190 protein-coding genes, 6 pseudogenes and 2 riboswitches are annotated in these 211,998 nt (G+C 55.2%); of the genes and pseudogenes, 59 read left to right on the top strand and 137 right to left on the bottom strand.

Going from position 1 to position 211,998, the window contains the following annotated elements; translation table 11 throughout:
• Window positions 1-30 precede the first annotated feature (30 nt).
• Window positions 31-831, top strand: coding sequence for a hypothetical protein (locus ACFSW5_RS14650; protein ID WP_124332266.1), 801 nt, complete (start codon window positions 31-33; stop codon window positions 829-831).
• Window positions 832-1,072: 241 nt separating this feature from the next.
• Here ACFSW5_RS14650 and ACFSW5_RS14645 read toward each other — a convergent pair whose 3' ends face one another.
• The 4 genes from ACFSW5_RS14645 to ACFSW5_RS14630 all read right to left on the bottom strand — a co-directional run bounded on the left by ACFSW5_RS14645 (window position 1,073) and on the right by ACFSW5_RS14630 (window position 3,462).
• Window positions 1,073-1,222 (bottom strand): hypothetical protein, encoded by a 150-nt coding sequence (locus tag ACFSW5_RS14645; RefSeq protein ID WP_379274375.1) that lies wholly within the window; start codon window positions 1,220-1,222, stop codon window positions 1,073-1,075.
• A 52-nt stretch (window positions 1,223-1,274) separates the two neighbouring features.
• Window positions 1,275-2,063, bottom strand: a complete 789-nt coding sequence (locus tag ACFSW5_RS14640; protein ID WP_379274373.1) for a hypothetical protein — start codon at window positions 2,061-2,063, stop codon at window positions 1,275-1,277.
• A gap of 61 nt (window positions 2,064-2,124) precedes the next feature.
• Window positions 2,125-3,183, bottom strand: a complete 1,059-nt coding sequence (locus ACFSW5_RS14635) for a hypothetical protein (RefSeq protein WP_316560575.1) — start codon at window positions 3,181-3,183, stop codon at window positions 2,125-2,127.
• Window positions 3,184-3,267: 84 nt separating this feature from the next.
• A complete protein-coding gene (locus ACFSW5_RS14630; RefSeq protein ID WP_124332262.1) occupies window positions 3,268-3,462 on the bottom strand; it encodes a hypothetical protein in 195 nt (64 codons plus the stop codon).
• A 123-nt stretch (window positions 3,463-3,585) separates the two neighbouring features.
• Here ACFSW5_RS14630 and ACFSW5_RS14625 point away from each other — a divergent pair, with 123 nt between their 5' ends.
• Together ACFSW5_RS14625 and ACFSW5_RS14620 are read left to right on the top strand one after the other, a co-directional pair.
• A complete protein-coding gene (locus tag ACFSW5_RS14625) occupies window positions 3,586-4,164 on the top strand; it encodes a helix-turn-helix domain-containing protein (protein WP_339166941.1) in 579 nt (192 codons plus the stop codon).
• Window positions 4,164-5,201: pseudogene (locus ACFSW5_RS14620) on the top strand (recombinase family protein); the annotation flags it as partial. The gene ACFSW5_RS14625 and the pseudogene ACFSW5_RS14620, both read left to right, overlap by 1 nt.
• Before the next feature lie 722 nt (window positions 5,202-5,923).
• Here ACFSW5_RS14620 and ACFSW5_RS14615 read toward each other — a convergent pair.
• From ACFSW5_RS14615 to ACFSW5_RS14600, 4 genes are all read right to left on the bottom strand, one after another.
• Window positions 5,924-6,277 (bottom strand): RidA family protein, encoded by a 354-nt coding sequence (locus ACFSW5_RS14615; protein ID WP_379274398.1) that lies wholly within the window; start codon window positions 6,275-6,277, stop codon window positions 5,924-5,926.
• 91 nt (window positions 6,278-6,368) lie between these two features.
• Window positions 6,369-7,265 (bottom strand): AraC family transcriptional regulator, encoded by an 897-nt coding sequence (locus ACFSW5_RS14610; RefSeq protein WP_379274368.1) that lies wholly within the window; start codon window positions 7,263-7,265, stop codon window positions 6,369-6,371.
• Between the two features lie 296 nt (window positions 7,266-7,561).
• Complete coding sequence (locus tag ACFSW5_RS14605) at window positions 7,562-8,233, bottom strand: DUF4386 domain-containing protein (protein ID WP_379274366.1); 672 nt, start codon at window positions 8,231-8,233, stop codon at window positions 7,562-7,564.
• 210 nt (window positions 8,234-8,443) lie between these two features.
• A complete protein-coding gene (locus ACFSW5_RS14600; RefSeq protein ID WP_379274363.1) occupies window positions 8,444-11,080 on the bottom strand; it encodes a LuxR C-terminal-related transcriptional regulator in 2,637 nt (878 codons plus the stop codon).
• 319 nt (window positions 11,081-11,399) lie between these two features.
• Here ACFSW5_RS14600 and ACFSW5_RS14595 point away from each other — a divergent pair.
• A pseudogene (locus tag ACFSW5_RS14595) lies at window positions 11,400-11,765 on the top strand (transposase); the annotation flags it as partial.
• Window positions 11,766-11,877: 112 nt separating this feature from the next.
• Here ACFSW5_RS14595 and ACFSW5_RS14590 read toward each other — a convergent pair.
• The 6 genes from ACFSW5_RS14590 to ACFSW5_RS14565 all read right to left on the bottom strand — a co-directional run bounded on the left by ACFSW5_RS14590 (window position 11,878) and on the right by ACFSW5_RS14565 (window position 17,934).
• Window positions 11,878-13,326 (bottom strand): nicotinate phosphoribosyltransferase, encoded by a 1,449-nt coding sequence (locus tag ACFSW5_RS14590; protein ID WP_379274360.1) that lies wholly within the window; start codon window positions 13,324-13,326, stop codon window positions 11,878-11,880.
• Between the two features lie 267 nt (window positions 13,327-13,593).
• A complete protein-coding gene (locus tag ACFSW5_RS14585) occupies window positions 13,594-14,031 on the bottom strand; it encodes a GNAT family N-acetyltransferase (RefSeq protein ID WP_379274358.1) in 438 nt (145 codons plus the stop codon).
• Between the two features lie 119 nt (window positions 14,032-14,150).
• Complete coding sequence (locus ACFSW5_RS14580; protein ID WP_379274356.1) at window positions 14,151-15,224, bottom strand: ABC transporter substrate-binding protein; 1,074 nt, start codon at window positions 15,222-15,224, stop codon at window positions 14,151-14,153.
• Window positions 15,221-16,024: an ABC transporter permease gene (locus ACFSW5_RS14575; RefSeq protein ID WP_379274354.1), complete on the bottom strand. Its 804-nt coding sequence runs from the start codon at window positions 16,022-16,024 to the stop codon at window positions 15,221-15,223. The genes ACFSW5_RS14580 and ACFSW5_RS14575 overlap by 4 nt, the downstream gene beginning before the upstream one ends.
• On the bottom strand, window positions 15,999-16,832 hold the full coding sequence (locus ACFSW5_RS14570) for an ABC transporter permease (RefSeq protein ID WP_379274351.1): 834 nt from the start codon (window positions 16,830-16,832) through the stop codon (window positions 15,999-16,001). Before ACFSW5_RS14570 ends, ACFSW5_RS14575 begins: the two co-directional genes overlap by 26 nt.
• Window positions 16,825-17,934 (bottom strand): ABC transporter ATP-binding protein, encoded by a 1,110-nt coding sequence (locus ACFSW5_RS14565; RefSeq protein ID WP_379274348.1) that lies wholly within the window; start codon window positions 17,932-17,934, stop codon window positions 16,825-16,827. Before ACFSW5_RS14565 ends, ACFSW5_RS14570 begins: the two co-directional genes overlap by 8 nt.
• A 374-nt stretch (window positions 17,935-18,308) precedes the next feature.
• On the opposite strand from ACFSW5_RS14565, the gene bioB reads away from it, so the two are divergent.
• Window positions 18,309-19,307 (top strand): biotin synthase BioB, encoded by a 999-nt coding sequence (bioB, locus tag ACFSW5_RS14560; protein ID WP_379274346.1) that lies wholly within the window; start codon window positions 18,309-18,311, stop codon window positions 19,305-19,307.
• Between the two features lie 399 nt (window positions 19,308-19,706).
• On the opposite strand, the gene ACFSW5_RS14555 is transcribed toward bioB, so the two are convergent.
• The gene (locus ACFSW5_RS14555; RefSeq protein ID WP_379274344.1) at window positions 19,707-21,146 is read right to left on the bottom strand and encodes an NAD(P)/FAD-dependent oxidoreductase; all 1,440 of its coding nucleotides are present in this window, start codon (window positions 21,144-21,146) and stop codon (window positions 19,707-19,709) included.
• Window positions 21,147-21,264: 118 nt separating this feature from the next.
• Window positions 21,265-21,364: riboswitch (purine riboswitch) on the bottom strand.
• A gap of 226 nt (window positions 21,365-21,590) precedes the next feature.
• Here ACFSW5_RS14555 and ytxJ point away from each other — a divergent pair.
• The 6 genes and pseudogenes from ytxJ (at window position 21,591) to ACFSW5_RS14525 (ending at window position 24,582) form a co-directional block, all read left to right on the top strand.
• Complete coding sequence (gene ytxJ, locus ACFSW5_RS14550; RefSeq protein WP_379274342.1) at window positions 21,591-21,932, top strand: bacillithiol system redox-active protein YtxJ; 342 nt, start codon at window positions 21,591-21,593, stop codon at window positions 21,930-21,932.
• A 203-nt stretch (window positions 21,933-22,135) separates the two neighbouring features.
• Window positions 22,136-22,393, top strand: a complete 258-nt coding sequence (locus ACFSW5_RS14545; protein ID WP_379274340.1) for a hypothetical protein — start codon at window positions 22,136-22,138, stop codon at window positions 22,391-22,393.
• Window positions 22,390-22,527 (top strand): hypothetical protein, encoded by a 138-nt coding sequence (locus ACFSW5_RS14540; protein ID WP_379274338.1) that lies wholly within the window; start codon window positions 22,390-22,392, stop codon window positions 22,525-22,527. Before ACFSW5_RS14545 ends, ACFSW5_RS14540 begins: the two co-directional genes overlap by 4 nt.
• Before the next feature lie 45 nt (window positions 22,528-22,572).
• A complete protein-coding gene (locus ACFSW5_RS14535; RefSeq protein ID WP_379274335.1) occupies window positions 22,573-23,580 on the top strand; it encodes a matrixin family metalloprotease in 1,008 nt (335 codons plus the stop codon).
• Between the two features lie 166 nt (window positions 23,581-23,746).
• Window positions 23,747-23,909, top strand: a pseudogene (locus ACFSW5_RS26150) (transposase); the annotation flags it as partial.
• Between the two features lie 298 nt (window positions 23,910-24,207).
• Complete coding sequence (locus ACFSW5_RS14525; RefSeq protein ID WP_379274330.1) at window positions 24,208-24,582, top strand: hypothetical protein; 375 nt, start codon at window positions 24,208-24,210, stop codon at window positions 24,580-24,582.
• Between the two features lie 223 nt (window positions 24,583-24,805).
• Here ACFSW5_RS14525 and ACFSW5_RS14520 read toward each other — a convergent pair whose 3' ends face one another.
• Window positions 24,806-25,561, bottom strand: coding sequence for a class I SAM-dependent methyltransferase (locus tag ACFSW5_RS14520; protein ID WP_379274328.1), 756 nt, complete (start codon window positions 25,559-25,561; stop codon window positions 24,806-24,808).
• 300 nt (window positions 25,562-25,861) lie between these two features.
• Window positions 25,862-27,238: an amino acid permease gene (locus ACFSW5_RS14515; protein WP_379274396.1), complete on the bottom strand. Its 1,377-nt coding sequence runs from the start codon at window positions 27,236-27,238 to the stop codon at window positions 25,862-25,864.
• A 271-nt stretch (window positions 27,239-27,509) separates the two neighbouring features.
• On the opposite strand from ACFSW5_RS14515, the gene ACFSW5_RS14510 reads away from it, so the two are divergent.
• A complete protein-coding gene (locus ACFSW5_RS14510; protein WP_379274326.1) occupies window positions 27,510-28,724 on the top strand; it encodes an MFS transporter in 1,215 nt (404 codons plus the stop codon).
• 88 nt (window positions 28,725-28,812) lie between these two features.
• Here the strand turns inward: ACFSW5_RS14510 and ACFSW5_RS14505 are convergent, their stop codons facing one another.
• From ACFSW5_RS14505 to ACFSW5_RS14455, 11 genes are all read right to left on the bottom strand, one after another.
• On the bottom strand, window positions 28,813-28,944 hold the full coding sequence (locus ACFSW5_RS14505; protein WP_379274324.1) for a DUF4023 domain-containing protein: 132 nt from the start codon (window positions 28,942-28,944) through the stop codon (window positions 28,813-28,815).
• 74 nt (window positions 28,945-29,018) lie between these two features.
• Window positions 29,019-29,777 (bottom strand): amino acid ABC transporter ATP-binding protein, encoded by a 759-nt coding sequence (locus tag ACFSW5_RS14500; RefSeq protein ID WP_379274321.1) that lies wholly within the window; start codon window positions 29,775-29,777, stop codon window positions 29,019-29,021.
• A complete protein-coding gene (locus ACFSW5_RS14495) occupies window positions 29,729-30,436 on the bottom strand; it encodes an amino acid ABC transporter permease (protein WP_379274319.1) in 708 nt (235 codons plus the stop codon). The genes ACFSW5_RS14500 and ACFSW5_RS14495 overlap by 49 nt, the downstream gene beginning before the upstream one ends.
• Window positions 30,437-30,537: 101 nt before the next feature.
• Window positions 30,538-31,365, bottom strand: coding sequence for a basic amino acid ABC transporter substrate-binding protein (locus ACFSW5_RS14490; RefSeq protein WP_379274316.1), 828 nt, complete (start codon window positions 31,363-31,365; stop codon window positions 30,538-30,540).
• Between the two features lie 169 nt (window positions 31,366-31,534).
• A complete protein-coding gene (locus ACFSW5_RS14485) occupies window positions 31,535-33,214 on the bottom strand; it encodes an ABC1 kinase family protein (RefSeq protein WP_379274314.1) in 1,680 nt (559 codons plus the stop codon).
• Between the two features lie 36 nt (window positions 33,215-33,250).
• On the bottom strand, window positions 33,251-33,553 hold the full coding sequence (locus tag ACFSW5_RS14480; RefSeq protein WP_379274311.1) for a phasin family protein: 303 nt from the start codon (window positions 33,551-33,553) through the stop codon (window positions 33,251-33,253).
• 101 nt (window positions 33,554-33,654) lie between these two features.
• Complete coding sequence (locus ACFSW5_RS14475) at window positions 33,655-33,987, bottom strand: AzlD domain-containing protein (protein WP_379274309.1); 333 nt, start codon at window positions 33,985-33,987, stop codon at window positions 33,655-33,657.
• Window positions 33,978-34,736, bottom strand: a complete 759-nt coding sequence (locus ACFSW5_RS14470) for an AzlC family ABC transporter permease (RefSeq protein ID WP_379274307.1) — start codon at window positions 34,734-34,736, stop codon at window positions 33,978-33,980. The genes ACFSW5_RS14475 and ACFSW5_RS14470 overlap by 10 nt, the downstream gene beginning before the upstream one ends.
• Window positions 34,733-35,569: a TrmB family transcriptional regulator gene (locus ACFSW5_RS14465; protein ID WP_379274305.1), complete on the bottom strand. Its 837-nt coding sequence runs from the start codon at window positions 35,567-35,569 to the stop codon at window positions 34,733-34,735. Before ACFSW5_RS14465 ends, ACFSW5_RS14470 begins: the two co-directional genes overlap by 4 nt.
• Window positions 35,570-35,801: 232 nt before the next feature.
• The gene (locus ACFSW5_RS14460; RefSeq protein ID WP_379274303.1) at window positions 35,802-36,680 is read right to left on the bottom strand and encodes a GNAT family N-acetyltransferase; all 879 of its coding nucleotides are present in this window, start codon (window positions 36,678-36,680) and stop codon (window positions 35,802-35,804) included.
• Window positions 36,681-36,827: 147 nt separating this feature from the next.
• A complete protein-coding gene (locus ACFSW5_RS14455) occupies window positions 36,828-38,522 on the bottom strand; it encodes a M3 family oligoendopeptidase (protein ID WP_379274301.1) in 1,695 nt (564 codons plus the stop codon).
• A gap of 304 nt (window positions 38,523-38,826) precedes the next feature.
• On the opposite strand from ACFSW5_RS14455, the gene ACFSW5_RS14450 reads away from it, so the two are divergent.
• The gene (locus tag ACFSW5_RS14450) at window positions 38,827-39,096 is read left to right on the top strand and encodes a NifU N-terminal domain-containing protein (RefSeq protein ID WP_379274299.1); all 270 of its coding nucleotides are present in this window, start codon (window positions 38,827-38,829) and stop codon (window positions 39,094-39,096) included.
• Window positions 39,097-39,145: 49 nt separating this feature from the next.
• On the opposite strand, the gene ACFSW5_RS14445 is transcribed toward ACFSW5_RS14450, so the two are convergent.
• The 4 genes from ACFSW5_RS14445 to ACFSW5_RS14430 all read right to left on the bottom strand — a co-directional run bounded on the left by ACFSW5_RS14445 (window position 39,146) and on the right by ACFSW5_RS14430 (window position 41,788).
• Window positions 39,146-39,853 (bottom strand): DNA alkylation repair protein, encoded by a 708-nt coding sequence (locus ACFSW5_RS14445; RefSeq protein ID WP_379274394.1) that lies wholly within the window; start codon window positions 39,851-39,853, stop codon window positions 39,146-39,148.
• A gap of 34 nt (window positions 39,854-39,887) precedes the next feature.
• Entirely contained in the window at window positions 39,888-40,679 is a 792-nt protein-coding gene (locus ACFSW5_RS14440; RefSeq protein WP_379274296.1) for a lipid II flippase Amj family protein, read from the bottom strand.
• A complete protein-coding gene (locus ACFSW5_RS14435; RefSeq protein WP_379274293.1) occupies window positions 40,673-41,098 on the bottom strand; it encodes a hypothetical protein in 426 nt (141 codons plus the stop codon). Before ACFSW5_RS14435 ends, ACFSW5_RS14440 begins: the two co-directional genes overlap by 7 nt.
• Window positions 41,099-41,290: 192 nt before the next feature.
• Complete coding sequence (locus tag ACFSW5_RS14430; RefSeq protein ID WP_379274291.1) at window positions 41,291-41,788, bottom strand: DinB family protein; 498 nt, start codon at window positions 41,786-41,788, stop codon at window positions 41,291-41,293.
• Between the two features lie 120 nt (window positions 41,789-41,908).
• Here ACFSW5_RS14430 and ACFSW5_RS14425 point away from each other — a divergent pair, with 120 nt between their 5' ends.
• The gene (locus ACFSW5_RS14425; RefSeq protein WP_379274289.1) at window positions 41,909-42,496 is read left to right on the top strand and encodes a CGNR zinc finger domain-containing protein; all 588 of its coding nucleotides are present in this window, start codon (window positions 41,909-41,911) and stop codon (window positions 42,494-42,496) included.
• A 131-nt stretch (window positions 42,497-42,627) separates the two neighbouring features.
• Here the strand turns inward: ACFSW5_RS14425 and ACFSW5_RS14420 are convergent, their stop codons facing one another.
• The 3 genes from ACFSW5_RS14420 to ACFSW5_RS14410 all read right to left on the bottom strand — a co-directional run bounded on the left by ACFSW5_RS14420 (window position 42,628) and on the right by ACFSW5_RS14410 (window position 44,736).
• The gene (locus tag ACFSW5_RS14420) at window positions 42,628-43,005 is read right to left on the bottom strand and encodes a DUF6843 domain-containing protein (protein ID WP_379274287.1); all 378 of its coding nucleotides are present in this window, start codon (window positions 43,003-43,005) and stop codon (window positions 42,628-42,630) included.
• Between the two features lie 255 nt (window positions 43,006-43,260).
• A complete protein-coding gene (gene fur / locus ACFSW5_RS14415) occupies window positions 43,261-43,731 on the bottom strand; it encodes a ferric iron uptake transcriptional regulator (RefSeq protein ID WP_379274285.1) in 471 nt (156 codons plus the stop codon).
• A 114-nt stretch (window positions 43,732-43,845) separates the two neighbouring features.
• Entirely contained in the window at window positions 43,846-44,736 is an 891-nt protein-coding gene (locus ACFSW5_RS14410) for a LysR family transcriptional regulator (protein WP_379274283.1), read from the bottom strand.
• Window positions 44,737-44,849: 113 nt separating this feature from the next.
• Between ACFSW5_RS14410 and ACFSW5_RS14405 the strand changes: the two genes are divergently transcribed.
• Together ACFSW5_RS14405 and ACFSW5_RS14400 are read left to right on the top strand one after the other, a co-directional pair.
• Complete coding sequence (locus tag ACFSW5_RS14405; protein WP_379274281.1) at window positions 44,850-45,236, top strand: tautomerase family protein; 387 nt, start codon at window positions 44,850-44,852, stop codon at window positions 45,234-45,236.
• An 82-nt stretch (window positions 45,237-45,318) separates the two neighbouring features.
• A complete protein-coding gene (locus ACFSW5_RS14400) occupies window positions 45,319-45,654 on the top strand; it encodes a carboxymuconolactone decarboxylase family protein (protein ID WP_379274278.1) in 336 nt (111 codons plus the stop codon).
• A gap of 67 nt (window positions 45,655-45,721) precedes the next feature.
• Here ACFSW5_RS14400 and ACFSW5_RS14395 read toward each other — a convergent pair whose 3' ends face one another.
• Entirely contained in the window at window positions 45,722-46,807 is a 1,086-nt protein-coding gene (locus tag ACFSW5_RS14395; RefSeq protein ID WP_379274276.1) for a lactonase family protein, read from the bottom strand.
• Between the two features lie 485 nt (window positions 46,808-47,292).
• Here ACFSW5_RS14395 and ACFSW5_RS14390 point away from each other — a divergent pair, with 485 nt between their 5' ends.
• Window positions 47,293-47,703, top strand: coding sequence for a helix-turn-helix domain-containing protein (locus ACFSW5_RS14390; RefSeq protein ID WP_379274274.1), 411 nt, complete (start codon window positions 47,293-47,295; stop codon window positions 47,701-47,703).
• 130 nt (window positions 47,704-47,833) lie between these two features.
• Here ACFSW5_RS14390 and ACFSW5_RS14385 read toward each other — a convergent pair whose 3' ends face one another.
• The 25 genes from ACFSW5_RS14385 to ACFSW5_RS14265 all read right to left on the bottom strand — a co-directional run bounded on the left by ACFSW5_RS14385 (window position 47,834) and on the right by ACFSW5_RS14265 (window position 76,326).
• On the bottom strand, window positions 47,834-47,971 hold the full coding sequence (locus tag ACFSW5_RS14385; RefSeq protein WP_379274272.1) for a paeninodin family lasso peptide: 138 nt from the start codon (window positions 47,969-47,971) through the stop codon (window positions 47,834-47,836).
• Window positions 47,972-48,010: 39 nt separating this feature from the next.
• Entirely contained in the window at window positions 48,011-49,933 is a 1,923-nt protein-coding gene (locus ACFSW5_RS14380; protein WP_379274271.1) for an asparagine synthase-related protein, read from the bottom strand.
• Window positions 49,930-51,753, bottom strand: a complete 1,824-nt coding sequence (locus tag ACFSW5_RS14375; protein ID WP_379274268.1) for an ABC transporter ATP-binding protein — start codon at window positions 51,751-51,753, stop codon at window positions 49,930-49,932. Before ACFSW5_RS14375 ends, ACFSW5_RS14380 begins: the two co-directional genes overlap by 4 nt.
• A gap of 85 nt (window positions 51,754-51,838) precedes the next feature.
• A complete protein-coding gene (locus ACFSW5_RS14370) occupies window positions 51,839-52,258 on the bottom strand; it encodes a lasso peptide biosynthesis B2 protein (RefSeq protein WP_379274392.1) in 420 nt (139 codons plus the stop codon).
• Between the two features lie 48 nt (window positions 52,259-52,306).
• A complete protein-coding gene (locus ACFSW5_RS14365; RefSeq protein ID WP_379274266.1) occupies window positions 52,307-52,600 on the bottom strand; it encodes a lasso peptide biosynthesis PqqD family chaperone in 294 nt (97 codons plus the stop codon).
• Window positions 52,601-52,606: 6 nt separating this feature from the next.
• Entirely contained in the window at window positions 52,607-53,512 is a 906-nt protein-coding gene (locus ACFSW5_RS14360) for an aldolase (RefSeq protein WP_379274264.1), read from the bottom strand.
• Between the two features lie 133 nt (window positions 53,513-53,645).
• Window positions 53,646-54,806 carry a nucleotidyltransferase domain-containing protein gene (locus ACFSW5_RS14355; RefSeq protein ID WP_379274262.1) on the bottom strand — a complete coding sequence of 387 codons (1,161 nt, stop codon included), beginning with the start codon at window positions 54,804-54,806 and terminating at the stop codon, window positions 53,646-53,648.
• 24 nt (window positions 54,807-54,830) lie between these two features.
• Entirely contained in the window at window positions 54,831-56,171 is a 1,341-nt protein-coding gene (locus ACFSW5_RS14350) for a UDP-glucose dehydrogenase family protein (RefSeq protein ID WP_379274260.1), read from the bottom strand.
• Window positions 56,172-56,177: 6 nt separating this feature from the next.
• A complete protein-coding gene (locus tag ACFSW5_RS14345; protein WP_379274258.1) occupies window positions 56,178-57,581 on the bottom strand; it encodes a sugar phosphate nucleotidyltransferase in 1,404 nt (467 codons plus the stop codon).
• A 147-nt stretch (window positions 57,582-57,728) separates the two neighbouring features.
• Window positions 57,729-58,703 carry a polysaccharide pyruvyl transferase family protein gene (locus tag ACFSW5_RS14340; RefSeq protein ID WP_379274255.1) on the bottom strand — a complete coding sequence of 325 codons (975 nt, stop codon included), beginning with the start codon at window positions 58,701-58,703 and terminating at the stop codon, window positions 57,729-57,731.
• 80 nt (window positions 58,704-58,783) lie between these two features.
• On the bottom strand, window positions 58,784-61,714 hold the full coding sequence (locus ACFSW5_RS14335) for a chitobiase/beta-hexosaminidase C-terminal domain-containing protein (RefSeq protein WP_379274253.1): 2,931 nt from the start codon (window positions 61,712-61,714) through the stop codon (window positions 58,784-58,786).
• Between the two features lie 32 nt (window positions 61,715-61,746).
• Window positions 61,747-62,634, bottom strand: a complete 888-nt coding sequence (locus ACFSW5_RS14330) for a glycosyltransferase (protein ID WP_379274250.1) — start codon at window positions 62,632-62,634, stop codon at window positions 61,747-61,749.
• A 54-nt stretch (window positions 62,635-62,688) separates the two neighbouring features.
• Window positions 62,689-63,771, bottom strand: coding sequence for a glycosyltransferase family 4 protein (locus ACFSW5_RS14325; protein WP_379274248.1), 1,083 nt, complete (start codon window positions 63,769-63,771; stop codon window positions 62,689-62,691).
• The gene (locus tag ACFSW5_RS14320) at window positions 63,764-65,137 is read right to left on the bottom strand and encodes an oligosaccharide flippase family protein (RefSeq protein WP_379274245.1); all 1,374 of its coding nucleotides are present in this window, start codon (window positions 65,135-65,137) and stop codon (window positions 63,764-63,766) included. The genes ACFSW5_RS14325 and ACFSW5_RS14320 overlap by 8 nt, the downstream gene beginning before the upstream one ends.
• A gap of 3 nt (window positions 65,138-65,140) precedes the next feature.
• The gene (locus tag ACFSW5_RS14315) at window positions 65,141-66,394 is read right to left on the bottom strand and encodes a glycosyltransferase family 4 protein (RefSeq protein WP_379274243.1); all 1,254 of its coding nucleotides are present in this window, start codon (window positions 66,392-66,394) and stop codon (window positions 65,141-65,143) included.
• Entirely contained in the window at window positions 66,391-67,743 is a 1,353-nt protein-coding gene (locus ACFSW5_RS14310) for an O-antigen ligase domain-containing protein (RefSeq protein ID WP_379274241.1), read from the bottom strand. The genes ACFSW5_RS14315 and ACFSW5_RS14310 overlap by 4 nt, the downstream gene beginning before the upstream one ends.
• A gap of 20 nt (window positions 67,744-67,763) precedes the next feature.
• Entirely contained in the window at window positions 67,764-69,020 is a 1,257-nt protein-coding gene (locus ACFSW5_RS14305) for a glycosyltransferase (protein ID WP_379274239.1), read from the bottom strand.
• Between the two features lie 12 nt (window positions 69,021-69,032).
• The gene (locus tag ACFSW5_RS14300) at window positions 69,033-69,701 is read right to left on the bottom strand and encodes a sugar transferase (RefSeq protein WP_379274237.1); all 669 of its coding nucleotides are present in this window, start codon (window positions 69,699-69,701) and stop codon (window positions 69,033-69,035) included.
• A 3-nt stretch (window positions 69,702-69,704) separates the two neighbouring features.
• Complete coding sequence (galU, locus tag ACFSW5_RS14295; protein ID WP_379274235.1) at window positions 69,705-70,607, bottom strand: UTP--glucose-1-phosphate uridylyltransferase GalU; 903 nt, start codon at window positions 70,605-70,607, stop codon at window positions 69,705-69,707.
• Between the two features lie 393 nt (window positions 70,608-71,000).
• Window positions 71,001-71,672, bottom strand: a complete 672-nt coding sequence (locus ACFSW5_RS14290) for a CpsD/CapB family tyrosine-protein kinase (RefSeq protein WP_379274233.1) — start codon at window positions 71,670-71,672, stop codon at window positions 71,001-71,003.
• Window positions 71,653-72,402 carry a YveK family protein gene (locus tag ACFSW5_RS14285; protein WP_379274231.1) on the bottom strand — a complete coding sequence of 250 codons (750 nt, stop codon included), beginning with the start codon at window positions 72,400-72,402 and terminating at the stop codon, window positions 71,653-71,655. The genes ACFSW5_RS14290 and ACFSW5_RS14285 overlap by 20 nt, the downstream gene beginning before the upstream one ends.
• Before the next feature lie 156 nt (window positions 72,403-72,558).
• The gene (locus ACFSW5_RS14280) at window positions 72,559-72,855 is read right to left on the bottom strand and encodes a hypothetical protein (protein ID WP_379274229.1); all 297 of its coding nucleotides are present in this window, start codon (window positions 72,853-72,855) and stop codon (window positions 72,559-72,561) included.
• A 687-nt stretch (window positions 72,856-73,542) separates the two neighbouring features.
• Window positions 73,543-74,142, bottom strand: a complete 600-nt coding sequence (locus ACFSW5_RS14275; protein ID WP_379274227.1) for an acyltransferase — start codon at window positions 74,140-74,142, stop codon at window positions 73,543-73,545.
• A 249-nt stretch (window positions 74,143-74,391) separates the two neighbouring features.
• Window positions 74,392-74,832, bottom strand: coding sequence for a hypothetical protein (locus tag ACFSW5_RS14270; protein WP_379274225.1), 441 nt, complete (start codon window positions 74,830-74,832; stop codon window positions 74,392-74,394).
• Between the two features lie 282 nt (window positions 74,833-75,114).
• A complete protein-coding gene (locus tag ACFSW5_RS14265) occupies window positions 75,115-76,326 on the bottom strand; it encodes an MFS transporter (RefSeq protein WP_379274223.1) in 1,212 nt (403 codons plus the stop codon).
• Between the two features lie 225 nt (window positions 76,327-76,551).
• Here ACFSW5_RS14265 and ACFSW5_RS14260 point away from each other — a divergent pair, with 225 nt between their 5' ends.
• Window positions 76,552-76,968 (top strand): MarR family winged helix-turn-helix transcriptional regulator, encoded by a 417-nt coding sequence (locus ACFSW5_RS14260; protein ID WP_379274221.1) that lies wholly within the window; start codon window positions 76,552-76,554, stop codon window positions 76,966-76,968.
• Window positions 76,969-77,112: 144 nt separating this feature from the next.
• Here the strand turns inward: ACFSW5_RS14260 and ACFSW5_RS14255 are convergent, their stop codons facing one another.
• The 4 genes from ACFSW5_RS14255 to ACFSW5_RS14240 all read right to left on the bottom strand — a co-directional run bounded on the left by ACFSW5_RS14255 (window position 77,113) and on the right by ACFSW5_RS14240 (window position 80,240).
• Window positions 77,113-77,898, bottom strand: a complete 786-nt coding sequence (locus tag ACFSW5_RS14255) for an alpha/beta hydrolase (protein WP_379274219.1) — start codon at window positions 77,896-77,898, stop codon at window positions 77,113-77,115.
• Between the two features lie 52 nt (window positions 77,899-77,950).
• Window positions 77,951-78,604 carry a bacillithiol biosynthesis deacetylase BshB2 gene (gene bshB2 / locus ACFSW5_RS14250; RefSeq protein ID WP_379274214.1) on the bottom strand — a complete coding sequence of 218 codons (654 nt, stop codon included), beginning with the start codon at window positions 78,602-78,604 and terminating at the stop codon, window positions 77,951-77,953.
• 54 nt (window positions 78,605-78,658) lie between these two features.
• On the bottom strand, window positions 78,659-79,006 hold the full coding sequence (locus ACFSW5_RS14245; protein ID WP_379274212.1) for a DUF1806 family protein: 348 nt from the start codon (window positions 79,004-79,006) through the stop codon (window positions 78,659-78,661).
• A 322-nt stretch (window positions 79,007-79,328) separates the two neighbouring features.
• Window positions 79,329-80,240 (bottom strand): alpha/beta fold hydrolase, encoded by a 912-nt coding sequence (locus ACFSW5_RS14240; RefSeq protein WP_379274210.1) that lies wholly within the window; start codon window positions 80,238-80,240, stop codon window positions 79,329-79,331.
• A gap of 481 nt (window positions 80,241-80,721) precedes the next feature.
• Between ACFSW5_RS14240 and ACFSW5_RS14235 the strand changes: the two genes are divergently transcribed.
• The 4 genes from ACFSW5_RS14235 to ACFSW5_RS14220 all read left to right on the top strand — a co-directional run bounded on the left by ACFSW5_RS14235 (window position 80,722) and on the right by ACFSW5_RS14220 (window position 83,810).
• The gene (locus ACFSW5_RS14235; RefSeq protein ID WP_379274389.1) at window positions 80,722-81,408 is read left to right on the top strand and encodes a peptidylprolyl isomerase; all 687 of its coding nucleotides are present in this window, start codon (window positions 80,722-80,724) and stop codon (window positions 81,406-81,408) included.
• A 281-nt stretch (window positions 81,409-81,689) separates the two neighbouring features.
• Window positions 81,690-82,196, top strand: a complete 507-nt coding sequence (locus ACFSW5_RS14230; protein ID WP_379274208.1) for a C40 family peptidase — start codon at window positions 81,690-81,692, stop codon at window positions 82,194-82,196.
• A 145-nt stretch (window positions 82,197-82,341) separates the two neighbouring features.
• Complete coding sequence (locus ACFSW5_RS14225) at window positions 82,342-82,929, top strand: M15 family metallopeptidase (RefSeq protein WP_379274206.1); 588 nt, start codon at window positions 82,342-82,344, stop codon at window positions 82,927-82,929.
• A gap of 149 nt (window positions 82,930-83,078) precedes the next feature.
• Window positions 83,079-83,810: a MerR family transcriptional regulator gene (locus tag ACFSW5_RS14220; RefSeq protein WP_379274204.1), complete on the top strand. Its 732-nt coding sequence runs from the start codon at window positions 83,079-83,081 to the stop codon at window positions 83,808-83,810.
• 78 nt (window positions 83,811-83,888) lie between these two features.
• Here the strand turns inward: ACFSW5_RS14220 and mglC are convergent, their stop codons facing one another.
• The 9 genes from mglC to ACFSW5_RS14175 all read right to left on the bottom strand — a co-directional run bounded on the left by mglC (window position 83,889) and on the right by ACFSW5_RS14175 (window position 94,970).
• Window positions 83,889-84,905, bottom strand: coding sequence for a galactose/methyl galactoside ABC transporter permease MglC (gene mglC, locus ACFSW5_RS14215; RefSeq protein ID WP_379274202.1), 1,017 nt, complete (start codon window positions 84,903-84,905; stop codon window positions 83,889-83,891).
• Between the two features lie 41 nt (window positions 84,906-84,946).
• Window positions 84,947-86,461 carry a sugar ABC transporter ATP-binding protein gene (locus ACFSW5_RS14210; RefSeq protein WP_379274199.1) on the bottom strand — a complete coding sequence of 505 codons (1,515 nt, stop codon included), beginning with the start codon at window positions 86,459-86,461 and terminating at the stop codon, window positions 84,947-84,949.
• A 111-nt stretch (window positions 86,462-86,572) separates the two neighbouring features.
• Complete coding sequence (locus tag ACFSW5_RS14205) at window positions 86,573-87,586, bottom strand: galactose ABC transporter substrate-binding protein (RefSeq protein ID WP_379274197.1); 1,014 nt, start codon at window positions 87,584-87,586, stop codon at window positions 86,573-86,575.
• A gap of 142 nt (window positions 87,587-87,728) precedes the next feature.
• A complete protein-coding gene (locus ACFSW5_RS14200) occupies window positions 87,729-88,712 on the bottom strand; it encodes a substrate-binding domain-containing protein (protein WP_379274195.1) in 984 nt (327 codons plus the stop codon).
• A 2-nt stretch (window positions 88,713-88,714) separates the two neighbouring features.
• Complete coding sequence (locus tag ACFSW5_RS14195) at window positions 88,715-90,463, bottom strand: sensor histidine kinase (protein ID WP_379274193.1); 1,749 nt, start codon at window positions 90,461-90,463, stop codon at window positions 88,715-88,717.
• Window positions 90,460-92,124, bottom strand: a complete 1,665-nt coding sequence (locus tag ACFSW5_RS14190) for a response regulator (RefSeq protein ID WP_379274191.1) — start codon at window positions 92,122-92,124, stop codon at window positions 90,460-90,462. Before ACFSW5_RS14190 ends, ACFSW5_RS14195 begins: the two co-directional genes overlap by 4 nt.
• Before the next feature lie 288 nt (window positions 92,125-92,412).
• Window positions 92,413-93,402, bottom strand: coding sequence for an aldo/keto reductase (locus ACFSW5_RS14185; RefSeq protein WP_379274188.1), 990 nt, complete (start codon window positions 93,400-93,402; stop codon window positions 92,413-92,415).
• An 87-nt stretch (window positions 93,403-93,489) separates the two neighbouring features.
• Window positions 93,490-94,332, bottom strand: coding sequence for an AraC family transcriptional regulator (locus ACFSW5_RS14180; RefSeq protein WP_379274186.1), 843 nt, complete (start codon window positions 94,330-94,332; stop codon window positions 93,490-93,492).
• A 35-nt stretch (window positions 94,333-94,367) separates the two neighbouring features.
• The gene (locus ACFSW5_RS14175) at window positions 94,368-94,970 is read right to left on the bottom strand and encodes a TetR/AcrR family transcriptional regulator (protein ID WP_379274184.1); all 603 of its coding nucleotides are present in this window, start codon (window positions 94,968-94,970) and stop codon (window positions 94,368-94,370) included.
• 129 nt (window positions 94,971-95,099) lie between these two features.
• Between ACFSW5_RS14175 and ACFSW5_RS14170 the strand changes: the two genes are divergently transcribed.
• Both ACFSW5_RS14170 and ACFSW5_RS14165 read left to right on the top strand, forming a co-directional pair.
• Window positions 95,100-95,225 carry a hypothetical protein gene (locus ACFSW5_RS14170; RefSeq protein ID WP_379274182.1) on the top strand — a complete coding sequence of 42 codons (126 nt, stop codon included), beginning with the start codon at window positions 95,100-95,102 and terminating at the stop codon, window positions 95,223-95,225.
• 209 nt (window positions 95,226-95,434) lie between these two features.
• Complete coding sequence (locus ACFSW5_RS14165; protein ID WP_379274180.1) at window positions 95,435-96,190, top strand: SDR family NAD(P)-dependent oxidoreductase; 756 nt, start codon at window positions 95,435-95,437, stop codon at window positions 96,188-96,190.
• A 160-nt stretch (window positions 96,191-96,350) separates the two neighbouring features.
• Here the strand turns inward: ACFSW5_RS14165 and ACFSW5_RS14160 are convergent, their stop codons facing one another.
• The 4 genes from ACFSW5_RS14160 to ACFSW5_RS14145 all read right to left on the bottom strand — a co-directional run bounded on the left by ACFSW5_RS14160 (window position 96,351) and on the right by ACFSW5_RS14145 (window position 100,569).
• Complete coding sequence (locus ACFSW5_RS14160; protein ID WP_379274178.1) at window positions 96,351-97,448, bottom strand: hypothetical protein; 1,098 nt, start codon at window positions 97,446-97,448, stop codon at window positions 96,351-96,353.
• A gap of 129 nt (window positions 97,449-97,577) precedes the next feature.
• Complete coding sequence (locus tag ACFSW5_RS14155; protein ID WP_379274176.1) at window positions 97,578-99,056, bottom strand: sensor histidine kinase; 1,479 nt, start codon at window positions 99,054-99,056, stop codon at window positions 97,578-97,580.
• Entirely contained in the window at window positions 99,053-99,745 is a 693-nt protein-coding gene (locus ACFSW5_RS14150; RefSeq protein WP_379274173.1) for a response regulator transcription factor, read from the bottom strand. Before ACFSW5_RS14150 ends, ACFSW5_RS14155 begins: the two co-directional genes overlap by 4 nt.
• 266 nt (window positions 99,746-100,011) lie before the next feature.
• On the bottom strand, window positions 100,012-100,569 hold the full coding sequence (locus ACFSW5_RS14145) for a sigma-70 family RNA polymerase sigma factor (RefSeq protein ID WP_379274171.1): 558 nt from the start codon (window positions 100,567-100,569) through the stop codon (window positions 100,012-100,014).
• 151 nt (window positions 100,570-100,720) lie between these two features.
• On the opposite strand from ACFSW5_RS14145, the gene ACFSW5_RS14140 reads away from it, so the two are divergent.
• Window positions 100,721-101,701 carry an aldo/keto reductase gene (locus tag ACFSW5_RS14140; protein WP_379274169.1) on the top strand — a complete coding sequence of 327 codons (981 nt, stop codon included), beginning with the start codon at window positions 100,721-100,723 and terminating at the stop codon, window positions 101,699-101,701.
• A 308-nt stretch (window positions 101,702-102,009) separates the two neighbouring features.
• Here ACFSW5_RS14140 and ACFSW5_RS14135 read toward each other — a convergent pair whose 3' ends face one another.
• The 4 genes from ACFSW5_RS14135 to ACFSW5_RS14120 form a co-directional block, all read right to left on the bottom strand.
• Window positions 102,010-104,463 carry a glycoside hydrolase family 31 protein gene (locus tag ACFSW5_RS14135; protein WP_379274167.1) on the bottom strand — a complete coding sequence of 818 codons (2,454 nt, stop codon included), beginning with the start codon at window positions 104,461-104,463 and terminating at the stop codon, window positions 102,010-102,012.
• 134 nt (window positions 104,464-104,597) lie between these two features.
• The gene (locus ACFSW5_RS14130; RefSeq protein WP_379274165.1) at window positions 104,598-105,893 is read right to left on the bottom strand and encodes an ABC transporter substrate-binding protein; all 1,296 of its coding nucleotides are present in this window, start codon (window positions 105,891-105,893) and stop codon (window positions 104,598-104,600) included.
• A gap of 167 nt (window positions 105,894-106,060) precedes the next feature.
• On the bottom strand, window positions 106,061-106,897 hold the full coding sequence (locus ACFSW5_RS14125) for a carbohydrate ABC transporter permease (protein ID WP_379274163.1): 837 nt from the start codon (window positions 106,895-106,897) through the stop codon (window positions 106,061-106,063).
• On the bottom strand, window positions 106,898-107,779 hold the full coding sequence (locus ACFSW5_RS14120) for a carbohydrate ABC transporter permease (RefSeq protein ID WP_379274161.1): 882 nt from the start codon (window positions 107,777-107,779) through the stop codon (window positions 106,898-106,900).
• A 167-nt stretch (window positions 107,780-107,946) separates the two neighbouring features.
• Here ACFSW5_RS14120 and ACFSW5_RS14115 point away from each other — a divergent pair, with 167 nt between their 5' ends.
• A complete protein-coding gene (locus ACFSW5_RS14115) occupies window positions 107,947-109,746 on the top strand; it encodes a cache domain-containing sensor histidine kinase (RefSeq protein WP_379274158.1) in 1,800 nt (599 codons plus the stop codon).
• Window positions 109,743-111,365, top strand: a complete 1,623-nt coding sequence (locus ACFSW5_RS14110) for a response regulator transcription factor (protein ID WP_379274156.1) — start codon at window positions 109,743-109,745, stop codon at window positions 111,363-111,365. Before ACFSW5_RS14115 ends, ACFSW5_RS14110 begins: the two co-directional genes overlap by 4 nt.
• A gap of 342 nt (window positions 111,366-111,707) precedes the next feature.
• Here ACFSW5_RS14110 and ACFSW5_RS14105 read toward each other — a convergent pair whose 3' ends face one another.
• Together ACFSW5_RS14105 and ACFSW5_RS14100 are read right to left on the bottom strand one after the other, a co-directional pair.
• Window positions 111,708-113,291: a PTS sugar transporter gene (locus ACFSW5_RS14105; RefSeq protein ID WP_379274154.1), complete on the bottom strand. Its 1,584-nt coding sequence runs from the start codon at window positions 113,289-113,291 to the stop codon at window positions 111,708-111,710.
• Between the two features lie 231 nt (window positions 113,292-113,522).
• Entirely contained in the window at window positions 113,523-115,010 is a 1,488-nt protein-coding gene (locus ACFSW5_RS14100) for an MFS transporter (protein ID WP_379274152.1), read from the bottom strand.
• Window positions 115,011-115,191: 181 nt separating this feature from the next.
• Here ACFSW5_RS14100 and ACFSW5_RS14095 point away from each other — a divergent pair, with 181 nt between their 5' ends.
• The gene (locus tag ACFSW5_RS14095; protein WP_379274150.1) at window positions 115,192-115,773 is read left to right on the top strand and encodes a TetR/AcrR family transcriptional regulator; all 582 of its coding nucleotides are present in this window, start codon (window positions 115,192-115,194) and stop codon (window positions 115,771-115,773) included.
• A gap of 162 nt (window positions 115,774-115,935) precedes the next feature.
• Here ACFSW5_RS14095 and ACFSW5_RS14090 read toward each other — a convergent pair whose 3' ends face one another.
• The 15 genes from ACFSW5_RS14090 to ACFSW5_RS14020 form a co-directional block, all read right to left on the bottom strand.
• Window positions 115,936-116,460: an ankyrin repeat domain-containing protein gene (locus ACFSW5_RS14090; protein ID WP_379274148.1), complete on the bottom strand. Its 525-nt coding sequence runs from the start codon at window positions 116,458-116,460 to the stop codon at window positions 115,936-115,938.
• 72 nt (window positions 116,461-116,532) lie between these two features.
• On the bottom strand, window positions 116,533-116,682 hold the full coding sequence (locus tag ACFSW5_RS14085; protein ID WP_379274146.1) for a helix-turn-helix domain-containing protein: 150 nt from the start codon (window positions 116,680-116,682) through the stop codon (window positions 116,533-116,535).
• A gap of 134 nt (window positions 116,683-116,816) precedes the next feature.
• Entirely contained in the window at window positions 116,817-117,950 is a 1,134-nt protein-coding gene (locus ACFSW5_RS14080) for a bifunctional cystathionine gamma-lyase/homocysteine desulfhydrase (RefSeq protein ID WP_379274144.1), read from the bottom strand.
• Window positions 117,951-117,960: 10 nt separating this feature from the next.
• Window positions 117,961-118,881: a PLP-dependent cysteine synthase family protein gene (locus ACFSW5_RS14075; protein WP_379274142.1), complete on the bottom strand. Its 921-nt coding sequence runs from the start codon at window positions 118,879-118,881 to the stop codon at window positions 117,961-117,963.
• 19 nt (window positions 118,882-118,900) lie between these two features.
• On the bottom strand, window positions 118,901-119,551 hold the full coding sequence (locus ACFSW5_RS14070; protein WP_379274140.1) for a class I SAM-dependent DNA methyltransferase: 651 nt from the start codon (window positions 119,549-119,551) through the stop codon (window positions 118,901-118,903).
• 248 nt (window positions 119,552-119,799) lie between these two features.
• On the bottom strand, window positions 119,800-120,360 hold the full coding sequence (locus tag ACFSW5_RS14065; RefSeq protein WP_379274137.1) for a GNAT family N-acetyltransferase: 561 nt from the start codon (window positions 120,358-120,360) through the stop codon (window positions 119,800-119,802).
• 266 nt (window positions 120,361-120,626) lie between these two features.
• On the bottom strand, window positions 120,627-121,457 hold the full coding sequence (locus ACFSW5_RS14060) for a protein-glutamine gamma-glutamyltransferase (protein ID WP_379274135.1): 831 nt from the start codon (window positions 121,455-121,457) through the stop codon (window positions 120,627-120,629).
• A 108-nt stretch (window positions 121,458-121,565) separates the two neighbouring features.
• Window positions 121,566-122,345 (bottom strand): ABC transporter permease, encoded by a 780-nt coding sequence (locus ACFSW5_RS14055; protein WP_379274132.1) that lies wholly within the window; start codon window positions 122,343-122,345, stop codon window positions 121,566-121,568.
• A 14-nt stretch (window positions 122,346-122,359) separates the two neighbouring features.
• On the bottom strand, window positions 122,360-123,136 hold the full coding sequence (locus ACFSW5_RS14050) for an ABC transporter ATP-binding protein (protein ID WP_379274130.1): 777 nt from the start codon (window positions 123,134-123,136) through the stop codon (window positions 122,360-122,362).
• Between the two features lie 14 nt (window positions 123,137-123,150).
• Window positions 123,151-124,203, bottom strand: a complete 1,053-nt coding sequence (locus tag ACFSW5_RS14045; RefSeq protein WP_379274128.1) for an ABC transporter substrate-binding protein — start codon at window positions 124,201-124,203, stop codon at window positions 123,151-123,153.
• 56 nt (window positions 124,204-124,259) lie between these two features.
• On the bottom strand, window positions 124,260-125,702 hold the full coding sequence (locus tag ACFSW5_RS14040; protein ID WP_379274126.1) for an aryl-sulfate sulfotransferase: 1,443 nt from the start codon (window positions 125,700-125,702) through the stop codon (window positions 124,260-124,262).
• A 65-nt stretch (window positions 125,703-125,767) separates the two neighbouring features.
• Window positions 125,768-126,322: a MarR family winged helix-turn-helix transcriptional regulator gene (locus ACFSW5_RS14035; protein ID WP_379274123.1), complete on the bottom strand. Its 555-nt coding sequence runs from the start codon at window positions 126,320-126,322 to the stop codon at window positions 125,768-125,770.
• A 646-nt stretch (window positions 126,323-126,968) separates the two neighbouring features.
• On the bottom strand, window positions 126,969-127,937 hold the full coding sequence (locus ACFSW5_RS14030) for a DUF4097 family beta strand repeat-containing protein (RefSeq protein ID WP_379274121.1): 969 nt from the start codon (window positions 127,935-127,937) through the stop codon (window positions 126,969-126,971).
• 328 nt (window positions 127,938-128,265) lie between these two features.
• Window positions 128,266-130,179, bottom strand: a complete 1,914-nt coding sequence (gene thrS, locus ACFSW5_RS14025; protein WP_379274119.1) for a threonine--tRNA ligase — start codon at window positions 130,177-130,179, stop codon at window positions 128,266-128,268.
• Window positions 130,180-130,567: 388 nt separating this feature from the next.
• Entirely contained in the window at window positions 130,568-132,157 is a 1,590-nt protein-coding gene (locus ACFSW5_RS14020; RefSeq protein ID WP_379274117.1) for an ATP-binding protein, read from the bottom strand.
• Window positions 132,158-132,395: 238 nt separating this feature from the next.
• Here ACFSW5_RS14020 and ACFSW5_RS14015 point away from each other — a divergent pair, with 238 nt between their 5' ends.
• Window positions 132,396-132,599 carry a hypothetical protein gene (locus tag ACFSW5_RS14015; protein ID WP_379274115.1) on the top strand — a complete coding sequence of 68 codons (204 nt, stop codon included), beginning with the start codon at window positions 132,396-132,398 and terminating at the stop codon, window positions 132,597-132,599.
• A gap of 71 nt (window positions 132,600-132,670) precedes the next feature.
• On the opposite strand, the gene ACFSW5_RS14010 is transcribed toward ACFSW5_RS14015, so the two are convergent.
• The 5 genes from ACFSW5_RS14010 to ACFSW5_RS13990 form a co-directional block, all read right to left on the bottom strand.
• Window positions 132,671-133,411, bottom strand: coding sequence for an ABC transporter permease (locus ACFSW5_RS14010; protein ID WP_379274113.1), 741 nt, complete (start codon window positions 133,409-133,411; stop codon window positions 132,671-132,673).
• A gap of 1 nt (window position 133,412) precedes the next feature.
• Complete coding sequence (locus ACFSW5_RS14005) at window positions 133,413-134,129, bottom strand: ABC transporter permease (RefSeq protein WP_379274111.1); 717 nt, start codon at window positions 134,127-134,129, stop codon at window positions 133,413-133,415.
• A complete protein-coding gene (locus tag ACFSW5_RS14000) occupies window positions 134,126-135,040 on the bottom strand; it encodes an ABC transporter ATP-binding protein (protein WP_379274109.1) in 915 nt (304 codons plus the stop codon). Before ACFSW5_RS14000 ends, ACFSW5_RS14005 begins: the two co-directional genes overlap by 4 nt.
• Window positions 135,041-135,188: 148 nt before the next feature.
• Window positions 135,189-136,619, bottom strand: coding sequence for a histidine kinase dimerization/phospho-acceptor domain-containing protein (locus ACFSW5_RS13995; RefSeq protein ID WP_379274107.1), 1,431 nt, complete (start codon window positions 136,617-136,619; stop codon window positions 135,189-135,191).
• Window positions 136,616-137,290: a response regulator transcription factor gene (locus ACFSW5_RS13990; protein ID WP_379274104.1), complete on the bottom strand. Its 675-nt coding sequence runs from the start codon at window positions 137,288-137,290 to the stop codon at window positions 136,616-136,618. The genes ACFSW5_RS13995 and ACFSW5_RS13990 overlap by 4 nt, the downstream gene beginning before the upstream one ends.
• Window positions 137,291-137,485: 195 nt before the next feature.
• Here ACFSW5_RS13990 and ACFSW5_RS13985 point away from each other — a divergent pair, with 195 nt between their 5' ends.
• The gene (locus ACFSW5_RS13985; RefSeq protein ID WP_379274102.1) at window positions 137,486-138,283 is read left to right on the top strand and encodes an undecaprenyl-diphosphate phosphatase; all 798 of its coding nucleotides are present in this window, start codon (window positions 137,486-137,488) and stop codon (window positions 138,281-138,283) included.
• A 541-nt stretch (window positions 138,284-138,824) separates the two neighbouring features.
• Window positions 138,825-140,090, top strand: a complete 1,266-nt coding sequence (gene hflX / locus ACFSW5_RS13980) for a GTPase HflX (protein WP_379274387.1) — start codon at window positions 138,825-138,827, stop codon at window positions 140,088-140,090.
• Window positions 140,091-140,469: 379 nt separating this feature from the next.
• On the opposite strand, the gene ACFSW5_RS13975 is transcribed toward hflX, so the two are convergent.
• The 5 genes from ACFSW5_RS13975 to ACFSW5_RS13955 form a co-directional block, all read right to left on the bottom strand.
• Window positions 140,470-141,228 (bottom strand): GTP pyrophosphokinase, encoded by a 759-nt coding sequence (locus ACFSW5_RS13975; protein ID WP_379274100.1) that lies wholly within the window; start codon window positions 141,226-141,228, stop codon window positions 140,470-140,472.
• 452 nt (window positions 141,229-141,680) lie between these two features.
• A complete protein-coding gene (locus ACFSW5_RS13970) occupies window positions 141,681-143,936 on the bottom strand; it encodes a glycoside hydrolase family 3 protein (protein ID WP_379274098.1) in 2,256 nt (751 codons plus the stop codon).
• Window positions 143,937-144,073: 137 nt separating this feature from the next.
• Window positions 144,074-145,381 carry an MFS transporter gene (locus ACFSW5_RS13965; protein WP_379274096.1) on the bottom strand — a complete coding sequence of 436 codons (1,308 nt, stop codon included), beginning with the start codon at window positions 145,379-145,381 and terminating at the stop codon, window positions 144,074-144,076.
• A 326-nt stretch (window positions 145,382-145,707) separates the two neighbouring features.
• Entirely contained in the window at window positions 145,708-148,230 is a 2,523-nt protein-coding gene (locus tag ACFSW5_RS13960; protein WP_379274093.1) for a GH39 family glycosyl hydrolase, read from the bottom strand.
• A gap of 19 nt (window positions 148,231-148,249) precedes the next feature.
• Complete coding sequence (locus ACFSW5_RS13955) at window positions 148,250-149,290, bottom strand: substrate-binding domain-containing protein (protein WP_379274091.1); 1,041 nt, start codon at window positions 149,288-149,290, stop codon at window positions 148,250-148,252.
• Between the two features lie 219 nt (window positions 149,291-149,509).
• Between ACFSW5_RS13955 and modA the strand changes: the two genes are divergently transcribed.
• Window positions 149,510-150,295, top strand: a complete 786-nt coding sequence (gene modA / locus ACFSW5_RS13950) for a molybdate ABC transporter substrate-binding protein (RefSeq protein WP_379274385.1) — start codon at window positions 149,510-149,512, stop codon at window positions 150,293-150,295.
• Complete coding sequence (modB, locus tag ACFSW5_RS13945) at window positions 150,292-151,002, top strand: molybdate ABC transporter permease subunit (protein WP_379274089.1); 711 nt, start codon at window positions 150,292-150,294, stop codon at window positions 151,000-151,002. Before modA ends, modB begins: the two co-directional genes overlap by 4 nt.
• Before the next feature lie 155 nt (window positions 151,003-151,157).
• On the opposite strand, the gene ACFSW5_RS13940 is transcribed toward modB, so the two are convergent.
• Genes ACFSW5_RS13940 through ACFSW5_RS13930 form a run of 3 tightly spaced genes read right to left on the bottom strand, consistent with a single transcriptional unit; the run spans window position 151,158 to window position 153,010 of the window.
• Entirely contained in the window at window positions 151,158-151,472 is a 315-nt protein-coding gene (locus ACFSW5_RS13940) for a thioredoxin family protein (protein ID WP_379274086.1), read from the bottom strand.
• A 26-nt stretch (window positions 151,473-151,498) separates the two neighbouring features.
• Window positions 151,499-152,239, bottom strand: coding sequence for an HAD family hydrolase (locus tag ACFSW5_RS13935; protein ID WP_379274084.1), 741 nt, complete (start codon window positions 152,237-152,239; stop codon window positions 151,499-151,501).
• A gap of 45 nt (window positions 152,240-152,284) precedes the next feature.
• The gene (locus tag ACFSW5_RS13930) at window positions 152,285-153,010 is read right to left on the bottom strand and encodes a peptide-methionine (S)-S-oxide reductase MsrA (RefSeq protein WP_379274082.1); all 726 of its coding nucleotides are present in this window, start codon (window positions 153,008-153,010) and stop codon (window positions 152,285-152,287) included.
• A gap of 158 nt (window positions 153,011-153,168) precedes the next feature.
• Between ACFSW5_RS13930 and ACFSW5_RS13925 the strand changes: the two genes are divergently transcribed.
• Window positions 153,169-153,564 carry an SET domain-containing protein gene (locus ACFSW5_RS13925; protein WP_379274080.1) on the top strand — a complete coding sequence of 132 codons (396 nt, stop codon included), beginning with the start codon at window positions 153,169-153,171 and terminating at the stop codon, window positions 153,562-153,564.
• 16 nt (window positions 153,565-153,580) lie between these two features.
• A pseudogene (locus ACFSW5_RS13920) lies at window positions 153,581-153,835 on the top strand (class I SAM-dependent methyltransferase); the annotation flags it as partial.
• Between the two features lie 144 nt (window positions 153,836-153,979).
• Here ACFSW5_RS13920 and ACFSW5_RS13915 read toward each other — a convergent pair.
• Both ACFSW5_RS13915 and ACFSW5_RS13910 read right to left on the bottom strand, forming a co-directional pair.
• Window positions 153,980-155,185 (bottom strand): MFS transporter, encoded by a 1,206-nt coding sequence (locus ACFSW5_RS13915; protein WP_379274078.1) that lies wholly within the window; start codon window positions 155,183-155,185, stop codon window positions 153,980-153,982.
• 64 nt (window positions 155,186-155,249) lie between these two features.
• On the bottom strand, window positions 155,250-155,849 hold the full coding sequence (locus ACFSW5_RS13910; protein WP_379274075.1) for a TetR/AcrR family transcriptional regulator: 600 nt from the start codon (window positions 155,847-155,849) through the stop codon (window positions 155,250-155,252).
• 193 nt (window positions 155,850-156,042) lie between these two features.
• On the opposite strand from ACFSW5_RS13910, the gene ACFSW5_RS13905 reads away from it, so the two are divergent.
• The gene (locus ACFSW5_RS13905; RefSeq protein ID WP_379274073.1) at window positions 156,043-156,348 is read left to right on the top strand and encodes a hypothetical protein; all 306 of its coding nucleotides are present in this window, start codon (window positions 156,043-156,045) and stop codon (window positions 156,346-156,348) included.
• A 232-nt stretch (window positions 156,349-156,580) separates the two neighbouring features.
• Complete coding sequence (locus tag ACFSW5_RS13900) at window positions 156,581-157,237, top strand: cupin domain-containing protein (RefSeq protein ID WP_379274071.1); 657 nt, start codon at window positions 156,581-156,583, stop codon at window positions 157,235-157,237.
• Window positions 157,238-157,298: 61 nt separating this feature from the next.
• Here the strand turns inward: ACFSW5_RS13900 and ACFSW5_RS13895 are convergent, their stop codons facing one another.
• The 3 genes from ACFSW5_RS13895 to ACFSW5_RS13885 form a co-directional block, all read right to left on the bottom strand.
• Window positions 157,299-158,468 (bottom strand): M20 metallopeptidase family protein, encoded by a 1,170-nt coding sequence (locus ACFSW5_RS13895; RefSeq protein ID WP_379274069.1) that lies wholly within the window; start codon window positions 158,466-158,468, stop codon window positions 157,299-157,301.
• Between the two features lie 494 nt (window positions 158,469-158,962).
• The gene (locus ACFSW5_RS13890; protein WP_379274067.1) at window positions 158,963-162,016 is read right to left on the bottom strand and encodes a rhamnogalacturonan lyase; all 3,054 of its coding nucleotides are present in this window, start codon (window positions 162,014-162,016) and stop codon (window positions 158,963-158,965) included.
• A 468-nt stretch (window positions 162,017-162,484) separates the two neighbouring features.
• The gene (locus ACFSW5_RS13885; protein ID WP_379274065.1) at window positions 162,485-163,312 is read right to left on the bottom strand and encodes a methyltransferase domain-containing protein; all 828 of its coding nucleotides are present in this window, start codon (window positions 163,310-163,312) and stop codon (window positions 162,485-162,487) included.
• Window positions 163,313-163,629: 317 nt separating this feature from the next.
• Between ACFSW5_RS13885 and ACFSW5_RS13880 the strand changes: the two genes are divergently transcribed.
• The 8 genes from ACFSW5_RS13880 (at window position 163,630) to ACFSW5_RS13845 (ending at window position 171,740) form a co-directional block, all read left to right on the top strand.
• Complete coding sequence (locus ACFSW5_RS13880) at window positions 163,630-164,430, top strand: HAD-IIA family hydrolase (protein ID WP_379274062.1); 801 nt, start codon at window positions 163,630-163,632, stop codon at window positions 164,428-164,430.
• On the top strand, window positions 164,427-165,620 hold the full coding sequence (locus ACFSW5_RS13875; RefSeq protein ID WP_379274060.1) for a sn-glycerol-1-phosphate dehydrogenase: 1,194 nt from the start codon (window positions 164,427-164,429) through the stop codon (window positions 165,618-165,620). The genes ACFSW5_RS13880 and ACFSW5_RS13875 overlap by 4 nt, the downstream gene beginning before the upstream one ends.
• Before the next feature lie 342 nt (window positions 165,621-165,962).
• Entirely contained in the window at window positions 165,963-166,724 is a 762-nt protein-coding gene (locus ACFSW5_RS13870; RefSeq protein WP_379274057.1) for a DeoR/GlpR family DNA-binding transcription regulator, read from the top strand.
• A 71-nt stretch (window positions 166,725-166,795) separates the two neighbouring features.
• The gene (locus ACFSW5_RS13865; protein WP_379274055.1) at window positions 166,796-167,848 is read left to right on the top strand and encodes an ABC transporter ATP-binding protein; all 1,053 of its coding nucleotides are present in this window, start codon (window positions 166,796-166,798) and stop codon (window positions 167,846-167,848) included.
• Window positions 167,841-168,719 carry a carbohydrate ABC transporter permease gene (locus ACFSW5_RS13860; protein ID WP_379274052.1) on the top strand — a complete coding sequence of 293 codons (879 nt, stop codon included), beginning with the start codon at window positions 167,841-167,843 and terminating at the stop codon, window positions 168,717-168,719. Before ACFSW5_RS13865 ends, ACFSW5_RS13860 begins: the two co-directional genes overlap by 8 nt.
• Before the next feature lie 125 nt (window positions 168,720-168,844).
• The gene (locus ACFSW5_RS13855) at window positions 168,845-169,585 is read left to right on the top strand and encodes a carbohydrate ABC transporter permease (RefSeq protein ID WP_379274383.1); all 741 of its coding nucleotides are present in this window, start codon (window positions 168,845-168,847) and stop codon (window positions 169,583-169,585) included.
• Between the two features lie 49 nt (window positions 169,586-169,634).
• Window positions 169,635-170,948 (top strand): ABC transporter substrate-binding protein, encoded by a 1,314-nt coding sequence (locus tag ACFSW5_RS13850; RefSeq protein WP_379274049.1) that lies wholly within the window; start codon window positions 169,635-169,637, stop codon window positions 170,946-170,948.
• A 27-nt stretch (window positions 170,949-170,975) separates the two neighbouring features.
• On the top strand, window positions 170,976-171,740 hold the full coding sequence (locus tag ACFSW5_RS13845; protein WP_379274047.1) for a glycerophosphodiester phosphodiesterase family protein: 765 nt from the start codon (window positions 170,976-170,978) through the stop codon (window positions 171,738-171,740).
• Between the two features lie 152 nt (window positions 171,741-171,892).
• Here the strand turns inward: ACFSW5_RS13845 and ACFSW5_RS13840 are convergent, their stop codons facing one another.
• Complete coding sequence (locus ACFSW5_RS13840) at window positions 171,893-173,032, bottom strand: PdaC/SigV domain-containing protein (RefSeq protein ID WP_379274044.1); 1,140 nt, start codon at window positions 173,030-173,032, stop codon at window positions 171,893-171,895.
• Between the two features lie 259 nt (window positions 173,033-173,291).
• Here ACFSW5_RS13840 and ACFSW5_RS13835 point away from each other — a divergent pair, with 259 nt between their 5' ends.
• Complete coding sequence (locus ACFSW5_RS13835) at window positions 173,292-173,453, top strand: aspartyl-phosphate phosphatase Spo0E family protein (protein WP_379274042.1); 162 nt, start codon at window positions 173,292-173,294, stop codon at window positions 173,451-173,453.
• A 317-nt stretch (window positions 173,454-173,770) separates the two neighbouring features.
• Here ACFSW5_RS13835 and ACFSW5_RS13830 read toward each other — a convergent pair whose 3' ends face one another.
• From ACFSW5_RS13830 to ACFSW5_RS13790, 9 genes are all read right to left on the bottom strand, one after another.
• On the bottom strand, window positions 173,771-175,870 hold the full coding sequence (locus ACFSW5_RS13830; protein WP_379274040.1) for a hypothetical protein: 2,100 nt from the start codon (window positions 175,868-175,870) through the stop codon (window positions 173,771-173,773).
• A 439-nt stretch (window positions 175,871-176,309) separates the two neighbouring features.
• Window positions 176,310-177,350 (bottom strand): glycoside hydrolase family 88 protein, encoded by a 1,041-nt coding sequence (locus tag ACFSW5_RS13825; RefSeq protein ID WP_379274038.1) that lies wholly within the window; start codon window positions 177,348-177,350, stop codon window positions 176,310-176,312.
• A 3-nt stretch (window positions 177,351-177,353) separates the two neighbouring features.
• Window positions 177,354-179,057: a hypothetical protein gene (locus tag ACFSW5_RS13820; RefSeq protein ID WP_379274036.1), complete on the bottom strand. Its 1,704-nt coding sequence runs from the start codon at window positions 179,055-179,057 to the stop codon at window positions 177,354-177,356.
• A 12-nt stretch (window positions 179,058-179,069) separates the two neighbouring features.
• Window positions 179,070-179,996: a carbohydrate ABC transporter permease gene (locus ACFSW5_RS13815; RefSeq protein ID WP_379274034.1), complete on the bottom strand. Its 927-nt coding sequence runs from the start codon at window positions 179,994-179,996 to the stop codon at window positions 179,070-179,072.
• Window positions 179,997-180,084: 88 nt separating this feature from the next.
• A complete protein-coding gene (locus tag ACFSW5_RS13810; RefSeq protein ID WP_379274030.1) occupies window positions 180,085-181,002 on the bottom strand; it encodes an ABC transporter permease in 918 nt (305 codons plus the stop codon).
• A gap of 649 nt (window positions 181,003-181,651) precedes the next feature.
• On the bottom strand, window positions 181,652-183,169 hold the full coding sequence (locus tag ACFSW5_RS13805) for an extracellular solute-binding protein (RefSeq protein ID WP_379274028.1): 1,518 nt from the start codon (window positions 183,167-183,169) through the stop codon (window positions 181,652-181,654).
• A gap of 208 nt (window positions 183,170-183,377) precedes the next feature.
• Entirely contained in the window at window positions 183,378-185,675 is a 2,298-nt protein-coding gene (locus tag ACFSW5_RS13800) for an AraC family transcriptional regulator (RefSeq protein WP_379274026.1), read from the bottom strand.
• 175 nt (window positions 185,676-185,850) lie between these two features.
• Window positions 185,851-186,717 (bottom strand): phosphotransferase enzyme family protein, encoded by an 867-nt coding sequence (locus ACFSW5_RS13795; protein ID WP_379274024.1) that lies wholly within the window; start codon window positions 186,715-186,717, stop codon window positions 185,851-185,853.
• Between the two features lie 211 nt (window positions 186,718-186,928).
• Entirely contained in the window at window positions 186,929-188,182 is a 1,254-nt protein-coding gene (locus ACFSW5_RS13790) for an MFS transporter (protein WP_379274022.1), read from the bottom strand.
• A gap of 282 nt (window positions 188,183-188,464) precedes the next feature.
• A riboswitch (guanidine-I (ykkC/yxkD leader) is annotated at window positions 188,465-188,562 on the top strand.
• Between the two features lie 103 nt (window positions 188,563-188,665).
• On the opposite strand from ACFSW5_RS13790, the gene ACFSW5_RS13785 reads away from it, so the two are divergent.
• Both ACFSW5_RS13785 and ACFSW5_RS13780 read left to right on the top strand, forming a co-directional pair.
• A complete protein-coding gene (locus tag ACFSW5_RS13785) occupies window positions 188,666-189,019 on the top strand; it encodes a DMT family transporter (RefSeq protein ID WP_379274019.1) in 354 nt (117 codons plus the stop codon).
• 1 nt (window position 189,020) lies between these two features.
• A complete protein-coding gene (locus tag ACFSW5_RS13780) occupies window positions 189,021-189,335 on the top strand; it encodes a DMT family transporter (RefSeq protein WP_379274017.1) in 315 nt (104 codons plus the stop codon).
• A gap of 70 nt (window positions 189,336-189,405) precedes the next feature.
• On the opposite strand, the gene ACFSW5_RS13775 is transcribed toward ACFSW5_RS13780, so the two are convergent.
• A complete protein-coding gene (locus ACFSW5_RS13775) occupies window positions 189,406-190,110 on the bottom strand; it encodes an AAA family ATPase (protein WP_379274015.1) in 705 nt (234 codons plus the stop codon).
• A 200-nt stretch (window positions 190,111-190,310) separates the two neighbouring features.
• Here ACFSW5_RS13775 and ACFSW5_RS13770 point away from each other — a divergent pair, with 200 nt between their 5' ends.
• Both ACFSW5_RS13770 and ACFSW5_RS13765 read left to right on the top strand, forming a co-directional pair.
• On the top strand, window positions 190,311-190,883 hold the full coding sequence (locus tag ACFSW5_RS13770) for a TetR/AcrR family transcriptional regulator (protein ID WP_379274012.1): 573 nt from the start codon (window positions 190,311-190,313) through the stop codon (window positions 190,881-190,883).
• Window positions 190,880-191,275 carry a DUF5367 family protein gene (locus ACFSW5_RS13765; RefSeq protein WP_379274010.1) on the top strand — a complete coding sequence of 132 codons (396 nt, stop codon included), beginning with the start codon at window positions 190,880-190,882 and terminating at the stop codon, window positions 191,273-191,275. The genes ACFSW5_RS13770 and ACFSW5_RS13765 overlap by 4 nt, the downstream gene beginning before the upstream one ends.
• A gap of 246 nt (window positions 191,276-191,521) precedes the next feature.
• Here ACFSW5_RS13765 and ACFSW5_RS13760 read toward each other — a convergent pair whose 3' ends face one another.
• On the bottom strand, window positions 191,522-191,998 hold the full coding sequence (locus ACFSW5_RS13760) for a C40 family peptidase (protein ID WP_379274008.1): 477 nt from the start codon (window positions 191,996-191,998) through the stop codon (window positions 191,522-191,524).
• A 369-nt stretch (window positions 191,999-192,367) separates the two neighbouring features.
• Between ACFSW5_RS13760 and ACFSW5_RS13755 the strand changes: the two genes are divergently transcribed.
• Together ACFSW5_RS13755 and ACFSW5_RS13750 are read left to right on the top strand one after the other, a co-directional pair.
• On the top strand, window positions 192,368-192,688 hold the full coding sequence (locus tag ACFSW5_RS13755; RefSeq protein WP_379274006.1) for a luciferase domain-containing protein: 321 nt from the start codon (window positions 192,368-192,370) through the stop codon (window positions 192,686-192,688).
• A 17-nt stretch (window positions 192,689-192,705) separates the two neighbouring features.
• A pseudogene (locus tag ACFSW5_RS13750) lies at window positions 192,706-192,858 on the top strand (YnfA family protein); the annotation flags it as partial.
• A 73-nt stretch (window positions 192,859-192,931) separates the two neighbouring features.
• Here the strand turns inward: ACFSW5_RS13750 and ACFSW5_RS13745 are convergent.
• The 3 genes from ACFSW5_RS13745 to ACFSW5_RS13735 form a co-directional block, all read right to left on the bottom strand.
• Window positions 192,932-197,275, bottom strand: coding sequence for a collagen binding domain-containing protein (locus ACFSW5_RS13745; protein ID WP_379274002.1), 4,344 nt, complete (start codon window positions 197,273-197,275; stop codon window positions 192,932-192,934).
• 182 nt (window positions 197,276-197,457) lie between these two features.
• The gene (locus ACFSW5_RS13740; RefSeq protein WP_379273999.1) at window positions 197,458-198,081 is read right to left on the bottom strand and encodes a class D sortase; all 624 of its coding nucleotides are present in this window, start codon (window positions 198,079-198,081) and stop codon (window positions 197,458-197,460) included.
• Window positions 198,078-199,082 (bottom strand): response regulator, encoded by a 1,005-nt coding sequence (locus ACFSW5_RS13735; RefSeq protein ID WP_379273997.1) that lies wholly within the window; start codon window positions 199,080-199,082, stop codon window positions 198,078-198,080. Before ACFSW5_RS13735 ends, ACFSW5_RS13740 begins: the two co-directional genes overlap by 4 nt.
• A 422-nt stretch (window positions 199,083-199,504) precedes the next feature.
• On the opposite strand from ACFSW5_RS13735, the gene ACFSW5_RS13730 reads away from it, so the two are divergent.
• Window positions 199,505-202,618: an ATP-binding protein gene (locus ACFSW5_RS13730; protein ID WP_379273995.1), complete on the top strand. Its 3,114-nt coding sequence runs from the start codon at window positions 199,505-199,507 to the stop codon at window positions 202,616-202,618.
• 59 nt (window positions 202,619-202,677) lie between these two features.
• On the opposite strand, the gene ACFSW5_RS13725 is transcribed toward ACFSW5_RS13730, so the two are convergent.
• The gene (locus ACFSW5_RS13725) at window positions 202,678-203,268 is read right to left on the bottom strand and encodes a flavin reductase family protein (protein WP_379273992.1); all 591 of its coding nucleotides are present in this window, start codon (window positions 203,266-203,268) and stop codon (window positions 202,678-202,680) included.
• 232 nt (window positions 203,269-203,500) lie between these two features.
• Here ACFSW5_RS13725 and ACFSW5_RS13720 point away from each other — a divergent pair, with 232 nt between their 5' ends.
• The 3 genes and pseudogenes from ACFSW5_RS13720 to ACFSW5_RS13710 all read left to right on the top strand — a co-directional run bounded on the left by ACFSW5_RS13720 (window position 203,501) and on the right by ACFSW5_RS13710 (window position 204,897).
• Window positions 203,501-203,845, top strand: a complete 345-nt coding sequence (locus ACFSW5_RS13720) for an ArsR/SmtB family transcription factor (RefSeq protein ID WP_379273990.1) — start codon at window positions 203,501-203,503, stop codon at window positions 203,843-203,845.
• A gap of 29 nt (window positions 203,846-203,874) precedes the next feature.
• Window positions 203,875-204,324: pseudogene (locus ACFSW5_RS13715) on the top strand (SRPBCC family protein); the annotation flags it as partial.
• Window positions 204,325-204,375: 51 nt separating this feature from the next.
• Entirely contained in the window at window positions 204,376-204,897 is a 522-nt protein-coding gene (locus ACFSW5_RS13710) for an SRPBCC domain-containing protein (RefSeq protein WP_379274380.1), read from the top strand.
• A 146-nt stretch (window positions 204,898-205,043) separates the two neighbouring features.
• On the opposite strand, the gene ACFSW5_RS13705 is transcribed toward ACFSW5_RS13710, so the two are convergent.
• Window positions 205,044-207,428: a polyprenyl synthetase family protein gene (locus ACFSW5_RS13705; protein WP_379273987.1), complete on the bottom strand. Its 2,385-nt coding sequence runs from the start codon at window positions 207,426-207,428 to the stop codon at window positions 205,044-205,046.
• A gap of 303 nt (window positions 207,429-207,731) precedes the next feature.
• Between ACFSW5_RS13705 and ACFSW5_RS13700 the strand changes: the two genes are divergently transcribed.
• Window positions 207,732-207,944 carry a hypothetical protein gene (locus tag ACFSW5_RS13700; RefSeq protein WP_379273985.1) on the top strand — a complete coding sequence of 71 codons (213 nt, stop codon included), beginning with the start codon at window positions 207,732-207,734 and terminating at the stop codon, window positions 207,942-207,944.
• A gap of 103 nt (window positions 207,945-208,047) precedes the next feature.
• Here ACFSW5_RS13700 and ACFSW5_RS13695 read toward each other — a convergent pair whose 3' ends face one another.
• Both ACFSW5_RS13695 and ACFSW5_RS13690 read right to left on the bottom strand, forming a co-directional pair.
• On the bottom strand, window positions 208,048-209,157 hold the full coding sequence (locus ACFSW5_RS13695; RefSeq protein WP_379273982.1) for a UDP-N-acetylmuramoyl-tripeptide--D-alanyl-D-alanine ligase: 1,110 nt from the start codon (window positions 209,155-209,157) through the stop codon (window positions 208,048-208,050).
• Window positions 209,158-209,387: 230 nt separating this feature from the next.
• Window positions 209,388-209,912 (bottom strand): 5' nucleotidase, NT5C type, encoded by a 525-nt coding sequence (locus tag ACFSW5_RS13690; RefSeq protein WP_379273979.1) that lies wholly within the window; start codon window positions 209,910-209,912, stop codon window positions 209,388-209,390.
• Between the two features lie 167 nt (window positions 209,913-210,079).
• Between ACFSW5_RS13690 and ACFSW5_RS13685 the strand changes: the two genes are divergently transcribed.
• Together ACFSW5_RS13685 and ACFSW5_RS13680 are read left to right on the top strand one after the other, a co-directional pair.
• Window positions 210,080-210,412: a hypothetical protein gene (locus ACFSW5_RS13685; RefSeq protein ID WP_379273977.1), complete on the top strand. Its 333-nt coding sequence runs from the start codon at window positions 210,080-210,082 to the stop codon at window positions 210,410-210,412.
• Window positions 210,409-210,876: a hypothetical protein gene (locus ACFSW5_RS13680; RefSeq protein WP_379273973.1), complete on the top strand. Its 468-nt coding sequence runs from the start codon at window positions 210,409-210,411 to the stop codon at window positions 210,874-210,876. The genes ACFSW5_RS13685 and ACFSW5_RS13680 overlap by 4 nt, the downstream gene beginning before the upstream one ends.
• 173 nt (window positions 210,877-211,049) lie before the next feature.
• Here ACFSW5_RS13680 and ACFSW5_RS13675 read toward each other — a convergent pair whose 3' ends face one another.
• Window positions 211,050-211,508 carry a DUF3888 domain-containing protein gene (locus ACFSW5_RS13675; protein WP_379273971.1) on the bottom strand — a complete coding sequence of 153 codons (459 nt, stop codon included), beginning with the start codon at window positions 211,506-211,508 and terminating at the stop codon, window positions 211,050-211,052.
• Window positions 211,509-211,998 lie beyond the last annotated feature (490 nt).

Raw genomic sequence — 211,998 nt, 5'->3', positions numbered from 1 at the left:
CATCAAATCACACATTGGAGGACGATCTACATGAACAAAAATGACGAACAGCAGTTTTTACCGGTGGCGGTGCAACAAGCAGATACGGATAGCGTTGTCGGGCTTCATCCGCAAATTATCGTCGTCGTTGGTACTATTGAAGCCTCACTTCACGATGAATCCACAGGAGGTATGAGGAAGATTGAATGCATCTTCGAATTGACAAATGAACGCTTCGAGATTATAGCATTAGAAGACAATAATGCAGTTAGCGGACGAAGTAAAGCAGGCTTCTTCTGGCGGACTTTAGAAAAGCTGTGCGGCGGTTGGCGAGTTCAATTCTTCAATGCATGTGACTCTGCCGCTGACCATTACAAAATGATGATCGACCGGGCCGGAAGGATACTACTAATCAACGCGGATGTTTTGCGGATGCCATACCGTACTCTGCTGAAGTTGATTGGCGGATTACCGCGAATGATCGAAATGGCGTTAAGGAGCGTAAAATCCGCTGTAGATGAACTTAGAGTGCCGAGAGGCATAAAGGGTCTATCGGCTAGTAAGAACGCCCGTATTAGCCTCGTAGCAAGCGAGAAAGGCTTGCAGTTTCCATCCGGCTTTGTACTGAGTGCCGAAGAGTGGATGATGCGAGTTACATCAATTGACACCGAGCTTTGCATCTTTGCTGGCCGACGCCGATGGATTCATCGGCCTGCGGTTATATTGCCCTTCTATGCGTACAAAGTAGCTGTATCTGTTGAGGATGACGCATATATGGTCGCTTTACCTCAAGATGTTTTACAAGCATTAGGGCCGGGCTTTGAGCTTCAATTTGATGAATACGCCGATTGATTCTACAAGAAAACCAATCGACATGCCAGTAATGGGAAGTTGGGCGGCTCGTTTGCACTCGCCGCCCGCCACCCATTACTTCACAGCGATGTGTCGGGATAGAGTGGCGATACTCAAAACAAAAGATCGCCCCTTCCGTCCCCGTCCGGGGAAACGCAAAGGATTACACCCTTTGCAATCCCGTCACTCGCCGTGTGGCGTACCTTAGCTAAACGCTAAGGACAAGACATTAGTGTTGGCGTTAGAATCCGCTCGTCAAGGCTGGTACAAGCTCGGCTTCGCCTCGGCCTTGACGGCTGTCTGCCAGCCATTCGCGGTACGGTTGGAGAAACAATACATGATCGTTATGCTCTGCCAGCAGAATAGCCGGAACTGCAAGTAACTTTTTCAAATCCGAGTAATTCCGCGAGAACGATGCGGGTGAATAATACTGCTTGCATCCTTCATAGCCACAAGTCAAAAAAAGGTGAAGGAAATCTCAGCAGGCGTTCTTTATTTCGTATTGAGGTCTGAGTACTCCTGATGTACAGCTTGATTTCCTCCATCGAATAAAACATCGGCATTTTGGGCAATTTGTTGGCCCATTCCTTAAGCAAGCCGTAAAGCTTGACATCGTCGATAAGCTCATGTAATAGTCGCTTTTGGCTGATCTTTGTCATCTGCTCCCGGGTAAGATCAAATCGATAACTGAATATGCCCTCAGAAATGCGAATGTTCCTGGTATAATCACTTTTGGCGAAGGAATCGGTCAACTGAAAAAGCTTTTTACCTTGTCCGTGGAATGCTGTCAGAAAATCGGCTTTGGGGCCTAAATGGTATACCCATCTACTATCTGATTGGTATCGAATGAATTCTGTTTTCGGAATATCTTCGTAATAGAAAATCCGATTTCCGAGAAAGACATTTTGCCCAATAGTGAGCTTGTCAACAATGCAATAAGGGAGTTGATTAATGTGAAGCACTTGCTCTGGCCTGATATAGTACCAATTGCAGATGTATTGTTGAATTTTAGTGATAAAAGAGCTCACATTTCCAATCGATAGATTTTCTTCGTACTCCCCAGCCGCAAGCAGAGAAGGAACATCGACCCGCACATTTACAACTTGCAGAGGTGCGTTGCGGACTCTTGGCAACTCGACAGAAATATCAAGGTTGGACTTACGCTTTTGCAGATGCATTGCTTGCTCTTCATCCAGATCTACAAACATGCGAAATTCAATGTATTGAATCATGTATTTTTACCTCCGCTGTATCTGAATTGGAATGAAGTATGTTATAATTTCATTAGTCAATTTATTGGATGGTCGTTTCCTCAGCTCGCCTGCTGATGGAGCGACTTTTTTTGTTCTTAAACGAATCTTTATGGACTTTGAGTGGTGGCAGGTCAACTTCGGAGAAAAGAATCTCATCCATCCCGAGGACTTCCTTTAGCTTGTTGTAGTTGTCGTAGTAGGTTGTCCTCGGGTATTTATTCTTGCAATAGCCCTTGCCATAAAGATGCAATTCGGAGAGAAATGCAATCAGCATGTTTTTCGTCCTGACGTTGAGGCTTGTCCTGTTTATGGCGTCGAGCATGCCCCTTATTGAAGAATGCTTAATTGGTTTCGTTAGCCCCAGAGAACTCAGACCGTCTTGAAGTACCTTAACGGCAATCTGAGGGGTCAGCAACTCAATTGCCCGCCTTGAGGGGCTGAATTTCCTCATTTCATTGTAGGTAAGTTCAATCTCGTACCGTAGCAAGCCTTGAGCATCTCGCAGATGTTGTGCTTTATTCGGGTGAGTTGACATCTGATCCACTTCTGCCCGCTTATCGTAAAACTTATGGATGCTCCGGTTCTTTTTTGATTTACGTTGATAGGCGACGGATTCCAGTTTGTTGCTGTCGGCGGCCCTGAATGGGACAGTCTTGTACCCGCCGGGCTTTTGTATGCCAGACAGCAGGCTGAGGTAATCCTGTATCAGCGGGCCGACATTGAAGTTTTTGCAAACATGCAGTTTTTCGACTTCCCATTCGCTGTAATGAGGCACTTGCGAAAGGGGAATCTGCAACATACTTGCGACAAATCGGCGGAGCTTCCTAAACAGGGGCTCAACTTCAACTTGCTTCAACTCGTAGACGTTGCTTCCGTACAGAAATCGCGGCACCGATAATTCGAGTTTCAACCACGCCCTTTTCGGGTCATCTTCCTTGTATTTGTAAATAAGGCGTGGTTGGGTGTCATCGTACTGGTCAAACAACTCGCATGTGACGAGCCCTTTTTTCATGGTTTTCTTAACTTCGCTCCAAGAAATTTGCTCAATTTGTGCTTCTGTAAGTTTAACCGCAATGTCGAATTTCGTTGTATCTACCAAGGTTTCGTCCTCCTTCAGTCCGTAGTCCCGAACGGTTTATGACCTACTTAGTGGGAACAGCATTTTCTGTATTCAATTTCAAAATTATTGAGTACAACCATCTGTCCCGGCTGGTGGATCACGATTTTTGTGCAAATAATAATCAATGATCAGAGCAAGCTTGGACAGAAAAAGTTGCTCTACACGCCGCCGCTCTTGAAGAAACTCAACTAAATCTTGACTATCTTCAGGAGCAAATGCATTTTTTGTGTCAATGAAATCATATGGCTTTCTTGACACCCGACATCACCTCTTTTTATTGTAAAGTATTTTATTTACAGTTCTTGATTTATATTTTTAGCATAATGATTTATTGTTGTAAAGTTTTTATTTTACGATTATACTAAGTTTGAGGTGAAAACAATGAATATTGCAGATTTAATAAAATCGAAGCGAGTCAAAATGGAACTGAGTTATCGGGAGCTTTCGGAAAAGACCGGTGTATCTCATACCTACATCCGGGATGTAGAAACCGGTAAATACGCACCGTCCTTTGAAAATGCAGAAAAGTTGGCGAATGTACTTGGAATCGAGATGGAGCAAATTGTTTTATTGACATACCAAGCCCAATTTCGCCAATCACTTTTTGACCTGATCTCGACTTGTCATAAGTACAACGTCAAAATGCCTTACGACAAATGGTTGGAGACTAGTCTGCCTCTACAACCGCTGAATCGTGAAGATACTATGATTCACGATTTTGCAATGAATACCCTTAATCGACTCCATAATATTGCAGACCAACATGAACTCACTGATCGTATAAAATTGCTGACCGAGCTATCTTCACTGCAATATAACCATCAGATATTCTCATGCATCTCTGACATTCTACACATGATAACGGTCACGTTATTAAAATTAGGCAACGACCAGACCGAGGACATGTTAGAACAAATTTCTAAAATACTAGAAAAGTACAGCAACGAGGTGAGGAATTGATGAATAAGAAAACAGCCGCTATTTATGTTCGTGTAAGTACAGAGGAACAAGCAACCGAAGGGTTCAGCATCCAAGCCCAACTATCTGAGTTGGAGCGTTATGCATTGCAGAATAATTTAGACATTGTGGAAAGGTACATAGACGAGGGATTTAGCGGAAAAACCATTGAAGGCCGTCCGCAAATGAGGCGATTACTAAAGGAGGTAAAACAACGGCAATTTCAATCAGTCCTTATATACAGAACTGACCGTCTTTCAAGAAGAACAAAGGACTCCCTTGAGATTATTGAAATATTTCAAAAGAACAACATTCAGTTACTTAGCATTACTGAGAATGTTGACCTCTCAAACCCGGTAGGCATTGCGATGTTTCAGATCATGAGTTCTATCAATGAGCTCGAACGCAATACCATTATTACTCGTGTCAAAATGGGTATGACTGAGAGGGCCAAGCAAGGCAAGTACAACGGTGGCATTGTCTTAAGGTACGACGCTGTTAACAAGGAATTGATAATCAATGAGGATGAAGCTCATATTGTACGTACCATCTTCAATTTTGCCGAACAAGATATGGGTTTAAAAGCCATCACACGCAGATTAAATGAGATGGGATATAGAACGAAAAAGGGCAATCCATTCAGTACTCTTTCGGTTAAAAACATCTTAAATAACCCGATCTATATTGGGAAAATTCGTTTTAATCAATTAGAAAACTGGGCTGAAAAGCGGCGTAGCGGCAAGAATACCGACTACATCCTTTCCGACGGCAACCACGATCCAATTATCTCTATCGAACAATGGGAAAATGTTCAGCGAATCATGAAAAAACGTTCATATAAGCCAGTTCGTTCTCATACTCCATTTATTCTTGCAGGATTGCTACGATGCCCAGAATGCGGACACGGGATGGTTGCAGGGCGTTCTCCAGGCTCATCCGGACGAATTTACCGATACTACAACTGCGGTCAATACCATAATAAAGGTAAAACGGTTTGCAGTGCTCATGGGATTCGTGCCGATGTGGCGGAAAAACAAGTTTTCGATGAGCTCTCCCGCATCGTAACAAACGATCTCCTTCTAAAAAAACTGGTGCAGAAGATTAATACGGACAGAATGAATGCAGAGAAACCGCTTCTCGAAGAAAAGAAGCGTATCGAAAGCAAAATTGACAAGACACTAAAAAAACTCAATAACCTCAAAGAAAAAATCATAGTGGATACCGAGTTATTGGACATGTTTAAGCCGAATCTGATCGCACTTCAAGACGAGTTAAAAACTCTCCAGCAACAACGTGAAGAGTTGCTTTTCCAATTGGACAATCGGGAATCTGAGCCAGTGGACTTCAATTCACTGAAGAAATTGCTTTCAGACTTCTATAACGTACTAATGAGCGTCGATCCCAATGAACAAAAATCCCTTCTTTCGCTGATCATCAAGGATATCCAAATCACAAAAGATTCGCCAAGAATGATTGGGCGACGAGTAACAAAAATAAACTTGCTCTTTGACTTCACGATTGAAGCACTGCAATCCGATACTTATGAGTTGTTAAAGAGGATCTATAGCGACTATGATTTTATCGCTGATTTTGACCCTCGCTTGCTGGATGGTGTAACCCTTGCAAATTTTCACAAAACCGGGCTCGGGGAGGTGATGAACTCCCTTAACATTTTACCATTAGCGATGATACGGTTCTCCGCGCTGTCTGTAACGGCAAGTTTGAAGGCCATCGTTTACAACCCGTCAAAAAGGGAACAGCTTCACTTCGCTGCGATGGCTTCGATCTCAACGAGCAAGACCGGTGATGCGAGCGCTTTGACAATAACTAGCGTCGTCGCCGGCGGAGGGGTAGGCAAGGATCCCGCACCAGCCTCCATGAAAGGACCGATTAGACTTTCGTCCGTTAAATAGATTGTGGATTTTACGATGTCGTTCATATCCATATCTGCGCCGGCAAGTACTTTGTTTAAATTGCCGATCGCCAATTCCGTTTGTTCCCGAATATCTTTACCGGGATTTCCGTCCGGACCTACGCCTACTTGACCCGAGACGAACAGCAAACGTTGAAATGATGAGACCTCTACACCGTGGTTATATGCGTCTGAGGAAACCATCTCTGGAGGGTTGAATTTTCTTAACATGACTCTATCTCCTTTACGATTCCATATTATTTCACTAACTCGTGTTCAAAGTCGTAAGCGTGCTTTAGATTTTCCTTATGGCGAACCATAGTTCAACGGTATGAAGCCCAGCTCTTTCGCCGCAAACTTGCAATTCCATTTCATCCACCTGCTCATATCCTGAAGTTGGGAGCCATTCCGCATAAAATCGTCGATACAACGTCTCGATGGTTTCACCGAGCGCATCCCTTGCAATTGGTTCCGAGGGAAAGATGGCCCAGGTTTGTGCGGGGATCGTTATTGTAGAATATCCGTTCACGTTACTGGTTTCGCTCTTAAAGGCAAACAGCATATACGGGAAAGTATCGTTTCCTGTATTTTTGTAACTGCATATCCCATGTACTTTGTATGCATCTTGGCTCACAAAACGGGGCAAGTCGCCGGCATTCGCAGCAAGTCTCTCTACTTCGCCATTGGCGTGGCATTGTTGCCAGAATTGTGCCGGCGTGTTCGGCGCATCACCGCCGTCATCGCTGCGAAAAACTCGTTCCATGCCGAATACCTCGAATGATTCCTTCGTTTCAATTCGGTAATTCATCGCATCTACTCCTTTGATCGTAATCAGGAAGGAGAGGCGTGGATATGCTTTAAGAGCAATGCCGTCTTGGCGAGCCCTTGCCGGCGTAACCCCATGAAGCGATTGAAAAGCCCGCGCGAAAGAAACCGGGGATTCGTACCCGTATTTGATGGCAATATCGATCACTCTAGCCGCCTCGCTATTCTGTATTTCGAGTGCGGCAAGGGTAAGCTTTCGGCGCCGAATATACTCCGCCAGCGTAACATTGGTAATGAAGGAGAACATCCTTTGGAACTGATGAGACGAACAGCAAGCTCTCTGCGCAACTTCACTCAGCTCAATCTCCCCAGCCAGGTTCGATTCGATGTAGTCCATCGCCCGGTTCATCCTTTCCAGCCAATCCATCTCATTCCCTCCTCTCGAACTAAGTATAAAAGACCGGCAATTTCGCATCGCAACTATTTGTGCACTTCTTAGTTGCGTCTTCTTCGATAGGATAGATGAAAACTTGCCGTTACTTATGATACGGTTCTACTCGCTGTTCATAATGGATAGCTTTCATTGTACTCCTCGTCTCCTAACGCAAAATCAACGGCAGCCTCGGCATGAAGTCGTGTTGTATCATAAATCGGGATATTGCTTCTTCTTACGAGATGAGCATTGTGATTTCCATACATCCGAGAATGACAGCTTCCGCTTCATCATCTGAACCATCCTTCTTTGTTTCGATTGATTCCAATGGAATTGAACCCCCTGAAGATCAGAAGTGCAGCAAGAATCAGCTCACAAATAGCGATAGGTGCGTTTAAAATAAAGTAGACCGGGCTCACTAATTCTATAATATTCAACATCAATAATAACGTAGCCACAAGAGTAAAGACGGAGCCTATCATCCCCCATATCGATAACCAACTTGGGATAAGCCTGATTTGATACAGGCAATAGTAGAGGATCAAGCCGCCGATACTCCAGGGCAATATCATTCCAATATGATTCAGAATATCTCTGCCTCGTCTGAGCAATTCCGCTATGAGTTCTAAACACAATGAGTCGGCTGGGCCTGCAGCTGCAAAACGGTGACTTAACCATAATAAAAGAAGCAGGGAGCCTATACCAACAAAAAGAAATCCCGCTCCGATCAGCCTGAAACCGAAATAGCCCGCCGCCAAGCTTTTGCTGTATGTCTTAAGTATTGGATATAATGCAACCGCGATACTTGCATATGCTGCGGCCATTGCCGCTTGAAAAAAAGTTGCAACCAAAACCTGAACTTCGATCTCTGACAATTTTTCCAGATAATCCGGATGTTCCAACTCGGGAACAGAGCTAAGTATTCCAAAGATAAAGCTGGATATGAACAGCAGCCCCAGCAAGATCGCCGTTTTTCTGTTCGATTTTATGATGATTCACTCCTTTCCGCCCAGGCTTGATCTGCGCAAGACTGGATATCCATGGATGATGAGTTTAGTATATTAGCCGCAAAGGATGACTGAGTAGATACTTAAGTATGTTTTGAAATAAAAAAGATCTCCAGCATCGCCTTAAGGCATTGCTTGAGACCGGAACAGGTTGCAGATCAAACTTTAAATCAGCCCGAGCTCTCTGGCACGGGCGATCGCTTCGGTTCGCCTTTTCACCTGCAAATTATCAAAAATGTTGCGATTATACCCCTTCACTGTACTTAATGCAAGGAAAAGCCGATCGCTTATTTCTTGATTGGAGTAGCCTTGAGCGATCAATTGCAGAACTTCCAGTTCACGCTCGCTTAAAGCCTCGACGAAAGGCTCGAAATGGATGGGAAAGCTGTGAGCAGCGAAATCGTTGAGCTTTTGTTCACGATGCATGTTAGCCAGCAAAAATTCGGTATATTCAGGCTGAATGCGACGGGCAGCCGCCGCGGTTAATAAATCAAGCATGGCCTTTCCTTCGTCAATAAAAAGACGGACAAGGCCTGCATTTTTCGCCCGTATCAAAGCATCATTTAATCTTTGCAGCGCCCTCTTCATATTGCCCTGGACTTGAAAAGCCAGAGCTTGGAGGATCAGAAGCTTAATCTCGTCGTTCTTCCATTGCTTCGCTTTCGCTTGATCATATAAGGTGCCCAGAATGGCAAGAGACGTTCTTGCATTTCCTTGGATCATATGGATTCTTGCCCGCAGTACAGGGAATTCGCTCGTTTCCAGAAGGTTAACCGTTTCCGCAAAGCTACCGTGATGAAGAGAAATAAGAAGCTCCAAGTGTTTCATTTCGCCCCGCAGACGGTTGTAATGTTGATCTTGCACTTCTTGGCGAGCTTGGGTTAGCAAAGCTTTCGCCGCTGAAATCTCATGTCTTGCGAGCTTTAGTTTTGCCGCAAATAATTTGCTCTCCGTTAGCCTATCCGTCTTCTCGATCTGCTTGGCTAACTGCATACTTTGTTGTACATGCTGTTCGGCGGCATGCAGGTCGTTCCGTTCATACCTTATTCGAGCCAAGCCCAAGTAGGCATCACAAGCAACCGGCAATGGTGGATTGCCCGCAAGCTGAATGACTTGTTGATAGGCTTGCGCGGCCAGGCTCAACTGATTGTCCGACTCCTGAATTTGGCCTAAACCTAAAGATGCCATTAGCGTAATCATGATATGTCCGATTTGCTTGCTAATTGATAACGCTTCTGTATAAGCCCGCCTGGCGGCCGCGCGATCACCCTGCAACTGGCAGGCAACGCCTAGCGTCCAGATTGTTGCAGCACGTACAGGCAGATTATGTGGATGCAGATGCTCCAGAGCTATGAGGGATTGAGTCCTAATGCTGTCCGCATCGTACCGAGTAACTCCGAGCGTAGCTCTGATCGATGCGATATGTCCGATCAGATCTCGATCCATCTCATTCGGATTGATATGTTTCATGGCCGCTTCGGCAGCAGACAGTTTTTGTTCGATTCCGTTCAGTTGACCGATCATCAACAGCGCAGAAGCATAAATGACCCAAAGCGACGGCCGCTCATTGAGCGTGGCGTCATCCTGGCGCTTTAACCAGTTTAATACAGACTGAGCAGCGCCGCGAAAATGAAGAGGCATCCCTTTTCCTTCGATTAATTTGGCAGCTCGATCCACATCTTGAGCCGCTGCGGCGTGCTGAAACGCTTCGACCTCCAGTTCATTCTCTTCAAACCAATGACTTGCCCTGGTATGCAGGGCGGCAATCTCATGGGCCTTGTCCTTGTTGGCATGGTGCAAACGCTGTCGCAACAAATCGGCAAAAAGATGATGATAACGATACCAAAGACGCTCGCTATCCAACGGAATGATGAAAAGATTGGAACGTTCGAGATGCTCCAGGGTGTCATGCCCTTCCTTATCACTCTGCAGCACCGCCTCACAAAGTGAAGCACAAAATCGATCCAGAATGGAGGTATGAAGCAAAAAGGTTTGAACCTTTTCGGACTGCTGCTTCAGCACTTCCTCCATCAAATAGTCCAACACGAATCGGTGGCTGCCGGTAAAGAACGAAATAAATTGGGCCGTATCCGAATAGCCCTGCATGGAGATAGCCGCTAGTTGCAACCCGGCAATCCACCCTTCAGTACGCGCCTCCAGAAATATCACCTCTGCAGATGACAGTTGAAGTCCCATGATTTGATTGAAAAATAATGCCGTTTCATTCCGGGTGAACCGCAGGTCATTTCCACGCAGTTCCGTCAACTCGTTTTTTGCTCGTAATCTGGCAATGGGCAGTTTCGGATCTTCACGTGTTATGATGATGGAATGCATCTGAAATGGCTGATGGTCGATGAGAAAAGAAAGCGCGTTATGCACCGTTTGGGATTCAATGACGTGATAGTCGTCAAGAACGAGAATGAAAGAATCTGTAGCGGATGATAGTTCATTGATTAAAGAAGTAAGGATATATGTAATCGGTAGCGGTTCCGGGGATTGCATGGCTTTCCATACCCCTTGGTCGCTAACGTTTACGATTCTTTTTATGGCCTCGATAAGATGAAGGAGAAAACGAGTCGAATCGTTGTCCCCTTCATCCAGCGATAACCAAGCGGCCGGACGTTTACAATCGGCCAGCCACTCGCTTACCAGCGTTGTTTTTCCATAACCCGCAGAAGCGGAGATTAATGTCAGTTTTCTTTTCTGGCCCTCGTCCAGGCGTTTGAACAAATGTGAACGGTGAACCACTTTTGGTCGCGCCGGTGGTATGTGCAGCTTTGTAGTTAATATAGGTACAATCATAAAATTTCTGCACCACGCATTTCGTTTCATATTTATTACGTTTAACAACTATTGTCGCCAATTCTTGAATTCAGTCAATCTATTTTTTCCGCATACTGTAACCGTATCCTTCAGCGCCTGGTTCGCGGTCACATTAATCTTCCTTCGTCCGCTACCCAATCTAAAACAGTATCATTTTAAAGAACTCCATAACCCCAAGCCCCCATGTCACATCATCCTCGGTTGCTTCACTACCTGAAAAAACTTGATCACGTTTAGTGAACAGACCATCAAATGTAAGTCTACCAGTTGGAGAATCGAATTCCCATTTGGCTTGAGACTAGCAGATAAGCAAGATACGACGTTTGTTTTGGATACGCTGAATCAACTGCCAGACCTACCAGGGGCCATGCTTCATAGCGATCAGGGCAGCGTGTATACGTCTCAAGCATATCAGGAAGCCGTAAAAGGAAAAGGCATTACCATGAGCATGTCCCGTAAGGGAACGCCCGCTGATAATGCCCCCATCGAATCGTTTCATTCCACGCTAAAGTCTGAAACATTCTATCTCGAAGGGCTCACCTGCACAACGACGGCAATCGTTGAACAGACAGTTCGAGATTACATTACCTACTTTAACTCAATTCGCATTCAAACGAAACTAAATAACCAGTCGCCGGTTGATTATCGACGACTGGCTGCTTAGACTTGTGAGGTGTTTTGATCCATGTCTCACAAACGGGGTGCAGTCCCCGTCCCGGCCAAGGGTACGCTCTTTTTTGTCGTTTTTGCCACTTTGCTTCCAATGTCTGCAATACCTACTCTTCCTTCGCGAACGCCCGGAGCAGCTCCATCTTGAGCTCGTAAACGGCGACGCTTTGGTTCACCGGATAGACGTCCGGGTTCAGCTTGCGCAGCAGCTCCGGCCAAAAGAGCTTCAGACGCTCCTGATGGTACCGGCGGATTTCATCCAGCTTCGGCATCGTGTACACCAGCTTCCCCTTCTCGAAAACGGGCTGCAGCAGCCGCTCCGCCGTGTAGTTCGAGACATGCTTGTACAAATACGGATGCAGCGGGTCGAACAGCTTGATCCGCTTCCCTTCCGTCACGTCCTCTTCTCCGTAAAGGGAGATGTAATCGGCCATGGCGAGCCCCGTCGTCCGGTTAATAATGCGGTAGACGTCTTTTTTGCCGGGGGTCGTCACTTTCTCCGGATTGCCGGAGATTTTAATGACGGGAACGAGCCTCCCGTCCTTTTCCCTCGCTACCAGCTTGTAGACGCCGCCCAAGGCGGGCTGGTCGTCCGCCGTGATGAGATGGGTGCCGACGCCCCATGTGTTCACCTTGGCCCCTTGCGCCTTCAGGTTAAAAATTATATGCTCGTCCAGGTCGTTCGACGCGACGATGCCGACATAAGGCATTCCGGCTTGGTCGAGCTGCTTGCGGGCTTCCTTGGACAGGTAAGCGATGTCCCCGCTGTCGATGCGGATCGACAGCAACCGCTTGCCCTTCGATTCGAGCATCCGGCCGATCTTGATCGCGTTCGGCACGCCGCTTAGCAGCGTGTCGTACGTATCGACCAGCAGCGTCACCTGATCGGGCAGCGCCTCGGCATATCGCCGGAACGCCTCCTCTTCCGTGTCATGCCCCTGCACCCAGGAATGGGCGTGCGTCCCCTTGGTCGGGATGCCGAATTTGCGTCCCGCCAGCATGTTGCTTGTCGCATGGAAGCCTGCGATATACGAGGCGCGGGCTCCCCATACCGCGGCGTCCGCCTCCTGCGCGCGGCGCGAGCCGAACTCGAGCAGCGTGTCGCCTTGCGCCACCTGGACGATTCGCGACGCTTTCGTCGCGATAAGCGTCTGATAGTTCATGAAATTCAGCAGCGCTGTCTCGACAAGCTGCGTTTCCATAACGGTGCCTTCGACGCGCAGAAGCGGCTCGTTCGGAAACACGATTTCCCCTTCCCTCATCGCGTGCAAGGTTCCCCCGAACCGGAAGCCGCGGAGCATGTCGAGAAACGCAGGATCGTAATTCTCCTCTTGCCGCGCCAGATAGGCGATATCCTCCTCGGAGAAGGCCAGCTTCTGCAAATAGTCGACGATTCGCTCCAAGCCCGCGAACACCGCATAACCGTTGCCAAACGGCAGCTTGCGGAAATACGCCTCGAACACGGCGCGGTCGTTCGCCGTTCCGTGTTTCCAATGCGCGTACATCATGTTGATTTCGTATTTATCGGTATGTAGTGCAAAATCCGATCCGTTCAATGACATCCACCTCTTAATTCCAAGCCAAATATGTTGCTCCATGGCCGTTGCCTTTTTCATTTACGATACCCTATTGTCGGGTGAAAAAGCCACCTTTTCCTGCAAAAAAGAAATCGCGGCCTTCCGCGAACCCAAGCCGAAACCGCTTCGCCGCAGGCCTTCCAAGGACGAAAAAACCCAGCCTTATGCGGCTGGGTCGATTGCCAGGCAAACGGACTTCGTACTCCTGTCCTGCCGGGAACCGCCGTCCTCGCCGGACGATGCCGGTTAAGCTCGGCCTTCCCTGTCCCATACGTCCTTGTACTCTTCCTCGTGGCGCCTGAATTCCGCCAGCGCATACGAGCAGGAAGGAATCAGCTTCTTCCCTTTCGCTCTCGCCTCGTCGACGACAAGGTTCAGAAGCTGCTTCGCAAACTGCTTTCCGCGATAACGGGGATCGACGTACGTATGATCGATCATCCACGTATCTTCGTCCACCGTCTGAAACGTGATTTCCCCGACTTTGCCGCTCTGCCTGCCGACCAGCTCATAGCCGTCGCCGGTCCGGCGCGCTTCAATTTCTTCCGGTTCCGGATTCCGCTCCTGCGATTCGTTCATCGCCGGCCACCTCCTGCGTTGGAATGCTTCCCGCCCTCGCTTACGATTTCTGCGCGGTCCCGCCCAATTCCTTTCGGATCGTTCCTTTGGCGAGAACCGGCGCCGCATACACCGCTTGCGGTATAATATGCCGCTTCGCCCGTCCGATCATACTTGATAAGGGGAACGACAGGGCGAAGCTCCCGTTTCGGTGGCCGCTCCGCTTCCGGACTTGCTGATTAAGGCCGTTATTTGCTGTGCATTTTAAACTCGAGGAACAGCTCGTTATAGTGGGCGAGCATCTTTTTGCCCAAGTTGTCGTACACTTCCAGCTTCTCCGTCAGCTCCGGGCTCGGATAGAACCGCTCGTCGCCGGAGATGTCTTCCGGCAGCAGCTTAAGCGCCTCCGCGTTGGGCGTCGAATAACCGACGTACTCGGCGTTGCGCGCCGCATGCTCGGGGTCCAGCATAAAGTTGATGAACTGATGGGCGCCTTCGATGTTGCGCGCCGTCTTCGGAATGACCATGTTATCGAACCATAGGTTCGAGCCTTCCTTCGGCACGACATAGTCCAGCTTCTCGTTTTCGCTCATAATTTCGGACGCGTCGCCGGACCAGACGAGCCCGACGGCCGCCTCCTCGTTCGCGAGCAGCATCTTGATCTCGTCGCCGACGATCGCCTTCACGTTCGGCGTCAGCTTGCCGAGCTTCGCAAGCGCCTCCTGCAAATGCGCCTCGTCGGTATCGTTCAGCGAGTAGTTCAAGCTGTTCAGCCCCATGCCGATCACCTCGCGCGCGCCGTCCAGCAGCAAGATCTGATTGCGCAGGCTCGGGTCCCACAGGTCGTTCCAGCTGTCGAACGCCAAATCGCCTACCAGCTCGGGATTGTAGACGATGCCGACCGTTCCCCAGAAATAAGGCACCGAATATTCGTTGCCGGGGTCAAACGACAGGTTCATAAACCGCTCGTCGATATATTTCAGGTTCGGAAGCTTGTTGTGGTCGATCGGCAGGAGCAGGTTGTCTTCTTTCATTTTGCTGATGGCGTATTCCGAAGGAACCGCGACGTCGAACGTCGTGCCTCCTTGTGCGATCTTCGTCATCATCGCTTCGTTCGAATCGAACGTCTGGTAGATCACTTTAATGCCCGTCTCCTCCTGGAACTCGTCCAGCAGCTCCTCGTCGATATAATCGCCCCAGTTGTAAATCGTCAGCGTATTGCCGCCCGTATAGCCTTCGCTCGCATTGAGGTAGCTCGTCAAATACATGAGCAGCAAAGCGGCGGCCAGCACGGCGGCGAACGTCTGAACAATCTGCCTCATGGCCGCAGCCCCCTTCCGGCCCCGCGCGCGTTGCGCTGGTTAATGAAGTAGTAGCCGATAACAAGCACGATCGTGAGCAGGAACAGCAAGGCGGACAACGCGTTGATCGACAGCGAGACGCCTTGGCGGGCCCGCGAGTAAATCTCGACCGACAGCGTCGAGAAGCCGTTGCCCGTCACGAAGAACGTGACCGCGAAGTCGTCCAGCGAATACGTTAACGCCATAAAAAATCCGGCAAAGATGCCCGGGCGGATAAAAGGCAGAACGACGCGCGTCAGCACCTGCCAGCCGCTTGCCCCAAGATCCCGCGCCGCGTCGATCAGCGTCGAGCTCATCTCCTGCAGCTTCGGCAGCACCATGATGACGACAATCGGCACGCTGAAGGCGATATGCGACAGCAGCACCGACGTAAAGCCAAGCTTAATGCCGATAATCGTAAACAGGATTAAGAAAGACGCGCCGATAATGACGTCCGGGCTGACGATCAGCACGTTGTTGAGCGACAGCAGCGCGTTCTGCGATTGCCACCGCCGCAGCTGGTAGATCGCGATCGCCCCCGCTACGCCAAGCACCGTTGAAATTAAGGCGGACAACAACGCGATAACGAACGTGTTCAGCACGATAATAAGCAAGCGCGTGTCGGCGAACACTTCGCGGTACCACTCCAGCGTAAAGCCTTCGAAATTCCGCATGTGCCCGCCGCTGTTGAACGAATAGTAAATCAGATACAGAATCGGCGCGTACAACACGGCAAACACGACGAACAGGTACAGGTTAGGCAGCTTTCCGTTTGCTTGCATCGTGCGCCCCCCTCCTTTTCGTTCCCGTTACGAGCATGATCGCCGCCATGACGATAATAAGGAACACGGCGATCGTTGCGCCCATTCCCCAATCCTGCGTGACCAGAAAATGCTGCTCGATCGCGGTGCCGAGCGTAATGACCCGGTTGCCCGCAATCAGGCGCGTAAGCATAAAGAGCGACAGCGCCGGGATAAAAACCGCCTGACAGCCCGATTTCACGCCGCTTAGCGTCAGCGGAAAAATAACGCGGCGGAACGTCGTCCACGCCGAAGCCCCGAGATCGCGCGCCGCGTAGACGAGCGACGGGTTAAGCTCCTCTAGCGCGTTGAAAATCGGCAGCACCATAAACGGGATAAAAATATAAACCGATACGAACACAAAGCTGAAGTCGGTAAACAAAATTTGCTGCCTTCCGATGCCAAGCGTCTCGAGCAGGGCGTTGGCGAAGCCGTACGTGCCGAACAATCCGATGAAGGCGTACGCCTTCAGCAGCAGGTTCACCCAGCTGGGCAGAATAAGCAGCAGCAGCCACAACTGCTTATGCTTCGTCCGCGTCAGCCAATAAGCCGTCGGGTACGCGATCAACAGCGAGAACGCGGTAATGAGCAGCGCGTACCAGAACGAGCTAAGCGTCATGCGCATATAAACGGGCGTAAAAAATTTCGCATAATTGCCGAACGTAAAGTTGCCCTCCACGTCAAAAAACGAATAATACACGATGAGGACAATCGGGGCGATGACGAACAAAGCGATCCACAGCAAATAAGGGACGAGATAAACGTTGCGTCTGCTGATCTTGTTATTCATCGCCGACCTCTTCGTACTCTTCCAGCCGCTTGTCGAACTCTTCCTCCGTCTCTCCGAAGCGCATGACATGAATCGCTTCCGGATCGAAGGCGAGGCCGATCCGCTCGCCGACGACGGCTTTGCGGGTCGAATGGACAAGCCATTCGTTGCCGGCGTCGTCGTAGCCGGAAATTTCGTAATGAACGCCCCGGAACAGCTGCGTATCGACGCGCACCTGCAGCTTGCCGAGCTCCGGCGCCGTTATTTCCAGATCCTCCGGACGGATCACGACTTCAACCGGCTCGTCGGGCAGCAGCCCGCCGTCCACGCATTCGAACGAGCGTCCCGCGAACTCCACGAGGTAGTCTTCCTTCATCCGTCCCGGCACGATGTTCGATTCGCCGATAAAATCGGCCACAAACCGGTTGATCGGCGCGTCGTATATATCGGTCGGCGTGCCGCTTTGCTGGATGGAGCCTTCGTTCAGCACGAAGATTTCGTCCGACATCGCCAGCGCCTCCTCCTGATCGTGCGTGACGAATATAAACGTAATGCCGAGCCGCCGCTGCAGCTCCCGCAGCTCGTACTGCATCTCGGTGCGCAGCTTCAAGTCAAGCGCGGACAGCGGCTCGTCCAGCAAAATAATTTCCGGCTCGTTCACGATGGCCCGCGCGATCGCGACGCGCTGCCGCTGCCCGCCGGACATCTCGTGGATGCCCCGCGTCTCGTAGCCTTCGAGATTGACGAACCGAAGCGCTTCCGTCACCTTTTGTTTGACGGCGTCGTTTTTCATCTTTTTGATCCGAAGCCCGAACGCCACGTTCTCGAACACGTTCAGATGCGGGAAAAGCGCGTAATCCTGGAACACCGTATTCACTTGCCGCTTGTTGGCCGGGATGTCGTTAATCAGCTTGCCGTTGAAATAAATGTTGCCTTCCGTCGGCTGGATAAATCCCGCGATAAGCCGCAGTATGGTCGTTTTGCCGCACCCCGATGGGCCCAGCAGCGTATAAAACTTCCCCCGCTCAATCTCGAAGCTGACTCCGTTCAATACGGTCGTATCGTCGTCGAAACGTTTCGTCACGCCTTCAAACCGGATGATCGGCTCGCTTGACTGTGCCACCTTCCACTCCTCCTCAATCCAGACTTTAGTCCTTATTTTCGAATGTCAATCTATGTCATTTCCTTATCTTTCAGCAATTGATTATACAGCAAACTGACGGGACTGCAACGGTTTTCGGCAAAAAGCGGCAAGCCGGAAGGGAACGTTTTTCCTTCGCCCCCGTTTCCTGGGACATACACCCAGGGCTTGCTTTCGCTCCATTTGCGCCCGAACGCGAGTTGACCGGGTACGGTTTACAATTCGGGCTCCCTTTTGCTACAATATCGCTGGTTAATTGTTAACCATAATTATTTTATTTTAGGTTAACATATGACGAACCAATTGGGCTGCGAACTCGACAGGCAACATCTATTTTTCGGGAAGGGGTAGATCGCGTGACGACTACGACGGCATTTGCAGACTGGCCGCTATTGGCGCGCAAAGCGCTGAACGGCGAGCGATTGACGCTTGCGGAAGGATTGGCCGTTCTGGAAGCGGACGACGACGAGCTGCTGCCGCTAATGCAAGCGGCGTTTGCGGTGCGGAAGCATTACTACGGCAGGAAAGTAAAGCTCAATATGATTATCAACGCCAAAAGCGGGTTATGCCCCGAAGATTGCGGCTACTGCTCCCAATCGATCGTGTCGGCGGCGCCGGTGAATAAGTATCCGCTGCTCGACAAGGATACTTTGCTGGCGGGCGCTCGGGAGGCGCTGGCTCGCAAAGCCGGCACCTACTGTATCGTCGCTTCCGGCAGAGGACCGACGGAGAAAGAACTCGATCAGGTGATCGAAGCGGTGAAGGAAATCCGGCGGACGATGCCGCTCAAAATATGCGCTTGCTTAGGCCTCTTGAAGGAAGGCTACGCCGAGCGGCTCGCCGCGGCCGGGGTGCACCGGTACAACCACAATTTGAACACGAGCAGAAGCAACTACCCTTCGATTACGACGACGCATACATACGACCAGCGGGTAGAGACGGTTAACAAAGCGAGAAACGGCGGCATGTCCCCTTGCTCCGGCGTCATTATCGGCATGGGGGAAACCGATGCGGAAATCGTGGAGATGGCTTGGGCGCTGCGCGAGCTGGACGCCGATTCGATCCCGGTCAACTTTCTGAACGCCATTCCGGGAACGCCGCTGGCGCATGCCGGACGGACTCCGGCGCTCAAGGCGCTGAAGACGCTCGCCTTGTTCCGGTTCGTATGCCCGGCCAAGGAAATCCGCGTCGCCGGCGGGCGCGAGGTGAACCTGCGCACCTTGCAGCCGCTTGCGCTTTATGCGGCGAACTCGCTGTTTGTCGGCGACTATTTGACGACGGCAGGCCAGGACGTGTCGGTCGATCATCAAATGATCGAGGACCTGGGGTTCGAGATCGAGCTTTGCGCGCTTTGAAACAAAAGCGCGGCTTGCGGCAAAACGCGCAGCGGGAACCTAGCGGCAAAGCGAAGGCGCGGGGCGTAGCGGCGGGCCGGGCTTGAATGCTGCGATGCAACGCGCGCGGGCCAAGGCCAGACGTTCGCAGCAGCTGAGCTGGCGAACCTGAGACACGTTATCACGCCCAAATGTAACGTTTCAAAAACGTAACGAACGTCAACGGCGTTATTTCAAGTTTTTGGGGCAGTAAACTGCGTTTTCGGGCCAATTAGCGCTTCTGTGATTCGTTAGCCTGCCGCGAAACGGCATTTTGACGGAAATAAGTGCAATACGATTCGAAAAAGCAGCGCCTCAAGCCGAAACGGTTCGCCCTTATGAAAGGACGAACCGTTTCAATGAATCATATGAACCGTTCTTTCATTTCCCCAGCTTCTCGATCATGTTCCGCGCGATCCATACGCCGGCCGCGCCCGCCTGGGCCAAGCCGCGGGTAACGCCCGCGCCGTCGCCGCCGCAGTAGAGCCCTTCGATCTCCGTCTCGAACGAATCCTTCAGCTTCGGACGAGCCGAATAAAACTTCGCTTCGACGCCGTAAAACAACGTATGCTCGGATGCGATGCCCGGCGTAACCTTCTCCAGCGCCTGAATCATCTCGATCAGGCTGATCATCGTGTTGTACGGGAGCACCAGGCCAAGGTCGCCCGGCACCGCTTCCTTCAGCGTCGGCTCCAGGAAGCCTTCGCGGATCCGGGTTTCCGTCGAGCGGCGACCCCGCAGAATGTCGCCGAATTTTTGCACGATCACGCCGCCGTTCGACAGGTCGTTCGCCCGCTGGCATATTTCCCTCGCGTATTCATTCGGCTTATCGAACGGCTCCGTAAACTTATGCGAAACGAGCAGCGCAAAGTTCGTGTTGGAGGAACCGAGCGCCGGATCCTTGTACGAATGGCCGTTGGCCGCCATGACGCCGCTGTGGTTCTCCACGACGACGTGGCCCGACGGATTGCTGCAGAACGTCCGCACCCGCGTGCCGACCGACGTGTTGTATATAAACTTCCCTTCATATAAATGCTCGTTGATTTCGCGCATGACGACGTCGCTTGTTTCGACGCGCACGCCGACGTCCACCTGATTGTTGTACATTTGGAGCTTGCGGCGCTTCAGCACCTCCGTCAGCCAGCCCGAACCGTCCCGGCCCGGCGCGACCATGACGACATCGGCTTCATGCGTTTCGCCGTTCTTGAGCACAATGCCCTGCACCTTATGACTGCCGTTATCCTGCTTGACCGTTACGAGATCTTCGACCTCGGCCCGGAACAGCATGTCGATGCGCGGCTTCAAATATTCGAAAATCGATTTCAAAATTTCCAGATTCTGCTCCGTCCCGAGATGCCGCACCTGCGCGCGCAGCAGCTTCAAGCCTGCCGCATAGCCGCGCTGCTCGATATCCCGAATCCGGTCGGTCGTAGGATCGGTAATCGTCGTCGTCGCCCCGTGCTTTAAATTCAGATCGTCCACATAGCGGATCAGCTCCAGCACCTTGGAGCCGGGCAAGTAATCGGTCATCCAGCCGCCGAATTCGGTCGTAATGTTGAATTTGCCGTCGCTGTAAGCGCCGGCGCCGCCGAAGCCCGCCGTAATCGAGCAAGCCGGAAGACAGCCCGCGTAGTCCTTCTTGCCCGCTGGAGGGGGACACAGCTTGATTTTCTCCTCCAGAATCGGACATCTGCGCTTGTAAATATCAAGCCCCTTATCGACCAAAAGCACTTTCAACTGAGGCGCTTTTAACGTTAATTCATAACTGGCGAATATCCCTGCAGGTCCTGCACCAATAATAATGACGTCGTATTTGCCCATGATTGCGTTATGACCTCCTCTACAAATTGCACCACATGCGTCAAAGCATTGCCGGGCTGCCGAAGCGGTAACCGTCCAGACTTGCCGAAAGAAAAAAATCCCGGCTTAAACGGGTATGCGAAAACGGCACCCCGTTCGTAGCCAGGAATTCACGGTTCCTTGTAGAGACCCTCAAACCCTATTATTGAGGTTATACGAACAGTAAGAATAATAACTCGAAAATACGAATGAGTCAAGGGCATTCGATATAAATATTCGCATTTTATTCACGGATATCCCCAAATCTCGAATAACCTGTGGATTAATAACCTAAAACACGAACATTAGACAAGCCGCATATGCCAGTGTATACTATATACGAACTAACTTTTTTCAAGCGGCTAGCCCGCTTCCATGCCCAGACAGGCTCTATAACGATTATTTACTCAAAAGGAGTGCATTCATATGCCACAGCTTCGCGAAATCCAAACGATTGAAGAATGGAACGCGGCGTTCGAGGGGTCCGCAAGCCATCCGCTCGTCGTGTTCAAGCACAGCACGACTTGCCCGGTCAGCGCGAACGCGTACCGCGAGGTAACCGACTATTTGAACGACAAGCCCCGTTCGGACGCCGAATACGTGCTGGTCAAAGTAATCGAGTCCCGTCCGGTGTCGAACCAGATCGCGGAAGATACCGGCGTGAAGCATGAATCGCCGCAAATTATGCTCATCCAGGACAAAGCGAAAGTATGGAGCGCGACCCATTGGTCCGTAACGAAAGCTCATATGACCGCCGTTCTGGACTAAGCCGCCTTCGCGGCATCGCCCATCGAAGAGCCTTAGCGAAGCCAAGTAGTCTTGGGAAACCAAGCAAACTTGGATACGCCAAGGTTCTTTTTTTTGCGCTGAACGCTCCCTTGTTATTCTCGTGAAGAGACCTCCCGTCTATCCGCCTTATGAAAACAGTGCGTGCTTGGACATGTTCCGTTTACAAGGATGTGCACACCGTATTGAAAAATCCAGCCGTGTACTCGTCCCGCCAGGCGCTTTACGAGCAGGAGAACCTGCTGATCATGGCCCCTCCCAAACATCCGCAAATACGCAATTTGGTCAATCAGGCGTTAACCCCGAAAGCGATCCCGGCTCTAGAGACAAGCATCAAGGACATAGCAGGCGAGTTGCTGGATGCGGCGATCGACGGGGAGAAGCTGAACGACGCAACGTGCTTGGTTTCTGCATTCTATTGCTGGGCGATGGCAACGAAATGACAACCAATCTGATTACGAATGCCGCAAGGTTGTTTACCGAACGGCTGGACTTGCAGCTGACATTGCGGGAGCAGCCTGAACTGGCGCTGCCCGAAGTGGATTTTTTTAATAAAAAGAAGGAATTGCAAATTTAATACATAATATGTATTTCCATATTTGAAAATTTAGGAGGTTAGATAATGAAGAATAAAAAACTCTTAGTCACTGCATCAGCTGTGTTGGCAAGTATTTCATTGTTAGTAAGCAGCACTCCAGCTTCTGCGACTGTAACATCGTTCGGAAAATGGTCTAATAGAACTCAAACAATGTATATTGCTACTTCCAGTGCTAATTCGACCGCATGGAGTAGTGGCGCTGCAAAATGGAAAAGTAATACTAATTTTAATGTATCGACTAAATTAGGAACCAGTTCAATTTACTATGCTTATGATGTGAATGATTCTTCTGTGACTTGGGATGGAATTTGTACTTATACTACTCGTAGTGGCATTATTACAAAAGCTACATTGCAGCTTAATACTTACTATACAAATCAAAGTAAGTATACAAGCAGTATTAAGGCGGGGGTAACAGGCCATGAAGTGGGTCATTCATTAGGGTTAAACCATACTTCAGCAGTGGAAACCAGCTCTATTATGTATCCAAACACTTTTAACAGTGACGGTACTCCTGCAAGGTCGGTCAACCCTTCCTCTTCTGATATTTCTGTTGTTAATAATCTGTATCCGGTTTTACCTACAGCAACTGCAACAGGTGTTGGTTCAAAAGGAGATGGCGTTTATCTCCACGCCTCTTGGTCAGTAGGTTATAAAAACAAAGAAGAATTAACAAAAGCAGCTGACTTAGTAGTTAAAGGAACCGTCTCTAAAGAAAAGGGAAGTAAGTTTGGTAAAAAAGGAGATTATAGCACCTATTCGACCGAGGTCAATGTGGAAATTTCAGAGGTACTGAAAGGTGATCCAGCCCAAGAAGGTCAAAATATAACTGTTTCTCAAATGGGAGGTACGGATGGAGAAGTTACAGTATACTCTGATTCTTCAACTCATTTAAGGAAAAACCAAGAAATTATGTTATTTTTAAGAGAAGTCAATGGCGATACCTATATTCCTATAAATGAGGATGACAGCATATTTGTAAATGAAGGAGGCAGCTTTAAAAATATTGCCTCAAAAAAAGAGTTGGAATAAATAAAACGTTTTTGAAGATGAATGAGGGACATCTCCTTTCATTTTGTAAATAATAAAGAAACCTTTCCTTAGTAGTGTGGAGGTAACACCCAACTATCTACAAAAGGAGAGGTTTCTTTGTTTATTTAATATAACATTGGACCTGTTTCTGCCAATGCTAGGAGGTTATTTAGGAGGTGGCCGTCCTAGCTTTCACCCTAAACTCATGACGAAGATCGTCATTTACGTCTCTCCCCAGCGGATCTATCCGTCGCGCCAGATCGCCGAAGCCGTGCGCGAGAACACTCCCCTTCATGTGGCTTGCCGCTCGGCAGCGGCCAGACGAAAGAGGATATGTAGCTCTTTACCAAAAGTAAGCATTGAAGACGGGTGGCTTTCGCTCGTCCATAATCTGCTAAAGCGAGCGACATTGAGCCAAAAAGCGAAATGCGGTCGGTCAGGAGCGAGTCTCTGACCGATCGTTTCTCAGTTTGGAACGCCGTATTTTTGCTATCCCTCAAACAACGTTTCTTACCTTTTGAGACGGCCCCGTTTCTCGCCTAATAAGAATAAAACTGCAACATTTGGAAATCAAAAAAACGTTAACATAATAAGCCCGATCACATACAGATAATGAGGTGATAGTTAATGAAAAAGTTAATGATAATCTTGTTAATGGTTGTTATCAGTGCATGTTCTGGAGGAAACAACTCAGCATATATAGAAGATCAATCATCTGTCACGGAGCAAACCCAAACTCAGTCATCTTTTCCGTATCCCCTGGTTGTATGGAATAATCAGAAATATAAAATGACAACTGAAGTAATCGATGCTGCAGACAAGGAAATAGGTAAAATTGTAAGCCATTCAACAGATGAGCCTACGGAGACTCCAGATAACTATTCAAATTACTACAAAAGTGGAACTAAGCTTTGGTCAATTAAGCAAGTAGATATAAAAGAAGCAATTGCTGTTGAAACGGAACCGGGTAAATACGTTAAGGCTGTATCTGAAAAACAGTAAGTAACCGATAGAAGGAAGCAAGTATTCCTGCTCCTTTTGACGGGGGACTTGAGAAGCTAATGCCTGCATCCACTTTTACAAAAACGAGCGTTTACAGGCAAGATTAAACGGCCTCAGTCCCAGGAACTCAGGGTTAAGGCCGCCTAATATCTTTACTTATTTGTTCAGTTTACTTGACGGGGTGCAGTTCATGCCGAACAGCCTTTTTTCTTGCCGGGAACTTCTACAGCTCCCCCCAATAAATTTCCGTCTCGTAGTCGAAGAAGACGACGCCGTCCCGCGACGTGCCGTCGAACAGCTCGCGCAGCGCGGCAAGCATCGGCTCGTGACGCGGATGACCCGGGCCGGGGGCATACGAAGAGGACAACAACCGCCCTTTCAAGCCGTCGTAGTCAAGCGTTTGCCGGTAGGCGAACCGCGCTTCGCGCATCGCCCCTTCCCGGAAGAACATGGCGAGGTCCGGAGCGGATATGTTCCGATGGTTCACCTGCACATAATCGGTGCCGTACGTTTGAATCAGTTGTTCATACCCTTCAAGGAAAGGGCTTCCCGCTGTCAGGCGCGAATTCCAGATGAGCGCGACCCTTCCGCCGTCCTTCAAGACGCGGAGAAACTCTTCTTTCGCCGCGGCCCGGTCGAACCAATGGAACGCCTGGGCGCAAACGATATAATCGACCGAGCCCGCCGCAAGCCCTGTCGCTTCCGCCGAGCCGGCAACGGCCCGAAACCCCGGATAGCCGTCAAGGGCATCGACCGCAGCCTGCCGCATCGCCTCGTTCGGCTCGACGGCGATCACCTCGCTTCCCCGCTCGAGGAGCAAGCGCGAAAATTTGCCCGTACCCGCTCCGACGTCCGCCACTTTGGCCGCTCCGCGCAAGCCGGCCGTATCGTATAAATAATCAAGCGCTTCCTCCGGGTAATCCGGACGATATTTGACGTAAGCGTCCACCCGGTCCGTAAACCGTACCTTGCTGTCCACGATCCAATCAGCTCCTGTTAAACAAATGGAATGTCGCTGTTCCCTATTCGCTTGCCTGCCGCCATATTCCTGCCTGCCTCGCAACATGATAGGTACGCTTGCTCCTGTTGAACGGCAACTCCCGTCAGAACCGGAGACAGCGTTCCGCCCGCCGCAAACATCAAGAAAGCCTGTTCGAATCGTTATCGATCCGAACAGGCCTTTATGTTCTTGCCGCTATATACGGCATATCCCGCATCTTATTACACGGGTACAGCTATCCCGGGCAGTCCCGCCTTCCCCCGGGAGCAGGAAGAGCAATTAAGGCTCCAGGTCGCACTCCTCCGGCTTGAGCATCTTTGTTTTGTTTTTCCACTTATGCCCGAGCCAAATGACCAGAAACAGCGGAAGCCCGAAGTAGGAAGCGATAATATAACCCCAATCGACTTCTCCGCCGCCGATACCGCCTACGAACTGGCCGAGAATAACGACGCCGCACATCGCCATGGCAATCAGCGGGCCCGCCGGGAACCATTTCGACCGGTAAGGCAATTCATCCAGAGACCGCCCTTGCGCGGCCCATGCCCGGCGGAACCGGTAGTGGCTGACCGCAATGCCGAACCAGACGATAAAGCCGGTCATGCCGGAGGCGTTCAGCAGCCACGTATAAATAACGCCGTCGCCGAACAAGGAGGCCAAGAACGCAAGCAAGCCGAACGCGCTCGTCACGAGCAGCGCCGCAATCGGCACGCCCCGGCGGTCGAGCTTCGCCAGCCAGCGCGGCGCTTTCCCTTCCTTGGCGAGCGTCCACAGCATGCGCGTGGAGGCGTACAGACCGGAGTTGCCCGCCGACAGCACCGACGTCAAGATGACCGCGTTCATGACCGACGCCGCCACGCTCAGACCCGCTTTCTCGAACACGATGGTGAACGGGCTGGTGCGAACGCCGTCGCCCGCCAGTTCTTCCGCCGTATAGGGGATGAGCAGGCCGATGACGAGTATCGATACGATATAGAACAACAATATACGCCAAAAAATCGTGCGAATCGCGCGCGGAACGTTATGCTTCGGGTTCTCGCTTTCGCCTGCGGCCACGCCGACGAGCTCCGTTCCCTGGAACGAGAAGCCCGCCGCCATAAATACGCCGAGAACGGCAAGAAATCCGCCCGGAAACGGCGTTTCCGTCAAGTTTTGGATGCCGGCCGCCTCGCCCCGCCAAATGCCGACGATCATCAGAATGCCGAGTACGATAAAGACGAGAATGACCACCACTTTAATGAGCGCAAACCAAAACTCGCTTTCGCCGTATCCCCGCACGGAAAGCAGGTTCAAGCCCACGAGCAGGAGCAAAAACAAGGCCGACCAAAGAATGGACGGGCTGTCCGGGAACCAAAATTTCAAAATAAGCGTCGCGGCCGACAGCTCCGCCGCAAGCGTTATCGCCCAGTTATACCAATAGTTCCATCCCAGGGCAAAACCTAAGGACGGATCGACGAACCGCGCCGCGTACGTGCTGAAGCTGCCCGATACCGGCATATAGGTCGCCATCTCGCCCAAGCTGGTCATAAGAAAATAAACCATTAAACCGATTAAGGCGTAAGCAAGCAGCGCTCCGCCAAGCCCCGCCGAATGGATGGCCCCGCCGCTCGCCAGAAACAAGCCGGTACCGATGGAGCCCCCCAGCGATATCATCGTCATATGGCGGGCTTTCAGCCCTCTGCGCAGCTCGCCGTTTCCTTCTTTCTTCGTCTGCAATTCTTGATGCCGATTATCCAATAACTCCGCGCTCCTCTAAACAACTTCTTTATAGTCATGTAAAATGCAAACCATCACTCCATTATACTTTCACAAATTAATATCGTACATAACCTGCCTTTATCCGTAAAGCTTAAATTTTTCCACCATCATCTATGTTACAATGAAAACAGTTAAATTTGCATCGTACATTTACTGTAAGGAAGTGTCTGCCGTGGCTTACTCGTGGAAACGGAACTTGTTTGTATTGTGGATCGGCGTTTTTTTCTGCAGCACCGCCTATTCGACCTCGATTCCTTTTATCCCCATTTTTCTTAGCGCCGATTTGGGCGTAACCGACCATCTGTCGCTTTGGTCCGGCATCGCGTTTGGCATTACGTTTCTTGCAAGCGCACTCATTGCGCCGTATTGGGGGTCGCTCGCCGACAAATACGGGCGCAAGCCGATGCTGATCCGGTCCGGCTTTAGCCTTGCCTTTCTTTATCTGTTGACCTATTTTATTTACGATCCGTATCTGTTTATCGCGCTGCGCGTTTTCCAGGGGTTGCTTGCGGGATACGTTCCGGCGGCGATCGCCATGGTTGCCACGAATACGCCGGAAGACAAATCCGGCTACGCGCTTGGCATTATGTCGACCTCCGGCGCGACGGGCGGCATCTTCGGTCCGCTGCTCGGCGGCGTCGTCAGCCATTATATGGGCAACCGCGAATCGTTTCTCGTCTCGGCCGGCGTCGTGCTGATCGCCGCGCTTATCGCCACATTGTTCGCCAAGGAACACAAATTCAACCGTAACGCCGTTCGTTCGTCCGTCAAGGACGACGTCAAGCTGGCGCTGTCCAACAAGCCGTTTGCGGCGCTGCTTCTGCTGACCGGCATGACGACGTTCTCGGTCATGATCATCGAGCCTGTGCTCACGGTATACGTGATGGAGCTTGGCGCTACGCCAGGCAACGCTTCGCTGCTGTCCGGCATCGTTTTTTCCGCGGTCGGCATCGCAACGTTGGTCGCCGCCCCGCAATGGGGCAAATTCGGCCAGCGTATCGGCTTCCAGACCGTACTGCTCGCCGGGCTGCTCGGCGGGGCCGTCGGCAACGGACTGCAATTTTTCGTCGGCCATTACGGGGAGTTCGGCGTTCTCCGCTTCGTTTACGGCTTGTTCTTCGCCGCCGTCTATCCGGCGATTAACGCCTCCATCGTCAAGGTGACGGACAGCTCGTTCCGCGGCAGAGCGTTCAGCCTGAACCAATCGGCGAACCAGCTGGCCACCATGGTCGGCCCGATCGTCGGAGGCGCGTTGGGCGGCTGGCTGCCGATCCGATGGATCTTCGTACTCAACGGAATTATGCTCGCCGGAGCGGCGCTGTTCCTGTACCGGATCCGCAGAAGCCGTCAAAGCGGCAAAGATACGGGAGCGCCGGCGACGATGTAATGGACGAGACAACCCCGGCCGGAGCGGCAAATGCCGCGTCTTGGCCGGGGTTGTCTTACACGGACGGCGCCCTCTTGCGCCGGTCCGGCTATGGATTGTTCGTGTGCTGCTTCGTCTGCAGCTTCTGCGACGGTTTGCCTTTGCCGTAACGGTCCCTGTTTTTCTGCTGTTTCGCTTGCGTGTCGTGCAGCTTGTTCACGAATTGTTCCGTCGAATCCATGCGGGCAATCCCTCCTTCTCCCGTAGCGTCTCCCCCGCTCCGGCAAGCTATGCACGGATGGACTCCGCTTCCGCTTACAGCACCTTCGACAGAAATTCGCGCGTTCTCGCCTTGCCCGGACGGTCGAACACGGCGTCCGGCGGCCCTTCCTCGACGATAACGCCGCCTTCCATAAACAAGACCCGATGGCCGACCTCCCGCGCGAAACCCATCTCGTGAGTGACGACGACCATCGTCATGCCGCGTGCCGCGAGCTGCTTCATGACCGCCAGCACTTCTCCGACCATCTCCGGATCAAGCGCCGACGTCGGCTCGTCGAACAGCATAATGCGCGGCTCCATCGCCAGCGCGCGGGCGATGGCGATCCGCTGGGCTTGACCTCCGGACAAGGATGCGGGATACGCGTCCGCCTTCTCGGACAACCCGACAAGCTCCAGCAACTCCTCGGCTTTCGCCCTTGCGTCCGGCTTCGTCCGTTTCCGCACTTGAAGCGGAGCCAGCATAATATTGTCGATCACGCTTAAATGCGGGAACAGATTAAACTGCTGAAACACCATGCCGATGTCCTCTCTCATTCGCCGAATGTCCGCATTCGGGGAAAGCAGCGACCGGCCTTCGACGACGATGTCGCCGCTTTGCGGCCGCTCCAGCAGATTGAGGCAGCGCAGCAGCGTCGACTTGCCCGATCCGGAAGGTCCGATCACGACGACAACCTCTCCTTCCGCGACTTCCAGGCTGACGCCGTCAAGCACCCGGTTCGAGCCGAAGCTCATTCCGAGATCTTTTACGACAATGGCAGGCCGCTTCGGTTCTCTTTCCGCTTGCGCGCCCATCCGGCCACCTCCTGTCTGTTCTCCAGCTTGGCGAGCAGCTTGCTCATCGAATAAGTCAATATCAAATAAATGAACGCCGCCGTCAAGTAAGGCTCCCAGACGCGCAGGTATTGGTTTTTCATCGCATTCGTCCAATACATGAGCTCGGGCGCGGCAATAACGGTGGCAAGCGACGAGTCTTTGATCAAGACGATAAACTCGTTGCCGAAAGCCGGAATCATTCGCTTGACCGCCTGCGGCAAAATGACGAAGCGCATCGCCTGGCCGCGCGAAAGCCCAAGCGAATAGGCCGCTTCGACTTGCCCCTTGTCGATCGACTGGATGCCCGCGCGGAAAATTTCGGCCGAATAAGCCGCCGAATTGAGCGACAGCGCCGCAATGGCCGCAATGACCGCGTCGGTCGTGCCCAGCACTAACGGAATGAGGCCGAAGTGAACGAGCAAAATTTGAACGAGCAGCGGCGTGCCGCGGAAAAAGTGGATATACGCCTTCGTCGGGAGACGCAGCGCGGCCAGCTTCGACATCCGGCCAAAGCCGATGAAGAGGCCGATGAGGACGCCAAGCGCGATGGAAACGACGGAAACGACAACGGTAAGCAGCACGCCCCTCAGCAGCAGCGGCAAATATTCGGCGATGATGTCCAAACGAAACTCTTGCATTCGAAAGTCCTCCCGTCCTGAAACAAGTCCCCCAATGCGAAGCGCTTGCACATTCCCAAACGACTAAAAGCATGCGCCTAAAGCGGGCGCATGCTCCCGGCCTAGTTCATTTGGTCGAGCAGCGCCTTCGTATCGGGCTCCTCGCCGAACCATTTTTTATACACCTCGGCATATTTGCCGTTTTCGATTACCGTCTTGATCGCCGGGTCGAGCTTCGCTTTCAGCTCGCCGCCTTTCGGGAACATGACGCCGTAATATTCCACGCCGAAATTTTCTTTATCGAGCACGCCTTCGAGCTTGGCGTCCGGATTGTTTTTCAAATACTCCCGAATGATCGCGATATCGGCGACGACCGCCTCCGCGCCTCCGTTCTCCAGCTCCATTAAAGCGAGCGTGTTGTTGTCGAATTTCTTCAGGTCGGTGTTGCCTTCGCCCATAATGTCCGTCATCAGCTCGTCGGCGGTCGTGCCGCCCTGCACGGCAACCTTCTTGCCCTTCAAATCGAGGGCGCTTGCGATGCCGCTGCCTTCCTTACTGACGATCATGTTCGTGGATTCGTAATAAGGGAAGGAGAAGTCATAGGTTTGCTTGCGTTCGTCCGTAATCGAGATGGCGGATATCGCCCCGGCGAACTCCGAACTCGCGGATTCGAGACTTGTCATGAGCGGGTCCCAGCCCGTGTTGACGACTTCGTAGGAAAGTCCGGCTTCCTTCATCACCTCGGCCAGGAAATCGATGTCGAAGCCGACGATTTTATCCTTGTCCATCATTTCCATGGGGGCGTAAGAAGCATCCGTCGCGATTTTGTACACTTTCGCTTGCTCCCCGTCCGCGAAGCCGCCTCCGGCCGATTCGTTGGTCTTCGCACCGCAGCCGGCAACGATTGCCATAATCAAGGTTAGAAAAACTAACATTATCCCTTTCTTCATACCGTTCCCCCCTGCAAAATAGTAATCTTATCCACGATTTTAACAGGATTACAGGTAGGTTACAATCGTCACTTTATTAAATATGTTATATTATCTTACATTCAAATCATAAATTTCTAATATTCCTTCCAGTTTATGAAGAAAAGCGCATGCCCGTGATAGCATGCGCTTAGAAACGTCCGGAGCGGAAGATGGAATAAAGCAAAAAGACGAACATGACCGCCGCGATGACCATCCCGATCTCGATCGCCGGCAGCTGCCAAAGCACCGTCTGGCGCCGGCCGACGGAAGAGCCGACGATCAGTCCGACCATAATGAGGCTGAAGGAGAGCAGAACGATGCTGAAGGAAAGCCGGTTGCCGATCCGGTCCAGACGCTTGATGAAACGCTCCTGATCCTCCAGCGAAAATTCAAAGCCGATTTTCCCCTTCCGGATAATGGACAACACATCTTTAAACCGGGGCGGGATTTCGGCAAGCACATCGGCGTATTCCGGTATTTTCTCCGCCCATTGCATCGCCAAGCGGAACGGGTCGAGCCTCTCGAGCATCAGCTTCCTGCCGAACGGCTCCGCCGCGTCAAAGACGCTGAAGGACGGGTCAAGCGCTTCGACGACCCCCTCCATGGTCAGCAGCGTCTTGCCGAGCAGCGTCAGATCGGAGGGCAAGCTGATGTTATGGCGGAACGATACCCGGAAGAGGTCGCCGACCGCCTCGCTGACGCTGATGTCGCGAAGCGGGACATCGACGTACTTCTCCCGCAAATCTTCGACGTCCATCCGAAGCGACGCCATGTCGGCGTCTTCCGGGATAAGCCCCAGCTTGCCGATCGCGCGAAGCACGCCGTCCGTGCTTTGCTTCCGCAGCGCGATCACGAACGACGCGAAGCCGTCCTTCATTTCCGGAGACAGCCGTCCGACCATGCCGAAATCAAGCAGCGCCAGCTTGCCGTCCGGCATGACAAGCACGTTGCCCGGATGCGGATCGCCGTGGAAATAACCGTCGAACAATATTTGATGCAGCAGAACCGATACGAACCGGCCGGCCAGCTCTTTCCTATCCGTCCCTTCGCTCCTGAGCCGCTCCTGGTCGGACAGCTTGATTCCTTCGACGTATTCCATCGTCAGCACCCGTCTCGTGGAATAATCCGAATAGACGGCGGGAATATGTACCGGATAGCTCCAGTTCCGGGAGCTGCGGGCGAATCGCTCGGTATTCCGGGCCTCCACCCGGTAATCCAGCTCCGTCCGGAGCGCGCGGGCAAGCTCGTCCATCATGCCGGCCACCTTATACTTCTTCGCCCAGTCCAGCTTCGCTTCGGCATGTCTCGCCAGTTCGGAAAGAATGTCCAAGTCAATGTCGATCATCCGCTCGATGCCCGGGCGCTGCACCTTCACGGCGACGACGGTGCCGTCTTTCAACACGGCGCGGTACACTTGGCCGATCGAGGCGGCAGCCACGGGCTCTTCGCCGAAATCGAGAAACAGCTCGTGCACCGGCGCGCCCAGCTCGCTTTCGATAATCGCCATGGCCGATTCGAAGCCGAACGGGGCGACATGGTCCTGCAGCTGCTCCAGCTCCTCGAGCAGATGCTCCGGCACAAGATCGGGCCTTGTGCTGGCGATTTGGCCCAGCTTCACGAAGGTTGGGCCAAGCTCCTCGAGAAAACGGCGCAGCCGGGGACCCATCGTCCCTCTCTCGTGCCCGTTCCCGGCTTCATGCCGCAGCAAAGGAAAAGCTTCGATTAGTCCCAAATCCTTCGCGACGTAACCGAAGCCGTTCTTGACAAAGGCCTTCGTAATTTCTTTATACCGCCCCAGATGGCGGAGCTTCTTGCCGATGCCGCTCACCGCCCTCACCTCCTAAGCGCCCGCAGGCGGCACATATTAGCCGTCCTGCTTGCCTTGTCCGGCCAAAGCGTCCAGCTTGCGCTCGAGCCGCTCGATGTCGTCCTTCGTCGCAAGCTTAAGCTCCGCAACGACGGAACGGACGCTGTCGCGAACCGAATCCTTCATCCGCTGCCGGGCGTCCTCCGCTTTTTTCATCAACTCGTTAACAAATCCTGCCGAGTCCGCGCGGCTCATTTCGCCTCTTTTCACCAGTTCGTCCACCAGCTTCTCCGCCTGCTCCTTGGTAATTTCCGCAAGCCCGAAGCCGAGAGATACCATTTTGCCAATCAGATCTTTCATGCGCTCTACCGCCCCGTCTGGAATGTTTTTCTTTTAGAGTATATGAATCTCTAGGCGGTTTTATCCAAGCGGAAACGATCTTCTCCTTCCATCCTTCCCGGTCAGCCGGGGAAAAAGTACCGCAGCGCCATCATGGCGGCAACCCCGGTGATGACCGTTCCAAGCAAGCTTCGCGTCAGAATCGCAACCGCGAAAGCGGGAACGGCCGCAAGCCACTCGATATTCGCGGTGAGCGGAACCCACCTGCCGTCCTCCAGAAACAGCTCTTGGCCGATTAATGCGGCCATGACCGATATCGGCACATATTGCAGCCAGCGGATGATCCAATCCGGCAAGGCCATCCGGCTCAGCAGCATGAGCGGCAGAACTCTCGGGATAAACGTGACGGCCGCGGCGCCGGCTATGATAACGAGAATGCTCCATCTTATTTCCATTTTTCGATCACCAATCCTACTGTAGATGCAAGTAAAGTCGCTGCGATAACCCCGATATTCGCTCCATACAGAATGGAGACGACGATTGTAACGACAACTGCGCTTATCGCTACAACGGTGTCCCGCAGCAGCTTGTTCCGGCTTGCCATCGTCAGTACGAGCAGCCCGATAAACATGCCGGGCAAGGCGAAATCGAGGCCGTACGTTTCCGGATCGGCGATCCATTGGCCCAAATAAGCGCCCGCTATATTGGCGGCAATCCAGTTCAAATAGGCCGTTACGTTCAAGCCGTGCATCCATTTTTCACTGATCCGCTTGCGATGGATCGCCTTATTGATCGCAACGCCGAACGTCTCGTCCGTCAGAAGGGCCCCAACCAGCATGTTCCGAAGCGGCGTCAGATGCCGGAAATAGGGAGAGAGCGCCGCGCTGAGCAGAATATGGCGCAGGTTCACGAAAAACACGGTCGCGATAACGGCTGTGGCCGGCATGCTGGCGGCGATCATGCCGGCCGTTATAAATTGGGCGGAGCCGGCGTACAGGAGAATCGAAATAAGCGCGATTTCGGCTACGCTCATGCCAGCCGTCTTTTCGACGACCCCCGCGGCGAGTCCGATGCTTAAGTAACCGAGCAGCGTAGGGACGCACTCTTTTACCCCTTGAAGAAACGTATCCTCCCTCTCTGTCTTTTCGGCCTTCTGGCCCTGATCCGGAACGGCTTGTTTGACCGCAGCTTGTTCCCCTCTCATCGACTTCCCTCTCCTTGCTCAAACTCCTCCAACCTTCTGCCCGTTACAACATGGAAAAGATCGGGCCTGCCGCGCCACAACGCTTCTACCCGTTCCGCCCCAAGCGCTTGGGTGGCCTCCGCGAACATGATATCGTGCCGGATGTATTCCACCGCGACCAGCACAAGCGCCGGGTCTGTCGTCTTCACCGCCCAAGCCGTCGTATTCGGAGCGAAATTGGCGATGAGCACCTCCTCTTTGTCTCTTGCGGCAATGGTAAGCCGACCTCCCATCCGCTCCTCGGCTACCTCCGGCGGCATATAATCGTGATGGAAGGTCGCCCCCAGCTCGGTATCCGGGCTTCCGAACAAGACGGAGAAGACCGGTACCCCTTCGTTCACGCGCTCCATCACGGCCTTTTGAATGGGAGCGACCTGACTGTCCCATACCGTCAGCCATAGCTCTTTCTCCGCATGGGCGATCAAATCGGCCATCTCCGCTATCACCGGCTCGTCGCCGCTGATCCGCCGAATGAGATCCACCTCCCGCTCGCTCCCGAGGGCGGACAGACGCCTTTCCACATAATCGAAGGACTGTTCGAACTGCTTGCGCAGCCGCCCGATCAAATCTTTGACCGCAAGCGGCGAGTAGGTCACAGGCTCCGAAGGAATCGTATAGACGGCCCCCTTATCGACAAGCTTGCCGAGGACCTCGTAAATCATCGAGCGCGGGACGCCCGACCGTTTGCTTATTTCATAGCCGGTCATCGGATCATGCTGCAGCAGTCCGATATAAGCTTTGCATTCGTAAAGAGAGAATCCGAACCTTTGAAGCTCCTTATAAATATCCTCCATCTCGGCGGCCTCCATAGTAGTTAGTGTTATACTCACTATAGAGTCGAGCGTGTTTTGTTGTCAACCGCCGATTGAAAATAAAAAAACCGCCCAATCTGGACGGTCTGCCGCATCTGTAAAAAAACAAGAACCGTGAATGGTTCACGACTCCCGTTCTTCTATCTATTTAGAAGCAAAAGAATGCTAGCGGGCCTGTTAAAACGCGCACAAGCCTGACATCCGGCTGCCCCGATCACGCCAGTTCCTTCACCATCAGCACCTGCTCCATCGTTTCGGCAAAACCCATCCGCTCCAGCACGCCGAGAAGCGCGTCCTCGGAAGACGAGATGTTGAACGCGCTCCGGCTGCAGTCAAGCTCCGGCTGCCATATTTCCCGCAGCGCAGCCAGCAGCACGGCTTCCCGATCCGTGCGCCCCGGAGCCGCCTCGCAGCGGAACAGCACAATGCCGGCCAAGCGGCCGTTATCGTCGTATCTTCTCCGAATGAGGCCGAAGCCTACGGCTTCCTCTCCGTCGCGCACGAGAATGCATTCGCCGTCCTTTAAGCTTGGCAGTCCGGCCTGCCATATCTCGCCTTGGCGGTACCAGGAAAGCGCGGCGGCTTCTGCCGCAGGTCCTCTGCTCACCGTATAAGATGAGCCGCCAGCCCCCGCCTCCGGCGAAATCGCGGCGAACCGTTCGCCGGACAGCAGCTTCAGCCGGTCGGCGATCCGGTAGCCTTGTCTTTCATACAGCCGAATGGCCGGCTCGTTCCGGCTAATCGCCTCCAGCACCGCCCGCTTCGCTCCATATTCCTTGTACAGCTCCTCGTTCCGTTCCATCATCGCCTTGCCGATGCCGGAGCGGCGGAATTTCGGCACGATTGCCGTGCCGGCGTTCCTTGCCTGCATCTTTCCGTCGACCTCGCGAAACGCGTTCATCACGATTCCCGCCCGCTCGCCGTCCACATAACAAGCCAGCGACCGTTCAAGCGACAGCCCTTCGGCCGCGACGCGGGCGATGAACCGGTCCAGCGGCATCGAAGCGTCGACGAAATAACCTTCAAACGCCGCATTCCATAGCCCGGACACTTCCCCGATCGGCAGCTCGTTTAAAAAACGATACGTAATCATGTCGTCCCTCCCGCTGTTCGATAACCGTTTTGTTCAACCTCAAGCAAGCCCGATGCCGCTTGAAGCAAAACAGGCCGGCACCCGAGAATTTTCTAGGATGCCGGCCTGCTCTTGCTCATCCGGATCTATAATTATCCGCGTTAAGGATTAAAAGCTTTTATCGTTAACGCCGTTAAGCCATTGCTCGATGCTGCCGATCACGGAAGTGACGCAGCCCTCTTCGAACGGCGAGATCAAGCCCGCCACCTTTACCAGCTCGGTGAACGACAAGCTGCCCCCTTGGCGGCACAGGTTCAAATATTCGTTCCAGGCGGACTCGCGGTCCTCGTGCATCTTCTTCCAGAACTGGAAGGCGCAAATTTGGGCCAGCGTATAATCGATGTAATAGAACGGCGTGTTGAAAATGTGCCCTTGCCGATGCCAATAGTTGCCCCGCTCCAAATAGTCGTTGTCGCCGTAATTGCGGTGCGGCAAATATTTGCGCTCGATGTCGCGCCAAGCCTGCTTCCGTTCGGCCGGCGTCGCCTCCGGGTTGGCGTACACGAAATGCTGGAATTCGTCGACCGAAACGCCGTACGGGATGAACGTAAGCGCGCTCGCCAAATGCGCGAAGCGGTATTTGTCCGCGTCCTCCTTAAAGAACAAGTCCATCCACGGCCAGGTGAAAAACTCCATGCTCATCGAATGGATCTCGCACGCTTCGTAGGTCGGGAAGCTATATTCCGGAACCTTAAACTTGCGGCTTTCGTACACCTGGAACGCATGTCCCGCTTCGTGCGTCAGAACGTCGATGTCGCCCGAGGTGCCGTTAAAATTGGAGAAAATAAAAGGCGAGCCGTATTCGCTGATATAAGTGCAATAACCGCCGCTCCGCTTGCCTTTTTTGCTGACCAGATCCATCAGCTCATTGTCTTTCATGTATTGGAAAAACGCCTTCGTCTCCGGCGACAGCTCCGTATACATCCGCTCGCCGCCCGCCACGATCCATTCCGGATCGCCCTTCGGCAAGGCGTTGCCCGACTTGAAGTTGAAGCCCTCGTCGTAGTAGAGAAGCTCCTCGACGCCGATCCGCTCCTTCTGGCGCGCCTTCAGCCTGGTCACTGCGGGGACGATCGATTCCTCCACCTGCTTGCGGAACGCCGCAACCATGCCGGCATCGTAGTCGGTACGGCTCATCCGGTCGTAACCGAGCGCGACGAAATTGTCGTAGCCGAGCTTCTTCGCGATCGTCGTGCGCACCTTGACAAGATCGTCGTAAATGCGGTCGAGCTTCCCCTCGTTCTCCAGCAAAAATCCGGTGCGAGCTTCCTCCGCCCGCTTCCGCATGTCGCGGTCCTTCGACTGGGCGAACGGCGTAAGCTGCGGCAGCGTGCGCTCTTCGCCTTCGAACATAATTTTGGCCGAGGCGATCAGCTGCGAATATTCCGTCGTCAGCTTGTTCTCCAGCTGCAAATCTTCAATGATTTCCGGGCTGAACGTCTTCAGCGACAGCTCGGCCAGACGGAACAGCTGGGTTCCCCACTTCGCTTCCAGCTCCGGCCGGAACCTGGAATGAACCAACGCGCGGTAGTAGTCGGTCACATATTCTTGCACAATAGGACCCGCCTCGTCGAAAAAGTCCTGCTCCGCCTTGTAGAAAGCGTCCGTCGTATCGATCGAATGGCGAACGGAGGCGATGGTGCTCATGGTGTCGAATTCGCTCCGAAGCTTGTTAATGCGGCTCATTGCTTCGTCCTGCTTCTCGTAGCTGTCCGCCGCTTCAAACGCGGCCAGCTGCTCCTTGAGCTTCTCCCCGAACTGCTTAACGTCGGGACGTTCATAGCGATATTCACTGAATTTCATACCGACACCTTCCCTCTCCTCATTCTATCGGTTCTCTCAATGCGTACTCCTATCCATTATATACCAAGTGCCCCTAAAACTCTATCCTTCTTCTCGGCCGGCGGCCGGACCCGGTTGCATATGGTTTTACAGGCAAACAATGCTATAATAAGCCGGAAGCGCATGCTGTCGCTGCGACGATTGGTTCGTCGCGATAACGGTTTACGAAGCCGCACAACTTAGAGCGGAAAGCTTCCGAAGCCGGCTATTGCTGCGAAGCAATCGCAGGGAAGCGGCAGCTCCACCAAACTCTCGGGAGGAAAACATGTCCATTCAAATCAGCTTTCAAGAAACGCCCAACCCCAACGCGGTAAAAGTGAACGCCAGCGCCGCGATTTTCGAAGGACCGTCCAGCATATCGCTCAAAAGCGGCGCCGCTGCGGACCATCCGCTTGCCGCCGCCTTGCTCGGCATTGAAGGCGTCGACAACATCTTCGGCATCCGCGATTTCGTGACGGTTACCAAAACGCCGGACGCGGACTGGGACGCGATTATTCCGCAGATCGAAGAAGCGTTCGACAACGTGTATGAATAACCGAGAAGGAGGGGCGGCAAGCCCCTCTTCAACTCCGCAACAAACGACGCTAACACCTTACATATTTGCGTTTAAAGCCAAGCTGCCCTCGAGCTACGGCCTTTTGAATATTTTCGGAAGGGACCGAGACGCTGCTTTTTTTGTTGTTTCTTCCGATTTCGACCGGGCCTACCGCCTTTGCGGTTTCCACGGCCTTATCATGGAGCGGCAAATAGGAAATCCCAACGGTGTAGATAAAATTACTCATCGCCGATTTCGTACGGTCTGGACATTCGTGAATCGTATTTCTCACCTGATCGAGCATGCCGGCCATCTTGCTTTCGCTGAATTCGCTGTCCGGGCGATTGCCCAGAAGCCAGCAGTAACAGCTCCAGCCCGCCGACATTCGAAGCTCTTCGCCGCTTGCGATCCATCTATCGGCAACAGCTTGCGCGAAATCAGTTTCCGACAACGTTACGGCAACCACATAATCGGACAGCATATAAAAATAAGCCGCATCCATCCAACGCTCGAAATCGGCCTCCGTCATCGCCATAGGGTCCGCAATAACGCCGGCGAAATACATGGCATCGTAGTTCCCGGTCGCGTAAAGCCGCTCGGCCAACGGCTGATTTTTCTTGATTTTCTTTGCGAGAGGTTTCATTGCGCCCGTAGCCACGCCAAATAGCGGCTCATGCGCGCCGTTGCTTATGTACGTTTTTTTGGTCCGTTCCTTGCCGAGCGCTTCCAGCTCCGCCATAACCGTTTCGAAATCCATCATGCTGCACATCCTTCCTTTTCAATTCTCGGTATTAAATGGCCTTCACGATTAAGCAAATGAAATAAGCGGCCGGCACCAGCACGAACTGCCCGAGCAGCGTGCCGAGGAACCGGGACACCATAAGCAGCGTATACACTTTGCCCAGCTTGTCCTTGGACGATTCGTCGCGCAGCGCTTGGTCCATTATAAGCCCGAGCTGGGGATCGATAAAAATCGTCAGCAGGACGGTCGCCACGCCGTTGATAATGCCGGACGCCTGCGACGCCGTCGTGCTGAACGCCGGAATGAGATGCGCCGCATAAAGCGAAGACATGACGCCCACCGTATAAAACGCGGTCACGACGATATTTAACGCTATAAACCGTTTCGGCACGTCCAAATAGCGGAACGAACGAAGCGAAACGAACGGCTTGCGGATATAGTGCCGCGTATTTTTGAGCTGGCCGACCGTGACGCTGGCAACAAGCCGGGGCAGCGAGCCCGCCACCTCCAGCTTGGCGATAATCCGTCCGAACAGCTGAACGAACGTCGGGAACAGCGCTATGGCGACAATCGTTCCGGCCGACGAGGCCAGCAGGATGACGCGCATAAACCCAAGCAAATCAAATGACGCGTCGATGCGGGCGTAATCGACGAACTTGGCGGTAAGCGGCGCCTGAATCAGGTTGGCCGTTCGCGATACAAGCACGATAATGCCCGTCAGCGACAATGCGACGGCTATTTTGTTCAGCTTAACTCCCGCGTACCGGATCGCGTACGACAACGTTTCCGCCGTATGGATAATCATCGTAAGCGCGCAAACGACGATCAGGCTTGTCAGCATCCTTCCCGCTCTTCCCTCCGTTCCAACATAACGCACGACCGCAGCGCCCGCGACCGTCTTGCCACGGTCACTTCGAGCTCATGCTGCAGCAAAGCTTGAAAAAAGCTTTTTTCCTCCTCCGGGAAAGGGAATTCGAAGATTTCGTTCTCCGTCATCAGATATCCGGTCCATATGCCGCGACGGCGGGAGTTGTCCATTGAGGTTAACGTGCCCCGAAGCACGATATCGTCTTTTTTCCATCGGTCGATGAGCTTCGTCCCGAACAGCCAGAAGAAAGATAAACCGAGCAGCCCTTCATACAGCAGCAAGCTATAATCCCGGTCGATAACCGCGTAAAGGGCCAGCGCCGCAAATGCCGCCGCGAACGAGATTTCGCGCGGATGCAGCTTATCGGCATATTCAAATTCAATGCGCTTCATCGGGTTTTCTCCTTCCCGCGATCATACTCGCCATATCTACCTAATTTATTCCATAGATCGCTGGAATACTCCTTTTCCGGCCGCTCAAGCCACGACGATTTTGTCTCCCGACTTTATTGACGAAACGTTTGATCGGCGAGAAAAAAAAAGCAGGCTCCCCGCGGCGCGGGGAATCTGCCGTATGATTCCGGTTTATTCAAAGGAACGCCGCGACGGCCAACTGCCTTGCAGCTTGCGGAGCTGAATGATTTGGCCGGTATGGTACGAATCGTGCATGATCAGGCTGAACGCCCATGTGCCCAGCGGGTGGGTCGGCAATTGTCGCTCGAAATCCTTTTTGTCATACTTCTCCAATAGGCTGCGAATCTCGCCATGCACGGCGGCCAGCCGGCTGACGGAAGCCGCCCACGCCTCTTCGCTGGGATCCGGCACGGCGAACGTGTCGTCGTTCGTCACGTCCTTCGGATAGCTTTCCGGCGTTTCTTCGCCTGTCAACCGTTTCAGAAACCTTTCTTTGTAGAAAATCAGGTGGTTCACGTTTTCCCAGATCGAATTGACCGCTTCCCCTTCCGGCTTCCAGCTTGCCTGCTCGGCCGTCACTCCGTTCAGCGCATCGCGCAAAGGCGGATGCCAGTCTTCCTTCTCGTACGCACAAGCCCATCCGTGCCGAATCAGCTCCATCTTGTTCATCGCGTTTCCTCCTTCAATTGTAACTTGTTAAATCATTTTTAATCGTTACATTCCACAATGTAACACATTTCCAGAAGTCTTTCAAGTAACTGGAAAACCGCAACTTTAGATGTTACACTAATGGAACGACAGACTGTTACAGGGAAGTGGCTCGGCATGTTATGGGACGATTACTTGAATACGATATGGCGCGATTGGAAAGGAAAGCTGGGGGAAAAGGACCGGCTGGACGAGCCTCAATGGCTCAAGCAATGGCTTGCGGAACACCGCTTCCCCGATCTTCCTTATCCCGATGCGCGCGAGTTGGCCGAGCTGAAACAATTCCGTTCCCTTCTGCTGCGCATCGTACGGACCTTAATCAACGGGGAGAAGATCGGCAGTGAAGACTTGATAGCCTTTAACGCCGTGCTGGCCGAAGGGCTTATTACCCGGCAGCTGGGCGGGGACGCCGAAGAGTGGAAACTCGAATACGTGCCTCTTCAATCGAATTGGAAGCAAGTTATGGCCGACATAGCCGCCGACTTCGCGGCCAAGATGGCGGACGGCGAGCCGGGCCGTTTGCGCATATGCGACAACCCGGACTGCTTATGGGTCTATTACGACGAAACCCGCAACCGCTCCAAGCGGTACTGCGACGATAAATTGTGCGGCAACCTAATGAAGGTGCGGCGGCACAGGGCGCGCAAAAAAGCGGAGGAGCAGCGTTAAGGCCGCCTTGTTGGAACGGCATCCCCTCTTCCGTCTAATCATGGGGCGGATTGCGCTCCGCCGCCTCCCGCCATTGTTCTTCCGTCCCTACAAAAAAACTAAGCTTGCCGGGTAACTTTTCAGTCGGACGGTTAGGTCCGCCGCTTCCCCCGGATGAAGCGTCCATGGACCGTCGGCACATCGGTCGGCAATTCGATTCGTCGTCCATCCTGCTCGGCATAATAAAGCTCCATGGGTCCCGAAGCATTTCGGCTGGAAGTCGCTATTTTTCCGGAAGACGGCACCTCATAGACGAAGGACCGTCCCTCTTTTTTTAAAGCGGGATAACCCGGTTGTTCGTAGACAACTTCGACCCATCCCGTAAACCCTTTCGGCAATATAAACCGATGGACGGGCCTCTCATCGCCGGCGGTTAAGAAGAGCATGCCTCCTGCCGCCGCGCAAACCGTTACGGCGAATGCAATATAAAACGGAATAAGGAATTTAGAACGGCTCGCCTTTTTCTCCATAATCGTTCCCCCTTCTTCGACGTCTTCCTCCCGCCGAATAGTTGAACACTGGGCGTTCACATTCGAATCGAGCCGAATTAAATCGGCTATGGTCGTTCCAAACACTACAAAGTATTTGGATCGATACACGGTTGTTCCGAATGCCAATTTCGGTCAACCGTAAACGATACGCGGATAACGCCAAAAAAGCGAGCCTGCCGGGAATCTTAACCTCTTCCAAGCGCTCGCTTTTGTCCTATCCGTAATAAAGGGATATCAGGCCTTTTTGTCCGCCGGCTCCTTTTTGCCGCTGCATTCGCTGCATATGCCGAGAAACTCAAGCCGGTGGTCCGACACGGTAAAGCCGAACTCGCGCTGTACCCGCTGTTCCAGCTCCAGAAGCCAGTCGTCCTTGATTTCCACAACCGATCCGCAATCCGTACAAATGAGATGATGATGCATATGAGCCTGCTCCGTGCCGCGCAGATCGTACCTTGCCACGCCGTCGCCGAAGTTCATTTTCTCCACGATATGAAGCTCATGCAGCAAATCCAGCGTCCGATATACGGTCGCCAGTCCGATATCCGGGTACTTGTCCCGAACAAGCATGAACACTTCTTCTGCGCTAAGATGATCCTTCTCGTTCTCAAGCAGCACCAATACGGTCGCTTCCCGCTGTCGCGTCAGCTTGTAGCCTTTGACGGCGAGCTGCTGATTGATTTTATCGATTTCCGCTTGAATGTTCATATGCTTCACCCCCATAGACTCGTTTCCGCTTCAATTTAGAATGATTCTAAATTGATAATACATGAATTTGCGCAAATAAGCAAAACGTATATTTTTCCCAAATGACGCGGCGGACTACCGCTCTCCGTCTCCCGCAGCGCCGCATAATTCCCGCACTGTTTCAATCAGCAGCCTTTTGGCCGTAGGCAAATATTCCTCGCGGCGGCGGCGGACGATGCCGACCTCGATATAAGGGTCGGCCAAACGGACCGGAAGCTTTAGCATATCGTCCGGCAAAGGCGTTGATTGCAGGACGACGCCAACCGCCGACAAGCGCGCGGCATATGCCGGAATAGCCGATATCAGGCTGACCGAATAGCAGAACGGGACCGCCGCGAATTTGGCGAGCTCGCTCTCCAGCCTTGCGTAATACATGCAGGTTCTGCCGCCGACGACGAACGGATGGCCGAACAGCTCCTCAAGCGCCAGCTCCCCGCGCTCCGCCAACGGATGCCGCTTGGACGCGATAAAGACGATTTCCTCTTTGTAGAGCGGTTCATAGTAAAACTCGTCCGAATTTCCCGTTCCCGCGCAAACGGCCATATCGACGTCTCCCCTGCGCAGGGCGGCGGACAGCGTCTCCGTATTGCCGGCCGCAATCTCGACGCGAAGCTTCGGCTTCAGTTCCCGGAACCGCTGCAGCGCAGACGGCAAGAAGCTGACTGCCGCCGACTCGATCGCCCCCAGCCTGATCGTGCCGGTTTCCTCCCGCATGAGCGCTTTTCCTTGATCCGCCGCATATTCCCAATGTGCGATCAGACTGTCGACTTCCTTCGCAAAGGCCGCCCCGGCCGGCGTCAGTTCAGCCTCCCAGCCCCGCTTAAAGAGCGGAAAGCCCAATTCCTTCTCGAGGCGCTGCACTTGATGGGTAATGGTCGATTGCGCGTAATTCAGCTTGGCCGCCGCTTTGGAGAACGTCCCTTCGGTTATGACGGCGCGAAACGCGGTCAACTCCTTCAAATCCATGAGACGCACCTTCTTCATTCGTAAAATCGAATTATCGGTTTAATATTTTCAATTATATAAATGAAGAAAGCTTATGTACAATGAATTTACCATGAATGGGAGGTGAACCGAAGATGCCATTCGTACGAATCAGCTATATGGAAGGGAAGCATGGCGAGGAACGGCTGCTCGCCGCCGGCCGCTGCATCTTGACGGCGCTCATTGAAGCCTTCCATATTCCCGAGGACGATTGCTTCCAAGTATTTCACGGCCATAAAAGGCACGAATTCGTCTATAGTCCTTCTTATTTGGGCGTGCTCAGGAGCGACGAGCTGCTATACATCCAAATTACGGCCAAGTCCGGCCGGACGGAGGAACAAAAGCGGCGCTTGTACGACAGACTCGCCGCTCTTTTGCACGAGCGATGCGGACTGCGGAAGGAGGACGTGTTCGTTCAGCTGCTTGAGACGGAATTCGCCGATTGGTCGTTCGGATTGGGCGAAGCTCAAATGCTTCGCTGACATTCGTTTTCCGGGCATTTCGTTTAAAATAAGTCCCCGGGAGGCCGCCTCGGCATCACGACGTTGAAGGAGGATGCATCCGATGACCAACAACAAAACAACCAGGGAGCTGCTGCGCGAATTTGCGCCTAAGCTCGCCGACTATACCGACACCGTGCTTTTCGGGGAGCTATGGCAGCGGAAAGAGCTGTCCCCCCGCGACCGCAGCCTTATTACTGTCGCCGCTCTGATTGCTTCCGAGCATACGGCCCAGCTCCCTTACCATCTGGAGCTTGCGCTGCATAACGGCGTCACGCAAGAGGAGCTGGCCGAAGCGATGACTCATCTGGCCTTTTACGTCGGATGGCCGCGCGCTGCAGCCGCCGTAACCGTTGCCGGCGAGCTATGGGCGGATTACGGCGACTCTACCGCCAATTAATCCGGCAACAAATAACCCCTTTGCCAAGCGGCAAAGGGGTTAAACGTTTAGGAGCGGAAGCGGCGGATTAGAACCGGGCTGCCCAGACGCATACCGGCTTCGACAACGCGATATGGCGGCCGGTCGATTCCAGCTTGCCGCTCTCCTTGTCGATGCGGAACACGACCAGGTTGCGGTCCGAATCGCGGTTGGCCGCAATCAAGTAGTCGCCGCCGGGAACAATCGAGAAGTGGCGCGGATGGCCGCCTTCGGTCGAAACATGCTGCACGACGGTCAGCTTGCCGCTGTCCCCGTCCACGGCATACACGACGATGCTGTCGTGGCCGCGGTTCGAGCCGTACAAATAACGGCCGTCCTCCGATATCGCAATTTCCGCGCAGCCGTTGTCGCCGTTGTAATCTGCCGGGAGCGTCGAGATGTTCTGCAGCTCGGAAAGCGCGCCGGATTCGGCATTATAGGCGAAAGCCGTGACGGACGAATCAAGCTCGTTAATGACGTAAACATAGCGGCCGTTCGGATGGAACACGAGATGGCGCGGACCGGCCCCGCGATGCAAAGCCGTAAAGCCGATCTGCTCCAGCTTGTTCGCGCCGCGGTCGATCGCATATGTAAACACCCTGTCGGTGCCCAGATCCGACACGAGCATGAAGCGGCCGTCCGGGCTGTAAAAGGACGAGTGCAAATGCGGGATGTCCCGCAGCGAAGCATTTTCGTTAACGCCTTCGTGCTGCTTCTCGTCCAAGAGGCTTCCGATTTCGCCGTTCTCCGTAAGCTCTACCAGGCTGAGGATCCCCTTATGATAGCTTGTAAACGTCAAATAGCGGTCGTCCGGGCTTTTCTGAATGTGGCAGGTCGGACCCGCCGAAGCGAACCCGCGGCTCGTTTCGGTTAACGATCCCGTCTTCGGATCGATCGCATACGCGATGGCGTCACTCGCCTTCGAGCCGTCCTCCGCCGCGATCTCCGCGAGCGCGTACAGCTTGCGCTTCGGCGCGTCCAAATGAAGGAAGGTCGGATTTTTTAATCCGCCGACCGCATCCAGTGCGATAAGCTCTCCCGTGCTTTCGTTCAATTCGAAAGTGTATACGCCGTCGGCCGAAGCTTCCGCGTACGATCCTACAAATACCAGCATGCGTCCGTTAGAAACTGACATGATGTTATACCCTCGCTTTGCATTCGATTAATTATATTGTAATTGTAGCATTCATTCGATAAACGGGCAAAACGGTTGAACGGAGGCGTCCCTGGCGAAACGGCTTCGTCGTCCCGGCGAAAGGCCGGCCGTTCGCTCCGGAAATAAACCGGCATGCAAAAACAAAACCTATTGTTATATTGTCATAATTAGGAAGGAACTTCTAAAAATCGTTCCGGGCGATATATCAACGCGAATGCGATCATGCTATAATGATTTTTACCGATGCCTTCGTATCAAGGCTGCAGCGGTAAAGCGGATATTTGCCCGCGCCAAAGCGAAAATTCGATTCACAAATGAACCGTTTGTATTATGTTAACGGTAACAATTGTCGATATAATAGAAGAAAGCTGTCAAACCGGCTGTTTCCGTGTTTGGACAGGTATTCATTTCTAATGCTTGCACGCTGTGCAAACGGTAGAAAACGATTTGGGAGAGGTAAGAGCATGTTTGCGAAGCGGCTAAAAGAACTGAGGAAAAAGCGGAAATTGACGATGCAGGAAGTGGCGGATTTCGTCGGCGTGGCCAAAAGCACGTATGCCGGCTACGAATCCGGCTACAGGCAGCCTACGATCGAATCGATCCAGATCATCTCGAAAAAACTGCATACTTCGGCCGATTACTTGCTCGGTTTGACCGAATCGCCCGATCCTCCCGAGCCAAGCCACAATGCGAAAGAATATCTCAATTACGATCAGCTCCATTGGGACGGCATCCCGCTGGAGAAAGAAGATATCGAATTGATCCGCAGCTTGCTCGACCGCGTCCTGCGCGACCGGTCGAAGGAATCCGGCATTCCGTCCGAGCCGGATGCAATCGAATTGCGTCCATCCGTCCGGGACAACGATTACGCATAAAAAACTTTGCCGCCCGCGTCCGCCGCATGCTTGGGCAAGCATTTACGGCAGACACGGGCGGCAAAGCGCCGCGGCGGAAACGCGAGTGACGTTCGCGTTTCCGCCGCAGGCGTGTCATATGGAATAAATACTAGGAGTCGTATACATCGATGTCTACGAGCTTGCCGTCAACGTAAGTAAAGTCCATTTTCGTAACGCCTTGTCCCGCCATCGTTTCGGAAATATGCAGCACCTCTACGGACGGAGCAGTCCATTGTTTTTTCTCCATGGTTTTCACCTCCTTTCAAGCGCTTCAAGCGCTTTTTTTTCATTCCAGCCTTTGCAGAAACCGATAGGCAATCAGCGCCCGCATCAGCACTTTCAGGTTCGGGTCGTCCGCCTGCTCCGGCTTGACGCCGGAACGGGTACGGCTCATCGATTGCTTCACCTGCTCCACGTCCAAGTAGCGGGCAGCCCGCTCGTCCCGGCAGAGCCGATCCAGCTCCTCCCGAATAGCCGGCCATTGCGGCCTGATCCGGTGCACCCAGTCCATCCCTTGAATGCCGCGGGTCCGCTGGTTCAAGCGAACGCTGTCCGGCAGCAGCCCTTCCGTCGCTCTCCGGATCAGCGCCCGCCCGAAGCCGTCCTTGACGTATTGCTCGACCGGAATGGCCAGGCAGAATCGGATCAGGCGCGCATCGCTGGTCGCGTCCCGCTCCCAAATGCCCAGCCGGTACGACGCCTTTGCCGCAATCGTACCCTGCATGCCGAGGACGGACAAATTATTGAAATAGTTGTCCCGGTCCTTCATCAGGTCGTACTCCGCAGGCTTTAAGCCGACATCGAAATCCGCGAGCTTCTCGAACACGCCCGTGCGGCTGCCGAACGACGGCGCGATGATCGGCGGCACGTCCGGCGCGAAGTCTCCGCCCTTGTCCGGAAACGCCTGCCGCTTGACCGCGCGCGCAATCCGTTTGCGGCTCGTGCCAAGCTGCTTCCCGCACAGCGTCATTTCCCGGTATAGCCGCAGCCATCGAAGCTTTTTCAGCAGCATGCCGTAGTACGCGACCGTCGAGCCCCAGGAGACGGAATAGTTGCCTCTCGCTCCCGTGAGCAGGACGCCTACCCCTTGGCGCGACGCCTCCTCGTGAATGCCTTTAATCCAAAAGGCGTTTTCGAAGTTTTTGTAAGGCCCTTCGATCCGGTCGATCCATTCGTCGATTTCGGTATAAGAGCTTCTGCCCGCAAAATCGAGAAAGCTTCCCCGAATGTTGCCGATATAGTCGATGACCGTCCGAATCGCCGGACTTTCGTCCGCCTGCACGCTTCTTGGCGTCCAATCGACGAAATCGGGCTCGGGCACGTAGCTGTAAGCTTGCAGGCTTCTGCCCTCCTGCGCAAGCAGCCGGGCGGCCAACGCGGATACCGAGCCGGAATCGAGCCCTCCGCTGAGCGTAACCCCCACCGGTCTTACGGTCCGGAGCCTGGCTCTAACCGCTTCCCGGTAAATGTCCCGGAACGCCTCCACGTATTCGCCGTCGGAGCCGAGAACGATACGGTTCTCCGGCACGACGCTCCCGTATCGCCGCACGGCGAGCTTCCCGTCCGACCAGCGAAAAGCATGGCCCGGCGGCAGCTGCCGAATGCTCTCGTAATAGGTCGTATGCGGATCGACCGCATCCAGCAGCGTCGGGATGGCCAAATATTCGGCGAACCGCTCCTCGCACAGCTTCTTCCGCATCCCCGGCAGGGAGAACAGCGGCTCGATGACGCTGCAGAACGTGAAGCGATCCGGCTCGCTGCGGTAATACAGCGTCCGGCTGCCGAGCAAGTCTCTCGCCCCGAACAGCTGCCGATTATCCGCATCCCACAGGACGAAGGCGAAGTCTCCGATCAAGTAACGCGGCGCTTCCATCCCCCATTTCCGGTAGGCCAGGACGATCAGCTCGCTGTCGGTCATCCCGCTTCTCCGCTCCCGTTCTACCTGAAGCATGTCGAACAGCTGAACGCGGTTGTCGATAATCGCGTCGGCCACTATGGTTATCCCTGACGATCCGTCGCGGTACGGCTGCCGCTCGCGCACCGATTCCGGCGTTATCCGCAGCAACCGGCAGGCGAGCATGGCACGTTCGTCGTCCCAGGCATCGAAGCCGTCGCCGGGATAAGCCCGAATCGCCTCCAGCAGCGCTCGCGGGCCGCCGTCCGCACGGAGCGGCCCCTCCGTCTGCACCATTCCAGCGATTACGCTCATGCCATCTCATCTCCCGCCGGCACAGCCTCCGATTGATAGTTCAACAGCTGCCGGAACTTGCCCTTCGTCTCCTGCGACAGCTGCTGGTAGCCGCCCTGCTGAATAATCTCGCCCTGATCCATGACGATTACCTGATCCGCATGGCGGATCGTCGACAGGCGGTGAGCGATGACGATAATCGTCAGTTTGCCTTTCAGCCGCTCAAGCGCCTCCTGAATGAGCCGTTCGTTCTCGCTGTCCAGCGCGCTTGTCGCTTCGTCCAGCACCAGTATCGACGGGCGCTTCAAGATCGCTCTCGCGAGGACGATCCGCTGCCGCTCGCCTCCCGACAACCGGATGCCCCGGTCGCCGATCACGGTATCGAGCCCCTGCGGCAGCTTCCGCACGAACTTCTCGGAGGCCGAGAACTTCAGCGCCTCCCACAGCTCGTCGTCCTTGGCTTGCGGCGCCACCAGCTTCAGGTTGTCCCGGAGGCTGGCGTTAAACAGGAACGGATCCTGCGCCACATAGCCGATCGAGCTCCGGAGCGACCGAAGCTGCCGCTCCTCGCTCAGGACGGCCCCGTCCAGCAGCACTTCGCCCCGCTCGGGCTTGATGAGCCCCATCAGCATATCGATCAGCGTGCTTTTCCCTGCGCCCGACTTGCCGACGATCGCCGTCATCCGGTTCGCCGGAATCTTCACGTTAATATCGCGCAGCGCATAAGCGGGCTCGCTTGTATCGTACCGGTAATAAACACGCCTGCATTCGATGCCGTCCACCGGGAGACAGCGCTCTCCTTCGCCCGGCGAGCCGGAGCCTTCCAGTTCCCGGTCGCGGTCCGCTTCCTCCTGCAGCTTGCGCATCGCCTTGAAAGCGGGCAAGCTGGACGCCAGCTGCTCGATATTCGACTGAATGCCGATAAACCTCGGCCACAACCGCGAGAAAATCAGCACGATCAGGAGGAGCTGCTCGGCCGGCGTATGCAATACTTCCAGAGCCAAGTAGACAAAGCCGGCGATCAGCACGATCGAAGCGGCCTTGTACGTGAACTGGGAAAGCGAGTTGACCTTGATGAAGCCGACGACGTTGCTCTCCAGCTCCCTGCTCAGGTTGTCGAACCAGGAAAGATGCGAATTCTCCAGCCGGTTGCTCTTAATGTCTTTAATGCCGTTAAAATGATCGCTGATCCCCGCCATGAAGCTTTGGGACAGCTCCGTCGTCTTGTCGCCGATGCGTCCGGCCTTGCGGACGAACTTCCGGGAGAATACGGCGAGCAAAGCGCCGCTCCCGATGACGACCAACGTCAGCAGCGGGGACAGGAAGAAAGCGAGCCCGATCTGAATGACGGTGAACAGAATACCCGTCGCCATTTGCAGCAGCAAGGAGGTCCCGTAGCTGACCCGTCCGAGCTCGTTCACCATCACGTGGTGGAAATCGGACTTCCGCTTGCGCAGAAAAAACTCCCATTTGGCCCGCAGCAGCCCCCCGTACATCTCCATTCGGAGCGTACGCACGTAACGTTGCAAAATCCGGGTGTTTTGCACCGTCTGGAACCGCTGCAGAAGCGCCTGCCCGCCTACGATCAGCACGTATAGGCCAAGCACGAGCGGCAGGCTCAGCTCAATCGACAGCCCTTCCGCGAACGTCTCCAGCCCGGACAATAACGATATCGCGTCCGTATCGATCTGCAGCGCGCCGATAATGCCGAGCAGCGGAACGATCAAATAAATGCCGATGCCGTCCAAGCTGCTGATCGCGATCGTCATCGCCATATTCATATACAAGCGCCAGCCGGATGCTTTGCGCAATTTGTGAACGTAATGGAACAGATCCTTCATAAGCTAACTCCCGCCTGCGGACTTCCGGCCTCCCGGGCAGAGTCCGCTGTTAAGTGCAAGGCTTCTCGCGCGCCGCGCGGGCGGCTTATGCGCTTTTGCCGAATACCGCCACGACGGCGAACCGCTCGAGCTGCTCGTTCCCGGTCACGTAATACGAGCCGCTCCGCAGCCAAGCGTGCGCAATCATTTTGCCGGTGTCGTCGCGGCCGCTGCCCAAGTAAAGCGTGGACGCAATCCCTCGCCGCTCCAGCATCTTCATCGCAGCCACCGCCTTGACCAGGCATTGGCTTTCCCACCAGGTGACGCGGCTCATCGCATGGACGGCCTTCGACACCTGACGCAGAAGCAGCTCCTGCTCCGGCGTGCACGCGTAAGTCGTCTCCCGCATATGCTCGCCAAGCGAAGACGACACTTTGGCGAAAGGAAGCAGCTTGAACAGCCTCCCCCATGCCAAATAGAAATAAGCCTCGATATACATACGCTTCAGCTGCGCGGGATAGGACATAAACCGCCGGATTTTCCTTGCGGCCTTTCTCGCTTTCCGGTACACGGGCTACACCCTCTTCACCTGTACGAGCCCTTCGGATTCCATCTGCCCGAGAAACCGGCGAACCTGCTGCTCGCATACATCGGATTCGATATCGTACTCGGAGACGAGCCGGCTTACGATGGCGGGCACGGAAACCGGCTGCTCCATCAGCTCCCAGATCCGTCCCCCGATCGCGCCCAGATTGTAGTACTTGCCGTTTTGGATGCTCAGCATCACTTTTTCCCCGTTCATATCGCTTACCAGAAAGCCTTCCGACTGCGCGACAAGTTCGGTGACGGCATTGTCATTAACGCTCATAACGTTTTACCTCCCTAATGATAAGCTGACGATTTGGTTCACCAGGCTAAAGGCCGTAAAGCCGTTCGCCGGACGGCGAAGCTGGTATACCGGGAGCTGGGACGCAAGCCTGGCGATCGATTGAAAATGCCACTCGTTCAATTGGAGCAAGGGAACAAGCGAATTTCGGTACGTGTGAACGTTCAGCACATGAAGGGCTTCCAGAGCGGTGCAGGAGCGGATCTCCGGCTCCGGCTCCGAAAACTCCGACAGCTCGATAACGCCGGCTAGAGGCAGCGGCTCCAGATGAAACCGGGACCGGACCGGAACGGCATACTTGTTGACCCGTTGATAAACGCTGAGATATTCGCCGGAAGCAAGCCCCAGCTGTTCGATGCTTTCCTCCCACAGCTTCTGCTGCGGGTAGGAAGGATAAACCTTCGAGGCCTCTTGCGCATGGGAGACGGATACCGCAATGACATCGTCCGTCACTAACGGGTAGCCCGCGCTCGCGAACGCCGCGGCAAGCGTCGATTTGCCCGCGCCGGATTGGCCGACGATCGCGTAAGCCTTGCCTTCGATAACGACTGCGCTGCCGTGCAGAGGAAGGATTCCTCTCTGCATAAGAAGCGCCCCCATGCAGCTTCCGAGCAAATACAGCCTGATCCTCGCTTCTTCCGCTCCGGGCCATGGCGTTACTTCGACCCGGCTGCCGCCCGCAATCCGATAGAGGGCGGTTTCCGGCACCCGGAACCGCATCTCTCCATCCGCAGCTTCAAATCCTGCCGGCTCGCCGCTCGCTTCGAATTCGCATGATCTATGATTAAGTTCGATGTCGACATCGATCGGTGCATTCGTATTTTGCAGTTCGAACCCTTCGGGGAGAGCGATCCCGCTCCTCACGTTCAGGCCGAACAGTCGGTAATAATACAAGGAAATACACCCCGCTCTATTCAAAAATGGTATTCTTTACGACTACCTATAGTATTCGGGAGCAGTATTCCTTTTGGGTCGCAAAACGAGAATAATAAATTAAAAGAATCAAAATTTGTTCTCTAAACGCGAACTAATTGATAATATGCCTCCACAACCATAAAAACGGGCGAAGCGGAAAATAAAGAAAATGAAACGGCTTGGACAGCGGCAACTGCTGCCGGTCCTCGATATTCGGCTCCAAATGCTTGAGCAGGTACAACCATTTCTGTTTCGGCTTCATAAGCGACAGCGTATATTTCAAATACGGCCACACCGCGCTTTTTTCGGGAACCGGGTTAAGCTTTACGATTTTGGATATAAAAAACATCGCGTCTTGAGCGAGGCGCACCGCCTTCCTGCCGGTTGTCATCTGAAGCAATGCGCCGGGAATATCCGCCCGCAGCAATGCGGACGCGAGCAGAAACGCTTGCCCGGCGAATACTCTCCCGCCATGCTTCTTGAAATACCGGTCCGTCTCCTCGGCACGGATATGCGGAACGAGACGGGCGATGTCGACCAGCCAGCGAAGGCGGAACCACGCATGTCTGGCCCCGTGATCGGTCAAATAATAAAGAAGATCCTCTTTGCCGAGCGAATAGAACGACAGTCCCGCCACCGGAACGGTTTCCCGCCGCTCCCACAGCTGCGGGAACGTATGCTTGTCGACCGGATTCGGATTAAGCCGCCAATGGATTTCGACTTCGGCCCGGCGTTCCTTGTGCGAGAAGCTGAGATGATGGTACTTTCTCTTCCAGTTCGGATCGGAATCGTGCTTATCCGCGGCTTCATAACCAAGCCTCGCCATCGTCGCCTCCGCCAGCTCCACATCGTCCGGATCGACCAGAATGTCCAAATCCTTCGAAGTCCGAAGCGACAGATCGCCGTAAAGCTGAATCGCCAGCACAGGACCCTTCAGCTGGATCGACCGGATTCCGTCCTCCGCAAGCGCTCCGCTGATGCGGCTCATCTCCTTCGTCAGCTCCAGCATCTTGAAGGTGTTGCTATGATGATGATAGCGGAGCGTCTCCATCGTATCGGCAGGAACAATCGAAGCGAGGCTATTCAGTTTCAGATACACCGCCGGATAAACGCGATGATGCAGCGCCAGCTCCACAAAGGCGTTCCAATCCAAGGCCGAGGCATAACCCCGCGCCGTTTCCTCGTCTAAAGAAGCCGCGTCTTGCAACAGGAGCAGCAGAAAGGCCATTTCGCCGGAAAGACGGCTTACATCGATGTTCACTGCTTTATTCATGAGACAACCCCGCTATCGTTTAGATTACAGTTGCATAACCGGAATTTGCTCTTTGACGCCTTTGTTCAGGCTCGGGCGTCCGACGGAGTAATAGATGAAATCCGTTCCAAGCAAATCCTCTTCTTTAAACACGTTGCGTCCGTCGATCAGAATCGCCTGCTTCATGACGGACTGCAGAAGATTCAAATCCGCTTCCGCGAATTCGTCCCACTCCGTCAGCAGGCAAAGCGCGTCCGCATCCTGCGCGACATCAAGCGCCTTGTCGCACCAGACGACGCCTTCCTTGCCGTAATAGGCTTTGAAATTGTCCAGGGCGATCGGGTCGTAAGCTTTGACCTTTACGCCGTTGTCGGCCAAATACTGCATAATTTCCAAAGCCGGCGTATCCCGCACGTCGTCGGTATTCGGCTTGAAAGCAAGACCCCAAATGCCGATCGTCTTGCCCCGCAGCTCCCCGCCAAAGATCGTCTCCAGCTTGCGGATCACGTTCATCCGCTGGTCCTGATTCACTTCCACCACCGAACGGAGCAGCTTGAACTCGTAATCGACGTTGCCGGCGATCTGGATCAGCGCCCGCGTATCTTTCGGGAAGCAGGAGCCGCCGTAGCCGATGCCGGCCTTCAGGAACGAGGCGCCGATCCGCTTGTCGTAGCCCATCCCTTCCGCAACCTTCGTAACGTCCGCTCCGACCTTCTCGCAAATGTTGGCAATCTCGTTGATAAACGAAATTTTCGTCGCGAGAAAAGCGTTCGACGCGTATTTGATCATCTCCGCGCTGCGGATATCGGTCACGATGATCTGATCGGTAAGCGGCCGGTGCAGCTGAACCATCGCGTCAGCCGCCTTCTCGTTATCCGCGCCGATCACGATCCGGTCCGGATACAGCGTATCCTTCACCGCGGAGCCTTCGCGCAGAAATTCCGGCAGCGAGATGCTGTCGAACGGCTCGGAGGTGCGCGAACGGATCAATTCGGCTACCCGCTCGTTCGTGCCGACCGGAACCGTGCTCTTGATCGCGATAATTTTGTAGCCGTTCATCGCGTCGGCGATCTCGAGGGCGGCTTGGTTAATGTAGGTCAGGTTCGCTTCGCCGCTTGGCATCGGAGGCGTTCCGACGGCCAGAATGACGATGTCGGACCCGCGCACCGCTTCGTCCAGGACGGTCGTGAAGGCAAGTCTGCCTTCGGAGCGGTTTTTGTCCGCCAGCTCCTTCAGTCCGGGTTCGTAAATCGGAATTTTCCCCTCCAGCAGCATCTCGATTTTGCCGGCGTCCTTGTCGACGCAAACGACTTCATTGCCAAGCTCCGCGTAGCAAACGCCCGATACGAGTCCGACATAGCCCGTGCCGATTACCGTAATTTTCATTCTCTATCACTCCCGAATTTGGTTCGTAGCGGCCGTCATGCCGCCTTCGCAAATTTCCATGATCTCGTTCCAATCGAAGGCGAGTCTTACGATATCCTCTTCGATAAGCTCCGTCCCCGTCTGCACTTCGATGATTTCCATCTCGGTCTCCGCGCGCAAGCTGTGTCTGGCGGTCTTGCCGATCGTCAGCACGTCGCCGGCCCTTACCGGGAATTGCTTCCCGTTCAGCACCATGACCCCGTTGCCCGACACGATCGTCCATACCTCGTTGCGGAGCAGATGGTATTGATAGCTCAAGTTTTTGCCCGGCGAAATGATAATCCGCTTGGTCAACACTTCGTTGCCGTCCGGGTATTTCCAATAGTCGAGCACCCGGTAGGAGCCCCACCGGCGCTCCTCGCACATCGGCCGCTGGTCGGAATGCTTCATGACGTCCTTGATAAGCGGGCTAGCCGCTTTGTCCGACACGAGGATGCCGTCCGGGCTGGCCGCGACGACCACATTGGATACGCCGAGCAGCGTGATCGGAATGTCCAGCTCGTTAATGACGTGGGTATTGTCCGAGCTTTCGGCGATAATGCCTTTGCCGATCAGCGGGTCCCGAATTTCCTCCGTCAACGTGTTCCAGGTTCCGAGATCCTTCCACTCGCCGTCGTACGGTACCGCAACGATCCGGTTCGCCTTCTCGACGACCTCGTAGTCGAAGCTGTTTTTCTTCATTTTGCCGTATTGGCGCGCCATCTCCTCGTATTGGATCGGCAGTCCGTACGTGATAAGAATATTGATCAAGAAATCCAGCTTGAACGCAAAAACCCCGCAGTTCCAAAGGGCGCCTTGTTCGATCATGGCAGCCGCTTCTTCTTTGCGGGGCTTCTCGCGGAAGCTGTTTACATGAATGTACGTCGCATCTTTACCCGTTCCGTCTTGCGGTACGATATAGCCGTATTTCTCGGACGGATAAGTCGGCTTCACGCCCATCAGCGCCAAGTCCGCGCCCGATTGCTCGAGCACCTTCTCCAGTTCCTTCGTCTTATGGAAGAACGACTCTTCCACATACGGGTCGACCGGCATGACGACGACCGTCTCGTTCAGCGCGGCGCCGGCCACCGAATACAGATACGTCGCCGCAAGCGCGATTGCCGGATACGTATCCCTTCTTTCCGGCTCGACGATCACTTCGACTTCGCTGCCGAGCTGGCTGTAGATCATTTCGACCTGAGACTTGCTCGTCGCGATATAGGCGTCGCCGCCGAGCCCGGCGCTCGCAATCTGGCCCCAGACCCGCTGCACCATCGATTCAAGCTCGCCCTCCGAATTTTTCAGCACCTTCAAGAACTGCTTCGAACGGGAGTCGTTCGACAGCGGCCACAAGCGCTTGCCCGAGCCTCCGGACAGAAGTACGATTTTCATGCCGATCCCTCCTAAAAGTTTTTGTGAATATACACCCTATTAAGGGTGCGGAACAAAAAGCTTGCTTCGGAAGCATACGCTTAGTTTTTGTGAATATACACCCGATTAAGGGTGCGGAACAAAAAGCTTGCTTCGGAAGCATCTCGCTTATTTCGCGACCGAAGCCGGCTTCGAGCTTTGCCCTTCGACGACCAGGCTTGCGGTTTTGATCCCGCTTGTCCAGGTTTGATAATAATTCGAGTTTTTGCCGTACGAATTGTCGAGCAGAACGTTCGGCTTATCCATCAGGCAGGACAAAATATGGCCGTGCAGCCTCGACGTCTGCACGCTCCGGTAGCTGCCGAAACGCTTGATCGCTTTATTCACCAGATAGTCGGTGTACTTCGCCCAGATCGTGTGCATCGGAAGCCCGCTGCCCCTCTGGATCAGGCGGACGATCAGCTTGATCGACTTCTGCTCGAACCGGCTGTACAGCGATCCCCAGTCCAAATAATCGCCGCGGCCTTCCGCCTCCAGCCTCTCCTGCTCCTTCGTCTTCTCGATGTCGGTGCGAAGGAAGCACAGCAGCTCCTTGGCCGGGGTGCCCGCATGACGGATCGGCCACAATTGATGGGCCATATCGGGCGACAGATAAACGCAGCAGCGGTTGAACTTCTCCGATGCCAGCTTGAAGGACAACGTATCGCGGACGTACAGATGAACGTCCTTATGCTTGTTGAAAATTTGCGCCGTCCGGTCGAACTCCGACTCTTTCTTGTAGAAGATCGTCTGCGGCAGCATCACGATGCGGTGATGCGGATAGTCGGACACGATCTTCTCGCGGAGCCGCTGGTGCTGCGGGTACAGATCGCCGAAATTCCCTCCGCCGTGAAGCACGATAATATGATCTTTCGGAATGAGCAGCGAATCCGGGAAATCGAGCACGCTGTACCGGGCCCGGACATGAATGCCGTAATCTTTGAAGAAAGCCTCCGTCCCTTTCAGGATGAGCAAGTCGCCGCCGTTGCTGTGGACGGGAATATCGATATAATAAATATTCGAGCCCGGCGGTATGACGTTCAAAATTTGACGAAGCTCATTTTTCAGTCCGTCCATCGGGTGAGCGTTAGAGGTGCTTTGCATGTCTGGCCTCTCCTTTAGCATCGTTCTCTCTTCTCCTTCAGTTAGCCAAGCCTAGGGCGGAGACGGCGTCCGCCTTACGCTTATTGCTTGGTGAAATCGTAGTAAAACTTCGGCCGTTCTCCCAAAATGACCTTATAAATATCGTAGTTCGTATCCATAATGCCTTCGAGATATTCCTTGTACGGACGGTCGGCGACGTTGACGAGGCCGGAGTTGTAACGCTCGCCCCAGTAGGTTTGCCAATACCTTCCGCCTCCCGCCTGATCCACGTAGTTGAACAAATGCGCGCCGACGACGTAGCCGAGGCTGGCGACTCCTTCCACGTAGTTCCGGTACCGCATGCCTCTTTCGAACTGATTGGTTGCCGAATTCGGCAGCAGCGCCTTCAGCCCTTGCTCCGACGTCCCGTATCCGAATTCGCTCATCAGCAGCGGCTTCCCGCCCGATTTCTCGTAGACGTCCCGCAGCAAATCCGTCTCCAGCTTATAGCTGTAGTAGTTAATGCTGATAACGTCAAAATATTTGCCGGCGATTTCGGCCAGCGGCGTCCGGAACTTCTCCGTATGGAACGGCGTCGTAATCCAGCGGTCGCCGAGCACCAGATGGTTCGGGTCGTACTTGCGAATCAGATTCGTCATCGTGCCGTAGAACGTGTCCACGTAATAATCGAAGAAAGCTTCCATATCCCGCCACGATTGCGAGGTCGCGAGCGTAAGCTCCGCTTCCTTCACTTGATCGAACGAAGTGAAGCTCGTCCGCCAGCTGCTGTTGAACGCCTCGATCGTGCCGTATTTCTCCTGCAGCGTTTCGACCAGACGGCCTTTGATCGCGGCTTTGCTCGCCTTCAGCTTCGGAACGTGCGAATAGAACTTATGGTACTCGAATTCGTTGCCGATAAAGTAGCCGATCAGCATCGGGTCGTCCTTGTACGGCTCGACCGCGCCCTGGATCGCCTTCTCGAGCACCGTTTCCGCCTCCGGAGCGAAGATGTCGAAGATTTGAATGCCGTCGATTTTGGCCCAGTCCATGCTGTCCACCGGAATCATCCGGGTATGCGGCAGATTGTTCTCGGTGCCGTACCTCTCCGGCGAATAGCCGCCGGCGCTGTTGAAGCCCCACTTCTTAAGCCGTTCCGCCGCTTCCTGATAGATGGAATGCTCGGTCGGGAACACGCCGTCCTTGTAATATTTGTTCTGCATGTAGAACGAGTAGTTGCCTTCGCTGATATACGCCTGCTTAAAGACGCTCGTATAGGAAGGAACCGCTTCGAACATCTCCTCCCGGCCTTTCACCATCGTGTACGTTTCGACCGGCGTAACGACGTTCACCCCAAGACTGAAGTACAGATTGCCTTCCGGCGTCGTCATCACCTTGCGGTCGCCGATCTGCTGAATGTCGAAGAAGCCCGTCGCTTCAAGCCCGTATTTCTCGCGGCTTCCGGCCAATCCGCCGTAGGCGTCCCTGTCCGCCGGCGGGTTCAAGCCGCCGTAATATTCCGCATCCCGTTCGGCGTCGGCCTTCAGGTCGTCCACGCTTTTCACTTTGCCGGAGAAGTTCGCGTCCGCCATTTGACCGAAACGATCGATCTGATAATCGGCGTTGCCGTTCACGGCGTATTTCCGGACCGGGCTGGGCTCCTTCCCGTTCTTCACCGCGTAAGTTTCAAGCTCGGTGTAGGACGTAAGCTGAAACGGTTCGACATACGTCTTGAATGCGGCGTCTTCGTTCAACCGGTAATAAATGTTGGCCCCTTCCGACAGGGAGGACAATTCGACCTTTACGCCGTAGTCGTTCCTCGTTGTATTAATCGTGGGCGACGCGGTATTGAGGTTGATCTGCACGCTCGAAATTTGCGGCGTCCACGCCTTGGAAGAGCCGTTCACTTGAATGCGCAAATATTTCGTCCCGGCCGGCAGCATATCCATCTCATAGGCGTATTGCTGCCAGTTGGAAACCGCTTTTCCTACAGTGTAGCTCTCCGCGGCGATCTCTTCATACGTCTGTCCGTCTTGCGAGACGAAAAATTTCGGCTCCTCGATCGGGTAGCCGGTAAAATGATAGCCGCGAACCAAAAAGGAAGACATATCGTAGTCCGTCTTGTAAATCAAATAACCCGGATTCGTCGACGTGCGCACCGCTCTGCCCGTATCTCCGCCGTAATACGACGGGTTATCGCCAAGCACGTATACGCTTGCGCGGCTCGCGGTAAGATCGAACGTATCGAGCGGATCCTCGAAGCCGCCGCCCGGATCAAGCGCGCCGTTCGGCACATAATGATAAGCGGAGACCCGGCTGGCCGCCGACCTTCCGGAAGCCGAGTGATTGACGGCCGTCGTCTTGATCGCCGTTTCCTCCAGCACCTCGATAGGAGAGCTGTAATGCTTGCGCGTAACCGAAAACCGCGGATCGCTTCCGTCCAGGGTGTAATAAACCGTGTCGCCTTCGTGCGCGCGGATTAACCTAACCATACTGCCGTATGGGACATCGCCCGAGGAAAGGCTGGCGGCGACGCTGAGCGCTCCGTTCAGGACCACCTTGCCCAGGGACAGGGCCCGATCGGCATCGCTGCCGGCATACTCGATCTTGAGATAACGGGTCGTCCAGCGAAAGTCGCGCCCTTCATACGTAATCTGGTCTCCGTCCCGATACACGGACGGCGTCGCTTTCACGTAATTTTCCCCATCGCTCGACACATAGAAATTCAAGCTGTCGTACGAATCGTCGCCCTCCCGGTAATAAGCGTAGACCGAGAACGTGCGGAGCGGCGTATCGATCCGATATACAATCGACTCGCCGGGCATTCCTCCGCTTCGGACGCGGGTCGGGTCGACATCGTCTTCCACGGTCGCAAGCGATAGGCTGTTCGAATGCGTAAAAACGCGGCTCCAATCCGTAAAATCGTCGACTTCGATTTCGGGAGACGTAATGCTGCCGAAAGTTTGCGTCGGCCCAAATATAAAGAGCATGCCGAATACGAGTATTATGGATAGCCGCGCGCCACCTCTGCGCATGATTTCTCTCTCACCACCTTGCCATACTCCCGTCAGTTATACGTTCGCAGTACCCCGTTAATCAAGCCGTTGTTATATATGATTTTGCTGACGTTCCGGAAGATCCGGCGTCTGTCGAAAAAGAAAACGACCGAAAGAAGAGCAAAAACCGGCACCTTCAAGAGCGACTTCAGGAACAACCCCGCTTTCCGCTCCGAGCTGACCGCCTTGCTGACGCCCTGCCAATAAATGCGGCGAAGCAGCCATTTCCGGCTGATCCGGCTGCGCGGTATTTTGTGCCGCACCCACGCATACGGCGTATAGTAGACGGTATAGCTGGCGCGGATGCGATCGATCAGCTCCGTCTCCTCGCTGGAGAGCAGATTGCTCCCTACCCTTCCCAAATCTTCGCGGAACGGCTTCATCGCATCGAACACCGACATGCGGAACGACACGTTGGCCCCGAACGGCATCGCCGGCTTCTGCATCTCGACGATCTCGTCGGCGTAATCCAATATCGTATAAAGCGTCCGGTTCTCCGGAAGCAGCCAATTCGGCTCTTCGCCTTCCCAGGCCGGTTCGATCTTGCCGCCGATGCAGCCGATGCGGGGATCGGACTCGAACAGCGAAACGATGCCCGATATCCATCCTTCGCACGCAACCGCGTCGTCATCGAGAAACAGGATGTAGTCGCCTCTGGCCTCCCGGATCGCGCGATTCCGCGCTACGGACAAGCCGAGCCGCTCTTCGTACACGTACACGATCGGAATCGTCGTGAGACGTCCGGCGTCTTGGACGACCTGCTTCGTATGGTCCGTGGAGCGGTTGTCCACGACGATGACCTCGAACGGCTCCGCAAAGTCTTGGCGCATCAGGCTGAGGAGCGCTTCCTCCACATCCGCCGCTCTGTTATGGGTGCAAATCGCAACCGTCGCTTTCATGCTTCACCTCGTACCGTTTTTGTTCAAATGATAAGGACGATGAGCATCCATTCGTCATCGCCTTATATTTCTCGCCGAAACCGTCTGCCCTTCCATCACGGCGATGTCGTTTCGGTTTGCCATATAAACATGGATCATTCGGCCGGCTATCTTCTTCCAGTCCAGCTCGGCCAGCTTCTTCGCGATATGCTTCTCCGTCTCTTCCCTATTCAAGCGGACCGACTGCTCCAGCGCCTTGCGCAGACCTTCAGGGTCGGCCGGATCGTACAAGATGCCGCCGCCTTCGGGAATATATTCGGAGAGCGATCCGAGCTTCGGCGCAACGACCGGTTTATAATACGACAGCGCCAGGATGGCGCTGCCCGAGGTCGTAATTTGATTGTAGGGCAGCACCACGACGTTGCCGGCCCGCAAATAGTCGACAAGCTCGCTGTCGTCCACGAACTTCGGATACACCTTGATTCGAGGGTCGTTCGCCTTGTCGATAAAGTCCAGGCTGTAGCCGTCGTCCACCTTGCCCGCGATCAGCAGGTGGGCGGAATCGAGCTTCAAGGCGGTAAACGCCTCGACCAGTCTTTCGATTCCCTTGTACGGATTGATTCGCCCGACGAACAGGAACAGAAAGTGATCGCTCGGAATGCCGAACCGCTTGCGGATATCGGCGCCGCCGGCCGGATAAGCGTCCACGTAATGCCCGTGCGGCGTAACGACCAGCTTGTCGGGGCTGACCCCGAACGTCTCGACCGCTTCCCGCTTGACGGACTCGCTAAGCACGAACCCTTTGTTGCAGACGGCCAATATATATTTCCGCATCAGGTAATCCCACTTCGTTTTGCCGGTCGAATGCGGCCATATGTTGTGCACCGTCCAGAAAAGCCGAACGCCGCGCAGCTTGAAGAACAACAGCAGCGCGGCGTAGAGCAGCGATTTCACGATCGTCAGCGGGAACGAGGAGGCCTGATACGAATAGCTGGGCCAATGCATATGAACGATGTCGCCTTTGGCCGGCTTCAATGCATTTCTCTTGTCATAATGCTCCACATGAAGCCCGTTGTCCTCGACGGACCGGGTCAGCAGCTCCGAATACTTGTTGTCCGGGCTGAACTTGGGCCACATGTAAACGGTTGGTTTACCCATCCACTCCACCTGCTTTTCCTCTGCTTTTAATGATGTTTTTCTCTTTCAGCCGGCCGATCAGAAACCGGAAATCGCCTTTATCGAACAGCATGCCGCGAATGCTTACGCGGAAGGAGACCCGCATCGCCGCGATCGTGATCAGCATTCGCACCAGCGCGCCGGCCAGCAGCGCCAGCGCGATGCCGTTCAGCCCGAACATCGGGGTGAACAGGAAGAACAGCCCGACCGTAATGGCCAGAGCGATGATCTGCCTGAGCAGCACGAGACCGGGACGGCCCAGAGCGTTGAACGAAGCGGCCAGAATCCAAGATCCGCCCCCGAGAATGCATTCGATGGACAGCAAGTAGAAGGCGGTGCTCGCCTCGAGAAATTCCTTGCCGAACAAGAGGCCCATCAGGAACCTGCCGATGAACATGCAAGGAATGACCACGATCGTCATCAGCATCAGCGAGAGACGGAACGCCCGGCCGACCGTCGCGATGATTTTGTCTTTATCGAGTCCCGCCAGCTTCGGGAAGATGACGTTCGATATCGCCATCTGCACCGTGTTGAAGACGCGGGACAACGCGTAAACGACGCTGTAAAGCCCGAGATCGCGCGCGCTAAGCAGCGACAGGATAATAATCTTGTCGAACTGCGAATAAAGCGTGCCGAGCAGCTCGACGCCGAACACCCGGCTTCCGTAGCCGAACATCAGCTTGGCCGCCGTTCGGTCGACCACCCGCCGGAACCAGTCGATCTTAAGCTCGTTCCGCAGCCGGTAGAGCGACCATACGACAACAAGGAGCGTCGTGATCAGAAAGACGGCGGCGGCCGCATGGATGCTCAGGACGCCGGCGGCGAACAGCACGGCGATGCCCGCCAGATTGAACAGCGGAACGAACAGCCTTACCCCGTTATACACGTTGAAATGATCCGTGCTTTGCGCAAGCGCGGCGATCAGGTTGACCGCCAGCAGCATCGGGAGCATCAGGACGGTGTACCATCTTGCCGTTTGAATGACGTCCTCCGGGTAATTGCCGAGCCACACCGGCATGAAGGTCCACGCGATAATCCCGACGACGATGCTGACCGGAATCTGGAACAGAAATCCGGCCTTGATGAATTCCGCTCCCATGCCCTTGCTGCGCTTCATGTTATAGATTAGAGAGGTCGGAAGGCCGAAGCCGACGACGCCGGCAAGGAACGTCGCATAGAACTGAATCGCCGTAAATTCCCCTTTGCCGACGACGCCGAACATTCTCGCCGTCATGATCGAAATGAGCGTCGTCAACGCCATAACCATAATGTTGGCCGCGCTCGTATGCATGATCGTCTGGATAAGGCCGTTCCCTCTCATCAGCTTGCGAATTGCCAATTGTGCCATAGATTACCTTCCCGCGCCAGCCTTTATTTTGTGCCCGGCAGCGCCCGCGTAAGCCGCGCCGGCGACGGCCGTTCCGCCCGCCGGCGCCAGGAGCGAACGGTAAAGCTCCAGATGCCGCTCGAGCAGCGATTGCTTCGTAAAGCCGCGGCAATGCTCGAGGCATTGGCGCGTAAGCTCGCTTTTCCGCTCCGGCGGCATCGCGTAATGACTCTCCAGCTTCTCCTTGATCGCCTCTGCGCTGCCGGGAGCGAACAGGTGGCCCCGATCGACCACGACGTCCGGGATTCCCCCCACCGCCGCGGCATACACCGGCGTCCCGACCTGGTACGATTCGATGATGACCCGGCCGAACGGCTCCTCCCAGATGGAAGGAACGACCGTCGCGTCCATGCGGCCCATCAGCTCCCGCGCCTCGGCCGGCTTCACCTTGCCGGTGAAGACGACGCGATCGTCGTCCCGGCACAGCTGCGCAAGCTCCGCCTTCAGACTGCCTTCGCCGCATACGTACAGCGTGCCGACCGTTTCAGCCGGCAGCATCCGTACCGCCTCGACCAATTCGCGGACGCCTTTCTCCGCCTCGATTCTCCCGAAATAGCCGACGCGAAGCGGCCTATGGGCGAAATCTTTGCCGGCCCCGGCGATATCGCCGTCGACGACGTTCGGAATGACGAGCTTCGCCGCGTTCGGGAACAGGCCCGACCCGGTATGGCGGTTCAAAATATGCGAGGAAATGCCGACGACGGCCGACACCCTTCGGCTGAAGCCGAGCGAGGTTCGTTTATAAACCGAGGACAATAGCGGATTCGAGATCGGCGAGCTGACGGGCGAAATAAGCGAATAATCCCGCAGCGTATGAACGATCGGCACGCCCGCCTTATGGAAGGCGGTCCAGATGCCGGCTCCGAAGCCGGACAAATTTTGCGTATGGACGAGATCGGGCTGAAGCTCCGCAATCAGCTTCGCAACCGTCCGGATCTGAACCGGATTGTAGAGGTCGATAAGCCGCCGGGCCACTTTGTGCAGCGTGCTTTTGCCCTCCCCGGCTCCGAGCCAATACAAGTTGTTGTACGGAACGCGGTGCACCGTCACGCCGTTTACGCGGTCGGTCGTCACGCCGGAGCTTCTCTTCTGCGGACCCGTCGTCAGCACATGGACCTCGGCCTCGGCCGCAAGCGTCTCGGCCAATATTTGGGTCGATATTTCCGCTCCGCCGATAATATGCGGACTATACAAACTGTTAGCTATTACGATTTTCATGCCCTGCTTCTCCATTCGCTGTAGATGGGTTTCGCGGCAAACTCCCGCCTCTTCGCCCGTACCGGCTTAAGCGCGGGAGCCTCGCCGAACACGGCTTCCATATCGAACAATCCGCCCCGGATGAAGCCGACGAGCAGCCAGAAATTAAGAAACGCGTAAGAGTCGAAATTCATCACGAGCGACAAGCATAACGCAAAGGCGAATTTCGAATAAGGATTGGCGCCGCAGCTGCGGAATACCGAGACGAGAAACCCTCCGAAAAGAATGACTCCGATTAATCCTTCCTCGGCGAACACCTTCGAGACCAAAGCCCGGGAGGTCGCCGCTTCGGGATGAATATAGACCAGGTTGTACACTTCCGTAAATTTCAGTCCGCTGCTGAAATATTGCCGGAGCAGCTCGGCCGCCTCCGTATGATAGAAGCCGCCGCCCAAGCCGAAGATCGGATGCCGGATAAATTCGATAAAGCCGATCGCCGGGAACGCGATGCGGACGAAGACGGAATTGTCGTTCTGCCACATCTGGGCGAAGTTGAACTGGAACCGGTCCGTGAAATAACCGCTGATATTGAACGCCTCGATCAGATACGGCACGCCGAACCCGATCACGAGGACGCACGCTCCGAGAATGACGATCATGCGGCCTCTGTTCTTGTTCGTCGTCAGCACGTAGAAGACGAGCGCGAGCAGCAGCACCGTATAAGCGTAAGAAGAGAACGACAGCACCATCAGGAGCGCCGTGGCGACAAGCAGAACGATCTGCTTGCGGAAGCCCCGCTTATACAGGAAGAACATAAGCAGGCCGCCGCTCAGCATATGGATCGCCGCCCACGACGGCTCGCCGGACAGCATCTGGATCCGCCGCGTATACACCTTCTCGGAGAATAAGCCGGTCAATGCGCCGGAGAATCCGTTCTTGACGACAAAGGCGTCTGCCAGCTGCAGGAAACCGGCGGCAAGCGGCGGCACGAAAGCGACCGTAACGCATCGCGCGACGCTTTTCAGCAGTTCCGGGTCTTGCTTGATCTGCTCGGCCGCATATACCGATACGCGGTACATGGACAAGCCGAACATTTGCGTAACGACATGCGAGAAGCTGCTGCCGATATCGCCGCTCGCCGCGGCCACGACCATCGAATGCCCGATGCTGTACATCAGAAACCCGAGTAAAAACAAATCCCCCTTCTTGAACCTGAAATCGGTGAACAGGATCAACAAGGAGGCCGCAAACATCGGAAACATCGCGACCGGCCGATACACCGTGAACGGGATATACGGCAGGCTGTCGTACGTAAGCAGCGACAAGGATAACAGAAACATCGCCATAACTAGATTTCGAATGTCGATCACCTGCTCCTCGCGCAATTGCCCTACGATAAGATCAACTCCAAATTTTTACGTGTTGCCGAACTGCTGAAATGCCGGGACACATAACGGATCGAATTGCGCGATACTTTTTCGTTAATTTCTTTGTTGTTCAACAGCAGGAGCACCTTCTGCGCCATCTCCTCGTCGGATTCGCAGACGAACAGGTCTTCCTGGTTGACGGCGTTGATGCCTTCGCTGCCGATCGGATTCGTCACGACGGGAACGCCTAGCGACATCGCTTCGACGATTTTCGTCTTGATGCCGGTGCCGAACAGCAGCGGGGCGATCATGACCGCCGCGTCTCCCATCGCGCGCTTCACGTTGTCCACCTCGCCGGTCACGACGATATCGGGATACAGCTGTTGCAGACGAACCACTTCGGGGCTTGGATTTTTGCCGATAATATAAAACTTCGCATCCGGCGCCTCGCGCTTGACGCTTGGCCATATCTTCTCGCAAAAATAAACGACGGCCGAGCTGTTGTGGGGTATGTCCATCTTGCCGACGAACACGACCTTGTTCCGGTCGTAGGACCGGACGCTGCCCCCCGCTTTTTTGTCCGGATCGAAGCGCATCGGAATGCCGAGGCAGGAACGGTGGCGGATCGTATGGCTGAACGTTTCCGCTTCTTTGGGAGATGTGAAAACGAGATGCCGAAAGTTGGCCGCCACCTTCCTTTCATATTCGGCGAGCAGCTTGCTTTCGTAAGCGATCAGCCACTTCTGGATAAATTTCAGGTTGGCGAACCGCTTGAGGCCGGCGGGCAGTTTGTCCGCAAAGCCGCCGAAGACGGAAGGGATGTACTGGAACCACTCCAGCTGCCGCTCGTAGCGGAGCGAAAGCAGATCGTCGTAGCTGAGCACCTTTTGTCCCGCTCCGTCGGTCAAATATTCGGCCACCCGCACCATGTCGTACAAAATAACGTCCGGCTGCTCCTCGCGGATCAGCGCCTTGATCTTCCGGTGCGTCTTCCGGGAGTAATACGCCGAGACTTGCAGCGGCCACTTCCGCAGCAGCAGCGAATACACGACGGCGTTGTACAGCTTCTCCGCCATCCCCGGCGTCTGCAGGCAGACGAGACGGGAGATGGAGGCCGGCCGGTCCTTCAAATATTTCTGATCGTCCACGAACGATAGATTGATGATTTCGCAGTCGGGATAAATATCCTTCATTTGCTCGATATATTGCTGAAGCAGGTTTTTTCTGCCGTCCGTATTCGGAAACGGCAGACGATTCGTTATAAATATTATTTTTTTCATCGGTTACCCACCTCAGAAAGCATCTTTGGCTCCCAGAAACAATTTGAACGTCTTGAAAATAATTTTCAAATCGTTCGCGATGCTCCGGTTGTTAATGTAGATCAAATCGAGCTCGACCATCTCGTGAAAGCTGAGCTCGTTGCGGCCGCTCACCTGCCACAGCCCCGTGCAGCCGGGCGTCACGGCCAGCCGCTGCTTGTCGTATTCCGTATATTCCGCTACTTCGCGCGTAAGAGGCGGCCTCGGCCCTACGAGCGACATGTCGCCTCGCAATACGTTATAAAGCTGCGGCAGCTCGTCGATGCTCGTCTTGCGGATGAACTTCCCGACCTTCGTAATCCGCGGATCGTCCTTCATCTTGAACATCGCGCCGCTGATCTCGTTTTTGTCGAGCAGCTCCTTCAGCTTCTCCTCCGCATTCGTAACCATCGAGCGGAATTTATACATCCGGAACGGCTTCTCGTTCTTGCCGATCCGCGTCTGGTAGAAAAATACCGAGCCCTTCGGATCTTCCATCTTGATCAGGATCGCGACCAAGACGAACAGCGGGCTCAGCAGGATTAAGCCTGCCGCCGCGCCGATGATGTCCATGGTCCGTTTCGCGACGGAATAAAAAGTAACCTGATCGACGTCGCGTACGTTCAATACCGCATCTTCACGATATTGCGGCTGCGGCTGCATACGTTATTCCCCCCTCGCGCTGATAAGCTCTTTCGAAAGCTCGCGGTCGAGCAGTTCCTTCAGCTCCGTAATCAGCTGATGCTTCAGCTCGTTGTTCCGGAGCGCGAAATCGACCGTCGTCATAATAAAACCAAGACGCTCGCCGACGTCGTAGCGTTTGCCTTGGAAATCGTACGCGTATACGCCCTGTTCCACGTTCAGCTTCTGGATGGCGTCGGTCAGCTGGATTTCGCCGCCGGCCCCGATCTCATGCTGTCCGAGATAGCCGAATATTTCCGGCGTAAGCACATAGCGGCCCATAATCGCCAGATTGGAAGGGGCTTGTCCTTTCGGCGGCTTCTCCACGAAGCGGTTCACCTGCACGAGGCGGCCGACCGTCTCGCCGGGATCGACGATGCCGTAACGGTCGGTCTGATCCTGGCTGACCGGCTGAACGCCGATAACGGAACGGCCGGTTTGCTCGTATTGCTCGATAAGCTGCCGGGTGCAAGGCACTTCGGCTTCGACGATGTCGTCGCCGAGCAGAACGGCAAACGGTTCGTCGCCGATGAAGTTGCGCGCGCACCAGACGGCGTGGCCAAGCCCTTTCGCTTCTTTCTGCCGTATATAATGGAGGTTGACGTTCGACGATTTACGAACCTTTTCCAAAATATCAAGCTTGCCTTTGTTCTCCAGCGTGTACTCCAGCTCAAAGGCAATGTCGAAATGGTCCTCGATCGCCCGCTTGCCTTTGCCCGTCACGACGATGATGTCTTCAATGCCCGACTCGATCGCTTCTTCCACGATGTACTGGATGGTGGGCTTATCAACGATCGGGAGCATCTCTTTCGGCATCGCTTTCGTGGCCGGCAAGAACCTTGTACCTAGTCCTGCTGCTGGAATAATGGCTTTTCTCACTTTTTTCATCGAATCACCCTATCCTTTTTATTTTTTTGTTCTGCGCAGATTCTAAGATGCAAGCCGAAACGACCTCGTCTTTCAAGACATAAGGACGCATCGTTTCGGCAAGAAATATAAGTCCAGTATAAGATTGGAAATTATACCTTCTTATATTTCTAAAAATGCGAGCTATGCTCTCCAATATCCGGAAAGCATAGCTCGGACTTTTAGATCGCTTAAAGTCCGAGCAACCTTCACGGGGCATCTAACCCCTCCTCACGTCACATCCTCGACGATTTACGTCTAAGGCCGCCAGGCCCACAACATGACCGAGTGCCTCCAGTGATAAAGGTGCGGGAGACATTACCTTTCCTTCGTTCGCCCTTAAGGCTGCGGGAAGGAAACCGCCGCGTTAGCCGTTTAGCCGTAAAGCGGTTGTTTCTTCGGTTTCATCCGGTTCAGCACGACGCCGACGATTCTCGCCTTCACATGCTCCAGATGGGCTTTCGCTTTGCGCGCCGTTTCTTTCTTGGCTTTGCCCGAGTGGACGACCAAGACGACGCCGTCGCTTTGGCTCGCCACAAGCTGGGCGTCCGCCATGTTCATGATCGACGGCGTATCGACGATCACCGCGTCGTATTGCTCCCGCATCCGGTCCAGCAGCTCCTCGAGCCGTTTCGAGGAGAGCAGCTCCGCCGGATTGGGCGGCGTAGGGCCGGACGGCAGAACCGTCAAGTTGTCGGTATCGGTCAGCTGAATGACGTCGAGCGCATCCGTCTGGCCGAACAGCACGTTCGTTAACCCTTTATGGTTGCCGACCGAGAAGATGTGATGCTGCGCCGGCTTGCGCAAGTTCGCGTCGATCAGCAGCACCCGTTTGCCGGCCTGCGCGAAAGCGACGGCCAGATTGGCGGAGGTGGTGCTTTTTCCTTCGCCGGCGCCGGAGGAGGTGACCGCAATGACCTTCATCTCCTGGTCCATGGCGGAAAACTCGATGTTCGTTCGCAATATGCGGTATTCCTCGGCGATCGGCGATGCCGGATTGGCATTCATCACAAGCTTCCAGTTGTCGTTAAGATCCGAGCGAGACATTTTTCTCCCTCCCTGTCATCGGTTTCGCGCTAGGGCCGCCGCCGTCCATGTCCTTCTGCTTGATCTTGGCGATCGAGCTCAGCACCGGAAGCTCCAGCACCTCGGCCACGTCCTGCTCGGTTTTCACCGTGTCGTCCAGAAATTCAAGCAAAAAGCAAAGGGCAAGACCCGCCATGAACGACAGTATGAAAGCGACCGCCACGTTTACGACGAGGTTCGGAGAGACGGGCCCGCGGGCTTCCTCCGGATCGGCCTGGTTCAGAATCGCAACGTTGTCGACCTTCATAAGCGTCGGCACCGTCTTCTGGAAGACGGCGGCGACCGCGTTCGCCATCCGGGCCGCCCGCTCGTACGAATCGTCGCGTACCGTAATGGACATCACCTGCGTTTCGCTGACCGAGCTGACCGACACTTTGCCGAGAAGCTCGCCGTACGTCGTGTTCAGCTGCGGGTATGCTTCGGCGACTTCCTTCATAATGCGCGGCGTCCTGATTACTTCTTTGTAGGTTTTGATCAGCATCACGGTCGAATTGATCGAGCCGAGATCCATCGTCTCCACAGGGGAGCTGCTGTCCTTGTAGTCGTTCACGATGAGCGAAGTCGTCGCTTCGTACTGCGGCGTTATATACGCGACGGTATAATAACCGACGGCCGCGCAGCTTACGATGACGATAAGCGCCAAGATCCACAGCCTCTTCTTTACGACAAGCCAATAATGTTTCAGTTCCAACAGCGGTTCCTCCGATACATTCTTTTCTTTTTTGAAAATAGATGAGGATGATAACCTCGATAAATATATTCGTTATGAGTAATATTATTCGTTCTAATTATTCATTTTGCGACCATACAGGTAAAAAATAACACGAACAGAATAGCTACATGCAAGTTACGTAGCTATTCGTTCTTTCGTCCGATTCAGAAACTGTTCGATTGTTCCGCCTTGTATGACATGCTCCACCATTTCTTCCGGGCCGGCGTCAATGCCCTTCTGCTTTAGCGCGTGCGCCAGCAGCTTCGATATGTCCAACGGTCCGTTCGAATACGGCATGCCCGACGCCTGCAGCAGCTCGGAGAGCGCCGGAGGCTTCCGGCCATGCCTTCCTAGCGACGGATCCTTCTCCAAACGCGCCAGAAACTGCTTCAGCCTTTCTTTCTTCATGATTTGAGGCTCATTGCGGTTCATCTTCGCTTCCCTCCATCCGTCTCGTATCGGCGGCTTCTATCCGCTTGTAGCAGCGGCTCAGCCGTCTGTCTGTTTTTCTACGAATGTCTGATCTTGCGGCGAGTGTGCCTGGCCATCGTTTGTTCAGTACTAAGTATGACACATTGGGTAGCATGACGATTAGGGGAAAAAGACGTAGTTTAAATTAGTCTTTCGTATTCATTTTCAAAATTGTTTTCATAAGAATGGTTTCCTAATTTTTAGAATGAGAGATTTTTCGTTTTTCTCATTCCGCGAACTTCTTCATTAATTTTTTCTGTCTTTCGTCTAATTGGAAACGTTTGCTATTTTACGGCCAATCCGACTTCCGCACGATCCGAAGCTTGCGCCCGACATCCCGTCCCTCCTTATAAAAGCTGGAATTATGCCGGCTTGGTCCGGCTCGTCCGAGCGCCGGGTAAGCCTATTGTCCGCGCTCTCATCGTTTGCGGAGAAACCGTCGACCCACGTCCTAGGCAGCCTAGGAGCAAAAGCGCATTTTTGAAGATACGGTTCCGCGACTAGAAAAAGGGGAAAAAAATCGATTTTCGTCGTTTTTTTCCCTTTAGGGCGGACACAAAGCCATAAGCCCCGGGTCGGATCGACGCCGAGCCCATGAAAAAAGCCCTTACATTCATTGCCTGCATGCAAGGGCCGAGCTTTAGCCGTTTATTTCCTTATCCATCCGTCATGTATCGACAGTTCCCTTATCGGTTTGGCCGGAGTACCGGCGACTAACGTATTGGCCGGCACGTCTCTCGTCACCGTGCTGCCGGCCGCAACGACCGCGTTTTTGCCGATCGTGACTCCCGGTAAAATTAATGCTCCCGTCCCAATCCAGGCGTTGTCGTGAATCGTAATTTTTTTCCGCAGGTCCTTGCCTTCGTCGGCCGGCTCCACCGCATGGTAGACGCTGTCGAATATGCTTGTCCGGGGGCCGATCTTCACGTTGTTTCCGATATACACCTCTTGATTGGCCGCAATGCCCACTCCCGCGTTAATGAGCACGTCGTCGCCGATCGTCAGCTTCGCTCCTTTTACGACGGTAAGCTGAGTGCCCCACGGCCGGCCGATAACTTTGAGCCGCTTGCCCACCTTCAATTCGCCGTACTTATTTACGTAAACTTTCCCTTTAACGCGGGGCAGAGCGGAAATCGAAGGCTGGACCTTGCCGAAAACGGCGTATCCTTTCAATCTCGACACGATCGCTGTCGCTTTATTGAGCAGCATAAGTCCCCATCTCCTTTGGATTCGTAGTTGTTTGTGCAAGGGGCCGATACCTCCTCGGTACGTCCTTATCTTAGTACAGTGCCATGCCGCGAACTACCGGCCAGAGAAGGATATATTTCCGACTTTACGACCGTTTGGGCGGCCGGAGGTACCACACGGCGTAATGGCTCGCTTGAAGCGTCGCCCGGTCCGCTCCGGCCGCATTGGCGCTTATGCGCCTCATTATATTGATGCGATTAACGAAAACAGCCGCTTCGGAGCTGTCGCTCCAAAGCGGCTGTTCGGAAGTTATCGATACGGATAAGGAATAATGACCGGAACGTACGCTACATACTCCCTGCCGAAGCCGGGGCCGCCCCATGGCCCGGGCCCGCCCATGCCGCCGGAGCATTGCGGATGCCACGGAAACCATTGGCACCACGGCGGCCGAGGTCCCGGTCCGGGGCCTGGACCCGGTCCGGGAGAAACGGGCAGCGTGGGGCCCAAATATTGCAGACCGACCAAGTCCTGCGTGCTTACTTGCATAAACTGAAACGTCCCGTTTGGATTAATGACGTTCATGGACACGACGCCCGCGCCCGGACCCGCTCCCGGCGCAGGTGGCTGAAAGGAAACAAGCTGCCACGTCACAAGACCGAATCCGGGGATGCTGGAACGGAAATAATGTCCGATTCTTCCTTGAAAGATTTGCTCGGTAATCACTTCAGGGGGTACCAGTTGAACGGACAAGTGTAATCATCCTTCCCATTAGGTTTACACTAGTTATATGCCCGTATGCCAACGCGTGGTTCCTGCTATCCGCAGATGCCCAGTTAGCGGCCTCCTTAATGGACCGCTAACCGGCAAACGGCTCCGCCGCCCTTGGAACAAGGACGGAGGAGCCGTTTATTTTCGGATGATCGGATAATTTCGCGCAACCTCGGCGCTCTTAATACGTAGCTATATCAGTTGAACGGCAAGCGCAGGCCTGTTAAAGCCGAAAGACGCCCGACATACCCGTCGCAAGGCCCGTTAATGCGACGCCGCTTCGTCCACGAAAGCGAGCTTCTTCCGCTGCAGCAGCACGAGAAGGACGCCCAGAAGCACCATGACGCCGCCGAAATAAAACGGGATGCTGGAATTAAACCATTCGCCCAGCTTGCTGGTCAGCCACGGCGCAATCGCGCCGCCCATGAACCGCAGAAAGCTGTAAGCCGCGGAAGCGACGGAGCGCTCGACCGGCGCGGACCCCATAACGGCCGTCGTAATAAGCGTATTGTTGACGCCCAGGAACAAGCCCGACACGACAACGGCGGCAATAACGACGGCAGGCTTGTTCGCTCCCGCTCCCATGATAAGCAAGGTGAGCGCGAACAAGATCAGAACGGCGGCCAACGGTTTGACGGTGCCGAATTTCGTTTGCAGCTTCGGAGCTACGAACACGGACGTAACGGCCAGACAGAAGCCCCATCCGAAAAAGACGTAGCCAAGCCCGTGCTCGTCAAGCTCCATGACGTACGGCGCATAGGCCAGCAGAGAGAACATGCCGAAGTTGTACAGAAACGCCGTAAAACCAAACGTCCGCAAAGCCGAAAAGCCAAGCGCCTTGAACGGAGCGCTGATCGGGCTCGGTTTGCTTGGACGGGCGACCTTCGGCATGACGAACAGAATAAACAGGAAGGCGATGCCCATTAGAACGCTGACGCCGAAGAACGGGCCGCGCCACGAGATGGAGCCAAGCTCCCCGCCAAGCAGCGGGCCGACCGCGATGCCGACGCCAAGGGCGGCTTCATATAAAATAATGGCTTTGGCCGTGCCGGAGGTCGACAGCCCTACGATCGCGGACAAGGCGGTAGCCAGGAACAAGGCGTTGCCGATTCCCCATCCGCCGCGCAGCCATACGATGCTGTTGATCGCATCGGAATTGCCGGCGAGCCCGGCGAACAGAACGATCATGAAAATGCCGACGAGCAGCGTCCATTTCGTACCGAGACGGCTCGAGACGAAGCCGGTAATGATCATCGCGAGGCCCGTCATGAGGTTATAGCTGGTGAACAGAAGCGATACCTGGCTTTTGCTGGCGTCCATGCTCTTGGCAATGGCCGGCAGAATCGGGTCGACCAAGCCGATGCCCATGAAAGAGATTACGCAAGCGAACGCAATGGCCCATACCGCCAGCGGCTGCTGCAATACGCCGGTTCGTTTCCGTTCCAATTCTTGATAGGTCGTGCCGGTTGAAGACATACTAAAACTAACATCTCCCTCTAAAAGTAGTTGTACGATACAATTTCATATAATTGTAGTATACAACTTGTTGCGCGGATGTTCAATTGCATTTTCATTCCTTTTCAAAACGCGCCTATTTGAAGACGCGAAACGATTCGTCTTTTGCAGTATTTGAAATTTGCCCTTTTAATCGGTAAATTATGTTTGAAAGCTTATACGACTCGGGAAAGCAGGTATGATTTGATGAGGGATTCCAAACTGAAGTCGCTTGATTACGAAATTAGCATCCTACACCGGAGAGCCTCTTTCAACCGAAAATTCGCCGATCTTGACCGCTCGGCCTACTTGCTGCTGTACCAAATGTCCGTGCTCGGCAAAATCGGCGTCAAAGCGCTGGCCGACGAATTCCGGCTCGACGTATCGACGATCAGCCGCCAAACGACGGCGCTCGAAGATAAAGGCTATGTGACACGGACGCCCGATCCGGACGACGGCAGAGCGAGCTATTTCGAGCTGACGGAGCTCGGCAAGCGCAAGCTGGAGGAAGCGCAGGCGTATCGGCTGAGCCGGTTCAAGCAAGTGTTCCAGGATTGGGCCGAAGAGGATCTGGACAAGTTCATACAATATTTGGAGATTGTTAACCGTACTTATATCGATTGAATGAGGGAGAGAGGCCTTTACGAGGCCTTTTTTCTATGAGGAAATAACAAGAAGCGGCTTGATCGGCCAGACGGAATGCCTTGTCCCGTTAGGCCGGCCGGGCAAGCGGTCTGCCGCCCGCCGGCTAAAGGGAACAAGGGACGGTTATTCCCGGTCGAGCGGAAGCCAATCGAGGACGCGCTGAATTTTGGCATCCCAATAACCCCATTCGTGCGTGCCCGGCTCTTCCTCGTAGGTCACGTCGAGTCCAAGCTTCGTCGCATGGGCAAGAAAACGGCGGTTGTCTTCGTACAGAAAATCTTCCGTGCCGCAGCATTGGAACAGCTTGGTCTTTGGTCCTTCGTAACGGGCCAAGCGTTCCGCCAGGTGGAACAGGTCGTTCTCCCCGCCCCTCACCTCTTGCGCGCTGCCGAAGATATTCTCGGCCTCCAGCGGAAGGAACAAGCCCCACGGATCGTCTTCCTTGGACGCGATATCGAGCGCGCCGGACAAGCTTGCCGCGGCGGCATATTTATCGGGCTGGCTCAAGCCGATCTTGAAGGCGCCGTAGCCGCCCATCGACAGGCCGGCCACGAAGTTGTCTTCCCGCCGGTCGGACAGCGGGAAGAAGGAACGGGCAAGCTGCGGAAGCTCCTCCGTCACGAACGTCCAATAGGAGTAGCCGCGCTTCATGTCGGCGTAGAAGCTTCTGCCGACGTCCGGCATGACGACCGCAACGCCTTTGTCCGTCGCGTACCGTTCGATCGACGTTTTGCGAATCCATGTGGTATGATCGTCCGACAAGCCATGAAGCAAATAAAGCACCGGGTACTTGTCCTCCCAGGCGCGGCCCGTTAATCCGATCGCTTCCTTCTTCTGCGGCAACACAACGTTCATAGACGCGGATACCCGCAGCGTATCCGAATAAAAATCGCACTGAAACAATGCCATCCGTCGCTTCCCCTTCCTATCCTATCTATACTTTGCCGCCCGCCCCGGCTTCTTACTCAAAGCGGTACGTCCAGAACCGTTCGGTGCCAAGCCTTGTCATGATTTCGTCGTTTTCCCCCGGCTTGCTGCCGAACGCCGCATGCATATGGAACTGCGAAGCGTGGGACTGAATGGAAGCGAGCTTCCGCTCGATGAACCGCCTTACATCTACATGCACGTCCGGCGCCCCAAGCGCCTCCTCGTGTCCGACCGCGAACGCCATCGCCCGAACGGCAGGCCGGCTGTCCTTGGCCATTCCGCCGACGACGCGGACGACGGCGGCTCCGGTTGCGTCATGGTCGGGGTGTACCGCAAAGCCCGGGTAGAACGTATAAACGATGTCCGGTTTGACCTCTTCGATGACCGCGCGGATTTTGCCGTCAAGCAGCTCCCGGTCCTCGAACTCGATCATTTTGTCATGGAAGCCGAGCAGCCTTAAATCTTGAATGCCGATCGCCTCGCACGACCGCCTTAGCTCCTGGGTGCGGATCTCCGGCAATGTGATTCGATTCGCGAACGGCGGATTGCCCATATTGCGAGCCATCTGTCCGAGCGTCAAGCAAGCGTACGTCACCGTCGCTCCGTCGTGAATATGGGAAGCCAGCGTTCCGGACAAACCGAAGCATTCGTCGTCCGGATGCGGCAGCACAACAAGAATTCGTTCCATAATCGCCCTTCCTTTCTCTGTAAAAGCTTCATTTTTCGGCATGCGGAATGGCCGTCAGAACGGCTCCGGTCCAAGCAGCAGCGCTACGACGAGCTTGCCGTCATGGTCATGCCCTTCCAGAATGATGCGATCGGTCTCCCTCTCGTCGTAATGGGTCAGTCCTTCGGCGAATACCCAACCGCCTTGCTCCAGCTTCAAGCCGACCCGGTACGGACCGCTGCCGGATATCGAGCCGTGCGAATAGCGGATCGGGACGTTCTTGATGAAGTTGGCGGCGACAAGCCGCGATTTATCGGTATGCGAGGTGTATGCGCCGTTCGTAATTTCCAGATGAACATACAGTTCGCGGTTTTTCAACGTATCGAGAAGCCGCTGCACGTGTACCGGTTCAATATATTGCATGCGTGTTCCCTCCCATAGAACTAGCCGTCTCTATTATGATTAAACGCTTTTGCGGCGTATCCCTATTCTAGCTTATCTTGCTTCCCCGCTCAAACGCTAAATCCGGTCATTGCGATAAGGATTTAAGGCTAACAGTCTTAAATTTGGCCAACAGCATAGCCGCGGTCGCCAAAACTGTGAAAGTTTTGAACCGCGGCTATTTCTAATTGAAGCGTATTTCGACCGATCCGCTCGTCTCTTACCGGGAGAGTGCGCATTGAAGCTCAGGCCCCCGCTGCCCGGCGGCTTCGTATTTAGCAATCGTACCGGCGCAAAATGATATTTATTCCCGGCTTGTATCGGAAGCATAGGCTTCGTTCGTTTTCGTTCGTTCCAGCACTCTTCGAACGGCTGACGCGACACGGTCCGGCCGGTCTTCCTGAACGTAATGCGAAGCATCCTCCAACATCTCCGTTTCGTGCAAAGGGAAAACCTTTTGCCACTTCCTCATTTCTTCGACCGGGAAACCGGCGCTGTCTTTCATTCCCCAAACGATTTGTGCGGGAAGCTCCGAAAGCCGCTTCAGCCCGGCTTCAATCTCCGCGAGCCAGCGGCCCGCTTTCCGGATCGACCTCGGGAATACCCACGTCGGTTTTCGGGAAGCCGGCGTCGGGAAAGGGGCCGTATAAGCATGTCTTAAGCTGTCGGTCACCTTCTCGGCATGGTATATGCCGTGCGGCACAATCGTCTTGGCGAAAAAATTCAATCTGGTCTGCAGCAGGTAGCCGATCGGCCAGCCCCCCATCGCCAAGGAGAAAAGCTTCATGGCCAGAAGCTTTGCCGGCCAGGCCCACGTATTCATGACGACGATTCCTCTTATATTTTCCTTATGTCGAACGGCATAGCTCATGCCGATAGGGCCGCCCCAATCCTGAACCACCATCACAAAATCTTTTAATCCAAGCCGCCCGATCACTTCCGTAACAGCCTCCGAATGCTCGCCCGGAGTAAAGCCGTACCGGGAAGGCGCCGCGGACATCCCGAAGCCGGGATAATCGATTGCAATCAGCCGGCATTCCCCGCTCAATTCCCGAATCACGTTCCGATATAAATAAGACCAGGTCGGATTGCCGTGAAGCAGCAAAACCGCAGGCCCGCTTCCTTCGTCGATGTAATGAATCGTTCCGTCCCGATAAGGCATCCAGCGGTCCCGAAACGGGTATTCGTTCGAATCGACGCTAAATTTCCTGTTCATTTCTCCACTTCCTTTGCAGGCGAGGCCTCTAAAGTTTTCTCTCGAGATATTACCAATCCTATATGCATATGGCACTTTTGAAAAGTAGTTATAAAAAAGTGCATTAGTAACAAAAAATGAACTATGGAGGACAACAATCAAAACGCAAAAAAAGCGGCCCTCCAAGGATCGAATTATTAATCCTATTAGGGCCGGAAATATTTTATAGGGTTGATCATCTATAGGCTATAACTTCACTTCAGCGCGTCTGCAATAAGCGGATCGAGCATCTTCGCCGCAAACCAGTTGGGATACAAGGCCGAGGGGAGAGTCAACTGCTCCAGCGTCGCCAATTCCTCCGAAGTCAGTTCCAAATCGTATCTCCCTCTCTGAATCGCTCGTTAGACCTATATCGTCGCTTGTGGATTCCCGTGCGGAACTTGTGCTACCATACGAAATGTAGATTTTACAACGGAAAAGAGGTTGCTGCTCAGTGAAAGCAATGAACGCGACAAAATCGTTACTTCTTCTGATGGCGGCAGTGATGCTCCTGCTGATCGGCGCATGCGGCCCCAAAGAGGCGAGTTCGGTCCAAACGGGCGCGGCTTCGCCGGACGCCAAGGAGCAAACGCCGCTGGCGGCGAGCGAAACCCGCAAAGACGGGCAAAAAAACCCGGTTGTCACGATTGAGATGAATACCGGGGACAAGATCCAAATTCGTCTGCTGCCGGACGTCGCGCCGGACACGGTCAACAATTTTATATCTCTCGTCAAGCAAGGATTTTACGACGGGTTGATCTTTCACCGCGTCATTCCCGGCTTTATGATTCAAGGGGGAGACCCGGAAGGGACCGGCATGGGCGGACCCGGCTACAGCATCAAAGGCGAATTCGCCGCAAACGGCTTTACGAACGATCTGCTGCACCGGCGGGGCGTCGTCTCGATGGCCCGAAGCAAGGATCCGGACTCCGCAGGCTCGCAGTTTTTCATTATGACGGCAGACGCCGCTTACCTGGACGGCCAATATGCGGCTTTTGGCGTCGTCATCTCCGGCATGGAGACGGTGGACGCGATCGTCAACCAGAAACGCGATGCGTCGGACAAGCCGCTTGATCCGATGTCCATGGCGAAAGTGACGGTCGATACGTTCGGCGTCGAATACCCGGAGCCGGACAAAACCGGGCAATAAGCCCGGAGCGCCGGCCTCAACATGCAACAAACGCGAAACGGACCCGTAACTTTTCGGCGCAATCGCCGCAAGCCGGGTCTGTTTTTATGTCCTTTTAAGAGAACTCTTTCTCATTTTTCTCCCCGTTTCGATAGCCTTCTTCCGGTCCTGCCTGCCGTTCTCCGGGATGGAAAAAATGGCTAGATTAGAAAAGCCTAACCTTTCACGAACGGATTTCCGCCCATGTTATACTTCGGGTACAAGAGCAATCACCAAGACATACATCAGGAGGCCCGTTCTTTATGAATAACAGCTGGATGAAAAAAGCGCTTATTGCAACGGCATGCTGCTTTACTTTGATGTCCGCGAACGCATTGGTCGGCCCGCATACGGGACAAGCCTATGCCGCGACTTCCGCGACCGCTTCGGCCAAAGCCGACGGCATTATCTCTTTTGCACAATCTTTGCAAGGCAAAGTGACGTATAAATTCGGCGTAAACAACCCTAGCAAGCTTATTTTCGACTGCTCGTCCTTCACGAAATACGTCTTCGCCAAATACGGCGTCAGCCTGAAATGGGGCACGGCATACCAAAGCAAGCAAGGCGCTTACGTATCCAAAAGCAATCTGAAAAAAGGCGACCTCATCTTCTTTAACAACGGCAAAACGTCCAAGATCAGCCATGTCGGCATTTACATGGGCAACGGCAAATTCATTCACAACACGATCGGCGGCAATATGAACGGCGTTTATATCGCCGACCTGAGCAAATATTCGTACCGTTACGCGACAGCCAGACGGGTACTCTAAGTCGATGATTTAAGAAAATTTTAAAGTTTACCCCGCTTCGATTTAAACTATTATCTCTATCCTTGTTAAAAAGGAACCGATATAGGAGATAATAGATTAGAGAAGCGGGGTTTATTTCATTTTGACGCAAGAAAGGATTTATCGAATGGAAACGAGAGCGCAAACGTATCCGGCACCGCGGCGAGCCTCTTCCCGGCGCAAATGGTTCGGCTTGCTGCTATGCGCAGCGGGCTGCTTATTGCTGCTGAACCTATGGAATGCGGAGAGCGAGAGCCAGCCCGAACCCAAAGTCCGCGAAACGGCGGCTTCGGCCCTCAATCCGATCGTGGAAAAAGCAAAGCGGCAATTAGTCGGCCAGATGGCCGACAAGGGCATCCGGGTCCTAATTTCGGACGAGTTCCGCAGCGCGGAAGAGCAGGACAAGCTGTACGAGCAAGGACGTACGGCCTCCGGAAGCGTCGTAACGAACGCCCGCGGCGGGGAATCGTACCACAATTACGGACTTGCGATCGACTTTGCGCTGCTTGACCAAGCCGGCAACGCCTTGTGGGATTTGGAGTACGACGGCAACGGCAACGGCGTCTCCGACTGGATGGAGGTTGTCGATGCCGCCAAGGAGCTTGGCTTCGAATGGGGCGGCGATTGGGCCAATCCCGATTATCCGCATCTGCAGATGACCTTCGGCTTGTCCATCCGCGAGCTTCAGCGAGGAAAGCAGCCTCCGGTAGAATAGTGGCGGCCCATACGTGCGTATTCGGTCGACTCGCCACTTCTTTTAGCGATTGAACACTACCTTTGTCTAGGCGGAAGGGACGGGCGGCCAAAGCGCGAATACTTCTCTTCACAAGCAACAACTACCATTAATGATGAGGTGATACTCAGATGGCATTGTTGAAGACGAAGGATGTCGCAAGAGAGCTTGGCGTCAGTCAAACGACGATTCTCCGTTGGGTGAGAACCGATCCCTCCTCGGCCCGAAGAGACCGTCTCGGCCACTTTGTGTTCGGCGATCCGGAAATCGCCGCGCTGCGCCGCATTCAGGCGAGCATACAAGCGAGCTTTCACGAGAACGGCAATCCGGCGCAGGTCGAGCAGTCCGAAGCGAAGCTGCGGCATGAGGACGGCGGCGGCGCGGCTGCGGGCATCGCCGATCCGGCTGCGGCGGCTGCCGATGCGCTTCATGCTGCCGATATCGATGCCGATGCGGCGGACGCTCCCGCCCATGCGCTTCCCGTTGCCGCCGATGCGGCGGCCGCTCCCGCAGCGCCAAGCTCCTCGTCGCCCGGAGCCGAAGCGACCCTGTCGGATAAATCATCCGCTTCAGAGTTCCCTTCTATGCAGGACAACACGCCGGACGAGCTGTTCGAGCGTATCGGGCGTCTCGAATTGTCGCTTGCGCGCAAGGCGGACGAAGTCGTCTCCGTTCAACTGCTCGAGCATCGAAGAGAGCTGGAAGAAATCCGCAGTACGCTTAAACAGCTTGCCGCAAGCATCGAAAACATGAAGTCGGCCGGGAAGGAGGCCTCCGCTCTGCCGGTAACCCCCCTGTTTCCCGCCGAAATCGACGAACGCCCCAAAAAACGCCGTTTATTCCGCGCTATTTTCCCTTTCTGACAGGACGTCTGTTCTTATTTCAAAAAAACAACGGCCGTCTCCCGGAGGGATCCGGGAAACGGCCGTATTGTTCTTGTCTTATTTCTTCGCCGCATATTTGCGGAGGTCGAACGCTACCGCTACAACGATGATCAAGCCTTTAAGAATAAGCTGCCAGTTCGGATTGATGCCGATGTACGTCAAACCGTAGTTAAGGACGGTTAAGATGAGAACGCCTGCGACGATACCTTTCACTTTACCGACGCCGCCTGTTGCCGATACGCCGCCGATTACGCAGGCTGCGATGGCGTCCATCTCGTACATGTTGCCGTAGTTGTTCGATGCGCCGCCTGTACGGGCCGCTTCGAGCACGCCTGCCAGACCGTAAAGGGCGCCGGCGATAGCGTACAGCCACATCAGGTTACGGGCAACGTTAATGCCCGATACGTGCGCGGCTTGGATGTTGCCGCCGATCGCATACATGTTTTTGCCAAGACGGGTTTTATTGAAAACGACCCATACTATGAATGCTACAAAAATCGCGATCAGAACGATATAAGGAACGGAGAATTGACCGCTGCCGATCGCTCCTGAACCGATGTTCGTGAAATCGGAACGCAGACCGCCGATCGGCTGCGAGTTGTTGGGCTCCATGTCGAAGTACAACGAGTTCGCCCCGTATACGGCAACCATCGTACCCAGCGTAGCGATAAACGGCGGAACGTTAAACTTCGATACGATGAAGCCGTTGATCAAACCGACAATCAGACCGATTACAATCGAGATCAGAATCGGAACGATCAGCCACAGCTCCGGCATGTCCGGGAAAAACTTGTTCGCGTAATCCGGTCTTTGCAGCATCGATGCCGAGACAACGGCGCTGAGACCTACGATACGTCCGGCGGACAAGTCCGTACCGCCCGTAATAATGATGAATGCGATCCCGAGTGCGATAATGAGACGAGTCGAAGATTGAATCAATACGTCTCTCAGTGTCGTTACCGAAAAGAAGTTGGCATCGATAGCCGTAATAGCTAAAAGAAGTACAACGAGTACAACCCAAATTATATTTTGCGAAAACGCGCTTTTAACTCTCAATCCTTTGGATGCGTCCATCTGTCGCAAGCCTCCTTATAAATCCTCGATCGGTGAATGCCTTATTTCTGTGCGGCAAGCCTCATAACGGCTTCTTCCGACGCTTCTTCTCTGTTCAGAATGCCGGTCACCCGTCCTTCGGACATAACCATGACGCGGTCCGACATGCCGAGCAGTTCCGGCATCTCCGACGAAATCATGATGATGCTCTTGCCCTGCTTCGCAAGATCGATCATGATCTGATAAATATCGTATTTCGCGCCGATGTCGATACCGCGGGTAGGCTCGTCCAGCAGCAGGATATCCGGCTCGGTGAGCAGCCAGCGCGCCAGCAATACTTTCTGCTGGTTGCCGCCCGACAGGTTGCGGATCAATTGATTGACCGAAGGAGTTTTCGTTTTGAACTTCTCAACGCCTTTGACCGCTTCTTCTTTCATCTTCCGGCCGTTAAGAAGGCCAAGACTGTTTTGGTACAGCCCCAGGTTTGCGATAGCGGTGTTTTCCGTAATCGACAATACCGGGAAAATGCCGGTCACGCGGCGTTCTTCCGTCAGCAGCGCGATTTTATGCTTTTTGGCCTCGCTCGGCGATTTCACTTTAATCGGCTTGCCGTCTTTGTAAATGGTGCCCGACTTGATGGAGCGAAGGCCGAACAGCGCTTCGATTACCTCGGTGCGCTGCGCGCCGACAAGGCCGCCGATACCGAGAATTTCGCCTTTGCGCAATTCGAACGATACGTCCTGGAACGATTTGGGCAGCGGCGAGGACAGGTTCTCGACCCGAAGCATCACTTCGCCCGGCACATGCGTCCGTTCCGGGAACCGGTTCGACAAGTCGCGGCCGACCATACGGGTGATGATCTGATCGATCGTCAGCTCTGCCGCCGGCCACGTTCCGATATATTTGCCGTCGCGCATAATCGAAACGTCGTCGGAAATGCGCAAAATTTCTTCCATTTTGTGCGAGATGTAGATGATCGATACGCCGCGCGAGCGGAGCTCGTTGATGATCTCGAACAGCGCCTCAACCTCGTTCCCCGTCAGCGAGGAAGTCGGCTCGTCCATGACGATAACCTTCGAGTTGAACGATACCGCCTTCGCGATTTCGATCGACTGGATTTTCGATACGGACAGCTCGCCGACAAGCTGCTTCGGATCCAGCTTCATGTTCAAGTCTTTGAACAGCTTTACCGTATCGTCATACATCTTTTTATGATCAATAAACCGGAAAGGCCCAACGCCTTTCATCGGAAATCTTCCAAGCCAAATGTTCTCCATGACGCTTCGCTGCGTCACCGGATGAAGCTCCTGGTGAATCATCGAGACGCCTTGCGCAAGCGCGTCCTTCGAGTTTTTGATGTCGGCCTTTTGGCCGTCCAGAATGATTTCGCCTGCGTCCGGCGTATAAATGCCGAACAAGCATTTCATCAGCGTCGATTTCCCCGCGCCGTTCTCGCCCATAAGCGCATGCACGGTGCCGGGACGAACTTTAAGCGTAACGTTGTCGAGCGCCTTGACGCCCGGGAATGTCTTCGTAATGCCGTTCATTTCAAGCAAATAAGGATGCTTCTCTGCCATTGTATAGCCTCCTTTAATCCAACTGGCCTTAAGATAAGCCAGATTCGGGCAGCAGAAAGGGGAACGAAAGGAATCGTCCCCCGCTTCTTTAGCCTCTTTTATCTGTCTCTATTATTTCACCGATTCTTGCGTTACTTTTTGGTAAGGGATCCAGACGTATTTGCCGTCCGTAATGTCGTAGCCGGTGTTTTCCTTCGTCGGCGTTTCGCCTTTCGCGAGGACGCTCAGAAGCTCGACGGTCGCTTTGCCTTGGTTCTCGGCGTCGTTCAGAACCGTTCCGAGCATCGTTCCGTCCTTCAGCGCTTGCTTGCCCGCGTCCGTCGCGTCTACGCCTACGACCGGCACGTATTTATCGCCCGCGAAGTAGCCAGCCGCTTTCAGCGCTTCGATTGCGCCAAGCGCCATGTCGTCGTTGTTCGCCAGAACGGCTTCGATCTTGTCGCCGTTCGAAGCCAGGAACGCCGCCATTTTTTCTTGGCCTTTTACGCGGTCCCACATTGCGGTGTCTTCGCCCAGCTTTTCAACCTTGATGCCCGCGTCTTCAATCGCTTGAATCGAGAACTTCGTGCGAAGCTCGGCGTCTTGGTGACCCGGCTCGCCCTTCAGCATAACGTATTGCAGCACGCCGTCGCCGTTTTTGTCGGCTTCCGGATGGGCTTTCCAGTAATCGACGACGATTTCGCCTTGAATCGTGCCGGATTCTTCGGCTTTCGCGCCTACGAAATAAGCTTTGTCCCATTTCGCCAGGTCGTCGGCCAGCGGCTCGCGGTTGATGAACACGACCGGAATGTCTGCCGCTTGGGCTTTGTCGATAATAACGCCGGCTGCCGTGCGGTCAACCGGGTTGATCGCCATCGCCTTCATTTTTTTCGTAATGAAAAGGTCTACTTTGTCGTTCTGGGTCGGCTGCGAGTTCTGGCTGTCGACGATGTCGACGTTCAGCTTGCCTTCCGCCGCCGACGAAATCGCCGCACGCACGCCGCTCATGAACGTGTCGTCGAATTTATAAATCGCCACGCCGGCTTTTGGCGTGCCGCTGTCGCCGGCGCCGCCGGACGAGCTCGAGCAGCCTGCCGCCGCTACCGCCATGACGCCTGCAATTAACGCGATCGAAATCTTTTTCATCTACATAACCCCCTGATGGATGAATGCTTCTACGAGCTTCCCCGTGATGGTTCCGCTTACACCTCCATTATGTCGAAAACGGGCGTTATTTCGAATGTAAAATTCTCATCTTTTTTATTAAAATCCTCATCATTTGAGTCTATTAGACTACAGGAAACAACAATTTCTGGTTTTCCCGCCAGAACATGTTATCCTTTTCGATTAGTTTCCTTGCAAGCTCCGTCCTCTCCGGGACCCGCTCCCCATCCGCCGCCAGGACCGCGTATTTGACGCCAAGGTATCCGATCGTGAACGGATTTTGCACGACGAGCGCCTGGATCTGCTCCTCCTGAAGCAGCTCCAGCAGCTCGGGCGAGCTGTCGAAACCGACCAGCTTGACTTTGCCGCCGGCGCCATGCTCCTTTAAGGCGATTGCCGCCCCTTCCGACGAAGGCGTGTTCAGCGTAATAATGCCGTTCACGTCCTGCCGCTGCAGAAGCGCCGCCACCTGCTTGCGGCAATCGGCCGCGTCTCCCGCGCACGACAGCTCTTCGGTCCGGATGCCGCTATAGGACGCAAGCGCCTGCTCGATGCCTTGCGCGCGCAGCCTGCCGTTAATGCCGCCCATCCCGGAATTCATCACGACGACATCTCCTTCGCCGTGAAGCAGCTCGGCCATCTTGTGCGCCGCGTCTTGTCCCGCCGCGACATTGTCGGTGCCGACATAGGCGGCCGTCTTGCCCGAAGCGAGCAAGCTGTCGATCGCGATAACGGGAATGCCGCGCTTCTCCGCCTCCGCGAGAAACGGAGCGAAAGCTTCGTCTTCGTTGGCGCCGAGCACGACCGCGTCCGGGTTCGTATCGAGCGTCCGCATCGCTTTCGCCAGCTGTCCTTCCACGTCCGCTTCGCCCTCCGGAGCGGAAACGTGCATCGTCACGCCGAATTCCTTCACCGCAGCTTCGGCCCCCATCATGACGTTCGTCCAATAATCGCCTCCGCTCGTCCGGACAATCAGCTGAATCGTCATCTCCTCCGGCTTCTCCTTGTCTCCGGCCCAATCCTTAATGAATACCGGCAGCAGCAGTACCGCCGCGACGACAAGCAGCGCCCCGCCGATCATCAAGCTTCTCCATTGCTTCTTCGCCACTGTTACCGTTCGCCCCCTTCGGACTCATCCGCAAGCACGGCCGGGAACCGTACCGTGACTTTCGTCCCTTCCTCCAGCTCGCTTTCGAACTCCAGACCGTACGGCTCGCCGAAATAAAGGCGAATCCGCTCCTGAACGTTTCGGACTCCGACGCCGGAGCCCTTCACGCTGCTCGCCGTTCCCGCACGGACTTCGGCAAGTCTCTCTTCGGACATGCCAAGCCCGTTGTCGCTTATTTCGATTACGACGTGGCCCCCTTCAAGACGAGCGGCAACGGCAATATGCCCTTTGTCCGCCGACGGCTCGATGCCGTGGACAAGAGCGTTCTCGATCAGCGGCTGGACGATCAGCTTCAATGTCCGATAAGGCCGGACCTCATCCTCGATGCGGAAGGAATAATCGAATTTATGCTTAAACCGGATTTGCTGGATGATCAAATAGTTGCGAGCATGCTCCAGCTCGTCCGCAATCGGGATCAGCGCCTTTCCTTTCGACAGGCTGATGCGGAACAGCTTGGACAGCGACGTAATCGTCGTCACGACCTCTTCGTTTTTGTTCATGCCGACCATCCGGACGACCGTGTTCAGCGTATTGTACAAAAAATGCGGATTAATTTGCGCCTGAAGCGCTTCCAGCTCGTATTTCCGCTTGCTTTCCTGTTCGGCGACGATTTGCTCCATCAGCTGCTTGATCGTCCCGATCATCAGGTTGAACCGTTCCGCCAAATGTTTAATCTCGAGCGGCCCGTCGCCGCTGGCGACGCTGTCGAAGTTGCCGCGCTCCACGTTTTTCATCGACAGCTCCAGCTGCTTGACCGGCCTCGATATACGGCGGGACAGGAACACGGAGAGTAGCACGACGATAATGGCAAGCCCCGCCATCAGCCGCGCCAAAGAGCGGTTCAGCTCCGAACGGGTCGTCATCACCTCGTCCATGTAAGAGACGCCGACGACCTTCCAACCGACGTTCCCGATCGTCTGCACGCTGATCAGCCGCTTCTCCCCCGCCGCTTCGTCGAAATAGCTGCCGTACGTGTGGCGGAGCGCCAGCTCGGCGTTCTCCTCCTTCACCCCGGCATAAATAAGCTGCAGCTGCGGATGATAGACGATATTCCCTCCCGATTCGTCCACCATGTACACATAGCCTTTCTCCCCGAGGCTCACCCGATTGGAGAGCTGGTCGATCTGGTTGAAGTTGACGTCCAGCAGCAGGACGCCTTTCACCGGCTTGCCGTCCAGCAGCACCGTCTGGCTTTTGCTGAGGGAGACGACCCAACGGAACTGCTTCCGGTACAGATTCTGCACATGCGGCAAAGAAATGGACAGATGCCCCGGCGTGTCCAGCGCGCTCCGGAACCAGCTTTCCCCCTGCACGTCGAGCGACGGCTTCATCTCCACGTCGGGGAGGTCGAACAGAAGCTTGCCCCGCTCGTCGAACAAGGCAAGCGACACGACGTCGGAGCGCGTCGACATCATCGTCTCCAGCTGGCTGCGCAGAAGCTCCGAATCGACGTCGCGGCTTTGCCCGATAATATGGTCCATCATATGGTACAGATCGGATATGCTCTGAACGTACGTCTCCAGATTATAGCTGACTTGGTCGACGATCTGCTGCGAATTGCGGACGGCATTCTCCTCGGCCGTCGCCGAGAAACGTCCGTACAGCACCGCACTGACCGCCACGATGATAAAAACGGAAAATAACGTAAACGATACCGCCAAAATAAACTGAATGCTTTTATTGCGCATCATGTGGCCGATTCCGCCTGCCCGTTTCTGTATTCCTTGGCCGAAACGCCGGCGTACTTCTTGAAGCACAAGCTGAAGTAGCCCGGATCGGCAAAGCCGACCTTGTCGGCGATTTCAAACGTCTTCAAATCCGTCGTCCGGAGCAGCTCCTTGGCCGCCTCCATCCGGATTTGAAGCAAATAGGATCCGTAAGTGACCTTCAGCTCCCGTTTGAACAGCGTGCTGAAATAACCGGAGCTAATATGCAGATGCTGGCACAGCTTGGCAATCGACAGCTCGCTGTCGCCGTAGTGCTCCTTCGTATAAGCGATCGCCTCTTCCACGATCCGCTTGTACGAATTCTGGCGCCGGCTTGCGATGCGGCTGCGGACTTTGGCGCACAGCTCGCCGAACCAAGCCTTCGTCTCGTCCAGGCTATTCAGCTTCTCGTATTCGTACAAAATGCCCGATCCCGCGCCGATCAGCTCGTCCATGCCGCCGCCTTCCGTCCCTTTCGTAAATTTCATGATCGCCGTAATCATCTCCAGCATATAAAGCTGTACCTCGCGCATCGGCGCGTTCGTTCGCGCGATATCGTCAAACAGCCGGTCGACAAGCTCCTCCAGTTCCTTCTCCGTGCCGAGCTTCACGGTTTTGAGCAGCAGCTGCTCCTTCGCTTCGTCGAAAATCAGCTTCTCGTGAACCTGCTCTTCCATATCGGTAATGCAAATAATCCGGTTACCGCCGAGAATGCGCCGGTAATCGAGCGCCATCGACGCCGATTCGTACGCGTATTTCAGGCTGCCGATCTCCGTGATGAACCGGCCGACGCCGATGCTGACCGGCAGCCTCAGAAACCGCTCGATGCTCTGCATAATTTCTTGAAGCGTAGGGAGCGTCTCGTCCATCGCCCCGGCGGCATCCGCATGGCGGCTGACCGTCAATAACACGACACGGTCCTGATGGATGAACGCCTTGCCCCGTCCATCCCGCTCCCATATTTCTTCCGCGACGTTCAGCACCGAGAACAGCTTCAAATCGAGATCGCCGCTCGCGGCCAGCGAATGGCCGGGCTCATGCTCCCCGGGCTCTCCCGGCTCTCCTTCCGAGTCGGAATGGTAGATTGCGATCACGGAGACGAGATAGCCTTCACCCTCCAGCTTCAGGCCGAATTTGTCCGCCTTGTCTTGAATGGCGGCGAGCGGCTGCTGCCGCGTAACGAGCGAAGACAGAAACTTCTCGCGGACAAGCGGCAGCGTAAGCCGGTAATGCTCCTCGAGCAGCTTCACGTTGCTGCGCTTCTCCCTCTCCTCGTCCATGCGCCGGACGACCCGCGCAACCGTTTCCGTCAGCTGGCTGCCGGAGAACGGCTTCAGCACATAATCGTCCACCTGAAGGCTGATCGCCTGCTTGGCGTATTCAAATTCGTCATACCCGGTCAGCAGTATAATGCGGGTAATCGGATACGTTCTTTTGACCCACTCCGTCAGTTCCATTCCGTTCATGAACGGCATGCTGATATCGGTAATCAGCACGTCGGGCTCCAGCTTCTCGAACAGCTCCATCGCTTCCCTGCCGTTCCCCGCCGTCTGCACTTCCGTAAAGCCAAGCCGTTCCCAATCGATCTCGACCGTCAATCCTTCCGTCACTTCGGGCTCGTCGTCCACGAGCAGCAGCTTGTACATAATGTCCTCCCGAACGCAAATCTTCGCGAAATTTCGACTTCACTTGCAGTATTTATCATTCAACCACAGATTCCGGCGTTGTCAATGACCGCCCTGCAATTCCCAGCCTGCGTCGGAGGCAGCTTCGCCCTCCTGCTTCAAGAAAGAACGGTTAAACCTTTTTATTTTTAGAAGAGACCGCCCGGCGCATTCCTGAGAACGCAAAAAACCGCTCTGCCGCGCCGTAACGCGGCAAAACGGTTATGTTGGCGGACCAAAGCCGCTTCGTTCCATCCCGAAAAGGAAGCCTTATTGCAGGATTCGGTCGATCGCGGCAAGCTCCTCGTCGCTGAAATCGGGAGCGGCCAGCGCGCCGACGGCATCCTCGATTTGGCTGACGCGGCTCGCGCCGATCAGCGCCGATGTGACGCGTCCTTTGCGCAGCACCCAGGCCAGCGCCATCTGCGACAGCTTCTGCCCGCGCTCCGCGGCCAATTCGTTCAGGCTCTTGACCTTGCCGATCACCTCGTCCGTAATGTCTTCCGGGCGAAGGAATACGCTCGGCCCCCCCGCACGCGAATCCGGGGCGATGCCGTTCAGGTAGCGGTCGGTCAGAATGCCGCCGGCCAGCGGGGAGAAGACGATGGAGCCGATACCTTCTTCGTCCAGCACGTCCTGGAGTCCGTCCTCGATCCGGCGGTCCAGCATGGAGTATCTCGGCTGGTGAATCAGGCAAGGCGTGCCCAATTGCTTCAGGATGCGCGAAGCTTCCTTCGTCTGTTCGGGACTGTAGTTGGACAAGCCGACATACAGCGCTTTGCCTTGGCGCACGATCAGATCGAGCGCCGTCATCGTTTCCTCGAGCGGCGTGTTCGGGTCCGGACGGTGATGATAGAAGATGTCCACATAGTCGAGCCCAAGCCGCTTCAAGCTTTGATCGAGGCTCGACACGAGATATTTCTTCGAGCCCCAATCCCCGTACGGTCCCGGCCACATGTAGTAGCCCGCTTTGGTCGAGACGATCATTTCGTCCCGGTACGGCGCCATATCCTTGCGCAAAATATCGGCGAACATCTCCTCCGCGGAGCCCGGAGGCGGACCGTAGTTATTGGCGATATCAAAGTGGGTGATGCCGAGGTCGAACGCTCGGCGCACCATCGCCCTGCCGTTCTCCAGCGTATTGATGCCGCCGAAATTATGCCACAAGCCGAGCGAAATCGCCGGCAGCTTGAGGCCGCTTCTTCCGCTTCGGTTATATGTCATCTTGTCGTATCGTTGATCGTCTGCTTTATACGTCACCGCTTGTCTCCTCCTTCTGTTTCGGATAGCTCCATTGTAGCTCCAACCGTAAGCCCGGCCTATATCAGAATGGAAGAATTATATGGATTAATGTCTTCCCGCTGCCTCCAAGGGGCGGTACTCCTTCGGCGGAACGCCCTTCGCCTTCCGGAACATGCGGGAGAACAGCAGCGCATCCCGGTAGCCGACGGAGCGGGCGACTTCGCCTACGGTATACTTGCCTTCCGCCAGCAGCTCGCAAGCTTTGTCCATCCGGTATCGAAGCAAATATTGCTGGGGCGGCACGCCGACCGACGCCTTGAAGATCGCCGATAAATATTTGCGGTCAAGCCCCAGCGTCCGCGCCAGCTGGCTGACGGACAGATCCTCGCCGTAATGCGTATGGATAAATTCGAGGCTCTGATGGACGTAGACGTCCTGCTTCCGCGGGTGCGAGCGGCCGGTATCGTGAAGCGGGGCGACCGTCGTCAGCACCGCTAGAAATTCGTATAGCAGCGCTTGCAAATATAAGCCCGCGCTTCGTTCATCCGATTCAATCTCGGACATTCGTTCATACAAGGCGGGCATCAGCCTCACATCCATCGGGAATACCGGCCTTTCCGCCGTCAACGAAGTCCGCGACAGCGCCCGCTCGACCTCGTCCCCTTGAAAGCCGATCCACGAATACGTCCACGGCTCGTCCCGGTCGGCCTCATAATACGTGACGACATGGGGATAAATAAAAAAGCCTTGCCCGGCCGTCAGCTCGTAAATCGAATCGCCCGCCCGCACCCTTCCTATTCCTTTATGAACGAAATGGACTTTGTAATGATCGCGGATAAGCGGCCCTACGGCATGGCCCGGCACGCAATCCTCCTTGCCCCAGTAGTGCAGGTACATGGCGGGATTGTCCCGCGAAGGACCGTCCGGATTATAGTGAAAAAGCGCCATCTCGCTCGCTCCCTTCGCCGTGATTGCCCGGCGCGTTACTCCGGTTTGTGGGTGAATTCGATCGATTTCATCTTGTTCCTGTTCAAGGCAAAAAGCTGCTCGGCCATATAGCGCGCCGAGTATTTGAAGTTCGTCTCCGCCCAATACATAATGACGCCGACCGTCGCGGACAGCTGATAGCTGAGCATAATCTCGTAATCGACCGGCGGTTCCCGATGCTCCAGCTCGATGCGCATATCGTCCTTCATCGACCGGCGCAGCGCGTTCATCAGCTCTATGCCCATCCCTTTGTCCGCCGTAAGCAGCGCCTTGAATTCGTCCTTCCGCTTCTCGATCAGCTCGAACAGCAGCAGCGTCGACGGAAAGATCCGGTCGGCCTCGATCCGCTCCAATCCGGGATAGGGATCCAGAAGCGCGTCCGAGACCGCCGCCAGGAAATCGTCGCGGATTTCCTTGAGCAGCTCTTCCTTGCCCATAAAATGCTTATAAAAAGTGCCTCTATTATAGTCGGCCCGCTCCGCCACGTCCATGACGGTCACCGCGTCGTAGCCCTTCTCCAGGACGAGCGCAACGAAGGCGGATTTGATCGCCTGCCGGGATCTTCTCGCCCTTCGGTCCAGCTGCGTTTCGGCTTTCAATCGAACCGCCCTCCTTGTCTTTGCCTGTATGCTTCAATTATAACTTACCGCGAGGGAAGATAGAAACCGCTTACGGTCCGGTATGAACGACGGCCGTTTCGCCCATCTTAAGCGTTGGAGGTGATAAGCATGACAGGACGCAACAACAAGCCGGACAACGACGGACCGGCCGCCAGCCCGTCCCGGTTGGACCAATACGGCGACAAGCTCGCCAACGATACGCGGGGCAAGCAGCAGAAATCGCGGAAACGATAGCCTTATCGGGATTGTAAACAGCAAGGCCCGTTTTGTCCGTTATGTTCTGGATCCGTCAACATCCGCCCCTATGCTGTTGATTAGCTGACATTGTCGCGCTCTTTGATGATTGAGGATGCGGCCGGGGAGGACTACACTAAACATGAGCTCAATAAAATGAAACCCGGTTTCAAATCCATTCATATTTACAAAGAAGGAAGCGAATAGATATGGCTAAAACAGCGGTTATTACGGGCGCTGCGGGCGGCATCGGCAAAGAGCTTGCCCGCCGCCTTGCCGAACGGAAGCTGAATCTGGTGCTCGTCGACCTGAAGGAAGAAGCGGTTCAAGCCGTCATTCGGGAACTTGGACTGAACGATTCCAACTCGCTTGCGGTAGCGGCGGACGTATCCAAAGAAGAAGACGTGCAAAGCTACGTCGACAAAGCGGTCGAGAAATTCGGCACGATCGATTATTTCGCCAACAACGCCGGCATCGAAGGCCCTATGGCCATGATCGAGGACCAAAGCGTCCAAGCGCTCGACCTCGTCTACAACGTGAACGTGCGCGGCGTATTCCTAGGCCTGCATTACGTCATTCCGGTCATGAAGAAACAACGATCCGGCGCGATTCTGAACACCTCTTCGCTTGCCGGACTGATGGGTGCTCCGGGCATGTCGCCTTACATCATGTCCAAGCATGCCGTCATCGGCTTGACCCGCGTCGCGGCCAACGAGCTGGCGCCGTTCGGCATCCGCGTCAACGCCGTGCTGCCGGGCACGATCAACACCCGCATGATGCGGCAAATCGAGCAAAACTCCGGCACTGTCGACGAGTACAAAAAAGCGAACGAAGCGGCTACTCCGCTCGGCCGTTACGGCGAGCCGGAAGAAGTCGCAGCGGTCATGAACTTCCTGCTGTCCGACGAAGCGTCGTTCGTCACGGGTTCCCTCTACACCGTCGACGGCGGCATGGCCGCCCAATAATCCGGGCCGCCGAGCCTCGGCCGCCTGCGCCGCAGCCTTCGCTGCCCGCAGGCGGCTTTTTGGGCGCGTCCGGACATAACAACAGCCCCGTCCGCTTCACGAGCGGCCGGGGCTGTTGCAGATCAGGCAAGCGCGGCCCCTGCTCGGGCCTTGCTTTCATTTATTGCAGCGTAATCACAGACGTCACGAACCGGTCGTTCTCGAACACCGAGGCGAGCAGCTTCTTGCCCGACGGGGACCAAGCGACCGTATCGGACGCTTGGCCGACCAGCACGCCTGTCTTCTCGCCCGTAAGCGAGTCGGCTACGAACACGCCGTTGTCGCCGCCCGTTTCGGACGTTAAGCTGTACGCCAGCTTCGTTCCGTCCGGCGACCAGCTGGTGCCGAAAATTTGCGTGCCTTTTTCGATATCGAGCAGCTTCTGTCCTTTCCGGTCGATGACGGACAACGTCCGTTCCGTTTCCGACGTCACTTTGACCATCGCCAGCTGCTTCCGGTCCGGAGAAGGAATGATCCATTCCACGCCTTCCGCGATTTTTTCCGGCTGCGCGCCTTCTTCGTCTGCGACAAAATAAAGCTCCCGGTTGTCGCCGCCTTGAATGTAGTAGATGCCGCCGTCCCCTGCGGCCGCGCCGAGCAGCACCCCGCCCGGCTCCAGCACGGTTTCCGTCTTGCCGGAAAGGTCGGCGACGACGACTTTGCCGAACAGCGTGCTGACCAGCACATGAGAGTCGTCGATCCATTGGCCCCCGTTCAAGTCAATCGGCTCTTCGATGTCCAGATTGACGGACTTCATCGTCGCAAGGTCGAGGATCCGGCCGAACGCGGTGGCTTCCTCCGTCATTTTGTAGAACAGATGCTTGCCGTCCGGCGACAGCACCGAGAAGCCCAGGTTTTGCTGATCTTCAACCAGCAGCTCCGACGTTTTGCCCGCCAGATCGTAAACGTACAGATTGTTCGGATAAACTTCCTCCCCTTCGACCGGCTGCGGCGGTACGCCGGTGTTTTTCCTGGAGAAGACGATCCGTTCGTCGTCCAGGAAGTTCATGCCCCGGGCATCCTCGACCGTCGCGATGTTGCTGACCGTTACGGACGCCGCCGGCGGCGTTTCGTTAATGACGGTAATCGTTTTATCCGGTTTCTGAATCGTCTCCCTCTCCGGCTGTTCTCCCGTCCCTCCGCCGAAGGTGCATGCCGAAGCCAGCATCGCCGTGCAGCACAAGGCCGCCGCGCCGGCCGTCAGTTTGAATTTGTTCATCGTTTGATTTCCCCTCTCTTTCGTTGATGGTTTTATCTTAAACCGCGATTGTATCGCGGCCGTCTCCGAATGTTTCGAACTTGTATCTGGGTTGTAAAAAAAACGGTTGCGGAAAAAGTTCTATCGAAGTCACTCCAAGCGGCCGGACCGCCGCTCTCTTGCCGGCAAGCGGACGCGGAACAGCGTCCCGGCCGCTGACGAGGCGGCCAGCTCGATCGTCCCGCCTTGCGCCTCCGTCAACCGCTTGGCGAGCGGCAGACCGAGACCGGTTCCGCCCGACTGTCTGGAGCGGTCCTTGTTTACCGTATAGAACGGTTCGAATACGTTAACCTGCGCTTCCCCCGGAATGCCAATGCCCGTATCCTCGACCTCGATTTCCGCAAAGCTCCCCCTGTTTCTCGCCCGAACGGTTATGGTGCCGCCCGGCGCGTTATATTTAATGGCATTATCGATTAAGTTGACGAAAATATGAATCAAGCTTTCGCGGTCCGCCCATACGGCAGCCGGCTCGGCTTCGACGCGAAGCGTCAGGTCGAACTTGGCGGCCTTGCCGCGCATTCTGCTTCCCAGATCGTGCAGCAGCTCGTCCAGGCGGACAGTTTCGGCCTGCTGCTCGAAGTCGTATTTCTCCAGCGCGGCAAGCCGAAGCACTTTATCGACCATTTCGTAAAGCCGCTCCGTCTCCTTGCCCATGCTTTCGATCGCCTCGTCCGTCAGCTTCGGATCGTCCCGGTACATCGACAGCAGCTCGATGTAAGCTTTGATCGCCGTCAGCGGCGTTTTGAATTCATGGCTGATGTTGCCGATGAACTGCTTCTGCTGCTTCTCCAGCTCCTGAAGCTTGCGGATCGCCAGCTCCAGCTTCCGCTGCTCCTCCCGCATCGCCGAAATGTTCCTTTCGATCGAATCGCTCATATAATAGACGTCCCTGCCGAGATCCCCGAGCTCGTCGCGCCGCCGCACCGGCGGCTCCTTCAAATAACGCCCTTCGCGGATATCCTTGGAGGCGAGCCTAAGCTTCGTAATGACCGCTGCCAGCCGGTAAAAATAACCGTACCCCAGCGCAAAACCGGCCGCCAGCGCGATCAGCCCCGCCGCCTCGAACAAATCCCGAATTTCCGCGGCGAACGCCCGCTCCCTGGCCGTCGAATATTGAAACCGGACAACGCCGAGCATTTCATCCTCCGCCCGGATCGGGGCGAAGTACATAATCGTATTGCCCGAGCTTTGATAGGCGATCTTGCCGCTCAGCGCATAAGCGAGCGTATCGGACATGGAATCCGCGGGCGGCCTCGCCAGAGAGCTGCCCGTCTCCTTGCCGCTTGCATCGTATAAAGCGATGGGCAGACCGGTCAGCATGGACAAATAAAGCGCCATCCGCTGGCTGTTATGCGCCATGAACGTTTCGGCCGGCAGCCGTTCTTCGCCGGTGACGTAGCTTTGCCGGACGTATTGGGACGCGATCCGGCTTTGCTTCGCCAGCATCTCCTCGATCTGAAGCTGCTGGTTGACGTTTAAGCCGCGCAGCACGAGCACGCTCAGAATGGCGACCGTCATAATAAGCAAGGCAGCCAGCACAAGGCCCATTTTCAGCTTCAAGCTTCTCATGGCCGCTCACCCGAAGCTTTGTACCCGACGCCGTACACCGTCTGTAGCAGCTCCTGCCGGGTGTCGCCGAGCTTTTTCCGCAGCCGCTGAATGTGAATGTCGACGGTTCGCGTCCCCCCGGCGTACTCCATTCCCCATACGAGCTCCAGCAGCTCCTCCCGCGTATAAACCCGGTCCGGATGGCCGAGCAGGAGGGCGGCAAGGTCGAATTCCTTCGGCGTCAGCTCGACGGCTTCGCCGCGGACATGCAGCGAGCGCTGCTTGACGCCGATGCGCACGTCGCCGAGCGCGATCACGTCCGCCGGCTCCGCCGCTTCGGCCAGCTTCTCCACCCGGCGCATAAGCGCCTTCACCCGCGCCGTCAGCTCGCGCAGGTCGAACGGTTTGGTCATATAATCATCCGCGCCGAGCTCGAGGCCCAGCACCTTGTCCACGATATCGTTTTTGACCGTCAGCAAAATAATGCCGACGCCTTTGCGGTTCTCGAGCCGCCGGCAAACGTCGTAGCCGTTCAGCTTCGGCATCATGACGTCCAGGACGATGACATGCGGCCGGAAATCCGCCGCTTTCGCCAGCGCCTCTTCACCGTCGAATGCCGTTTCGACCCGGTACCCTTCCCTTCGAAAAGCGTATGCGATCGCGTTTACGATGCTCGCCTCGTCGTCTACGACCAGCAATCTGCGTTCCATCTGTTCCCCTCCGCTTAACCTCGCTTCAGAAGCGGTATTGCCTTTCCCTATTCAGTTTAAACCATACATGTATCGAAATTGTTTCAATCGGAAATAAGACGTATGGCATAAGGCGCTTTCATTTTGGTTTCCGGGGGGTAGCTAACTATTGCCGGCAACGCAAAAACACCTCCAAAATTGTCCTCCGCAGCTTAAGATGCGGACGGATTCTTTTGAAGGTGTTTTTGAATAAACTTATTTCGTTGCCGTTCAATTGCATTCGTTCGTTAATTTATCGATCTCTTTTTTACGACAAAATCAATAATATTGCCATAACGGTCGGTTTCAATATGACAGCATCCTGTCATTTTTCGCTTTAAACGTCCCCTTGCCCGTTGGATTCGCGACTTAGCGCCCGATTTCGTGAGACCTAACCGTTCACTGATTTGAGTTACCGACAAGCCGTTCAACTGAAGAGTTAGCGCTTCTCGATCAGAATGAGGTAATTGTTGAATCGCCTCGCGCATGCAAGCATAGACTTCAAGTTGACCAGTGTTTAAATCAGCCTCCGTCTCCACCTGAGACAATGACGGCCTCTCCATTTCATCTAGCGAGTACATGGTAGAGACCCGCGTCCTATAGTAGTCGACCGTACAATTTCGGGCGATGCGGAGCAGCCACGGTAACAGCTTGCTTGCATCCGTCAATTTGTCTAAATTGCCATAAGCTTTAAGGAACGTGGTTTGTACGATATCTTCAATGGCAGCCGCGCAACTCACGCGCCGTGCAACATAATATCGGACGGTTTCATACAGATCACTCAAACGGTCATCCGCCCTTGTCATCCGATCCACTCCTTTTGCAAATTTATTGCGTCCGCGTTTGCAATAATTCGTCTTATAAATTGTAACTCAACCGAAAGGAGGATGGTAGCCGGGGCGAGGGCGGTCATGTTCAAGGCGCTAATTGAAAATCTAAAGAACTGGAGGATGGAAAATGGAGTACACTTATTTGGGAAGGTCGGGACTTCGCATCAGTCGACTATGTCTAGGTACGATGAATTTTGGTGTTGATACAGACGAGCGGACGGCGTTTCGTATCATGGATGAAGCGCTTGATGCAGGCCTAAACTTTTTTGATACGGCGAACGTTTACGGCTGGGGAGAAAATGCGGGACGGACAGAAACGATTATCGGCCGGTGGTTCGCGCAAGGCGGGCAGCGTCGGGAAAAAATTGTGCTAGCCACAAAAGTGTATGAGCCCATTGCCAATCCACTGGACGGTCCTAACGACGTACGGGGGTTGTCGCTTTACAAAATCAGACGCCACTTGGAAGGTTCCCTGCGTCGATTGCAGACCGACCATATAGAGTTGTATCAGATGCACCACATCGACCGGCGAACGACTTGGGAGGAAGTTTGGGAAGCATTTGAAGGCCTCGTTCGAGCCGGCAAAGTCGATTATATCGGATCCAGCAACTTTGCAGGGTGGCATCTGGTCAAGGCTCAGGCTGCTGCTAAAGAACGTCATTTTATGGGACTCATTAGTGAACAACATAAATACAACTTGCTTGAGCGACTGCCTGAACTGGAAGTGTTGCCCGCTGCCCAAGACTTGGGGCTGGGTATCATTCCTTGGAGTCCGCTGGCCGGAGGATTGCTCGGTGGCCGAGCGCTATCTTCCGAGAAAGGGATTAGAACCTCTGCTCTTAAGGAGCGGATAGAAAAATATCGCGCAAAACTCGAAAGATTCTCCGAATTGTGCCGTAAGCTCGGAGAGTCGGAAGCCAACGTCGCATTGGCTTGGACGCTAGCCAATCCTGCCGTAACGGCTCCGATTATCGGACCGCGAACCGTTGAACAGTTGAGGGATACCTTGCGGGCGGTTGAAATACAACTAAGCGAAGAGGTCATGAAAGAGTTAAACAGCATCTTTCCGGGGCCAGGAGGCGAAGCGCCCGAAGCCTATGCTTGGTAATGTCTCCTTTATAAAGATAAGTAGCTTTGGCAGGGAAACCAGAATGGAAGGAACTCTTTGGGATTTGCCCTTCCGAACCATATGCGCCCGATTGACTTGAATGGGAGAGATGCAGTAGTTGTTGGTCGCATTGACCCAACATCCGTGTTCTATCAGCAAGTCGTTACATACGTGCGAGCCATTCTGGCCTAATGAACGGACTAATGACTTGTCGAAGAGTCCGTTTTAAATAAGCCCTCTAATAACAACTAAAACGGCTTTGGTCGCCATAAAGCAAGCGATCAAAGCCGTTTTTTTATTTTCTAATATTACCCGATCCGTACCGCCAGCCGGCCGCCTTGCGGCGCATCCGCTGCCTGAACGATCAGCTCGCCGCAGGCCGTATCGACTATATAGCCGATTGCACCCGACGCCAGCTGCTCCGGCGTAATCGCGGCAAGCCCTTCCACTGCCGCGCCTCCAAGCGCGAAGTCCGGGTAGCGCAGCCGGAACCGGACCGTCTTGCGGTTCGCCGCGATCCGGCACCCATTCTCGTACGACCAGGACAGCGTCAAGCCTGCGCCGGTTCCCGCCGCGTTCGCCCGCAGCACGTCGAACTCGCCTTCCCGATAAGCGAAGCTCGTGCCGTCGTCCTCGTACAACGCATAATCCGCACGGAAATCGGCTGCGGCGGAAGCGCCGTACACGTTGAATTCGGCGTACTCCCGAACCGGATCGTCCGCATGCTGCTTAAGCGGCCCTTCGGCGATCACCGCGCCCTTGCGGATATACAGCGGCAGCTTCTCCAGCGGCGCATGGGCCAGAATATGCCGGCCGCCTTCAAGCGCTTCGCCCGTCCAATAGTCGATCCAGACGCCTTCCGGCAAATAGACGGCGCGATAGTCCGTGTCCGGACGGAATACCGGCGCGACCAATACGTCCTCGCCGAGCAGGAACTGGTCGGACAAGTTCGCCACGTTCGGGTCGGCCGGATATTCCAGCAGCAGCGGTCGCATGACCGGCAAGCCGGTTTCCGCCGCATCCCGGAACAGGTTGTACAGATGCGGCATCCAGCGGTAGCGCATGCCGACGTATTCGCGGACGATCGCTTCCACCTCCGGGCCGAACGACCACGGCTCCTGCCGAACCGTCTGAATGGCCGAATGGTTGCGCAAATACGGGAAAAATACGCCCATCTGCGTCCAGCGCGCCAGCAGCTGCCCCGACGTATGATGCGCGAAGCCGCCTACGTCCGGACCGGCGAACGGAATGCCGGAGAGGCCCATGTTCAGCACCATCGGGACGGCAAGCGCCATATGCTCCCAGAAGCTGCGGTTGTCGCCCGTCCAGACGGCGGCGTAGCGCTGAATTCCCGCATAACCGGCCCGCGTCAGGACAAACGGGCGCTGCCCACCCAGCCGCTCGGCCAGCCCTTCATAAGTCGCCTTCGACATCAGCATGCCGTACAGATTGTGCAGCTCCTCATGCGTCAGCGGATTCCCGTTATTGCGGTGGATGACGTCGAGGTCCATCGTTTTCGACTCGTTAAACAGCGCCGGCTCGTTCATGTCGTTCCAAATGCCGGAGATGCCGAGCTTCGTATAGAACTCGTGCTTCTCGCCCCACCATTTCGCCGTGCGCTCCTCCGTGAAATCCGGGAAAGCGCTCGTGCCCGGCCATACGTCGCCGAAGTAGATGTCGCCCTCCAGCTTCCGGCAAAAATGGTCGCCCCGCACGCCTTCTTGGTAAATCGGATACTTCGCGTCCTTCTTGACGCCCGGGTCGACGATCGGCACGATGCGGACGCCAAGCTCGCGAAGCTCGCGCATCATTCCTTCCGGATCGGGGAACCGCGCCGGATCGAAGGTGAATACCCGATATTCGTCCATATAATGAATGTCGAGATAAATAACGTCGCACGGAATGTGCTTCTCGCGGAACGTCCGGGCCAGCTCCAGCACTTCCTGCTGCGTCATGTAGCTGTAGCGGGATTGATGGTAGCCGAGCGCCCATTTCGGCGGCAGCTCCATTCTTCCCGTCAGCGCCGTGTACCGCGACACAATCTGCTTCAGCGACGGCCCGTTTATGAAATAAAGGCTGAACGAACCCGTGGAGCAGCCGATCGTAAAACGGTCCGCTTCCGACCGCATATCGAAATCCGTACGGCCCGGGTTGTCCAGAAACAAGCCGTAGCCGTTTCCGCCGGCCGCCGGAATAACGAACGGAATCGATTGATACAGCGCCTCGATCTCCGGCACATGCGGCGCGTAAACGTCGGTATTCCAGTTCGTGTACTTCTCGCCGCGCTTGTCGAGAAAGCCGGTTTTTTCCCCCAGCCCGTAAAAATGCGTCTCCTCCGCCATCGCGTACGCCGCGCCGACTCCCGCCTTGCCGTTCCATTGCACCGGCTCCTGGCGCATGATCCGCCCGCCTTCCGGATTCGTTACGGTTACGGCCAGATCGCTTTTGTCCACGATAACGGCTACCGATCCGGTCGCGAACCGTACGGCGTCCTCCGTTTCCTCTACGGTCAGCGCGCCGGGACCGCCTTGCGGTTCTTCGACGGCCGGCGTCGTCCGCCAATCCGGAGCCTCTCCGCGGAACGCGACGATACGGAACAGATCGTCGGTCAAGAAGCGGAAAGCAAGGCAGCCCGTCTCGCCTCTGACGATATAGGCTTCTCCGTCCTTCTCCAGCTTCCGGAACGGGCCGGTCGTCACCCGCGCCTCCAACGCGCCGCTTTCCGCCGATTTATCGGGATGTATCGCTTCGCTGCCTTCCATATGGTTTTCCCTCCATGCAGATGGCTGTCCCGAAAGACAGCCATCTTGTTTCTATTCTTGGTTTTCGCGCCGAAAACGGCTCGGTCTTCGCCAGGACGACCAAGTCGTCTCGGCTTAAACGTTAGTCCGGCGCTTTACTTCGCCTTCAGATTGTCCCATGCCTGCTGGATGGCTTCGAACATGCCCGCCGCGTCGGTATTTCCGGCGATATAGCCCTGCATCTGGCTCGCGAACTCGTTAAAGCCGCCGCTCGGGAAGCTGTTGAAGTTCCAGCTGAGCGACTTGCCGGCTTGGCTGTATTCCAGCACCGCCGCGCCGAGGTCGCCAAGCACGTCGCTTGTCGTGTCTACGCTCTTGAAAGCCGGGATAAACTTGAATTCTTCCGTGATGTAGCGCTGGCCTTCCTTCGTCGTAGCCAGCCAGTTCAAGAACTCTTTCGCCTCTTCTTTGACAGGCGAGTTTTTGTTAATAACCCAGTAGTTCGGAACGCCTACGTAAATTTTGTCGTTGGCAGCCGCATCGTCGTTGATCGGCATCGGCATCATGCCGAGGTTCAGATTCGGGTTAATGCCGTCGATCATCGGCTGCGTCCAGTTGCCCTGCTGCGTAATCGCCGCTTCGCCGCTCGCGAACATCGCCATTTCCGTATTGTAGTCCGTGGTCAGCGGGTTGTTGTTGCCGTATTTCAGCGTCAGGTCGAACAGCTTCACCCACTCTTCGAACGCCTGATTGCCGGCGAGCTTGGAGGTGCCGTCGTTCAAGCCTTGAATGAACGCCGCCGGGTCCTCTTGGTGGGCGAACGGAACGTTCAGCAGATGGTTGCCGAGCACCCACAGCTCCTGATAGCCGTTGACGAACGGCGTAATGCCGGCCGCTTTCAGCTTCTCCGCCGCCGCTTCGAGCTCGGACAGCGTCTTCGGCACTTCCGTAATGCCCGCTTTCGCGAACAGATCCTTATTGTAAATAAAACCGTAGCCTTCGATGTTCATCGGCTGGCCGTACAGCTTGCCGTCGCGGGTAAGCGGCTCTTTCGCCACGTCGATGACGTCGGAAGCCCAAGGCTCGTTCGACAGATCCTCGAGGCTGCCGATCCAGTTGTCCAGATCGGATTGACCGCCAACGTTGAAAATGTCCGGCTCGTCGCCGCCCGCGAATTTCGCTTGCAGCGCCGCGCCGTAGTCCGAACCGCCGCCGACCGTCTGAATATCCAGCTTAACGCCCGGATGGGAAGCTTCATATTCCGCTTTCAGCTTGTTGAGCGCTTCGGCGATTTCTACTTTGAATTGGAAAATTTTAATCGTTTTCGTCTCGCCGCCCGAAGCGGATTCGCCGCCTTCCGGCGAGCCTCCCGCGTTGCCGCCGCCGCAGCCGGCGAGTACGACCGTCAAAGCGAGAAGAAGCAGGAAAGAAAGCCATGCTGATTTTTTCATTTGCCAAACATCCCCTTTTTTTTCGTTTAAGTGAACGGTATGATTACAGTTGGTATCGCTTTCTTTCACATTATAGAGCGGTTTCATTCGTTATTGCAGGTTGTATATTGAACAATTAGGAAGACGAAATTGACATCGTTCCGAAACCCTATCGTTTATTATAACGATTATCCTTTAACCGCCCCTTGCGTAATCCCTTCGACGATATATTTTTGCATCGCCAGGAAAAAGACGATGATCGGCAGAACGCCAAGCGTAAGCGCCGGCAGCGCCAAATCCCACTGCTTCGTGAATTGGCCGAAGAAGGCGAACGTCGCGATCGGAATGGTGCGCAGCGACGCCGACTGCAGCATAAGCGAAGGCAGCAAGTAGTCGTTCCATATCCACAGCGTGTTCAAAATAATAACGGTCACGATCATCGGCTTCATGAGCGGGAGCACGATCCGGAAGAAAACGCCGTACGCGTTCGTCCCGTCGACGCGGGCCGCTTCTTCGATCTCCAGCGGAATCGACTTGACGAAGCCGTGGAACAGAAACACCGACAGCGGCAGGCCGAAGCCCAAATACGTGAGCACGAGGCCCGGTATCGAGTTGAGCAGGTTGAACGTATTCGCCACTTTCATGAGCGGAATCATGATCGATTGGAACGGAATGACCATCGCCGCCACGAACAACCCGAACATGAGCCGGTTGAAACGGGTATTATGCCGCACCATCCGGTAAGCGGTCATCGCGCTGACAAACGCGATGACGAGATTCGCCGCGACCGTAATGATAAGCGAGTTGCGAAGAGCGGCCGGAAAGTTCGTAATGTCCCAAGCGCGGGAGTAGTTGCTCCAGACGAAGGCCGTCGGGAAGCTGGCCGCGTTCGTCAATATTTCGGCGAACGATTTGACCGAGTTGGCGAACAGGAAATAAAACGGAATGAGGAACACGAGACCGAGCGCAATCATGACGATTTCCGTCACGAGCGTGCCGGCGGTATATTTTTTGGAGCCTACCATTTAAGCTTCGACCTCCTTGCTCTTCGTTAATTTCACCTGCAGGCTCGTAATGATCGCGACGACGAGGAAGAAGATGATCGCCTTCGCCGTTCCCAGCCCGTAACGGTTGTTCAGGAACGCCTCGTTGTAAATGTTGAGCGCGACCGACTCGGTCGAGCCGAACGGCCCGCCTTTCGTCAGCGACAGGTTCAGGTCGAACATTTTGAACGACCACGAGATGGCCAGGAACAGGCAGACCGTTACCGCCGGCATAACGAGCGGAATCAGAATATGGCGGAGCACTTGCACGCGCGATGCGCCGTCGATTTCGGCCGCTTCCAGAATATCCGCCGGCACGTTCGTCAGCGACGAAATATAGATGACCATCAGATAGCCGGCCGTCTGCCAGACGAATACGATGATGATCGCCCAGAACGCCGTATTGGACGTGCCGAGCCAAGGCAGGTTGAAGAACGGGATTCCCGTGGCTTGTCCGACCGCGGCGAAGCCCTTGACGAATATAAACTGCCAGATAAAGCCGAGCAGCAGCCCGCCGATGACGTTCGGCATGAAGAACACCGTGCGGAGGCCGTTGCGCAATTTCAGCGGCTTCGTAAGCAAATAAGCGATGGCGAAGCCGATGACGTTCGTCAGCACGACGCCAAGCACCGTAAATTTCACCGTAAAGCCGAAAGCTTTCGCAAACTTCTCGTCTCCGGCAAAAATTTGCTTGTAGTTGTCGAGCCCGATCCAGCCCGCCTTGCCCGTAACGCCGTTCCAATCCGTAAACGAGTAATATAATCCCAGCAGAAAAGGAATGACTAATATCAGTACAAAGAACACGATGGCCGGTCCGGTAAAGACGATTTGCTGGACGGCCTGTGCGGTTTTTTTGCGTAACATTCCGTTTTCCTCCTTCGATAGGTCATTAACGTTAGTCTTTCTTTTAGTATGCTGCCGGCATTCGACATTTCCTATAGACGATGTTGAACCGATAAGAGTAAAATATTGTTCTCGTAGGCCCCTTCGGCCGAGGAACGACTATTTTCGATTGGAAAGGTGTTACCGCCATGAAGCTCGGCAGCATCCGAAACAAGCTCTTTCTGTTTATGATCGCGGCCACGGTCATTCCGATGGCCGTCTCGCTTGCCGTTACCTACACCTTTTCCCGGGAAACGGGCAAAAACCAGGCGATCGAAGAAAATGCCCGGCTTATTTTCCAGGGCAAAACAAACCTCGACAACTATCTCGAAGCGATTAACCGTACTTCTTTGGCCGTTTATACGGATCCGAACTTCATCCGCAACCTGTCCTTGGGCGTCAACGACTACCGGGCGATTGCCGAAATCTATGCGACTCTGCAAAACATGCAAGGTTCGCATGACGATATCGTGCAGCTCTACTTCCACTCTCTTCTATCGAATCAATCGACGCTGATCACCAACACGTCTCCGCGGCGGGAGCTGCGAACCGAGCCTTATCCCGGCACGGAGAACGGGGATTCCCGCATCGTGTACACGGAGCCGCCCCATCCGATTCACGGATACGGCTTCAACTACACTCCCGCAGTCCCGCCCGACACGAAGGTGTTTACGTTTTACCGCTCGGTGAACCGGCTGCCGAAGCAGGAGCGGCTCGGCCTGCTGGCCATCGACGTGAAGCTGGACGGCATTGCGGACATCGTCCGCCAGTTGTTCGAAGCGGGCCGGGAGCAGCTTTATGTACTGGACGGCGACGGCACAGTGATTTACAGCGGGGACGAGAATATGATCGGGCAGAAGCTGGGCGACGCGGACATTCTGGAAGGGCTGCAAAAGGCGGGAGACAGCCCGAGCGGCTATTTCGACGACGAAGACGCCGTTCATATCTACGACAAGCTGAATGCGTCCTACGCCGACTGGACGATCGTGAAACGGATCCCGTACGATACGCTTTACCGGAACTCGACGAGGCTGACGACCATTACGGCGGCGATCGCGCTGGCTACGATGCTCATCGTCATTATCGGGACGCTGCTCATTTCGATCCGCATTACGAGCCCGATCCGCAAGCTGGCCGGCTATATGAAGCAAATTCAGGCGGGAAATATGGACGTCGAGATCGACGTTCAATCGCGGGACGAGATCGGCTTGCTGGCCCGCAGCTTCCGGCAAATGATGGACCGGATCAACAACCTGATTTTGAAGGAATACCGGCTGGAGCTCGCCAACAAGACAAGCCAGCTGAAAATGCTGCAGGCGCAAATCAATCCGCATTTTCTGTACAACTCGCTGCAATCGATCGGAACGCTTGCGCTGCAGCATAACGCGCCGCGCGTGTACAAGCTGCTCTCGTCGCTCGCCAATCTGATGCGCTATTCGATGCGGAACAACGAATCGATGGTGCGGCTGCGCCAAGAGATCGAGCATCTGAACCGGTTCCTCGACTTGCAGCAGGAGCGGTTCGGGGAGCAGTTCCGCTTCACGACGGACGCCGATGAAGAGAGCCTGGAAGCTTACGTGCCCAAAATGATTCTGCAGCCGCTCGCCGAAAACTATTTCAAGCACGGCATGCATCCCGACTACGGCATCGGCGAGCTGCAGCTTTCGAGCCGGCTGTCGCCGGACGGCAGGCTGACCGTCGAGATGCGGAACAACGGCGCGCCCGTTCCGGAAGAGCGGCTGGCTGAGCTTCGCGGCAGGCTTGCGGAAGGGTGCGAGCCTTCCGGGAACGAGGATGAGCCGATCGGATTGCTTAATGTGCTGATGCGGCTTAAGCTGTATACCGACGATACCGCCGAGCTTCGCATCGAGAATTTGAAACCGCATGGGGTGAAGGTAATGCTGAGCTTCCCTGCGACAATAGCGCCAGCCAAAGGAGATTTGTCATGAAAGCACTCATTGTAGACGACGAGAAGCATGTAAGAGACGCGATCCGGCTGCTGTCGGATTGGGAAGGAAACGGCATAACGGAAGTGCTCGAGGCGTCGGACGGCGAAGCGGCGGCGGAAGCGATCCGGGAGCATGCGCCGCAGATCGTCATGACCGATATGAAAATGCCGCGCAAGGACGGCGTCCAGCTGCTGACGTGGATCCGGGACAACGCGCCGGAATGCAAAGCGCTCGTCATTAGCGGATACGACGATTTCGAGCTGATCCGCCATACGATCCGCAGCGGCGGCGTCGATTATATACTGAAGCCGGTGGAGCCGGAGGCGCTGAACGAGGCTTTGGCCCGCGCGGTTAACGCTTGGCGGTCGGACGAGGAGAAACGCGCCGCGCAAATCCGGCAGTCGATCGAGGTTAACGAGATGAAGCCTCATTACGCGGATAAGCTCCTGTCCGAGCTGGTAGCCGGCCACGGCGGCACGGAGCGGGCCGTCGGGCTGCTGCGCGGCCAGGCCGGCATGCCGGAGACGGCGGGCGAAGCGCAGGTCGGGCTGATCAGCCTGGAGCAGCTCGACGCCGGGCTGCTGGGGAAATTTCAGCGCGACCGGCAGCTGCTGGCGTTTATGGTGCTGAATATCTGCAACGAGCTGCTGAAAAACAAAGGAACCGCCTTTCAGCATTTGAACCGTTACGGCGAAATCGTTCTGCTGTATTGGGACCGACAGATGCCGTTCCGCGCCGTTTTCGACCGGATCAACGAAGGCTTCGAGCTGGCGCTGCGGCGCCGCTTGCATGCGGGATTGAGCGGCTTCCTTCCTTTTCCGGACGGTGCCGGAAAAGCGTATAAAGAGGCGCGTGCCGCATTGTGGCGCCGCAATCTGCTGGAGAGCGGCGAACGGCTGCACGCAGCGGACGCCGGGGAGCAGCCTGCCCGCTTCCCGCGCCTGTCCGGCCGGGCGGACAAGCTGCGGCTGGCCGCGCTCGGCGGCAAGGACGAGCAGATGGCGGCCGCAGCGGACGAATGGCTGGAGGAGATGAAGCAGCAGCCGTCCGTCACGCCGGAGAACATTGCGGAGTGGAACGACGAATGGGATTGGCTGCAGAAGCAGTGGGAAGACGGCAACGAAGGCCGGGCCGCCGAGGCGGCAAACGATGAAACGCCGGAAACGGAAAACGGGGCGTATCCGCTTCCGCTGGACAGCGAAGGATTGTTGTCCTGGCCGCTGTGGAGAGAGATGATGCTTGGCCGGCTGAAAGCCGCCTCCCGGCTGCTGGCGGCGCTTCATACGAAGGACAACCATATCATTCACGACATCGCCCGTTACGTGGAGGCCCATTACCGGGAAGAAGTTTCGCTGCAGGATATCGCGTCGCATTTTTTCCTGAGCCGGGAATATATATCGCGCAAGTTCAAGCAGGAGTTCGGCGTCACGATGTCCGACTTCCTCAGCCGAATCCGCATCGACAAAGCGAAGGTGCTGCTGCGGAACACGCCGCTCCGCATCTCCCAAATCGCCGAATCGGTCGGCTACAGGGACGAGAACTACTTCAGCAAGGTGTTCAAGAAGCAGGAAGGCGTCCGCCCCGGCGAATACCGGAAGCAGTTTAGCGGCGAGGGGTAATTGATCTTAAAAAATATCCGCCATTCCATTCCGAAAGGGGTTCCCTTGCAGCTTCAAACATGCGGTTTTAAGTTTCTTTCATGACAATTGGCTTTCGGAAGCAGAAACTTAAAGCCCAAACTCGCTCGCAAGGGAATTCCCTTTCTCCATTCCATTGGGCATAGTCAGGGAGTTCTAAATCACTTGCATGAGGCATATGAACCGCTCGGCCCCCGGATACTTCTCGCTTAAAATTGACGAAGCCGCCCGGATTCCTAAAAATCAAAAAAGGCCGGGTCCAGGGGTAAGGTTACCTCTGAACTCGACCTTTCCGGGTAGAAGATAATTGCAATCGGTACGCCGTTAAGCGGCGATGTCCGCCTGTCCGCGCGCTTTGACGCGGGCCGCTTTATTGGCGATAACCGTGATAATAAACGCCAATACCAAGGCAACGGCCATCGAAGCCGCAAAGCCCGCCACGTTGTTCGACAGGAGCGGTCCCATGAACGACGGCACATAGGCGGTGCCGCGGACGTTAAACAGGCCGACGAGCGCTCCGCCGACGCCGCCGGAAACGATCGCCCCGGCAAACACCGTTTTGTTCGAAAACATAAACGGATAAGCCGCCTCGACGAACGTGCCGAACCCCATGTTAATCAGGAAGCCCGGCGCCGCAACGGCCGCTTCTCCTTTATCCCGCGGCGCGACGATGTTGGCCAGCGTAATGCCGGCGGACACCATTACCAGGCCGACCATATCGACCGCGCCGAGGAAGCTGTTGCCCGTCTTCTCCATCTCGAGCAGCACGATCGGCAAAATCGCCGCATGGTATACGCCGCCGATAATGGCCGGCCAGATGAGCAGGCCCGCAATGGCGCCCGCCACGATCGGGTTGAAGGAAATGGCGAGGTTGATCATCTCTTTGATCCATTCCCCGATTTCAAGCGCCAGCGGCGCGAGCAGATAATACATGACAAGACCGGAAATAAGTCCCGCGATGCCGCCTGCCACGATGTTGACCGTCGTCATCGGGAAACGCCATTTCACGCATTGCACGAACAAGTAACGGACGAGCAGCCCCGCCCCGATGCCGCCGGCGATGCCGCCGATGATGCCGCCTTCGACCGACAGCGCGCCCGCGATTACGCCCGCCACGATCGACACCTCGTCGAGGTCGGACACCTGCTTCGCGGCAATGACCGCCAGCACGACCGGCAGCGCCTTCAGCATCAGATCGAACACTTCGCTAAGCCCTTTAAGCGCCGGAATCTGGCTCAGGGCAAGCACGATCGCCATGGCGATGAAGCCCGGCAAGGAAGCTTGCATGATGCCTTTCAGGCTGATTTTGCGCCACGGGCTGCCGGGAGCCGCGGCTCCGGAGGCCGGAGCGCCGCCTAGCACCGGATAATATTTAAGACCCCAGAACTTGCAAAGCGATTGGACAAAAGAAACCGCCCGCGTCCGGTTCGTCGTCCCCGTCGTACCCGACACGGAGATGACGTTGGCGCCTTTGGCGGCGATTTGCGCCATCGAGGTGCCGCCCGTTCCGACGACCGGCAGCTTGCGCCCGGCCGCCGCCGCGACGGACTGCCGGTTCGCCCCTTCGGGATCGGCGCTCATAACGATCAAGCCGTCGATCCGGCCGGCCTGTATCGATTCCGCAATTTCGGCGTCAAGCGCCGCCGCGGCTTCGTTCGTTTCCTTCAGCGTCCCTTCGAACAGCTTCTTGATGCCCCGTTTGTCCAGGTCCCATCCGTACAGCGCGGCCGGCGTCGCATCCTTGGCCGTATCCATCGACTCCGACGCGGCAATAAATTGCACCGCGCCGATGGCCGCATCGGCGCCGCCCGTCTGGGCTATAATTTCTCCGATCAGCTTCTCGGGATCTTTGCCGCCCAAATTAAACAAATTGCCCCCGCTGCTGCCTAATATCGCGATTGTTTTCATCCTGTACCTCTCAATTTCCGTATTCGCTAAAGGCTTATCGCTTTAGTTAGTTACCGTACTGCCATATTATAAGGGTAAAAGGTAGGGCGAACAACCGGAAATTAGGCGGCAGCCATCCAAAATTGTCCTGAACGGCGGTTTTACGCGGCACCTCTCCAAGCCCGCGGTGGGCGTCGCTGCGTTTGCGCACCCTGCGGGACGGCAAGGAGAGAGCCGCTCTTCCGCTTATCGTCAGCGCTCCGCGTTTCCGACTCCCGCCGCTTGCGCGACACTCTCCGGATTCGCCCGTTGCGGTTTGCGGCCCAGCATCGCCAGCAGCAAGTACGTGAGCACGGAGAGGGCGATAATCGCGGCAAGCGACCCTTGCAGCGTGGAGACGCTGGCATCTCCCGCCCCATCAACGGCTCCGAAATGCGTCAGCAGCGACTGGTAGAAAGTGCCGATGGCTGCGATGCCAAGCGCCTGCGCGACTTGCATGAATGTGCTGAGCACGCCGGACGCCGCTCCTGCATGAACGCCCTGCACCCCGCTAAGCACCGTCTGAATAAGGGGCGAAGCCACCGCGCCCTGCCCGAGCCCCGCGAGCAGAAGCGGAATGAACATCTCGCCGATGCCGAGTCCGTTAAGCCGGCCGACCGCTTCGATGAGGAGGAGATAACCGGCGGCCATAAGCACCGTTCCGGCGAGCAGGACGCGGTTGCCCCAACGCTTCTTCAACGGCGGCGTAAGCAAGGAAGCCGCAAAGTATCCTGCCGCGAGCGGAATGAAGGCGTACGCGGACTGCAGCGGCTCCGCGCCCCGGCCGCTCTGCATGAACACCGACAGGATGAGATAGAGCGCCGCGTTGCCGCTGTAGAATGCGAGCGAGATCAACATGCCGAAGCGGAATGAACGGTTCCGGAACAACGTAATCGGAAGCAGCGGCGATGCGCCCCGGTGCAGAAGTGCGTTCTCGTAGCGGACAAACCAGACCAGAACGGGCACAGACGCGGCAATGCTGACGAAGATCCAAGCCGGCCAGCCTTCCTCCCTGCCGACGGCGAGCGGATAGATGAACAAGCCAAGTCCTGCGGCCAGCAAGACGACGCCCCAGATGTCCATTCTCGTCCGCTGAGGGGAGCGCGAATCGCGCAGCATCCATACCGCGAAGACAAAAGCGAAGAGACCGACCGGAAGGTTTACGAGGAACACCAGCCTCCAGCCGAGCCCCCACCAATCCGCCTTCAACAGCAATCCCCCGGCGATCTGGCCCGCAATGGCTCCAAGCCCGAGCACTGCGCCATAGATGCCGAGCGCCTTACCCTTCTCTTCGGCCGGGAACATCACTTGAATGATCGAGAGCACCTGCGGCATCATCGCCGCGGCGAAGACGCCTTGCGCAACCCGCGCAGCGATGAGCATCTCCGCCGTACCCGACAAGCCGCACCAAGCCGAAGCGGCGACGAATCCCGCGATTCCGGCGAGGAACATCGTCTTGCGGCCGTACAGATCTCCCATTCTCCCGCCCGTCACCAGCAATAAGGCATAACCGAGCACGTAACCGGCAACGACCAGCTGCAGTTCGGAGAAATCCGCTTGCAGATCCCTCGCAATGGAAGGGAGCGCGACATTGACGATAAACGTATCCAGAACGACCATGAATGCGGCCAGAATGACGACGGAGAGGGACAGCCATCTCCTCGGGTCGACGGTCGGGCCGGTATTGCTTGCCTTGCTCATGGTTTAGCACCTCTTTCGTGGAATCGATAGATTACGCGATTGACAGCCGTTTTCCCCTTGCATACAATGAGGTAGACAGATCTGTCTCACACATCACATACAATACAGACAGTTCTGTCTCATGTCAATCAATTCCAATCATTCGATTTGAAAATATTTTTTGAAGGCGAGTGAGACGCACATGCAGGAGAAAAGAGAAAGCGCGAAGGAGCGCATCTTGCGGGTGGCAGACGAGCTGTTCTACCGCGAGGGCGTGCGGGCGGTCGGAATCGACCGAATCATTATGGAGTCGGGCGTGGCCAAAGCCAGCTTTTATCGAAACTTCCCGACTAAGGACGACTTGGTCGTCGCTTATCTGGAGCTTCATCGGCAGCGGAGCTTGGGGCATATCGAGCATGCGCGGCAGCAGCATCCGGAGTCGGTGCCGGAGCAGCTTCGCTATTTGATGGAATACGTCGGAGAGCGAATGAAGCGGCCAGGCTATAGGGGATGCGCGCTCATGAACACGGCCGTGGAATTCCCCGAGCCCGGACATCTTTGCCATGCGAAGGCGCTGGAGAGCCGCAAGGACGTCTGGGACCGGGTAGCGGAGATGACCAAGGAAGCCGGCTTTCCCGACTACCGGGAGTTGACCGAGCAGCTGCGCATGTTATGGAGCGGCGCGGTTATGGTAGCCTATATCAATCATGCGGAATTCAAGCCGGAAATGTTCTCGGAAGCCGCCAAAAAGCTGATTGACGGGCAGCTCGCTCTTTTATCCTAAGACGCCAAAAGGCCGAAACCCTCAATAACGAGGAATTCCGGCCTTTGTATCAAGGGTTGGTAACAACGGGACTTTGCCGTTTGCCGTTCGGGATAGCTCTCGAGAAAAACGAGAAGAGAAGTACGACAAGGCGCCGCGAACGGCCAAGCGAGTTAAAGCGGCCTACAGCTGCGCCCCGAGCTCGCGGAGAGCGTTCGCCGCTTTCGCATTCCCTTTTGCGACGGCAAGCGAAAGCGCCGAGTCGCCACCTTCCGCCTTGGCGTTGACGTCCGCGCCGCGAGCGACAAGCAGGCGGATAAGCTCCTCGCTGTCGTCGTGATAAGCGGCCGAGTGCAGGCACGTATGGCCGTTGCTGTCGAACAGATCGGCGCGGGCGCCGCGCTCGAGCAGCAGCCGGATAACGGCCTCGTCCCGTTCTCCGGCTATCGCGGCGTGCAGCGCCGTATTGGACGGGATGAAGGAAATTTTGGAGCGAGAGACGGCGTTCACGTCCGCTCCTTGGTCCAGAATCGTCCGCACGGCATCCGCATGGCCGTAATGCGCGGCATAGCCGAGCAGCGTAAGCCCGTCGCCGTTCTCGGCATTGGCTAGCTCCGGACGATCATCCAGCAGTTGCTGCAAGCGCGAAGCGTCTCCCGCTTTCGCCGCTTCAAACAGCTCGTTAACGATTTGTGGTGCGATTTCCATCCAAATCTCCTCCTCGTGAATGATCTCCAGCCTGACTGTATCACGGACCAAACCGCCGCCGCTTCTCGAAAATCACCATTTTCCCCGATATTGCGAAGGAGTCTGCCCGATGTGCTGCGAGAGAAGCGCGCTGAACGAGCTTATGCTCTGAAATCCGAATTCGAAGCAGATGTCCGTGACAGGCTTGTCCGTTTGCCGAAGAAGCCTTTGCCTTTCCAGCAATAGCGGCTGCCGAAAGCATGCAAAACGGGAGTAAAGCCCGCCGTATTCCTTTTCATCCGGACTTCGCTCCCCTTTCGCGTTTCTCCGTTCTTTTTTCTTCGAGGCCGCCTAATCGATATCCTGCCAAAATCCCCCTACTCCAAGCTTTGCGCCAGATCGGCGAGCAGATCGTCCTTGTCCTCGATGCCGGCGGAAATCCGGATCAGCCCGTCGGTAATGCCCAGCGTCTCCCGCCGCTCCTTCGGAATGGACGCATGCGTCATCCGGGCGGGCACGGAGATCAAGCTTTCGACCGCCCCGAGGCTTTCCGCCAGCGTAAAATAACGCACCCGCTTCAGCACCCGGTCCGCCCGCTCCGCGCTTCCGACATCGAAGGCGATCATGCCGCCGAAGCCGTCCGATTGCCGCTTTGCCAGCTCGTGCTGCGGATGGTCCGGCAGCCCGGGGTAATACACGTTGCGAACGGCGGGATGCCCCGCCAGAAACTCCGCAATCGCGCGGGCATTCGCCTCGTGCGCCTCCATGCGCAAGCCGAGCGTCTTCATGCCGCGCATCAAGAGCCACGAATCGTGCGAGCCAAGCACCCCTCCGACCGCGTTCTGGATATAGTGAAGCTCCTCCCCGAGCTTCGCGTCCGCCGTTACGGCCAGCCCTGCGACCACGTCGCTGTGCCCGCCCAAATATTTGGTCGCCGAATGCACGACGATATCGGCGCCCCAAGCGAGCGGCGTCTGCCAATAAGGCGTGCCGAACGTATTGTCGACGATCAACAGCAGGCCGCGCTCCTTCGCCCAGGCGGCCGCCGCCGCAAGGTCCGTCACCTTCAGCAGCGGATTGGTCGGCGTCTCGACGAACAGCGCTTTCGTCGCCGGCTTCACCGCTTCGTCCAGCCCGGCCGGATCGGTCGTATCGACGAACGTCGCTTCAATGCCGAGCCGGTTGAGCACGCGGGTCACGATGCGGTACGTCCCGCCGTAAACGTCGTCGGTGACCAACAGATGATCCCCGCTGTTCAACAGCGACAAGACGGTATGGATCGCCGCCATCCCCGAGCTGAAGGCAAGCCCCCTCGCGCCTCCTTCCAGATCGCGGATCAGCTCCTCCAGCGCATGCCGGGTCGGGTTGCCCGTCCGCGAATATTCATAGCCGCGGTGAACGCCCGCTTCATCCTGCTTGTAGGTGCTCGCCTGGTAGATCGGCACGCTGACCGCGCCCGTATGCGGATCGATTGGCGTGCCGCCGTGAATCAGCTTCGTTTTTTTGTTCATGCCTTAACGTTCAGCCTCCTCCGTAAATCTGCTTGCTGAGGTAACGCTCGCCGCTGTCCGGGAATACGGTGACGACGACCGAGCCGGGCGGCGCGGACGACGCCTCGCGCAGCGCCGCTTCCAGCGCGGCGCCGGAAGAACTGCCGGCGAGCAGGCCTTCCCGCCGGGCCAGCTCCGCAACGCGGGCAAAGGCGTCGTGATCGCTGATCGTATGGACGGCGTCGAAATAAGACGTATCCATGAAAGGAGCGAGCTTCTCCACGCCGATGCCTTCCGTCCTGTGCGGACCGGCTGCGCCTCCCCCCAGAATCGAGCCTTCCGGCTCGACAATGACCGTCCGGACGGACGGATTCCGCTCCTTCAAGTAGCGGGCGACGCCCATAAACGTACCGCCCGAGCCCGCCCCCGCGACGAATATATCCGCTTTGCCCTCCAAATCCCGCCACAGCTCGGGGCCCAGCGTCTTGTAATACGTCGCCGGATTGGCCGGATTCGAAAACTGCGACGGCGAGAACGCTCCGTCAATCGAGCGGACCAGCTCCTCCGCCTTGCGGATCGCTCCCGTCATCCCTTCCTCGGACGGCGTATGCACGATCTCCGCCCCGAGCGCACGCATCAGCTGCTGCTTCTCGACGCTGAACTTCTCCGGCACGACGCATACGACGCGAAAGCCCCGTCCGATCGCGGCGAGCGCAAGCCCGATGCCGGTATTGCCCGCGGTCGGCTCCACGAGCGTTCCTCCGGGCCGCAGCCTGCCGCTTGCCAGCGCATCGTCGAGCAGCTCCAGCCCGAGCCGGTCTTTGACGCTGCCGCCGGGATTCATCATCTCCAGCTTGGCATACAGCCGAACGCCCTCCGGCAGCGGAAAACGGGTCAGCTCCACGAGCGGCGTGTTCCCGATCAACTCATGCACTCCGCGATAAACGGCCATCATTCTCGCTCCTTCCGAATTATCCCTCTTCCGAAGCTTTCGTCGCATCCATCAGCCATACATAACGGTTCAACTTATAAAAAGAGACCTCGAAGCCGTGACGGACCAATATCCCCTCCAGCACGTTTAAGGTCGTATAATATTCGGTCCGCAAATCGTTCAGCAGCTTCACATGACCCGCGGCGCGTGCCGCTTCCTCGATTTCGCGGCGCTCTTCCTCGCCTTCGAACATCGTATCCGCAAATACAAGCTTCCCTCCGGCTCCAAGCAATCCGCTGTAAATCGCAATCGCTTCCTCTTTCTCCTCGTCGGTCAGATGGTGGAACGCATACGTGCTCGCGACCGCGTCGATCTTCTCCGGCACAAGCGGAAAACGGAGAAAGTCGCCCGCCGCCAGCACCATGTCAAACTGCCGCTTTAGCGCCTGCTCCCGCATCCCTTTGGACGGCTCGATGCCGTAGACGGCGCAGCCGCGGCGCAGAAGCTTTTCCGTCAAATTGCCGGTGCCGACGCCGAACTCCAACACCGTGCCGGATACCCGAGAGGCCACTTCCTCCAGAATACGGTCGTACCCGTCGAACACTTCCCGGTACTCCTCGTCGCCTCCCGCCACCGTCTCGTCGTAACGCTCCGACCATTCGTCGAACAGCTCCGTAAAATCTTTGCTCAATCGCCGTCAGCCCCTCTCCGCCAGAATGGTACGCGGTTGTTGGTTCAGCATATGAACGCAAGCCGCAATTGTTGTCCCGCGAGCCGCCTAAATCACATAATTTTAATGGGAATTATATGTTTTATAGAAGCGGCGAATTCCTTTCCTGCTGCTGCTGACAAGTAATTACACTTCTAAATCGGCTATGATAGCTCGAAATAACAAAAAGGAGCGCGGATGTTTCAGCATCCGGCGCTCCCCTGCAGAATTCAGAGATATAGTGACTGCCGCCCTTCCCATTCCTCACGTAAAATTCCCATGCGTATAGAATCATAAAACACGCCGTTATATAACCGTACTTTTCGTATCCGCGCTTCCATTTGCATGCCAAGCTTCTCGGCACAACGAATCATTCGCGTATTTCCCGACCAAGTCGTGAGACCTACGCGAACCAACGGCATCGCATTAAAAAGATAATCGATCCAAAGCGTTAAAGCCTCTGTACCGTACCCGCCGCTCCAGAACTCGGGTTTATAGATAGTAATTCCAAGCTCCAGCCAAAGCGACGGTTTATGCTCCCAGTAATAAGTAACCGTGCCGATGATTCGGTCATCTTTTTCGATAATTAACATGGACGGGACGTCGCTGCCGACTAATCGCTCACGGATTTTTTCTCCGAAATTTTCAAAACCGATTTGCTCGTGCGGAAAATATGGAGCATCCCACTTTTTCCATTCAGGCTTGGCCTCGCCGTATATCAACTCCCAGAGCGTGAATAAATCATCGTCTTGAACGGATCGCAATGACAAGGCTTTGCCGTCTATCCGCAAATGAATCCCCCCCTTCCTCCCTTCAAGTGTATCTTCCGATCTGTAATCGACGAAAGGGAAAAAATAATTCTAACCGAAACGACAAGATGAATTTCGGGTAAATCTACCTCTTGCGCCGGTTATGTGCCGACATTGTTATGTTCCTCCTCCCGGATAATCATAAGGCATAAAAAAAGACCGCCGGTCATGCCGGCAGCCTCGTCATCGTTGTTTATGTAAAAAATCCCCGCTGCCTTGTTCGCCAGACAGGGGGATATACTCATGCGTCAAGCTCTCTTCTTGAATCTGTACACGTAACCGTGGGAACCGAGCCGGGCGATGACGTCGCCTTCCAGATAAGCAAGCGTCGGTTCCGCTTCTCTTGTGGCGATGTTGCGCAAATGCTCGAAGTCCGGATGGTTCACCTGCTCGGTCAAATAAGCCGAACGATGGCTGCCGGGGAACCGCCGCCTGTTCAACGCTTCAATAATCCCCCGCGCCGTACGGATGCCGATTCCGTGTCCGAAATAATAGTCGTACGCCACCTTAATGGCGTTCTCGCCCTGCCACTCCGGCGTTTCCGGATGGTGATCGGGATTGTTGAAATAAACGATATCGCCGAGAGTCGCTTCGTCGCTGTCAAACACGGTAACCAGATTCAAGTCGCTGTCGTAATGCCAGTCTCGAACGTACAAATTTTTAAAGTACATATCGAACTTATCCCGGCCGATCGTTTCGAGCACGGCTTTGTACAAGATGAGCACCATAGCCGTCGCGCATTCGAACGCATACGCCCTGCCGTTGCGGAAAATATCGGTTATCGCATAAGACGGCGAAACTTCCGGCCTTAACTGAAACCCGCCGTTGTACGTCCTCTCCCACAATCTTTCGTTGCAGCGCGATCGGGCGAACACGGCGAACCCCGCATCGCTTTCGTAAAGCTCTTCGGCCGCTCTTACGATGTTCTCGCGCATAATAAGCTCGAATCGCAAAGCTTCCAATGAAGAGTAGCGGTAAGTAACAGGGCTGTTCATCCGCTGGTTCACGATATGACGCTGCCGACTCGATGTCGGAAGCTGCATAATTTCCACTTCGCTAACGCCTTGTATTCTGATCACGGCTGTTCCTCCCCGTCAGCACTTTGTAGTCGTTAGACCAGTGTACGCTGTCTTCAGCCTATTGGTGCCTAGTCAATGCGATTGGCATGGAAAACGGCCTTGGGGAGGTCAAGCTCTTCTTGCGGGGGACGTGCTGACGACGCCGTAGCGGCTCAGCGCCTTGCGGCCGAACCACCCGACAAGCCGGTCGGTAGCGAAGCCCATCAGGCCAAGGCTGATCAAGCCGACGAAGATCCAATCCGTGCGGAAGAACAGCCGCGAATTCCAAATCAAATAGCCGACGCCTTCGTTCGCGGCGATCATTTCGGCGCCGATAATCGCCATATAGGACGTACCCATCGCCAGCCGCACGCCCGTAAACATATACGGCGTCGTTGCGGGAATGACGACATGGAGCAAAATTTGCCACTCGGACGCACCCATGCTTCGGGCGGCCCGGATTTTGTCCTCCTCTACGGAAAGCACCCCGGTGAACGTGTTCATCATGACGATAAACAACGTGGCGTACATAATCAGGGCGATTTTCGACTGTTCGCCGATGCCGAACCAGACAAGAAACAACGTAATGAAAGCGATCGGCGGAATGAAACGGATAAAATTGAGAACCGGCTCGGCAAATACGCGAACGGCCTGCACTTTGCCGATGAGCAGCCCGGCCGGAATGGCGACGAGGCTTCCAAGCGCCCAGCCGACGAATACGCGGGAGAAGCTGACGCCGATATAGGAAAGAAGCGAGCCGTCGGCGATCAGCTCCTGCCCGCCTTTGACCGTCGCAAGCGGCCCCGGCACGATATCCGGCCCGTATACCCAGGCGCCGATCTGCCAGATCAGGAGCGCCGCTATCCAGAGAAGGGGAATCGTAACCCATTTGCTATTCAAAGCTTTCATGTCGCAACGCCTCTTTATTCGTCAAAATGGGACTGGATCGTGCGATCCAGCTTATGAAACTCCGGCAGCGACGCATCGCGCGGATACGCCAGCGGCACCTCGTAAATATGCGATATCCGGGAGGAAGGACCGGCCGACATAATGCCGATCCGCTGACCGAGCAGCAGCGCCTCCTGAATGTCGTGCGTGACGAAAATGACCGTCTTGCCCGTCTCCCGCCATATCTGGCCGAGCTCCTTCTGCATCGTCCGGCGCGTCATCGCGTCAAGCGCCCCGAACGGTTCATCCATCAGCAGGATTTCCGGATCGTTCGCCAGCACCCGGGCCAGCTGAACGCGCTGCTTCATGCCGCCGGACAGCTCGCGGGGGAACTTGTTCTCGTGCCCCGCCAAGCCGACCATCCGGATGAACCGATCGGATATGTCCCCGCGCTCCCGGCGGGGAACCTTCTTCATCTTAAGGCCAAACTCGACGTTCTGGCGGACGGTCAGCCACGGGAACAACGAGGAATCGGCCTGCTGGAACACGACCGCGCGGTCGCGTCCCGGCCGGCTGATCTCGACGTCTCCGATCTTGAGCGCCCCTCCGGTCTTGGAGACGAAGCCCGCGATCATGTTCAGCAGCGTCGATTTGCCGCAGCCGCTCGGGCCGAGCAGGACGAAAAACTCGCCGCCCTTGATGACCAGATCCACGTCCTTGATAATGTAATGAAGGGAGCCGGCTTTCGGCTCCGAATAGCTTTTGCTGACCTGTTCTATTGTTATCGTATTAGCCGGAAGCGCCTCAGCCATAGGGATATGCCTCCTTATTTCGCATACGTAACGCGGTCCGGCACGACCTGCTTCACCGCGTCCAGATTAATTTTCCCGTTCAAATCAAAATCGTTCTGGATAATGCCCTTCTCGACCATATATTTCTTCTGCTTCGCCAAGCTGTCGAAGGAGGCTTGCGAGAAGCTCAGCTGCCAGTTGGACGTGGACAGATCCTTCAGCGTCGCGTCCTTCGGCTGCTTCACTTCCTTGAACAGAATATCCGCCGTTTCCTCCGGATTGGCTGCCGCATAAGCCGTCGATTCTTCGACCGCTTGCAGAAACCGTTTGATGACATCGCCCTGGCCGTTTACCAGCTCATTGGGCGCAATTATCGCTCCTCCGATCCGGACGCTCGTCTTCGACATGTCGGTCAGCTGATGAGCGCCCTCAAGCTGCTCGAACTTGCCGCTCAGATTGGAACCGCTCACCCATGCGGCATCCACGTCGCCTTGCTTCAGGGCGACATAGGATTCGTCGAAGCCGCCTTGCCCGATCTGCTCGACTTCGTTTGGATCGACCCCGTTTTGCGTCAAATATTCGTCCCACAGGTACGACACGAACGTGCCGCGGAGCGTGCTCAGCTTCTTGCCCTTTAGGTCCGCCGGCGACTCGATGCCGTCCCTTACGAACAGCTTCCACTGCGCCGCGTTTTTCTCGTTCTCCGTCGCCCATGTCGAGGCAATGATCGAATAATCGCCTTTGCTGACCGCGTTCAATACCGGAAAGTCTGCACCCCACGCAATGTCCACCTGCTTGATAAACAAAGAATTAATGCCTTCGGCCGGCGTGGCGAACGTGACCAGCTCCGCATCGATGCCGTATTTTTCGAAGAACCCTTTGCTCTTCGCCACCCGGAACACCGGATTGGTCAAAATATCGGCGATTTTCAGCTTGTAGGTTTCCGTCTTTTCCGCTTGCCCGCCGGATGCCGCCTCCGCCTGCGCGCCCGGCTCTGCATTCCCGCCGCAGCCGGCCAGCAGCAGCGCCAGCGCGGCAATCGCAGCGGCGATTGCGCTCCACCTGAATCTATATTTCGATTTAGCCATCAAAGCTCATCTCTCCATTCCTATCGGCTGGTCAATTCACGGGAGGCTTCGCGCCTTTAGACGTTTTGCGGCTTTTCGTCGATTCTGGCGACGCAAGCGGCACCTTCCCCGTACGATTCCGTTCCGGCGACGGCCACGACGGAATCCGTGCCTCTCGGCGCCGCGCCCGGCACGCGGTAGTCGGCTACGTCGATCGGCTCGATCGCCCGCTCCTCCGGCCTTTCCGCTTGCGGCACCCACTCGTAAGGCACCCGGTAAGCGCGGTATACCATGTTGGCGTTCCGTTTGTTTTTATACGGCGAAATATACTCCCATACCAGCTCATGGCCGCGCGTCACTTCGAAGATTCGGCCGTCCGCTCCTTCGGTAATTAGCGTATTGCCGTTCGGCAGCCGCTGCGCCGAGCTGATATACGGGCTGTAGAACCGGTACGAATCCAGCGGCGCCTGGAATCCGGCCTCCGTCGGCGTATACTGCCATTCGATCTCGAGCGTGACCGGGTTGATTTCGAGCACGCGGGAATGGTCGCGCACCGCGTTTTTGATACCGTAAGGCGATGCCGGATTCGGCAAGCCGTAGCCGCCCCAGCCGCCGTTGTCGAATACGAGCAGGTTGCCTTCGCCGGGCAAGCCTTTCGGAATGATGTGCGCGTGATGCTGGCCGATGATCCAGCCGAGATGCTTCACTTCCGGCGCCGAGTAGTCGGGGCCGAGCTTCCAGACGATGCTGCCCGTCTTCTTGTCGATAATCGCAATGATGTTCGATTCCCGCGCGTCCCAAATAATGTTGTCCGGGTGGAAACGCTCGTCGCCTTGGTCGTAAAACTTGTTCGGCCCGACTGTGGACATGGAGTTGATATGCATCCAGTCGCCGCCGGTGTTGTTCCCGAAGAAACGGGAGTTCGGATCGCGGAACAGGACGTTTCTCGCCGCTTCGTCGAAGCCAAGCTCGTCGAAATGGTCGCTTACCTTCCATTCCCAGACGACGTTGCCCTGCCAATCCACCTCGATGATAGCGTCGTCGAGCAGCGGCTTGTCGGAAATGTTCCGGTTCTCCACGTTCGTATGAACGAGAATAAGCGTGTTGCCGCGGTCCGTCAGCGGCTCCTGCCCCGGCGAATAATAGCCGACCGGGCTGCCTTCGCGCTGGTAGTCGTGATGCTGCCTTGCCATCCATTGCGGCTCATGGCCGGGGTCTTCGATATATTCGTGGCGGTCGAATTTCCAGACGACGTTGCCGTCCCAATCCACCTGAACGAGATCGGCTTCATCCTGGAAGCCGTAGCGCGGATCGCGTTCCTTCGTGCTGCCGAGCACGTAGCCGCCCGGGAATATTTTGTTCGGGAAGCCGCGCAGCCCTTTCCACAGATGAACCTCGCGCCCGTTCATGTCGATGAGCAGCGCTCCCGTGTCGGCCGCCTGAAAAATCGTATAGCCGCTCCATGCTTTGTCCGGCAAATAGACCGTCGCACCGGTCGGATAAATCGTTGGGTGTCCCATACTTGTCATCTCCTCGAATGGATGAAAATTTAGATTGCAATCCGATATCCAAGTCATGCGTTCATTCAATAGCTGATATAAGGACGTCGAGCTTCTCCTCGTTCCGCTCTCTCCTGCCCGGAAGACCGGTCCGAAAGACCGGCTTCTTGCTCCGCGTCTTGTGCCAGCTGCAGAATCGTTGCGGAGAATCGCTCCAGATTGGCGGCTATCCGCTTGTAATACCCGATCTGCGCGGCCAGCTCCTCCGGCGCAAAGCCTTCGAACAGGAGGGTGATACATCGTTCGCCGACCTTGGCGTGGCGCGCCAGAAACGCTTTGCCCGCTTCGGTAATGTCCAGCAGCACCGTCCTGCGGTCCTCCGGCTTGCGTTTCCTAAGCGCGAACCCTTTCTCCTCCAGCTTGTCGCAAATGCCGGTAACGGCCCCCGACGTAAAATCCAGCTGCTCGCCCAAGTCGCCAAGCTTCTGCTCGCCTTCAAGCTCCAGCTTTCGCAAGATCAGCAGCCCCGGAAGGGAGACGCCTTCGATGTTCACTTTATCCCGCTCTTTCACGAACTTGCGGACCATCCGGCGAAAATCCCAATCCAGCTCCTCCAGCATCAGCCAGTGCCGTTCGTCCATCGTCGCCTCCTCCTCTCGCCTTTGCCATTGCAGCTTAACGAAGCAACAAAAAAAGGCCGCACAATCTCGGCTGCGTTAACGCAGCGACGAAGTTGTGAGCCTTTGGCGGTCCAATCGGCATCTTATTCGATTTCTCTTAGCAGTCATATAATGAGTGCTGAAAGGTTATGGGCTTATGATAAATCATACAATTCACACCTGTCAAGTGGGAAATTAAATTCTGAGCCTCCCCCCAACCCCTCAACATTACGTCTCCCCCAAACCCCCTCCCGAGGAGGGGGCCCCAAGGGGCTCGCCCCTCTGGACACCCCGAATCAGCGTCCCTGCCACGCGGCCGTCTTCGACAATCCAACGTGCCGAACCCCGCGTTGTCCTGACGGACAAAGCTATCTTTCACGCTTCTTAAGCCACGTTATGCCTTAAGGTGCTGCCTGCTGCTCAACCGTCCTAAAGGACATGATAAGTGAGAGCCGCTTGTCCTGACGGACAAAGCTTTACTTCCAGCATTATCCGCCGCACCCGACGGGTTGACGCAATAAAAGAAAGGCCGGCTTCCGAGGGAAGCCGGCCTAAGCAGCCGATGTCGTGCGGCTTTATGGACGGATCGTCTAGAGGGGTTCGACAGCTGCCTGCAACCGAACGAAGCTTAACGCAGCACGATGTCGCCGGAGCCGGAGCTCGCCTGCAGCTTGACCGATCCCGTACCGAACATGCCGTTCGCGTCGTTGTCGTCGTTATTGCCTTGGGGGACGAATCCGTCCTTAAGGACCTCGGCATCGCCGGAACCGCTTCTGATGCTGACGGTTAAAGCTTCCGGCTCCTTCGCGAGGTCGATGGAAATATCGCCGCTGCCGTTTTTGAGCACCGAATCGTATCGGAGTTCGTCGGCGTTGACGTGAATGTTGCCCGAACCGGCTTCGCCTTTCAGTTCGGCAAAGCCGTCCTCTAAGGCCACGTCTCCGCTTGCAGCGTCAAAATCCAGAAGCCGTGCCTCATACCGTTCGATTTCGATGTCGCCGCTGTTTGATTTCGCGCGTATGGCCTCGGCCGTTATGTCCTCGATCTCGATATCGCCGCTGCCCGCTTCCAAGACCGCTTCACCCGAAGCATTCAACGAGACGGCTTTGACATCGCCGGACCCGGACCGAAGAGCTGCAGATTCCGCCTGTATGCCTTCCAGAGACAGATCGCCGCTGCTTAGCCGGGCATTAATCTCGTTCCACGCTTTATCCGGCAGTTCGACGGTCATCTCGACGTCCGACCAATGAAAGCCCAGCCGGAAGCTGTCATCCGACTGCAGCGTCAGCTTCAATGTGTCGCCGTTCTGCTCGGCGTCAAGCGTGAAGTTGTCCGCAATCCCTTTGGTCGCACGGCCGGCCAGCGTTACGACAACGTCGTCGCCGCTGCCGCGCACGATGTTGACGTCCAGGCTGTCGGATTCGATGTCGATGTTGCTCAGTTCGTCCGAAGGAAACGATTGTTGTTCGCCCACTTGCGCAGTAAAGTTCGAGAACCATTTCCCGAACGGGATTTTGCCGTCATTCCCCAATACGTAGATCAGCGCGGCAACGCCGATAAGGATAAGCAGAATACCCAATGCTTTATTCGATTTCATGGTTACGCTCCTAACTTCGATTCTCTTTGGGGGTTGGCGCCCGCCCGCGGCGCTTTCCGATGTTCTCATTGTAGCAGCGGAACGCGGACGCCGACACAGCCTGCTGGCGTATTCGATTACTAGCCTTAGGTCCAGTCCTCCAAAGCTGCCGACTCGTTTTTCCGTTGTTGATTGGCGGAACGTCTCCATTTCGTACGTCTTTGTGCGAAAATAAGAGGGGCCGCCCCCTAAAGTCATCCCGGACGACCATTCATCCGTGACTTTCAGCGACAGCCCCTTCGCACGAAGTAGACACCACTCCGGCCAAAAGCCGGATTCTCTATTCCATTTACGCTTTAAGCCGGATTTCCTCCAGCGCGCGCTCGATGAAAACCGCCACCGGAACGGCGCCTTGCTCGCCTTCGCCCCTTTTGCGGACCGAAACCGTCCTTGCGGCCTGCTCGTCGTCCCCCAGCACGAACGTGTACGGCACTTTCTCGAGCCCCGCCTGCCGGATTTTGTAGCCGAGCTTCTCGTTGCGCAGATCGGCCTCGGCCCGAATGCCGGCTTTCTCCAGCTCCCGCTTCAGCTCCAGCGCATAATCCGCATGCTTGTCCGATACCGGCAGCAGCTTCACCTGAACCGGAGCGAGCCAGAGCGGAAACGCTCCCGCGTAATGCTCCGTCAGAATGCCGATGAACCGGTCGATGGAGCCGTAGACCGCGCGGTGAATAACGACCGGACGATGCTTCTGGTTAAACTCGCCGACGTACGACAGATCGAATTTCTCCGGCATTTGAAAATCGAGCTGGATCGTCCCGCATTGCCAGCTGCGCTTCAAGGCGTCCCGGATATGGAAGTCGATTTTCGGACCGTAGAACGCTCCGTCCCCTTCGTTGATCCGGTAGGGCAGCCCAAGCTTATCCAGCACGTTCTTCAGCGATTGCTCCGCTTGTTCCCACAGCTCGTCGCCTCCCATCGAATCGTCCGGCCTTGTAGACAGCTCCATCCGGTAGTCGAACCCGAACACCTGGTACACCCCGTCGATCATCCGGATAATGCTGCCGATCTCTTCCTCGATCTGATCGGGACGAACGAACAGATGGGCGTCATCCTGGCAGAACGTGCGCACCCGCATCATCCCGTTCAGCGCGCCGGAAAACTCGTGGCGGTGGACCTGGCCGAATTCGGCCAGCCGGATCGGCAGCTCCCGGTAGGAGCGCAGGCTGTTCCGGAAGATGAGCATATGGCCCGGACAGTTCATCGGCTTAAGCGCAAACGACTGATCGTCCACTTCCGAGAAATACATGTTGTCCTTGTAGTGATCCCAATGTCCGGACTGCTCCCACAGCCGGCTGTTCATCATGAAAGGCGTACGGACCTCTTCATAATCCCCTTGCCGCAGCAGCTCGCGGGAGAAATTCTCCAGCTCCGTCCGGATCGTCATCCCTTTCGGCAAATAAAACGGCATTCCCGGCGCTTCCTCCGAGAACATAAACAGCTCCAGCTCTTTGCCCAGCTTCCGGTGGTCGCGCTGCTTCGCTTCCTCCAGCAGCCGGAGATGCTCCTCCAGCTCCCCTTTGCTTGGAAAAGCCGTGCCGTAAACGCGCTGCAGCATACCGTTGTTCGAGTCGCCGCGCCAATAAGCGCCCGCAACGCTAAGCAGCTTGAAAGCTTTCAAATACCCGGTCGACGGGACATGCGGCCCTCTGCACAAATCGACGAATTCGCCTTGCCTGTACAGGCTGATGACGGCGTCTTCCGGCAAATCGCGGATCAGCTCCAGCTTGTACGGGTCCTCCAGCTCGCCGAATACTTGAGCGGCCCGCTCCCGGCTGACCTCCTCCCGGACGATCGGCAGGTTCTCCGCCGCAATCCGCTCCATCTCCCGCTCGACGAGAGGCAGATCCTGCACCGAAACCGGCTGCTCCAGGTCGACATCGTAATAGAATCCGTCCTCGATGACCGGACCGACGCCAAGCTTCACGGCCTTCGGCCCGTACAGTCGGCGAAGCGCCTGAGCCATCAAGTGAGCGGCGCTGTGCCGGTATACGCGCAGCCCCTCCGGGCTGTCCAGCGTCCATATTTCCACCCGGCAATCTTTCTCAAGCGGCGTCCGAAGGTCGACGGGCATGCCGTCGATCGTACCGGCAACCGCCTTTTTGCCAAGACTTGAGCTGATGGACGCCGCCAGCTGACCGAGCGTCGTATGCCGCTCCACCTCCCTTGCCGATCCGTCTGCCAATACAACTGAAATTGCCACGATACGTTCCTCCATTCCCAAGCTTATATTGAAAATTGAACGCAAAAAAACACACTCTCCCAAGGGACGAGTGCGTTCAGCTCGTGGTTCCACCCTCATTCGGCTTGACGGATCGTTATGCCGGGAAACGTATAGCTTCCCGTGCAACGAAGATCAAGCCCTCATTGAGCATCCGGTAACGGGGATGAGACGGCGGCGCCTACTGCCCGGCCGCATCGCTCGGCCGATAGGTTCGACACCGCAGCTACAAAGGGGTAATTCCAGGGCCGGTCGCTCAGAAGCTCTCAGCAATCGCTTCTTTCTCTGTACAGCCCTTGCCCGGGAATCATGTCTTTGATCATTGCCGCTTACATGTTGGCAAAATGATACAACGCAAAACGAAAGCATGTCAATAGCAGATCGGCAAATAGACGTTTACCGTCGTGCCGATGCCCGGTCTGCTGGCGATGTCGATGCGCCCCCGATGCGCCGACACGATATTCCGCACGACCAGCAAGCCAAGCCCGTTGCCGTCGGGCTTCGTCGTATGGAACGGCTCTCCGAGGCGAACCAGCACCTCTTCTTCCATGCCTACGCCGTTATCCGAAATTCGGATGCGCTGATGTCCGTCCTCGACCGCAAGTTCGACATCGATTTTTCCGCCGTAAGGGAGCGCCTCCATCGCGTTTCGGAGCAGATTGAAAAACATTTGCTTAATCTGGTTCCTTTCGCAGCGAATCGCCTCCTCTTGAAGCAGAACCGAAGAAATTTCGATGCCGTTCATCTTGGCCTGGATACAGAACACTTCAAGCACTTCCAGCAGGATGCCGTAACACCGTTCCTCCTTGAATTGCACCGCCTGCGGCTTGCCGAGGAGCAGCAGCTCGCCGATAATCATGTTCATCCGCTCCATCTCCGAAACGATCAGATCGTGGTGCGGTACGCTGCGGCCATTACTTCGAGACAACTGAATCAGTCCCTTGACCGTTGTCAGCGGGTTGCGGATCTCATGCGCCACGCTGGCGGCGAGCTGCCCCGCGAAAGCCAGCTTTTCCGCCCGGTGCAGCCGTTCCTTCGTTGTCCGCAGCTCGGTAATATCGCGAGCGGTACCGATAACGCGGACGAGCGAGCCCCCGCTTGCCGCATCCACGATCGGAACGACATCCAGCATGTAATGGCGGGCGGACGAAGCTTGTCCGATCGTCAAATCCATCCCGATGCGCTCTTCGCCCGATTCGATTACTTCGCGGTACACGTCTCCCAGATGCGGCATCGAAAACACCGGCACGCCGGGCCCGTACTGCTCGTCCGGGCTAAGCGACCGAAGCAGACACCGCATAGAATCGTTAAGCTCCACAATAAGGCCTCGCTCGTCCGTCAACAGAACGCCGTAATGAGGCGTATGGAGCAGCGCCTGATTCAAAATTTGCAGCTGCATGTTCTGCCTCCGGAGAAGCAACTCCCGTTCCGCATAATCGGCAATGGTGCACAGCAGCGCAAGAAGATGCGGATGCGCCCCTTCCACGTCGGTCATGATGGTGATCGTTCCGTTCGCTTCGCTCGTATGGTAAGGCGCGGAATAGCAGGCCAAATGTTGAAGGTCCTTATGATAGTGATCCTCGCCCACAAGCTGGACGGGACGGCCGTAACGCAAGCATAAATCAATGGAGCTGGGGCCGTTATGATCGTCGTAGCGCATGCCTTCCACAATGCCGAACCGCCTGAAGTTTCCGATCATCGCTTCGTTGCCGTGCACCGCAAGCAGATGGCCGCTTTCGTCCGTTACGGCCACCATAATCGGACTGTCCGTTACCGTCGTTAAAAATTTATCGACGAAACGATTAACCGCTTCGATGATCTCCTTGTAAATTTCAAGTTTTTCCCTCAGCTCCGCATCCGTCAGCTTGTAAGAAGGGGCGGGCACCGCATTCGGATCCTTGCCGCTTTCGGCAGCTTGACGATGGAGCTCCCGGATCCATGATTTGGTTAATGCCGTCATTTCAAGTTCAACTCCGAACTTCGTTTTTTCCAGTTCGTCTTATTGTACCTGATTTGCCCGTGCCGCTACCATCCTCATTTGCGTTGCGCCGAAGCCGCCCAAAGAGAAAAGCTTCTATCGGCGCCCTTCGGGGAATTCAGTTTTCAAGATCCGCCAAAGCCGGTCAATTCTATACGGTCACAATAACCTGCCTATGCATAGGCTAATATCATGAGACAGCGGCAAAGGATGTGGATTCATGCCTTCAAACAAGGGAACCGGCGGACTCAGCTCCGACGATCTGGCGATCATCGCGGGAATTGTGGTCGTCATCGGGGACATCCTCGCCCTATGGGCTTTGATAAAGGCGAAGCAGGAGGATGAGGAAGTCCCGGCAGCCGCGGTGGCCGCGGTCAGAGGAGTCAGAGAATCCAACCGAAAGCCAAAAGGGGCCAGAACTTAACAGAGGGTATCCGCTTTCGGAACGGATACCCTCCTTTATCGTCTGAACGTATGTCCATTCGGCGAATCGAATTACAGCTCTTTCCGGTTGAAATAAATAAGACCGGCCGCCAAAAATACCGCAAAGCTGCCAAGCACCGTTATCAGCAAGCTGTTTAGCGGCAGCGCAAACGCGCCGAACTCCGTCGAGATCGAATGCACCATCGCCAGCGCCGGCTGCGCCCACGGATAATAAGGGGCGAATTGTTTCGAATTGATGATCAGCAAATTCGGCAGCGTCAGCATGACGTTGATGACGAGCGGCGCCGCGAAGCTGCTCCACAGCGTCGACACCGATAGCTGCAGCGCGGCTAGCGGCAGGCAGGCAAGCCAGCCCCCGCCGACGGCGGCGAGCAGCATGCGCCATGGAATATCCGACGCTATGCCGTGATAAGCGGACACCGCGATAATCGCGGCCAGAAACAGAAGCTGCGTCGCGGCAAGCGACAACGCGACGATAAGCAGCTTGGCGGCGTACAAGCCCGTTCGCGAAACCGGAAGCGTCAGCAGCTGCTTCCAGCCGCCTCCGCCGTGCTCGTAACGGCAGACGAACGCCGACAGGATGCCCGTCAGGAGCGGCAGCAGCATCAGCGCGTGGAATATGGACATCGCTCCCAATAGGACCGGGTAGCGTTCCGCCGGCTGTACATTGTCGAACGAAACAAAAATGCCTATTATTCCCGCTAGAAGCGGACTAATCGGAATAAGAAGCCAAATCGCCGATTTGAACAGCTTCAGGCGTTCCGAAGCGACGATTTGAAGAAAGGAAGCCATGCTACGCCACATCCTTTCGGTCGAAATGAAGCATGCCCAGCGCCAGAACGACAAGGCCCGCCGCTATGCCCAAGCCGACAAACAGCTCCGGCTGCGCGCCTGCATAAGCGGCCATCGGCCAATTGACCGGGAACCATTCCGACAGCGACATCGAAAACAGCGAGCCGATCGACAGAACGACGCCCAGCGTAATCGGCAGCGCCTGGTTGCGGAACGAAAGACAGAGCCACAGCATGAGCGCCAGCACAGGCCAGGAAGCGAGAAACGGCAAGAAGCTGAGCTTCATCAGAGCTGCGACCGGCACCTGGGCCGGGTCAAAGCCAAATACAAGGCCGAAGCATACCGTACCCGCCGCCAGCAGCACGCAGGAGAACGCCAGCAGGATGACGCATACGAGAAACTTGGCCGCAAAGACGGCATGCCGCGAAACCGGGAGCGCCAGCAACTGCTTCCACGAGCTCATATGATGCTCGACATTGGCGACAAGCGAGCTGACCAGCGTACAGCCGAGCAGCAGCGACACCGGCACGAACATGGAAACGTTCTCCAGCAAAGCGCCCCATAGCTCCTCGCCGTACTGCCGTACGAAATAGTCGTAGCGGAGACCGAAATTGAGCGCCTGCATCGCGAGCAGTCCGACCGGCGCGATAATGGCGAGCAGCCACAGCCCTTTGCGGCGGATTTTCAGCATATCGGAGGAAAGCGTCTTGCCGATCATGTCCGCTTTCCTCCCTCCACGATTTGAAGGAACAAATCTTCGAGCGATTTGCGCTTCTCCTCGACCCGGTAAATATCGTGGCCCTGCTCGACCAGACACCGCACCATGGCGGCGATGCCGTTGTCGTCGTATTTCTCCAGCCGAATTCCCTCCGGGAGAAACGCGGCCTTAAAGCCTTGCTTGTGCAGAACGAGCAGCGCATCCTCCGGCTCGGAAACCCGCAGCAGCAGCGAGCCTTTCGCTTCCTGCCGCAAGCTGTCCATCGTATTCTGGAACACCATCTCGCCTTGGCGGATAATGCCGACCGTACCGGCCATTTGCTCCACTTCGCCGAGAAGGTGGCTGGAGATGAGCACCGTAATGCCGTAATTGGCCGGCATGCTTTTGATCAGCTCGCGGATTTCCAGGATGCCGGAAGGATCCAGCCCGTTCGTCGGCTCGTCCAGAATGAGCAGCTCCGGCTGCCCCAGCAGCGCGCTGGCGATGCCAAGCCGCTGCTTCATGCCAAGCGAATAGCCTTTCACCGGACGGCGCGCCTCCTTCGTCAGCCCGACGATCTCCAGCACTTCGGCGATTCTCGTCTTCGGCACGCCGATAATTCGGCGGATCGCCTCCAGGTTGTCGACGGCCGTCAGATGGCCGTAATAGGACGGATATTCAACGAGCGACCCGACCTTCCGCAGGATGGACAGCCTTTCGCTTTTCAGCGGCTTGCCGAAGACGTGAACCGAGCCGCTCGACGGCTTGATCAAGCCGAGCAGCATGCGGATCGTCGTCGTTTTGCCCGCTCCGTTCGGCCCGAGAAAGCCGTATATGTCTCCTTTCCGAATGCGCAAATCCAAATTCGCTACGGCGTAGCGCCCTTTATACCGTTTACTGAGCCCTTTCGTCTCAATAATCCATTCGCTCATGGAAAATCACCTCGACCATTACGATACATGCCGAAGGTTAAACGCAAAGGGGGAGGAAGTTTAAAATTGGGTTAAGCGAAATGGGATTGCCGCCTTAGGAATGGCGGCTCCATTTGCGCGGCGAATAAGCGAAACGCAAAAAAACGCCCTAACCTGGAGCGTTTTTTGCATTTGCGCTTTTTCCCTTCGGGAATATCGTCACCCGGGTGCCTTCCGTCGTTCGCTCCATGCGCCATTCCAGCGCCATCTCGCGCAGCAAATAATCGACGATCGCAAGGCCGATGCCCGCGCCTTTGCCGCCGCCCTTCCTTCCGGCACCGCGGTCGGTTATGACGATCGCTTTGCTTTCGCCTTCGGCGGCAACCGTTATGCCGATATACCCGCCGTCCGCAGCATGGCGGACGACGTTCTGGAACAGATTGTCCAGCACGCGCCGGAAGCCCTCCCGGTCCACGCGCCAACGGAGCGAACCTTCGGCGGCTTCCAGATCGACGTCCGCATCGATGCCTTCCTTCTCCCACAGCGGATACCAGGCTGCCGCCGTTTCCCGGACAAGCCGCAAGATGTCCAGCTCTTCCGGCTTCAGCGGATATTTGCCGCTTGTCATCAGCGTATACGAGAGCAAATTGTCGATCAGGCCGCCCAGCTGTTCGATTTTGGACGAAAGCAGTTTCACCGCTCCCCGTCCTTTGTCCGTCAGGTTCTCCTGCCGGAGCGCATACACATGCCCGTTCATGACGGTGAGCGGCGTCCGCAGATCGTGCGACAGATTGGATATGAGCCGCTTGCGCAGCTCCTCCTCCTCCTGCTCCCGGCGCCTGCTTTCCTGAAGCTGCCCGACCATCCGGTTGAAGGCCGATTCCAATTGCCCGATCTCGTCCGCTTTGTTGACCGTAATCGGCTCCGGCAAGCCGTCCGCTCCCCGCAGCGCCATCGCCGTCTGAAGCCGAATCAGCCGCCTGCGGATATGCCGGAAGAACAGAAGCGAAAGCATGACGAACAAGACGAACATCGCCGCGATAAACGTTAGGTAAAAAACAAGCGAAACCGACTCGGTCGGTCCGATTGTCTGAAAAAGCGCGCGCGGCATTTGCAGTACCATAAAGGCGGGTCCTTCGTTGTTTTCGCCGATAAACGCCACAACAGTGAACGGATCGCCGCCCACGTTTCTTTTCATAAAACGGATCGCTTCTTGAGGCGTCCATAGCTCCGGAAGCTCTAACGGACGCTCGGACAGGACAAGCCTTGTTCGCCCCGCTTCGTCAGCCCAGAACATGGAAGCTTCCGGGTATCGCTCCTTCAGCTCTTCCAGTCTCCGGTCGATCCCTCCCGGATTGCCGGCGGCAAGCGCGGCTGCCTCCCGGTGCCACATTTGTTCCATCTGATTTGCGCTTTCGTACTTCGGCTTGTTGATCTGATCCTGCCAAATGAATTGCTGGCCGAGAATCGCCAGCGTTGCAGCCGCCACCAGAATGATCGGAATAAACAAAATCGCGAAAATAACGATCAAAAGATACCGCGACAGCAACGAATTGCGGAATTTGGTCTCCCCGGCCTCCGAACGCTTATCCTTCCTCATGCCCTCACCCGGTAGCCGATGCCGCGCACCGTCTCGATCACTTCCGGCGACGCCGGATCGCGCTCAAGCTTTTCCCGCAAGTAGCGGATATGGACCATCAGCGTCTTGTCGCCGTCGATGTAAGGCTCGCCCCATACCGCTTCGTAAATTTGCTCCTTCGTCAAGATTTGGCCGAGATGCCGCAGCAAATAGCCGAAAATATGAAACTGCTTGCCCGTCAGCGTAATCTCTTCTCCCGTATCCCGGTTGACGATCCGGTTCTCCTGCTCGTAAACGAGCAGATGCTTGATCGCGACCGGCTCCGCCTCCGCTTTCCGGAACCGGCGAAGCAGCACCTCGATCCGGGCGAGCAGCTCCTCCGGATGAAACGGCTTCGTCAAGTAATCGTCAGCGAATTGAAGCCCTTGCAGCTTGTCGTCGATGGACGTGCGGGCCGTCAGCATCAATATCAGGAGAGATGGGTCCGCTTTTTTCAACCGCTGCCCGATTGTAAAGCCGTCCAAGCCCGGAAGCATGACGTCGACAACGGCAAGCCGGCAGCCGGACGCCTCCTCCACGGCTCTGTCCCCGCTGGTCAGCCATTTGACCGAATAGCCCCGCTCCTGGAGGCATTCGCGGACGAACCCGGCAATCTCCTTATCGTCCTCGACATATAAAATCGTCGCGCTCATCGGCGTACTCCTTTCGTATGTGCATAGGGTTTATTTTAAACTCGGGAGCGGCGCCTAAACAACAAGCTGCAGGAACATTGCCCGAAGCCGATCGGCCAAGACTTAAGTCCAGTAGCCAATTATTCATAAAATGGTAGACTGTAACAGACTGGATAAGCTTCTATCATTTTGGGAGTAAAGAGGTGTTCATTGTGCATGAATGATGTAATTAGCGCCATTCTTCTGGGCATTATCGAAGGGCTGACGGAATTTCTTCCCGTCTCGTCAACGGGGCATTTGATTTTGGCCGGCGATCTGTTAGGTTTCGAAGGGGATTGGGCGACGACCTTCAAGATCGTCATTCAGCTGGGCGCCGTCATGGCCGTTCTCGTGCTTTATTGGAAAAGATACATAGGGATACTTAAAGATTTAATTGCGTTTGACTTCTCGGCGAAAAAATTAAACGCCGTTCATATGATCCTCGCGATGATTCCGGCGTTGATCGTCTATTTGATTTTCAAAGACTTTATTAAACAAGTTTTGTTTGGTTCGGCTACCGTCCTGATCAGCCTGATCGCCGGGGGCATTCTCATGATCGTGGCGGCAAGGTCGAAACGAAAGGTAACGGCCGAGAATACCGACGACATTACGTATAAGCAAGCTTTGGGAATCGGTTTATTCCAATGCTTGGCGCTCTGGCCCGGCTTTTCAAGATCGGGAGCGACGATCTCGGGCGGGCTGCTGCTCGGAACGAGCCAAAAGGCGGCCGCGGACTTTACGTTTATCATTTCCGTCCCGGTCATGCTGGGGGCGACCGCGCTCGATCTGTACGACAGCCGGGACATGTTGACTTCGGATGCGCTTATTTTGTTTTTGATCGGTTTTATCGCCGCCTTCGTCGTTGCGATGATCGCCGTTGTAACGTTTCTGAATCTCATCAAACGGCTTAGATTGGAATGGTTTGCGGTATACCGCTTTGTGCTTGCCGCCCTGTTTTTTATTTTTGTGATGTAGCGGAACAATTGCCGTTCGCCGATGAATATGCTACACTGTAGCTAATTTCTAGGAACGGAGGGTTACGCGTGATAGATTCTATCCGAGTCAGGATTGTGCGCGGCTAATGATGCCGAAGAACATGAAACGTTTCGATTCTTTACCGAATCGGCTCATTCGTATTCTTTACAGCGCCCAAGCTCTGCCTGATGTGCAGAGGACTCAGGATAGGTCTGTCCATTTTTAGGTAACCCGCATATTAGCCGAAATGCTTCCTTTGCCTTTTTGCAGCTAAGGCGACGGCGTTTCGTTTACCTGAAGAACGGAATATGTTTCCATGGAGGTTGCGTTTCGGAATCTTTCCGGATATCCGCTTACGTTTCGAAGCTTGTGTTTGGCCGGAAGGCCATCCCTAGCCTCCCTCCATGGAGAGAAGACCTTTGAACCTTCCCCGGTTTATAGCGCCGGACGGTTTATTCTGATCACCTCGCACACAGGCAGATATGTCTGTGTTTTTTTGCGTAAACTAATTTTAGCTTATGGAGGATGATCATAGATGACAATGGATCAACAACGAGAGCGCGCCGTTATTGTCGGCGTTCAGCTGCAGCATCAGAACGACTTCGACTATTCGATGGAGGAGCTGCGCAATCTGGCGGACGCCTGCTACGTCGACGTGGTCGGCGAAGTGACGCAGAAGGCGGAGCGCGTCAATCCGACGCATTATATCGGAACGGGCAAGCTGCAGGAGCTGCGCGCGGTCCGCGACGAGCTTGGCGCGGAAACCGTTATTTTCAACGACGAGCTTTCCCCTTCGCAAATCCGCAATTTGGAAAAAGAGCTGGAGTGCAAAGTGATCGACCGCACCGTTCTCATTCTGGACATCTTTGCCGAACGGGCGCAAACGCGGGAAGCGCAGCTTCAAGTCGAGGTAGCCCGGCTCCAATATATGCTGCCGCGTCTCGTCGGGCTGCGCGCGTCGCTCGGCCGGCAAGGCGGCGGCTCCGGGCTCAGAAACAGAGGCGCGGGGGAAACGAAGCTGGAGCTGGACCGCCGCCGCATCGAAGACCGGATCGCGGCGCTTCAGTCCGAGCTCGAGAAGCTTGTCGCAAGACGCCAGGTCCAGCGCAAGCAGCGGAAGAAAAACGAAATTCCCGTCGTCTGTCTCGTCGGCTATACGAACACCGGCAAATCGAGCCTGATGAACGCCTTGCTGGCGAAATTCAACCCGGATTCGGAGAAGCGGGTATTCGCCCAAAACATGCTGTTCGCGACGCTGGAAACGTCGGTTCGGAGCATCGACCTGCCGGACAACAAGTCGTTCCTGCTGACCGATACGGTCGGGTTCGTCAGCCAGCTGCCCCATCATCTCGTCAAGGCGTTCCGCTCGACGCTCGAGGAAGTGTCCGAAGCGGATCTGCTCGTCCACGTCGTCGATTACTCGCACGAAAATTACGAGCGACTGATCTCGGTGACGGAAGATACGCTGAAGGAGCTGGGCGCAGACAACATTCCGACGATTTACGCCTATAACAAATGCGATCTGACCGACCGTTTCTACCCGGAGGCCGTGGGCAACGCCGTCTATATGTCGGTGGCCGAAGGCAAAGGGATCGACGAGCTGGTCGGTCTGATCCGCAAGGAGATTTTCAGCGACTACGTCGAATGCGAGGTGCTGATTCCGTACGAGCAAGGCCGGCTGGTCGCTTTCTTCAACGAGCACGCGCAAGTGTACAGCACAAGCTACGAAGCCGAAGGCACGCTGCTCCGCATGGAATGCCGGAGCGCCGATCTGGAGAAGCACCGCCACGAGTTGCAGGTGCTGTAAGGGCCCAAGCCATGCGCGCACACCGCAGGCGCGTCGGTATGCGCGGCGAGACCGGACTTTACTGCAAATATGCATGAAAAATAGCCATTTTGAGGGGGTATCCACCATTTAACTGCGATTATGCAGTGAAATGGGCGGCTCTGCCCCCTATCCATGCAAAAACGGCGGCGATAACTGTATTTTCGCAGTTATTGCCGCCGTTTTGTTATTCTCGCACTGTTGTAAATGTATTTTTGCAGTTAAGCAGGTACTAGGGTCGTGTTTTTGCAGTTAAGGGACACTAGGCAAAGCGCAACGTTTCAGAGACAGCGGCCGCGCTGCGCCTCTAACGCGTCGCCACCCCAGGCGCGCCGAAACCGCCTGCGGGCAATAAAGGGAATCACTTCTTCTCGGAATCGGAAGCCGTTCCTTCGAGCATCTCCATAATCGAGCTTGGCAGCTTTAGGCGGTTGCCTGCATGAACGATCTGGCGGACCAAATCTTCCAGCTCGTCCGGCTGGTTCCCTTTAATTTCCGCCACCTCCTTATGCAGGCGCTCCATCTTTCTGTCCAGCGCCGCCGCGGTATCGGCGGCCTCTTTCAGCTCTTCGGTCAAGCCGACCGGTACGGCTTTGTCGTATTTGTAAAAAATTTTGTGCTCCAGACTGGCCCAGAAATCCATCGCGATCGTCCGGATTTGCACCTCGACGCACACAAACTCCTGCCCGTCGGACATAAACACCGGCACCTCTACGATAAGATGAAGGCTGCGGTAGCCGTTCTCCTTCGGTTTCTGGATGTAATCCTTCTCCTCGATGACCGTCAGGTCCGCCTGCCGGCTGAGCATATCCCGAATGCGGTAAATGTCGGACACGAACGAGCACGTAATCCTTAGCCCGGCAATATCCCTTACGTTCGCTTTGATGGAATTCAACGAAAGATCGCAGTTTTTCCGGTAAAGCTTGTTAATGATGCTTTCGGGCGATTTCACCCTGGAGCTTGTATGCTCGATCGGGTTGTATTCGTGGAGCATTTGAAACTCTTCCTGCAAAATTTCAATCTTCGTCTCCAGTTCCTTAAGCGCAAACTTATATAACATGATAAAACGGGTCAATTCGGTTTTAATTTGCCTGAATTTATCCAACTGTACAGATTCCATGCTGTTGCCTCCTGATACGCTTCAACGAAATAAACGAGCAAGCCGAAACGGCTTCATGATCCCGGCCGGGACGAGCCGGTTGGCGCGAAAGGAAAACCATTTGAAATAAGAAACCTATAGATTTCATCTGCATAAAAGCTTCGCCCGCTTACCTCCATTATAAGCAAAGAAAACCGCCAGCACAAAAAAACGGCCCCCGAAGCAGCCGAGAGCTTATCCCGTTACCCCGCGGGGCGCGGTCATACCGCCAATAAAGAGCGGTTAGAGGTCAATCTACGATTAGCCCTCAGGAGAAAAAGGCGGCGGCAGGCTAGGACTTGCAGTAAAGTCCTGGCCTGCCGCCGCCAAAGTTACCGGCTTATTCCGGGTCCATCATCCTGTCATAGAAGGACGCCCCGTCTCCGAATTGAGCCTAGCGAGCCGGAGCCGTTCCGGCCCGCCATGCCATGCCGTCAACGCGGGCTCTTTCCGTATTTCGCCGTCCGCTCGTCGCGGATGACGCCGCTCCAATTCATCCCGAAGGCAAAATCGTAAGTGTGGCCCTCCGAATCGACATGGCATTCCATATCGTGGGCGACGTCCTCGAGCTGCTCTTCGACCGTGCGCATATTCGCCGGCATCTGCATCGGCAGCAGTCCGGACGGCTCCGCCGCCCCGGACAGAATGTCCATCAGCGCTTGATCCTGTACGCCGAAATTCGCCAATATCGCATCGGCCTCGGCTTCGAATTCCTCGACAACAGCCGGATTCGACAGCAGCATCGAGACGATTACCGGCTTGCCTTGAAGCTTGTTTTTCGTATCGAGTACCGCGTCCAGATCCGATTCGTTATGCGTTCTGACCGTCTTTCCTTTATACGAGCGGTCCTTCGCGTCGAACATCAAGCTCTTCTCCCGCGCATGCTCGGCCGTATAAGGACGGTACTGCAAGCTGAGCGGCACGTAGCCGTTGCCGCCGTTGTCGGCGTCTTCCGTGCTGTAGCCCGTAATGCCGGAGGAAGGTCCGGCGATGAACACCAGGCCGAAGTCGGCCTCCTGCGGATCGTACGTGACGGTAAAGTAACGCGATACCACGTCCAGATTGACCGGATACTCCAGCTTCTCCGGCGTCGGAAAACCGAACCAGTCGGTGCCGGCCGGCGTGTACCGCTTCGGAATGTAAACCTTGCTCTTCGGCGCAAGCGGCAGCACGTTGCCTTTATTTTTGAGCAGAACGACCGATTTCAGCTGCGTCTCATAGCCCGCTTGCATGAAAGCGGGATTGCCGACGATCCCGGCGCTCCGCTCCGGCTCCAGATACGGGTTCTCGAAGAGGCCGAGACGGAACATATTGAGCAGCAGGCGCACCGCCGACTTCTCGAAACGGCTCCGCATGAACGCTTCGCCGTGTTCGGCGACGCCCATCCGGTAAGCTTCCAGCACCGGCTCGACGTCGTTGTTGCCGCCGAACTGATCCACGCCGGCCATCAGCAGCTTGTAGTGGCGCTCCGCGACGGTAAGTCCCTCCACGCCCCAAGGCTTGCCGCTAAGGAAGGAATACTTGTTCGTCTCGTCGGCCGTAATCATCCAGTCCGTGCAGACGACGCCGTCGTAGCCGTATTCGCCCCGAAGCAAATCCTCGATCAAATATTCGCTGTAAGAGTTGCCGACGTTTTCGCCGTTCTTTGTGTCTTGGTTCGACGAAATCGTATAATACGGCATCACCGCAGACGCCTTGCCCGTCTTGCCCTCCAGCTTGAACGCGCCCTCCGTGAACGGCTTCAAATGCTCCTCGAAGTTGTTTCCGGGATATACCGCATATTTCCCGCAGCCAAAATGCGCGTCGCGGCCTCCTTCGCCCGAGCCGCCTCCCGGCCAATGCTTCACCATCGCGTTCACGCTGTCGTAACCCCATCCATCGTACAGCTCCCGGTCCCCTTCGGACGTCTGGAAGCCGTCCACATAAGCCCGGCCCATGTCCGTCGTCAGCTTGGAATCCTCGCCGAACGTGCCGTTAAAGCGGAACCAGCGCGGATCGGTCGCAATGTCGATCTGCGGCGACAAAGCGGTCGTAAGGCCAAGCGCACGGTATTCCTGTGCCGCGATCTCGCCGAACCGGCGCACGACGGACGGATCGAACGTCGCCGCCAAGCCAAGCGTTTCCGGCCACATCGATATTTTGCCGCCGGAGCCGGCATTGAACTCCGAGCTGGCGTCCGAGCTGTGGCGCGGATCGGAGCTGTTGTTGGCCGGGATGCCGAGCCCCTCTCCCTCCGCGAAAGCCTGCACCTCGTTATTCCAGCGGGCGGCTACTTCGGGGCTCTCCACCTTGGTGACGAGAATATGGCGCAGATGATCCTTGGCCAAGAACGCCTTCTGCTCGTCCGTCAGCTCCCACGGCTTCGCGCCGCTTTCCTCGTACGGCTTGCCGTTATACGTGCCGGCGAACCAGTCCCCGGACGAAGCCGGAATCGACTGGTGCCGGCTGTACAGCATCAAGCCGGCGATTTGCTCGACGCTCATCTTGGAGGCGAGATCCTGCGCCCGCTCCTCCGGCGAAAGCCGCCAGTCCTCGTATTTGTCCAGCTTGCCGTCGCGGCTTAAATCTTTAAAAAACAAGCCGTCCCGCTCCAAAATCCGGACGCCCGACGAGGTCGAATAGCCAAGCGTCGGCCCCCCTGGATTGTGCACGTATTTGATCGTATTTTTGGTTTCCGTATTATTTGTCATATCGTTTCCCTCCAATTTCTCTTCTCTCTCCTATGCGCCGCGGCCTTTGGAGCGCCGCAACCGCGCCGCCGGAAAGAGCGACGCGGATAACGGCGCTCCAAAGGCCGGTTTCATCCATGACGACAAATTTGCTTCATTCAAACCGCACGCGTTGCCGATGCGTTCGCAGGCTCCGCCTTTTCGTTTTTCTCTCCTGCGGCGGTCCCGATCTCCGGAAGAGGCTTGACGGAGAAAATACCGAGCAACAGGCAAGCGGCCAGCACGATGTAGAAGAACGACCAGCCCCCGATGCCGAGCAGAAGCGGAGCGATCGCCGGCACGATCGACTGCGGCAGCGCGTTCGCTACGTTCATCAGGCCGAAGTCCTTGGCCGCATCTTCCTTGCGCGGAAGAATGCGCGCGACAAGCGCCGTATCGACGGCGGCGAAGCAGCCGTAGCCAAGTCCGATAATCGTCGTCGCAACCAGGAATGCCGTAAAGTGCGGCACGAAAGCGTATACCAGAATGCCGATAAGCATTATAAACGCCGAAACGTACAGGAACGGTTTTTGCTTGCGGACTTTATCGGACATCACGCCGCCCAATATGCTTGTAATCGCGGTAGCGATCAACCCGACGATGTTAAGGACGCCTACGCTGCTTGTCGCCTCGGCTTCGGTGTAACCCATCCGGTTGACCAGCATGACGGTCAAATACAACGTGCTGCAATAGCCCATCATAAGCAGGAACTTGCCGATCATCGCCCAAGTGAAATGCGGGAATTTGCGCGGGCTCGGATACACCTTGCTCAGCTTTTCGCCAAGCGACACTTGCGCTTTCGGCTCCTTCACGATTTCAACCTTGCCGTCGCGGATGATGAACAGGCTTACGATCGGGCCGATAAGGCCAAGCGCGCTAAGCAGGGTCCACTTTACGGTCGCGGGAACGTTCGTCATGATCATCATCAGCACCATGCCGACGGCCATGGCGACCGGAAGGGCGATGCCTTGCAGGCCGGATATCGTTCCTTGCTTCTCCACTTTCACCTGATCGGGAATAAGCGCCGTATAGGCAGCCATCCCGAAGTTGAAGAACAGCTGGGCAATGGACCATCCGACGACGACCTGCCATACTTGCGTCGCCATGCCGACCCACAGCAGCGCGGCGCAGCCGACGAGCGGCCCGATCAATATCCACGTGCGGCGGCGTCCGAACGATATGTTCGTACGGTCGCTGAGCGCGCCGCCCAGCGGGTTGCCGATGAGCGCGAAGAAAGCGCCTACACCGGAGACAAGCCCATAGGAAGACGTATAGCCTTCAGGATCGATTTCGATCATTTTAAACGTTAACAGCAGCAAAGCCGGCGTCATTAGGGCCAGCATCATCAGACCGTAACCAAGCATAATGCCAAACGTCAATCTGCCAAACGGCGTTATAACCTGTCCTTTGACCTTTGCTTCAGCCATGACAGCAACCTCCCGAGTAAAAAAATATGAAGCTTGAAAACGATTTTTGAAAACGATTACATTAATAAGTATAAAAGAAAGCGCCTGCTGCAAGACAGGCGCCGAGTTAGCTTCTTATGGGGCATTTTTTAATCCGTTTGTATGAAAGCGTTTCGAAAAAGCGGGTCCCGCGCATTAAATTTTAACCCAATTAAACGCTTACACCCGCATTTTCCGGGGGGAATCGAGGGTCCATAGACCCACCCCGCCCCGAAAGCGGCATAGCCGGGGCCGAGCCGACCATCCGCACTATTATCCCGACAAGCGTTGGGCAAACGCCGGGCCGGTCAATAAACCGGGACCAGTTCCAGCAGCTCGATGCTATGCGGCTCCAATACGGTTCTGTAATGCGCCTCCCGCTCCAGCTCCGCCTGCTCGACCCGCATTTTCGGACGGGAATGCGCCTTCAAATAGAGGATCTCTTCCTCCGTCACGTAATCGGGCGCGCCCATCCGCACCCACTCGTCGTAGCTGCTTCCCGCCTTGCGCGAGACGGTGCGGGTAACCAGCCGGTAACGGCCGGACGGGATTCCGTGCAGCTGCAGCTCCAGCTTGATCGACTTCTCGTCCTTGAAGGCGTTGTACCGATTCGTCGCATCGATAAACGAAATATCCCCCATGGCGTACAGATCGTCGAAGTGACAGTAATTGTAGCACAGCACCTGATACCCGCCCCGTCCGGCCGTTACGATATAATGGTCGCCGCGCGCGAGCAGGCGGTCTCCAAGCCTCGCCAGCAGCTCGTAAGCGGCCATCGCCGCTTTCGGGATGCCGTACTGGGCGATCAAGCCAAGTCCGCCGTGAAACAGCCGGTTCGACGCGGCGGTCTCCTCGATGTTGTCGCTCATCACCCAATAGCCGAAGCCTTCGATGCGATCGAGATTGTCGACGATATTTTTTACAATATAAGCCGCTTTATACAGCGTGTCGTTCGTCAGCTCCCGGTGGTAAGCCGTCGAGTTCCATTCGGTCAAATATAAATCAAGGTGGGCGAGCCCCAGCCCGGCCAATACGTTTTTCTCGCGGTCCAGCATCTCCTTCAGGTAATCGGGATTCGGCGAAATGCTTCCGAAATGCTCGAGCAAAATCCGGTAAGGACCCAGCTTGTAGAGCCTGTCCTTCCAATTCATCGTCTGCTCGAGGTCCTCGTGCGGATAGAAGTGAACCGGTATAAAATCGGGCACGCAATCATTCTCCTTGCAGAAGGCGAAAAACATCTCGTTGAACGCTTCGGGACGAAACGTAATAATCCGGCCCGGAGCCCCGATCGCAATACCTTCGGATACCCGCTTAACCGTCCGGTACGTATGAAGGTAAAACTGCAAATATTCCTCTATCGGACCCGGCCAAAATACTTCGAATTCCGGCTCGTTCCAAAACTCCAGCTTCCAGCTTTCGACTTCTTCCCGCCCGTAACGGTTCAAGCAATGCCGGAGGAGCCGCTCCACCAGCTCGCACCACCGGTTCATGTCCTTCGGACCGCTGACGTAGCTGGCTCTGAAGAATACCTTCTTGTTCGGATCCGCAGCCAGCTCCGACGGCATGAAGCCAAGCTCGATAAAGGGCTTCAAGCCGATGGAAAGCAAAAAATCGAACAGCTGATCGACGAACCGGAAATTGTAATGGGGCGCTCCGGCGTCGTCTTCCCGGTAGACCATCATGCCGTCGTCAAAAATGCCGTGAAAGCGGATATAGCGAAACGGACAGCGCTTCTGAATCATGCGCAGCTGATTCTGCACGTCGTCATGCAAGCCTTCCTTCGCTTTGCCGATCGTAATCAGGTTTTTCCAGGTGTGGCGGATTGGCTTTCCGGAAACGCCGGCGTCAACGCTCGCCGATTTCGTTTCGAGCCCTTGCACCGCCTGCTGCTGCTGCTGCGATTGGCTTCGCTGCAAGTATTGCTTGACGATGCCGAGCGCGCTGGACTGGTTAAACGACAAATAATTGGCGGACAGCTTGGCCTTCCCGTCGCTCGTCCCCGGCCGGTATTGCTTCCGGTATTCGTTCGGCGTCATATGATACCGGTTTTTGAAAGCGGCGTAGAACGATTTGGCGTTCGGGAAACCGTGCGTGAGCGCGATGTCGGCAATCGGCTTCTCCTCGAAGCGGAGCAAATCCTCGACGGCGTTTTTGAGCCGGATGCTCGCGACGTAGGATTGAAAGTTAAGCCCGATATTTTCGCTCAGAAATTTGGACAAATACGGGACGGACAAATATTCCCGGTCGGCGATTTCCTGCAGCGAGATCGGTTCCCGGTAATGCTCCTCGATATAATGGATAATGCGCAGCAGACGCTCCATATATTTCTCGTTGATGCCCCCGCTATCCGCTTCCGTCCGGAATTGCTGCATTAGAATGGAGAAGACGCCCAGCATCCGGATTTGCATTTCCAGCTCGTATACCTCGCCGCGCTTGTATTTGAGCTGAACCATCTCCGCCAGCAGCTGGCGCAGCCGGTCCAACGCTTTGCGCCGCTCATCGCCGGCCGTGGCGGAATCGCAATCGAAAGCGGCGTTGTCCAGTCCTCTGATGTTTTCCTTCACATAAGCGTCCGGGATGAGGAACGTCGCGATAATGTTCGGGTCGAGACCGATCACCTCATGCACATGGCAAGAATTGATGAGCAGCACGTCCCCCTCCGACAGCGCCCTCTTCCGGTTGTCGACGGTAACCTCCAGCGTTCCTCGGAGGACAAAAATGATCTCGATGCTGTTATGCCAATGGCTGGGCACGTAGCCGACGTTATGCAAGGAAACGTCGAACGGCAGCGTGTCGCCGGTCTCCACCAGCTCGTAGATGGAATGCTTCATCGCTTGGCCTCCTGAAAGTTTACCCTTTGTATATAATCTCGCCCGTTTGCGACACATCATAGCCCGACACGGCTCGCAGCTCGTCCCGGAACGCTGCCGAGCGCAGCACCGCCAGCACCGTATCGATCAACGTCCGGTTGTCCGGCTTGTCCAGCAGAACGAGATCGTAACATTCCTCCGCAAGCGGGACAAACTCCACTCCGCTCACCAAGGCGGCCGCCTTCTCGCTGCCGATGCCGACGTCGGCTTCGCCCGAGGCTACCTTCGCCGCTACGCCCAAGTGGTTCGTCTGCTCGTCCCCGTAGCCTTGAATGGCGGCGGCGTTTATGCCATGCAGACGGAGCTGCTCGTCCAGCAGCACCCGTGTGCCCGACCCCCGTTCCCGATTCATGAGCCGCACGCCTTCCTTCGTCAGATCGGTCCAGTCCTTCAGCCGAAGCGGATTGCCTTTGCGCACGTACAGCCCCGCTTTCCGTTTCAGCAGTCGGACGACCAGATGCGGCGTGCCGACCAGCAGCTTGCGGGTATAGGGCACGTTGTATTCCCCGGTATCCCCGTCCAGCAGATGGGTGCTGACGATATCCGCTTTGCCTTGGTACATCGAAATCAGGCTGTCCAGGCTCCCGACGAACGAGCGCAGCGGCCGGAACGCGGCGTTCGCCTTCTCCAAGTGGCGCGCCAGCAGATCGAGGCTGGCATCTTGCCCCGTGATGACGACCGGACGCGCGGACGCGGCGCTATCGCGCTTCGGCGCCTCTTCTGCGGGCCGCAAGCGCCCGGGCGTCTCCGGCGGCAAGCCGTTCCTCTCGAGCGGCTCCTCGTCCTGGGCGGAGACGGCGCGCCCCGTCCCCGGAGACGGCCGATCCGCCTGCGCCGCCCGGCCTGCCTTTCCTTTCGAGCGGTTTTTGTACGCTTCGAGATCGGAATCGTCGACCCGCATTTGCTTGCCGACGCGATAGGCGACCAGCTCGCCTTTTTTGATCAAGTCGTAGACGGTCAGCTTCGATATCTTCAACAGCTTGGCGATCTCGTCGACGGTATACGATAAATGGTCCGCCATCGGTTACACCTCCCCCGCGATTCTTCTGTTAGTCATTATTGTAGCATAGCGGCTTGTAAATTCATGCTTTTCGGTTTACAAGCGGGTGGACCTGTCTTATAATCTATATCAAATTATAACAGTTTATAATCAATTATAACGAAACCGATAGCAAAGGAGGGCAAGCCGTTGAAACATAACCGCCGCAATAATCCTTGGCTTTGGGCCGCCATCCTGCCGATGCTGCTGCTCCTCGCCGCCTGCGGCAACGGCCAAGGCCGGGACGCGGAAGCGGTACCGCCCGCGCCTGAAGCCTCGGGCGGTACGGTCAAGCTGACCGTTTCCGCCGCCGCCAGCCTGACGGACGCGCTGGAAGAAATCAAGGCCGCTTACGAAAGCGAGCATCCGGATACGCTCATCAGCTTTAACTTCGGCGCTTCGGGAGCGCTTCAGCAGCAGATCGAGAACGGCGCACCCGCAGACCTGTTTCTATCCGCGGCGGACCGGAACATGCGCGCCCTCGTCGACGCCGGCCTGATCGAGGAAAGCAAGCAAACCGCGCTTCTCCGCAACGAGCTCGTCCTGGTCGCGGCTTCCGATGACGGCGCTCCGATCCGGAACGAATCCGACCTGACGAACCCGGACATCCGGACCGTAGCGATCGGCATTCCGGAAACCGTGCCGGCCGGCTCGTACGCCAAAGAGGCGCTCGTCGGCCAGAACCTGTGGGACAGTTTGCAGCATAAGCTCGTACAAGCCAAAGACGTTCGCCAAGTGCTGCAATACGTCGAAACCGGGAACGCGGATGCCGGCTTCGTGTATAAGACGGACGCCTTGACGTCGGATAAGGCCGTCATTGCCGCAACGGTCGATCCTTCTTCCTATACCCCGATCACGTACCCGATCGGCATAGTGAAAGGCTCCGCCCATCCCGATCAAGCCGAAGCGCTGTACGATTATTTACGATCCGAGAAAGCGATGGCGGTCTTCGCCAAATACGGCTTCTCCGCCGCCGGTCCGTCATGAATGCGCTGGTCGCCTCGAACGTAAGCGCGGCCGCTTTGGCCATCGATTGGACGGCCTTCATGCAGCCGATTCAGCTGTCTTTGCTCGTCGCGCTGCTGGCCAGCCCGATCACAACCGCCATCGGAACGATCGTCGCCTGGAAAATGTCGAACAGCCGCTGCCGCGGCAAATCGCTGCTCGAGACGGCGTTTATGCTGCCGATGGTGCTGCCGCCGACGGTCGTCGGCTTTCTGCTGCTCCTCTTGCTGGGACGCCGAAGCTGGCTCGGAGGGCTGATCGAAGAATTGTTCCATCAGCCCATTATTTTCACTTGGCCGGCCGCCGTCATCGCCTCCGTCGTCGTGTCCTTCCCGCTCGTCTACCAATCGATGAAGACGGGCTTCGCCGCGATCGACCGCGATCTGCTTGCCGCAGGCCGTTCGATGGGCGGCAGCGAATGGCAGCTGTTTCGCTTCGTCGCCCTTCCCCTCGCGGGCGGATCGCTGCTGAACGCGTTCGTGCTCAGCTTCGCCCGCTCGCTCGGCGAATTCGGGGCGACGCTCATGATCGCCGGCAACATTCCGGGCCGGACGCAAACCGTCCCTACGGCGATCTATGTCGCCGTGGACAGCGGCAACATGCCGATGGCGTGGGCTTGGACGACCGCCGTCGTCGCCGTCTCTTTTGTACTGCTGCTTGCGACCGGAAGGCGTAAGCGCGACTCGTAAGCCGGTTATCTTCATGCGAGGAGACTCTAAACGGATGAACAAAGCAAGGGCAGACCGAACAAGTGATCCGGAATCGCTTGTTCGGTCTGCCCTTGCTTAATGAGATTAAAAGTGAATCATCTAAAACTCATTGGCTAGCGAAAAACTTTATCAACTTAAATTTCCGCCAGCAGCTTGTACAAATGATCGACCGAGCGCATCGTATATTCGAAGCGCACCGGCTCGCCGTTCCGAAGCAGCACGAGACAAGGTACGCTCGATATTTTCCACGCGTCGCGCAGCTTCGGAGAGAAATTGATGTTCATCTTGTACAGCGTAACGGGGACGCCGGCCGCGTCCGCGATCTCCAGCATCCGTTCGGCCACCTTGCACGTACCGCAAAACGGCGACGAAAATAAAATCGCGTCTCTCCCCGTCCCGATTCTCCCCAAGCGCAGCCAATCGCTTTCTTCGATTTCCCGGATGGCCATCTTTCATTCCTTCTTTCCTGCCCAACTTACGTCTCTATAAGAATATGAAGCCGTAACAAAAGCTCCTTCAGCTCCGCATATGAAGCTGCCGTGTGATGCGGACGATGCCCGGATTCCGGCCTCGCGCCCCGATGGTTGAACCATACGGCGGTCCAGCCCGCACCCAAAGCGCCGACCACGTCGTTGCGCCACGAATCGCCGATATAGACGCAATGCTCGGGCAGCGTGCCCGTCCGTTCGTTCACATGGCGGAACAGCCGCTTATCCGGCTTGTCCCAGCCTACCGCCCCGGAGATGAAGCGATGCTCCGGCCGGATGAGCCCATCCAGCATCATCGCATCGATTTTCCGCTGCTGGTGGCTGGCCGCCCCGTTCGTAATCAGGCCGACCAAATGCCCTTCCGCAACAAGAGCGGCAAGCAGCTCCCGCGCGCCGGGGAACATGGCGATGTCGTATTGGCAGCCGTTATAGGCGGCTTGCATCGCCTCGGCTTCATCGTCGGTCAGCGCGATGCCGAATTCGGCAAAGGTCCGGCGGAACCTCTCCCGCCGCATAAAAGCGAGGCTGTCGCCGGACTCCATGGAGCCTGCGCCGCCCAGCTCCTCCGATAGCGTATCGCTGTAATATCTCAAGCGCCGATAAGCCGCTTCGTACGGAAACGACTCGTCCTCTCCCGCGGTTTGCTCCGCCGCTTTGCGGAACGGTATCAAATAATCGTACAACGTATCGTCCACGTCGAAAAATATCGCTTTCCTTTGCCGGTCCATCGTTCCCTTCAGCCTCCCGTAAAAGCACCATAAGCTCGTTTCTCTTTACCAGCGGATCGCCTCGATCGCCCGAACGATCTCCCGCTTCTGCTCCGGGCTTGCCGGCCAGCTTTCGATCTCTTCCCGGACGGCGCGCAAATTGGCGTACCCCTTCGCAATCCCGTTCAATCTGGCCGCCAGAGTCGAATCGAGCCCTCCGCCCGGGTCGCGGGGATAAAGCCCGCGAAGCTTCCCGACCGCGTCGCGGTATCTCTTTAAATAATACTTTTGATGCCGGTCTTCGGCAACGTAGAACGCCCGCAGCGGAGCGAGCTCCGTTTCGCCTTCCGTGCCGGCCGCAAGCTCCCCTCGTTCCTCCCTCCATGAGACTAGCGCCTTCTCCATCGTCTCGCGCTGCCGCTCGTCCCGATAAAGCAGCAAGGAGTGATATTGACGGCCTTTATACCCGTTAATGTTAGCCGGTGTATGGCTGTTCCTGAACAGCCGCACGATCGTCTCCAGCCGAAGCCGGGCCGGATCGAAGCCGATTTCGACCGTTTCGGTATGGTCCCCCATCTCGCGGTAAGTCGGATTCGGCGACGTGCCTCCCGCATAGCCGACACGCGTCCGCACGACGCCCGGCAAATGCCCGAACAGCGCCTCCGGACTCCAGAAGCAGCCCATGCCCAGCGTTACCGTCTCGATGCGATCCGCGAACGTCAAAGGAATACGGTCGACGTCCATCTTTTGCAAGCCTCCTTCCGTCATGTTCTTATCCGATAGGTTAACCATACCATGAAGCTCCTTTGCAAGCACGCGAAGCCTTCCTCCCCGGCAATCGCACGCTTCCCTGCCGCGCAGTGCGCCCAAACGTTGCGGCCGGACGAAAAGTACGATAAAATGACTTACCTAACCTATAGGGAAAAGGAAAACATAACCAGGTGATGAACATGATCGAAATTAGAACTTCAAAGCTCGGCAACGGCGAGCTGAATAGAGGCGTATTCGCTACGCAGGACATCGCCCAAGGCCAGTTGATTCATGAAGCGCCCGTTATTCCTTATCCGAACGAAGAGCACGAGCATATTGCCAAGACGCTGCTCGGCGATTACGCCTTTGAATTCGGCGCCAACCACTCCGCCTTCCTTCTGGGCTACGGCATGCTGTTCAACCACTCCTATACGCCGAATTGCACGTACGAGTTGAACTTCGACCGGTTGACCGTCGATTTTTACGCATACACCGACATTAAAGCCGGGGAAGAAATCTTGATCAACTATAACGGCGAGGAGGATTGCGACGACCCGCTGTGGTTCGATCAGGAGGAAGAGCCGGACAAAGCCTAGGGGATGGAAGTGGACGATAAAGCAAAACAAGTATGACGATTCGAATTTCTTTTCCGCATACGAAAAAATGCCGAGATCGGTCAAAGGGCTGGAAGCTGCGGGAGAGTGGCATGTATTGCAAGCTTTGCTGCCGGAGCTGCGAAATAAAAGCGTACTTGATTTGGGCTGCGGTTTCGGTTGGCATTGCCGATACGCCCGCGAGCAGCAAGCAAGCTCCGTGACAGGCGTAGATATTTCCGAAAAAATGCTTCAAAAAGCTCGCGAAATGACGGCGCAAAAGTAGCGGCACATTCCTTCACATTTAACGATAACGCAAAACTTCTCGACATAATCGGCGTTACCGATCAAAACGGCGGTGCGGAAATATCCGCGCCGCCGTTTCTTTTGCCCGCAGCTTAATATTGGCCGTTCCCCTTTATGAGACGAAGCTTGATTCCCGATTCCTCCCTTTATTGCTTAACGACGAGACGAAACAGATCAGCATAACGACACACGCAAGCAAATAAGGGAAATTGTAATTCAGATCGAATAAAAATCCGGCCGCAATCGGTCCGACAATATTGCCCAAGCTCGTAAACGCCGAGTTAAGGCCGGCAATATATCCTTGTTGATCTTTGGCCATCATGGACATTTGCGTACTGATTGCCGGACGCAATATATCGATCGCGAGGAAAACAACAAACGTTACGGCAAATATCATCCAAAATTGATGAACAAACAGCGTCAGGAAAATAAACAGACCTGCAAAAAGAAGACTGGCCGATATGACTCGCGTGTCGCCGAAACGCTTTAATAACCAGCTAAATGCCGTCATTTGAATGACTGCGCCGGCTATGGACCCGAAAGTGATGATGAACGCGATATCTTTTGGCTCGAACCCGAATTTCTGATCAACGAACAATCCGAATACGGTTTCGAAATTTGCCAGCCCGAATGACATCACGAATACAAGGATCAAGTTAAAGAAATAGGGTTCCTTGTACGAGTACCTTAGTTGAGTAAGCAGGCCGTCTGCATGCTTATTCGAAGCTTGCGAATTCGGCATAGCTTTAGCTGCCGCTTTAGATTCAGCAAGCATAAACATGTTGATGAACGCCGCAATAATCCCCGCAGCCCCTGCTACAAAAAAGGGTACGCGCAGCCCAAACTCTGCGATGTAGCCGCCAATACCAGGACCGATAATAAACCCGGTTGTAATGGCCGCAGTGATATACCCCATTCCCGCAGCGCGCTCCTCATCCGTCGTCATATCTGCCGCATAAGCCATAACAGCCGGCATCACCATGGCCGCACTAACACCGCCGAGCAGCCGCGCGGCAAACAGAAGCCATGTTGAGTTGGCGATCCCGAACAATCCTTCCGAAAAAGCGAAGAGGACCAGGCCGATAACGATCATCCTTTTTCTCCCGATAACGTCCGATAGTCGACCCGCCAACGGCGAACAAAGAAGCTGCGTCAAGGAAAAGGCCGCCATCAAAAGTCCGACGATTCCCCCGGTAATTCCCATGCTAGCGATGAACTTAGGCATAATCGGGATAATGAGACCGATCCCCGTAAAAACAAACAACAGGTTAAACATGAGGATCAGCAAAGCTCCCCGCCTTTTTAACAATAATGCCATGATAGGCCCCCCAACTGCTCGATATAATACTGAATTTTCATTCTAGATTTCTTCATAAAAAAAGCTAGCGCAAAGGCTTAGCTATCCCATGTAAGAACACATCCATGGCCATTCGATACGCCGCCAAGGCTTCCTCTCGTTTCATGCTTCGCGCATGCTGATTCAACCCTAACAAAAGACTGTCCAGGATGATGGCCAGTCCGGTCACATTCGCGATTTTGAATTCGCCGTTATCTATTCCCTGCTGCAGCAGCCGCTTGTTAAAGTCGATATATCCTTTGACCATTTCATTAATGCGCTCTTCTACGTCCGAAGCTTTCTCTGAATTGTTGTAAAACTCGTCAGCGGCTTTGGTCAAGGGATGATTGAACTGATCTGTCGCTAAATGCTCTGCCATACCGTACAATTTATCGATCGTTGTCGAGAATAGCGATTCCTTTGCTAGCCAAGTTTCCTCCCATTCTCTATTCCAGTTTTCGATCAGATGCAGAAACAGTCCTTCCTTACTCTTAAAATGGTAATAAATATTACCGGGACTGCATCCGGTCGCCTTCACAATATCTTCGATGGAAGTAGCTTTGTAGCCTTTTTGAACAAATAATGCCTGAGCAGCATCGGCAATTCTCTTTTTCGTCTGCTGCGTTTGCTGTTGCTTCTTATTCAACCGTCTCACCTCTATCGGCTATCGTCTGGAATAACACCGCAATGAATACTGAACGTTTATTCAGTATTCTAAACGAAGCATGCCGAATTTGCAAATGCTGTATTCCAGCTCAACGCGTGTGCACATTTCGACAATAACGCTATATGTCTGCTATGATAAGGATTGACTTGTAACGGACATGGAGGTGAAACGCATGAAATTTCAAGGCGCCATTGTAACTGTACGAAACGTGCCCTGCGCCGTCATCGTGGTAAAGGATTCTGTTCTTAATTCCTCTAGGAGAGAAACGATAAGAAAAAGCTTTAAGCGGTTTTTTCCTCTAGTCGAGCAAATTGTGCTGATGTCGCAGAACGATAATAATGTTCCCCGATATTACGGAAAAAGAGAGATTGTCGATGTGCTGGCAAAATTCGATTACCGCAAGCTTCCGTGGAAGCAGTTTAACGTCAGGAAAGCCACGCCGGCAGACGAACAAAAGATGAATCCGCCGCAATCATAACCTTCAAGCCGCCGCTCCTTTGAGCAGTAACCCAATTTTAGACACTATCTAACATTGAAGGTGCAGTTCACCCAAGCGGCGGTTTTTTACTACGAACTTATATTGTTATCCCCGGTTGCTTGACCCTCCCGACGCGATCCCGCCTTTTTAGGCGCACGCCTGCCTGGGCACATACATAGAATACAGGTAGGCAAAACGCCTAATACGTGCGAAAAGAAGGGCAGGGATTTTCTTGGCCGTTTCCTATATGGATTTTACATCGCCCAACGTAGAGTATACGTTCGATACGCGCAACAATGTGTTTTTTAAAAAAGATAACCGGAACTACATTTTGGCGCTGGGGATCCGTCAGCTAAACACGCTTGGCAACGTGTCGATTCTGGATATTCATATTAGCAAAAGCAATGTCATTGAGCCGCATATCCACCAGAACGCTTCCGAGCTGGTGTACTGCATTTCCGGCGAAGCCATCGTCTCCTTGATAAACCCGTTTACGAAGCAGCTTCTGAACTTCCGTATTCAGCCCGGACAGGTCGCGAACGTGCCGCAAGGCTGGGTTCACTACGAAATGGCGACGGTCGACAACACTCATCTGATCGCCATCTTCGACGCCCCGGTTCCCGAGTTTATCGGCGTATCGGATATGCTGCGTTTGACGCCGGCCAACGTGTTGGCCCATACGTATTGCCTGAATGAAGCGGAGGTCAAGAAAACGCTCGCTCCGATCCAATCGACCGTCGTCATCGGTCCTCCCGCCAACTGCCAAACGCCGCGCGAAGAACCGGCGGCTCCGGATTTAAGACAGGATATCCAGCCTCAGCCTATGACCGTCGCGAACTACGACCAACATTATTACGGGTATTATTCGCCCTATTATGATCAGTGGTGACTTCATTTATCGGGCTGCAAAAAAAGCCGGCCGTTCGCCCGGGAACAGCCGGCTTATGCCGTTACTCGGCGGATATGCCGTTTAAGCCAAGCGCGATGAACATCGCGATGCCTTGGCGCATCGCCCGCTCGTCCGGCAGGAAGCGTTCGCTGTGCAGCTTATGCTCTCCCCCTACGCCAAGAAAAGCGAAGCACCCCGGCACTTTTTCCCCGTAAAACGCGAAGTCCTCGCTCGCCATGCTCGGCCGCTCCAGCCATACCACCCGCTCCAGCCCGAAAAGATGCTCCGCGATGCTTGCCGCCTGTCCTGTAAACCGTTCGTCGTTAGCTGTAACGGGATAGAAGAAGCGGTAATCGATCTCCGGCTTCACGCGCATCGCTTCGCCGACGCCGCGAATGACCCGCTCCACCGCTTCCGCGGCCGCCTGCCGGGTCTCCGGCCGAATCGTGCGCACCGTCCCTTTGAGCCGGGCCCGCTCGGGAATAATATTGTAGGCGGTCCCCGCCTCAATCGTACCGATCGTAATAACGATCGGATCAAGCGGGTCGGTCTCCCGGCTCACGATCGTTTGCAAAGCGGTGACGATCTGCGCGGCCGCCGCAATCGCATCGATGCCTTGATGCGGCGCCGCGCCGTGTCCTTGCTTGCCGACCAGCGTCACGTCGAAGGAGTCCATGCTGGCCATGATCGCACCGGCTTTGAAGCCGATCGTGCCAAGCGGAAGCTCCGGCCATACATGGAAGCCGAATATGTAGTCGACATCGGGATTTTTCAGCGCCCCCTCCTCCACCATCCGCTTGCCGCCGCCCAGCATTTCCTCCGCCGGTTGGAAAATGAACTTGATCGTGCCGGTCACATGCTCCCGATTGGACGAAAGCGCCTTTGCCGCGGCAAGCAGCATCGACATATGCATATCATGGCCGCATGCATGCATAACCCCGGGATGCTGCGAAGCGAACGGCGCGCCGGTCTTCTCCTCGATCGGCAGCGCGTCCATATCGGCCCGTAAAGCGATGACGGGACCTTCCTTCCCTCCGTTCAATATTGCAATAACGCCCGTGACCGCTACCCCCTTCTTCACTTCCAGCCCCAGCCCGGTTAAATATTCCATAATGAATTGCGATGTTTTCACTTCTTGGTATCCGAGCTCGGGATGCCGATGAAGCTTGCGGCGTATGTCCGCCGCCTCCTCGAACACCTCGTCCGCCAGCTGCAGCGCGCGCTTATCCATAAGAAATCATATCCTTCCCGAATGATGTCTTGTTCCCGAAGCATTTTACAGCAATGTATAAGTCACTTTTTCTTATTTTAGTACATTAACCCGATAAAGCATAGACGTTTGCAGACAGTGCTCCGATAATCCAAACATATGTCGCTCTATAAATCCCTTAGGCGCTCTATAAATCCCTTAACGGAAAGGAAGCTAACCCTCGCACAGCGCCGATCCAACGAATCCTGCGCACGTTATTGGGCACTACAAGCAACTATACGAAACGGTAACGAACCTCAGCGGCGTTATTCCGTATTTTTCGGCGCTCTTGTTGCACTGCCGGCTCAAATAGCCCCTCTGAAGTTCGTCGGTCCTTGTAAAATGACCGATTTTGCTTAAATAAGCGCGATACGATTCGTAAGCACAAAAGAAGCTTCTTCGATCCTTGCGACTCGATGCAAAAAACAAAGCGGCATCGTCCATTTCGGGACGATGCCGCCGATCGAGCCGGAGCCCTACTTTTTCTTGCCGCGGGGATACTTGACGTTCGGAGCTTTCAACTTGCCTGCCAGCACTTGATCCCGTATGTCTTCGCCCAAATATAAATCGAGATGCGGCGGCTGGTTGTAAGCCGTATTCTGCCAAGCGACGCCCATCCGGTACACGGTATCGTGCATGAGCGTATACAGCCGGTATTCCGTAGGAATCGTCGTGCTGAATACGCGAAGCTCCGAGCTGTCCGCCGCCGGGAGCAGCACTTCTTCGCGCCAGTCTCCGAGGATGTCGGCCTGCAGCGACGGCGTCGCCTTCGTACCGTTATTGCTGACGCCCCCTTCAAAACGTCTTAACGTTTCCGCCTTTCCGGTGCTTTCGTTATATTTCGCAATCGTCGTGTTGTCGAGCAATTCCTGGTGCAAATCCCCGTCCCAATAGAGGGCGAAATTGATGGAAAGCCCGGCTTCCCGGTAGCTGTCGGCGATCGCTTCGCCCTGGACGTTGTAGATGCCGCCGCCCGTTTCCGGAGTGTCGCCGCCTGCTCCCCAAAATTCATAGCCGGGATTCGAAGCGATGTTGGCGGCCAAGCCTCGGCCGGTATCCTTGTAGGCGTAGAAAGACATCAGCGTCTCTCCCGTCGCTCCGTCATGATACTCGAGCGAAGCGACCGACGACACTTCGTGCACGCCGTACACTTGCAGCCCCTCCCGGTCGGGGTCGAACGCGCCGACGTGCAGGGCGTCGCCATGGGAGCCGAGCTCCCGTCCCATCTCGCCGTCCATCGCGTACAGAATCGTGCCGTCATGGTCCAAGGTCAAAGACCCGGCGATAATTTCGTCGAAGCCGTCGTTGTCGACATCCCCCGTCGCCAGGCTGTGGTAGCCGAGCCCGCCCCCTCTGCCTTCCTTGGCCGAATCGAACGTCCATACTTCGCGGAGCTTGCCGTCAACGAGACTGTAAGCCGCAAAGGTCGTCCGCTCGTAGTAGCCCCGGCCGTATACGACGCTTGGCCGGACGCCGTCCAAATAAGCGAGACCCGCAAGAAACCGGTCGGAGCGGTTATGCCAAGTATCTCCCCATGAAGCGACGTCGCCCAAAGCGAACGTGTAGTCGATCGTGTCGATCGCTTGGCCCGTTGCGCCGTCGAATACCGAGATATACTCCGGACCGCCGTACACATGGCCGTTGGCGTTCACCCATTTGCCGTTGTCGTCCGGATTGCCGATGACGCTGATCACTTTGCCGCTGTCGTATTTCCCGTTCGTTGCGCCGTATACCGTCGTCGCGTCGGCCGTTTTGATCAGAAACTCGCTTCTGCCGTCGCCGTCCAGATCGGCCACGATAAATTGATTGTAGTGAGCGCCCGACGTCAGGTTAAGCCCCATGTTCATCCGCCACAGCAGCGTGCCGTCAAGCTTGTAGGCGTCGAATATCGTAGGTCCGGTCATGGCCGATTGCGAGCTGTCGATCGCGTTCGACGGGTACCATTTCACGATGACCTCGTATTCGCCGTCGCCGTCCAGATCGCCGACGCTGGCGTCGTTGACGCTGTAGGTGTAGTCGCCGCTGGCGGTCGTTCCGCCTTCCGGCTTCTGCATCGGAATGCCCAGGTAGTCTTGTCCGAGCGCCAAAGCTTCTTCCGCACCCGCCGCCTTGCCGTTTACGAGCGTCTCGACCTTGTAACGGTCGCCCGGGACGCCGTCTGCGTCGGCGAAATTGGTGACCGCAAGCGGAGCCGCGTTCAGCTTCTGTCCGTTGCGGTACAGGTTGAACGTGACTTTCTTGTCGTATTCGTCGGCGAGCAGCCGCCAGCTGACGAATATGCCGTTATCCGATTTCAGCGCGACGATCCCTCTGTCCAGCCATTCCGTCTGGCGGGGAGCGCGGTTCGGCTCAAGCCGGTTATATACGTACAAGGTGGCGTATTTGCCGAAACGGTTGTCCAACTCTTCCGACTCGGCGAGAACGCCTTTAAACTCGTAAACGCCCGATTCCGCCGGGTTCCAGGCTTTGCCGACAGGTTCCCATTCGCTTACTTCCGCTTCGACTTCGCGGTTATCCGCCAGCGTGACGGTTACGGAGTCCGGCAGACCGATGGATTCCGCCGTTTCATCCGTTTCGTTCACGTAGACGCGGTGGTACGGCAGCGGGTTCACCTTCGTAATGGTGTTGCCGGGGATCGGTTCATAATAGACCCCGAAATTATCCAGGTAGGTCGACCATGTAATGTTATTGCCGGAAGTGCGGATGCCGACAAGCTTGACGGCGGAGACCGTACCGTCAAAAAGCGTGTCTTTCATGGAAGCCGTATATTGCTCGGATGTTCCTGTCGCCCGGTTCGTCAACCGAAGCGCCGCTTCTTCCCGCACCAGATCGAAGCCGATTTCGACCTCGTACCATGCTTTCGGATCGGTTATTCCCGTTGCTGCCGCAGGCTGGCTGCCGGCATAATAGGCAAGCGGCGCTTTATTCGTATAATTCAGAGTAAACACGACATTGTTGGAGCTGTCATAGACGCGGAAGTCGCCGCCGTTCTCGGCCGCCTTGTCCCCTTTATCGTTCAGCGTGCCGGGATACCAGTCGAACTTGAGCAGAATCCGGCTGCCTTTGACCGGGGCGTCAAACGTCTTGGTTGCCACCCGGCCGCCTTTCTGGTCCGCCATATAGAACGATAGCTTCGGCGTCGCGTTGCCTCCGATGTCGGTCGTGTCGATCGAAAGCTCGGCATTCGACGTCGTAAATCCCCAGTTCGGCAGCGTCAACTCCGACGCGTCGCCGAAATCGGTGTAATATGCCGCTTCGTAGCCTTCGATCTCCGGCGCCGCAACGCCGTACACATCGTCCGTTACTGTCTGCGCATCCTCTCCTGCATTGCCGTAGGCGTCATCCGTTACCGATGCCGGTTCTCCTTCGGCCGTAGCGGCGTATGCCGCATCCGCGCGGGCTGCGGAACTTGCGCCGGCTTCCGCCGGAGAAACCGTCCCCGCTTGCGCCATCGCAGAAGCGCTGGACGAAAGCAGCAGTCCCGAGAGGCACAAAGCGATCCACTTCGTTGCATAATTGCCGTTTCGCATGAACCTGTCACTCCTTTGTTTAATTCGTAAAAAGAATGATTGCGGTACCTTGCTTCCTCATCCATTTGTGTTTTGTAAGCGGATTCACAAAATGGCGGACGAACCTGTCAATTCCCTCCCCGCTTTACGTATTCATGATCGGATGCTTGCCGGGTTTGCCCTTCCATGATAGATTCCTGTCCCCTTGCCGTCTATTGCACTTTTTTGCAAAACAAAAAAAGCTTGCTCGAACAAGCTTCCGGGAGGGTTAGCACTTTTTTGAAGACGTTTCGATTCTATTGCATAAATGCCTATTCAGAACCGGACGGCAGGCTTGGGTCAATCGTAAAGACCATCGCGAAAGAAGAGCGACAGATGCGCCGGCTCCCTAACGGAAGGCACTTGCATGCAATGGATGCAAGTGCCCGGGAGCTTTCTGTAAGGAGATGAAGAAAGGGAATCGGTTTCGCTATGGAATGGCTGCTCATCTTATATCGTTCCGATTTTTTGGGCGATAACGACAGACATCGCGTGCTTGTGGGGGATGCCGGACGAATTGCAGTCGAATACGGCCTCCGAGCTTTCCCTAAGCAGCCAGTCATGGTAATAAGATGCGAGCTCTCCCGACCGCCACTTGCAGGCGTTCGGCTCGTTCTCGGGAGGGGGCGCGATGAACGGTTTCTCCACAAATACATTCAGGACGTGGATGCCGTCCGGATTCGTATGGTCCTTGTAATGTTGAAACAGTTCGGACCTGTATTCGGGTTTAATATAATGCAGGACGCCGCTGGAATAAATGATGTCGTACCGCGCGTCCGGGCGGTAATCGTTAATATCCGCTCGGAACGCTTTGACGGTCACGCCTGCCTTGTCCGCCAGCCGTTGCGTCTTCTCGACGCCGGCATCGGATATGTCGAACGCCGTGACGTCATAGCCGTTCCGGGCGAAAAACACGGCGTCCCTCCCTTCCCCGCAGCCCATATCGAGCAGCTTCAGCGGCCTTGTCGGCGGCATCAGCTGCAGCACCTGATAGCAGGCTTTGTTCGGCTCGACGCCCCAATAGTAGTCCGGAGTCCGATACTCGTTTTCGTAGATGGACACTTGTTTGTCCTGCGGCACATAACCAAGCAGCCGGTCCGTGCTAACGTTCAAAATCGCCGCCAAATCCGGGAGAAGCGAAAGATCGGGCATCGTTTGCGCGTTTTCCCATTTGGATACGGCCTGAAACGTAAGCCCGAGCCTCCTTGCAAGCTCCTCTTGGGTAAGTCCTCTTTCCTTGCGGTACCTGCATATGTTCCTTGCCAATTGTTCCTTCAACGGCTACGCTCCTTCGACAGCTTGATAGCCTTATTGTAGGAAGCTTCGCCCCTCGGAACAATAACCGGTTGATTGAGATTTCGTTCCCGCTCAACCGGCGGTTGAGGATGGGTGCCTTGCGCCTCCTGTTCCGTAGGGTCGTGGAGCAGACCCCCTTGCTCGTCCCCCGCCGATGTAACCGTTTTACAAATTCTCCATACGGCCATGACATTCTCTTTACATCCGCCTCATATAGTGGAACAGAACAAATTCGAGCAAAAATGAACGAAACAGCGCGGTAAATGTTCGTTTGTGTTTGCCGCAAGAGAGGGTGCCTCATGAAAGGATTCATTATCGATTTGGACGGAACCGTCTACCGGGGGAGCCAGGCGATCGAAGGCGCGGCCGAAGCCATTGCAGAGTTGAACCGGTCGGGCCGCCGCGTCGTCTTCTTAAGCAATCGCGGCAACATGTCGCGGGCGATGTGCCGCCGCAAGCTTGCCGGCATGGGCATCGACGCCGCCGAGCGGGACATCGTGCTCTCTTCGACCGTGGCGGCCATGTTCTTGATCCGGCATTATCCGGGGCAAAAGGTGTGGACGCTTGGCGACCAAGGGCTGCGCGACGAGCTGGCGTCGATGCGGGTGATGCTTGCGAGCCGGCCGGAAGCGGCCGATTGGCTGCTCATTACGCTGCATGAAACGCTGACGTACAAGGAGCTGAATCAGGCGTTCCGCGCCGTCCGGCACGGGGCCCGCATTATGGCGACCAACGCGGACAAGTCGTTTCCGGGGGATGACGGCGAATCCATCGACGTAGCCGCCATGATCCACGCCATCACCGCTACAACGGGAGCGAGCGTCGAGCATGTGATCGGCAAGCCGTCCGCTCTTATGGCGGAATTGGCTTTGGAAACGCTGGACTTGCCTGCCGAGGACTGCTTGATCGTAGGCGACAGTCTGGAATCCGACATCCGGCTCGGCAAACAGGCGGGCATCCGCACGGCCCTTGTGCTTACCGGGTCCGTAAGCCGCCGCGAGGCGGAAGCGAGCAGCTTCAAGCCGGATTATATACTGGACAGCTTGGCCGATTTGCCGAAAATCGTGTCGCAAGAGGAAGCGAGGAGGATGAAGGAATGACAAGCGGCAGAATAAAGCGGCTGGCGAAACGCATCGGGGATAACGACTCCTCTTGCAGGCTGGACCGTCTGGAGATCAAGGCCGGCGCCTTGCTCGAGGCGGCCGAATATTTGGAATCGCGGAATTTCCGCTCGGTTGTGATCGCGGCCGACAAGGCGACGCATGAAGCGGCGGGAGCCGTGCTAGAGAAGCGAATCGCGCGCGCGGGCCTATCCGTCGCAAGCGAAACGATCAAACCGAACGGCCGGCTGGACGTCATCGCCGACGAAGCGTCGATTATCCAGCTCTTATTAGCCGTTCAAAAGCATGGAGCGGACTGCATCGTCGCCGCAGGCGGCGGAACGATCCACGATATCGCAAGGTATGCCGCCTATACGGCGGGAATTCCGTTCGTATCCGTCCCTACCGCCCCTTCGGTGGACGGCTTTAATTCCAAAGGGGCCCCGATTATTGTCCGAGGGGAAAAAATAACGATTCCCGCCCTCGGCCCGGACGCATTGTTCGCCGATCTCGATATTCTGGTCCGCGCGCCGAAGCCGCTGATCGCGGCCGGATTCGGCGACATGCTGGGCAAATTCACTTCCCTGTTCGATTGGAAGTTCGGCGCACGCATCGGAGGCGAGCCTTATATGGAAGAAAGCGCGGCGATCACGAGATCGGCGCTGGAGTACTGCATCGACCGCGCGGAGCTTATCGCCGCAGGCGGCGAGGAAGGCGTCCACGCGCTCATGAGCGCGCTTGTCGAATCGGGCCTTGCCATGCTGCTGTTCGGCAAATCGCACCCGGCCTCGGGCGCGGAGCATCATCTGTCGCATTACTGGGAGATGGAATATATCCGAACCGGCCGCAGGCAGCTGCTGCACGGCGCCAAGGTCGGAGCGGCCTGCGCGGAAATCAGCGGCTTGTACCGCTCCATCGCGGAACGGGGACCGGACGTATGGCGCGCGAACGAGACGGAGTCCAAGGAACGGCTCGCTTTGCTTGACGGCTGGGAATTCGTCGCCTCCGAAATCCGGAGCATTCCGGAACCGGATCAATTGAAGGAATGGCTCGCTCTGGTCGGCGGACCGGTCTCGCCCGCAGAGCTCGGCATCGAGCCGGAGCTGCTGGAGAGAAGCTTGCGCGAAGCCCATCGCGTCCGCATGGAGCGGTATACGCTGCTTAGGGCTTATAACGAAGGAGCCTTATAAGTTGAACAAATGAACTTCCGTAATTAAGCCTAATGAAATGGAGAAAGGGAATTCCTTTGAGAGCAAGTTTGGGCTTTAAGTTTCCGCCATCCGAAGGCCAATTGCAATGAAAGAAACTTAAAACCAGATGTCTGAAGCTGCAAGGGAATCCCTTTCGAATGGAAGGGCCATCGATTCTAAAATTCAACTTATGAGCTAGCCTGTCCTTACATGATCTTCATATCTCGATAACATTCCTTTGACGGTTGGCTCCTATAATCGAAATGAGCATAAATACACAAACCGCACAGCAAAACGCATAACCGTGAGCGTTGTTGCGCGAAAACGTCAGGAGGAAAGAAAGTGCTGGCAGCCGAAAGGAAACGGCGCATTATCGCCTATGTCCGGCAATATCATACCGCTTCGATCAGCACGCTCGCCAAAGAGTTTCGGGTCCACGAGGCGACCATTCGCCGGGATTTGGCCGAAATCGAGCGGGAAGGGCTGCTGAAGCGGACGCACGGCGGAGCCATCGTGGAGGAATGGACGAACGACGAACCGCCCTTCAACGAACGCGCGACGCAGCATTTGGAGGAAAAAATGAGAATCGGCCAAATGGCCGCCAGCCTTGTCCAGGACGGGGATCATATCATCATCGATTCGGGCACGACCACCCAGTACATCGCCAAAAACCTGCTGCACCGCTCGAACATCACCGTCGTCACGAACGACATGAACATCGCCGCGGAGCTGCGGGACGCGCCGGGCATTAAAGTGATCGTTACCGGCGGCGAGCTGTACCCTTCCAGCTATATGCTGAACGGCATGTTTACGGATCATGTGCTCCGCTCCCTTCACGTCATCAAGGCGTTTATCGGCACGCCGGCGATTCATCCCCAATACGGGCTGATGCACCCGGAGGCGCAGCTTGTGCCCGCCAAGCAGGGCATGATCCGCGCGGCAAGGGAAATCATCGTCGTGACGGATCACAGCAAAATCGGCAAGCAGTCGCTGCACAGCGTCGCGCCGAACAGCATGATTCATTGCTTGATCACCGGCCAGGAGGCGGATCCGGAAGCGGTCAAGTCGTTCCGCGACGCCGGGATAACGGTCTATACCGTATAACCCGGTCCGGCCCCCGTGCCGGACGCTCTGAAGGGATTTAAGCCTACATTATGCGGCAAGGAGGATAAAGAATGGCATCGATCGAGTTCGTTCGGGTCTCGAAGTCGTTTGACAAAAACGAAGTCATTTCCGATTTGAACCTAAAAATCGAGGACGGCAAATTCACCGTGCTCGTCGGCCCTTCCGGATGCGGCAAAACGACGCTGCTGCGCATGATCGCGGGTATCGATCCGCAAACGTCGGGCTCCGTCCTGATCGACGGCAAAGACGTGACGCGCATTCCGCCGGGCCGGCGCGGCGTAGCCATGGTGTTTCAAAACTACGCCATCTACCCCACCATGTCGGTTCGGGAAAACATCGAATTCGGCCTCAAAAACAACAAAGTTCCCAAAGCGGAGCGTAAAGAGCTGGTCGAAAGCATCGCCGAAACGGTCGGCTTGTCCGACTATCTGGACCGCAAGCCGTCCACGCTGTCCGGCGGCCAGCGGCAGCGCGTAGCTCTCGCCAGAGCGATGGTGAAGAAGCCGTCGGTCTTCCTGATGGATGAGCCGCTCTCCAATCTGGACGCCAAGCTGCGCGTACAGATGCGGATCGAGCTCATCGAATTGCACAAGAAGCTGGGCACGACGTTCGTGTACGTCACGCACGATCAGGTGGAGGCGATGTCCATGGCGGACACGATCGTGCTGATGAACAAAGGCGTCATCCAGCAGGAAGCGTCCCCGGAGACGATGTACCGGGAGCCCGTCAACCGGTTTGTCGCCGAATTTATCGGCGTTCCGCCGATGAATATCGGCAAGCTGCCGGACGGAGGCGACGTCTCCTTCGGCTTCCGTCCCGAAAGCGCGGTGCTGTCCGCCGAGCCGCTCGGCCTTCACTACTCCGAACGGGGAACCGTCGCGACGAGAGAAATGCTCGGCTCCGAGACGGTGTACCAGATCCGGTGCGGGGATCAAGCTTTTATGGTGAAATCCGCGGAGGACCGTTTCAAGGTGGATCAGGAGGTCTATATGGGCGTAGCCGCGGATAAGCTTTGCTTCTTCGACGCGGACGGGAAGCGCATTCGCGGCAAGGCCGAGCACGCAAGCTGGCTTCAGGCGATGAGAGGGATGCTGTATGCATAGGAAAAGCTGGAGCGAGACGATCCGGCCCTACTTGATGATCGCACCCGCCATGGCCGGCATATTCCTGTTCGTCCTTTATCCGATTGTCTATCTCGTCTATCTCAGCTTCTACGATTACAATCTGATGAACAAAGCGAAAAGCAAATTTATCGGCTTCGATAACTTTGCGCAAATTTTTACGAGGCCCGACTTTTACAAGGCGCTGTCGAACACGGCGGTTTATACGGCCGGCGTCGTCGTGCTGACGATGGTTCTGGCGCTGCTGACAGCCGTATGGCTAAGCCGGAATACGAAATTCAACGCGTTCGTGCAGGCCAGCATTTTTACGCCGCATATCGTCTCGATCGTGTCCATTTCGCTCGTATGGCTGTGGATGATGGAGCCTAGTCTCGGATTTCTCAATTACGTGCTGAAATCGCTGGGCTTGCCGCCTTCGCAATGGCTGCAAAGCTCCAAAACGGCGCTGCCGTCGGTCATCCTCGTGTCCGTCTGGCAAGGAATCGGCTATTACGTGCTCATTATCGTGGCCGCCCTGAAAGGCGTCCCGCCCAGCATTTACGAGGCGGCGGCGCTGGATAACGCGAGTAAATTCAGAGTATTCTGGAAAATTACGCTGCCGATCATTTCGCCTCAGCTCTTTTTTATTCTCGTCATCATGACGATCGGCTCCTTCAAGGTGTTCGATACGGTGAAGGTGATGACCGGAGGCGGACCGAACGACGCCACGAACACGATCGTTTACTATATTTACGGTTTCCGGACGACCAACATCGGGTACGCATCCGCAACGGGCGTCGTGCTTATGGCGATCGTCGGCCTGCTGACGCTGCTGTACTTCCGGCTTCTGGCCAAGAAGGTTCACTATCAATAAGCCCGGCTTTCCGGGAAAGGAGGACCGCCACCTTGAGAACGCTTGAATGGAAATGGGCGGGCCGGACGCTCGGCTACGCGTTGAAAACCGCCGTCATCCTGGTTTTCGTTTTCCCTTTCCTGTGGATGATCTCGACATCGCTGCAAAGCTTTGAGGAAACGATGGCGTTTCCGCCGACCTTGATTCCCGCCGTTCCGCAATGGCGCAACTTTGCGGACGCGATGAGCGCGGGGCCGTTTCTAACCTATGCGAAAAATTCGGTGATCATTACGTTGTCGATCATCGTCCTGCAGATGCTCGTCATGATTCCGGCCGCCTATGCGTTTGCCAAATACAGGTTCCGGGGCAGCAGGCTGCTGTTCGGGCTGGTGCTGCTGGCGTTCATGATTCCGGGTCAGGTAACGTTCATCCCGGTCTATCTGATGATGGCGGATTGGGGCATTACCCGGACGCTGCTTCCGCAGATCGTGCCGTTCGTCTCGAACGCGTTCGGCATCTTTTTGCTGCGGCAATATTTTATGCAGATTCCGGAGGAGATCGTGGAGGCGGCGCGCCTCGACAACACCGGCGAATTTAAAATCATGTGGAAGCTCATGGTGCCGATGTCGAAGCCGGCGCTGGCGACGATCGCGCTGTTCAGCTTCGTCAGCCATTGGAACGACTATTTCTGGCCGCTCGTCATGACGGATTCGGCCGCGATCCGGCCGCTCACGCTCGGCATCGCCACGCTGCGCGAAACCGAAGGGATCAGCAACTGGCATATCATTATGGCCGGCAACGTCATTCTGGTGCTTCCGATCCTTCTCGTTTATCTGTTCTGCTCGAAGCAGATCGTCAAAGCTTTTGTTTATTCCGGCATTAAGTGACGTCAAATTTTAACGGCATTAATCATTCGCCATGATGGAGGTTAATTCGATGAAGAAGAAATGGACCGCAACGCTTGCATCTTTCACCTTGCTGACCGGGCTGCTTGCCGCATGCAGCGGCGCGGGCAACGGGGGCACCGCCGCTCCCGAAAGCGCCGGCGCTTCCGCCGGGCCGGGCCAAACGGAAAAAACGACCGTTCAGTTCTGGCATTCCCTTGGCGGCAAAAACGGCGAGTACTTCGACGCACTCATCCAGCGGTTTAACGCCTCCCACGACGACATCGAAGTCGTCGGCACGTATCAAGGCTCCTACGACGAAACGGTCACGAAGCTGCAGCAGGCGATTCCTGCGGGGACGGCTCCGGACGTCAGCATGCTCGAACGGGCTTACGTTCAAATGTTCGCCGATTCGGAGGTGCTCGAGGACCTTACGCCGTACCTCGAATCGTCGGGCATGAGCCAGGACGATTTCGTCCCCGGACTGATGGGCCATTCGGTGTTTAACGATCAGCTCGTTTCGCTGCCGCTCAACCGTTCGACCCCGATCCTGTACGTCAATAAGACGATGCTGGACGAAGCGGGACTGAAGGTGCCGACGACCTGGGAGGAGCTGAAAGAGGTAGCAAACGCTCTAGTCGTCAAAGAAAACGGCGAAATCAAGCGCTACGGCGTAACGATGCCTTACGACACCTGGTATCCGCTGGCGATGATCACTCAGGCGGGCGGCACGTTCTTCAACGAGGACAAGACGTCGATCGGCTTCGGCGACAACGGCGTCGGCGTCAAAGTATTCAGCTTCCTGAAGGATCTGCAAAGCACGGGCGCGCTTTATTACCCGCCTTCGCAGGATTCGGGCAACATTACGAACCAAATGTTCGTCGACGGCAAGGTCGGCCTTCTGTACCAATCGACCGGCTCGATGGGCGGGCTGGACGCTTCCGTAAAATTCGACTACGTAGCGGCGTTCCTGCCGAAGGATCAACAATACGCGAACCCGACCGGCGGCGCCAACGTGGCCATGCTCTCCTCGTCGAAAAACAAAGAGGCGGCCTGGGAGTTTATCCGCTGGGTGATGCAGGACGAAGAAGGCGGACAGCAGTTCATTCTGGACTCCGGTTACCTGCCGTTCACGAACAAAATGGTCGAATCGCAGGCCATTCAAGATCTATGGGCGGCGGAGCCGAACCGCAAGGTCGCGTTCGAGCAGCTCCAATATGCGGTGGATACGAACCTCGACACGGGCTGGCCGGAAATTATGAAGGAGTTTTTCTCGGCGATGGAAGCGATTTTGTACGACAGCAAGGACATTCCGTCCACGCTTGAAGAATTCCGCAAAGAAGCGGAGCGCATTCTGGCCGAATAACGAATCCATGCGAGAGGAGCGCAAACGATGATCGAACGCATTCAAGAAGGCTCGTCCGTTCTCGTCAGCGGACATCGGGGCTACAAAGCCCGCTATCCGGAGAACACGCTGCTCGCCTTCCAGCGCGCGCTGGAGATCGGCGTCGATATGCTCGAGTTCGACCTGCACATGACCAAGGACGGCCATATCGTCGTCATTCACGACCATACGGTGGACCGGACGACGAACGGCACGGGCGAAGTCGGCGAGTTGACGCTGCGCGAGCTGAAGGAGCTGGACGCGGGAGGCTGGTTCGGCCCGGCGTTCGAGGGACTTAAAATTCCGACGCTTGAGGAATTGTGCGAACTGCTTCAAGGCTATCCGGATGTGCTTCTGAACGTGGAAATCAAACGCGGGCCGCGTGCGAAAGCGACGGCGGACGCCGCCGTTGCGACGCTGGATCGCTACGGCTATATGCCCCGCTCGGTGTTCGTTTGCTTTGACGCGGACGTTCTCGCGTATTTGCACGACCGGCACGGCGTAAGGACGCAAGGCTTCCTGGAAGGCGTCATGCATAATTTCGTCCATGGCGAAGGCGGCACCTATTCGAAAATGTGGGCGGCCGGCGTCGAAATGAAGCTGCTGACGCCGGATGTCGTGCGCATGTTCGGGGAGCTCGGCATTATGGTATGGTCTTATTGCCCCGACACCGAGACCGAGGTGCTGTATTCGCTGGGCTGCGGCGTCAAGCTGATGACGTGCAACGACCCCGTTCCCGCATTGGAAACGCGGAAAAAGCTTCAGCTCGCCTGAATGGGCCGCCGGGACGGAAAGGCAGCGCAAACCGGATCCTGCGGCCGGGAACGAATAGGCAGCGTTCCGGAGGGCTCTCGGCTATTTCCCCGCTCAAATGATCTAAACAAGCAGTCCCCAAGCCGACGACGGCTTGGGGACTGTTCTTGCTCTTATTGCTGCGGTTCGCCGATCAGCAGCGCGCCCGTCTCGTGCTCAAGCTCGACATTCAGCTTCAGCACGTCGCTGAAAAACGTCTGCGGCACGTAAAGCGTGCCGTCGATCATCACCGGAGCAATACCAAGCGAGATCGGCGCCGTGCGGTTATACACGTAGTAATCGGTGTCCGGCTTCACCGCCGTCCATGACGCGCCTTTGCTTACTTCCGCCGAACGGGCGGCCTGATTCCATTTCACCGTATAACCGGCTTGCTCCGCCACGGCTCTGAGCGGGAGCAGCCTGTCGCCGTGGCCGGTAAGCAAGTAAGCGGGCTCTCCTCCCGTCTGTTTCCCTTCGGGAACGACTCTTACGCTAAAGGCCGGCTCCTGCCCCGGCCGGCTGTCCGAAGCGGCCGCTTTAATCTCGACGATGCCCGCAGCGTAAGGCGCGATTTCATACGGCTGGAACACCAGGTACACATCGCCGTCCTTCACGTAGAACGGGTGGTCGTTCGTTATTTCCAATTCGGCCGCGGCATCCGCGAAATAGACGTCCGGCTCGGCCGCGGCCGCCGCTTTGACCGCCTTCTCGGCGATCGCTTTATAGCCGCTGCCAAGCGCTTTGTCCAGCGTTATCGTTTCCGCCGTCGCTCCGTTTACGGCGTTATACGTATCGACCCGCGTCATCCCGTGCGCCCCGCCGGTGTAGAAATACGACTGAACCGTCAAGCTCAGCGTACCGCCGTCGGCGCCGCCGCCAGCGGACTTGATTTCGTACGTCACTTTCATTTCGTACGGATCATAATCGTAACCGCCTTCCTTCGCCGCCGCGGCGCCTTCGGCCGCTTGCTTCTTCAGCGCTTGAAGATCCTCTTCCGCCTGTCGTTCGATCGCTGCGTTCAGCTGCTCCTGATATTTCATATCGAGCAAGCCGCTGACGACGGGAAGCTGTATGTCGACGTTGTAAATCTCCGTTTGCTCCTTCATGGCCTTGGACGTCACCGCAGCAGCGCCGACGCCGGTCTCGGCGGAGATCGGAACGGCCGAAACGGCCGGCGCTCCGTCGGCATGAACGGCGGAGACGGAAGGAACGGCTGCAGCAAGCAGGCAGCCGCCCGCTATGGCGAACGTTAATTGTTTGAAAGACGATTTCATGGCGTGTACCTCCGTAACAAGTGATGTATTGGGCCCGTTGCTTACTATAACGTATGGTACCCGGCCAAAAGTTACAACAAAGTTAACGCAAAGCGTTGGAACAGCAAGCTTCTTCAAGGAACTTGCCCGATCGCAATCCCAACTATATTTATAAAGTGGTAACAATTGCCTCATAAAGTCCTCATAATGTCCTCATACAATTCTAATAATTTCGTTTTAAGATAAACGTAAATCTAGTAGAAAAAGGAAGGCGGACCAAATGGAAGAGATCCATTGCGAAATTAACCGCATGAGAGCGCAAATGCTGGCCGCAGCCGAAAAGCACAACATGGATTTGCTTAATCCCGAAGTCATTTATTACAGCCAACAGCTGGATTTGCTGATCGTGCAAGCCCAACGCCTTCTCCGTTCCGCTTCATAGAAACGTCCGTTCTTTCCCTTATTGTGGAAACCGGCCTTATCCTATATTTTCACCTAATGAAACTTCTAATCGTTAACCCCATTCATCGCAGCTTCGTCGACCTACCGTTCATTCCCTCACATTCACATTAAACTTTTTCAAACCACACATTTTCCGCCTGAACGCTAGCTCTCGCAAATTGAACCGTCAACTTGATTTTTTCCCTTAGCCCGCTTTTTTAATTTCCATAACCCGAGTATTTTGGCAGCACCGTTACCCTAAAATCAGAACAAACCGAGGCTAGTGAGCCGTCATTCACTAGCCTCGGTTATTCGCGCTTATCCTCCGTTCTCGTGAACCGCTTCCAATCCGGCATTAACGGATTTCATAATTTGGACCATTTCCGTATAAGGCTGATCCTGCTGATTGACAAGGCCGATGTTGAAATTTTCGTTGTCCCTACGCCCCGTCACCGCTTGATCGTAATAAGTGAACCAACCCGAGCCGACAAACAGCGGGTGCGACGCCTGGCCTTCGACGAAGTCTTCGAATGCGAGCCCTCTCTCCTCGATGCTCGGCACGTTAGTCGATGCGTTCACCGGCGACAAGCCGCGCTGCGACGTGCCGAACGAAAACTCCAGGTTGAGAAGCGGCTTGTTAAACGACTCGTACCGGGCGATCCAGTTCGGGTCGTTCGTGTAATTGTCGACCGAGAACGCATCCACGATTTCCATCGCCGCCGAGTCCCAATCGAGGCTGGTCCGCCAGGTCGGGACAATCGACGAGCCGAGGAACAGGTGGTTCGGATCGTATTTTTCGATAATGCCCTTAATCGTCGAGAAGAACGTGCGGGATGCGAGCTTAATATAGTCCGATACCTCTGCCGCCGGAACGTTGGCGATATTAATGGACGTATCCTTCAAAGCGTCAAACGATTCGGCGCTTGTGCCGAGAAGCTGATTGACGGCGGCAATGTCGTTATTGTATTTGGCGGCGATATGGTCGACAAAGGCGTTTTTGGCCGCGGACTCCGAATCGTACGTGAGGACGGTCTTGACGATGTCGGCGTTCCAGCCCGCTTCGTTGTCGTACGTATAACCGATCAGCCACCGGTCGTTCTTGATTTCGTTCAATCTTGCCTTGAGCGCATCTTCGATGATGGAGGGCGCTTCGGGATCGAACACGTCGTACGTCCATTGAATCCGCTTCAACGTCATCGGGTCCTGCAGCACCTCGATATAAGGGAAATCGTTGATGAAATTCGGCTTCGTCCACTTGCTGAAAGCGTTGAAGCCCCAATCGATCAACCGTTTCTTCGTGATGTCCTCCCATTTTGCTTCGAAGCCGGCTCCGTATTTTTTCATGACGTTGGCTACGAGGAAGCTCACCCTTTCGCCGTTCGCATCGTTTGCATAAGCCGGAGCATACGCGCCCGGATCGGGAAGCTCCTCGAACACTAGCCTCGGCGTGCCGTCCGCTTTCTTCAGCGGCGTTCCGTATCCCCATTCCCACAGGCTGGCGGCGTCGACCCCCTTCAGAAAAAACTTATACCCGTCCGGCGTTATAAACCACCATTTCCCGTCGATTTGCTCCAGCCGGAAATACCCGGTGCCTTCGTATTGCCCGCCGCTCTTAATGCCGCCGTACTGGTCGTATTTCTCCCGGTTCAGCTTGACCTTGGAAAGCTTAGCGGCCTCCTGCGCGTATTCCTGACGGAGCTGCTCGTCGGAAGTCACCTTGCCGTCCCACGTTTCATAGATCCATTGCCCGTATTTGTCGACCATCATGGCGTCTTTCTTCAATTCGGCCTGCATCTGCTCGGCCGTATACGTCGGAGCCGGATTCTGCCCTTCGTCGCCCGTCCCTTTGTAGATTTGGACCTCCGATAAAGGGATATGCTGATAGGAATGGGCCCGCTTCATATCGATGACGATAAACCGGGCCGTCTTGCCCGCCATCGGCAGGTTGACCGTATTATTCAGGGCGGTTCCCACCCTTACATGCTTACCGGCGATATAGTAATAGTCCGGCGTCGCCTCGCTGCGGTATTTAACCGTAAATTCTTTGAATCCCCAATATTGATTGGGGGCGTTCATGACGATATTGATCGCTTCAAGCGGATAATCCTTCAGCAGGTCGATGACGACCTGAACGGTTCCGACGGCGGTTGCGCTCCCCATCCATCCCGCATAGGTCGTCGTTAATCCGTCCAAAATAACGCCGTTCTCCGAAGAGATAAGCCCCGTGGCCCCTTTATCCGGAAGCCCTCCCGCATTGGGAGCAATGCTGTAGTAGTAGTTTCCGGTTTTCAGCAGCTCGCCTTCCGCCTTCGCATATTCCCGTTGAACCGATACGGCGGGCAACAACAAGACGAGCGCCAACAGAAGCTTTCCGATCCACCCCGCATTCCGCGCATTCCACACCTTTCCGCTTCGCATCGCGGATTCCCCCTTTCATGACCCGTGACACAAGACAATACAAGACCGAATTCATGGGCTTCCTGCTTCTTTCTACATAACAATTCCCCCTTCCTCACGAATCAAACGGAATGCTTTATCGTCGATGTACAAGATGTATACGCTTTCATTAATGAAAACATTCCCATTCTTGTGCTGTTCAAATAATAAAATGTCGCATTTCTCCTTCCCTTTTTCGCAAGGAAGGCTTTGCGGACTTGAATGTTTTGACATACTAAACCATTAATGACGAACTTACCCATTCATTCGGTGAGCGGCATGACCGGTTGTACGACCGGGCGCCTGACCGGCCATGCCGCACGAAGGCAGCGGGAATAGGGGGAAAGGCGGTTCCTTTCCTTCCGGTACCGGAAGGAACCGTGCGGGCGGCGCCTGTTCCCGGCGGCCCGCGCTTAAGGGGTCATAAGTATTCGTTAAACAGCATTAACGCGAGCCCTTGGCCGTACAGCGTCGGCCGGACTTCGAACGCGTTATAGTCCTCTTCGCTCGGAAGCACCGGCGTTCCGCCGGAAACGCCGCCTACGCTGCCGTCTTCCTCTACAGCTTCCAGCACCCGGGCCAGCGTCAAATCGGCGGCCGCCCGATAGCTGTCGCCGACCCACCCGAGCTTTGCGGTCTTCCGAAAACCGGCGGCGATTCCGGCGCTGCCGGACAGTTCATGGCGATAGTCCGGCCGGTCCACGACAACCGGCCATAAGCCGTTTTCCGCCTGATAGGCATTAAGCCCGTGCAGCAAGCGGATTTGCCGCTCTGCTATCGCCTCCGGAACGGCCATTATGCCTTCCAGCTCCTGCACAATCATCGGCGTCGCCAGCGCGACCCACGCATTGGCCCTTCCCCAGCGGGCCCCGGACATCGGATCGTTCCGCGTACAATCCCAGCCATGGAACAGCACGCCGGTGCCGGCGTCCTGCAAAAGCCGGAAATGAAGCTGCAATTGATGCAGCGCCTCCGCCGCGTACTTCCGCTCCCCGCTGACTCTCGCCAGCCGGGCGAGAAACAGCACCGCCATAAACACCGTATCGGCCCATGCCTGCTCCGCGAACTGCTCCGACTCCGTTACCGTATGCTCGAACGCCCCGTTCCTCGTCCTTGGTGCTTCCGTCAGCATCCATTCGCCGATGCGGAGAGCATGCTCCCGATAGTACGCATCTCCCGTCAGCTCGTATAGCATGGGATAGACCGCATACGGGGCCATGCCGTTAATCACTTTGCGCGAATCGGCTTGCGAGCGGTTGCGCGCCTCCCAGCGAATCGTAAAATCAAGCACGTCTTGCCGTTCCGAACGTTCGTAATAGTCCATCAGCGCAATAATGCCCACGCCCGGATTCCAGTCCCAGCTTTCGATATCCATCCCCCAATCGCCGGGCTGCCCCCTCATAATGCGGGCCGCGACCCGGCCGGCCGCCTCCCCGCAAGCTTGCTTGCCTATATGCGTCATCGTCTAAGCCTCCTCATCAGCAAACGAGACCCGGTTATCCCGGTACAGTCTCGAAATTCGGTCCGGTCTCGCCGGAATCGCGATCTCCGTCCGTTTTCCGCTTCTATCAAGCCATGCGGACAACATTCCGTCCCTGTACAAGCTTCCGGCTTGCGGCCGTTCGGCCGAGTCCGACATCGCAAACCAAAACGCCCACGCCGCGCAGCTCCACTCATGCAGATTAAACGCCCGGCTTGGCCCCTCGTAGATCACATAGTCGATGCCAAGCGTCCCTTTCTGGCCGGAGCGCGAAATCGCCATACGCGGCATGCCGAGATCCGAGCAAGCGGCAAGCTGTTTAACCCGCACCGTCTGCTCCCCGATGATAGCCGCAGCGTCGTACCCTAGCTCATCCTCGGTACGGATCTCGATTCCGTCCGTATAGCCGCCGATTTCGAACCGAATGCGCAGGTCGGCCGCGTGAAATATGCCGTTAACCGGATCCAGCACCGGATGCCAATCGCCGTAGTCAAGCGCCATGTTCAGCCCGAATACGATGTCGCCGCGCTGCTGCGCTCCCGTGAACACGGCGGACGAGAAATCTTTGCCGTCCTTCAGGAAACGCAGCTGGACATAAGCCGGTTGGCCGCCGTTGTCGGCGTACGCGATCAGATTGCGCCGCTGATGCCACATCATCTCCTTGGAGAACGAGCCGAGGCAGAACGATTCGTTCATATAAGTCGTGGCATAGCTCTGATAGCCCGTTTCGTCCTCGTCGAAAATCGGGCAGCGGAAATACCGCTCCTCCTCCGAACGGAAGTAAGGCAGCAGCGTATCCGGGCAGCGCGGCGACCGCGCATCGATACGCTCCTCGCGAATGCCGGCGAACCATCGGGCTGCGGCGCCGTCCTTGTTCAGCATCGGGGCATAAGCGCGGCTGTGCGGCCCGGCCCATTCCCCCGTGCGCGGATGATAATGCTCGGCGGCCATCCGCCACGCCCGGAACAGCAGTTCTCCGGCCAGCCGGTTGGCCTCGGGATCCGATGACTCCCGGCAAATATGGTCGAGCTCCTCGATCGCAATCGGCGTATAGGTCGGGCTGTTGAATTCGACGAAGGTGCCGAGCCGCAAGGTGAAATCGTAAAGCCGCTGCAGCCGGTTCCGGCCGTACTCCACATACGTCTCCCGTCCGATCGTCTCGCCGCCCGCAAGCGTAACGAAAGCGCCCATGACCGCAATATTCGTATAGCTGGGGCCGACATCCCGTTTCACGATCGCCCGGCAAGCGCGCTCGATCGCCGCGGCCAGCTCCCGCTTCAGCTCCCCGTCCATCCGCTCCCCGTGGCGTTTCAGCATGAGAACCAGCTTCTTCCCGACAAAATCGGCATAGTTCCAGTCCGGCTCCTTCATCCGCGCAAGCGGCTCCTCCCAGAAATACGGCCAAACGCCGAAGGTCGGGCTGTCCTCCTTGGCATCCTGCAGCGGCAGCAAGGTCCGGACGATGCCGATCGCCCGCTCCGCGCGGTCCTGCCGCCCGCTTTCCAGCAAATCCAGCGCATAGGCGGCGGAGGAGTAGATGCAATGGGCGTAAGGATGGGATTCCGGGGTCAAAGCGGTATGGTACGTTTTGGTCATCGGAATATAGAGCAGCTTGACGGCCGCATCGTACGAGGCCTCCCGCTCCTTCAGGCTTGCCTCCAAATGATCGTTGACGCCTGCAGTGGACATGATCGTTCCCTCCTAACCTTTAACCGCTCCGACCGTCATCCCCTTAATGAAGTACCGCTGCAAGAACGGATACAAAAAGATGATCGGCCCGATCGTGATGACGACCGCCGCAAGCTGCACGCCTGTCGCGGAGACGGGAATATTGACGTTCGTGTTCAAATAGTCCAGATTCTGCGAATTGGATACGATCCGGCGAAGCATCATCTGCAGCGGATGGTTATGCGGATTGTCGATGAACATCAGCGCGTTGAACCAATCGTTCCAATATGCAAGCGCATAGAACAACGCGATCGTCGCAATTACCGGCATGGATATCGGCCATATAATCCGGAAAAAGATGTACAGCTCGTGCGCGCCGTCCACCGTCGCCGCTTCGTTCAGTTCAAAGGGCTGCGTACGGAAATACGAAGTCATGAGAAACGCGTTAAAGGCGGAAAACAAAAGCGGCAGCAGCAGCGCGAACAGCGTATCCCGCAAGCCCAGCCAGTTGGAAATCAGCAGATAATAACCGACCAGACCGGGCGGGAACAGCATCGTGAAATAAATGTAGAACGAAAGCACATAACGGTATTTGACCTTCGGATGCGCGGCCACGTAGCCGAACATGGAAGTAATAAGCACGGCTCCGGCGGTTCCGACGACCGTGATGAACACCGAGACGAAGCCGCTTCGGTATACTTGGCTGCCCTGGAACAGAAACCGGTAGGCATCGAGGGTAAATTCCGTCGGGAACATGCGGAACCCTTGAACGATCTGGCTTTCCGCCGTGAACGAACCGATGTAGACGAGCCAGAACGGTATAAGGCAAAACAAGGCGAAAGCCCCGATAAACAGATACGCGACGAGCGAAACGGCAAGCTGGGACGTGTCCCGAGGCTGGACCGGCAGCGCCAGCCCCCCGGACAGGGGCTTCGATCGCTTTAACGGCTTGGTTGTCATATGACGTCCCTCCTAAAAGTTTTACGGGTACAGCTTCTTCGAACAGGCGGCGGTTAAAACTCGCTTCGGAAGCATAGGCTTTCCCCTCTTAGAACAGCTTCGAGTCGTTGTCGACCCGACGGACGACCCAGTTGAAGAACAGGATCGTGATCAAGCCCATGACGGATTGAAACAGCGCGACCGCGGCGGCATTGCTGTAGCTGTTCATATTCGTCGACCGGAGGGAACGGTACGTATACGTATCGATGACGTCCGTCGAATCGAACAACAGCGAGTTGTCTCCGATAATGCCGTAAATCAGCCCGAAATCGCCGTAGAAGATGCGTCCCAGCTCGAGCAGCGTCAGCACGATAATCGTCGGGCGCAGCAGCGGGAGCGTAATGTACCAGATTTGCTGCCACCGCTTGGCGCCGTCGATTCGAGCGCTTTCATAATATTCCTCGGAAAAGCCGGTCAAGGTAGCCAAGTAGATGATCGAGCCCCATCCGGCGCCTTTCCAGACGAATATAAGCGTCAGCAGCCAAGGCCATACGGCCGGCGTCTGAAACCAGTAAACCGGCTCGAAGCCGAATTGCCCCAGCATCCGGTTGATCATGCCGTCCTGGCCGTTGAAGAAGTTGATGACCATCAGATTCACGACCACGATGGAAATAAAATGCGGCAAAATGACGAGCGATTGCGTCACCTTTTTGAAATACGCTTGACGAATTTCGTTCAGCAGCAGCGCAATGCATAAGGAGCAGATCGTGCCGGCCGCGATGAACAGCAGGTTCAAATAGATCGTGTTAACGGTCACGCCCAGCCAATCGGGTCCGGTGAAAAAAAACTTCAGATTGTCGAGTCCCGTCCACTCGCTGCCCCACAGCCCTTTGGCGGGGATGAACTGCTTAAAGGCCAACAGATGGGCTGACATCGGCACATAGGAAAAAATAAAGACGAATACGACGACCGGAAGCGCCATTGCGTAAAGCCATTTGTTTTTGCGAAGCTCGCGCCATATTCCCATGATCGGTTCCCACCTTTCGTTCAGGATGTACCTGAATGTTACGCGCAAGCCCCCTCGGACGTACAGTCCTGTTCTTATCAATCGGTATGAACGGCGATACGCTGGGGCGGTATGAATTGTACCAACGGCGGGAGTACGGATTTTACCGAAGGAAAATCCGATATTTTTGCTTGCCGCAGGCGCGGCTGTACTGACGGACAGCTCGCCGCTCCCTGCGGGCGCTATGCCGGCGGGTCGCCCGCCAAACCCTGTTGTGCCGGCGCTACTCCGGCGGGTGCCCGCCGCGAGACAGGCCGCCAGCCAACGAACTCAGCGGGTCTTATTTCGCCGAATAACGGCGTTTTCGCAGCCGTAACGAACTCAGGCGTCGTTATTTGCCGGTTTTACGCTCCCCCGTGGCGCTTTTTCTCTAAATAACGCTTCTCCAGTTCGTTGCATGGCGAGAAAGTTCATTCGGACCTGCATAAGCATCTCTATGTTCGTTAGAGCACTCGCCCCGCAGTATCCCCTCGGAGGCTCGAATAGAAAAAAACCGGCAAGCCTTGTATCAAGGCTTGCCGGCCTATATTCGGGCTGATCGCCCGTCGTAGATCGCTGCACTGCTCCCCGAATCCCGCGCCAGATTACCGCTCGCGCCGCGGCATAACGACTACTTTTTGCTTGCCAGATAAGCGTCCAATTGCTTCTGAACTTCCGCTTGCACCTTTTTCACGTTGTCGTACGCCGCCTTTTTGAACGCCGCGAGCCCTTCGTTCGGCTCCGTCACGCCCATCACAAGCGGATCGTAAAACTCCGTTCCCGCGTTGCTGAGCTGCGCAACCTCGTTGGCTACCGGGCTCGGATCGAAGGTGAAGCCCGCCAGAATGTCCGGCGTGAAATAGCTCGGATCCCGCTGCCACTTGTTCAACGCGATAACGTCTTCGGGCAGGCTGGCGTCGATGCGGTCCAGCTTCGGATTCCAGCCCCAGGCGAACGGTATGCCAGCGTAAGGGTTTTCCGGAATCGGCTTATACAGCCCTTCGCCCGCGTCCTCCCAGTTCTTGCCCTGGATCCCGTACGCAAGCAGATCGTAATTGTCCTTCTGGTTCAGCCAGTTCAGAAACTGAACGGCGCGCTCCTTGTTTTTGCTGACGACCGGAACCGCGATGAAATTGCCCGCCTTGTACGTCGAGCTCAGCTTCATATCCGGGCTGTACAGCGTAAACGCCTCGGCGGCCGCTCCCGGAACCGACTTCTCCAGCGAAGTGCGGGTGCTGAGATTGACGCCGAAATCGTTGAACGTCGACACCGCCGCCTTGCCCTTGGCGAACTCCGAGTTGCGCAGCGTCAGGGCGTCTTTGGCCAAGATGCCGTCCTGATACAGCTTATGGTTCTGCTCGAGCGTGCTCATGATGAGCGGGTCCATATCGTCGAAAATATTGTAAACCTTACCGTCGTTCCCTTTCGTGTACAAGCCGGGATAGTTGAGCACGGCCGCCAGGTTGGCCGCCGGATCGAGCATCCCCGCCAGCTTCAAGCCGATATGCTCGGTGCCGTTCGGAATATACGGCGTGAGGCCCGGCTCCTTCTCTTTCACCAAATACATAAAGTCGATCAGCTCTTCATAGCTGGCGATCGGCTTAACGCCAAGCTTCTCCCGTATATCCTTGCGGACGACAAACGTCCACGGACGGATGAAGTTCACTTCCAGAGGAACCGCATAAAGCTTGCCGTTCACCTTGTTCGACTCCATCAGCTCCTCCGAACGAACCGCCTTAATGTCGGGACCGTACTTCTCGATCAGTTCGTCCAACGGCTCGTATAGTCCGGCGGCGATATTTTGCACCGGGCTGTTGTCCCAGATCAAATCGTAATCCTCGGCGGAGGATAGCGCGACCTGACGCTTCTGGCGGACATCGGACCACGGAATAAAGACGACGTTCAGCTTGACGTTAAGCGTATCGGCCAGCCGGCTCTCCATCTCCGACTTCACTTCGTCCCAGTTCGCCGGCGGATCTCCGGGAAACATGATTTTAAGCGTAACCGGTTTCAAATCTTCGTTCCCGGAAGCCGGCGGTTCGCCGCTTTCGGAAGGCGGCGTCGTCCCGCCTGTGCTGCAGGCGGTCAAAGCCGCCGCTAGAATAAAGGATGCGACCATTAGCCAAAATCTTTTTTTACCGAATCTCATGGGCTAACCCCTCCCGATTATGATCCGCCGGACAACGGCTGCGCCAGCATCCGGCAAAAACCAGCTGCAGCGCGCCTGACCGGCTCGTGTGTTCGATCATACCCGGCTGCCCGGCCTTTGGTACAGTACGGGATTTATCAAACGGTACGGATGTTGACGATGGCGGCAGTATCGATTTTGCGGATGCGTCCGGTCCGTTCGTTACGGCTTAAGCTTGCGTATTCGCACCCGTCTTCGCTTGCTCCATCCGGTATTGACCCGGCGTCATCCCGGTTGCCCGCTTGAACAGCGAGAAGAACGTGCTTTTCGTTTGAAATCCGGACTGCTCGGTAATATCCGCTACGGTCCAATCGGTCGTCGTAAGCAGATGGATCGCGTATTTGATCCTTTGGTCCGTTATATAATCGGAGAGCGAAAGCTGGTAATGGTCTTTGAAAATTTGCCGGGCATAGTTGACGGATATGTTGACATGCGCGGCGATATCGTCGACGGAAAGCATCGGATTGTGCAGATGGTTGCGTACGTATTCCATCATTTCGGCGACGAGCTCTTCCTTCCGGGCGGCGCCGGTGCGCGGACGCTGCTGGTCCATCATCTGCAGCAGCTCCTCCAGCAGCCACGCCTTCACTTCGCCAATGGTGGAAAACCGGTCGAGAAAAGCATGAATACTCTTCATCCCTTGGAACGTCCTGCCGTTCTTGAAGCTTTTCATCATCGAATAAATGATATGGGTCAGCTGCAGCTTGCACTCCTCGTAGCTAAGCCCCTGCATATGCCGCGTGAGGCTGTCGAGATCCGCCCGGAGCGCGTCCGCGTTGCGCAGGCGGACGGCATGGATGGCTTGCTTCAGCAACTGTTCGTCCGGATCGCTTCCTTCGCCCGGCCGATAACGCTCCAAGTCGTCCATGGTGAATACCCGGTCCTCGTCGGACAGGAAGGCGAGCAGCGTCAGCTCGTAAATACGGTCGTAGACCGTCTGGAGATTAGCCCCTTCGTCAAGCGGGGGACTGACCGCCGCCTGCAGCTCCAGCTTCAGCCATCGCCGGATTTGAACGCGCACGTCCTCCATCGCTTCAAGGATGCGCGCCGTCTCTCCGTCCGAAGCGGAAGAGGAGACGAGCGCGACAATATGATCGGAGCCGAAGTCGACCGTTTCCGCGGCAAAACCGTGGTTCGCCAGCACTTCGGCCATCATATTCCCGAGCGCGTAACGGAGCAGCTTGCGCGACGCAAAATCGTAATACTCCTTGAACCGCCCGTACGACTCAAGACGGATAACGGCAATGCGGAACGCTCCCGTCCGAAGAATGGCGGTCTGCTCTTTGATAAACTGCTCTGCCGGGCCGGAAGCCTTCGAGCTGAGAATCCATTGCCGCAGCAGATCGTCCTTGATCAGCGCCTTGCTGCTCTTCAGCGACAGGTCCAGCTGCTCGAGCCTGCCGACCAGCCTGTCGAAGCTGGAATGCAGCCACGCGATTTCGTTGCCGTCCGGCGACGTATCCCCGGCAACCGGCTCCTTGGGGGCAAGCTTGGATTGAAGCCGCGCCGTCAAGTCGCTGATCGGCTTCAAGCGGCGGTACGATTGCCAGAACAGGAACAGGAGCAGCGCAAGGACCAGAACGACGGAAGCGGCGATAATGTCCGTCCGGATGCGGTCGATTTTGGCTTGCCACGCCGAGATCGGCGACAAATGGTACACCGTCCAGCCTTCGATCGGCAGCGTCGCCGTCCGGACCGACCACACGCCCTCGCCCGAGGACCATTCCCAGCGCGCCGACGGCGATGCCGGCTTCTCCGCCTGCGCAAACTCGTAAGCCAATTCGGCATCGACATTGCCGAGAATGAACTCTTTGTTCGGGCCTTCGACGATCATTTTGTTCTGGTCCTGGCCGGAGATTTGCAGCATATGTTCGTTGAGCAGCGGCTTGCTGAACAGGATGGCGACGTATCCGCTGTAGTTCCGGTTCGGACCGGCGGCCGGCACGATCAGCGCAAGATACGACCCTCCCTGCGACTTATGGTCGATGAATTGCAAATACGGCGTCGTCCCGTTGCTTTTGATGGCGCTCAACATGGATTGGTCGTGGAAATCTTGCTGCGTATAGAGGCTGGCTTCGGCAGAAGAGTAGATTTGATTCAGATTGAAATTAAACAAATAAATGCTATGGATAAAAGGCTCGCTGCTCACGAATTCGCGTACGCTTGCGGCCGCTTTATACAACGGCATCGGGGAGTAGTCGTCCCGGCTCATATTGAGCCAAAGCGCAATATTCTCTTCCGAATAGACCCGGAGCGCGAACTGGCGCAATTTCTGCAGCGTAAATTCCGACGTCTGCACGACTTGCTGCATTTTGTCCTGATTGGATTTATCGATTTCCTCCGTGGCGCTTCGCACGAACAGCTGGCTTAAATACATCGTGAATGCCAAAGTCAGCAAGCATACGGCCAGGCAGGAGTATAAAAACAGGCTGGCATACATCTTCCTCGGCTTAATCCGGCTCCACATGGTGCTCTCCCCGCTTTCCGCTTTCCGTAACTATTTCATATGATAGCCTTCCCCGACTTGTCCAGTATGAAATTTTATTCCTGCAGTACGGATTCTATTACATGGCTGCGCTCTCGCGAATAGGTGCCTTGCCTTGCTTGACGCCGACGGCCGGGAAACCGTCTCCTTGCCTGCGCTACCTTGGAAGCTGCTCGGCTAACGTATCCCGATTGTCCTCGATCCAATGCAATTCTTCGACGAACCGGCGAAGGAGGTCTTTAAGTCCCATTTCTGCCCGGATTTCCGTGCGAAGCCACCAGATCGATTCCACGAGATACAGCATCAGCATCGCCCTGGCCGGCATGCCGGGGGGCGCTTCGTCAAAATCCAAAATGCCCGCCACACCCTCATCGTTCAGCAACAGATTATCGACCCACAAATCCCAATGGAGCCACGCGGGCCGGAACGAATCGAACAAGCCGAAATCGATCGCTTCGACCAGGCGCCGGGAACGTTCCAGCCATTCCGCCGCAATCCCGTCGTCCGCCTGCCGCGCCTTGTTCCAATTGCCCTCCCACTCCTCCACATAGCGGGCTTTGTCCGGCCTCCAGACGGGAGCGCCAAGCGGAGGAACGGCGCGAAGCCGCTTGTGCATCCGCCCCGTTGCCAGTCCCAGCGAATGCATTTGCGCCGTATTCAAGCACCCCGCCTGAGCAGGTTGACCCTCTATCCAATCCTGTACCGTATAAAATAACCCCGAGGGCGTCTCCTGAAGAAACCGGCCGTTCGCCGCATGAACGTTCGGGCACGGTACGCCGCCGATGTTCAGCTCATGCTGCAGCCGAAGCGTCCTCTCGATATCGCTTCTCCGCTCGGGGCGGGCATGCAGCTTGTACCGGTCCGGGTGGTAATACTTCACGAATACCGGACCTTGTTCCGTCTCCATCCTCCACTTGACGTTCAGCCAGCCTTTGTCAAGAACGGCCGCTTCCGCAACGGAACGGCCGAATATCCGTTTCATATGAGCGGCGATTTCAGCCGCTTCAGGCATCCGTTCAAGCATTCCGAGCACCCTTCCTTTCCGCCTGGCGGAAACAAAAAAAATTCCCTTACCGCCACTTTAAGGCTTTGAAGCCTCGGCGGCAAGGGAATCTCTTTTGGTAAAATATAAACTTATTATCTTTAAATGGATTTTCATTTTTTTGCCGAAACGACTGCGGCGTCCCAGTCAAGGATGGCATCGTCGTTTCGGATTGCCAGTAACGACTAAGTTCTTAAGAATGCTGCGGCTCCGTTGCCCGCAGCTGCTCAGGCGCTTTCTGGTTCATGATCGACATCATGATCAGCGCGCCTAGGAAGAACAAGAGACCTGCGCCGAAATAAATCGATACGAGCGAGAAGCTGGCCTTAAGCGCTCCGGCAAAAGACATGGAAATCACCATCATCCCGGAGAACAACGGGTTAAGTACGCCGTTCACCCGGCCTACGTTCGATGTATTCGACCATTGCAGAATCATCGTGCTTATTCCGATATGGATGCATGGGAACATCAGGCCGTTCACGAACTGAATGGCCAGCGTCAGCGGAACGCTCGTCGAATATCCGACGATAATCGTGCAGATAGCCCCCGAGAACATGCCGAGCGCCAGCAGCAGCTGCGGCGGTACCCGCTTGGCGAAGGAAGCGACAAGCCCGCCTCCGATCAGCATCGCCCCGCCGTTCACCATCAGGATATACTGCAGGAACTCCTCGTCCCGCCCAAGCCGTTCCGTCACGACGAACAGGTTAAGCGCCTGCGCGACGCCGACGGCGAGTCCGGCTACGACGAACACGACACCAAGCATCCGCAATACGCGGCTGTTCCATACATAACGGAATCCTTCCGCGAATTCGCTCCAGAATTGACCTTTCCCTTGCGCGGACTGCTCCAGATTGTCTTTCGGCAGACGGAATAGAACGGCCGCAGACAACAGGAACGCGACGCCCATGATGCCAATCGACGTTTCCAGGCCCAGCCGGTTGTACACGAACGTGCCGAGCATCGGCCCAAGCACCATAAAGATGGCGATAAGCGATTGGAAAATCGCCATCGCTTGCTGCAGCTGCTGTTCGGGAACGTGATATTTGAACAGCCGCAGGCTCGATGGCTGCGAGAACTGCGACAGAATCGCCGAGATGAAGGCGACTAAGTAGACGGATTGCCAGGAGCCGAAATGAATGGTGAGCAGTACGGCAAAGACCGATACGGCCGACAGCAAGTCGCACCAGATCATCGTGCGTTTCGGCTTCCAGCGGTCGGCGAACGTGCCCCCGATAAACGAAAAGACGAATATCGGAGCGAATTCCGCGACGCTGATCAGCGATATCGCGTAAGGGTCGTTATTCGTCCTATCCGCGACATAAAGAAGGATCGCGAAATTTCGTACCCAGATGCCGATTTGCAGCAATATGTTGGACAGCAATATCGTCTGAAGGAATCGATTCTGCAGAAGACTTGGCGCAGCAGCGTTATTTTGTTGCGTATTCAAGCTTCACAACCTCCAATGTTAAATTATCCGTATAAGCCGAACGGAAGGGCCGATCATGAAAATTCATGCGATCAACTTACACCGACCTTCCTAATTATACGGTTACCTCAATGAATTACCTCCTTCTCCAGACTGAAATTGCGCTAAACTTTTCAGCCAAGCCGCCCTGCCCGCAGTCCGACGAGCCGGCGGCTTCCCTCCTTTCCCCCTCCGCTTCCCGAACAAAATCACCGTTGCAATCCGCATCCCGGTTTGATATAGTAGGGCCAATCGCATAAGCCATGGTATGTTTTCTAGGGTTCCGCGGCGGCAGCCGGACCGGTCCGAGGGAAAACGGGCGGTTCGCCGCTTGAACACGGAGGGATAAAAGCCCGGGAGATATCGAACATTCGATATCTTCCGGGTTTATTTTTTTGAAACCCCGTTTCGCGGATAAACCGTCAGGACAACCTAAACGAATGAAAACGAAAGGAGAATGGAATCATGGCGAATTGGGGATGGAGCAAAGTCATGATCGGCGCGATATTCGAGGTGCTCTGGGTAATCGGCTTGAAACATGCGAACGGCTGGCTTGAATGGATCGGTACGGTCGCCGCAATCATTCTCAGCTTCTATGTCATTATATCGGCAAGCCGTACGCTGCCCGTCGGAACCGTCTATGCCGTATTCGTTGGCCTTGGCACGGCCGGAACCGTCATTGCGGAAATCTTATGGTTCGGCGAGCCGGTAAAAGCCGCTAAGCTTGTATTGGTCGGCGCGCTTCTGCTAGGCGTCATCGGGCTCAAGCTGGTGACAAAGGACGACAAGAACAACGGACAAACCGAAAGGGTGGCTTGACATGGCTTGGGTTGCGTTAATATTTGCCGGTTTGTTCGAGATGGGCGGCGTCGCGATGATGAATAAAGTGAACCGCGAGCTCAGCTGGAAAACAGTCGGCGGGCTGATCGCCTGCTTCGCTTTAAGCTTTCTGCTGCTGTCCTATGCGATGAACTCACTTCCAATGGGTACCGCTTATGCGATCTGGACGGGCATTGGCGCTTCCGGCGGCGCCATCGTCGGCATGCTCGCCTTCGGCGAATCGAAGGACTGGAAGCGGATTGCCTGCATCGTTCTCGTACTAGGCGCCGCCGCCGGACTGAAGGCCGTATCTTAAGTGCCGAACACCGATCGGATCCCGGATATTGGCTAGAAAATGCACCGCCGGGTATCCGATCGGCCGGCCTTTATTCGTCAAACAGCTCATCCAACACCTTGTCGCGGTTTTCGAGAAAACGTCTGGTCACAATATAATGAAGCGTGTCCTCGTACTTGATTTCCCGTATCGGTTGTGCGTCGAAATTTAAGATTTGCCCGCCGGGGTAACCCAATAAGATCGGGGAATGCGTCGCGATGATGAACCGGGCTTGCCCTTCCAAATCCTTAATGACCCGCAGCAGCGCCAATTGCCTCGCCGGGGACAGGGCCGCCTCGGGCTCGTCGAGCAAGTAAATCGCCTTCTTGCCGAAGCGGTGCTTGAACAGCGAGAGGAAGGCTTCGCCATGCGACTGCTCGTGCAACGAACGGCCTCCGTAAGACGGCAAGCTTTCCGGCATGGAGTCCAGATGGGAAGCGAAATGGTAAAACGTTTCCGCCCGCAGAAAAAAACCGTTCGTAATCTTCGGCAGCCAGGAAAGCCGGATATGGTCGCCAAGCGCGGAGTGGGACGCGTCTACCTCATAATAATTGTTTCGGCCGCCTCCCGCCGTATTGAACCCGCATTGATAAGCGATCGCCTCCAGTACGGTCGATTTCCCGGAACCGTTCTCGCCTACGAAAAAAGTAACATTAGAGGTAAAGGCAAGAGAACGCAAGCTTCCGATTGCCGGAATGCTAAAAGGATAACGGCTGCCTTCCTTTCGATGGACCAGCTCAAGACCGCGCAGAAACATCGGATCATCCCCATGAAAAGTAAAATCATTTCCAATACTAGAACATTTGTTCGCTCATGTCAATAGCTCCGCCGAAATAGGCTGACTGGCTGTCACCGATGTCCTTCCGCCCCTGCTGTTGACAAATATAAGGGAAAGACATAATCTATTTTCATAATAGTTAGTCATATAACTAACTTACTTTCCGGGAGGTTATGAAGATGGCCAAGCCGAATGTCATCACGAAGCGGGAGCTGCTGGATGCCGCGAAGCGGTGCCTTGCCGAGAACGGGCTGGAAAAAACGACGTTAAAAGCCGTCGCGGATCAAGCGAACGTGAGCCAGGGAACGGTATTTTACCATTTCCGGACGAAAGAGCAGCTCATGATGGAGCTCGTCCAAAGCTTATGCGACGATTCGTGGCAATCGTTGCAGCAAGGACAAAGAAGCGTGGAAGAAGCGCTTCAATCCGCGAAGGAGAGGTGCGGCTACGATTCCGTTTATCACCGTTTGTTTTTTACGACGCTTGCCGCAAGCCTTCAGCAGCCGTCCAACCGCGAGCGGCTGAACGCGATGATGCAACAAGAAAACGAGCATCTGACCGATATGCTCGCTTCCCGCTGGGAGGCGTCGCCGATCGGGGAAATCCCCATGAACCATTGGGGCATTATGTTAAACGCCCTAATCGACGGATTGGCGGTCCAAGCGTTATTGGACGAGGATTTTCCGAAGGAGTCCGTATTCGAGTCTTTGCGTCATCTGTTTAAATTCCTTGCGAAAGAAGGGGTACAATGAAAACGGCGTTAAAAAACAAATCCCGAGGGTCGTTTTTTCTGCTGTGGGGCTTCCTTTTGTGGCTGGCTGCGACCGTGGTGTTTCGCATTTGGGGCGGATGGCTGCTGGATGCCGACAATCAAGCCATGACCGCGATTCTCTTTATTGCGGCGGTGCCGATAATTTACGGATGCGTCCTACCGTTGTTTTACTTCTTCGGCGTTCCGTTATCCGAACGGCTTCGCTATTCCGTCTATGTCGCGTTGCCCGGGATGCTGCTCGATATTTTCTCCGTCGTCTTTCATCCCGCAGCATTTCCGTCGATACCGGGCGAAAGCATCCCGACGCTGGCGGCATGGCTATTATGGGCATACAGCTTGATCCTTATAACCGGGCTGTTCCCGAGAAGATGAACAAACCGTTCGAGCCCCGGAATAATTTTGGTTCGCCGGCTTCATCCTACAGGAGGGTACCAGATTATATTCGGGAGGATTTCTTATGTCTCGGCTGCGATTCAACAACGCCAAGAAACAGCAAAAAGGCAACGATCAGGACGACGCCACCGCAAAATCCAAGAAGAAAAAATAAACAAAAAACGACCTCTGATCCATTGGAACCGGAGGTCGTTTTGTTGGCTTTATAGCCCGATGAAGCTTCGCTTACAGAACGCGGCGGGCGGTTGTGTAGTTCTTTTTCCAGAAGGCCGAGTTCAAGCTGGAGACCGTAACGCCGGGCGAGCCGTAAGTGTGGATCATGTTGCCGTCGCCGATATAAATGCCGACATGATGGACGGGCGAATAAAAGAACACAAGATCGCCGACCTGCAGATTCGACTTGGATACGTATGTGCCGGCTTTGGATTGGGCCAGCGACGTACGCGGCAAAGTGACGCCCAATTGCTTAAATACATATTTCGTAAAGGAAGAGCAGTCGAAATAGCTCGTCGTGCTTGTAGATGCTCCGAATTTGTACGGCGTGCCGAGATAGCTTTTCGCGGTCGAGACGATCTTGCTCTTCTGGCTTGATGTAGCCGCATAGGCCGTATCCGCCGACAAGGTTGCCGTTGCGGACGCGAATACGATGCCGAGGGATAACATGATTGCGGTTAATGTTTTGATCCATTTGGACGGTTTCATCATCGAATCTCCTTTGCGTCGATAGATTTGCAGCAGGCCAAAACAACTAGTCTTACCATACCACATGCCTAATCGTCCAAAGGTTTCCTATGAGCAGATCGATCGAAGCACGGCAAACCTTCGCCGCCCTTTCTTAAAAGTTCATGAGAATGTTCTCATGATGCTCGCCAATATGGACAATCGGGTTTCGCCTAAAATTCGGGAAAACGGCTTAGTCATTTAAAAATAGGCGTTTCCTGTTATTGACAAAGAATCGGCTGCCACGTATCATCTTAAGTGTAAGTAAGTACTTACATTAATCCAATAGACCGTCCGTGATGGCATACGCCGGATTCGTACGGCATGAATTTGAAAAAGGAGAGATGCCCGATGTCGTTATCCGCGAGGGAGCTTTTGTCCGAAAGCCTGCTTTCGCACCCGGGAGTAAGCCGTCAGCCGCATCGTTTCGGAGGGATCGAGTTTGTGTATGAAGGAAAGGAAATCGGGCATGTGCACGGCGACCATCTGGTCGACATCCTCTTCCCGAAGCCGGTGCGCGATGAGCTGGTTGCATCGGGGCGCGCGCAGCCCCATCATATGTTTCCCGAATCCGGCTGGGTGTCCGTCTACATCAAATCCGGCGATGACGCAGCTTCGGCCATCGAAATGTTAAAGCTCAAATACGACCTTATGGCGTCGAAACAGCGCTGACCGCATGTTAAACTGAACTATATGCGGCGTACGGGGGCGTATTCATTATTCTTGCGGTGCTGTGGGGCTGGCTTGTCGATAAAAAAACGCCCGATATGTACGATTGGATCGGGGCCGCCATTTGCATTCTAGGGGTATCCGTAATGCTGTGGGCGCCGAGGAATCATTAGAAAGAAGAAAACCTCTGTCTGCATTAGACAGAGGTTTCTTATGAATCGGTGGCTTGGCGTTCAACGCTTTGCCTTACCGGCTCGCCGTTTTTCTCCGATACAGCCATAACGCCGCGCCTGCAGCGATAAGGCTAAGCCCCGCCAATTGGATCGCCAGATGGCTTCCTTCTCCGGTCTTCGGCAGCACCTGCAAGCCGTTTCCGCCGCCGGACGGGCCTTGCCCCGCAGCATCGGTTACGCCGCCGACTTGCGAGTCATTGCCCGAAGGTCCTGCGGACGGGCCGCTGCCCGCTCCGTCAACGGCTCCCGGATTGCCTCCCGGGCTGCCGTTGCTTCCTCCCGTGGAAGGATCCGCAGGCTGTCCGGGATTCGTCGGATTTGTCGGGTCAGTCGGGTTCGTCGGGTTTGTCGGATTCGTTGGATTCGTCGGATCCGTTGGTACTCCCGGGATTACCGGGTCTGCCGGATTTGCCGGATCGTCCGAATCGGCCGATTCGTCTTTATCTTTCTTTTTATTTTCTACCGTTACGGCCGTTTCCTCTCCGCTCGCAATGACGAATTCCGTCAATTGCTTGTTCAAGGAATATCCTTTGGGCGCTATGAGCTCCTCCAGATAGTAGACGCCGGGTCTCAAATTCGCGACGGACGCCGTGCCGTCCTCGCCCGTAACGAATTCGGCAAGCTCGTTGCCGTCGTTATCCTTGGCCGGCTGCTTGCCGGCATCCAGAATGCGGAATTCCGCGCCCCGCAGCGTCACGCCCGTATTTCCTTTGGCGATCTTCGTCACCAGAAGCGAGCCTGGAATGATTTTGTTGGCCGGCGTCTGCCGCACCACTTGATCGTCCGTAATTTCAAACGTTATCGGCTCGACAAGCTTTTCGTAGTTTTGCGGCACGGACGTCTGGACAAGCTTGTATTTGCCCGCTCTCAAGCCCGCGATGAACAGCTTGCCGTCCTTGTCGGTCGTAAGACCGCTCATGATGACGTTATCCGATTCGTCCCGCAGCTCGAAGACGACTCCTTCCAGCGGCTTGCCGTCATATTCGTCCACATTCGTAAGCTCATAGGAGCCGATGTAAACCACATTCGTGACGGTGACCGTCCTTGCCGCCGTTTGTCTCGCTTCGATCGTAAACGGAACCGGCGTCGGATCAAGCTTGTACCCCTTCGGAGCCGACGTCTCGATCAACTGATAGCTGCCGGGCTCGAGGTCCGCGACAAACAATTTCCCTTGGCTATCCGTGGTCAAGCCGTCCATGCCTGCGACGTCTTCATAACCGGCGCCGTTATCCTTCTGCAGCTTGAAGACGGCTCCTTGCAATTTAATGTCCGGCATCTCCCGATCCGTTTTTGTAACCTCGAGGTCCCATACGCCTTTTTCGTTCTCGACGACGACCTCTTTAACCGCCGCGTCCAGCTTAACGGCCATTCCGCCGCTTGCCGCATCGGATAACAGGTATCCGGACGGAGCAGCCAATTCCTTCACGACATAGTCTTTATATTTATAATTTTCGAATAAAGCGATACCGTTCTCGTCGGTCGCTAGCTGCTGAAGCAGGTTTTTCCCCGTCGAGTCGTACAAGCCGAATTCCGCCCCTTCGAGAGGCTTGCTCGGATTGGCCGCATCGACCTTCACGATCTTCAGGCTGCCCTTCGGCGTTGTGGCTCCGCCGCCCGCTCCCGAAAGGCTGACGTCGATCGCGCTATTCTCGTTGTCGTTCACCGTGCCGGCGGACTGTCCTTGGAAAGTGACGCCGTTCGTAAGCGTCTCCCCGTCGTCGGCGTTAATAAACGACGTATACTCCAGCACATAGGTGCCTTCAAGCGTCTCGCCGAACGTCAACGTAAACGAATTGCCCGCCACGTCCAGCGTATAAGCCGACTTGTCGGCCTCTCCCGCTTTCGTAATGCTGCCGTTTTTGTCAACGGTCGTTTGATAAAGCTTAAACGAGTCCGCAATCAGAAATTGATTCGGCGACAGCGTATCGGTCAGCTGGGAACCCGCTTCGATGTAAGATTGGCTCCGGTTGACATAAACGGTCCAATACGCATAATCCTGCTCCGCGCCGGTGCCTTGCCGGCCGGTTTTATCAATGTACTCCCCGCCGTAAGGAGGCTCGACTACCGCCGACCGGCGGAACAGGCTTTCGCTTGGGGAGTCGCCGTCGGCCAAGGTCGCCTCGTTCGAATACTCCTCCGCAACCGCATGGCCCATCAAGCTTGTCTTATACGTAATGCGGTAAGCGAAATCAATCGGTTTCTTGAAAGTCAGCTCGAAGCCGTCTTTGCCGTTCTCCGTCTTCGGCTCGAACGTATAATCTTCGCCTTCTACAAGCGCCGCGCCTTCGCTAACGCCGTTGTTCCCGCCGGTCAACGTTAAGCGATGGACTTGCAATGAATCCGGCAAGAACGTTTGCTCGCCCGAATAGAAGTCCCGCACGACCGCCTGATCCAACTGGTGCAAGTTATAGTTCATGTCGAGGGTCCACGTGATTTCCTTCGTACGCGCGTCGTAATCCCCCGTTTTGTTGCCGTTGTTTTTCGTATAGGCATCCGGGTTCGCTGTCGCCGACTTCACGATAGCCGTCTGCTGGGTGCCGTTTTCGATCCAATTTAAGGCCGCATTGTTTTTATATTGCGCCGTTTTGATCTCGTCGGCGTCATAGAAGGTCGGATCGAATTCGGTTTTATATACGATATCGTGGCTGGCCGTCACGTCGTTTAAAAACTCCAGCTTGAAGCCTTGCCCGTACTCCGGGTTCGGCGATAACGTATAGTCCGCGCCTTCCGTCATGCCGCTTACCGTAAGGCTGTCCTCCAGCAAGGTCATGCCTTGTCCCGCGTAATTATCGGTAATGACGACCGAGTTCATCGTCTTCGCATCGTCGTTCAAATCGATGCGCCAGGTCATCGTCTTGGCGGCATAATCGAAACCGACAAACGTTTTGCGGAAGATGACCTGATTAATGGTCTGTGTTTTGGACGCGGTAATATTGTTCCGCATTTCCACGTCGTTCTGCACGTTATAGCTGTCTTCGTGAACGCGATTTTTCGCCGTCGTCCGGTACGATATCTGATAAGCCTCCGCAATATCCCGGTTGAACTGGAACCTAAAGCCATCGGAAGACTGCGTTACGTCATAATCGCCGGAGGGGAGCGGAACGCCAGTTGTTGCCGCGGCATTCCCGTTATCGTCGATCGTCATCTCGTACACTTCGAACGAATCCAGCTGCAGATCCTGATGAGACGTATCGAAGCGGTCCTCGATCCAAGCTTCCGCTTGGGAGATCGACTGCTCGTTGTAATTGTACTGAATCGTCCAAGTTATCGTTTGCGTATTCCGATCGTATGTCGATCCTTTAGCCAGCGGCTGGCTGTAGCGAACGGGCACCGAAGCTGCAGCCGTCATCGGGACGGGCAAATCGTCCCCCGTCAATGCCGCTTCGTTGGCGTACGTTGTGTCCGTGTTGCCGGTTATCTCTGTCGTATAGGACACTTTATAGGCTTGGTCGATATTGCCGAGGTGCAGCTTAAACCCGTCCGCGCCCGGTTCCACCGTATAGTCCGTGCCCTCGGCCAACGTCCCTTTGTCGACGGTCGACCCGTCCAGCTGCACCTCGAGCAAGGTTACAACGATCGAAGCGGTGTCGACTTCAAGGCCGCTTGGCAGCGTATCCGAAAAGACCGCGTTTGCAATCGGCACCTCGCCCAGATTGAACTGGACGTTCCAATCGATTTCGCTTGGATTCATTCCTTTATTCGCCGTTCCGGATTTTATGATTTCTTTATCGGAAGCGCTTTTGAAATGAACGGGAACGGCAACCGTTTCCCCGGGGAATTCGAATTCGATCAGCTGCTCGGTCCCGCCGGACAGCTTGCTTCCGTCGAATTGTCTCCATAAATAGAAGTAGCCTTCCATTCCTTTGCCTTCAATCGCCGAGTTAAACGTGAGCGTCACTTGGCCTTCCGGGGTAATCTCGTACGTTCCGACCGTCTCGCCGTCCCCGTCGAGGCTGCCGGTCAACAGCCGGTCCGTCCGGAACTTATCGGGAAGCTCAAATACGAACGTCGAGCCGTCCGTATAGGGATGGCCCGCAGGCAGCTCCCAGTTGTAGTTGATCTTCACTCTCGCGTTTTGATCCGGACGTACTTCCTCGATTCTTTGACCGTTTTCGTCTTCGATGGTCATGTCCGTTATAATATTTTCCGTTATGGTGCCGGTATCGGCAGCCATTAACGCCGCGACGCCGTAAACGTCGTCGGTCGTGCTGTACGAGTCATCGGTTACGCTGTAACCGGCATCGCCCGCCGTTCCTCCCGTTTCGTCCGCCGCCCGGACGAAGGAAGCCGGCAGCAGCAGGTTCAGCAGCAGAACCGCCGCCAGCAGCACGCTTAACTGCTTGCCTAGTCTTTTCATACTAAAAACGAAACACCTCCAATGTTCTTAAAATCTCATAAACCGCCAAAAAAACGAGATCAATCAGGACTTTTGGCACCGTACCATTTTATAGAAAAGCTATAAATAAATTCTGAATCTGTATATATGAGAAAAAAACGGAGTNNNGCCACACCCCGTTACCGGCCGAAGCCGGCGAAATTTTATACGATTTTTCCTTTTATAATCAAGCGCTCCGTCGGGTTGACCATCGGATGGCAGGTGACCAGCGTAATTTCCCGGTCCTTGCCGTTCCCTTCGAGTACCCATACGTCCTCGGGCTTGACGATCGGCTTCTCCGTCACGGTATACGCATACCGGTTGCCGGCGACCTCGACCTCGATCGTGTCCCCTTCCTCCAATTCGTCAAGCCGGTTGAAATTGCGGCCGAAGGTGCGGTTCCGGTGACCCGCCACGGCAAAATTGCCGATCTCTCCCGCTTTGCCGGTACCTTCGATGCTTGCCGCGGACTTCTTCATATTCTCTTTCGTCGCGCCGTATAGAATTGGAAGCTTTAGATCGATTTTGTCGATGACAAGCAGCCCTTCCATCCCTTCGGCTTCGTTATCGGCTTCTCCGTCTTGAGGGGCCGCGGCCATAACGGGCTCAACTGGCGATGCCGCATCGGTCTCCCCGTCTTCTCCGTTATCGACCGTCAGCATGGCGTTCTCCCAAGAACGGATCAGCTTCTCCTGCTGGGCGTCGTAATAGAGCTCGGTCAGCTTCGGCATGGCGATCAGCAGCAAACCCGCAACGATAAGCAGCAGCGCAAGTCCTTTGATCTTCATTCATGCACCCGCTTTTCCTGCACGGACAGCTTGTCCGCCGACCAACGGAGGTACCAATCGTTTAATTCCGAAGAAGGATCGATATCCAATTCTTCCCTCAATATATCGTTAATTTGGAGAAAAAGCCTTCGAACCTCGCTATCGTGGTTCATTTCGGCATAAATTTTCATCAAACCGAAATAACCGTCTTCTGCGTCGGGCATCCGTACGATCATTTGCCGGTAAAGCTGTTCGGCATCCGCGTATTTTCCGAGCGAAGCGTAGCAGTCGGCCACTTCCCGGACATGGTTCAGCCACAGCAGGCGGACGCGATGCTGTTCGTAATCCGCCCAAGCATAATGGTGATCCTCCAAATAATCGCCGGTATTGAGCCGAATGATCTCCAGATGCGATTCCAGCGTGTCCGGCCGTACCGGAGGAGCCTGCTTCAGACTCTTCTCCCACTCTTCGACGTCCAGCTTCACGCTTCCCCATACCAGCCGGTAACCGCGATCGACATATTTGATCTGCAGATCGAGCCCCGCCAATTCGATAATCTTGCGAATTTGATAGACGGCCGTATGCAGCTGAGCCGTCGCGCGCTGCATATCGTACTCCGGCCATAACAAGTCGATCAGCTCCTGCCTTCCTACCGTTTTGCCCCGATGGTGGATGAGATAAGCGAACAGCTCCGCGGCTTTATACGTCCTCCAAGCAAACTCCTGCATATTACCGCTCTGATCCTTATACCGGAGGCTTTGCAGACAACAGACCATAGCGGTCTTCCCCGCGTTCGACGTCAACCGCTCGTTCGCCTCGAAAGCGCGGCGAATCGCCACGGCCAACCTCTCCTCCCCGACCGGTTTCAGCAAATAATCGAGCGCGTTTACTTCAAACGCTTTTACCGCGTATTTCTCATAAGCCGTCACGAAAATAATCTGTGCATTCGGCTGAAGCTGCAGCAGCTTTTCAGCCAGCTCGAAACCTCCGATAACCGGCATTTGAATATCCAAAAACGCCACATGAACCTTTTCCAGGGAAGCCGCTTCGAGCGCCAGATACGGATCCTGTATGCCGTGACCCGTTTAATGCCGCAAGCCCCGGCCGTCCGGCCGTTAAGAAGCCGTTTCATTCTTTCCAGAGCAAGCAGTTCATCCTCAACAATTATCGCATTCAGCCCAGACAACGTATCCCGTCCTTCCCGTCGGCACATTCGTTACCTGGACACGAGCCGCCAGACACCGAATCTGCAAAATGTGGAAACATTTTAATACTATCGAATTTCAATCCCGTATTTCAACCTTTTTTAGCAGCAGACGCTATCTTTCGAGAGGATTCGACCGCCTGTCATCCTTTTATTAAAGGAAAACTTTTGGTTCCTGTCGAATAACCACGTATGATGCGTACGACGAACACTTGGAAAACTTATAGACGTTTTGCCGCCATGTTATTGTTTCTTTGCATGCTGCTCGGCTTGCGGTGGGCGTGGATGGCGATGTTTCCTACCGCCGAAGCGCCGCGTCCGGTCGACGGCGTGCTGGATTTGCGAGGGTGGGATTTGCGGCATTCCCCGCCGGTCGCTTTGGACGGCGAGTGGAGATTTTTCCCTTCGCAGCTGTACACCTATGCCGATGCGCCCACTATGAAAGACGGTTTTACTTCGGTAAAAGTTCCGGGCGATTGGCAAAGCGCTTTTCCGAAACCGCACGATACGTCCTACGGTTACGGCACTTACATGCTGCGGATTTTAACCGACCCGCTGGAGCAGCCCGTTTCTCTTTGGCTGAAACGAATTCAAGCGTCTTCGATGGTGGAAATCAACGGATTCAGCGAAGGGGCAATCGGCAAGCCGGCCGCAAGCCGGGAGGACTATGTGCCGGAGAAAGTCTCATTTACAAGCACCTACACGGAGCGAGGCGTGCAAGAGCTCGTCGTGCTCATTCAGGTAGCGAATTACGAGGACCCGTACAATGGGGGGATTATGCGCTCCATCCGGTTCGGCTCTCAGGCGTCCATCGACTACGAACGGTGGTATTCGATCGGCTTTCAGCTCATTACGTTTGTCGTCCTGCTGCTTCACGGCCTATATGCGTACCTCTTGTATCTGTTCAACCGGCGGGAGAAGTCGCTGCTTGCGTTCTGCTTGCTGGCGTTCAGCGCGGGCATATCGATTGTGTCCGATCACGAAAATTTGCTTATGCTATGGCTGCCGTTCGATTACGCCTGGTCTTTCAAAATCAGACTGCTGTCGTATTTATGGCTGGCCTATTTTATCCTTTATTTTTTCCGAAGGTTTACTTCGACGAACCACGGCCGCAAAGCGTTTCTCGTTTATACGGCCGCGCTCGCTGCGTATTCGGTTTTTTTATGTTTCGCGTCGACGCCTGCCGCTCATTTCACGTATCAATTCAGGGTGTTTAGCGCCTTGTACGTGTTCCCTTTCATGTGGCTGCTCTACTTGATCGGAAGGCTGTATTTCACCCGGAAGACCGCTAACAATACCGTATTCAATGAAGACGCGGTCTTCCTGCAACTTTCCGGAGCGGCCGTGTTCTCCAGCGCCCTATGGGGTGCGTTAAGCTCGCACGTCACCATTCCGGAGGTTTATTATCCGGCCGACATCATCGCGGCGATTATCGGATTCTCGGCCTATTGGTTCAAGAAATATTTCCGCCAATCCCATGAAAACATCCGGCTCAATCTTCAATTGCAGGAAGCGGACAAGCTGAAGGATCAATTTCTGGCCAATACGTCGCATGAGCTAAGAACGCCGCTGCACGGAATCATGAACATCGCGGAATCGGTGCTCATTCACGAGAGGGACAAGCTGCACCGGAAAAGCGTCGAGGATATGGAGCTGCTCGTTAAGATCAGCCGCCGCATGTCCCATTTGCTAAAAGATCTTCTCGATATTGCCCAGCTGCGGGAGCATCGAGTCAAACTGCACAAGGAGCCTTTGCTTGTCCAGTCTGTCGTACCGGGCGTCGCGGGAATGCTTCGTTTCCTGTATGAAAGCAAGCCGGTCGAGGTGACGGTCGACGTGAAGCCGTCTTTCCCCGCCGTCATGGCCGACGAAAAAAGATTGGTGCAAATTATGTACAACTTATTGCATAATGCCATCAAATATACGGAACGGGGAACCGTTTCCGTGACGGCCGAGGCGTCGGGCGGACAAGCCTTCATCTATGTTTCCGACACCGGCATCGGCATGGACGAGGAGACGGCGGCCCGGATATTCAATCCCTACGAGCAAGGGCCCCACGGGATGAACGAAGGAAGCGGCATCGGGCTCGGCTTAAGCATCTGCAAACAATTGGTCGAGCTTCACGGCGGCACCTTAACCGTTCGGACGGAGCCCGGCCAAGGGTCGGTGTTCGGCTTTAGCCTTCCGCTTGCCGATGCGTCCCTCTCTTCCCCGCCGCTGCAGCAGCGGCCGTCTCTTCTGCCGGATGACGTTTCGGCGGAGCTGGCGGCCGGCTGGTCGGATACCGGAAGCGCGGGAAGCTTGACGGCGGCTTTCAACGAACCCGATGCAAGCCTGTCCGGCAGCGGCCCAGCCAGCATTCTTGCCGTTGACGACGACCCCGTCAACTTAAACGTGCTGAAGTCGATCTTGTCCACGGAGCCCTATGCGTTGACGACGGCAAGCTCCGGCGAGGAAGCGCTGAAGAGGTTGAACGAACGGCAGTGGGATTTGATCGTCGTCGATGTCATGATGCCGGTCATGTCCGGGTACGAGCTGACGCGGAAAATCCGGGAGACTTATTCGTTATCGGAGCTTCCGGTCTTGCTGTTGACCGCGCGCACCCAGCCCGAGGACATCTATGCCGGCTTCTTGTCGGGAGCCAACGATTACGTGGCCAAGCCGGTCGATGCGCTGGAGCTTAAATACCGGATTCGGGCGTTGACGCTGCTTAAGCAATCGATTCACGAGAGCTTGAGGATGGAGGCCGCTTATTTGCAGGCGCAAATCCGCCCCCATTTTCTGTTCAACGCGTTAAATTCCATCTTGGCGTTAAGCGAGATCGATACCGGGAAGATGCACGAGCTGGCCGAAGCTTTTACGGACTATTTGCGCATCAGCTTCGACTTTCTGAATACGGAGGACGCAGTCGATCTGTCTCACGAGCTGGAGCTGGTTAAAGCTTATCTTTACATCGAGAAGCAACGGTTCGGAGAGCGGCTGTCGGTTGCGTGGGAGGTCGATCCCGACTGCCGGCTGCAGCTTCCTCCGCTTACGATCCAGCCGCTCGTCGAAAATGCGGTGAAGCACGGCCTTCTCGGCAGACGGCAAGGCGGCACGGTCGCCGTACGGGTCGTCCGGCTCGGCCGTTCCGCTTTAATCGAAGTGAAGGACGACGGTGCCGGGATGGATCAAGAGACGGTGGAACAGTTGCTCGCCCCCTCCCATGAAAGAAAACGGGGAGTCGGCCTGTCCAATACAAACCGGAGATTAAAGCAGCAATACGGCCAAGGCTTAACGGTTCAAAGCGAGCCCGGCAAAGGGACGACCGTATCGTTTGTCGTGCCGCTGCGGAAAGGAAAAGGGGAAGAATAAACAATTCTTCCCCTTTTTTGTTGACCTTGAGATTCCCGCCCCGGAATTTTCGGTCAGCCTTAAGCCCGGAACGTTTTGCCTAACGGTTGGCCAAGCCCGAAATAATGCCTGAAATTATAGATGAGCGGGCTCCATTGTTCCGGATCGATGCGATTGTCGCCGAGCACGATTTTCTCGTCGGCATGCACCTTTAACGCTTCCGCTTCTACGACGGCAAAATGCGGATCGTGCTCCGGAACCCGGATGTTCCTCACGGCGCATTCGATTTGAAGCGGACATTCGAGTATGCGGTCCGGCTTCACTTGAACCGACGTCTGCCTCGTGAAGTTCGCCGCGGCGAATTTATCATGCTCAAACCGGAAAGAAGCTTGCAGCTTATATTCCGGAACCGGATTTTTGCCCGTTAACGGCGCCAGCGCTTCGACTTGGGTCCAAAGCTCGGGACCCGGAACGTTCACGACGCATTCGGGGCGCTCTCTAAGGTTCTCGATAGCTTTGCCGCCTATGCCCAGACCTAATACCAAGCTATAGCCCAATGCCCATGACGAAGATAACGGACTGATATTGGTCGAACCGTCTTCGTTGAGCGTTGTCAATAAGATAACGGGAGTGCCGTAGTATAAAATGCTCGGCTTAATTTCTTGATGCATGGATATCGATACCTCCATATAAATAAAAAATGGAAACATATGTTCCAGTCCATTATAGAGTAAACCGATGGATTCGTCTTTTACTTTTTCGTTCCAAGCAACGGTATTGGCTAAAATATATTCCTTGACAGGAATATTCCCTATTGGGTATATTTAAGTCAACGAAAGTTAACCATGTGGATAAGGGATGTGATACGATACCGAAAGATCAACACATATCGAGGTGAGCAACATGTCTAGGAAGAAGCCGGGCATGGACGTGACGACACTGAGCGCTTTGGCCGAGCCGAATCGCAAGGAGATCGTCGAGCTGCTGCGCGAAGGCCCCCTGACCGTAGGGGAGATCGCCGACCGGCTAGGCCTTCGACAGCCCCAAGCTTCAAAGCATTTAAAGGTGCTGAGCGACAGCGGGATCGTGGAAGTGAAAGCCGAAGCTAACCGCCGAATCTACAAGCTCCGGCCCGAGCCCTTCCAAGCGCTGGATTCCTGGGTGGAGTCCTTCCGGCGCGTCATGGAAGAAAGATTCGACAATTTGGAGAACTACTTGCGGGAACTGCAAAGCAGGGACAAATCATAAAATCGTTCATAATCAAAGGAGGATGTAAGATGACAACGCATATGCCGGACGTCTCGGACCGCGAGATCGTTATAAAACGGGAGTTCGATGCGCCGCGCGACCTCGTGTTCCGGACATGGACGGAGACGAAGCATCTCGACAAGTGGTGGGGACCGAACGGCTTCACGACTGCGACGCTCGAAATGGACTTCCGTCCGGGCGGCAAGTGGCGGTATAGGATGTACGGGCCGGACGGAACCGAATATCCGAACCGGATCCGTTATATCGAAATCGCCGCGCCCGAACGTCTCGTTTACGAGCATGGGGATGACGATGAAGACAGCTCCGGCGCTTTTCATGTAACCGTAACGTTCGAGGAACAAAGTGCCGGGAAGACCGTCGTGACGATGCGCAGCCTCTTTAACACGGCCGAAGAACGCGATTATGTCGTCAGAGAGTACGGCGCGATCGAAAGCGGCAAAGAGACGATGGAACGGCTTGCGAAGTATTTGGCTGACAAAGCGGATATTCAAAATCAAGGAGGAACGACAATGTCGAACGACGCTATGGTTTCGAGGGTAGAGAACGATAACGTGCTGGTGCTGGAGCGCATATTCGACGCGCCGCGCGAGCTCGTATTCCGGATGTTCAAAGAGGCGGAGCATCTGAAGCACTGGTGGGGGCCGAGAGGCTGGGAAATTCCGGTCTGCAACGTCGATTTCCGTCCGGGCGGCGTATGGCACTACTGCATGAAGTGCGTCGACCCGAATCAAGGCGACTTCTTCGGCATGGAATCGTGGGGCAAAGCCGTTTACAAGGAAATTTCGGAGCCCGACAAAATCGTCTATATGGACTACTTCTCGGATGCCGAAGGCAATTCGAACGACTCTTTGCCGTCGACCGAAGTTACGGTGGAATTCGTCGATCTCGGCGGCAAGACGAAGCTGATCAACCGCGGCGAATATGTATCGGCGGAGGCGCTTAAGACAGTCATGGACATGGGCATGCTCGAAGGGATCACGCAAACTTGGGACCGTCTGGAAGAGCGCCTGAACGAGGCGAAGCAAGCGTAACCGGCTTTCGCCGTCCTCAGAAGGAGACGGGTTGACCCGTCTTCACCGCAAAAGCTCGAGAAAAGAGACCGGTTTAGGTCTCTTTTTCTCGTTATATGTGCAGATGCGCGCGAACCGCGGATGCGCAGAAGCCCATTGCCGCAAGCTTAACGGTCCCGGTTAATCATATAATTCAATAGATGCTTCAGAAAAACATTTTGACGCGGCATCTCTTTCAACGTTTCCATGGCAAGACAATAGTGCTCCCACATCTGTTTCAGGGCGCCTTCCTGCCCCAGGACCGTTACGAATGTGGAAGTGTTGTTCTCCGCATCCTTGCCGACGGGCTTCCCGAGCAAGCGTGCATCTCCTTCCAAATCAAGCAAATCATCCTTGATCTGAAAGGCGATTCCCGCATGATAAGCAAATGTCTTCAAATTCGCGATTTCCCGCTCGTCAACCTGCGCGAGAATAGCCGGCATAACCAACGCCGCCTCAAACGCTTTTCCGGTTTTGTAAAAGCAGATCGCATTCAATTGCTCCAACGTCAACGCTTTCCCTTTCGCGTTCAAATCCATCGCCTGTCCCGCACACAAATCTTCTGCCGTTCGGGCGGAATACTGCATCAAAGCAAGCACGGTCCCGGCATCGAACTGATCCAGGGACGCTTGTTCCTGAACGGCCTTTTGAATGAGAAACAGACCGGTTAATTCCGCGGTGGCGCTATTATGAACAAGATGCAACGCCCTCCGCCCCCTGCGGGTGGATGCATTGTCCTGGGACGGCAAGTCATCGAAGATCAGGGAGGCGGTATGCATATACTCAAGCGATCTCAATAAGGACATGATCGCCTGCGCCCGCAGGCCGTATTCCTGTACGCCCATGACCCAGCTTAAGATTGGACGCAGACGTTTCCCGTCTCCTACGAGGCTGTAATTGGCCGCGTCGATCAGCGTCTCTTTCATCGGCGGAATCCCGTCCGGCTTGGCAATCTGCAAGGCGTTGTTGATCTGCTCGCGCGCCGTTTCGACGGTGTCGACAAATTCCTCTTTAAACTTATGCTCGTTTTTTAACATAAGAATCAGCTGGTCCCGAAGCAGCTTATCGAAGAAATCCACGTCCTCCGCTTTGGCGGCCATTTGCCGGAGCAGCCGATCGAAACCCGGATTGCCGGAAGCCAATATCTCCATCATGCGATTGTACTTTTCCGTGCCGATCCGCGCTTTACAGCGTTTCAGACCGTTAATGGCCCGATTCAAAATCACTTCTCGGGTCTTGGCATCGTTATGATACACATGTTGAATCAAATGGAAAATAACCGTCCAGTATAATTCGAAAGGGTTGATCAGATCCGAACGCTGATGGCGGTAAGTTAAATAATAGGTGTAAGGCGTTACCGCGCCGGCTTCCATATCGTCAAACAGATCCGCAAAATCGTCAGCCAACTGGTTATAGATGCCATAATAGAACGTTCGATTCTCAAAGTCTTCGTCTAAGGGGGCGCCAATGACGGAACGGGCAATCAATCGGGAAGAAGCGGATTTTAAAATGATCGGAATATAAAGCTCTTCATTCGTGTACTGTGCATGGGACAGATGCTTCGCGCGGTCCAATTCCTGCGAGTGAAAAAAAACATAAGCCTGCTCGAAAAACAGCTGTTGCGTCTCCGGCCGTTGATGACGCTTAATATACTCAAAAGCTTCCTGCAGCTCCGCGTGTACGAATTGAATCATCGCTTTGTTCGTTCCGGCCCACTCGCCCGGATCCGGGACCGATCCGGTGAGCAGCGCGGTCCGTATAATCCGGGAATAACGGGCTTTCTCTTGCTCGGTCAAGACCTGCGCATCCAGAAGATCGTCGATGAACGGATAAGTCAGACCGTAGCTGTAACCGAGCCTGATCGCTTCGTCCAGCCTTCGGGCGCGTTCGGCGGGCGATCGTTCGTCGCCCATCTCTTCGATCGCATGCAGGACCACTCCGACAATGATCTTAATCAGTTTGCGCTGCGCATGCTCGGCGTTCATTCCTTCCGGAATATGGTCGGATACGGCCTTCAGCTTGCCGATCACCCATATCGCGGCAGTCTCGACGCCTTCCTTCTGGGCCCACCGATACAATCCCGCCAAACTGATGAACTCCGGCGGCTCGCCCTTGTTCGTTGCGGAGGAACGAATCAAACGTTGCTTGATACCGGCAGCCGTACGCTGAATTTTTGCCTGCGTCTCCGGCGAGTCTATGGCTTGGCCCAGATCCCTCATATAAATATAGGAAATGCTCCGGTCCAGGTAATCATCCAATTTCCCTGTATGCTTCAGCCATTGAATATGCCGATGATAATCTCCGGTATCGGACTTCCCCTTTCCCCGCGGTAAAAAGGACAGCCATGGCTGGCGACGGACATGATTTCTTTTCCACGCCCCCAAGTATTCGGTCAGAGCAGGCAAATAAGTGTTACCCTTCACATGCTCATCAAGCGATGCAAAATAGCGGGCGGCCTTCTGCTCCGCCAGCCGATAACACGTATCTCCATCAACGAGCAATTCCTTATTCATACGTTGTATACCTCAGCTTCTATGGTTGTTTTATCTTTATGCATTCGGAGGATGAGGTTTTCTCCATGCTGTAACGGATTGGAGAATTTCGCAGCCTTCGTCGGATCGATTTCATTTCTTCTAAATACGGAAAAAGATTTTTCCGGTTACGAATTTCGGCATCGGGCCGGTAAAATCACCCTTGGCATATTTTTGTTAGACGGGGTAACGATAACAACAAGGACAGATGAAACCAATTGTATAACTTTCTATATCGGAACAACACCGGGAAACCATCACAACGAGAAGGAGTTGAAGCGATCGATGACCGGATCTAAAGACGACTATGGGGTTCTAGGCAATAAAATCGAGGTCGATTCGGATGTAAACGAGGATCGTAACCGCGAGGAGCGGCTGGATGACTCCTTTGAAGCTTGGTATGGAAAAATGGGCGAGCAGATCAAGCAAAAGATGGAGCTTACGAACGTCCCGAAAGATAATGTGTTTGACGCTGCAGAGGACTTGGAAGAGAAGTAAAAGGCCGCTGACGGAGGGCTGCCCTAGCGGTGATCGAAAAGCAAAATCCACAACCTCGAACGGTTGTGGATTACCATGCGGCCGATCCCGCTTCGGACGACCGTCACCTGCTTATGCCGGCATTGCGTTTTAAATACGCGACAACCGTGTCCATTCTTAATTTATTGGAGCCTTTGACCAGAATGGTAGCGCCCGGCTCCATCTTTTGAAGCAGCGCCCTTTCCAGTTGGTGCTTATTGACGAAGCACTTGATCCTGTCAACGGGAAAACCGGACTTTCTAGCGCCGACCGCAATATGCTTCGCAGCGCTTCCCAACGTCAACAATTGGCTCACGCCTTTGCCGGCGGCATACTTTCCGACCTCTTGGTGACCTCTGGCCGTAAACTCGCCTAATTCCAACATGGAACCGAGAACGGCTATTTTGTTCCTTGTACCGACTTCAGATAAGACATCGAGAGCGGCCTTTGCCGCATGGGGATTTGAACTATAGGAATCGTCGATCAGCATGATATTTCCCCGCAAACGATGAACGCGCAATCGGCTCCTTGGCCTCTTATACGACTTGAGTCCGGCTTGAATATGCCGCGGTCCAAATCCTAAACCGTGAGAAACGGCAATGGCAAACAAGGCATTATAAATATTATGTTCTCCGAACACAGGAATGTAAAAAGAATGCTCTATGCCCTTAAGCTTTACTTTGAAGCTCATTCCATGATGTTCATACTGTACATTATAGGCCTGGTAATTCGCTTTTTTCCGTATGCCTACCCGAATGATTCTACCTTTGAATTCGTTTGTATGGAGCAATTCGGAATGAGGGTCGTCGGCGTTCAACAATAACGTGCCGGTTGGTTTCATGTAACGAATCAGCTCCGATTTTGCCTTGGCCACCCCTTCAATGCGACCGCCGAAGTTGCCCACATGAGCTGTCCCTACGTTCGTAATAACCCCAATGTCGGGTTGTAAATAGAGGCAATGCCGCTTTATGTGGCCATAATATTGCATCCCGTACTCTACGACGGCAGCCCGATGGGAAGGACGCAGTTGTCCGGCATGTCTTCTTGTGGCACTGGGAGCATTATGATTATGCGGGGATACGAAAACTTTCCAACGACTGTTCAGCACTGCTGCAATCATTTCTTTCGTGGTTGTCTTGCCGGCACTTCCGGTAACCGCAATGACAGGTCTGTAGCTGTTGGTGGTTTGATCCAATACGCTGCCCCCTCGACAAAATATTGTTCCCCCGGTAAAATCCGCACGCTATTGTATGCTATCCGGAGTTAGAAAGATTGAGGCGACTGCCTATAGGAGCGATGTGCATGTGAAGGCGAAAGTTGTAAAAAGCAAAATCCACATCCTCAAGTGGATGTGGATTAACATCGTTTCACATAAGGCAGCCGGTCATCTAACCCGCTGCCCTCGTGTCTTATTGTAGTTAACCGTCAACTCAGGAAATACTGGCGAACTTCTAACCAGTTGTTTACTCTAACATATCCCGTCTCGTTAATATTGTGAGGCGCAGTAAACAAAATTCCTTGGCCGATAAATCGTTCAAAATGCCTCGCATTGTCATCAATCAAGTAATCCGCACGGATAATGCTTTTATCTCCGCAAAAAACAAAGTTCATTTCGTTCAGAAAAGGGAAATGTTCCTTAAGCCATTCATACTTTGCATTAAAAGAGGTCGGAAATTCCATCGCTGCAGTTGTGATATAAATTTCGTATTGGCTGCTTAACTCTTCAATTACTTTTTGACTGTCCTTCATCACATCTAAATCCCGAAAAAATAGCGGGTCCCTTATGTATTCAATAATCTCGCTCTCCAAATGAGGACGTAATTGCCCAAGGCGCGTTCCCATTAAATCATCTACAGTCAGATTTTCGTTATAGTCCCGATTAAATAACTCTAGATGTTTGGGGTTAAAATCTGCAATAACTTCATCCATATCGATTGCAATTCTTTTCATAATCTTAACTCCTTCTGTGGGGGCGGCCGAATTTTTGTTAATTTGCTGATTTTCCGTAGTTAACGATATCGTCAGTCTAAAACATTTTTATAATTGACTCAAGAAATATTTACCATTACGATTAATTGTCGAATAACATTGGATAATAGCGCAAAGGAGCATTCTGCATGGTAAAATCGAAATCTTGTTTTATGGCGATTTTAATCCGTTTACTTTTCACCCATGTACCCGTATCAGCTTCGTCAAGTGACTCCGTACAACTTGTTGTCAATGGCGCTCCTTTAAGTGAAACGGCATATAACCGAAATGGCACCCTGTACATTCCTTTCCGGGCTGTATTCGAGCAAGCAGGTATTCCCTTCGAATATGACCTACAATCTCACATTATCTCCTATACTTTTCAAGACGAGCCCTATTCGATCGATATTACACAAGAGAGCATTATTACGCCGGACGGCGGTTACGGACTCTCGATGACGAAGAGAACAGCAAGCTTTTGATCAACTCGTTGGATTATGCCTATAACCAAACGATAAACAGTCTTGTAAAAAGCTACTACGACCAAGACATTCCGGCCGATCAGTTATTTACATTAGATGCTAATCCATATGGTTCACCGGATGACTTATATACTCCGGATACTACGTTAGCTCAGGTATTAGACACCAAAATTGATCGTATCAAGTATTCATCCGTTTCAGAAGCTATAGTGCGTACATCGCAAATCTCTACGACTCCGGCAGTTAGAAGGAATAGGGAGCTCGAGCTGCATTTTCGAAAAGAAGGGGACATGTGGAAGATTAACAAAGTAAATTCGATCCATTTCCAAAATACTTTGCTGGATGATGTTGATGAGAAAGCTGCCGCCTTGATACAGAATTCGCCGGACGAGGTCGAGAAGCTGTTAAGCGATCTTCGAGCTAATTATGATGCTGGTCCCCCACCTCCCAAGATGACCTATTAGAAGCAAAAGTAATTTATATCGACGATAAAACAGCAGCAGTGCACGTTAAGGCGCTCTATAAAGAGCTCCCAGAAGGCGATTCTTTGGAATACGAAGAGGTATTGTACTTGGATCACACCGACGAGGGACGATGGACTTTTTATTTGTCCGATCCATTAGATCATAATTATTAATTATAATTGCTGAGTGTTCCAAACGCTAAGCAGCCGATCATTCGACCGGCTGCTTTCGTGTTTAATAATGTGTTGCCAGTTAGGAGGCAACTCATAATCCCTAATATGCTTGTATTCCTGAACCCGTACAATTCCCGTATTATCTATCCTAAACCTCATCAAGTCCATCCCTACGCTCAAGTGAGGGCCTACGTACGGGATTGTTTTAACATGAACATCAATATACGAAGCATGATATTCAACGTCTAAATCAGTCCCACCCAGAAAAGGCGAAAACGTAGGGGTTACAGTTAGTTTATCTTTATAGTATTGGTTAATCTGTTCCTGTATTTTTGGAGCTAACAAAGTAAGTGCAAGCCGTTGGAATGATTCTTCTTGCGGCTTAGCGTAAACCGGTTGTGAAGACAACAAGAACATGATGACCGTTAGCAATAATCCGATATCGCTTTTAACACTCACTTCAAATCACCCTTAATGTATCCTTCACAAAGTGACTTGAGTTTATGTATGAAATAAAGAGAGCCATTGCCGTAGCGTCTGCTCTCCCTGGTTCGTTCAACTATCTTCCCCCGTTAGCATCATACGAAGTTGACGAGCCCAACCTGATTCAAGCGACCGCTTGCGATTTTTTAATGGCGTTGTTATGCCATTTGGTCTTATCGGGTCGTTCAACGATGATAAAGCATCCGCATGGATTCTATCTTTTGATGCATATACGCCGTGGCTTCAGCCGGCCCCACTATTTTGACTTCATCCCCCAATTGCCAGATCAAGTCCACGTAGAATCTCATGTCCTCTGCCGCTATTTGAATGGCTAATGCTCCGCTGCCATCCTCCTTGTGCTGTATGTACGGACCAAAACGAGGATTGGATTCCAGCAGCCACTGATGCTAGACTTAATAGTAGACACAGATTAAACTGATGAAATGACTAACATCGGAGGACTGTG

This window comes from Paenibacillus thailandensis (genome assembly GCF_042685365.1).
Lineage (GTDB): Bacteria > Bacillota > Bacilli > Paenibacillales > Paenibacillaceae > Paenibacillus_AP > Paenibacillus_AP thailandensis.
Note: the sequence above shows the minus strand (reverse complement) of the source record. Positions and strands in the feature narration are given on the sequence as shown.

What these genes read in the sequence shown, in the direction of transcription:
- ACFSW5_RS14375 (WP_379274268.1), bottom strand. Translation starts at nt 51,753, where the DNA reads ATGAAGGATCTGTTCCATTACGTTCACAAATTGCGCAAAGCATCCGGC.
- hflX (WP_379274387.1), top strand. Translation starts at nt 138,825, where the DNA reads ATGGATCAACAACGAGAGCGCGCCGTTATTGTCGGCGTTCAGCTGCAG.
- ACFSW5_RS14105 (WP_379274154.1), bottom strand. Translation starts at nt 113,291, where the DNA reads ATGAAAACAATCGCGATATTAGGCAGCAGCGGGGGCAATTTGTTTAAT.
- ACFSW5_RS13905 (WP_379274073.1), top strand. Translation starts at nt 156,043, where the DNA reads ATGAAATTTCAAGGCGCCATTGTAACTGTACGAAACGTGCCCTGCGCC.
- ACFSW5_RS14390 (WP_379274274.1), top strand. Translation starts at nt 47,293, where the DNA reads ATGTTTGCGAAGCGGCTAAAAGAACTGAGGAAAAAGCGGAAATTGACG.
- ACFSW5_RS13850 (WP_379274049.1), top strand. Translation starts at nt 169,635, where the DNA reads ATGAAGAAGAAATGGACCGCAACGCTTGCATCTTTCACCTTGCTGACC.
- ACFSW5_RS13915 (WP_379274078.1), bottom strand. Translation starts at nt 155,185, where the DNA reads ATGGCATTATTGTTAAAAAGGCGGGGAGCTTTGCTGATCCTCATGTTT.
- ACFSW5_RS14240 (WP_379274210.1), bottom strand. Translation starts at nt 80,240, where the DNA reads ATGAACAGGAAATTTAGCGTCGATTCGAACGAATACCCGTTTCGGGAC.
- ACFSW5_RS13960 (WP_379274093.1), bottom strand. Translation starts at nt 148,230, where the DNA reads ATGAAGCATTCCATCTACGAGCTGGTGGAGACCGGCGACACGCTGCCG.
- ACFSW5_RS13970 (WP_379274098.1), bottom strand. Translation starts at nt 143,936, where the DNA reads ATGACAAATAATACGGAAACCAAAAATACGATCAAATACGTGCACAAT.
- ACFSW5_RS14115 (WP_379274158.1), top strand. Translation starts at nt 107,947, where the DNA reads ATGAAGCTCGGCAGCATCCGAAACAAGCTCTTTCTGTTTATGATCGCG.
- ACFSW5_RS14405 (WP_379274281.1), top strand. Translation starts at nt 44,850, where the DNA reads ATGCCATTCGTACGAATCAGCTATATGGAAGGGAAGCATGGCGAGGAA.
- ACFSW5_RS13880 (WP_379274062.1), top strand. Translation starts at nt 163,630, where the DNA reads ATGAAAGGATTCATTATCGATTTGGACGGAACCGTCTACCGGGGGAGC.
- mglC (WP_379274202.1), bottom strand. Translation starts at nt 84,905, where the DNA reads ATGGACGCATCCAAAGGATTGAGAGTTAAAAGCGCGTTTTCGCAAAAT.
- ACFSW5_RS13855 (WP_379274383.1), top strand. Translation starts at nt 168,845, where the DNA reads ATGATCTCGACATCGCTGCAAAGCTTTGAGGAAACGATGGCGTTTCCG.
- ACFSW5_RS13930 (WP_379274082.1), bottom strand. Translation starts at nt 153,010, where the DNA reads ATGGTTAACCTATCGGATAAGAACATGACGGAAGGAGGCTTGCAAAAG.
- ACFSW5_RS14110 (WP_379274156.1), top strand. Translation starts at nt 109,743, where the DNA reads ATGAAAGCACTCATTGTAGACGACGAGAAGCATGTAAGAGACGCGATC.
- ACFSW5_RS14490 (WP_379274316.1), bottom strand. Translation starts at nt 31,365, where the DNA reads ATGAAGAAAGGGATAATGTTAGTTTTTCTAACCTTGATTATGGCAATC.
- ACFSW5_RS13685 (WP_379273977.1), top strand. Translation starts at nt 210,080, where the DNA reads ATGGTAAAATCGAAATCTTGTTTTATGGCGATTTTAATCCGTTTACTT.
- ACFSW5_RS14000 (WP_379274109.1), bottom strand. Translation starts at nt 135,040, where the DNA reads ATGAGCGAATGGATTATTGAGACGAAAGGGCTCAGTAAACGGTATAAA.
- ACFSW5_RS13990 (WP_379274104.1), bottom strand. Translation starts at nt 137,290, where the DNA reads ATGAGCGCGACGATTTTATATGTCGAGGACGATAAGGAGATTGCCGGG.
- ACFSW5_RS14090 (WP_379274148.1), bottom strand. Translation starts at nt 116,460, where the DNA reads ATGGAAATCGCACCACAAATCGTTAACGAGCTGTTTGAAGCGGCGAAA.
- ACFSW5_RS14365 (WP_379274266.1), bottom strand. Translation starts at nt 52,600, where the DNA reads ATGAGCGTTAATGACAATGCCGTCACCGAACTTGTCGCGCAGTCGGAA.
- ACFSW5_RS14355 (WP_379274262.1), bottom strand. Translation starts at nt 54,806, where the DNA reads ATGAATAAAGCAGTGAACATCGATGTAAGCCGTCTTTCCGGCGAAATG.
- ACFSW5_RS14020 (WP_379274117.1), bottom strand. Translation starts at nt 132,157, where the DNA reads ATGACGGCATTAACCAAATCATGGATCCGGGAGCTCCATCGTCAAGCT.
- ACFSW5_RS13830 (WP_379274040.1), bottom strand. Translation starts at nt 175,870, where the DNA reads ATGCGAAGCGGAAAGGTGTGGAATGCGCGGAATGCGGGGTGGATCGGA.
- ACFSW5_RS13795 (WP_379274024.1), bottom strand. Translation starts at nt 186,717, where the DNA reads ATGCTTGAACGGATGCCTGAAGCGGCTGAAATCGCCGCTCATATGAAA.
- ACFSW5_RS14650 (WP_124332266.1), top strand. Translation starts at nt 31, where the DNA reads ATGAACAAAAATGACGAACAGCAGTTTTTACCGGTGGCGGTGCAACAA.
- ACFSW5_RS14330 (WP_379274250.1), bottom strand. Translation starts at nt 62,634, where the DNA reads ATGAAAGCGACGGTTGCGATTTGCACCCATAACAGAGCGGCGGATGTG.
- ACFSW5_RS14155 (WP_379274176.1), bottom strand. Translation starts at nt 99,056, where the DNA reads ATGAGAAGCTTGAAGCTGAAAATGGGCCTTGTGCTGGCTGCCTTGCTT.
- ACFSW5_RS14075 (WP_379274142.1), bottom strand. Translation starts at nt 118,881, where the DNA reads ATGGCCGTTTATCGCGGAGTGCATGAGTTGATCGGGAACACGCCGCTC.
- fur (WP_379274285.1), bottom strand. Translation starts at nt 43,731, where the DNA reads ATGAACATTCAAGCGGAAATCGATAAAATCAATCAGCAGCTCGCCGTC.
- ACFSW5_RS14500 (WP_379274321.1), bottom strand. Translation starts at nt 29,777, where the DNA reads ATGGGCGCGCAAGCGGAAAGAGAACCGAAGCGGCCTGCCATTGTCGTA.
- ACFSW5_RS14315 (WP_379274243.1), bottom strand. Translation starts at nt 66,394, where the DNA reads ATGAAAATCGTAATAGCTAACAGTTTGTATAGTCCGCATATTATCGGC.
- ACFSW5_RS13875 (WP_379274060.1), top strand. Translation starts at nt 164,427, where the DNA reads ATGACAAGCGGCAGAATAAAGCGGCTGGCGAAACGCATCGGGGATAAC.
- ACFSW5_RS14470 (WP_379274307.1), bottom strand. Translation starts at nt 34,736, where the DNA reads ATGAGAGGGGAACAAGCTGCGGTCAAACAAGCCGTTCCGGATCAGGGC.
- ACFSW5_RS14325 (WP_379274248.1), bottom strand. Translation starts at nt 63,771, where the DNA reads ATGGGTAAACCAACCGTTTACATGTGGCCCAAGTTCAGCCCGGACAAC.
- ACFSW5_RS14515 (WP_379274396.1), bottom strand. Translation starts at nt 27,238, where the DNA reads ATGACGATGATATCGCTGGGGGGCTCCATCGGTACCGGCTTGTTTCTG.
- ACFSW5_RS14205 (WP_379274197.1), bottom strand. Translation starts at nt 87,586, where the DNA reads ATGAAAAAGATTTCGATCGCGTTAATTGCAGGCGTCATGGCGGTAGCG.
- ACFSW5_RS14580 (WP_379274356.1), bottom strand. Translation starts at nt 15,224, where the DNA reads ATGAGGCAGATTGTTCAGACGTTCGCCGCCGTGCTGGCCGCCGCTTTG.
- ACFSW5_RS14475 (WP_379274309.1), bottom strand. Translation starts at nt 33,987, where the DNA reads ATGGAAATAAGATGGAGCATTCTCGTTATCATAGCCGGCGCCGCGGCC.
- bshB2 (WP_379274214.1), bottom strand. Translation starts at nt 78,604, where the DNA reads ATGGAACGAATTCTTGTTGTGCTGCCGCATCCGGACGACGAATGCTTC.
- ACFSW5_RS13975 (WP_379274100.1), bottom strand. Translation starts at nt 141,228, where the DNA reads ATGGAATCTGTACAGTTGGATAAATTCAGGCAAATTAAAACCGAATTG.
- ACFSW5_RS13840 (WP_379274044.1), bottom strand. Translation starts at nt 173,032, where the DNA reads ATGAAATCGTCTTTCAAACAATTAACGTTCGCCATAGCGGGCGGCTGC.
- ACFSW5_RS14280 (WP_379274229.1), bottom strand. Translation starts at nt 72,855, where the DNA reads ATGAACCGCAATGAGCCTCAAATCATGAAGAAAGAAAGGCTGAAGCAG.
- ACFSW5_RS14150 (WP_379274173.1), bottom strand. Translation starts at nt 99,745, where the DNA reads ATGGAACGCAGATTGCTGGTCGTAGACGACGAGGCGAGCATCGTAAAC.
- ACFSW5_RS14180 (WP_379274186.1), bottom strand. Translation starts at nt 94,332, where the DNA reads ATGGCGCTTTTTCACTATAATCCGGACGGTCCTTCGCGGGACAATCCC.
- ACFSW5_RS14035 (WP_379274123.1), bottom strand. Translation starts at nt 126,322, where the DNA reads ATGGACGAACGGCACTGGCTGATGCTGGAGGAGCTGGATTGGGATTTT.
- ACFSW5_RS13815 (WP_379274034.1), bottom strand. Translation starts at nt 179,996, where the DNA reads ATGACAACCAAGCCGTTAAAGCGATCGAAGCCCCTGTCCGGGGGGCTG.
- ACFSW5_RS14340 (WP_379274255.1), bottom strand. Translation starts at nt 58,703, where the DNA reads ATGCAAAGCACCTCTAACGCTCACCCGATGGACGGACTGAAAAATGAG.
- ACFSW5_RS13995 (WP_379274107.1), bottom strand. Translation starts at nt 136,619, where the DNA reads ATGAGGAAGGATAAGCGTTCGGAGGCCGGGGAGACCAAATTCCGCAAT.
- ACFSW5_RS14145 (WP_379274171.1), bottom strand. Translation starts at nt 100,569, where the DNA reads ATGACAAGGGCGGATGACCGTTTGAGTGATCTGTATGAAACCGTCCGA.
- ACFSW5_RS14610 (WP_379274368.1), bottom strand. Translation starts at nt 7,265, where the DNA reads ATGGATTGGCTGGAAAGGATGAACCGGGCGATGGACTACATCGAATCG.
- ACFSW5_RS13755 (WP_379274006.1), top strand. Translation starts at nt 192,368, where the DNA reads ATGTCGTTATCCGCGAGGGAGCTTTTGTCCGAAAGCCTGCTTTCGCAC.
- ACFSW5_RS14350 (WP_379274260.1), bottom strand. Translation starts at nt 56,171, where the DNA reads ATGAAAATTACGGTAATCGGCACGGGCTATGTCGGACTCGTATCGGGC.
- ACFSW5_RS14570 (WP_379274351.1), bottom strand. Translation starts at nt 16,832, where the DNA reads ATGAATAACAAGATCAGCAGACGCAACGTTTATCTCGTCCCTTATTTG.
- ACFSW5_RS14450 (WP_379274299.1), top strand. Translation starts at nt 38,827, where the DNA reads ATGTCCATTCAAATCAGCTTTCAAGAAACGCCCAACCCCAACGCGGTA.
- ACFSW5_RS14125 (WP_379274163.1), bottom strand. Translation starts at nt 106,897, where the DNA reads ATGGTAGGCTCCAAAAAATATACCGCCGGCACGCTCGTGACGGAAATC.
- ACFSW5_RS14385 (WP_379274272.1), bottom strand. Translation starts at nt 47,971, where the DNA reads ATGGAGAAAAAACAATGGACTGCTCCGTCCGTAGAGGTGCTGCATATT.
- ACFSW5_RS14290 (WP_379274233.1), bottom strand. Translation starts at nt 71,672, where the DNA reads ATGTCTCGCTCGGATCTTAACGACAACTGGAAGCTTGTGATGAATGCC.
- ACFSW5_RS14190 (WP_379274191.1), bottom strand. Translation starts at nt 92,124, where the DNA reads ATGTACAAGCTGCTGCTCGTGGACGACGAGCCCGAAGTGACGGAAGGA.
- ACFSW5_RS14100 (WP_379274152.1), bottom strand. Translation starts at nt 115,010, where the DNA reads ATGAGCAAGGCAAGCAATACCGGCCCGACCGTCGACCCGAGGAGATGG.
- ACFSW5_RS14465 (WP_379274305.1), bottom strand. Translation starts at nt 35,569, where the DNA reads ATGGAGGATATTTATAAGGAGCTTCAAAGGTTCGGATTCTCTCTTTAC.
- ACFSW5_RS14440 (WP_379274296.1), bottom strand. Translation starts at nt 40,679, where the DNA reads ATGCTGACAAGCCTGATCGTCGTTTGCGCGCTTACGATGATTATCCAT.
- ACFSW5_RS13705 (WP_379273987.1), bottom strand. Translation starts at nt 207,428, where the DNA reads ATGAATAAGGAATTGCTCGTTGATGGAGATACGTGTTATCGGCTGGCG.
- ACFSW5_RS13805 (WP_379274028.1), bottom strand. Translation starts at nt 183,169, where the DNA reads ATGAGATTCGGTAAAAAAAGATTTTGGCTAATGGTCGCATCCTTTATT.
- ACFSW5_RS13865 (WP_379274055.1), top strand. Translation starts at nt 166,796, where the DNA reads ATGGCATCGATCGAGTTCGTTCGGGTCTCGAAGTCGTTTGACAAAAAC.
- ACFSW5_RS14230 (WP_379274208.1), top strand. Translation starts at nt 81,690, where the DNA reads ATGAATAACAGCTGGATGAAAAAAGCGCTTATTGCAACGGCATGCTGC.
- ACFSW5_RS13700 (WP_379273985.1), top strand. Translation starts at nt 207,732, where the DNA reads ATGACCGGATCTAAAGACGACTATGGGGTTCTAGGCAATAAAATCGAG.
- ACFSW5_RS14535 (WP_379274335.1), top strand. Translation starts at nt 22,573, where the DNA reads ATGAAGAATAAAAAACTCTTAGTCACTGCATCAGCTGTGTTGGCAAGT.
- ACFSW5_RS14410 (WP_379274283.1), bottom strand. Translation starts at nt 44,736, where the DNA reads ATGGATTTGAAGGAGTTGACCGCGTTTCGCGCCGTCATAACCGAAGGG.
- ACFSW5_RS14170 (WP_379274182.1), top strand. Translation starts at nt 95,100, where the DNA reads ATGACAGGACGCAACAACAAGCCGGACAACGACGGACCGGCCGCCAGC.
- ACFSW5_RS14235 (WP_379274389.1), top strand. Translation starts at nt 80,722, where the DNA reads ATGAACGCGACAAAATCGTTACTTCTTCTGATGGCGGCAGTGATGCTC.
- ACFSW5_RS13985 (WP_379274102.1), top strand. Translation starts at nt 137,486, where the DNA reads ATGAATGATGTAATTAGCGCCATTCTTCTGGGCATTATCGAAGGGCTG.
- ACFSW5_RS14540 (WP_379274338.1), top strand. Translation starts at nt 22,390, where the DNA reads ATGACAACCAATCTGATTACGAATGCCGCAAGGTTGTTTACCGAACGG.
- ACFSW5_RS14130 (WP_379274165.1), bottom strand. Translation starts at nt 105,893, where the DNA reads ATGAAAAAATCAGCATGGCTTTCTTTCCTGCTTCTTCTCGCTTTGACG.
- ACFSW5_RS14420 (WP_379274287.1), bottom strand. Translation starts at nt 43,005, where the DNA reads ATGGAGAAAAAGGCGAGCCGTTCTAAATTCCTTATTCCGTTTTATATT.
- ACFSW5_RS14640 (WP_379274373.1), bottom strand. Translation starts at nt 2,063, where the DNA reads ATGATTCAATACATTGAATTTCGCATGTTTGTAGATCTGGATGAAGAG.
- ACFSW5_RS14600 (WP_379274363.1), bottom strand. Translation starts at nt 11,080, where the DNA reads ATGATTGTACCTATATTAACTACAAAGCTGCACATACCACCGGCGCGA.
- ACFSW5_RS13760 (WP_379274008.1), bottom strand. Translation starts at nt 191,998, where the DNA reads ATGAAACCGTCCAAATGGATCAAAACATTAACCGCAATCATGTTATCC.
- ytxJ (WP_379274342.1), top strand. Translation starts at nt 21,591, where the DNA reads ATGCCACAGCTTCGCGAAATCCAAACGATTGAAGAATGGAACGCGGCG.
- ACFSW5_RS14335 (WP_379274253.1), bottom strand. Translation starts at nt 61,714, where the DNA reads ATGCGCAGAGGTGGCGCGCGGCTATCCATAATACTCGTATTCGGCATG.
- modA (WP_379274385.1), top strand. Translation starts at nt 149,510, where the DNA reads ATGCTGCTGCTCCTCGCCGCCTGCGGCAACGGCCAAGGCCGGGACGCG.
- ACFSW5_RS14015 (WP_379274115.1), top strand. Translation starts at nt 132,396, where the DNA reads ATGCCTTCAAACAAGGGAACCGGCGGACTCAGCTCCGACGATCTGGCG.
- ACFSW5_RS14010 (WP_379274113.1), bottom strand. Translation starts at nt 133,411, where the DNA reads ATGGCTTCCTTTCTTCAAATCGTCGCTTCGGAACGCCTGAAGCTGTTC.
- ACFSW5_RS14555 (WP_379274344.1), bottom strand. Translation starts at nt 21,146, where the DNA reads ATGGGCAAATACGACGTCATTATTATTGGTGCAGGACCTGCAGGGATA.
- ACFSW5_RS13770 (WP_379274012.1), top strand. Translation starts at nt 190,311, where the DNA reads ATGGCCAAGCCGAATGTCATCACGAAGCGGGAGCTGCTGGATGCCGCG.
- ACFSW5_RS14380 (WP_379274271.1), bottom strand. Translation starts at nt 49,933, where the DNA reads ATGAGCGTAATCGCTGGAATGGTGCAGACGGAGGGGCCGCTCCGTGCG.
- ACFSW5_RS13820 (WP_379274036.1), bottom strand. Translation starts at nt 179,057, where the DNA reads ATGTCCACTGCAGGCGTCAACGATCATTTGGAGGCAAGCCTGAAGGAG.
- ACFSW5_RS14370 (WP_379274392.1), bottom strand. Translation starts at nt 52,258, where the DNA reads ATGTCCTATCCCGCGCAGCTGAAGCGTATGTATATCGAGGCTTATTTC.
- ACFSW5_RS13780 (WP_379274017.1), top strand. Translation starts at nt 189,021, where the DNA reads ATGGCTTGGGTTGCGTTAATATTTGCCGGTTTGTTCGAGATGGGCGGC.
- ACFSW5_RS14445 (WP_379274394.1), bottom strand. Translation starts at nt 39,853, where the DNA reads ATGGATTTCGAAACGGTTATGGCGGAGCTGGAAGCGCTCGGCAAGGAA.
- ACFSW5_RS14430 (WP_379274291.1), bottom strand. Translation starts at nt 41,788, where the DNA reads ATGAACAAGATGGAGCTGATTCGGCACGGATGGGCTTGTGCGTACGAG.
- ACFSW5_RS14525 (WP_379274330.1), top strand. Translation starts at nt 24,208, where the DNA reads ATGAAAAAGTTAATGATAATCTTGTTAATGGTTGTTATCAGTGCATGT.
- ACFSW5_RS14245 (WP_379274212.1), bottom strand. Translation starts at nt 79,006, where the DNA reads ATGCAATATATTGAACCGGTACACGTGCAGCGGCTTCTCGATACGTTG.
- ACFSW5_RS13955 (WP_379274091.1), bottom strand. Translation starts at nt 149,290, where the DNA reads ATGGCGGACCATTTATCGTATACCGTCGACGAGATCGCCAAGCTGTTG.
- ACFSW5_RS14305 (WP_379274239.1), bottom strand. Translation starts at nt 69,020, where the DNA reads ATGAAAAAAATAATATTTATAACGAATCGTCTGCCGTTTCCGAATACG.
- ACFSW5_RS14055 (WP_379274132.1), bottom strand. Translation starts at nt 122,345, where the DNA reads ATGAAAGCTTTGAATAGCAAATGGGTTACGATTCCCCTTCTCTGGATA.
- ACFSW5_RS14210 (WP_379274199.1), bottom strand. Translation starts at nt 86,461, where the DNA reads ATGGCAGAGAAGCATCCTTATTTGCTTGAAATGAACGGCATTACGAAG.
- ACFSW5_RS13730 (WP_379273995.1), top strand. Translation starts at nt 199,505, where the DNA reads ATGTTATTGTTTCTTTGCATGCTGCTCGGCTTGCGGTGGGCGTGGATG.
- ACFSW5_RS14040 (WP_379274126.1), bottom strand. Translation starts at nt 125,702, where the DNA reads ATGGGACACCCAACGATTTATCCGACCGGTGCGACGGTCTATTTGCCG.
- ACFSW5_RS14140 (WP_379274169.1), top strand. Translation starts at nt 100,721, where the DNA reads ATGGAGTACACTTATTTGGGAAGGTCGGGACTTCGCATCAGTCGACTA.
- ACFSW5_RS13965 (WP_379274096.1), bottom strand. Translation starts at nt 145,381, where the DNA reads ATGGCTGAAGCAAAGGTCAAAGGACAGGTTATAACGCCGTTTGGCAGA.
- ACFSW5_RS13690 (WP_379273979.1), bottom strand. Translation starts at nt 209,912, where the DNA reads ATGAAAAGAATTGCAATCGATATGGATGAAGTTATTGCAGATTTTAAC.
- ACFSW5_RS14265 (WP_379274223.1), bottom strand. Translation starts at nt 76,326, where the DNA reads ATGTCTTCAACCGGCACGACCTATCAAGAATTGGAACGGAAACGAACC.
- ACFSW5_RS14225 (WP_379274206.1), top strand. Translation starts at nt 82,342, where the DNA reads ATGGAAACGAGAGCGCAAACGTATCCGGCACCGCGGCGAGCCTCTTCC.
- ACFSW5_RS14080 (WP_379274144.1), bottom strand. Translation starts at nt 117,950, where the DNA reads ATGAACAAAAAAACGAAGCTGATTCACGGCGGCACGCCAATCGATCCG.
- ACFSW5_RS14345 (WP_379274258.1), bottom strand. Translation starts at nt 57,581, where the DNA reads ATGAAAATCGTACTTCTGTCCGGAGGCTCGGGCAAGCGCTTGTGGCCG.
- ACFSW5_RS14480 (WP_379274311.1), bottom strand. Translation starts at nt 33,553, where the DNA reads ATGAAAGATCTGATTGGCAAAATGGTATCTCTCGGCTTCGGGCTTGCG.
- ACFSW5_RS13775 (WP_379274015.1), bottom strand. Translation starts at nt 190,110, where the DNA reads ATGTTTCTGCGCGGTCTTGAGCTGGTCCATCGAAAGGAAGGCAGCCGT.
- ACFSW5_RS13745 (WP_379274002.1), bottom strand. Translation starts at nt 197,275, where the DNA reads ATGAAAAGACTAGGCAAGCAGTTAAGCGTGCTGCTGGCGGCGGTTCTG.
- ACFSW5_RS14395 (WP_379274276.1), bottom strand. Translation starts at nt 46,807, where the DNA reads ATGTCAGTTTCTAACGGACGCATGCTGGTATTTGTAGGATCGTACGCG.
- ACFSW5_RS14435 (WP_379274293.1), bottom strand. Translation starts at nt 41,098, where the DNA reads ATGAAGCGCATTGAATTTGAATATGCCGATAAGCTGCATCCGCGCGAA.
- ACFSW5_RS14260 (WP_379274221.1), top strand. Translation starts at nt 76,552, where the DNA reads ATGAGGGATTCCAAACTGAAGTCGCTTGATTACGAAATTAGCATCCTA.
- ACFSW5_RS14300 (WP_379274237.1), bottom strand. Translation starts at nt 69,701, where the DNA reads ATGCAGCCGCAGCCGCAATATCGTGAAGATGCGGTATTGAACGTACGC.
- ACFSW5_RS13825 (WP_379274038.1), bottom strand. Translation starts at nt 177,350, where the DNA reads ATGACGCATATAGGCAAGCAAGCTTGCGGGGAGGCGGCCGGCCGGGTC.
- ACFSW5_RS13740 (WP_379273999.1), bottom strand. Translation starts at nt 198,081, where the DNA reads ATGAAGATCAAAGGACTTGCGCTGCTGCTTATCGTTGCGGGTTTGCTG.
- ACFSW5_RS14160 (WP_379274178.1), bottom strand. Translation starts at nt 97,448, where the DNA reads ATGAACAAATTCAAACTGACGGCCGGCGCGGCGGCCTTGTGCTGCACG.
- ACFSW5_RS14095 (WP_379274150.1), top strand. Translation starts at nt 115,192, where the DNA reads ATGCAGGAGAAAAGAGAAAGCGCGAAGGAGCGCATCTTGCGGGTGGCA.
- ACFSW5_RS14625 (WP_339166941.1), top strand. Translation starts at nt 3,586, where the DNA reads ATGAATATTGCAGATTTAATAAAATCGAAGCGAGTCAAAATGGAACTG.
- ACFSW5_RS13845 (WP_379274047.1), top strand. Translation starts at nt 170,976, where the DNA reads ATGATCGAACGCATTCAAGAAGGCTCGTCCGTTCTCGTCAGCGGACAT.
- ACFSW5_RS14320 (WP_379274245.1), bottom strand. Translation starts at nt 65,137, where the DNA reads ATGGCACAATTGGCAATTCGCAAGCTGATGAGAGGGAACGGCCTTATC.
- ACFSW5_RS14195 (WP_379274193.1), bottom strand. Translation starts at nt 90,463, where the DNA reads ATGATGCGCAATAAAAGCATTCAGTTTATTTTGGCGGTATCGTTTACG.
- ACFSW5_RS14505 (WP_379274324.1), bottom strand. Translation starts at nt 28,944, where the DNA reads ATGGATTCGACGGAACAATTCGTGAACAAGCTGCACGACACGCAAGCG.
- ACFSW5_RS13800 (WP_379274026.1), bottom strand. Translation starts at nt 185,675, where the DNA reads ATGTGGAGCCGGATTAAGCCGAGGAAGATGTATGCCAGCCTGTTTTTA.
- galU (WP_379274235.1), bottom strand. Translation starts at nt 70,607, where the DNA reads ATGAAAAAAGTGAGAAAAGCCATTATTCCAGCAGCAGGACTAGGTACA.
- ACFSW5_RS13725 (WP_379273992.1), bottom strand. Translation starts at nt 203,268, where the DNA reads ATGCATCAAGAAATTAAGCCGAGCATTTTATACTACGGCACTCCCGTT.
- ACFSW5_RS13785 (WP_379274019.1), top strand. Translation starts at nt 188,666, where the DNA reads ATGGCGAATTGGGGATGGAGCAAAGTCATGATCGGCGCGATATTCGAG.
- ACFSW5_RS13765 (WP_379274010.1), top strand. Translation starts at nt 190,880, where the DNA reads ATGAAAACGGCGTTAAAAAACAAATCCCGAGGGTCGTTTTTTCTGCTG.
- ACFSW5_RS14615 (WP_379274398.1), bottom strand. Translation starts at nt 6,277, where the DNA reads ATGGTTTCCTCAGACGCATATAACCACGGTGTAGAGGTCTCATCATTT.
- ACFSW5_RS13940 (WP_379274086.1), bottom strand. Translation starts at nt 151,472, where the DNA reads ATGGCCATCCGGGAAATCGAAGAAAGCGATTGGCTGCGCTTGGGGAGA.
- ACFSW5_RS14495 (WP_379274319.1), bottom strand. Translation starts at nt 30,436, where the DNA reads ATGCAAGAGTTTCGTTTGGACATCATCGCCGAATATTTGCCGCTGCTG.
- ACFSW5_RS13720 (WP_379273990.1), top strand. Translation starts at nt 203,501, where the DNA reads ATGTCTAGGAAGAAGCCGGGCATGGACGTGACGACACTGAGCGCTTTG.
- ACFSW5_RS13710 (WP_379274380.1), top strand. Translation starts at nt 204,376, where the DNA reads ATGTCGAACGACGCTATGGTTTCGAGGGTAGAGAACGATAACGTGCTG.
- ACFSW5_RS14220 (WP_379274204.1), top strand. Translation starts at nt 83,079, where the DNA reads ATGGCATTGTTGAAGACGAAGGATGTCGCAAGAGAGCTTGGCGTCAGT.
- ACFSW5_RS13925 (WP_379274080.1), top strand. Translation starts at nt 153,169, where the DNA reads ATGATCGAAATTAGAACTTCAAAGCTCGGCAACGGCGAGCTGAATAGA.
- ACFSW5_RS13860 (WP_379274052.1), top strand. Translation starts at nt 167,841, where the DNA reads ATGCATAGGAAAAGCTGGAGCGAGACGATCCGGCCCTACTTGATGATC.
- ACFSW5_RS14585 (WP_379274358.1), bottom strand. Translation starts at nt 14,031, where the DNA reads ATGCGGCGCCGGTTCTCGCCAAAGGAACGATCCGAAAGGAATTGGGCG.
- ACFSW5_RS14050 (WP_379274130.1), bottom strand. Translation starts at nt 123,136, where the DNA reads ATGGCTGAGGCGCTTCCGGCTAATACGATAACAATAGAACAGGTCAGC.
- ACFSW5_RS14120 (WP_379274161.1), bottom strand. Translation starts at nt 107,779, where the DNA reads ATGTTACGCAAAAAAACCGCACAGGCCGTCCAGCAAATCGTCTTTACC.
- ACFSW5_RS14005 (WP_379274111.1), bottom strand. Translation starts at nt 134,129, where the DNA reads ATGATCGGCAAGACGCTTTCCTCCGATATGCTGAAAATCCGCCGCAAA.
- modB (WP_379274089.1), top strand. Translation starts at nt 150,292, where the DNA reads ATGAATGCGCTGGTCGCCTCGAACGTAAGCGCGGCCGCTTTGGCCATC.
- ACFSW5_RS14045 (WP_379274128.1), bottom strand. Translation starts at nt 124,203, where the DNA reads ATGGCTAAATCGAAATATAGATTCAGGTGGAGCGCAATCGCCGCTGCG.
- ACFSW5_RS13935 (WP_379274084.1), bottom strand. Translation starts at nt 152,239, where the DNA reads ATGGACCGGCAAAGGAAAGCGATATTTTTCGACGTGGACGATACGTTG.
- ACFSW5_RS14400 (WP_379274278.1), top strand. Translation starts at nt 45,319, where the DNA reads ATGACCAACAACAAAACAACCAGGGAGCTGCTGCGCGAATTTGCGCCT.
- ACFSW5_RS14135 (WP_379274167.1), bottom strand. Translation starts at nt 104,463, where the DNA reads ATGGAAGGCAGCGAAGCGATACATCCCGATAAATCGGCGGAAAGCGGC.
- ACFSW5_RS14455 (WP_379274301.1), bottom strand. Translation starts at nt 38,522, where the DNA reads ATGAAATTCAGTGAATATCGCTATGAACGTCCCGACGTTAAGCAGTTC.
- ACFSW5_RS13835 (WP_379274042.1), top strand. Translation starts at nt 173,292, where the DNA reads ATGGAAGAGATCCATTGCGAAATTAACCGCATGAGAGCGCAAATGCTG.
- ACFSW5_RS14425 (WP_379274289.1), top strand. Translation starts at nt 41,909, where the DNA reads ATGGAACGACAGACTGTTACAGGGAAGTGGCTCGGCATGTTATGGGAC.
- ACFSW5_RS14575 (WP_379274354.1), bottom strand. Translation starts at nt 16,024, where the DNA reads ATGCAAGCAAACGGAAAGCTGCCTAACCTGTACCTGTTCGTCGTGTTT.
- ACFSW5_RS14255 (WP_379274219.1), bottom strand. Translation starts at nt 77,898, where the DNA reads ATGGCATTGTTTCAGTGCGATTTTTATTCGGATACGCTGCGGGTATCC.
- ACFSW5_RS13895 (WP_379274069.1), bottom strand. Translation starts at nt 158,468, where the DNA reads ATGGATAAGCGCGCGCTGCAGCTGGCGGACGAGGTGTTCGAGGAGGCG.
- ACFSW5_RS14030 (WP_379274121.1), bottom strand. Translation starts at nt 127,937, where the DNA reads ATGAAATCGAATAAAGCATTGGGTATTCTGCTTATCCTTATCGGCGTT.
- ACFSW5_RS13810 (WP_379274030.1), bottom strand. Translation starts at nt 181,002, where the DNA reads ATGGGAATATGGCGCGAGCTTCGCAAAAACAAATGGCTTTACGCAATG.
- ACFSW5_RS14460 (WP_379274303.1), bottom strand. Translation starts at nt 36,680, where the DNA reads ATGATTACGTATCGTTTTTTAAACGAGCTGCCGATCGGGGAAGTGTCC.
- ACFSW5_RS13890 (WP_379274067.1), bottom strand. Translation starts at nt 162,016, where the DNA reads ATGCGAAACGGCAATTATGCAACGAAGTGGATCGCTTTGTGCCTCTCG.
- ACFSW5_RS14165 (WP_379274180.1), top strand. Translation starts at nt 95,435, where the DNA reads ATGGCTAAAACAGCGGTTATTACGGGCGCTGCGGGCGGCATCGGCAAA.